The 230,686-nt window shown below is 62.2% G+C and carries 198 protein-coding genes, 5 tRNA genes and 2 other RNA genes (1 of these 205 running past the window's edge); 76 read left to right on the forward strand and 129 right to left on the reverse strand.

The features are described from left to right. Window positions 1–219: hypothetical protein (locus ACEXP3_RS03930; RefSeq protein WP_377296111.1), on the reverse strand; the 219-nt coding region annotated here is incomplete at its 3' end. Between the two features lie 452 nt (window positions 220–671). Here ACEXP3_RS03930 and ACEXP3_RS03935 point away from each other — a divergent pair. The 9 genes from ACEXP3_RS03935 (at window position 672) to ACEXP3_RS03975 (ending at window position 5,839) form a co-directional block, all read left to right on the forward strand. Then, window positions 672–1,004: a hypothetical protein gene (locus tag ACEXP3_RS03935; RefSeq protein ID WP_377296112.1), complete on the forward strand. Its 333-nt coding sequence runs from the start codon at window positions 672–674 to the stop codon at window positions 1,002–1,004. 1,033 nt (window positions 1,005–2,037) lie between these two features. Further along, window positions 2,038–2,640, forward strand: a complete 603-nt coding sequence (locus ACEXP3_RS03940) for a hypothetical protein (protein ID WP_377296113.1) — start codon at window positions 2,038–2,040, stop codon at window positions 2,638–2,640. A gap of 106 nt (window positions 2,641–2,746) precedes the next feature. After that, window positions 2,747–3,334: a hypothetical protein gene (locus ACEXP3_RS03945; RefSeq protein ID WP_377296114.1), complete on the forward strand. Its 588-nt coding sequence runs from the start codon at window positions 2,747–2,749 to the stop codon at window positions 3,332–3,334. Then, window positions 3,334–3,609: a helix-turn-helix domain-containing protein gene (locus tag ACEXP3_RS03950; RefSeq protein ID WP_377296115.1), complete on the forward strand. Its 276-nt coding sequence runs from the start codon at window positions 3,334–3,336 to the stop codon at window positions 3,607–3,609. Before ACEXP3_RS03945 ends, ACEXP3_RS03950 begins: the two co-directional genes overlap by 1 nt. Before the next feature lie 88 nt (window positions 3,610–3,697). Beyond that, complete coding sequence (locus ACEXP3_RS03955; RefSeq protein ID WP_377296116.1) at window positions 3,698–4,201, forward strand: hypothetical protein; 504 nt, start codon at window positions 3,698–3,700, stop codon at window positions 4,199–4,201. 102 nt (window positions 4,202–4,303) lie between these two features. Beyond that, on the forward strand, window positions 4,304–4,708 hold the full coding sequence (locus tag ACEXP3_RS03960; RefSeq protein ID WP_377296117.1) for a hypothetical protein: 405 nt from the start codon (window positions 4,304–4,306) through the stop codon (window positions 4,706–4,708). Window positions 4,709–4,802: 94 nt separating this feature from the next. Then, on the forward strand, window positions 4,803–5,228 hold the full coding sequence (locus ACEXP3_RS03965; protein WP_377296118.1) for a hypothetical protein: 426 nt from the start codon (window positions 4,803–4,805) through the stop codon (window positions 5,226–5,228). 104 nt (window positions 5,229–5,332) lie between these two features. After that, window positions 5,333–5,458 (forward strand): hypothetical protein, encoded by a 126-nt coding sequence (locus ACEXP3_RS03970; RefSeq protein ID WP_377296119.1) that lies wholly within the window; start codon window positions 5,333–5,335, stop codon window positions 5,456–5,458. A 45-nt stretch (window positions 5,459–5,503) separates the two neighbouring features. Continuing rightward, on the forward strand, window positions 5,504–5,839 hold the full coding sequence (locus ACEXP3_RS03975) for a hypothetical protein (RefSeq protein ID WP_377296120.1): 336 nt from the start codon (window positions 5,504–5,506) through the stop codon (window positions 5,837–5,839). Here the strand turns inward: ACEXP3_RS03975 and ACEXP3_RS03980 are convergent. Then, the gene (locus tag ACEXP3_RS03980) at window positions 5,833–6,087 is read right to left on the reverse strand and encodes a DUF3768 domain-containing protein (protein WP_377296121.1); all 255 of its coding nucleotides are present in this window, start codon (window positions 6,085–6,087) and stop codon (window positions 5,833–5,835) included. The genes ACEXP3_RS03975 and ACEXP3_RS03980 overlap by 7 nt on opposite strands. A 269-nt stretch (window positions 6,088–6,356) precedes the next feature. Between ACEXP3_RS03980 and ACEXP3_RS03985 the strand changes: the two genes are divergently transcribed. Beyond that, the gene (locus tag ACEXP3_RS03985; RefSeq protein WP_377296122.1) at window positions 6,357–6,974 is read left to right on the forward strand and encodes a hypothetical protein; all 618 of its coding nucleotides are present in this window, start codon (window positions 6,357–6,359) and stop codon (window positions 6,972–6,974) included. A 148-nt stretch (window positions 6,975–7,122) separates the two neighbouring features. Here ACEXP3_RS03985 and ACEXP3_RS03990 read toward each other — a convergent pair whose 3' ends face one another. From ACEXP3_RS03990 to ACEXP3_RS04000, 3 genes are all read right to left on the reverse strand, one after another. Beyond that, window positions 7,123–7,443, reverse strand: coding sequence for a hypothetical protein (locus ACEXP3_RS03990; protein ID WP_377296123.1), 321 nt, complete (start codon window positions 7,441–7,443; stop codon window positions 7,123–7,125). Window positions 7,444–7,793: 350 nt separating this feature from the next. Then, window positions 7,794–9,593, reverse strand: coding sequence for a hypothetical protein (locus tag ACEXP3_RS03995; RefSeq protein WP_377296124.1), 1,800 nt, complete (start codon window positions 9,591–9,593; stop codon window positions 7,794–7,796). A gap of 73 nt (window positions 9,594–9,666) precedes the next feature. After that, window positions 9,667–12,003, reverse strand: a complete 2,337-nt coding sequence (locus ACEXP3_RS04000; RefSeq protein WP_377296125.1) for a Z1 domain-containing protein — start codon at window positions 12,001–12,003, stop codon at window positions 9,667–9,669. A gap of 398 nt (window positions 12,004–12,401) precedes the next feature. Here ACEXP3_RS04000 and ACEXP3_RS04005 point away from each other — a divergent pair, with 398 nt between their 5' ends. Next, window positions 12,402–13,184 carry a GIY-YIG nuclease family protein gene (locus ACEXP3_RS04005; protein WP_377296126.1) on the forward strand — a complete coding sequence of 261 codons (783 nt, stop codon included), beginning with the start codon at window positions 12,402–12,404 and terminating at the stop codon, window positions 13,182–13,184. Window positions 13,185–13,205: 21 nt separating this feature from the next. Here the strand turns inward: ACEXP3_RS04005 and ACEXP3_RS04010 are convergent, their stop codons facing one another. From ACEXP3_RS04010 to ACEXP3_RS04045, 8 genes are all read right to left on the reverse strand, one after another. Beyond that, window positions 13,206–14,072 carry a hypothetical protein gene (locus ACEXP3_RS04010; RefSeq protein ID WP_377296128.1) on the reverse strand — a complete coding sequence of 289 codons (867 nt, stop codon included), beginning with the start codon at window positions 14,070–14,072 and terminating at the stop codon, window positions 13,206–13,208. Continuing rightward, on the reverse strand, window positions 14,069–15,232 hold the full coding sequence (locus ACEXP3_RS04015; RefSeq protein ID WP_377296129.1) for a DNA cytosine methyltransferase: 1,164 nt from the start codon (window positions 15,230–15,232) through the stop codon (window positions 14,069–14,071). The genes ACEXP3_RS04010 and ACEXP3_RS04015 overlap by 4 nt, the downstream gene beginning before the upstream one ends. A gap of 93 nt (window positions 15,233–15,325) precedes the next feature. Then, window positions 15,326–15,778 carry a very short patch repair endonuclease gene (locus tag ACEXP3_RS04020; protein WP_377296130.1) on the reverse strand — a complete coding sequence of 151 codons (453 nt, stop codon included), beginning with the start codon at window positions 15,776–15,778 and terminating at the stop codon, window positions 15,326–15,328. Between the two features lie 210 nt (window positions 15,779–15,988). Next, a complete protein-coding gene (locus ACEXP3_RS04025; RefSeq protein ID WP_377296131.1) occupies window positions 15,989–16,471 on the reverse strand; it encodes a Panacea domain-containing protein in 483 nt (160 codons plus the stop codon). A gap of 1 nt (window position 16,472) precedes the next feature. Further along, window positions 16,473–17,192, reverse strand: a complete 720-nt coding sequence (locus ACEXP3_RS04030; protein WP_377296132.1) for a hypothetical protein — start codon at window positions 17,190–17,192, stop codon at window positions 16,473–16,475. A 329-nt stretch (window positions 17,193–17,521) separates the two neighbouring features. Beyond that, window positions 17,522–17,598 (reverse strand) — tRNA-Pro (locus tag ACEXP3_RS04035). An 84-nt stretch (window positions 17,599–17,682) separates the two neighbouring features. Continuing rightward, the gene (locus tag ACEXP3_RS04040; RefSeq protein ID WP_377296133.1) at window positions 17,683–18,156 is read right to left on the reverse strand and encodes a DUF192 domain-containing protein; all 474 of its coding nucleotides are present in this window, start codon (window positions 18,154–18,156) and stop codon (window positions 17,683–17,685) included. Next, window positions 18,156–18,734 carry a cold-shock protein gene (locus ACEXP3_RS04045; protein ID WP_210104730.1) on the reverse strand — a complete coding sequence of 193 codons (579 nt, stop codon included), beginning with the start codon at window positions 18,732–18,734 and terminating at the stop codon, window positions 18,156–18,158. The genes ACEXP3_RS04040 and ACEXP3_RS04045 overlap by 1 nt, the downstream gene beginning before the upstream one ends. 211 nt (window positions 18,735–18,945) lie before the next feature. Here ACEXP3_RS04045 and gloA point away from each other — a divergent pair, with 211 nt between their 5' ends. The 5 genes from gloA to ACEXP3_RS04070 all read left to right on the forward strand — a co-directional run bounded on the left by gloA (window position 18,946) and on the right by ACEXP3_RS04070 (window position 20,934). Further along, entirely contained in the window at window positions 18,946–19,386 is a 441-nt protein-coding gene (gloA, locus tag ACEXP3_RS04050; protein ID WP_377296134.1) for a lactoylglutathione lyase, read from the forward strand. 157 nt (window positions 19,387–19,543) lie between these two features. Continuing rightward, window positions 19,544–20,173, forward strand: a complete 630-nt coding sequence (locus ACEXP3_RS04055) for a hypothetical protein (RefSeq protein WP_377296135.1) — start codon at window positions 19,544–19,546, stop codon at window positions 20,171–20,173. 180 nt (window positions 20,174–20,353) lie between these two features. Further along, window positions 20,354–20,428 (forward strand) — tRNA-Glu (locus ACEXP3_RS04060). 178 nt (window positions 20,429–20,606) lie between these two features. Next, window positions 20,607–20,681 (forward strand) — tRNA-Glu (locus ACEXP3_RS04065). Between the two features lie 178 nt (window positions 20,682–20,859). Then, window positions 20,860–20,934: transfer RNA gene (locus tag ACEXP3_RS04070), tRNA-Glu, on the forward strand. Between the two features lie 88 nt (window positions 20,935–21,022). Here the strand turns inward: ACEXP3_RS04070 and recJ are convergent. From recJ to ACEXP3_RS04095, 5 genes are all read right to left on the reverse strand, one after another. Further along, the gene (gene recJ / locus ACEXP3_RS04075) at window positions 21,023–22,825 is read right to left on the reverse strand and encodes a single-stranded-DNA-specific exonuclease RecJ (protein WP_377296587.1); all 1,803 of its coding nucleotides are present in this window, start codon (window positions 22,823–22,825) and stop codon (window positions 21,023–21,025) included. A 132-nt stretch (window positions 22,826–22,957) separates the two neighbouring features. Continuing rightward, the gene (locus ACEXP3_RS04080; protein WP_210104688.1) at window positions 22,958–23,170 is read right to left on the reverse strand and encodes a hypothetical protein; all 213 of its coding nucleotides are present in this window, start codon (window positions 23,168–23,170) and stop codon (window positions 22,958–22,960) included. Between the two features lie 143 nt (window positions 23,171–23,313). Next, on the reverse strand, window positions 23,314–24,633 hold the full coding sequence (locus ACEXP3_RS04085; protein WP_377296136.1) for a homoserine dehydrogenase: 1,320 nt from the start codon (window positions 24,631–24,633) through the stop codon (window positions 23,314–23,316). Between the two features lie 63 nt (window positions 24,634–24,696). Next, the gene (locus tag ACEXP3_RS04090) at window positions 24,697–25,914 is read right to left on the reverse strand and encodes an LL-diaminopimelate aminotransferase (protein WP_210104686.1); all 1,218 of its coding nucleotides are present in this window, start codon (window positions 25,912–25,914) and stop codon (window positions 24,697–24,699) included. 110 nt (window positions 25,915–26,024) lie between these two features. Next, the gene (locus tag ACEXP3_RS04095) at window positions 26,025–26,423 is read right to left on the reverse strand and encodes a hypothetical protein (protein WP_377296137.1); all 399 of its coding nucleotides are present in this window, start codon (window positions 26,421–26,423) and stop codon (window positions 26,025–26,027) included. Window positions 26,424–26,555: 132 nt separating this feature from the next. On the opposite strand from ACEXP3_RS04095, the gene ACEXP3_RS04100 reads away from it, so the two are divergent. Genes ACEXP3_RS04100 through radC form a run of 4 tightly spaced genes read left to right on the forward strand, consistent with a single transcriptional unit; the run spans window position 26,556 to window position 30,840 of the window. After that, on the forward strand, window positions 26,556–28,388 hold the full coding sequence (locus tag ACEXP3_RS04100; protein ID WP_377296138.1) for a PHA/PHB synthase family protein: 1,833 nt from the start codon (window positions 26,556–26,558) through the stop codon (window positions 28,386–28,388). 6 nt (window positions 28,389–28,394) lie between these two features. Further along, window positions 28,395–29,111: a DNA/RNA nuclease SfsA gene (gene sfsA, locus ACEXP3_RS04105; RefSeq protein WP_377296139.1), complete on the forward strand. Its 717-nt coding sequence runs from the start codon at window positions 28,395–28,397 to the stop codon at window positions 29,109–29,111. Between the two features lie 31 nt (window positions 29,112–29,142). Continuing rightward, the gene (gene map / locus ACEXP3_RS04110) at window positions 29,143–29,982 is read left to right on the forward strand and encodes a type I methionyl aminopeptidase (RefSeq protein WP_210104682.1); all 840 of its coding nucleotides are present in this window, start codon (window positions 29,143–29,145) and stop codon (window positions 29,980–29,982) included. Window positions 29,983–29,985: 3 nt separating this feature from the next. Continuing rightward, complete coding sequence (gene radC / locus ACEXP3_RS04115; RefSeq protein WP_377296140.1) at window positions 29,986–30,840, forward strand: RadC family protein; 855 nt, start codon at window positions 29,986–29,988, stop codon at window positions 30,838–30,840. 7 nt (window positions 30,841–30,847) lie between these two features. Here the strand turns inward: radC and ACEXP3_RS04120 are convergent, their stop codons facing one another. The 4 genes from ACEXP3_RS04120 to ACEXP3_RS04135 are packed head-to-tail and all read right to left on the reverse strand — an operon-like array spanning window position 30,848 to window position 34,450. Next, complete coding sequence (locus tag ACEXP3_RS04120) at window positions 30,848–31,432, reverse strand: amino acid synthesis family protein (protein ID WP_377296141.1); 585 nt, start codon at window positions 31,430–31,432, stop codon at window positions 30,848–30,850. Continuing rightward, window positions 31,429–32,013, reverse strand: coding sequence for an amino acid synthesis family protein (locus ACEXP3_RS04125; protein WP_377296142.1), 585 nt, complete (start codon window positions 32,011–32,013; stop codon window positions 31,429–31,431). The genes ACEXP3_RS04120 and ACEXP3_RS04125 overlap by 4 nt, the downstream gene beginning before the upstream one ends. Further along, window positions 32,006–32,938: a UPF0280 family protein gene (locus ACEXP3_RS04130; RefSeq protein ID WP_377296143.1), complete on the reverse strand. Its 933-nt coding sequence runs from the start codon at window positions 32,936–32,938 to the stop codon at window positions 32,006–32,008. The genes ACEXP3_RS04125 and ACEXP3_RS04130 overlap by 8 nt, the downstream gene beginning before the upstream one ends. 18 nt (window positions 32,939–32,956) lie before the next feature. Continuing rightward, entirely contained in the window at window positions 32,957–34,450 is a 1,494-nt protein-coding gene (locus ACEXP3_RS04135) for a 6-hydroxynicotinate reductase (RefSeq protein WP_377296144.1), read from the reverse strand. Window positions 34,451–34,780: 330 nt separating this feature from the next. Here ACEXP3_RS04135 and ACEXP3_RS04140 point away from each other — a divergent pair, with 330 nt between their 5' ends. The 3 genes from ACEXP3_RS04140 to ACEXP3_RS04150 all read left to right on the forward strand — a co-directional run bounded on the left by ACEXP3_RS04140 (window position 34,781) and on the right by ACEXP3_RS04150 (window position 39,672). Beyond that, window positions 34,781–35,245: a MarR family winged helix-turn-helix transcriptional regulator gene (locus tag ACEXP3_RS04140; protein ID WP_377296145.1), complete on the forward strand. Its 465-nt coding sequence runs from the start codon at window positions 34,781–34,783 to the stop codon at window positions 35,243–35,245. A gap of 264 nt (window positions 35,246–35,509) precedes the next feature. Beyond that, window positions 35,510–36,091, forward strand: coding sequence for a (2Fe-2S)-binding protein (locus tag ACEXP3_RS04145; protein WP_377296146.1), 582 nt, complete (start codon window positions 35,510–35,512; stop codon window positions 36,089–36,091). Then, window positions 36,088–39,672 (forward strand): molybdopterin cofactor-binding domain-containing protein, encoded by a 3,585-nt coding sequence (locus ACEXP3_RS04150; protein WP_377296147.1) that lies wholly within the window; start codon window positions 36,088–36,090, stop codon window positions 39,670–39,672. The genes ACEXP3_RS04145 and ACEXP3_RS04150 overlap by 4 nt, the downstream gene beginning before the upstream one ends. A gap of 76 nt (window positions 39,673–39,748) precedes the next feature. On the opposite strand, the gene ACEXP3_RS04155 is transcribed toward ACEXP3_RS04150, so the two are convergent. The 16 genes from ACEXP3_RS04155 to ACEXP3_RS04230 all read right to left on the reverse strand — a co-directional run bounded on the left by ACEXP3_RS04155 (window position 39,749) and on the right by ACEXP3_RS04230 (window position 59,578). Next, window positions 39,749–40,378 carry a hypothetical protein gene (locus ACEXP3_RS04155; RefSeq protein ID WP_377296148.1) on the reverse strand — a complete coding sequence of 210 codons (630 nt, stop codon included), beginning with the start codon at window positions 40,376–40,378 and terminating at the stop codon, window positions 39,749–39,751. 151 nt (window positions 40,379–40,529) lie between these two features. After that, on the reverse strand, window positions 40,530–42,014 hold the full coding sequence (locus tag ACEXP3_RS04160; RefSeq protein ID WP_377296149.1) for a hypothetical protein: 1,485 nt from the start codon (window positions 42,012–42,014) through the stop codon (window positions 40,530–40,532). Further along, a complete protein-coding gene (locus ACEXP3_RS04165) occupies window positions 42,001–42,702 on the reverse strand; it encodes an ABC transporter ATP-binding protein (protein ID WP_210104671.1) in 702 nt (233 codons plus the stop codon). Before ACEXP3_RS04165 ends, ACEXP3_RS04160 begins: the two co-directional genes overlap by 14 nt. Next, complete coding sequence (locus tag ACEXP3_RS04170; RefSeq protein WP_377296589.1) at window positions 42,702–43,424, reverse strand: ABC transporter ATP-binding protein; 723 nt, start codon at window positions 43,422–43,424, stop codon at window positions 42,702–42,704. The genes ACEXP3_RS04165 and ACEXP3_RS04170 overlap by 1 nt, the downstream gene beginning before the upstream one ends. After that, the gene (locus ACEXP3_RS04175; protein ID WP_377296150.1) at window positions 43,421–44,383 is read right to left on the reverse strand and encodes a branched-chain amino acid ABC transporter permease; all 963 of its coding nucleotides are present in this window, start codon (window positions 44,381–44,383) and stop codon (window positions 43,421–43,423) included. Before ACEXP3_RS04175 ends, ACEXP3_RS04170 begins: the two co-directional genes overlap by 4 nt. Then, window positions 44,380–45,261 carry a branched-chain amino acid ABC transporter permease gene (locus tag ACEXP3_RS04180; protein ID WP_210104669.1) on the reverse strand — a complete coding sequence of 294 codons (882 nt, stop codon included), beginning with the start codon at window positions 45,259–45,261 and terminating at the stop codon, window positions 44,380–44,382. Before ACEXP3_RS04180 ends, ACEXP3_RS04175 begins: the two co-directional genes overlap by 4 nt. A gap of 121 nt (window positions 45,262–45,382) precedes the next feature. After that, window positions 45,383–46,672, reverse strand: a complete 1,290-nt coding sequence (locus tag ACEXP3_RS04185) for an ABC transporter substrate-binding protein (RefSeq protein ID WP_377296151.1) — start codon at window positions 46,670–46,672, stop codon at window positions 45,383–45,385. A 274-nt stretch (window positions 46,673–46,946) separates the two neighbouring features. Beyond that, window positions 46,947–48,695 carry a hydantoinase B/oxoprolinase family protein gene (locus tag ACEXP3_RS04190; protein WP_377296152.1) on the reverse strand — a complete coding sequence of 583 codons (1,749 nt, stop codon included), beginning with the start codon at window positions 48,693–48,695 and terminating at the stop codon, window positions 46,947–46,949. Window positions 48,696–48,699: 4 nt separating this feature from the next. Further along, on the reverse strand, window positions 48,700–50,787 hold the full coding sequence (locus tag ACEXP3_RS04195) for a hydantoinase/oxoprolinase family protein (protein ID WP_377296153.1): 2,088 nt from the start codon (window positions 50,785–50,787) through the stop codon (window positions 48,700–48,702). A 147-nt stretch (window positions 50,788–50,934) separates the two neighbouring features. Then, window positions 50,935–52,743 (reverse strand): ABC transporter ATP-binding protein, encoded by a 1,809-nt coding sequence (locus ACEXP3_RS04200; RefSeq protein WP_377296154.1) that lies wholly within the window; start codon window positions 52,741–52,743, stop codon window positions 50,935–50,937. Next, window positions 52,740–53,498: a DUF1028 domain-containing protein gene (locus tag ACEXP3_RS04205; RefSeq protein ID WP_377296155.1), complete on the reverse strand. Its 759-nt coding sequence runs from the start codon at window positions 53,496–53,498 to the stop codon at window positions 52,740–52,742. The genes ACEXP3_RS04200 and ACEXP3_RS04205 overlap by 4 nt, the downstream gene beginning before the upstream one ends. Before the next feature lie 3 nt (window positions 53,499–53,501). Further along, complete coding sequence (locus ACEXP3_RS04210; RefSeq protein WP_377296156.1) at window positions 53,502–55,286, reverse strand: gamma-glutamyltransferase family protein; 1,785 nt, start codon at window positions 55,284–55,286, stop codon at window positions 53,502–53,504. Between the two features lie 17 nt (window positions 55,287–55,303). Beyond that, the gene (locus ACEXP3_RS04215; protein WP_377296157.1) at window positions 55,304–56,173 is read right to left on the reverse strand and encodes an ABC transporter permease; all 870 of its coding nucleotides are present in this window, start codon (window positions 56,171–56,173) and stop codon (window positions 55,304–55,306) included. Next, complete coding sequence (locus ACEXP3_RS04220) at window positions 56,170–57,117, reverse strand: ABC transporter permease (protein WP_377296158.1); 948 nt, start codon at window positions 57,115–57,117, stop codon at window positions 56,170–56,172. The genes ACEXP3_RS04215 and ACEXP3_RS04220 overlap by 4 nt, the downstream gene beginning before the upstream one ends. 107 nt (window positions 57,118–57,224) lie before the next feature. Further along, entirely contained in the window at window positions 57,225–58,733 is a 1,509-nt protein-coding gene (locus tag ACEXP3_RS04225) for an ABC transporter substrate-binding protein (RefSeq protein WP_377296159.1), read from the reverse strand. Between the two features lie 101 nt (window positions 58,734–58,834). Then, entirely contained in the window at window positions 58,835–59,578 is a 744-nt protein-coding gene (locus ACEXP3_RS04230; RefSeq protein WP_377296160.1) for a FadR/GntR family transcriptional regulator, read from the reverse strand. A gap of 226 nt (window positions 59,579–59,804) precedes the next feature. Here ACEXP3_RS04230 and sthA point away from each other — a divergent pair, with 226 nt between their 5' ends. Then, window positions 59,805–61,277 (forward strand): Si-specific NAD(P)(+) transhydrogenase, encoded by a 1,473-nt coding sequence (sthA, locus tag ACEXP3_RS04235; RefSeq protein ID WP_377296161.1) that lies wholly within the window; start codon window positions 59,805–59,807, stop codon window positions 61,275–61,277. Window positions 61,278–61,438: 161 nt separating this feature from the next. Here the strand turns inward: sthA and rpsD are convergent, their stop codons facing one another. After that, window positions 61,439–62,056 (reverse strand): 30S ribosomal protein S4, encoded by a 618-nt coding sequence (gene rpsD / locus ACEXP3_RS04240; RefSeq protein ID WP_210104658.1) that lies wholly within the window; start codon window positions 62,054–62,056, stop codon window positions 61,439–61,441. A gap of 432 nt (window positions 62,057–62,488) precedes the next feature. Here rpsD and ACEXP3_RS04245 point away from each other — a divergent pair, with 432 nt between their 5' ends. Both ACEXP3_RS04245 and pepT read left to right on the forward strand, forming a co-directional pair. Beyond that, window positions 62,489–63,493, forward strand: coding sequence for a TerC family protein (locus ACEXP3_RS04245; RefSeq protein ID WP_377296162.1), 1,005 nt, complete (start codon window positions 62,489–62,491; stop codon window positions 63,491–63,493). A gap of 140 nt (window positions 63,494–63,633) precedes the next feature. After that, a complete protein-coding gene (gene pepT / locus ACEXP3_RS04250) occupies window positions 63,634–64,878 on the forward strand; it encodes a peptidase T (protein ID WP_377296163.1) in 1,245 nt (414 codons plus the stop codon). A gap of 46 nt (window positions 64,879–64,924) precedes the next feature. On the opposite strand, the gene ACEXP3_RS04255 is transcribed toward pepT, so the two are convergent. Further along, window positions 64,925–66,451, reverse strand: a complete 1,527-nt coding sequence (locus ACEXP3_RS04255; protein WP_377296164.1) for a helicase HerA domain-containing protein — start codon at window positions 66,449–66,451, stop codon at window positions 64,925–64,927. A 118-nt stretch (window positions 66,452–66,569) separates the two neighbouring features. Beyond that, window positions 66,570–67,202 (reverse strand): LysE family translocator, encoded by a 633-nt coding sequence (locus tag ACEXP3_RS04260; protein ID WP_377296165.1) that lies wholly within the window; start codon window positions 67,200–67,202, stop codon window positions 66,570–66,572. A 166-nt stretch (window positions 67,203–67,368) separates the two neighbouring features. Here ACEXP3_RS04260 and ACEXP3_RS04265 point away from each other — a divergent pair, with 166 nt between their 5' ends. Beyond that, the gene (locus tag ACEXP3_RS04265) at window positions 67,369–68,052 is read left to right on the forward strand and encodes a helix-turn-helix transcriptional regulator (protein WP_377296166.1); all 684 of its coding nucleotides are present in this window, start codon (window positions 67,369–67,371) and stop codon (window positions 68,050–68,052) included. Window positions 68,053–68,150: 98 nt separating this feature from the next. After that, window positions 68,151–68,528: a VOC family protein gene (locus tag ACEXP3_RS04270; protein ID WP_377296167.1), complete on the forward strand. Its 378-nt coding sequence runs from the start codon at window positions 68,151–68,153 to the stop codon at window positions 68,526–68,528. Here the strand turns inward: ACEXP3_RS04270 and ACEXP3_RS04275 are convergent. From ACEXP3_RS04275 to ACEXP3_RS04300, 6 genes are all read right to left on the reverse strand, one after another. Next, on the reverse strand, window positions 68,504–68,983 hold the full coding sequence (locus ACEXP3_RS04275) for a GNAT family N-acetyltransferase (protein WP_377296168.1): 480 nt from the start codon (window positions 68,981–68,983) through the stop codon (window positions 68,504–68,506). The genes ACEXP3_RS04270 and ACEXP3_RS04275 overlap by 25 nt on opposite strands. A gap of 74 nt (window positions 68,984–69,057) precedes the next feature. Beyond that, window positions 69,058–69,276 carry a DUF1127 domain-containing protein gene (locus ACEXP3_RS04280; RefSeq protein ID WP_377296169.1) on the reverse strand — a complete coding sequence of 73 codons (219 nt, stop codon included), beginning with the start codon at window positions 69,274–69,276 and terminating at the stop codon, window positions 69,058–69,060. A 407-nt stretch (window positions 69,277–69,683) separates the two neighbouring features. Next, entirely contained in the window at window positions 69,684–70,514 is an 831-nt protein-coding gene (gene murI / locus ACEXP3_RS04285) for a glutamate racemase (RefSeq protein ID WP_377296170.1), read from the reverse strand. Beyond that, on the reverse strand, window positions 70,495–71,325 hold the full coding sequence (locus tag ACEXP3_RS04290; RefSeq protein WP_377296171.1) for an RNA methyltransferase: 831 nt from the start codon (window positions 71,323–71,325) through the stop codon (window positions 70,495–70,497). Before ACEXP3_RS04290 ends, murI begins: the two co-directional genes overlap by 20 nt. Window positions 71,326–71,412: 87 nt before the next feature. Further along, a complete protein-coding gene (locus tag ACEXP3_RS04295; RefSeq protein ID WP_377296172.1) occupies window positions 71,413–73,395 on the reverse strand; it encodes an FUSC family protein in 1,983 nt (660 codons plus the stop codon). Window positions 73,396–73,524: 129 nt separating this feature from the next. Next, entirely contained in the window at window positions 73,525–74,073 is a 549-nt protein-coding gene (locus ACEXP3_RS04300; RefSeq protein WP_377296173.1) for a hypothetical protein, read from the reverse strand. A 169-nt stretch (window positions 74,074–74,242) separates the two neighbouring features. On the opposite strand from ACEXP3_RS04300, the gene ACEXP3_RS04305 reads away from it, so the two are divergent. Then, window positions 74,243–75,457, forward strand: a complete 1,215-nt coding sequence (locus ACEXP3_RS04305; protein WP_210104645.1) for an NADP-dependent isocitrate dehydrogenase — start codon at window positions 74,243–74,245, stop codon at window positions 75,455–75,457. A gap of 189 nt (window positions 75,458–75,646) precedes the next feature. Further along, a complete protein-coding gene (gene trmFO / locus ACEXP3_RS04310; RefSeq protein ID WP_377296174.1) occupies window positions 75,647–77,104 on the forward strand; it encodes a methylenetetrahydrofolate--tRNA-(uracil(54)-C(5))-methyltransferase (FADH(2)-oxidizing) TrmFO in 1,458 nt (485 codons plus the stop codon). Between the two features lie 36 nt (window positions 77,105–77,140). Here the strand turns inward: trmFO and ACEXP3_RS04315 are convergent, their stop codons facing one another. The 5 genes from ACEXP3_RS04315 to yajC form a co-directional block, all read right to left on the reverse strand. After that, the gene (locus tag ACEXP3_RS04315) at window positions 77,141–77,587 is read right to left on the reverse strand and encodes a hypothetical protein (RefSeq protein ID WP_377296175.1); all 447 of its coding nucleotides are present in this window, start codon (window positions 77,585–77,587) and stop codon (window positions 77,141–77,143) included. Between the two features lie 104 nt (window positions 77,588–77,691). Beyond that, entirely contained in the window at window positions 77,692–78,546 is an 855-nt protein-coding gene (locus ACEXP3_RS04320) for a phytoene/squalene synthase family protein (RefSeq protein WP_377296176.1), read from the reverse strand. A gap of 64 nt (window positions 78,547–78,610) precedes the next feature. Continuing rightward, window positions 78,611–78,994 (reverse strand): Mth938-like domain-containing protein, encoded by a 384-nt coding sequence (locus tag ACEXP3_RS04325; protein ID WP_377296177.1) that lies wholly within the window; start codon window positions 78,992–78,994, stop codon window positions 78,611–78,613. Between the two features lie 3 nt (window positions 78,995–78,997). Next, complete coding sequence (gene secDF / locus ACEXP3_RS04330; protein WP_377296179.1) at window positions 78,998–81,562, reverse strand: protein translocase subunit SecDF; 2,565 nt, start codon at window positions 81,560–81,562, stop codon at window positions 78,998–79,000. A gap of 69 nt (window positions 81,563–81,631) precedes the next feature. Further along, window positions 81,632–81,982 carry a preprotein translocase subunit YajC gene (gene yajC / locus ACEXP3_RS04335; protein ID WP_210104639.1) on the reverse strand — a complete coding sequence of 117 codons (351 nt, stop codon included), beginning with the start codon at window positions 81,980–81,982 and terminating at the stop codon, window positions 81,632–81,634. 222 nt (window positions 81,983–82,204) lie between these two features. Between yajC and ACEXP3_RS04340 the strand changes: the two genes are divergently transcribed. Next, entirely contained in the window at window positions 82,205–83,077 is an 873-nt protein-coding gene (locus ACEXP3_RS04340; protein ID WP_210104638.1) for an ATP-binding protein, read from the forward strand. A 143-nt stretch (window positions 83,078–83,220) separates the two neighbouring features. On the opposite strand, the gene ACEXP3_RS04345 is transcribed toward ACEXP3_RS04340, so the two are convergent. The 13 genes from ACEXP3_RS04345 to ACEXP3_RS04405 form a co-directional block, all read right to left on the reverse strand. Then, the gene (locus ACEXP3_RS04345; protein ID WP_377296180.1) at window positions 83,221–84,795 is read right to left on the reverse strand and encodes a peptidoglycan DD-metalloendopeptidase family protein; all 1,575 of its coding nucleotides are present in this window, start codon (window positions 84,793–84,795) and stop codon (window positions 83,221–83,223) included. 158 nt (window positions 84,796–84,953) lie between these two features. Next, on the reverse strand, window positions 84,954–85,595 hold the full coding sequence (locus tag ACEXP3_RS04350) for a protein-L-isoaspartate(D-aspartate) O-methyltransferase (RefSeq protein WP_377296590.1): 642 nt from the start codon (window positions 85,593–85,595) through the stop codon (window positions 84,954–84,956). Window positions 85,596–85,603: 8 nt separating this feature from the next. After that, window positions 85,604–86,371 carry a 5'/3'-nucleotidase SurE gene (gene surE / locus ACEXP3_RS04355; protein ID WP_377296181.1) on the reverse strand — a complete coding sequence of 256 codons (768 nt, stop codon included), beginning with the start codon at window positions 86,369–86,371 and terminating at the stop codon, window positions 85,604–85,606. Window positions 86,372–86,381: 10 nt separating this feature from the next. Then, on the reverse strand, window positions 86,382–87,665 hold the full coding sequence (gene serS, locus ACEXP3_RS04360; protein ID WP_377296182.1) for a serine--tRNA ligase: 1,284 nt from the start codon (window positions 87,663–87,665) through the stop codon (window positions 86,382–86,384). Between the two features lie 99 nt (window positions 87,666–87,764). Continuing rightward, window positions 87,765–88,607 (reverse strand): twin-arginine translocase subunit TatC, encoded by an 843-nt coding sequence (tatC, locus tag ACEXP3_RS04365; RefSeq protein WP_210104633.1) that lies wholly within the window; start codon window positions 88,605–88,607, stop codon window positions 87,765–87,767. Next, entirely contained in the window at window positions 88,604–89,383 is a 780-nt protein-coding gene (gene tatB, locus ACEXP3_RS04370) for a Sec-independent protein translocase protein TatB (RefSeq protein WP_377296183.1), read from the reverse strand. The genes tatC and tatB overlap by 4 nt, the downstream gene beginning before the upstream one ends. 46 nt (window positions 89,384–89,429) lie before the next feature. Then, the gene (locus ACEXP3_RS04375) at window positions 89,430–89,639 is read right to left on the reverse strand and encodes a twin-arginine translocase TatA/TatE family subunit (protein WP_210104631.1); all 210 of its coding nucleotides are present in this window, start codon (window positions 89,637–89,639) and stop codon (window positions 89,430–89,432) included. A 211-nt stretch (window positions 89,640–89,850) separates the two neighbouring features. After that, the gene (gene scpB / locus ACEXP3_RS04380; RefSeq protein ID WP_377296184.1) at window positions 89,851–90,612 is read right to left on the reverse strand and encodes an SMC-Scp complex subunit ScpB; all 762 of its coding nucleotides are present in this window, start codon (window positions 90,610–90,612) and stop codon (window positions 89,851–89,853) included. 11 nt (window positions 90,613–90,623) lie between these two features. Then, complete coding sequence (locus tag ACEXP3_RS04385; protein WP_210104630.1) at window positions 90,624–91,478, reverse strand: segregation and condensation protein A; 855 nt, start codon at window positions 91,476–91,478, stop codon at window positions 90,624–90,626. 38 nt (window positions 91,479–91,516) lie between these two features. Beyond that, on the reverse strand, window positions 91,517–92,533 hold the full coding sequence (gene nagZ, locus ACEXP3_RS04390; protein ID WP_377296185.1) for a beta-N-acetylhexosaminidase: 1,017 nt from the start codon (window positions 92,531–92,533) through the stop codon (window positions 91,517–91,519). Between the two features lie 231 nt (window positions 92,534–92,764). After that, on the reverse strand, window positions 92,765–95,881 hold the full coding sequence (locus ACEXP3_RS04395; RefSeq protein WP_377296186.1) for an SPOR domain-containing protein: 3,117 nt from the start codon (window positions 95,879–95,881) through the stop codon (window positions 92,765–92,767). Between the two features lie 67 nt (window positions 95,882–95,948). Further along, window positions 95,949–97,706, reverse strand: a complete 1,758-nt coding sequence (gene argS, locus ACEXP3_RS04400; RefSeq protein ID WP_377296187.1) for an arginine--tRNA ligase — start codon at window positions 97,704–97,706, stop codon at window positions 95,949–95,951. A 59-nt stretch (window positions 97,707–97,765) separates the two neighbouring features. Further along, the gene (locus tag ACEXP3_RS04405) at window positions 97,766–98,983 is read right to left on the reverse strand and encodes a deoxyguanosinetriphosphate triphosphohydrolase (RefSeq protein WP_210104626.1); all 1,218 of its coding nucleotides are present in this window, start codon (window positions 98,981–98,983) and stop codon (window positions 97,766–97,768) included. A gap of 151 nt (window positions 98,984–99,134) precedes the next feature. Between ACEXP3_RS04405 and erpA the strand changes: the two genes are divergently transcribed. Together erpA and xth are read left to right on the forward strand one after the other, a co-directional pair. Then, window positions 99,135–99,470: an iron-sulfur cluster insertion protein ErpA gene (gene erpA / locus ACEXP3_RS04410; protein WP_210104625.1), complete on the forward strand. Its 336-nt coding sequence runs from the start codon at window positions 99,135–99,137 to the stop codon at window positions 99,468–99,470. 85 nt (window positions 99,471–99,555) lie between these two features. Continuing rightward, entirely contained in the window at window positions 99,556–100,344 is a 789-nt protein-coding gene (gene xth / locus ACEXP3_RS04415) for an exodeoxyribonuclease III (protein WP_377296188.1), read from the forward strand. A gap of 34 nt (window positions 100,345–100,378) precedes the next feature. Here the strand turns inward: xth and exoR are convergent, their stop codons facing one another. The 5 genes from exoR to ACEXP3_RS04440 form a co-directional block, all read right to left on the reverse strand. Then, window positions 100,379–101,179, reverse strand: a complete 801-nt coding sequence (gene exoR / locus ACEXP3_RS04420) for an exopolysaccharide production regulator ExoR (protein ID WP_210104623.1) — start codon at window positions 101,177–101,179, stop codon at window positions 100,379–100,381. Window positions 101,180–101,740: 561 nt separating this feature from the next. Then, the gene (locus ACEXP3_RS04425; protein ID WP_377296190.1) at window positions 101,741–103,027 is read right to left on the reverse strand and encodes an OmpP1/FadL family transporter; all 1,287 of its coding nucleotides are present in this window, start codon (window positions 103,025–103,027) and stop codon (window positions 101,741–101,743) included. Between the two features lie 365 nt (window positions 103,028–103,392). Beyond that, window positions 103,393–106,320 (reverse strand): valine--tRNA ligase, encoded by a 2,928-nt coding sequence (locus tag ACEXP3_RS04430; RefSeq protein ID WP_377296191.1) that lies wholly within the window; start codon window positions 106,318–106,320, stop codon window positions 103,393–103,395. A 125-nt stretch (window positions 106,321–106,445) separates the two neighbouring features. Beyond that, entirely contained in the window at window positions 106,446–107,351 is a 906-nt protein-coding gene (locus ACEXP3_RS04435) for a DUF2497 domain-containing protein (protein ID WP_377296192.1), read from the reverse strand. Window positions 107,352–107,616: 265 nt separating this feature from the next. Then, window positions 107,617–108,267 (reverse strand): protein-L-isoaspartate O-methyltransferase family protein, encoded by a 651-nt coding sequence (locus tag ACEXP3_RS04440; RefSeq protein WP_377296591.1) that lies wholly within the window; start codon window positions 108,265–108,267, stop codon window positions 107,617–107,619. Between the two features lie 193 nt (window positions 108,268–108,460). Between ACEXP3_RS04440 and ACEXP3_RS04445 the strand changes: the two genes are divergently transcribed. Next, window positions 108,461–108,667 (forward strand): hypothetical protein, encoded by a 207-nt coding sequence (locus tag ACEXP3_RS04445; RefSeq protein WP_377296193.1) that lies wholly within the window; start codon window positions 108,461–108,463, stop codon window positions 108,665–108,667. A gap of 123 nt (window positions 108,668–108,790) precedes the next feature. On the opposite strand, the gene ACEXP3_RS04450 is transcribed toward ACEXP3_RS04445, so the two are convergent. Further along, window positions 108,791–108,864: transfer RNA gene (locus ACEXP3_RS04450), tRNA-Cys, on the reverse strand. Between the two features lie 331 nt (window positions 108,865–109,195). After that, a complete protein-coding gene (gene thyA / locus ACEXP3_RS04455; RefSeq protein ID WP_377296194.1) occupies window positions 109,196–110,116 on the reverse strand; it encodes a thymidylate synthase in 921 nt (306 codons plus the stop codon). A gap of 257 nt (window positions 110,117–110,373) precedes the next feature. Between thyA and ssrA the strand changes: the two genes are divergently transcribed. From ssrA to ACEXP3_RS04475, 4 genes are all read left to right on the forward strand, one after another. After that, window positions 110,374–110,746, forward strand: a transfer-messenger RNA (tmRNA) gene (gene ssrA / locus ACEXP3_RS04460). Between the two features lie 132 nt (window positions 110,747–110,878). Further along, window positions 110,879–111,385: an SspB family protein gene (locus ACEXP3_RS04465; RefSeq protein WP_377296195.1), complete on the forward strand. Its 507-nt coding sequence runs from the start codon at window positions 110,879–110,881 to the stop codon at window positions 111,383–111,385. Between the two features lie 25 nt (window positions 111,386–111,410). Continuing rightward, window positions 111,411–111,617: a DUF4169 family protein gene (locus ACEXP3_RS04470; RefSeq protein WP_210104615.1), complete on the forward strand. Its 207-nt coding sequence runs from the start codon at window positions 111,411–111,413 to the stop codon at window positions 111,615–111,617. Window positions 111,618–111,707: 90 nt separating this feature from the next. Further along, entirely contained in the window at window positions 111,708–111,944 is a 237-nt protein-coding gene (locus ACEXP3_RS04475; RefSeq protein WP_377296196.1) for a ribbon-helix-helix domain-containing protein, read from the forward strand. A gap of 150 nt (window positions 111,945–112,094) precedes the next feature. Here ACEXP3_RS04475 and ACEXP3_RS04480 read toward each other — a convergent pair whose 3' ends face one another. From ACEXP3_RS04480 to ACEXP3_RS04495, 4 genes are all read right to left on the reverse strand, one after another. After that, window positions 112,095–115,700 carry an AsmA family protein gene (locus ACEXP3_RS04480; protein ID WP_377296197.1) on the reverse strand — a complete coding sequence of 1,202 codons (3,606 nt, stop codon included), beginning with the start codon at window positions 115,698–115,700 and terminating at the stop codon, window positions 112,095–112,097. A gap of 202 nt (window positions 115,701–115,902) precedes the next feature. Continuing rightward, window positions 115,903–117,318 (reverse strand): FAD-binding oxidoreductase, encoded by a 1,416-nt coding sequence (locus ACEXP3_RS04485; protein WP_377296198.1) that lies wholly within the window; start codon window positions 117,316–117,318, stop codon window positions 115,903–115,905. Window positions 117,319–117,471: 153 nt separating this feature from the next. Next, a complete protein-coding gene (locus ACEXP3_RS04490; RefSeq protein WP_377296199.1) occupies window positions 117,472–120,624 on the reverse strand; it encodes an efflux RND transporter permease subunit in 3,153 nt (1,050 codons plus the stop codon). Next, window positions 120,621–121,820, reverse strand: coding sequence for an efflux RND transporter periplasmic adaptor subunit (locus ACEXP3_RS04495; RefSeq protein ID WP_377296200.1), 1,200 nt, complete (start codon window positions 121,818–121,820; stop codon window positions 120,621–120,623). Before ACEXP3_RS04495 ends, ACEXP3_RS04490 begins: the two co-directional genes overlap by 4 nt. A gap of 282 nt (window positions 121,821–122,102) precedes the next feature. Between ACEXP3_RS04495 and ACEXP3_RS04500 the strand changes: the two genes are divergently transcribed. Together ACEXP3_RS04500 and ACEXP3_RS04505 are read left to right on the forward strand one after the other, a co-directional pair. After that, a complete protein-coding gene (locus ACEXP3_RS04500) occupies window positions 122,103–124,703 on the forward strand; it encodes an ATP-dependent helicase (RefSeq protein WP_377296201.1) in 2,601 nt (866 codons plus the stop codon). 63 nt (window positions 124,704–124,766) lie between these two features. After that, window positions 124,767–125,915, forward strand: coding sequence for an amidohydrolase (locus ACEXP3_RS04505; RefSeq protein ID WP_377296202.1), 1,149 nt, complete (start codon window positions 124,767–124,769; stop codon window positions 125,913–125,915). Window positions 125,916–126,005: 90 nt separating this feature from the next. On the opposite strand, the gene ACEXP3_RS04510 is transcribed toward ACEXP3_RS04505, so the two are convergent. Together ACEXP3_RS04510 and ACEXP3_RS04515 are read right to left on the reverse strand one after the other, a co-directional pair. Further along, window positions 126,006–127,367, reverse strand: coding sequence for a DUF2778 domain-containing protein (locus ACEXP3_RS04510; RefSeq protein ID WP_377296203.1), 1,362 nt, complete (start codon window positions 127,365–127,367; stop codon window positions 126,006–126,008). A gap of 277 nt (window positions 127,368–127,644) precedes the next feature. Further along, the gene (locus ACEXP3_RS04515) at window positions 127,645–128,871 is read right to left on the reverse strand and encodes a YeeE/YedE family protein (protein WP_377296204.1); all 1,227 of its coding nucleotides are present in this window, start codon (window positions 128,869–128,871) and stop codon (window positions 127,645–127,647) included. Between the two features lie 171 nt (window positions 128,872–129,042). Between ACEXP3_RS04515 and pncA the strand changes: the two genes are divergently transcribed. The 3 genes from pncA (at window position 129,043) to ACEXP3_RS04530 (ending at window position 130,832) form a co-directional block, all read left to right on the forward strand. Next, window positions 129,043–129,669 carry a bifunctional nicotinamidase/pyrazinamidase gene (gene pncA, locus ACEXP3_RS04520; RefSeq protein WP_377296205.1) on the forward strand — a complete coding sequence of 209 codons (627 nt, stop codon included), beginning with the start codon at window positions 129,043–129,045 and terminating at the stop codon, window positions 129,667–129,669. Window positions 129,670–129,810: 141 nt separating this feature from the next. Beyond that, window positions 129,811–130,518: an AzlC family ABC transporter permease gene (locus tag ACEXP3_RS04525; RefSeq protein WP_377296206.1), complete on the forward strand. Its 708-nt coding sequence runs from the start codon at window positions 129,811–129,813 to the stop codon at window positions 130,516–130,518. Next, a complete protein-coding gene (locus ACEXP3_RS04530) occupies window positions 130,518–130,832 on the forward strand; it encodes an AzlD family protein (protein WP_377296207.1) in 315 nt (104 codons plus the stop codon). Before ACEXP3_RS04525 ends, ACEXP3_RS04530 begins: the two co-directional genes overlap by 1 nt. Window positions 130,833–130,837: 5 nt before the next feature. Here ACEXP3_RS04530 and ACEXP3_RS04535 read toward each other — a convergent pair whose 3' ends face one another. The 4 genes from ACEXP3_RS04535 to ACEXP3_RS04550 form a co-directional block, all read right to left on the reverse strand. Next, on the reverse strand, window positions 130,838–132,667 hold the full coding sequence (locus ACEXP3_RS04535) for an aminopeptidase P family protein (RefSeq protein WP_377296208.1): 1,830 nt from the start codon (window positions 132,665–132,667) through the stop codon (window positions 130,838–130,840). 72 nt (window positions 132,668–132,739) lie between these two features. Beyond that, window positions 132,740–133,621 (reverse strand): 50S ribosomal protein L11 methyltransferase, encoded by an 882-nt coding sequence (locus ACEXP3_RS04540; RefSeq protein ID WP_377296209.1) that lies wholly within the window; start codon window positions 133,619–133,621, stop codon window positions 132,740–132,742. 123 nt (window positions 133,622–133,744) lie between these two features. Next, on the reverse strand, window positions 133,745–134,344 hold the full coding sequence (locus ACEXP3_RS04545) for an SCO family protein (RefSeq protein WP_377296210.1): 600 nt from the start codon (window positions 134,342–134,344) through the stop codon (window positions 133,745–133,747). Between the two features lie 140 nt (window positions 134,345–134,484). Continuing rightward, window positions 134,485–134,640, reverse strand: a complete 156-nt coding sequence (locus ACEXP3_RS04550) for a hypothetical protein (protein WP_210104601.1) — start codon at window positions 134,638–134,640, stop codon at window positions 134,485–134,487. A 202-nt stretch (window positions 134,641–134,842) separates the two neighbouring features. On the opposite strand from ACEXP3_RS04550, the gene ACEXP3_RS04555 reads away from it, so the two are divergent. Next, entirely contained in the window at window positions 134,843–136,807 is a 1,965-nt protein-coding gene (locus ACEXP3_RS04555) for a HAMP domain-containing methyl-accepting chemotaxis protein (protein ID WP_377296211.1), read from the forward strand. Window positions 136,808–136,809: 2 nt separating this feature from the next. After that, entirely contained in the window at window positions 136,810–137,274 is a 465-nt protein-coding gene (locus ACEXP3_RS04560; protein WP_210104599.1) for a chemotaxis protein CheW, read from the forward strand. Window positions 137,275–137,360: 86 nt separating this feature from the next. Here ACEXP3_RS04560 and ACEXP3_RS04565 read toward each other — a convergent pair whose 3' ends face one another. Both ACEXP3_RS04565 and ACEXP3_RS04570 read right to left on the reverse strand, forming a co-directional pair. After that, window positions 137,361–137,852 carry a CreA family protein gene (locus ACEXP3_RS04565; RefSeq protein ID WP_210104598.1) on the reverse strand — a complete coding sequence of 164 codons (492 nt, stop codon included), beginning with the start codon at window positions 137,850–137,852 and terminating at the stop codon, window positions 137,361–137,363. 86 nt (window positions 137,853–137,938) lie between these two features. Beyond that, window positions 137,939–138,529, reverse strand: a complete 591-nt coding sequence (locus tag ACEXP3_RS04570) for a 3'-5' exonuclease (RefSeq protein ID WP_377296212.1) — start codon at window positions 138,527–138,529, stop codon at window positions 137,939–137,941. A gap of 267 nt (window positions 138,530–138,796) precedes the next feature. Here ACEXP3_RS04570 and ACEXP3_RS04575 point away from each other — a divergent pair, with 267 nt between their 5' ends. Continuing rightward, window positions 138,797–139,321, forward strand: coding sequence for a GNAT family N-acetyltransferase (locus tag ACEXP3_RS04575; protein ID WP_377296213.1), 525 nt, complete (start codon window positions 138,797–138,799; stop codon window positions 139,319–139,321). Between the two features lie 118 nt (window positions 139,322–139,439). Here the strand turns inward: ACEXP3_RS04575 and ligA are convergent, their stop codons facing one another. The 4 genes from ligA to lpxC form a co-directional block, all read right to left on the reverse strand. Beyond that, window positions 139,440–141,599: an NAD-dependent DNA ligase LigA gene (gene ligA, locus ACEXP3_RS04580; protein ID WP_377296214.1), complete on the reverse strand. Its 2,160-nt coding sequence runs from the start codon at window positions 141,597–141,599 to the stop codon at window positions 139,440–139,442. A gap of 171 nt (window positions 141,600–141,770) precedes the next feature. Beyond that, complete coding sequence (gene recN / locus ACEXP3_RS04585; protein WP_377296215.1) at window positions 141,771–143,444, reverse strand: DNA repair protein RecN; 1,674 nt, start codon at window positions 143,442–143,444, stop codon at window positions 141,771–141,773. Window positions 143,445–143,457: 13 nt separating this feature from the next. Continuing rightward, a complete protein-coding gene (locus ACEXP3_RS04590) occupies window positions 143,458–144,324 on the reverse strand; it encodes an outer membrane protein assembly factor BamD (protein WP_210104594.1) in 867 nt (288 codons plus the stop codon). Between the two features lie 185 nt (window positions 144,325–144,509). Continuing rightward, window positions 144,510–145,463 (reverse strand): UDP-3-O-acyl-N-acetylglucosamine deacetylase, encoded by a 954-nt coding sequence (lpxC, locus tag ACEXP3_RS04595; RefSeq protein ID WP_377296217.1) that lies wholly within the window; start codon window positions 145,461–145,463, stop codon window positions 144,510–144,512. A gap of 308 nt (window positions 145,464–145,771) precedes the next feature. Between lpxC and ACEXP3_RS04600 the strand changes: the two genes are divergently transcribed. Then, window positions 145,772–146,464 carry a hypothetical protein gene (locus ACEXP3_RS04600; RefSeq protein WP_377296218.1) on the forward strand — a complete coding sequence of 231 codons (693 nt, stop codon included), beginning with the start codon at window positions 145,772–145,774 and terminating at the stop codon, window positions 146,462–146,464. Between the two features lie 117 nt (window positions 146,465–146,581). Here the strand turns inward: ACEXP3_RS04600 and ftsZ are convergent, their stop codons facing one another. The 4 genes from ftsZ to ACEXP3_RS04620 form a co-directional block, all read right to left on the reverse strand. Beyond that, on the reverse strand, window positions 146,582–148,432 hold the full coding sequence (gene ftsZ, locus ACEXP3_RS04605) for a cell division protein FtsZ (protein WP_377296219.1): 1,851 nt from the start codon (window positions 148,430–148,432) through the stop codon (window positions 146,582–146,584). 77 nt (window positions 148,433–148,509) lie between these two features. Then, a complete protein-coding gene (gene ftsA, locus ACEXP3_RS04610) occupies window positions 148,510–149,841 on the reverse strand; it encodes a cell division protein FtsA (RefSeq protein WP_210104590.1) in 1,332 nt (443 codons plus the stop codon). After that, window positions 149,838–150,767: a cell division protein FtsQ/DivIB gene (locus ACEXP3_RS04615; protein WP_377296220.1), complete on the reverse strand. Its 930-nt coding sequence runs from the start codon at window positions 150,765–150,767 to the stop codon at window positions 149,838–149,840. The genes ftsA and ACEXP3_RS04615 overlap by 4 nt, the downstream gene beginning before the upstream one ends. Beyond that, complete coding sequence (locus tag ACEXP3_RS04620) at window positions 150,755–151,681, reverse strand: D-alanine--D-alanine ligase (protein ID WP_210104589.1); 927 nt, start codon at window positions 151,679–151,681, stop codon at window positions 150,755–150,757. The genes ACEXP3_RS04615 and ACEXP3_RS04620 overlap by 13 nt, the downstream gene beginning before the upstream one ends. Before the next feature lie 278 nt (window positions 151,682–151,959). Here ACEXP3_RS04620 and ACEXP3_RS04625 point away from each other — a divergent pair, with 278 nt between their 5' ends. Then, window positions 151,960–153,264 (forward strand): MFS transporter, encoded by a 1,305-nt coding sequence (locus tag ACEXP3_RS04625; protein ID WP_210104588.1) that lies wholly within the window; start codon window positions 151,960–151,962, stop codon window positions 153,262–153,264. 200 nt (window positions 153,265–153,464) lie between these two features. Here ACEXP3_RS04625 and ACEXP3_RS04630 read toward each other — a convergent pair whose 3' ends face one another. The 17 genes from ACEXP3_RS04630 to ACEXP3_RS04710 form a co-directional block, all read right to left on the reverse strand. Next, the gene (locus ACEXP3_RS04630; RefSeq protein ID WP_377296222.1) at window positions 153,465–153,710 is read right to left on the reverse strand and encodes a hypothetical protein; all 246 of its coding nucleotides are present in this window, start codon (window positions 153,708–153,710) and stop codon (window positions 153,465–153,467) included. A gap of 15 nt (window positions 153,711–153,725) precedes the next feature. Beyond that, window positions 153,726–154,700 carry a UDP-N-acetylmuramate dehydrogenase gene (gene murB, locus ACEXP3_RS04635; RefSeq protein WP_377296223.1) on the reverse strand — a complete coding sequence of 325 codons (975 nt, stop codon included), beginning with the start codon at window positions 154,698–154,700 and terminating at the stop codon, window positions 153,726–153,728. Continuing rightward, the gene (gene murC / locus ACEXP3_RS04640) at window positions 154,697–156,112 is read right to left on the reverse strand and encodes a UDP-N-acetylmuramate--L-alanine ligase (RefSeq protein WP_210104586.1); all 1,416 of its coding nucleotides are present in this window, start codon (window positions 156,110–156,112) and stop codon (window positions 154,697–154,699) included. Before murC ends, murB begins: the two co-directional genes overlap by 4 nt. Next, window positions 156,109–157,233, reverse strand: coding sequence for an undecaprenyldiphospho-muramoylpentapeptide beta-N-acetylglucosaminyltransferase (murG, locus tag ACEXP3_RS04645; RefSeq protein ID WP_377296224.1), 1,125 nt, complete (start codon window positions 157,231–157,233; stop codon window positions 156,109–156,111). The genes murC and murG overlap by 4 nt, the downstream gene beginning before the upstream one ends. 9 nt (window positions 157,234–157,242) lie before the next feature. Then, window positions 157,243–158,397 (reverse strand): putative lipid II flippase FtsW, encoded by a 1,155-nt coding sequence (gene ftsW, locus ACEXP3_RS04650; RefSeq protein WP_210104584.1) that lies wholly within the window; start codon window positions 158,395–158,397, stop codon window positions 157,243–157,245. Between the two features lies 1 nt (window position 158,398). Continuing rightward, entirely contained in the window at window positions 158,399–159,808 is a 1,410-nt protein-coding gene (gene murD / locus ACEXP3_RS04655) for a UDP-N-acetylmuramoyl-L-alanine--D-glutamate ligase (protein ID WP_377296226.1), read from the reverse strand. A gap of 4 nt (window positions 159,809–159,812) precedes the next feature. Next, complete coding sequence (gene mraY / locus ACEXP3_RS04660; RefSeq protein WP_377296227.1) at window positions 159,813–160,913, reverse strand: phospho-N-acetylmuramoyl-pentapeptide-transferase; 1,101 nt, start codon at window positions 160,911–160,913, stop codon at window positions 159,813–159,815. A gap of 22 nt (window positions 160,914–160,935) precedes the next feature. Continuing rightward, window positions 160,936–162,369 carry a UDP-N-acetylmuramoylalanyl-D-glutamyl-2,6-diaminopimelate--D-alanyl-D-alanine ligase gene (locus tag ACEXP3_RS04665; RefSeq protein ID WP_377296228.1) on the reverse strand — a complete coding sequence of 478 codons (1,434 nt, stop codon included), beginning with the start codon at window positions 162,367–162,369 and terminating at the stop codon, window positions 160,936–160,938. After that, complete coding sequence (locus tag ACEXP3_RS04670; RefSeq protein ID WP_377296229.1) at window positions 162,366–163,826, reverse strand: UDP-N-acetylmuramoyl-L-alanyl-D-glutamate--2,6-diaminopimelate ligase; 1,461 nt, start codon at window positions 163,824–163,826, stop codon at window positions 162,366–162,368. Before ACEXP3_RS04670 ends, ACEXP3_RS04665 begins: the two co-directional genes overlap by 4 nt. Window positions 163,827–163,890: 64 nt before the next feature. Further along, the gene (locus ACEXP3_RS04675; protein WP_210104579.1) at window positions 163,891–165,636 is read right to left on the reverse strand and encodes a peptidoglycan D,D-transpeptidase FtsI family protein; all 1,746 of its coding nucleotides are present in this window, start codon (window positions 165,634–165,636) and stop codon (window positions 163,891–163,893) included. Next, window positions 165,636–166,106, reverse strand: a complete 471-nt coding sequence (gene ftsL / locus ACEXP3_RS04680; protein ID WP_210104578.1) for a cell division protein FtsL — start codon at window positions 166,104–166,106, stop codon at window positions 165,636–165,638. Before ftsL ends, ACEXP3_RS04675 begins: the two co-directional genes overlap by 1 nt. A gap of 2 nt (window positions 166,107–166,108) precedes the next feature. Next, on the reverse strand, window positions 166,109–167,134 hold the full coding sequence (rsmH, locus tag ACEXP3_RS04685; protein WP_377296230.1) for a 16S rRNA (cytosine(1402)-N(4))-methyltransferase RsmH: 1,026 nt from the start codon (window positions 167,132–167,134) through the stop codon (window positions 166,109–166,111). Between the two features lie 14 nt (window positions 167,135–167,148). Continuing rightward, window positions 167,149–167,589 (reverse strand): division/cell wall cluster transcriptional repressor MraZ, encoded by a 441-nt coding sequence (gene mraZ, locus ACEXP3_RS04690; protein WP_377296231.1) that lies wholly within the window; start codon window positions 167,587–167,589, stop codon window positions 167,149–167,151. A 507-nt stretch (window positions 167,590–168,096) separates the two neighbouring features. Continuing rightward, window positions 168,097–168,525: RNase P RNA component class A (gene rnpB / locus ACEXP3_RS04695), an RNA gene on the reverse strand. A 55-nt stretch (window positions 168,526–168,580) separates the two neighbouring features. Next, entirely contained in the window at window positions 168,581–169,771 is a 1,191-nt protein-coding gene (locus ACEXP3_RS04700; RefSeq protein WP_377296232.1) for an NAD(P)/FAD-dependent oxidoreductase, read from the reverse strand. 129 nt (window positions 169,772–169,900) lie between these two features. After that, entirely contained in the window at window positions 169,901–170,668 is a 768-nt protein-coding gene (locus tag ACEXP3_RS04705; RefSeq protein ID WP_377296233.1) for an N-acetylmuramoyl-L-alanine amidase, read from the reverse strand. Further along, entirely contained in the window at window positions 170,665–171,405 is a 741-nt protein-coding gene (locus tag ACEXP3_RS04710; protein ID WP_210104573.1) for a J domain-containing protein, read from the reverse strand. The genes ACEXP3_RS04705 and ACEXP3_RS04710 overlap by 4 nt, the downstream gene beginning before the upstream one ends. Before the next feature lie 336 nt (window positions 171,406–171,741). Here ACEXP3_RS04710 and ACEXP3_RS04715 point away from each other — a divergent pair, with 336 nt between their 5' ends. The 3 genes from ACEXP3_RS04715 to ACEXP3_RS04725 all read left to right on the forward strand — a co-directional run bounded on the left by ACEXP3_RS04715 (window position 171,742) and on the right by ACEXP3_RS04725 (window position 174,872). Further along, the gene (locus tag ACEXP3_RS04715) at window positions 171,742–172,953 is read left to right on the forward strand and encodes a pyrophosphate--fructose-6-phosphate 1-phosphotransferase (RefSeq protein WP_210104572.1); all 1,212 of its coding nucleotides are present in this window, start codon (window positions 171,742–171,744) and stop codon (window positions 172,951–172,953) included. Between the two features lie 65 nt (window positions 172,954–173,018). Continuing rightward, window positions 173,019–173,648, forward strand: a complete 630-nt coding sequence (locus ACEXP3_RS04720; RefSeq protein ID WP_377296234.1) for a hypothetical protein — start codon at window positions 173,019–173,021, stop codon at window positions 173,646–173,648. A gap of 177 nt (window positions 173,649–173,825) precedes the next feature. After that, on the forward strand, window positions 173,826–174,872 hold the full coding sequence (locus ACEXP3_RS04725; RefSeq protein WP_377296235.1) for a transglycosylase SLT domain-containing protein: 1,047 nt from the start codon (window positions 173,826–173,828) through the stop codon (window positions 174,870–174,872). A gap of 19 nt (window positions 174,873–174,891) precedes the next feature. On the opposite strand, the gene ACEXP3_RS04730 is transcribed toward ACEXP3_RS04725, so the two are convergent. Beyond that, on the reverse strand, window positions 174,892–176,268 hold the full coding sequence (locus ACEXP3_RS04730) for a serine hydrolase domain-containing protein (RefSeq protein WP_377296237.1): 1,377 nt from the start codon (window positions 176,266–176,268) through the stop codon (window positions 174,892–174,894). A gap of 158 nt (window positions 176,269–176,426) precedes the next feature. Between ACEXP3_RS04730 and ACEXP3_RS04735 the strand changes: the two genes are divergently transcribed. From ACEXP3_RS04735 to ACEXP3_RS04750, 4 genes are all read left to right on the forward strand, one after another. Continuing rightward, window positions 176,427–177,674, forward strand: coding sequence for a BtaA family protein (locus ACEXP3_RS04735; RefSeq protein ID WP_377296238.1), 1,248 nt, complete (start codon window positions 176,427–176,429; stop codon window positions 177,672–177,674). After that, window positions 177,671–178,342: a class I SAM-dependent methyltransferase gene (locus tag ACEXP3_RS04740; protein ID WP_377296239.1), complete on the forward strand. Its 672-nt coding sequence runs from the start codon at window positions 177,671–177,673 to the stop codon at window positions 178,340–178,342. Before ACEXP3_RS04735 ends, ACEXP3_RS04740 begins: the two co-directional genes overlap by 4 nt. A gap of 205 nt (window positions 178,343–178,547) precedes the next feature. Beyond that, entirely contained in the window at window positions 178,548–179,330 is a 783-nt protein-coding gene (locus tag ACEXP3_RS04745) for a glycoside hydrolase family 25 protein (RefSeq protein ID WP_377296240.1), read from the forward strand. A gap of 100 nt (window positions 179,331–179,430) precedes the next feature. Continuing rightward, window positions 179,431–180,654 (forward strand): lytic murein transglycosylase, encoded by a 1,224-nt coding sequence (locus tag ACEXP3_RS04750; RefSeq protein WP_377296241.1) that lies wholly within the window; start codon window positions 179,431–179,433, stop codon window positions 180,652–180,654. Window positions 180,655–181,172: 518 nt separating this feature from the next. On the opposite strand, the gene metF is transcribed toward ACEXP3_RS04750, so the two are convergent. From metF to ettA, 4 genes are all read right to left on the reverse strand, one after another. After that, window positions 181,173–182,081 carry a methylenetetrahydrofolate reductase [NAD(P)H] gene (metF, locus tag ACEXP3_RS04755; protein WP_377296242.1) on the reverse strand — a complete coding sequence of 303 codons (909 nt, stop codon included), beginning with the start codon at window positions 182,079–182,081 and terminating at the stop codon, window positions 181,173–181,175. Next, the gene (locus ACEXP3_RS04760; protein WP_210104563.1) at window positions 182,078–183,118 is read right to left on the reverse strand and encodes an ArsR/SmtB family transcription factor; all 1,041 of its coding nucleotides are present in this window, start codon (window positions 183,116–183,118) and stop codon (window positions 182,078–182,080) included. The genes metF and ACEXP3_RS04760 overlap by 4 nt, the downstream gene beginning before the upstream one ends. Window positions 183,119–183,312: 194 nt before the next feature. Next, on the reverse strand, window positions 183,313–185,409 hold the full coding sequence (locus ACEXP3_RS04765) for a methyl-accepting chemotaxis protein (protein ID WP_377296592.1): 2,097 nt from the start codon (window positions 185,407–185,409) through the stop codon (window positions 183,313–183,315). A 514-nt stretch (window positions 185,410–185,923) separates the two neighbouring features. Beyond that, complete coding sequence (gene ettA / locus ACEXP3_RS04770) at window positions 185,924–187,573, reverse strand: energy-dependent translational throttle protein EttA (protein ID WP_377296243.1); 1,650 nt, start codon at window positions 187,571–187,573, stop codon at window positions 185,924–185,926. A 90-nt stretch (window positions 187,574–187,663) separates the two neighbouring features. On the opposite strand from ettA, the gene ACEXP3_RS04775 reads away from it, so the two are divergent. The 3 genes from ACEXP3_RS04775 to ACEXP3_RS04785 all read left to right on the forward strand — a co-directional run bounded on the left by ACEXP3_RS04775 (window position 187,664) and on the right by ACEXP3_RS04785 (window position 191,703). Further along, on the forward strand, window positions 187,664–188,626 hold the full coding sequence (locus ACEXP3_RS04775; protein ID WP_377296244.1) for an alpha/beta hydrolase: 963 nt from the start codon (window positions 187,664–187,666) through the stop codon (window positions 188,624–188,626). 225 nt (window positions 188,627–188,851) lie between these two features. Beyond that, complete coding sequence (caiB, locus tag ACEXP3_RS04780; protein ID WP_377296245.1) at window positions 188,852–190,057, forward strand: succinate--glutarate CoA-transferase; 1,206 nt, start codon at window positions 188,852–188,854, stop codon at window positions 190,055–190,057. Next, complete coding sequence (locus ACEXP3_RS04785) at window positions 190,054–191,703, forward strand: thiamine pyrophosphate-binding protein (RefSeq protein WP_377296246.1); 1,650 nt, start codon at window positions 190,054–190,056, stop codon at window positions 191,701–191,703. The genes caiB and ACEXP3_RS04785 overlap by 4 nt, the downstream gene beginning before the upstream one ends. A 175-nt stretch (window positions 191,704–191,878) precedes the next feature. Here ACEXP3_RS04785 and ACEXP3_RS04790 read toward each other — a convergent pair whose 3' ends face one another. The 3 genes from ACEXP3_RS04790 to ACEXP3_RS04800 all read right to left on the reverse strand — a co-directional run bounded on the left by ACEXP3_RS04790 (window position 191,879) and on the right by ACEXP3_RS04800 (window position 193,534). Continuing rightward, window positions 191,879–192,220: a RidA family protein gene (locus ACEXP3_RS04790; RefSeq protein WP_210104556.1), complete on the reverse strand. Its 342-nt coding sequence runs from the start codon at window positions 192,218–192,220 to the stop codon at window positions 191,879–191,881. Between the two features lie 60 nt (window positions 192,221–192,280). Continuing rightward, window positions 192,281–192,619, reverse strand: coding sequence for a protein tyrosine phosphatase family protein (locus ACEXP3_RS04795; RefSeq protein WP_377296247.1), 339 nt, complete (start codon window positions 192,617–192,619; stop codon window positions 192,281–192,283). Between the two features lie 75 nt (window positions 192,620–192,694). Then, entirely contained in the window at window positions 192,695–193,534 is an 840-nt protein-coding gene (locus ACEXP3_RS04800) for a DUF4432 family protein (RefSeq protein WP_377296248.1), read from the reverse strand. A gap of 185 nt (window positions 193,535–193,719) precedes the next feature. Here ACEXP3_RS04800 and ACEXP3_RS04805 point away from each other — a divergent pair, with 185 nt between their 5' ends. Beyond that, complete coding sequence (locus ACEXP3_RS04805) at window positions 193,720–195,120, forward strand: L,D-transpeptidase family protein (protein ID WP_377296249.1); 1,401 nt, start codon at window positions 193,720–193,722, stop codon at window positions 195,118–195,120. 87 nt (window positions 195,121–195,207) lie between these two features. Here the strand turns inward: ACEXP3_RS04805 and ACEXP3_RS04810 are convergent, their stop codons facing one another. From ACEXP3_RS04810 to ACEXP3_RS04835, 6 genes are all read right to left on the reverse strand, one after another. Then, complete coding sequence (locus ACEXP3_RS04810) at window positions 195,208–195,924, reverse strand: AAA family ATPase (protein ID WP_210104553.1); 717 nt, start codon at window positions 195,922–195,924, stop codon at window positions 195,208–195,210. Window positions 195,925–196,153: 229 nt separating this feature from the next. After that, window positions 196,154–197,299, reverse strand: coding sequence for an iron-containing alcohol dehydrogenase (locus ACEXP3_RS04815; protein ID WP_377296250.1), 1,146 nt, complete (start codon window positions 197,297–197,299; stop codon window positions 196,154–196,156). Window positions 197,300–197,304: 5 nt separating this feature from the next. Continuing rightward, entirely contained in the window at window positions 197,305–198,684 is a 1,380-nt protein-coding gene (locus tag ACEXP3_RS04820) for an aldehyde dehydrogenase family protein (RefSeq protein ID WP_377296251.1), read from the reverse strand. Between the two features lie 45 nt (window positions 198,685–198,729). After that, a complete protein-coding gene (locus ACEXP3_RS04825; protein ID WP_377296252.1) occupies window positions 198,730–200,100 on the reverse strand; it encodes a glutamine synthetase family protein in 1,371 nt (456 codons plus the stop codon). 73 nt (window positions 200,101–200,173) lie between these two features. Beyond that, window positions 200,174–201,748 (reverse strand): amino acid permease, encoded by a 1,575-nt coding sequence (locus ACEXP3_RS04830; protein WP_377296253.1) that lies wholly within the window; start codon window positions 201,746–201,748, stop codon window positions 200,174–200,176. Between the two features lie 102 nt (window positions 201,749–201,850). Further along, entirely contained in the window at window positions 201,851–202,630 is a 780-nt protein-coding gene (locus ACEXP3_RS04835; protein ID WP_377296254.1) for an N-formylglutamate amidohydrolase, read from the reverse strand. A 169-nt stretch (window positions 202,631–202,799) separates the two neighbouring features. On the opposite strand from ACEXP3_RS04835, the gene ACEXP3_RS04840 reads away from it, so the two are divergent. The 8 genes from ACEXP3_RS04840 (at window position 202,800) to ACEXP3_RS04875 (ending at window position 211,361) form a co-directional block, all read left to right on the forward strand. Next, window positions 202,800–203,690: a MurR/RpiR family transcriptional regulator gene (locus ACEXP3_RS04840; protein ID WP_377296255.1), complete on the forward strand. Its 891-nt coding sequence runs from the start codon at window positions 202,800–202,802 to the stop codon at window positions 203,688–203,690. Window positions 203,691–203,825: 135 nt separating this feature from the next. Next, window positions 203,826–204,929, forward strand: coding sequence for an ABC transporter substrate-binding protein (locus tag ACEXP3_RS04845; RefSeq protein ID WP_377296256.1), 1,104 nt, complete (start codon window positions 203,826–203,828; stop codon window positions 204,927–204,929). Between the two features lie 95 nt (window positions 204,930–205,024). Continuing rightward, window positions 205,025–205,915 carry an ABC transporter permease gene (locus ACEXP3_RS04850; protein ID WP_377296257.1) on the forward strand — a complete coding sequence of 297 codons (891 nt, stop codon included), beginning with the start codon at window positions 205,025–205,027 and terminating at the stop codon, window positions 205,913–205,915. Further along, window positions 205,912–206,694: an ABC transporter permease gene (locus tag ACEXP3_RS04855; protein ID WP_210104544.1), complete on the forward strand. Its 783-nt coding sequence runs from the start codon at window positions 205,912–205,914 to the stop codon at window positions 206,692–206,694. The genes ACEXP3_RS04850 and ACEXP3_RS04855 overlap by 4 nt, the downstream gene beginning before the upstream one ends. 12 nt (window positions 206,695–206,706) lie before the next feature. Next, window positions 206,707–207,768 (forward strand): ABC transporter ATP-binding protein, encoded by a 1,062-nt coding sequence (locus ACEXP3_RS04860; protein WP_377296258.1) that lies wholly within the window; start codon window positions 206,707–206,709, stop codon window positions 207,766–207,768. 103 nt (window positions 207,769–207,871) lie between these two features. Then, complete coding sequence (locus ACEXP3_RS04865; protein ID WP_377296259.1) at window positions 207,872–208,915, forward strand: zinc-dependent alcohol dehydrogenase family protein; 1,044 nt, start codon at window positions 207,872–207,874, stop codon at window positions 208,913–208,915. A gap of 7 nt (window positions 208,916–208,922) precedes the next feature. Continuing rightward, on the forward strand, window positions 208,923–209,792 hold the full coding sequence (locus tag ACEXP3_RS04870) for a protein phosphatase 2C domain-containing protein (RefSeq protein WP_377296260.1): 870 nt from the start codon (window positions 208,923–208,925) through the stop codon (window positions 209,790–209,792). Between the two features lie 225 nt (window positions 209,793–210,017). Further along, window positions 210,018–211,361 carry an MFS transporter gene (locus ACEXP3_RS04875; protein WP_377296261.1) on the forward strand — a complete coding sequence of 448 codons (1,344 nt, stop codon included), beginning with the start codon at window positions 210,018–210,020 and terminating at the stop codon, window positions 211,359–211,361. Between the two features lie 84 nt (window positions 211,362–211,445). Here ACEXP3_RS04875 and metH read toward each other — a convergent pair whose 3' ends face one another. Further along, window positions 211,446–215,219, reverse strand: a complete 3,774-nt coding sequence (gene metH, locus ACEXP3_RS04880) for a methionine synthase (protein ID WP_377296262.1) — start codon at window positions 215,217–215,219, stop codon at window positions 211,446–211,448. A gap of 251 nt (window positions 215,220–215,470) precedes the next feature. On the opposite strand from metH, the gene ACEXP3_RS04885 reads away from it, so the two are divergent. Next, window positions 215,471–216,718, forward strand: coding sequence for an AGE family epimerase/isomerase (locus ACEXP3_RS04885; protein ID WP_377296263.1), 1,248 nt, complete (start codon window positions 215,471–215,473; stop codon window positions 216,716–216,718). 226 nt (window positions 216,719–216,944) lie between these two features. On the opposite strand, the gene ACEXP3_RS04890 is transcribed toward ACEXP3_RS04885, so the two are convergent. The 3 genes from ACEXP3_RS04890 to ACEXP3_RS04900 form a co-directional block, all read right to left on the reverse strand. Continuing rightward, window positions 216,945–217,511, reverse strand: coding sequence for a GNAT family N-acetyltransferase (locus ACEXP3_RS04890; RefSeq protein WP_210104537.1), 567 nt, complete (start codon window positions 217,509–217,511; stop codon window positions 216,945–216,947). A 63-nt stretch (window positions 217,512–217,574) separates the two neighbouring features. Beyond that, window positions 217,575–220,469, reverse strand: coding sequence for a hybrid sensor histidine kinase/response regulator (locus ACEXP3_RS04895; protein ID WP_377296264.1), 2,895 nt, complete (start codon window positions 220,467–220,469; stop codon window positions 217,575–217,577). Window positions 220,470–220,609: 140 nt separating this feature from the next. Beyond that, complete coding sequence (locus tag ACEXP3_RS04900; RefSeq protein ID WP_377296265.1) at window positions 220,610–220,807, reverse strand: hypothetical protein; 198 nt, start codon at window positions 220,805–220,807, stop codon at window positions 220,610–220,612. Between the two features lie 441 nt (window positions 220,808–221,248). Here ACEXP3_RS04900 and ACEXP3_RS04905 point away from each other — a divergent pair, with 441 nt between their 5' ends. Next, window positions 221,249–221,485: a hypothetical protein gene (locus tag ACEXP3_RS04905; RefSeq protein ID WP_377296266.1), complete on the forward strand. Its 237-nt coding sequence runs from the start codon at window positions 221,249–221,251 to the stop codon at window positions 221,483–221,485. 31 nt (window positions 221,486–221,516) lie between these two features. On the opposite strand, the gene ACEXP3_RS04910 is transcribed toward ACEXP3_RS04905, so the two are convergent. Then, window positions 221,517–222,287: a polysaccharide deacetylase family protein gene (locus ACEXP3_RS04910; protein WP_377296267.1), complete on the reverse strand. Its 771-nt coding sequence runs from the start codon at window positions 222,285–222,287 to the stop codon at window positions 221,517–221,519. Between the two features lie 626 nt (window positions 222,288–222,913). On the opposite strand from ACEXP3_RS04910, the gene ACEXP3_RS04915 reads away from it, so the two are divergent. From ACEXP3_RS04915 to ACEXP3_RS04945, 7 genes are all read left to right on the forward strand, one after another. Beyond that, window positions 222,914–223,198: a hypothetical protein gene (locus tag ACEXP3_RS04915; RefSeq protein WP_210104532.1), complete on the forward strand. Its 285-nt coding sequence runs from the start codon at window positions 222,914–222,916 to the stop codon at window positions 223,196–223,198. Between the two features lie 446 nt (window positions 223,199–223,644). Further along, a complete protein-coding gene (locus tag ACEXP3_RS04920) occupies window positions 223,645–224,574 on the forward strand; it encodes an ArsR/SmtB family transcription factor (protein WP_210104531.1) in 930 nt (309 codons plus the stop codon). A 125-nt stretch (window positions 224,575–224,699) separates the two neighbouring features. After that, complete coding sequence (gene arfA / locus ACEXP3_RS04925; RefSeq protein WP_377296268.1) at window positions 224,700–226,208, forward strand: arabinosylfuranosidase ArfA; 1,509 nt, start codon at window positions 224,700–224,702, stop codon at window positions 226,206–226,208. Window positions 226,209–226,215: 7 nt separating this feature from the next. Beyond that, window positions 226,216–227,289, forward strand: coding sequence for an ABC transporter ATP-binding protein (locus ACEXP3_RS04930; protein ID WP_377296269.1), 1,074 nt, complete (start codon window positions 226,216–226,218; stop codon window positions 227,287–227,289). Between the two features lie 84 nt (window positions 227,290–227,373). Beyond that, window positions 227,374–228,648: an extracellular solute-binding protein gene (locus ACEXP3_RS04935; protein ID WP_377296270.1), complete on the forward strand. Its 1,275-nt coding sequence runs from the start codon at window positions 227,374–227,376 to the stop codon at window positions 228,646–228,648. A gap of 92 nt (window positions 228,649–228,740) precedes the next feature. Further along, window positions 228,741–229,625: a carbohydrate ABC transporter permease gene (locus tag ACEXP3_RS04940; protein WP_210104527.1), complete on the forward strand. Its 885-nt coding sequence runs from the start codon at window positions 228,741–228,743 to the stop codon at window positions 229,623–229,625. Next, complete coding sequence (locus ACEXP3_RS04945) at window positions 229,622–230,497, forward strand: carbohydrate ABC transporter permease (RefSeq protein ID WP_210104526.1); 876 nt, start codon at window positions 229,622–229,624, stop codon at window positions 230,495–230,497. The genes ACEXP3_RS04940 and ACEXP3_RS04945 overlap by 4 nt, the downstream gene beginning before the upstream one ends. A gap of 120 nt (window positions 230,498–230,617) precedes the next feature. Here the strand turns inward: ACEXP3_RS04945 and ACEXP3_RS04950 are convergent, their stop codons facing one another. Then, window positions 230,618–230,686 carry the end of an RBBP9/YdeN family alpha/beta hydrolase gene (locus ACEXP3_RS04950; RefSeq protein ID WP_377296271.1) on the reverse strand. Its footprint extends 567 nt past the window's final position, so 69 of the gene's 636 nt are visible here — the last part of the coding sequence; the start codon falls outside the window, past its right edge — the gene reads right to left on this strand; the stop codon is at window positions 230,618–230,620.

Raw genomic sequence — 230,686 nt, forward strand, 5'->3', positions numbered from 1 at the left:
TTCCTTGTTCAGGAGCCTGGAGACATCAGCAGGCTTGCGGAAACCCGCCCGGGCGTATCCTCGGATCTTCTCCGTCAGCGTGGTCGCCATCTTCTCGGCGGCGGCCTCCGTCAGACCAAGATGGGCGCGATCCTCATCCCGGATCTTGGGTGGCAGCTTGCCGTAGTCCGATTCCGTCGACATGGGCACCCGATCACGCTTCTGCGCGCCACGCTGCATCGACCTGACCTGCGACTTGCTCCCCATCATCTCCCCCGAGTCCGGTTAAAGATTATTCGCGCCCGGCTTGTTGTCAACGATACCGATATCCGTTGCGCCGGCCGGATCCGCAACAAATCATTCTGTAGCCAATTCAACGGGAGGAGATTGATACATGGCCACGATTCAAGACATGGCGGAGACCGCCACATCCATTCGAGAGGGCTGCCTTGCCCTCGCAGCCGAAGTAGGCTCCGGATCCAAACTTCCGAAAATCATGGATGTCTACGTGAATCTCTTTCTCAAAATCTACAAACTTGAACAGGACCTCCGAGAAGCCGCGTTCCCATCCTCCGAAAACACCCCGGGGGTGCTGCCGAAAAAATGCCGGGAGGGGGTCTTGGAAATTTTGACCGGGAGGGGGGCTGCAAAATCCGAACGCGCCCTTAACACCTGCGCCGCACGTCTCCTGTGTGGAAGCCGAAGGCAAGATCGACGGGATTTTCGACTACAAGATCGAGTACGACGACCACCAGTTCTTCGCGGCTGTGACCGTGCCAGTGAAGGCGTTCTTCTACAGCGAACGGGATGCGGTCTACCGGGATCCGGCGCAATCGGTGGCGGTCGCGACCACTGTCGCCCCGAACGGCGATCTCTATTGCCCCGGCAAGAGGTTCAGGGACGACGACAAGGGTGAAGTCGTCTGGGACATCCTCGAACAGGCGGAAAAGATCGAAGAGCTCCCGGAGTTCAAGCAGGCCTCCGGTCTCTGGCAGCAGCGTGCCGAAGCCTTCAATCGTGCCTAGGAAGCCTATACGAAGGCCGCTTGCCCCTTCACGAACATCTCCATGAATCCGACAAGCCGGGGCATCGTCTCCGGCTTCGTCATTAGTGACTTTCCGTCACCATTCATGTCGACGACGACATCATGCCCGGGCGCACGCGCGCACATTTAATTAAAATCGGTGCGCGCTGGGATGCAGGCCTGCGCTCTCTTGCAGGATCGTCGGCGGCTGCGTCGGCCTGTCTGTGTGCATATGCTGGTGTGGGTGGACGGCTGTATGTCCGGGCGCATTCTTCGTGCCCCTTCGAATATATAATTCTATTTTCGCCTCATTGTTAATTAATCACAATATTTTTTCCTAGCGATCAAAAGTAGTGTTAATAATTAAACGGATTTATCCGTCATTCATCCGCTCTTCGCCGGTGACTCCAGTTTAGCAAACTCCGCTTTCGCCGGTGGAAATCCCGACATCCGAAAACGAGCTGATTTCACGCGATAAAGCATGGAATTGTCAGCATATTTTGTGAGCATGGATTTCGACACGTCACCAGATCGGATGACACGCCGCCGGCGACATCGGCCATTCACCAGCAGTCATGCTCGGCTCTTCAGTGGCCTCCGGGTGAAAAAATTTTTTATAAATGCTTTATGTTTCTTGGAGTTTCTAATTCGCAATTTGCAAAACAGCGTTTTTCATTGATTTTGGACTTGTTCGTCACTCAAACAGATGACAGCATCATCTCATCGGAACCGCGGAGAGACACTCTCAATAGCCAGATGGCTGCAGCTACCGACGGCGGCGACAACCAAGCCAAGGCCAACCCTGGCCCCGGAGACACGGGCAAAAGCGAATGCAGCGCCTCGGCACTGAGCTCTTTGAAAATCGAATAGGCAGCTTCCCGAACACGACCCGCAGGATGCGGTGAATACGCGCAGGAAGCTCAAGAACAGGGACAGGCGACTGTCCCCCTGGTTCCACGCAACATCGGTGGAGCTTGGGGGCTAGCCGCCCCCTCCGGGAGAACCGGAGGACACGCTCATCAGGGAGAAATGAAATGAGCGCATATAAGTTTGAAAACCTCGACGGCGGCCTCGCACTCGTCAGCGTCAGCAATCCGGACATCTGCGAATGGATCGCTTTCGAAATTGGATCCTTTCCGAGCGCCGGAGTCGTCGCGGCCCGCGTCGCGCTCTGCGACGGCGCCGACAGCAACCTCTTCGCCTTCGACGTCGAGGGTGCTGCCGATATCCGCACTGAGATGACTGAATGGCTCGAAGACAACGGATATTCCGTCAGCATTCCATGCGACTACCGCTGCGACGATCGCAAGACGGCAGCGCCTCGCGAAGCTCAGGCTCTTCGTGACCGCTTCCTTGGCGACTATGCTCCGCTCGACGCACTCTGGTGCGCTTCGTGGGTGTCGGAGGACGGTCAGGGATCGATGTATGACGACGGTCACGCCGAGCGTCCCGACCCCGCCGCCTTCGTCGCCGAGCTGCTCGATGTCTGCGGCGACACAGCACACGACCGCAAGGGCATCCTCGCCGGCCGCATCAACCTGACACGCTACCGCGGTCATTGGAATCGCGGGCCAGAAGTCCTCGAGGTCGAGGACTTCGACGCCGAGGACTTCGCCCCGCTGCCCGCAGCAGCCTGATGCCCCACCTTATCCCCTCCGTCTTCGCCGGCGGAGAGGATACCGGGCGGCATCGCCCCCGGACTTTCGTCCGGTCACGCTCATCACCAAAACAGGGAGAAATCAAATGAGCAAAACTGTTTACATTGCGCGCAACGCGCAGATCCTAGGATCCGTCGGCGATGAGCCGATCGACCCCGCTGTCCTCGACCGCGTAGAACTCAGCGTTACTGCACTGCACGACTTCAGCGGAGTCTCCGAAACTGACCGTGCCGCGATCGCCGCCTTCGCAACCTTCGTTGACGAGCTGATGCCCGACAGCCGCTTCTTCGAATTCCTTCGGTCGACAGGGCCGATGCACTACCCCGGCGAGGAGGACGAGTTCGAATGGACCGTCGAGGTCCTGGAATGTTCCGTCAACGACTTCAGCGGCGACTTGTATGCTGACCTGGTTGCGCACGAGGACACCGTGCGGCTCGGATATGCCGTCTTCGTCGACCAATCCATGAAATACGTCGACAAGCTTCTCGCGCTCGAGGACATCGCCAAGTCTTCCGAGTCCGAGGTCACGGTCCGCTCTGCCGTCAACAATGTCTACGACGAGGCCCGCGAGCACAACGATCCGCTGGCCGATATTGTTGACGCACTCGTCGGCACTGGCTGGGAATACGACCGTTCTGTCGGAGAGCTTAGCCGCCGCGCGGAGGCCGCATGATGACCGCCGCCGACCGCAAAGCCGCATTCCGCAAGCTGTCGTCGGGGCATGACCTCGACGACCTCGCCAGGCTTCTCGGCTACACGCCGTCGACGCTGCGCACTTGGCTCAACCCGGCGCATCCTCGGGCGCCGTCGGACCAGGCTCTCAGCCGACTCCGGAATGCCGTCATCGCCGAACTCACGGACAAAATTCGTGGACTCGGCCTCGAAGTCATTCCTCGCCGAAATTCGGTCGGGGAACCAAATGGCAACATTTTTGACAATGCCGCCTGATGCCCAGCCCTGACCCCTTCCGACAGCGCAGGGTCATAGATCGGCATCGATCACCCGGACTACCAACATCCAAAAAAGGAGACAAGACATGACAAAATACGCACTCACACGCCTCGACGGCCGCATTCTCGACGTTGGCCTGACGCTCGCCGAGGCCGCCTCGGCACTGCTGACATACGACAGCGCCGAGTTCGAAGTCCGGTCCGACGATGACGGCTGGATGGTGATCTTCACGCGCGCCGCGCGGTCCGGCGGTAAAAAATGGACGACGACTGTCTTCTGTGCGCCGACGGAAGAAGAGCTTTTTCTCAAGGTTGTCAACGCTTTTGACAACGCTACAGATGCCCTCGAGGCCGTCGACGAGGATGCCGACAGCGGCTGGTGGAAGATCGCGCCGGCAGGCGGAGAGGCCGTCTACGGCTACGGTTCACGCGCCGAAGCCGACGAATATGCCGAGCTGCTCGACTGCGGCTCAGAGCCGACCGCCGTGCACCATGTCTCGGCGGTCTCATGGCATGACGCGCACGTCAAGAATCTAGCGGAGTACGGCGATCTGAACCTCGACGACGAGCTGCGCGGCCGCGCCGCCTGATGCCTCATTTTATCGCCTCCGGCGCCACGTCCGGAGGCGATAGCGAGTGACATCCGTACATCGGACAAACTCACCAAATCCATGAAACGAGGGAGAACAACCATGGACATGATCAAAAATGTTTATCTGACCGAAGACGAGGACATCCTGGCGACCTGCGCCGTCGGTGTCCATCGCCCCACGCTACGCGTTCATATGCCGTTCGGCCAGTCATACGACACGCTGTCGGACATCGAGCGTGCCGTGCTCTGGGCATTCGAGCGGGTGGTACAGACGGAACTCGCCGGCATCGGCCGAGCCTGGATCTTCCGGGGTCTGTCGTACAGTGAGCCCGACCTCGAGGACCTCAAGAATCCTCTCGTCATGCATGTGCGCGCCCTCGAAAGCGTTCTCTTCGCGCCGGACTATGAGGAGCTGGTCGGCAGCGCTGACACCGTCGACCACGGCTGGGCGCGGTTCGTCGAGGTGACCGAAGCCTGGGCCCAGGACATTCTCGCGGCCGCATGATGCCTCACCCTGACCTCTGCCGACGCTGCAGAGCTCATAGAGCGGCATCTCTCCGCCGGATACTTCCGGTGTCAACAAAAGAGGGAGAACTGAAATGGACACTGCACAAATAGCCGCCGAGGTCGCCGAAGCCAAGGCGACGAGGGTCACGCACCTGCACCTCGAGCGCGAAGCCAACGGCCTGGTTGCCGTTGTCTGGGTCTCGACATCGAATCGAGTCCTTGAGCTGCGCGAGCTGCTCGACGAAGACGGCCTGCTGCCGGATCACATTGTCGACACGCAAGCGGTCGCCGCTGGCTTCGTCGATCGGGCTTCCGGGGAACGGCTGCCGATGCCACCGCGCGTCGTCGGCAGGCCGGAAACGACCGAAGACAAGCATCGATTCCTGGACTGGTGCGCTTTGACGAGCCGAGCCCACGAATACATAGACCGTCACGGCCGTCGCGCGCTGCACGCGCTGCAGCGGGAGGAAGCTCTCGAAGCCCGGGCGACACCGCGTCGGGCATACGCTCCCGCATAATGCCTAACCCTGTAGATCCACGAACTGGCCGTTCCGAAACGGCGGTCTACATCCACCCACTAGCACTGACTGAGCTTGCGCGCGGCTGTCAGGAACTGCGGGATATGCTTAACGCCGATGCCAACGAACGATTTCTTGGTTACCCGCCTGAGGTCAGGAGGCTGATCAAGCCGAACGATTTCTCGGCGCTCGGGCACGGTGTCGAACAAGTTGAAGCAGTCGCCCTTTGAAAGATTCCGCCGCCAATCTTATCTCCTGACAAACGGAGGAAGATCATGCCCGAGATCTATATGCTGCGGTTCTATCGCCTTGAGTTCGGTGACACGGCTGAAAAGGACGTCCCACTGATCGGAGACGATCTGGCCGAGCTGAAGCAACAGGCCTGCGAGGCTTTGACCGCTCGTTTTCAAGACGAGGCGGCGGCTCGGAGGAAGCGGTCGAAGGTGCCACATACAGCGGTCATGCTGGACAAGAACGAGCATGTCATCGCGAGATTTCAGGTAGAGGCGAGCCGGAAAGCGGCGGAGATACCCCATCACCTCTGGCATCCTAAGATGGCGGGAACTCCCACGCCCAAGATCGCGGAATATCTGCGGGAACGCTTTCAGTAGTCTGCGGCGCTCATCATCGTCATCACCCTGATCATGGTGTTCTGATCCTCCGTATGCTCGGAGCCGTGTATCTCGTCTAGGCTGCAGTAGTCGATCTTGAAGATGTAGTTGTCGACCTCGAACTTGCCGAAGTTGTGTTCCCGGTAGGGATCGTAGCCTTCCGGCCAGTCGTCGAAGGCTGCTGCGGCCCGGTAGCCGCGAATGATCTTCTCTTTGTCTTCCTGCCCGAGCTGACTCATAGCGACCATTCGACCATTCAGGGCGGGGCCACTCAGGCGCAGCTCGTCATTGAGATCGCGGATCTGCGTCGTGCGGTTGTCTAAGGCTATAGATGTCCGTATCGTTTCATAACTCGCGGATGAGCCACGGTGAGGCGCAGTCGCTAGCGAAAGTACCATCTGAGGGTGGACGAAGGGCGGATCCTTCTACGCGGAAAAGCCGGGGCAACTCCCGACTCGTTCTTTGTCGGTTGCGCTGCCGCTGCACATCATCCTTGCAGAACAAATGGGAGGACAACATGTTCACGAAGTTTCAGTGGTGGAACCCACTTTCTTGGATCGGGACGATCCTGCATTCGATCGGCGCTTTCCTGCATATGCTTGGCATCTCATTCGGGATCACCCAACCGCCCCGCACCGATGGCCACGAGAATATCCAAACGACCGAGGTCACCGATGCAGAACAGGATGCCCGCCGTGAGCAGGAAGCCATGGACGAGATCGCCGCCGACATGACCCCGGCGCAGGTCGTCCACGCATATTGCACGGCCTCGGAGGAGTCTCGGAAGACTGTAAACCTGGCACCGCTTTCGATGGAACAGCAGGACTGGCTGATGCGCCTGTCCGATGCCGATCTGGTAATGCTAGGCGAATCCGGTGAAACTGCCTGCAGGCGCAGTGTAAAGGCTCGGAAGCTTCTGGTGAACCGGGCAAAGCTGCGGCCTGCCGACGTGGAAACGGCTCCAAAGATCCTGAAGATCCCCGGAGCCGCGCCAATTGTGGACGAGATGTCGGAAGACGAGAAGCGCGAATACCATCGTGAGTTCTTCGCAGACCGCCATGCCGAGCTTTTCCTGTCTTCAGGAGCGCCCAACACGAATCCGAAGTTCACGCCCCCCTCCGCCACGCTGCATTGATACCCCTGCATCGCCGCAAACTTTGAAATCGCCCTTAACCGAGCGATTTTGCATTTCGAAGATCCTCAACGCATCCCACAGTTCCGGAATTTCGTTGATGACTTGGCCCCACCGCTCGGCCATCGACTTATCGGACAAATCCATGAGATCAACCTGCGTTGCGCATACGGTCGATGTGAGCCTGACGCTGGTCAAGAGCGACATGGAGACGGCGAACCTCAGCTTCGAGGCTGGCGACGTGGCGAACCGCCCGGATGGCCACGCGTCCGAGTTCATCGGCACGTCCGCGGGCCTCGTTCAGCTCGCAGGCATACCTGTAGGCGGCACGACGCTGCTTGCTGCGTTCGACGGCCTGTCGACCAGCGGCAGCGGCTTCGGACATGGTGGAGGCGATGGAAGCCGTGATGAGGCCCAGTTCGAGGACGGCACGGCCTGCCGGGTCCTTGGAATCGAAGATCGTCATACCCATAACGCGAAACTCCTTGTCAACAATTCGAGATCTAATCGATCGCATCCAGGAATCGGCGTCAACAAGAGGTCCGCAATATTATTAACGGATAGTTCCGTTAATAATCGCGACGATGTAGAAGGTTTGCACACCAAGCAGATCCAGTTTCCGGCATGCTCCCAGCAGAACGTCTTTTCGCACGGGCGATCCTCCTGCCTGATGAGAATGATTTGGAGTCGGCGATCGGGCTGCAAGGTCTAGCGCTTCATCTTTCCTGTGACCAAGGTGTTGTTATCTTTGTCGCCACATGATGTGCACCGCAGGCTGGGTATCAGCGCGGCGATTACGGACACCTTGGGCCGATCAATAATCTACACTTGCGTGCTTCCAGCCATCCGTGGCTCCGTCAGGGCCTTCCGGGAAAGCAGCGACCCGAGTTCTTTATTGAAGTGTTCGAAGGACGCGATCACCTGGTCGAATACGAGATCGAGGGCATGTCCGTATCCGCTGGTTACCCCAGCGATGTCGAAGCCCAAGGCGGTGAGAGCTTGCAGAATCCCGCCCGCGTTATGGGCATCGGCGATGCGCAGGTCGTTGTTGATGAACAGGGCCGCTATCTTCTCGTTGCGGACCGAGAGATCTGCTGGATCCGCGCCGGAGCCAAACGCATCGAGCTGTTCGTCATCCCTATTCAACCGTTCAACGATGTTCGTCAGCGCCTGTAGCAGTTTCAGGCTTCCAAAATTCGCCACGTCTTTGCGCGCATGGCCCGCTCGCTCGACCATCCCGCGAATGAACCCATCCGGGATCCGCTGGTAGAGTTCGTGGAGGCTCTTACAGCGCGCCAGAAACGCCTGCTCTGTCATAGATAATGGCGCGACCTGAGCCAGACGCTGTAGTTCTGGGAACTTGGTCCAGCCGTTGGCTCTGATCTCCTTTCTGGAAAGCTTCATTATTTGCTCGGGATCCTTCGGTATTCCGACAGCTTCACCAAGGCCCGAAAGGTTGTCCCCGAGGGTCAGAAGCTCGCGAACAAGCCTGTCGACCTTGGCGACGATATGCTCTTCAGCGAGGTCGAACTGCGCAACCTGCTCCGGAGAGACGGCATACTGGAAAGCATGGACAATCTCGCGATCCGGCTTGGGCTTGTAGAGCTCCCGAATGGGCACTTTGATTAGGTTGCGTCCCACCCGCACACAGTCGCTGAAGCCCCATTGTCCTCCGTAAGAGGGGCTGCACAGCCAGAGTCCGTGGTAGTCGATTGGACAGGTGCTATAGAACCCGCTCTGTTCATATTTCTCAAGAAACCGGTCATCCAGATAGATAGTATGCCTTTCGACAATTCCTTCGGCGCGACGCTTGGTCATTTCACCGTCGATACCAGGCCACCGCAGCCCATTTGCGCTGACGGAGGAACAACGGTCTGGGGAGACGGCGAACACCTTTGCCCAGATTTGAACCAGTAATCCGCCATCGTCCTCGCGGATGTCGAGTTCGAACCAGGAGTCTTGTCCACCAATCGACTCGTGCGCCCTGCCATTCATGAGCTTCCGGATCTCAGGAAGATCTGGAAAGAGGGTCTGATAGTAGAAGACCCGGACACCCCATGCGCCACGCGCCCAGAGATACTGTCGGAGATACTCGTTGGCCATCCGCCAGCGAATGTTCCGGGATGCGATGTAGTGATAGCTTCCTGAGATTTCACCCTCAGCGACTCCGAATTCGGGAGCGCCGAGGTCGTCGAACACCACGCGTTGCTCGTCTTGGCCAATAACGCGCATTGACAGTCCGAGGGTCATCCATACCTTTTCGGCTAGCATGTAGGTGTAGAACGAACCCGATCCCCAAGAAGCGACGATGTAGTCGAAGCCATCTATCGACGGAACGTACTTTTCGAGGCCGCCCTGTCCCTCGACGTGCGGTGTCGAGAAGGACACCACACCATCGCCTGCAGCCCGCGATTGCCCCATGGTATCCATCTCGGCTTCGGGCATTACAGCCATGACCATATGAACGCATTCTCGTGCCGGACCGTACGGGTCGTGCTCGTATAGTTCGCTCACGTCAACGCGGCGCGCCGGATCCAATCCTACTGGTTCTAGCAGCGAACGTAGGCGCGGTGGAAGCAGGGCTTCATTGATCGGGAATTGCTGAAGGTAGTCGATTGGCAAGGGCAACTCCGTGTCGCTTTCTCGGCTCGCGGGAGCGGAAACTCAGTTCATCGTGCGTGCTATGCCGCGGAGATTAGACTGCAACCTTGGTCGCAAAGACACAGGGCTCCGCGTCAGTGGGCGCCGCGAACAACGGCCACCAGAACTTGTGTGCTGTCCATCCAAGATCCCGGCCGCCTTCTTGCTGAAGCAAAACCAGGGCAGATTTCGAACGCGGTTCATCAAGAACTTTCTTGCGAAGCGCGGTACCGAGAATCGACCGACCTGACTTGTCGCCCGATCCTGAGCGTGACAGCCTTCTGCCCGTCTCGGCCCAAATGAGGATTTTGCCGTCGCCTCCCTGCGCCATATCCGAGTAGTAGTCGATAAGGCCGCGCATGGCTTTCCATTCGAACTCAACTGTGTCGAATTCCATGCTCTGCTGAATTGCATCGACAATAGCCAACGCAGTCGTGCGGTCCACTGAAACGAAGTCGTCGATGTTGCGCCACTCAGGCTTAATCAGGCGATCCAGCTCCGCCTGAATTTTCGTCATCGCCGTGCCCCCTTTGGTTTGGAAGTCGCTCGGAAGGAGCATGTCATTAGGTGAGACGGCGACCACATCGCTGAGCAAGATCTTGTTAGGCGCGCAAGGACGAATGCGACGAGCAGCGTCAGATTGGATAAACACGACACCAGCATCGTGGGCACCATTCTTAAAGGCGGTCCGCAGCGACTCCTCGAGAGCATTGATCGTGTAGAGCCGATCGTAAACCGCACGGGAGGTGTAAAACCGCGTGACGGCGAGATCGCGCCGGTCGCGATTGCCATACATTCGCGAATGCTGGAGGACAGTGTCCGCCTGCATCGTCTTGGGGTTGCGACCATAGTAAAAAGAGATCAAGTTCGGAATGGTAATGCCGCGATCGAGGATGTTGCCACCGACCCAGATATTATAGGGCGTGCGTAGCTTGAGCTCCGCATTAGCATCGAGCAGAGCCATGACATCCGTGTCAGAGTTCACCTTCTCGACCACCACATCGTCGCTCTGCAGAGCATCGATGAAGGCATCGAAAGTGTCGTCACGGGGAGGCATGCGCCCTTGATCCGCGAGGACTGATGCTTCCAGATCGTCGAAGGCATCGTTAAACAACGGACGCAACGCATCTGGATCATTTTCGGCAGCATTCACGATGGCACTGAAGATCCAGTCGATCACCTGATCCTGCCAAGCATGTGCGGACCGCTGGATGTCGTTGTGGATTACCATCGCGTACTTCTTCGTGCGGTCTCCTGCCTCGCGCTGCTGCCATCGCCGAACGCCCACTGCAACCACAAAGGTGATAATGGCTCGTCGCAAGCCGGCGACGTTATCGCTTTCGAGGACATTGTCCGAACTGATGCGGCGCCTGTCCGCGCGCCGAAGCGCATCCTGCTCGGGCTCGCCGACCTCAACGACTAATTTTGAGCGCGGATCATCCATTTCGAACGAACCGAAGTAGTCGTCCCCACCCACATAGCCGGAATGAATAGGCAGCAGCTCAGTAAAGACGGGGCGCTTGGGTTTGAAAATGTAATTCGAACCATTAGCGTCATCCTCATAGCCCTCCGGCTGAAGGTAGAGCGAGTATGGCGTTGCTGTGACCTGCAAGAAGGCGATGCCCTCCGTCATACCGCGGAGCTGATCGATTTGGTCGGCGATCGTACCTTGGTTGATGTTCGGATCGCCCTTTTTACGTACGAACCGGACGCTGGCGAGATCGGCTTCATCATCGACCAACAGCACCTTGCGACCTTGCAGCTCCTCATGGTCATTGATGAAATTAATGAGCCGCTCGAGGTTGCGCGCCTGCTTTTTCGCTACGATCACGACTTTTCGGCGCAATTCGCTACGACGAGGCGTTCCTGGGAGATTCATAATGTCGAGTACGAGGAACTCGTCATCATCAATGAATTCCTTGAAGTCCGCTTCGAGACGGCGAACTGTCTGAGCTGAAAGAGTTTTGGTTCCCTTAGTCAACACTATGGCTACATCGAATCCACGATCGAAAGCCTTGGCAATAATTCCTACAAAACCTCGCGTTTTTCCTGATTGGATTTTGCCAAGAAGCATGCCCGGCCTATCCCCAGTGGTGGATTCCGTCTCAAGTTGGTCGACTATCTTCTCGATGCAGCTTGAGAGCGCATCATCGTCATTTCGGAAGCTCTTGAGGCGCGGATAGTACGAAGAAGAAGTTTCGAGGGAACCAAGCCTCCGGTTGTTGCGCTTCAGCCAGGCCCGAACCTGCGCCCGACGGAATACTGGACCGGAGGCCAACTCCTGCAGGGGCTGAGGGAAGTCGGATGAACGCACCCGCCAATTGGCCACAGCTTGAGTCGTCACTCCTGCCATTGTCGCAATCTCATTGATGCCTACCAGGTCACCGTCCATACTTGCCTCCCAGGATTGATGTGGTTTCTGTGTATATTACTCACAAACTCTCGTCAACAATTGTGATGTTAACGTCCGCCTTTGACTTCTGTGACGTTGATTTTCTTCACTCGCGTTGGTGATGAAACAATCCGTATCAGCATGGGCGCCGCCAGCGGGACTGCTCAGGGATTAACGGATAAATCCGACACAGACCAATCTCGTAACCGAGATTCAGATGACGCACCCGCTCACCCACGGAACATGTTTGGAACACCATGCCTGCCGGAAGTGAAAAGCTCCCATGCTATCGGTTAGGCAAATGGGATTCATACTATCCGTGCATCGATCGCATGATCTACAGGAGGATGGTAGGTAAGCTGTGATGTTGATTCTGCTGATTGTAGGGGAAGACGATTATGGCCAATCACACCGACGACAAACCGTCAGTGCGATCAAGCGAGGTAGCCGCAGCAGCAACGCGGAAGCCACCGCTTGAGACTGAGGAACTTCGCCGAGGTCTGCAGCGGTTCTTCCGTGAGACGTTCCACGAAAGCGACACTGGCGCCAAGCGTGCTGTGGGCAGCTTCAAATGGGGCGTTTACGCCTTTTATGACTACGACGGTGAGCCGATCTATGTAGGTCAGACAAAGGAAAAGCTATCTGGACGCGTGGGCCGTCATCTGACGAACCAGAGGACCGATGCCGTTGCTATGTCCGTACTAGATCCTTTCGAGGTGGCCGATATCGAAGTCTGGCCGCTACCCGAGTTCGAGGGCGTTGGATCGAAGCATCCCGACTTCAAGACGGCCAAGGCGCATCTGGACGCTTTGGAGCACTTGATCTTCAGCAGACTACGCAAGCAGAGCCGTTTCGGCGTGATCCTCAATGAAAAGGATCCTCCAGCTCCGACCGTGGAGATCGACGAGCCGCCGTCATTCAGGGGTACTATCCTCAACGATCAGATCCGGGAGCTGCGCGGTCATCCGGACAGCAGACTGGCGCGACGCGCTCTGACCGTCTCCAAGCTCGCCCAAGTCATTTCGGAACGGGAACTTAAAGGTTTGGGACTCAGGCGCGTCCTGCTGGCGCAGGCAACCCGGATGCGCTGGCTTGCCGAGCAGCGCTTTATAGCTCTCGGTGGTGAGGCAGGGGTCGAGGTCGGCTCTGAAGACGAAGACGACGCGGCGGACAGTGAATAAGGTTCGCCGAAACCTGTACCTCTAGGTTCTCTTGATCGGCGACGGCTGAGACTGCTTCACCACATTTCCATCACGAGTGATGGTCGTCGTACGGACGGTCTCTACGCCCTGATATTCGACCGTAAAGCCAACCTGATGAAGGTGGTGGTCGTTACCGCCGAAACATTCATGGAAGGCCTTGAGGATCCCAACCTGTTGCAGCGTCTGTGGCGGTGGTGCCGGATTGTTTCTTGGCGCGGGGATTGTCCCGGGGAAAAGGTAGATGCAGGGTGGCGGCAGCTCATATGGTCCAATCGTCGTAACAGGCGCTCCGCCTGCAGCAACCTTCGGACACGGCCGACCGATGGTTCCGCAAGCCCAGTCCCAGATGATCAGGCCATCGACGCGCTGGCTGCGAGAGATGATCTCGGCCGACAAGCGGGTGTGGATCCCTGACCAGGCATTGTGTGGCGGCGATGCCCCGGGATTCGAACAGACCGACCAGATGATGAATTCCTGGACGTGCGGTGGCCGTTCGAAGATGTTGGTGTTGTTGCCGTCGAGACAGCCTTTCAGTTCGATGGCTGCCTTCCTGCCGTCCAGCAGCTCGACGACGTAGTCGTGGCGATTGGCTTCGCCGGCCGACTGCCATTCTTTGATGGCGTTCTGATCCTGCATGTAGTTCAGGACGTGCCGCACGAACTCCCGCTTTTCTGACATCGTCGCGGAATACTGGCCGCGAACGCGCTCGACGGCGCCGCGGAAGAGGCCGGAATTATAGAACTCCTTCTCGTCCAGGCCGTGGTCGCCGAGCTTGTGCGCTTCAGTCTTCAGGACTTCCGCGAACTTCTCGATCTGTTTCCTCAGGTCGGCGTTTGCAATGCAGGGGATCGGCGACTCTGCCGTCATGCCACATGTATCTCATCGGTTGATTCGTCCGACGAGACTACACCCGCAAGGGGCTCCAGCAAATGATGGGCAAGGAAGCGCACCACGGGAACGGCAACGCCGTCACCCATGAGATGGTAGGCTTCGTTGTAACCCTTGGGCAGCTTGTAGGTTTCCGGCAGGCCCATCAGACGCGCTGTCTCCCGGGACGAGATCAGACGGCTGCGCACGATGTTGCCGTCGACGACGATTATGGTCTGACGCGACGAGCCACCTGCAGGCGTGCGCAGGCATCCGGCGACATCATCGAACCGGACTTCGGCGCGCACGCCACGGCCCTCGGCATCCTGACGGGTGCGCTTGTAGATCCCGCCGACCATACGACGACCCGCGCGCTTTGCGGCCTCGACCTTGGCTCGGTTGATGGGCGACATGGAATCGAGCAGCTTCGAGGTCTCTTCCTGCGTGTGCCATTCCACCGAGACCGGATTCTCCTCGATGATGTCGGCGAACGTCGATGTGCGCATCGCAGGCATCGACAGGTTCCACCATACCCAATTCTTCATCGCGGACGCAGGAACGCGCTCGACAGCGTTGCGCAGCCCACGCGTATGGAACGGCATCGTCGGCCCCGGAGCCACCAGCGCAGAATCGATCTCGATGTCGTCGCGAACTCCAACCACGAACAGCCGCGGACGGGACTGGGGAACGAAGACGGCGGCATCGATGACCAGCGCGCCGTACCGATATCCGTGATCCGTGAACGTCTGACAGATCGCGGCGAAGTCCTTGCCACCATGGGACGTGAGGGCGCCGTTCACGTTTTCAAGGGCGATCACGCGCGGGGCGCGGTTGTCCTTCTTGAGATCGGCGATGATATCCCAGAACGGATAGAAGGTGCCCGATCGTTCGCCCTTGAGGCCCGCGCCGCCGCCAGCAAGCGACAGATCCTGGCAAGGGAAAGAACCCCAGACGAGATCCGCGATGCCTGGCAGCTTCTCGATCTTCACGCGACGGATGTCGTCGACCAGCAGTTCTCCGCCGAGACCCCAGTTGAGCTGGTAGGTCAGCCCCTTCTTCTTGTCGAAGTCGTTTGCGAATGCGCACTTCCAGCCCTTGCCGAGGCCAGCGCGCGCCATTCCGGCGCCTGCAAAGAACTCGTAGAATGATGGCTTGGGCATTGTACGCTCCCGATTCTTTTCCACAGGATATCAACAGGCATCCTGTTAATAAACTCTATTAGTTTATGTTTTGTTCTCTTTCCAGAGCTTTATTCATGCACTCCTGCCGGACGAGGCCGGAGGGGGCAACCCGAAACTTGATGGACCCCCAATAAACTGGGCCAGCCGGGCCGCAAGCGCGACTCGGTCCTTCAGTTCACATTCCCACACTGTCAGAACGCTCCACCCGGCTTGTTCGAGGCTGGACACGTTCCGGGCATCGCGCTCCCGGTTCCTGCCAACCTTGGCTAGCCAGTAGTCCTGCCGGGTCGAAGGGATCCGCGCACCGCGCTTGCAATTGTGGCCATGCCAGAAGCAGCCGTGGATGAAGATCACCTTCTTGCGGCCGGCGAAGACGAGATCGGGCTTGCCCGGCATCATCTTGCTGTGCAGCCGATATCGGTAGCCCATGGCGTGCAGCAGGCGCCGAACGATCATCTCCGGGGTTGTGTCCTTCGACTTCACGCGAGACATCGTCCAGCTCCGGTGTTGGTCCGTCTCAGTCATCTTAGCTTCCGGTGAACGCCTTGAAAATGCGAATCCCCATGCCCGCCAGCGTCGCGCGCATCACCAGCAAGATCAGGTCGATAATCAGATACTCCCCTAGGGTTCTCTTCACACCGGAACCGTAGCCGGCCCGAAAAGCGACATAGAGGTCCTTGTTTCCGGCTCCGCCTGCGCAGCCCGAGGGGAATCTGCGAATTGATTTGGATATAGCTATTCCTGCAGCGTAGCGTTGAGCTCACGATAGGCATGTGCCGACGCCATCAAATTCAATTCCGCACCGCGCTCACCAGAAAGTATGGGATACGTGGAATAAACCAGCTTTATGAAGCCATCCCAGTTCAGGGCCTTCGTATTGCTGATTACGTGATCAAGGATACGCTTTTCCCACTCACTCAATGTGACGTCTGTCCCTCTCGGGTCAACCAATTCGATCCGCTCTTTCCGTTTGCCGTACATGTTGGTCTCAGACCGCACTTTGAAGGCAGGATCATCAAGAGCCATCTGGTGAACATCATCAACGTAGGGTCCGAAATGATGAAACCGCCATTTGATCGGTGTCAGTTGGCTACCGTTATCCAAGGCGGCTTTCCAGTCCGCGAGGTAAACCATCTTGGTGACACGCGCCTTCGACAGTTCATCCTTATGAGGGTAGTTCGCTATGAGGTATGCGACAGCATCACGTGTTGTTGCCATGTCAGAATCCTCGCGTAGCGGCGAAATCAAGAGACGGCTCCCGTTCACCCATTACCTTGAGCAAGTGTGCGATATCTTTCCCAGTCGCTCCGTAGATATGGTGCTCTAGGAGTTCAACAGAGAATCGATTGGCATCACTGCTTTCGAACACCACAATCGCGTCCCGGACGCTATCAGCGTGTCCGTTGAGGGCAAAGGCAGCGATAGAACGCGCCTTCATTCCAAGTTTTTTTACCACCCCTACAGGCAACTTCCACTCATCCCGGCTCCGAGCACAGTATCCGTCGAGATCTTGAAGAGGATCCGGCAGATCCTGCACCACACACTTACCGTCACCGCGTGACCAAGCCGTACCAATTACCCCTTGGTCAACAGGGTAGACACCACGCCCGGGGCGGTCCAACTCCGGCAACACTGCAAATCGTCCAACCATGGTGAACGAATTTCCTGTGTGGCGATAGACGCTGACGCGGTCCCGGGCATCAAGGTTCAGGACCTCCGCCAGGACTTTTAGCCGATTGTCCCAAATTGCGAAGTAGTCGCTGCCGAAGTTCTGAACGAGCTCATTGGCATCATCGAGCTGCTGCTCGAGCTCGCGGTTCCGACTGGCCAGTTTCGCTTGTGAGACACCGCCGTACCACGCGCAAGCCACAGTTCCGATGGCAGCAATTGCACTGCCAGCACGCGCCCAAGGACTTTGATTTTCATCCAGCACAACCAAGCAAAGATCTTTTATGACAGAGAGTCCAACTCCTGACACAAGAAGTGCGATGGTAGTCTTGTAATTGTCTAACCATCTTCCAGCCTGTTCGAAAGCCCCACGACGCACCGAGTTCTCCTTCGCTCGCCGCGAGATTGCCACGAGTCGTTATCTGCTACTAGAGGTCTGTCGAGCTAATCGAGGTGCGGCGTTGGAAATCAATATGCGGGATTTCAACCGCCACCGATCCCGCGTTGGCGGTGATCGTATCGTTGGCGGTGCCGTTGGCGGTAATTGTCTTGGGAAATTTTAGGATTTTCTTGCAAGCCTTGCCCCTTAAGGGAAGGCGTTGGTCGGAGTGGAGAGATTCGAACTCCCGACCCTCTGGTCCCAAACCAGATGCGCTACCAGGCTGCGCTACACTCCGTTCAACGATGAAAAGCGGGATACACGGTTCGCCCGCAGGCCGCAACAGCTAAATCCGAGGAAGATGAGGATAAGGTACAGACGGTTACGGCCGATTGCCGATCTGTTTGCTCAACACCTTGTCGCCCTTGTGGATTCCAAGCTGAGCCGCCGCACCGCCGTTCAGTTCCAGCACATAATTGACCGGCCCCTGCGACGATATGATGGTTTCCGACAGCGGCTCGGCCCGTTCGTGGATATGGGTGATCGTGCCTTTGGCGTCGATGAACACCATGTCGAGCGGGATCAGCGTGTTGCGCATCCACATCTGGATGGCGCGCGCCTCGAAGAAATCAAACAGCATGCCCTCATTGGCCGCCATCTGCTTGCGATACATCAGCCCCTGCTCCCGCTGGCCGGGATCGAGCGCGAGTTCAACAGAGAACTCATGGCGCGCGCCGGATGTGGTGACGATGGTCAGCGGCTCCTTGTCGAACCTGAGCTGCGCCGAGGCAACCGCTGAAAATGCCAAAAGCGCCATCATGGCGCTCGCAGCAAAAGTGGTCAAAACTGTACGCATCAATGGGCCCTTGAGGACACGACCGGGCCGTCCGGATGGATTTCGGCGGCCATCAGCCCCTTGTCACCCGGCCCGAAGCGCACCAGCACCACCTGTCCGGGGCGCAGTTCCGTCAGGCCGTAGCGCCGAAGCGTTTCCATATGAATGAAGATATCTTCGGTGCCCTCGCCGCGCGTCAGGAAACCGAACCCCTTGGTACGGTTGAACCACTTGACCAGAGCCCGCTCCAGCCCGCTGGTTGCCGTCACCTGCACATGGGTGCGCACCGGCGGCATCTGCGACGGGTGAACCGCCGTCGACTGGTCCATGGAGAGGATGCGGAACGCCTGATAGCCGCGATCACGCCGCTGGATCAGCGCCACGATGCGGGTACCCTCCAGAATCGTCTGGTAGCCGTCGCGGCGCAGGCACGTCACATGCAGAAGCACATCCTGCATGCCGTTGTCGGGCACGATGAAGCCGAATCCCTTTGCCACGTCGAACCATTTCACGACGCCGGTGATTTCGATAAGCTCGACCGGATCGCCGGCCAGCTCCTCAAAAATCGCAACGCCCTTCGATGACATTCTGTCCGCCATTCTGTCAGCCCCTGGGTTACGCGTCACGGTCGCACGGTTAACTGATTCTGAGAGGATATGTTAACATTGCGCCGTTCGTCCAGCGCAAGACCCTGTCCGCATGTTTCCATTTCTTTGTAGGCAAGACTCCTTGTCTGAGGCTGACCTGTGCTTCATATCCCGGCGGTCGCCGCAAACCATCGCCGGCCAATGATCAGGAGGACTTTCCCCCATGCGCTATCTGCACACCATGGTCCGCATCAAGGACCTCGATGCCTCGCTCGATTTCTACACCCGCATCTTCGGCCTCACCGAAGTCCGCCGCATCGAAAATGACAAGGGCCGCTTCACCCTCATCTTCCTTGCCGCCAACGAAGATGTCGAAAGCGGCAATACGAACAAGGCTCCGCTGCTGGAACTCACCTATAACTGGGATACGGAAGATTACACCGGCGGGCGCAATTTCGGCCACCTCGCCTATGAAGTCGACAATATCTATGAGACCTGCCAGCGCGTGATGGATCTGGGCGTCGTCATCAATCGTCCGCCGCGCGACGGCAACATGGCGTTCATCCGCTCCCCCGACGGCATTTCCATCGAACTGCTGCAGAAGGGTCCTGCCCTTCCGCCGGCCGAACCCTGGGCCTCGATGCCCAACACCGGCAGCTGGTAAAAGCTTTGTGAACACGCAGGCGCAGCGCCTTTTACGCTGCGCCTGCGCCTCTCTCCTGATCCGAGCCCCTTGCAGCCATCCAGCAACAAAAGCCTGACGCAGGCTTCGTGCGCCATTCTGATGTTCAAAGACGAACACCAGAAGCTGGAATGTGTGAATGCTGCACCTGACATCTTGCTCGCCTGCGCTGCGCCCGATCGCGATTGCCGTGCTGATGGGGGCAACGGCCCTGTCGCTCACCGGTTGCGTCGGCCTGACGGGAAAAGCCAAGCCCGCAGTTGCAAGCCAGCAGCCCAAAACCGCCGCCGAGGCGATGGCGCAGGCCGAATCGGCGAAAGCCCAGACACCCGCAGCCGGAGCCTATGTGGACCCGATGGTCGCCGTTGCCGCTTCGCCGGACAGCCGACCGAGGAGCCGGGCCTATCGTCCACCCGCGACGCCTGACGCAGCGCCGGCCGCACCCGCCGAGCCCGCGACCCAGATGGCCCAGCTTGCGCCGGAACAGCAGTCGCTGAGCGCCGTCATCAACGAGCCTACCGCCGTGCAGGCCGGGAGCAACAGCATCTTTGCGCTGGCAAACGCGCGCGCCGAATCGGCCAATGCCGCCAATGGCGTTGCCGCCTATGCGCCGCTCGGCAGAATCAATCCCATGGCGGGAAGCGTGTTTGCCGCCCGCAGCATAGCCGAAACCGTCCCGGCACCGGCCGCCGTATCGTCTGCCCATTCTCCCGCAGCAGAACCGATGGCGAAGTCCACTGGCACGACCGCCAAAGACGGCCTTTGGTAGCGTCGACGCGGATTATTTGCTTCAGGTCCATTCTGCGCAGGAGCTAACCGTCTGATAAAGATCGGCATTTTCCCAGATCTGTGCGCTTTTCCACCACGCCGATAATTTTGCGGGATTTGTCAAAAAGCCGCTTGCACCCGGCAAACCTGCCCCCTATAAGGACGCCACCACGAAGCGCACGCGCCCTTCGTCTATCGGTTAGGACACCAGATTTTCATTCTGGGAAGAGGGGTTCGACTCCCCTAGGGCGTGCCACTTCCTCCTCAATGTCCCCGCAACGTGTTGATCTCTTGGCACTTGGCCTGCCCCGCAGTGCTGTTTGCATGCCTTGTGGAAAAACAATCTCTCTTTTGAAAAACAACGTAAAAATCGCGATTTTGACGCTTGCATGACAGACGGCCCGCCCCTATAAGGGCGCCACCACGAAGCGCACGCGCCCTTCGTCTATCGGTTAGGACACCAGATTTTCATTCTGGGAAGAGGGGTTCGACTCCCCTAGGGCGTGCCACTTCCTCCTCAATGTCCCCGCAACGTGTTGATCTCTTGGCACTTGGCCTGCCCCGCAGTGCTGTTTGCATGCCTTGTGGAAAAACAATCTCTCTTTTGAAAAACAACGTAAAAATCGCGATTTTGACGCTTGCATGACAGACGGCCCGCCCCTATAAGGGCGCCACCACGAAGCGCACGCGCCCTTCGTCTATCGGTTAGGACACCAGATTTTCATTCTGGGAAGAGGGGTTCGACTCCCCTAGGGCGTGCCACTTCCTTTTCATTTCCACTATCCAGTAAACACACCCGTCGGCGCTTTCGAGGCCGCGGCTACCTCCCCCAATTCGATACGGCACGCTTTCACACTGCCTTTGCGGCGTCCAGAATACGCAGCTGGACACGACGACTGCCCTGCCAATGATCGGCGCCCAGGCAGCCGGCCACATGCAGCTGGCTTCCCCGTGAGGAGAGCAGCAGTTGGCCGAGCGGCGTATCGGCGGCCCGGAAGGCAATGGCGTCGAGCCGCGTGCCATCCATGGCCTGCAGCGTCGCCTTCACATGGGCCGTTCCGATCAGGCGCGAATCGACAATGCGATGGGCCGGCATGGCAAAGACCGGCTGGCTGTGGCCGGAGCCATAGGGACCCGCCTGCTCCATCTGGTCGATCAGTTGCAGCGTCGCGCCGGATGCGGCAAGCGCGCCGTCAATCTTCAGCATGTGATTGGCGACGAGATCCGGGATGACGGCGCTGGCCACCTGCTCGAAATGGGCGCGAAGGCTGCCGAGCTTCGTGCGCTCGACAGTGAGGCCTGCTGCCATCGCATGGCCGCCGCCCTTCACCAGCAGTCCCTGGTCGACGGCGCCGCGCACCATCTTTCCCATGTCGAAGCCGGGAATGGAGCGGCCGGACCCGGTGCCACGGCCGGACGAATCAAGCGCGATGGCAAAGGCCGGGCGCTTGAACTTTTCCTTCAGCCGGGCCGCCAGAAGCCCGACAATGCCGGGGTGCCAGTTTTCGCGTGCCGTCACCAGCACGGCGGCATTTTCGCCGGTGCCGTATTCGGCAATCACTTCCGCCTCGGCCTCGGCCAGCATCGCCGCTTCCATCACCTGGCGTTCGCGGTTCAGCTCATCCAGCTTTGCGGCAATCTCGTCCGCTTCGGTGGGCTCGTCCATCGTGAGGAGACGGCTTCCAAGCGCTGCATCACCGATCCGCCCGCCAGCATTGATGCGCGGCCCGACCAGAAAGCCCAGATGATACGGCGTGACCGGACCGCCAAGGCCGGCCTTGCGAAACAAAGCGGCAAGGCCCGCATTGCCCATATGGCGCGCCGCAAGCAGGCCCTTTACCACATAGGCGCGATTCAACCCCTTCAGCGGCACCACGTCGCAGACGGTTGCCAGCGCCACGATATCGAGCCAGCTGAGGAGATCGAGCGTTTTTGCCCGCGGGTCGCCGCGCTCCCGCAACAGCCGCGCGGTTGCCACGAGAACGATGAACACCACGCCTGCCGCGCAGAGATGCCCCTGCCCCGACAGATCGTCATTGCGGTTCGGATTGACCAGCGCCAGGCACGGCGGCAGCTGCGGCCCCATCTGGTGATGGTCGATCACCACGACGTCACAGCGTTCCTCGACGGCCGCTGACAGCGCCTCATGGCTCGTGGAACCGCAATCGACGGTGACGATGAGGTTTGCCCCGCCGGCAATCAGCTGGCGGATGGCATTGGCATTCGGGCCATAGCCTTCGAAAATGCGGTCGGGAATATAGATCTCGGCCTCGACGCCGAAATGCCGGAAGAAGCGCGCCATCAGCGCCGAGGAGGCCGCACCATCGACATCATAATCGCCGAACACCGCGATCTTTTCACGCCGTGCCACAGCATCGGCAAGACGTGCGGCCGCCTTGTCGCAATCTTTCAGCGTAAAGGGCTCGGGCATCAGGCTGCGGATGGTCGGATCGAGAAAGGCCGGCGCTTCGTCCACGCCCACGCCCCTGCCCGCCAGCACGCGCGAAATCAGCTCGGGAATGCCATGAACCTGCGCCATGGCGAGCGCACGGTTCTGCCCGGCCTGATCGAGCCGCGACACCCAGCGCTGTCCGCTTGCCGAGCGCTCCACGCCGAGAAAGGCCCGCGAGACGGGATCGACCGGTTCTGTCATGGCGATGGGGTGGGCGCTGGCGGTTGCATGGACCGCTTCTACTGCATAAATGCGCACACCGGTATTGGCCCGACAGAATTTTATCGGCACCGTCCCCACAAAGGGGCTCTCGTCAGCCTTCCCGCCGCCGGGTCAGAGCACCGCCCAAACGGCCGTTGCCCCGAGGCAGAGCGGCCAGCAGGCAAGCGCCACCGCGACACCCCAGTTCTGGTCGGCCTCTTCACGCGAGAGATCCTCGCCGTCCGGCCCGTCCTCCTGCAAACGGACCAAAGGCAGATCCTGCCTGCGGCGCACGATCCACGCCTGCCAGGGCACATAATTCTGCTTCAAGGATAAAATGGACATCACAGGCGCCTCCCTTCGCTCATGAAGTACCGCCACAGTGTATCCCTGTTTTTGCTAATGCGCCAGAGACTGAAACGGCAGACAAAAAAGGCGCCGCCCGAAGAGGCAGCGCCGCTCAGAACCGGAGCGATGGTCGAAACGCCTCAGAAGGCTTTGGGCCGTTCGATGCGAATGACTTGCGGCTCGCTTGCCAGATAGCTTTCCGCCTTGATGCCGGCGACCGCCTTGCGGATCGACACTTCGCTTGTAGCATGGGTGACGAGAATGATGGTCTTGGCGCCATCGGAGGCTCCGCCATTCGCCCGCTGCACGATCGATTCCAGCGAAATGCCGTTCTCGGCCATCTGGGTCGCCACATTCGCAAAGACGCCGGTGCGGTCCGACACGGTGAGACGAATGAAATAACCGCCTTCATGGCTCTGGATCTGCGCCTTGCGATAGGGGGCAAGGGCGGCTGCCGGCGTGCCGAGCACCGGCACGCGCTGCATGCCCGGCTGGCTCTTGGCAATATCGGCAATGTCGCCGAGAACGGCCGAGGCGGTCGCATTGCCGCCGGCGCCGGGGCCAACCATCAGCAGTTCGCCCAGAATATCGGATTCGATGGCAACCGCGTTCGTTACCCCATCCACCTGCGCAATCACGCTGTCATGCGGCACCATGGTCGGGTGGACCCGCTGCTCGATGCCGCTTTCGGTGCGCTGGGCAACGCCGAGAAGCTTGATGCGATAGCCAAGGTCGGCGGCCGCATGGATGTCGTCGATCGAGATGTTGGAAATGCCTTCAAGGTAAATTTCGTCCGCCGCGATCTCGGTGCCGAAGGCAAGCGTGGTGAGGATCGCAAGCTTGTGGGCGGTATCATTGCCCTCGATGTCGAAGGTCGGATCGGCTTCCGCATACCCCAGTCGCTGGGCTTCCTTCAGGCAGGCGGCAAAGGTCAGGCCCTCCTTTTCCATCCGTGTGAGGATGTAATTGCAGGTGCCGTTCATGATGCCGTAGACGCGGCTCACCGTATTGCCGGTGAGCGATTCGCGCAGCGCCTTGATGACCGGGATGCCGCCGGCGACCGCCGCCTCGAAATTGAGAAGCACGCCCTTTTCTTCGGCAGCCTTTGCCAGTGCCACGCCGGAACGCGCCAGAAGCGCCTTGTTGGCGGTGACGACATGCAGTCCGCGCGCCAGGGCTGCCCGCACCGAACGATCGGCTGCCCCTTCAGCGCCGCCGATCAGTTCGACAAACACGTCGATATCGGCCTTTTCCGCCATCTCTTCCGGCGTATCGAACCACTGGACGGCCGACAGGTCGATGCCGCGATCACGCGAACGATCGCGCGCGCTGACGGCTTTGATTTCAATGGGACGCCCGCAGGTTACCGCCAGTTCGTTTGCCCGCGTGGCGAGAATGCGTGCCAGCGATGCCCCAACGGTGCCCAGACCCGCAAGACCGATTTTGAGGGCGTCTGCCATGATCATGTTCCTGAAAATCGTTGAACGGGCGGCACAAGGGCCGCCCTTTTTATACAATTGGGCTCAACGATGGGCGTTGAGCGAAATGACGTTGTGCATGGTCTCGTCGGCCGTCGACATGAACTTCTTGATGTTGCGCGCGGCCTGGCGAATGCGATGCTCGTTTTCTACCAGGGCAAGACGCACGTACTCGTCCCCTTGCTCGCCAAAGCCGACGCCCGGCGCGACCGCCACATCCGCTTTCTCGACAAGCAGCTTGGAAAACTCAAGCGAGCCGAGATGGCGGAATTTTTCCGGGATTTTCGCCCAGGCAAACATGGTGGCGGCCGGCGGCGGAACCTCGAAACCGGCCTTGCCGAAACTGTCGACCATCACGTCGCGGCGACGCTTGTAGATGGAGCGCACCTCTGCAATATCGGAGCCATCGCCGTTCAGCGCATGGCTTGCCGCCACCTGGATCGGCGTGAAGGCGCCGTAGTCGAGATAGGATTTAACCCGCGTCAGGGCCGCGATCAGCCGCTCGTTGCCCACGGCAAAGCCCATGCGCCAGCCGGGCATGGAAAACGTCTTCGACATGGAGGTGAATTCCACCGTCACGTCGATCGCGCCCGGCACTTCCAGCACCGAAGGCGGCGCCTCGCCATCGAAGTAGATTTCCGAATAGGCCAGATCCGACAGCACGATGATGTCGTGCTTCTTGGCAAAGGCGATCACGTCCTTGTAAAAATCGAGGCTTGCGACCTTGGCCGTCGGATTGGACGGATAGTTGATGACGAGCGCGAGCGGCTTCGGGATCGAGTGGCGCACGGCCCGCTCGAGCGGCGCAAAGAAGGTCTCGTCCGGCTCGACCGGGATCGAGCGGATGACGCCGCCCGCCATCAGGAAGCCGAAGGCGTGGATTGGATAGGTCGGATCCGGGCACAGAATAACGTCACCGGGAGCGGTGATCGCCTGCGCCATATTGGCAAAGCCTTCCTTGGAGCCGAGCGTGGCCACAACCTGCGTTTCCGGGTTGAGCTTGACGCCAAAACGACGCGCATAATAGGCGGCCTGCGCCCGGCGAAGGCCCGGAATGCCCTTGGAGGACGAGTAGCGATGGGTGCGCGGGTCCTGCACCACTTCGCACAGCTTGTCGACGATGGCTTTCGGCGTCGGCAGATCGGGATTGCCCATGCCGAGATCGATAATGTCCGCGCCGCCCGCTCGCGCGCTCGCCTTCAAACGGTTGACCTGTTCGAAAACATAGGGCGGCAGTCTGCGGACTTTATGAAACTCTTCCATCGCGATCCTCGTGAAGGCATCCAGAGCAGGGTAAGGGAAAGGCAAAAGGCGCAAAATCCCGCGCCTTTGTTCGAGGTTGCTTTGCGTCCAAAAGGGCTGGAACGCAAGTGCTATTTGCTGATCTGGCTCTGCGTATCGGCGGCATGATCGGCGGCAAGCTTGCGCAGTTCGGCCACGCGCGCCTGGTAGTCTGCTTCAGAGACCGATCCATTGGCGCGGGCAGCGGCAAGCTTCGTCATCTGATCCTGGGCCGTGGTGGCTTCCGCATCGCTGATCTGCGTGTTGGCGGCCGTCAGCGGACCGGCAAAGGTCGGATAGACCCCGGTATCGCTCTTGGCCAGCGCCTGCGGGCGCGGCACCTGCCGCGGACCGACAACCGTTGCCTGCGGCGCCGTATTGGGAACGCCGTCATCCAGCTTGAAGGAATTGCATCCGACAAGCGCAAACGGCATTACCGACATACCGACAAACAAAGGCATCCAGCGAAGCCCCCGCGCGAGTTCTACCATTGACGCAACCCTAATCTGCTCCGGCATACGACCTGACGAGGTCGCTATCGCTGGCACTTGTATTCGTTTTCAGGCAGAATGTAAAAACCAAAACAACGATTATAACAGGGTGGAAAAGGGGAGAGAGACACCATGGACACGCGCGAGAAGGTGGGTGGACCAGAGGCTGGTTCCAAGGGCTTCGATGCCAAGTCCTTCGAAGCCTACATGGTGAAGGATCCCCAGAAGCTTGCGGTCAACCTGGCAAAGGCGGCGGAAAACCTCGGTAAAGCAGCGACCGAATGGCTGGCCCCGCGCGAGCGCGGCGAACGCGTCGACACATTCGATCCGATGACCGACATGATCAAGACGCTGTCGAAGGTCATCGAATACTGGATGTCGGAGCCGCAGCGCACGCTGGAAGCCCAGTCCCTCCTCCTCTCCTCCTATATGGGCATCTGGATGCATACGCTGAGCCGGCTCTCCGGCGAGGCGGGGCCGGAAGAGCCCGACACCTTGCGCAAGGACAAGCGCTTTGCCGATCCGGACTGGCGCCAAAACCCGTTTTTTGCCCTCCTGCGCCAGGTCTATCTGGTCACGGCCGAATGGGCGGAAAAGCTGGTGGAGAAAGCCGAAGGGCTGGATGACCACACCCGCCACAAGGCGGCCTTCTACGTGCGCCAACTGACGGCGGCGCTGTCTCCGGCGAATTTTGCCCTGACCAATCCGGAGGTCTATCGCGAGACCGTGTCGACCGATGGCGCCAACTTTGTCCAGGGCATGAAGATGCTGGCCGAAGACATCGCCGCCGGCCGTGGCGAGCTGCGTCTTCGCCAGACCGACACCCAGAAATTCGCGCTCGGCAAGAACCTCGCGCTGACGCCGGGCAAAGTGGTGGCCCGCAATGCCGTCTGCGAGGTGATCCAGTATGCGCCGAGCACGGAAACCGTGTTCAAGCGCCCGCTGCTCATCGTGCCGCCGTGGATCAACAAGTTCTATATTCTCGACCTCGGCCCGCAGAAGAGCTTCATCAAGTGGTGCGTCGACCAGGGCCATTCGGTCTTCGTCATCTCCTGGGTCAACCCGGACGAACACCATGCCAGCTTCTCCTGGGAGGACTACAGCGCGCAAGGCATCGATTTTGCTCTGTCGACCGTAGAGAAGGCCGCCGGCGAAAAGGAGATCAACGTCATCGGCTACTGCGTTGGCGGCACGCTTTTGTCGGCAACGCTTGCCGTCCATGCCAAGCGCGGCGACCGGCGCGTGCAATCGGCCACGTTTCTCACCACGCAGGTGGATTTCACCTATGCCGGCGACTTGAAAGTCTTTGTCGACGAGGAACAGCTGGAGGCACTGGAAGGCCAGATGAAAGCGGCCGGCTATCTCGCCGGCTCCAAGATGGCAAGCGCCTTCAACATGCTGCGCGCATCCGAACTGATCTGGCCCTATGTGGTCGGCAATTACCTGAAGGGCCAGGAGCCGACGGCCTTCGACCTTCTCTACTGGAACTCCGATTCCACGCGCATGACGGCGGCCAACCACGCCTTCTATCTGCGCAACTGCTACCTGGAAAACCGCCTCAGCAAGGGCGAGATGACGCTGTTCGGCGAAAAGGTCAGCCTGAAGAACGTGACCATTCCCATCTACAATCTGGCGGCCCGCGAGGATCATATCGCGCCGGCGAAATCCGTCTTTGCCGGATGCCGGTTCTTCGGCGGACCGGTGGATTTCGTGCTGGGCGGCTCCGGGCATATCGCTGGTGTCGTCAACCCGCCGGACCGCAACAAGTACCAGTACTGGACGAGCGGGCCGGCCGTCGGTGAACTGGCCGACTGGATCGCGGGCGCCAAGGAAACCCCCGGCTCCTGGTGGCCGCACTGGCAGGCCTGGATGGAAGCGCGCGATGCCCGCCGGGTTTCTGCCCGAACCCCCGCCGATCAGGGCCTCGGCGATGCGCCCGGCACCTACGTGATGGTGCGCAGCTGAGCGCCGATGCAGTTTGATCCCCCGCTGATCCCCGCCCGGCTCGTCAGCCGCTACAAGCGTTTTCTGTTCGATGCGGTGCTCGAAGACGGAACCGAAATCACCGGCTCATGCCCGAACACCGGCTCGATGCGCGGACTGACCACGCCGGGCTCGCGCGTCTTTCTCTCCCAGCACGACAGCCGCACACGCAAGTACCGGCACATGCTGGAAATGGTGGAGGTGGACGACACGCTGGTTGGCATCAACACCGGCCTGCCGAACCGGATCGCTGAGGAAGCAATCGTCTCGGGCCTCGTGCCGGACCTATCCGGCTATGCGACGATCCGGCGCGAGCAGCGCTATGGGCTGAATTCGCGCATCGACATGCTTCTGCTCGACCCCGCCCGGCCCCCGGCCTATGTGGAAGTGAAGAACGTGCATTTTACCCGCACGCGCAAGCTGGCGGAATTTCCCGATTCGGTCACCCAGCGCGGCGCCAAGCATCTGGACGAGCTGGGAGACATGGTGGAGGCCGGCTGCCGCGCCGCCATGCTCTATGTCGTCCAGCGCAATGATTGCGATCGCCTGCGGATCTGCGAGGATCTCGATCCGGCCTATGCGAGGGCTTTCCGGCGGGCGCGCATGCGCGGCGTCGAGGCCTATGCGGTCGCCTGCCGCGTCGAACCTCAAGGAATTTGGCCCGATCGCGTGATCGCGATGGACGAGGACGGGCAGGCTGTTTAAAAACCGCATGAGACGAGACGAAAGTGGTTCCATGGTAACTTACATCGAGGCGGCGTCGGCGCCGAAGAAGAACACGGGCGCGATCCGGCTTTACGATACGGCGGCCGATTTTGCCGGCATGCGCAAGGCCTGCCAGCTGACGGCGCGCTGCCTCGACGAACTGGCGGCCCTCGTCAAGCCGGGCGTCACCACGGCGGCCCTCGACCGCTTCGTCTTCGAGTTCGGCATGGACAATGGCGCGCTTCCCGCCACGCTGAATTATCGCGGCTACAAATATTCCGTCTGCACCTCGCTCAACCATGTCGTCTGCCACGGCATGCCGGACGACAAGCCGCTGCGCGAGGGCGATATCGTCAATATCGACGTCACCTACGTGCTGGATGGCTGGCACGGCGATTCAAGCCGTATGTATCCCGTCGGCCAGGTGAAGCGCGCTGCCGAGCGGCTGATGGAAGTCACCCATGAATGCCTGATGCGCGGTATTGCGGTGGTGAAGCCCGGCGTGCGCACCGGTGCCATCGGCGAAGCGATCCAGACCTATGCGGAGGCGGAACGCTGCTCGGTGGTGCGCGATTTCTGCGGCCACGGCGTCGGCCGCCTGTTCCATGACAGCCCCAACATCCTGCATTACGGCCGCGCCGACGAAGGGCCGGAACTGCGCGAGGGCATGATCTTCACCATCGAGCCGATGATCAATCTCGGCAAGCCGCATGTAAAAGTGCTTTCCGACGGCTGGACCGCGGTGACGCGCGACCGGTCGCTGTCTGCCCAATACGAACATGCCGTGGGTGTCACGGCGACCGGCTGTGAGATCTTCACCCTGTCTCCCGGTGGTCTCGACAGGCCCGGTCTTCCTCCACGCAACGGTTGATCGATGAAGCACCCGCCCCTGCCGACACATCTGGATGCGCCGGAGGAACCGGCAGGCGGGCCCCCGAACGCCCCCGGCGAGACATCGGATGATCTGTTTGCCGATGAACGCGGCTTCTTTGCCGAGCAGGCGCAAAAATCCGGCGGCATGAAAAAGGCCGAGCCGGTGAAGCCGGACGACGACAAGCAGGCGCATTATCACGGCCACCGCGAGCGCCTGCGCAACCGTTACCGCGAGCATGGCGATACCGCCCTTGCCGATTACGAGATCCTCGAACTTCTGCTGTTCCGCCTCATCCCGCGCCGCGACACCAAGCCGATCGCCAAGGCGCTGATCGACCGCTTCGGCAATCTCGCCGGCGTTTTCGGCACCCAGACCTCGCTGTTGCAGGAGGTGAAGGGCGTGGGCGAAGCCGTGGCGCTCGACCTGAAGCTGATTGCCTCTGTCGGCCAGCGCATCCTGAAAAGCGAGCTGCGCGGCAAGCAGGTGCTTGCCTCCTGGTCCGCCGTTATCGATTACTGCCATGCCGCCATGGCCTATGAGGCACGCGAACAGTTCCGCATTCTCTTCCTCGACAAGCGCAATGCGCTGATCGCCGACGAGGTGCAGGGTCGCGGAACCGTGGACCACACGCCGGTCTATCCGCGCGAAGTGGTGCGCCGGGCGCTGGAATTGTCCGCCACCGCGCTGATCCTCGTCCACAACCATCCCTCCGGCGACCCGACCCCGTCGCGCGCCGATATCGACATGACGAAAACCATCATCGACACGGCAAAGCCGCTCGGCATCACCGTCCATGATCACATCATCATCGGCAAGGATGGCCATGCGAGCCTGAAGGGGCTTCGGCTGATCTGACCGGTCATCAGCGCAGACCGTCTCGACCCTCGATCTCATGGGCTTGAAGGCCGCCGATGCGCGCGAGCGGCCGCCCGCTATCGGTCACGGCAACCGCGACCATGATCTCATCGGCGCGCGGGCTGTCGTTCAGCCAGACCTGCATGCCATCAAAATGGGAGCGCACATAGGCGGCATCCTTGTGGCCAAGCGGGATATCCAGAACGACGCCCGGCCCGCCGCGGCGCTTGGAGGATGGCACCAGGGCCGCCCCCTTCTCCACCGCTTCCCGCAGCGGCTTGCCAAGGGCCGGATGCAGAATGGCGGCGGCATGCTCAAGCTCGCCATCCTCGCCCACCAGCGCCGCCTTGCCATAGCTTTCCGCCGCCTGCGGCGGGATGCCGAGCGCCTCCACGCACCGCTTGCCGAGCAGTCCGCCAAGCTCCGCGCCGATCTCGATGAGGTCGCCCAGGTCCTCGACATAGCGCCCGGCAAAGGGATTGCGGATGACGGCGACCGCACAGGCCTTTCGGGAGGGCGGCGACACCGGCCGATCCATCTCGCGGTGTAGTTCCTCGACGAATACCGCAAGCTTGCGGATCTCGGCCTTCATCGAAGCCCGTCCTCTCCCTTGATGTCGCTCGCCTTCAGGCCGCCGACGCGGGCGTGGATGCGCGCACCGGTGGTCATCACCAGCACCAGCGCCAGTTCGTTGGCGCGCGGTCCATCCGGCACGCCCACTTCCATCGCGTCGAAATGCGAGCGCACGTAAGAAGCATTGATGTGGGTGACCGGCACATCGAGCCGCGTGCCCGGACCGCCGACCTTCTTGGTCGAGGTGACGATCGCCTTCGCGTCGCCCAGAACCTCGCGCATGGCATAGCCGCCCGGGACGTGCCAGAGCGCGCCATGTTCAAGTTCCCCTGCCTGACCGACAATGGCGCCCTTGCCATAGCCTTCGATCAGCGCCGCATCACCGCCGAGCGCGGCAACAAGGCGGTTCGCCATCTGAAGCCCCAGCGGTTCGAGATCCTTCATGAAGCCTGCGATGTCTTCATGGTAACGACCGGCAAAGGGGTTTTCGATGACGGCAAGCACAGCCGCGCGCTTCAGCGGCACGGCGGCCACCGGCCCGCCCTCGTGAAACACCTCCTCGACAACGGTCAGGAATTTGCGGATTTTCGGTTCAGGCATGGCCATGGTTCTCCGGCTTTGCGAATTTTTCGAAGTCTGGCGGGCGAATATCATCCCGTTTTGCAGCGATGCGCACGCCGCCCCGCAGAAACAGCGCGGCGCGATCGATGAGGCCATCTGCGCGCAATTGCTCGGCCTTCGTGAGCCCGCGGTCAAGAGCTTTGGCAATCTCGCCTGCGTCCAGATCGCCGCAGCCGGTTACCACCAGCCGCGCGCCAAGATCGCTGTCATCGACGAGACTGTGGGCAGGCGCGCGAAAGACGGCCGGGTGGCCGGGAAGATCGACGGCATTGGCAATGATTGTTGCGGCCGCATCGGCGGCGGCTGCGGTTTCGGCAAGCACCGTCACCGAATCGGCAAGGCCCATGGACAGGCTGCGCCCCCCTCTTCCGGAGGTCGCGATGCCGCGCACCGGATCGCTGGCCCGGACGGTAAAGGCTCCGAGCCCCACCCCGTCATCGCGCGCCATGCCAACCCGCCAGTCGGCATCCCCCTGCAGAAAAAGCGCAATGTCGCCGCCATTATTGACATAGATGCGCTGCGGACATTCCTCTTTATCGAAACCATCCAGCATTGCCTCCAGCACCGTATCGGCCACTGCACCTGCAACGGCTGCCATCGGGGTGATGAAATGCGCGCCCGACAGCGGAAGAACGGCCGCCATCATCTTGCGAGCAACTGCGCCCGAAGGCTGCCGGCATCCCGGATAGGCTTGTGCCTTCAACAGCGGCAGTTCGCGCACCAGTTCGTCCAGGATGGTGGCAAAACGCCTCGCCGCCTGGCGATACGCGCGTTCACGAAGCGCGCTCTGCCTGTCCGCCGCCGCATCATAGGCCAGGCCGATGACGAGATCGATCGGACCATGCTGCAGATGCAGCCGGCCGTCGGGCGTTCCGTCGAGATAGGCGCCGGCAGGTCCGCTCATGCCATGCTCCCGCCCTGCCTAATGGCCCCACTTGAAATTGCCGGCAGCCGTCGGCCATGCGCCCGAGACAAGCGGTGCGATCTTGCGCCCGGCCTCACGGAGAGCCTGCTCGAGAGGCACGACGGCGTCCATATGGCCGCCCAGCGCCTCGTAATCGCAAAGCCGCATGGTAAACTCGATCGGCGCCACAAGCGCCGGCGTCGGCACCGAGCCAAAGCTGTTGGACGGCATCTGCGTGACATCGACCATCACCGTGATGCCGCCGCCCGGCCAGATGGTGGCCGGCGCGCCGCCACAGGACACATGGGTGAGCGCTTCCTTGACCGAACGCGTGAGCCGCACCGGATTGGTGGTGACGCCGGCGCGCAGGCTGCCGCCTGCCCCGCCCATGAAGAGAACCGAAACCATCGCCGGCTCGCAGTTTTCCGCCACGATCTCCACCGTCTCGCGCACTGCCGCCGGAAGGATCGATTGCGCCACCGGCACCAGATTTTCGTCGAGAATATAATAATCGTACTGCTCGCCGGTGGTCGACACCATCAGCAGACGCAGGCCCGGATAGGCGACCTTCGGATCAAAATCGCCCAGAATCGACAGCGGATCGGATATCGTGGTGCCGCCCCAGCCGGTGCCGGGTTCGGCCACCTGGAAATAGCGTCCCGGTGTCGAACGGCGGCCCTTGATGCGGATGCCGGTCGGGGGGATATCGAGGAGCTTTCCCGCCTGGTGTTCGGAGAGCACGCCGGTGATGTGATCATCCACCACCACGACCTCGTCCACCATGTTCTGCCATTGTCTTGCAAACATGCCGATGGTGGCAGACCCGCAGCCGACACGCATGCGGCTTTCCTCCACCCCGTTGATCACCGGCGGATGGCCGGCCTGAAGACAGAGGGTGGCGCCGCCATCGACCTGCATCTCCACCCGCTCACGATTGCAAAGCTGCAGCAGCGTCTCGCAGGTGATACGGCCTTCCTTCTTGGAGCCGCCCGTCAGGTGGTGCACGCCGCCGAGCGACAGCATCTGGGAACCGTATTCTCCCGTCGTGACATGGCCGACCGGTTCGCCCTCCACCCGCACGATCGCCGTCTCCGGACCGATGAACCGGTCGGTGTCGATCTTCACCTTGGCGCCGCAATAGGAAAAGATTCCCTCCGTCACGACCGTCACCATGTCGATGCCGTTCTGCGTCTGCGACACGATGAAGGGGGCGGGCTTGTAATCGGGATAGGTGGTGCCTGCACCGACGGCGGTGACGAAGGGCGCGTTCGCGTAGACGAGATCGCCCGACCACTCTTCGGTGTCCTTGCCGGGCAGGAAGGGCACGACGGCACCGCCCGCACTCAGCGTCTCGTCGATCACGGTCAGCGGATCGACGCGGATCAGTTCACCGCCGACATTGGCATAGCGATCGCAGGCGCCGGAGCGGCCATCGGAGATATAACACATGACCGGACAGGCATCGCAGCGGATCTTGCCATTCACTGCGCTTTCCACGTGCTGCTTGACCATATCACCCCCGCATTGGCCCTGGTGCGGCCTTGCCGTCTTCTGTTCCCGCATGCTTTGCGCATATCGTTTGTATACGAATGAATATCAGCAGAAATCGCCAGCCTGTCAAGGCGGCATGCCCGCTCCGGGCGCCGGTCAAAACCGTGGAAATCCCGATTTCAACGGTCTTTCCGGTCGCTGCCTGTCCATTGGCAGGCAAACAAGTCTAGCGCCGAACCTCACCGTCGCAAATGCAATTCTGAAACGGTTCGCGGGCCCAAGGGAAAGCGCGTTGACAAATCACCTTTGGCGGATAAACCGGTGGCTTCATCGGGATTGACGGGAGGCGGCATGGCCGGGGCCAAGAAAAGCGACAGCGCTTCGCAAGCGCCCGCCACAGACCTGGAGGCCTACAAGGTCGATCAGCAGATCGGCTTTTTCCTGCGTCAGGCCAACCAGCGCCACGTCGCGATCTTTTCGGCCCTGATGGGCGACCGCCTGACGACGACGCAATGGGCAGCGCTCAGCAAGCTGCGTCAGATCCAGCCCACCTCGCAGAACCAGCTCGGCCGCGATACGGCCATGGATGTCGCAACGATCAAGGGCGTGGTCGACCGGCTGGTGGCGCGGGGCTATGTGGCCACCGCCCCGGACCCGCAGGACGGGCGCCGGCTCATCTTGTCGCTCACCGGCGAGGGCGAGGCAGTAATTGCCAGCAACATCAAAGCCGCCATTGCCGTGACAGATGACACGCTGTCGCCACTCACCTCCGGCGAGCGGATGATGCTGATCGAACTCCTGCGCAAGATCTGCTGAGCCTTCGAAGCAGCGCGCAACCGGGCGCTCTTCCGGCACCCCACCTGCCCTTTTCCTGTTGATCGCACACCTTGAAGCGGCGCGCGCGGCGGCCGCAGAATTCGTTTGCGTGCCAATGATTTCCGGCTATCATCCCGGCCATGGATGCGTACGACAAAAACCAAAACGGGAACGCCGCACTCCTCATCTCTCACCGGGCCGAGCCTCGCATGAGAACCACGGGAAGACACGCGCGCGCATTCCTGCCGAAGAGGCCGGGACAGCATGACGACACAGACGGTGACGTTGACCATCAACGGCAGGGCGCAGGATTTTGCGCTCGATCCGCAGACGCCGCTTCTCTATGTGCTGCGCAATGATTGCGGTCTGAACGGCGCGAAATTCGGCTGTGGCCTTGGCGAATGTGGTGCCTGCACCGTGCTTCTGGGAGACCGTCCCGTCCGCGCCTGCACCACCCGTATCGGCGCCGTGCGCGACCGGCCGATTACCACGCTCGAGGGCCTTTCGTCTGGAGGAGAGCACGATGGCCGAACGCTGCATCCGGTCCAACAAGCCTTTCTGGAGATGCAGGCGGCGCAATGCGGCTATTGCCTGAGTGGCATGATCATGGCGACGGTCGGCCTTCTCACGCGTAATCCGCAAGCCGACGAGAAGGACATCCGGGCCGCCCTGCGCCACCAGCTCTGTCGCTGCGGCACCCATATGGAAATTCTGGCCGCCGTGCGGCTGGCGCGCGACCGGATGGCAGAGATGGCGGCCGGCCGCGCAGCCTGCGACCCGACTGGCGCGGCTGCCCCGCCTCTCCGAAAACCGCCCGCCCCTGATCTGGAGGCGTCCGCACCATGACGTCTGCGCCAGCCGACCCCAAAACGCTCCGCGAAACCACCAGCCGCGCCTATCTGGAGGCGGATGACATCCTGCTCGTCACCCGCCCCGGCAGCGGCAACCAGCCGGAGATCTATCTGGCCATGACCGGCGATGGTGCGGTGATCGCCTTCAACGGCCATGTGGACCTCGGCACCGGCATCCGCACGGCCCTGGCGCAGATCGTCGCGGAAGAGCTGGACATCCCGTTCGACCGGGTGACCATGGTGCTCGGCACGACATCGGCAGTTCCGGACCAGGGGCCGACGATTGCGAGCGAAACCATCCAGATTACCGCCAACCCCTTGCGCCTTGCCGCCGCAAGTGCCCGCCGTCACCTGCTTGCCGCAGCCGCCGAGCATCTGGGCACGCCTCTGGACGATCTGCTGGTCGAGGCCGGCGTGGTCGGAAACGGCAGAAGCACCGTCTCCTATGCCGATCTCGTGCGTGGCCGACATTGTCGCATCGACATCGATCCGGCCACCCCCGTAAAGCCGGTCAGCGCCTATCGCATTGTCGGCCAGCCGCAGCCACGCACGGATATTGCCGCCAAGACCGTCGGCGACTGGACCTATGTGCATGATGTGCGCGTTCCCGGCATGCTGCATGGCCGCGTCATCCGCCCGCCTTATGTCGGCTACGATCATGGCGACGGCGTCGGCGACAGCCTGATCGGCGTGGACGAGGCCTCGCTTGCCGGCCTTTCCGGCATCGTGGCCGTGGTGACGATCGGCGATTTCGTCGGTGTGGTTGCCACCCGCGAGGAATTTGCCGCAGAGGCCGCGCGACGCCTCAAGGTCACCTGGAAGACGCCCGCCGTCCGGCCCGACCTCAACGACGTCGAGACGGCCTTGAAGAACAATCCGGGCAAGAAACGCATCCTGAAGGATGCAGGCGACGTGGAGCGGGCGCTTCTCGGCGCCTCGCCCGCCATGGAACGCACCTATGTCTGGCCCTACCAGATGCATGGCTCGATCGGCCCCTCCTGCGCCGTCGCCGAGTGGACGCCAGAACAGCTGGTCGTCTGGTCGGGTACACAGAACCCGCATTTCATGCGCCGGGACCTCGCCCGCCTGCTGGACATGCCGGAAGACGCCATCATCGTGGAACGCCATGAAGCCGCCGGCTGCTATGGCCGCAATTGCGCCGATGACGTGACGGCCGATGCCGCCCTTCTGTCGCGCGCCACCGGCCGGCCGGTGCGCGTGCAGCTGACCCGCGAACAGGAACATGGCTGGGAACCGAAAGGGGCCGGACAGGTGATCGACGTGCGCGGCGGCCTTGATCTCGAAGGTGGCCCCATCGCCTATGATTTCGAGACGCGCTATCCCTCGAACCTGTCTCCAACGCTTGCACTCATCCTCACCGGCAAGGTGGCCGCCGTGCCGGACGTCGCCGAAATGGGCGACCGTACCGCCATCCCGCCCTATGCGGTGAGCAACATGCGCATTGCGGTGCACGACATGCCGCCGATTGCGCGCGCCAGCTGGTTTCGCGGAGTCTCGGCCATGCCGAACTCCTTTGCGCATGAGAGCTTTTTCGACGAACTGGCGGTTGCGGCCGGCGTCGACCCTGTGGAATACCGGTTGCGCTATCTGACCGATCCGCGCGGCGCCGATCTGGTGCGGGCCGTCACCGAAAAGGCCGGCTGGCGGCCGCGCACCCGCTTCGGCACGGAGGGAAGCGAGGGTGACCTGCTCTACGGGCGCGGCTTTGCCTATGCACTTTATGTGCACGGCAAATTTCCGGGCACCCCTGCCGCCTGGTCCGCCTGGGTGGCCGATGTCGCCGTCAATCGCCGCACCGGCGAGGTCTCCGTCACACGCGTCACCGTCGGCCAGGATACCGGGCTGATGATCAATCCCGACGGCGTGCGTCACCAGATCCACGGCAATGTCATCCAGTCGGTCAGCCGCGTGCTGAAGGAAGAGGTGCGTTTCACCCAGACCGGGATCGAAAGCCTCGAATGGGGTGGCTATCCGATCCTGACCTTCGAGGAGACGCCGGATATCGACGTGCTGATGATCCCGCGTCCCGACGAGGAACCGCGCGGGGCCGGCGAATCCGCCTCCGTGCCGAGTGCGGCGGCCATCGTCAATGCCGTCTATGATGCGACGGGCCTGCGCTTTCGCGAACTGCCGCTGACGCCGGAGCGCGTTCTGGCCGCCCTCAACGGACGCCAGACGCTCGAACACCGGCAGGAGATGCGTGCGAAACGCCAGCGGTGGCTGAAGTTCGGCGGTTTGGGACTTCTGAGCGTCAGCGGGCTTGCCGGCCTTGCCGCCGGGGGCCTTGCGGTGATGTCGCCATGGCGTCCAGCCATCGAGGCGATCCAGCGTCCCGATCCGGCGCTGTTCAGTGCAGCGAGCGTCGAGCGCGGCCGGCTTGTGGCCGCCGCCGGCGGCTGCGCCACCTGTCATGCGGACGGAAACGGCGAGGCAATGGCCGGCGGGCGGCGCTTCGACACGCCGTTCGGCACGGTAGTCGCACCAAACATTACGCCGGACGAGCGCCACGGCATCGGCGGCTGGTCTTACACCGCCTTCACCCGCGCCATGCGGCAGGGGATCGGCCGGGACGGTTCCCATCTCTACCCCGTGCATCCCTACACCTCGTTTACCCATGCAAGCGACGGTGACCTGCAGGATCTCTATGCCTACCTGATGACCACCCCGGCATCGAGCGCCCCTTCGCAGCCGTCGACGCTGCGGTTTCCCTTCAACATCCGCAGCCTGATGGCGGGGTGGAACACGCTTTATCTCGGACGCTCGACCGTCGATTATGCGCCGGAAAAAGGCGAGGCCTGGAACCGCGGGGCCTATCTGGTGGAAGGCCTTGGCCACTGTTCCGCCTGCCACAGCCCGCGCAATGCGCTGGGGGCCGAACAGGTGGGCAGCGCCCATCTTTCGGGTGGATTTGCCGAGGGCTGGCAGGCGCCGGCGCTCACCGGTCTTTCGCCAAGCCCGGTCGGCTGGACCAGTGATGCGCTCTACGACTACCTGCGCCATGGCCATTCCGCCGACCACGGCAGCGCGTCCGGCCCGATGGCGGCCGTGGTCAAGCAGATGTCCGATCTGCCCGACGCGGATATCCGCGCGATCGCCACCTATCTTGGGAGCCTCCAGCCATCTCAGCACACGCAAACGGCTGTTGCGCCAGCCGCCATCATTGCCCGGTCGCAGGCGGCGGCACCGCAAGCAGCCCTTGCCTTTCCAGAAGGCGCGCGATTGTTCGAAGGGGCCTGCGGCACCTGCCATGAGGGAGACGAGGCACAAACGCGTGGTCTTGCGCACCTGTCGCTCAACAGCAATCTTTCGGCGTCACGTCCCGACAACATCATCCAGGCCCTCTTCAACGGCGTTGAAGCGCCGGCAAGCCTTCGCGCGAAGCCGCAAGCGGATGCGCAGGCGATGTCCATGCCGTCCTTCCGCGACAGTTTCAGCGACCGGCAGATCGGGGAGTTGTCAGCCTATCTGCGCGCCCGCTTTGCGCCGGGAAAGCCCGCATGGTCTGACACGGCAGCGCTTGCCGGAAGCATCAGGGGCAGCAGCGCAGCGCGCTGACTCTCTTTCTGAAGCGCATCCGAAACTGGACTCAAATCTGCATGTAACTGGTTGTTTTTGCGGATTTACGAAGGTATCAGCCGCGCCGGTCGATGGGTGCCGACCGCAGCCATCGCAGGGTCAAAATGCCCGTCAGGCAGATGGCGGCAAGAGCTGCGGCAAGGCCGAAGACCGAACCGTAGCGGTCGACGAGATAGGCAGATACCGCACCCCAGTCGGGGCGGACCTGCGAGGCGGTGTTGAAACTTTCCTTGGCGAAGGCGCAAAGAACAAAGGACGTGCCGGCAAGGACCATATCGTGGTCAAGATCTGAAATCACGGCCCGCGCGGCACCTTGCGTCTGGGGCAAGAGGGACAGCCTCTCCAACATGGCCTTCAGCCCGGCCATGTCCGCATGGGCGCATTCGTTGAACGGGTTTTCTTCGTCCGTCAGGCTTCCTGGCACCAGCAGCCAGAGACAGTTGGCGGACTGCATCTGGTTATGCAGGAGAAGCGCCGAGAGTTCCGCATCCGTCGCGGCAGCCTGCCTTGCCAGCGGGATAATTCGGTCGCGGTAGGGCGCGATGACGCGCATGGCGGCATGATCGATGGAGGGGATGGCATAGCCGGACTGGTCTTCGGGCGCGTCAAAACCATGCGCATGCGAGACCGAAGGCGCTATGGGCACCAGCAAAAGCAGCAGCAGAACGAGGTGCAGGCTTTTCATCGGTTTCCCCTGTCCTTGCCGATCATCCTATACCGGCCTCCGCTCCTGATCCACATCCGCCATGCGCCCGTGTCGGAAAGGAGAATGGCCGGCCTCACGCACCATGCCTTGCTTCCCGTCATAGCTCAGATCTCCGGCTCAGATCCTCGGCTCAAATCCTCGGCGTAGACAGAAGCCAGAGCCCGAAGGCGGTATAAAACACCATCAGGCCGGCAAACGGCAGTTCCAGCCAGAAGAGCCGGCGCTTGTGTCCCGGCGTCCCGGCTGCGCTCTCGGCCATCAGCGCATGCGCGAGAATGACCGCCACCACATGCCCAAGCGCGATGGCTGCCGTCTGCGTATTGAAGATTGCCTGCACGCCCTCGAAGGTGAAGAGGAAGGAGGTCGTCACGTGGTGATCCGCAAGCCCCAGAAGATCCCAGCCCCGCGCGAAGGGATCCGACACGGCAACCCCGAGGTTCTGCATCTCGACCAGCACCAGCGTCAGGTAATGCGACAGCTGGAAGGCCACGGAAATCGGAATGATGCTGTGGATCAGCCGCCCGGCGACCGGCAGCATCGGGCGTGTCCCGGACAGCCAGCATCCCAGGACGACGCTCAGGGCAAAAAGGCTGGCGAGGGCCGCAAAGGCGAGAAGGATGCCGAGACTGGAGGACAGCATGACGGCACTGCGGCCGGGAAATTCCAGCGGGTTGACGCCGATGGCGGAGAGCCAGACGAAGGTGCGGGAAAAGCCGTCGAACGTCACTGTCGAAAGCGTCAGCAGGATGAAGGCCATGCCGCTCACGGAAAGCGGCAGCAGATCGAACAGCTGCTTTCCGGGCCAGCAGAGAAACAGGCAGAGCCTGCGCTCCGGGGTGCGGTAGAAGCCGATGGGCGACAGTTTTGCGATCAGGAAGAAAAACAGCGAAAAGGGTTCGCCGCGCATGCGCCAGGTGGCTTCGCCAAACACCAGCATGGCCAGAAGATTGAGGCACCAGTAGAGGCTGACGGCAATGGCGAGGCGGGCCGGATCGCTGGGGCTCAAATCCACCAGCTCGAACCAGGCAAAGGCATAGAACTGCACAAGCGCCGGGAGATAGCCAAGCACCGCCGGCAGCGGCAGAAGCGCCTGCGCGCCGACCGGCCTTTTCACCAGCCGCCGCAGGAGGTGCAGCGGCCCGCTCCACGGATTGAGCACGCGCCACAGATGGCCGAAGAGCCCGTGTGCGATGGTGAGGCACACCCACCAGAGCGTCCAGATGACCGCCGGCAGCGGATTGAGCAGCGGGTCACGGCTGCCGAAAAACCCCGCAAGCACCATCACCGTCATGGCAAGGAAGGAGGCAAGGCTGATCCATGCACCGGGTGGCGCGGCGACGGCCGCAAACCGGATGATCCTCGCATAAAGCCAGCGGGTAAAACCGTCCGGCAGCAGCGAAAACAGCAGGAAGGTGATTGCCACCACGAAGGCGGCGCCGGCGAGGTAATAGCCCGTCGGCAAGAGCAGGACGATGCCGCCTTCCGCGCCATGCGCCAGGGCGCCCACAGGCGCAAGACAGGCGAGCGGAATGGCAAGACAGAGAGCGGCCCAGACCCGTACATTGCGCGCCTCCTCCATCATCCGCGCTGCCTCGCTTCCCTCAATGGCCGACACCGAGATAGGTTTTCAGGACCGATGGATCGGCGCGCACCGCATCGATCTCCATCTCAGCCTTGATCTCGCCGTGATCCATGAAAGCGATGCGGCTTGCGACCGGCAGCACCGCATCGATGCGCTGCTCCACCAGCAGTACGCCGACGCCTTCGTCGCGCAGGCGGATCACCACGTCGCGAATGGTGGCGATCATGCTCGGCATCAGCCCTTCCGTCGGCTCGTCCAGCATCAGGATCGTCGGCTCGATGCAGAGCGCGCGGGCAATCGCCAGCATGGTCTGCTCGCCGCCCGACAGCGTGCCGGAGCGCTGCGAAAAGCGTTCCCGAAGGGCCGGAAAATAGGAAAGCGCCCGCTCCAGGGCATGCGGCCCGCTCTTGCGCGTCATCAGCCCGATCTCGAGATTTTCCCGCACGGTGAGTTCGGCAAACAGGCGCCGCCCTTGCGGCACGTAACCGAGCCCCGCCATGGGGATGCGGTTGGCGGGCAGGCCCGTCAGGTCCGCACCATCCAGCACGATCCGCCCCCGCTGAGGCTTCACGATGCCCATGATGGATTTGAGCGCCGTCGTCTTGCCCGCTCCGTTGCGGCCGAGAAGGCAGAGAACCTCACCCGGCGCGACCTTGACCGAGAAGTCGCGCAAGGCCTGGCTTTTTCCGTAATAGGCGTCGAAATTGTCGATCGTCAGCATCACGCCCCCAGATAGGCTTCTTGCACGGCGGCATTGTCGCGGATTTCGGCGGGCGTCCCCTCGGCCAGAAGTTGCCCGCGCGACAGGACCGAAATCCTGTCGGCAAGCGACATCACCACATGCATATTGTGTTCGATGAGCAGGACCGTGGCGCGGCTGGAAATGTGCCGCACGAGGACGAGGAAGTCCTCGATTTCCGCATCCGACAGTCCTTGCGTCGGCTCGTCCAGGATCAGAAGCTTCGGTTCGAGCGCCAGCCCCATGGCAATTTCCAGAAGTCGCTGATGGCCATAGGCAAGTTCGCCGGCAATTGCATCCGCCCGTGAGGAGAGGCCCACGGCATCGAGTGCAAGCGCCGTTTCCGCTTCGAAATCAAGTGGCGCGCCCCTGTGGCGGTGCGCCCTGCCCTGCACGGCAACACGGACATTCTCCGCCACGGTTTTCGTCGGGTAGATATTGGTGATCTGAAAGGTATAGGCGATGCCGCGCTGCACGCGCTTATAGGCCGGCAGTCGCGTCACGTCTTCGCCGGCAAAGGTGATGGTGCCGCCGGACACGTCGGTGCGGCCGGAGAGCAGGCTGACGAAGGTGGTCTTGCCGGCGCCGTTCGGGCCGATGATCGCCCGGATCTCGCCCTCGTAGAGGGTAAAGTTCACCCCGTCGACCGCCTTCAGGCCACCGAAATGGCGCTTCAGGCCGGAGGTCACCAGAAGCGGTGTCAAAGAAGCCATGGCGCCCACCTTTCCCGGACCGTGCCCAGAATTCCCTTCGGAAACCAGAGGATGACGACAATCAGCACCACGCCGATCACCAGCAGGTAAGCGGAGGTGAGTTCGCTGAGCTTATCGATCATCGCGACCATCAGAAGAACGCCGAGGAGCGGTCCGATGATCGTTCCGGCGCCACCGAGCAGCGTAAACAGCAGCGCTTCGATGGAATACTGGAAGGACGCGAAGGTGGAGCCGATATAGCCGAAGAGCAGGCCATAGGCCGCACCCGCTGCCCCCGACATCGCGCCCGAGATGACGAACATTTCGAGCTTGCCGGCAAAGACGTTGAAGCCGAGCATTTCGGTCCGTCCCTCATTGTCGCGGATGGCCGTCGCCACCCGCCCGCGTGCGCTCGCAAGATAGGCAAACAGCAGCACGAGGCAGAGCGCCAGAAGCAGGAAAGCGAGATTGTAACGGGTGAGCGCGCTGGAGAGATCGAGCGTCCAGCCAAACAGGTCCACCGCACGCGCCGACATCGGCAGCGAAAGCCCCTCCTGCCCGTTCGTCCATTCGGCAAAATATAGCACCATCAGATAGGCGACCTGCGCAAACATCAGCGTGACGATCATGAACGAGACGCGGATGGTGCGCAGCGCCACGGCCCCGATGACGAGCGCCACGACCGCCGAGGCGAGGACGGCAAAGCCGAAGGCGAAAGGCAGGCTCCAGCCGAAGTGATAGACGGTGAGGCCCGCGCCATAGAGGCCGGCGGCAAAGAACATCGCATGGCCGAGGCTCAACAGACCGATATAGCCAAGCAGGGCATTGAAGCCGAGGGCAAAGACGGCAAGCACCATCATGCGCGTGGCCATCAGCACATGATAATCCGGCAGCACGAATTGCAGGACAAACAGCATCAGAAGGACGCCGGCGTTGAGGACCAGATTGTTGCGGTAAGCCGATTTCGTCATCGCTCCGCCTTTCCAAACAGGCCGTTCGGACGAAAGACGAGCACGAGCGCCACGAGAAGCGTCGAGACCATCTTGGCAAGGGTCGGCGAAAACATCACCGACAGGATGCCGTCCGACAGGCCGATCAGGATGGCAGCCACCACCGTGCCGGACATGCTGCCGAGCCCGCCGATGATGACGACAATGAAGGAGAGGAGCAGCGGATCGGCCCCCATCAGGTAATGCGCCTGCTGGATCGGCACCACGAGCACGCCGGCAAGCGCTGCCAGTCCGGCGCCGGCGGCAAACACCACGGCCGAGACCCGGTCGACGGGAATGCCAAAAGCCTGCGCCGTCTCACGGTCGAACTGGGCCGCGCGCATGATGAGGCCGGCCCTGGTTTTCTGCAGCACGAACCAGATGGCGCCCATGATGACAATGGCGGCGGCAATGACGAACAGCTTGTAGCTGGAATAGCCGAACCACGGGAAGCGGATCGTATAATAGAAAGGCGGATCGACCGGCCGCGCATCGGGGCCGTAGACGATCAGCACCGTCTGCTGGAGAATGTAGAGAAGGCCGATGGTGGCAACGATGGTGGCTTCCGGATTGTAATCGAGCCGCTTCAGGATCAGCCTTTCGCCGGCAAAGGCAATCGCTCCGACGATGACCGGGCTGATGACGAGCGCCACGGCAAAGCCGATGGCCGGATGGCCGGTGACGAGGCTTGCGGCAAACCAGGCGATGACGGCACCGAGCATGACGAATTCGCCATGGGCGACGTTCACCACCCGCATGACGCCGAAGACCAGCGACAGGCCGGCCGCCGTGATGCACAGCACCGCCGCCTGCACAAGCCCCTCAAGGGTTGCCAGAAAGAGATAAGGCCCAAGAGCCATGGGGAGGCTGCCTTCCTTGCATCAGCGTCCGAAACTGCCTTTCAGCAATCGCCGGACGCAGTTGACCTTGCCTCGCCGGCCCGGTGGCCGGCGAAGCTTGCTTGTCCAGAGAGAGCGCAGATCAGAGAGCCAACTTGGTGTAATCGGCATCCGTATCGTAAAGGCCGTCCTCGATGGAGGTGCGATGCACGACCTTCAGCTTCCCGCCTTCGACCTTGGAAATGTTCTGCGAGCCGAAGACCTGGTGTGTCTTGCCGTTGAACAGCTTTGCCCCTTGCGGATGCTCGCGGCTTTCGGCGATCGTGGAGATGGATTCCATCGCCACCACGAGATCCTTCTTCTGCGCCTCGCCCTTGTAGTTGGAAAGCTCCATGGCCTGCTTCATCACGAAGAGCGTTTCCCAGATGGAGAACATGTGGGAATAGGTCGAGATGTCCTTGCCATCCTTGACGCTGGCGCCATTGGCATCGACGCCAACCTTCTCGCGGAAGAACTTGTCGAACTCGCTCTGGTTGACCTGGGCATAGCGCGGATAGGCCTCCCAGAAGTAGGAGCCTTCGAGGAAGCCGAGTTGCGGCGTGGCAAAATCGACGCCTTCCAGCGAGTCGATGAAGCCGAAAATCTCCGGGCGCTTGCTGCCGAGATAATCGCCCAGTTCCTTGACGAAGGTGAGCACCGCCGGGCCGACCATCACGTGATAGATCACCTCCGTCGAGGGCGGGATCTGCGGGAAGTAGCGGGTGAAGGAGGTTTCCGTCGGCGGCACGGCGATCTTGCCGACCACTTCGCCGCCCTGCGCCTTGATGGCGGCGGTGAAGAAATCGCGGTGATCATGGCCGAAATTGTAATCCGGATAGATCATCGTCACCTTCTTGCCGAGGGTGTCGCCGATCCAGGGTGCCATCGAAGTCACCTGCGCCCGTACATCGGTAATGCCCGGCTGGAACGTGTAGCGATTGAGTTTGCCCGCTCCGAGAAGGCTTGCCTCCGAGCAGATGAAATAGGGCAGTTTGAGCTCCCCGGCCCGCGGTGCAGCGGCTGCGACGACGTTGGAGAACAGGTGGCCGAAAACGGCATCCACCTTGTATTGCGAGGCAAATTTTTCAATCACTTCCGTGCCACGCTTGGGGTCCGTACCATCGTCCTCGACGATAAGTTCGATCTGGCGGCCGTTGATGCCTCCCATCTCGTTGGCCACCTTGACGGCGGCCATGGCCGTGCGCTCATACCAGCGGCCATAGGAGGCGCCGATGCCCGTGCGGTGGATGGGCGCGCCAAGCTTGATCGTGCCGCTCTGGGCAAAGCCCGGCCGCAGCACGGCAGGGCTTGCGAGCGCGGCTGCGGCACCGCCTGCGGTTTTGAGAAGATGACGACGCGACAGCGGCAGAAATGTCTTTGAATCCCGATGCATGCTCATTCCCCTTTTTTTATGGATCGATCAGAACAACAAACGGAAGTTTGGATGGTCTGTATCCCCTGACAGACATCCTCATCCCCAAAAGCGCAGGCGTGATATGCGCCGCACGATAGCAAAGACCATTGTCCGCACAAGAAAATAATAGGTCCTCCGATTAGCCTTAGGCCCGGTCGGCGCCTGCCCATGGCAGCGGCCGACAAGGATTTCTCAAGGTTCGGTCAGATCGCGGCACGATCCTTCATTCCCTCCCGTAACTGATTGTTTCTCCTCATGCCTCACCCTGTCCTGCGCGTGCCGCATCGGTTGCCGGCTCATTCAGCACGCCCGCGTCGGACACCACGACACCGAAGAGATCCAGAGCCTCGCCGGCCGTATAGCGCTCCAGCCGCACATCGCGCGCCACGGCTGCCGGATCCCGCCGCAGCGGATCGCCATAGCCGCCGCCACCCGGCGTCTGTACCCGCACCCGGTCACCGGGCTTTAAGGGAATATCCTGCGCCTTGGACAGATGTTCCGGCTCCATGGCGACACCGTCGCGCGCGACGATCACCCGGTTCACCCTGCCATCGCGCCCGCCAAGTGCCCCCGGCGGGCCGAAGCGCCCGTGATCCATGACGAAGCTTGCCGTTGCGTCACCGCGCCTGAGCTCGATCTCGTAATCCAGCCCGAAGCCGCCCCGATGATAGCCGGCCCCGCCGGACCCCTCGCGCAGTGCATAGCGGTGGTAGAGCACCGGATACTGCTGTTCCATGATCTCCACCGGCGGCGCCTTGGAGATGCCGATGGTGGAGCAGCCGTTCGCCAGTCCGTCATGATTGGCATTGCCGCCATAACCGCCGCCGGAAATCTGGTACATGACATAGCCCTGCCCCCGTTCGGGATCGAAGCCGCCCAGCGCGAAATTGCCGGAACTGCCGGCGGGCGAAGCCGTGACGCGATCGGGCAGTGCCTCGACAAGGGCTGCAAACACCGCTTCTGCGATGCGCTGGCTGACCTCTGCCGCACAGCCGGAAACAGGGCGCGGATACTGCGCATCAAGAAACGTACCTTCTGGGCGGATCACGTCCAGCGGCTCAAACGCGCCCGCCGAAATCGGCACATCGGGAAAGATGTGGCGCATGGCGAGGTAGACGGAGGACAGCGTGGTGGCGAGCACCGAATTCATCGGCCCGCGACACGGCTCTGACGAGCCGGTGAAATCGAAGGTGAGTTTGTCGTTCTTTGCGGCGATCGAGAGGCGGATTTCGAGCGGTTCGTTCACCACCCCGTCGCTGTCGATATAGGCAACCGACCGATAGACGCCCTCCGGGATCAGCCGGATATTGGCGCGCATCTGCTGGCTGGCGCGCAGGCGCAATTCCTCGATTGCCGCCTCCACAACCGCATCGCCATAGCGGTCGAGCAGACGTTCAAGACGCTTTTCACCGACGAGAAGTGCTGCGGCCTGCGCCTTCACGTCACCGATGCGCTGCTCGGAGACGCGAATGTTGGAGCAGATGATGGCGTAGATTTCCGGGTCGAGCACGCCTTGCTTGAAGAGCCGCACCGGCGGCAGCCGCAAGCCCTCCTGCTCGACGGAGGTGGCAGACGCCGAAAAGCCACCCGGCACCGCGCCGCCCGTATCCGGCCAATGGCCGGTATTGGAGAGCCAGCAGAAAATCCTGCCATTGCGATAGACCGGCATGGCAAAGCGCACATCCATGAGATGCGTGCCACCGAGATAGGGGTCGTTGACGATATAGATATCACCGGGCTGCGGGGCTGCCGCCGTGCCGGCGGCGATCATCTCGATCAGCACCCGCGTCGAATATTGCATCGTGCCGACGAAGACCGGAAGCCCGGTGGAGCCTTGCGCGATGAGCGCCCCGTCGACCGCAGAATAGATCCCGTCGGAACGGTCGTTCGCCTCGGCAATCACCGGCGAAAAGGCGGCGCGCGAAAACGACAGGTCCATCTCGTCGCAGACCTGCTGCAGGCCGGACTGGATGACGGAGAGCGTGATCGGATCGATCTGCATGGGATCAGCCTTTGACCGTGATGATGAGATTGCCGTCGCGGTCCTGGGCGGCGCTGTCGCCCGGTTCGAGAAGAATGGTCGTATCCATCTGCTCGACAATCGCCGGCCCGGCAATCACCGCATCAAGAGGCAGATGATCGCGCCAGTAGACGGGCGTTTCGACAAAGCCATCGAACCAGACGCTGCGCGTTCCGGTCTGCGCATCCTCAAGCCGCGCCCGGCGTCCGGCGGGATCGATCAGGGCCGAGAGGTCGATCTCCTCGCGCTCGCCGATGACGGAGGTGTTAACGTTGACGAGATTGGCACGAATTTCCGGCAGTTCGACGTGGAAGCGGGCGAAATAGGCCTCCTCAAAACGCCGCTGCAGGTCTTCCCGGCTCGGCACTCCATCGGGAAGCGCCACGCGCAGCACATGCGTCTGGCCGATGAACTGCATGTCGACGGAGCGGATTTCGCGGATATTCCGGATGCTGACGGCCTCCTTGCCGATGAGGCTTCGCCCTTCGGCGCTCTGGCGCGCAAAGATCGAATGCACCGCATCAAGATCGGCGATCGCCAGCGGCCTGTTGACCGTCTGCACGAAGTCATGCCGCAGGTCGGCCACCACGCAGCCGAGTGCATTGGTGATACCCGGCCGCGACGGCACCAGAACTTTGGGAATACCAAGCTCGCGGGCGATGGCCGACGCATGCAGCGGCCCGGCACCGCCGAAGGCAAACAGCGCAAAATCGCGCGGATCCTCGCCAAGGCTCACCGACACCATGCGCACCGCATCCGACATGCGGGCATTGGCGATGCGGATGACGGCCGCCGCCGCCTCGATCGCATCCAGCCCCAGCGGCGCACCGATGGTGGCGCCGAAGATATCCTTGACATCCTGAAGGGTGACGCCACCCGGTACGGTTGCAAGCCGGGCGGGGTTGAGACGCCCGAGCAGCAGATTGGCATCCGAAATCGTCGGCTTTTCACCGCCGCGCCCATAGCAGATCGGACCGGGGGTCGCACCGGCACTCTGCGGCCCCACCTGCAACAGGCCGGCCGCCGTAATGCTCGCAATCGAGCCGCCCCCCGCGCCGACGGTGCGCACATCCACCATCGGCACATGGATCGGCATGGCATATTCCACCTCGATCTCGTTGGAGACCGTCGGCTCGGCATTGCGGATCAGCGCCACATCCGTCGAGGTGCCCCCCATGTCATAGGTGATGAGGTTGCCCATGCCGGCGCGCCGTCCGGTATAGGCGGCCGCCATGACGCCCGAGGCGGGGCCGGACATGACCGTCTTTGCCGCCTCGTTTGCCACATGGCGGGCAGAGACCATGCCGCCATTGCCGTTCATGACAAGCACGTCATGCCGGTACCCGCGTGCCGCCAGCGTATCGGCCAGCCGTTCTACATAGCGCCGCAGCAGCGGCTGTACGGAAGCATTGACGGCAGCGGTGACGCCGCGCTCGTATTCCCGGCTTTCCGACAGAAGCGCATGTCCCAGCGTAATATTGCCGTTCGGCCAGAGAGCCCGCGCGATCTCGCCGGCGCGGATCTCGTGGGCGGGATTGGCATAGGCATGCAGGAAGTGGATGACCAGTGCCTGGCAATCCATCTCGATCAGCCGCATGACGGCAGCGCGAAACGCATCTTCGTCAAGCGCCGTCACCACGTTGCCGCGCGCATCCATTCGCTCCGGCACTTCAAGGCGCAGGTCACGCGCAATGATCGGGTGAAACTCGCCCTTCATGCCATAGGCCTGCGGACGCGTACGCCGGCCAAGCTCCAGCACATCGCGAAAGCCAAGCGTGGTGATGAGGCCGGTGCGACAGAGCTGGCGCTCCAGCACCGCATTGGTGGTGGTCGTGGTGCCGTGGACGATGAGATCGAGAGCCGCGATATCGGCGTCGGCCGCGTTCAGCGCATGGATGACGCCAAAAGCCTGATTGTCGAGGGTGGTCGGAACCTTGGCCAGTCGCACTGTGCCGTGGGCGGCGTCAAACAGCACCAGATCGGTAAATGTGCCCCCGACATCGATGCCGGCGACAACCGATTGACGTGCGGGCGCAATCCGGGAGTCATCCCCCCGGGGCAAGTGCTGAGACACGGCTGTTCCTCGTTTTTTATTTGTTTGTATACGAACGAGTTAAAGCCGCTTTTTGCTGCCTGTCAAGCTGCAAGACCGACAACCAAAACGACGAAGGCCGCTGCATCGGCAGCGGCCTTCGAACGCGATCCGGTCTGCTCCCGGCGCTCAGGCAACCTGCACCAGATGCCCGTCGGACACCTCGCGATATTGCCGCACCGGCGGCTTGAAACCGACGGGACGGACGGGGCTCTTCAGCTCGTCATTGGAAATGCCGCGGCGGATACCGCGACGGGCGGGATCCGGCACTGGCACCGCCGCCATCAGCTTCTTCGTATAAGGATGCTGCGGATTCTCGAAGACGGCGGCGCGCGGGCCGATCTCGACGATCTCGCCGAGATACATCACGGCGACGCGGTGGCTGACGCGTTCCACGACCGCCATATCATGACTGATGAACAGGAAGGCAAGGTCGAGGCTCTCCTGCAGGTCGAGCAGCAGGTTGCAGACCTGCGCCTTGATCGACACATCCAATGCCGACACGCTTTCATCCGCCACGATCACCTTTGGATCGAGCGACAGCGCGCGGGCAATTGCGATGCGCTGGCGCTGGCCGCCGGAAAATTCATGCGGGAAGCGCCCCATGATATCGCCCGACAGGCCGACGCGCTCCAACAGGTAGGCCGCCTTTTCGCGCGCTTCTGCCCGGTTGCCGAGGCGGTGCTTCAAAAAGGGTTCGGCAATCGCCTGCCCCACGCTCATGCGCGGGTTGAGGCTCGAAAACGGGTCCTGAAAGATCATCTGGATGCTCTTGCGCATCCGCTGCAGTTCCAGCGAGCCCAGGCCGCGCACATCGTATCCGTCGAGCTGGATCTGGCCGGATGTCGGCTCGATCAACCGCATGATCGAACGCCCGGTCGTGGATTTGCCGCAGCCCGATTCGCCGACCAACGACAGGGTTTCGCCCTGGCGCAGATCGAATGAGACGTTTTCCACCGCGTGGATGGAGCCGGTCTGGCGGCTGAACAGGCCGGAGCGGACCGGGAACCGCGTGACGAGGTTTTTGACCTCCAGGATCGGCTGCTGGCTGGAGACGGTTGCCTTGCTTTCGATCGGGGCGACCGAAATTCCGGTCTTTGTGTCCACCACCGGAAAACGCAAGGGCGCTGTGCGGCCTTCCATCGAACCGAGTTTCGGCACTGCCGAGAGAAGCGCGCGGGTATAGGGGTGCTCGCCGTGGTGGAAGATCTCGGAGGTCGGGCCGGTTTCCACCGCGTCACCGCGGAACATCACCACGGTGCGGTCGGCGATCTCGGCCACCACGCCCATGTCGTGCGTGATGAACAGCACGGCCATGCCTTCCTCGTCCTGCAACTCCTTGATGAGGTCGAGGATCTGGCCCTGGATGGTGACGTCAAGCGCCGTCGTCGGCTCGTCGGCGATCAGCAGTTTCGGGCGCGAGGCAAGCGCCATGGCGATCATCACCCGCTGGCGCATGCCGCCGGAGAACTGGTGCGGATATTCGTCGAATCGGGTGTTGGCGTTGGGGATGCGCACCCGCTCCAGCATGCGGATGGTTTCCGCCCGCGCCTCTGTCTTCGTCATGCCCTTGTGACGCGTCAGCACCTCGGAAATCTGCCGGCCGATGGTGAAGATCGGGTTGAGCGAGGTCATCGGCTCCTGAAAAATCATCGAGACCTCGTTGCCGCGCACAGCCCGCATCTCCTTTTCCGAGAGCGCCAGAAGGTTGCGGCCGTTGAGGATCACCTCCCCCTCGATGCGGCTCGCCCCTTCCGCCAGAAGCCGCATGATCGACAGCGACGTCACGCTCTTGCCGGAGCCGGATTCGCCGACGATGGCGAGCGTCTCCCCGGCAGAGACGTCGAAGGACACGTTTCTCACCACCGGTTTCCAGCCGCCATCGGCACGGAAGGCGGTGGTGAGATCGCGCACGGAAAGGATCGGTTCTGCGGTCATGACGGTTTCCAGGGCGTGGCAAAGGATGCGCTGTCGCGGCCGCTTGCGATGCGTTCGGCCTCGAGGCTTGCGATCTTGCGGTCGATTTCACTGCGGTCGATCAGGCCATGCGGATTGTCCCGCGTCGGCATGGTCTCGGCCACGTGGATGTAGCGCTCCTGCGCCACATTATAGAGCCGCCAGAGTTCTTCGAGCGGATCGGGATGGTCGTCGGCGCGCAGGCTGAGCCAGGCGTAATCCTGATCGCGGTAGATGGTCAGCGCTGCCGACTGCTTGCCGCGCTTGTCGCCGCCGGCCGCTTCGCCGGCCTCCATGGCGCCGAGCAACCGCTCGGCAAAGGGGGCGCTGGCCAGATCCTTATAAGCTGCCAGCGTCTTTTCGATCACTTGCGGCCCCGCCAGCATATTGCCGGCAACCGACACATTATCCTCGATAATATGGCCGGCCCAATCGATGCATTTGGCACCGGTAAAGACGGCATTGCGGCCGGTCGCATCGATGAGGTGCAACTGCCGCTGCTGGGCGCCGTCGTCGCGCGCCGTCAGCGTATCGATGATGTCTTGCGGGCTTTTGCCTTGCCCGAGCATGGCAAGCCCATCCGTTCCGTAGAGCGGACTCACAAAGGCTTGCGTGGCGACGGCACCGATGCCGCCGCGCATATAGGGAACGGCCGAACCAACGGCAAAGAAGCGGCTGGCAACGGCAATGCCGAGATGGCCGGTTTCAGGATCGCGAGCGACAATGGACCAGGTCATGGCTCAACGTCCCACGGCATAGGCTTGCATCAGGCGCGGCGTGGCCGCTGCCCGCAGCAGGCCGTCTGCATCCCGGCGCGCGGCGGTCAGGCGTCCGACCGTCCAGTTGTCGGCAACGGTCACCTGATGGCCGCGACGGCGAAGGTCTGCAATGGTCGCTTCGCCAAAACCTGCTTCCACCATGATATGGCCGGGCTCCGACGTGCGCGGATAAAACGAGCCGGGGAAATGCGTGGTGTGGAACAGCGGCGCATCGATGGAGGCCTGCAGGTTCTTGCCGTGATGGACATAACGCAGGAAGAAGGGCAGCTGCCACTGGTCTTGCTGGTCACCACCGGGTGTTCCGAACGCCAGCGTCGGGCGGCCCTGGTGCAGCGCAAGCGAGGGCGTCAGCGTCGTGCGCGGGCGCTTGCCCGGCGCAAGCGAGGTCGGCAGGCCATCCTTCAGCCAGAACATCTGGGCGCGCGAATTCAGCGCAAAACCGAGACCCGGCACGGTGGGCGAGGACTGCAGCCAGCCACCTGACGGCGTGGTGGACACCATATTGCCCCAGCGGTCGATGACATCGATATGGACGGTATCGCCCTTCTTTTCGGTGAGATGCGACATGGTCGGTTCATAGACCGCGCCCTTGCCGGAAAATTCCGCCAGCATGGCCATGGTCGCGTCACGCTGGTGCTCGTAGCCGGGCACGGTGCCGGGGCGCAGTTCCATCGAGGCTTCCGCCCCCATCAGCTTGCGGCGCTCGTTGTTATAGCCGTCCGAGAGGAGCGTGTCCGTCGGGATCTGGCCGAAATCCGGGTCGCCGTAATAGACCTCACGGTCGGCATAAGCGAGCTTCATCGCTTCCACCACATGGTGGACGAAATCAGGGCCGGTCGGGTCCATCGCGGCAAGGTCAAAGCCTTTCAGCAGCGCCAGCGACTGCAGAAGCACCGGCCCCTGCCCCCAGGCCGGCGTCTTGGCGACCGTCCAGTCGTGATAATCAAACGTCTGCGGCGCCTCGACGGTGGCACTCCAGTTTGCCATGTCGTCGGCCGTCAGCACGCCCTTGTGGCGGATGCCGCTTGCGTCCATCACCTCGGCCGTCTTGAGGTAGGTATCGATGCGTTCCGCGACGAAGCCGCGATAGAAGGCATCGCGTGCGGCCTCGACCTGCTCTTCGCGGCCGGATTTCGCTTCCGATTCCGCAATGATCCGCTTCCAGGTTTCGGCAAGAACCGGGTTCTTGAAGTTCGAATGCGGCTCGGGCGCTGAACCGCCGGGAAGCCAGGTCTCATGCGAGGCAGGCCATTCCTTGGCGAAGAAATCCGCAAGCCCCTTGATGGTGGCGGATACGCGCGGCAGCACCGGATGGCCATGCTCGGCATAATAAATGGCAGGCTCCAGCACCTCGCGCACGGACATGGTGCCGTAATCGCGCAGCATCAGCATCCAGCCATCGAAGGCGCCCGGAATGACGGTGGAGAGAAGCCCATCGCCGGGGATGAGTTTTAAGCCTTCCGATGTGTAATGCTCGATGGTGGCGCCGGCGGGAGCCGGGCCCTGCGCGCAGATCACCTCAACCTTGTCGGTCTTCTTGGAATAGATGATCGCCGGCATATCGCCGCCGGGACCGCAGAGATGCGGCTCGACGATCTGCAGCACGAAGCCGGTGGCGACTGCTGCATCGAAGGCATTGCCGCCCTTTTCCAGAATGCTCATGCCGACGGCGGACGCGATCCAGTGGGTGGAGGTGACGACACCGAACGTGCCGAGGATTTCAGGCCGAGTGGTAAAATCAGTCATGTCGTTTGCCTTTGCACTCAGTGTTCGCGCGGGTCCAGCGCATCGCGCAGACCATCGCCCAGAAGGTTGAAGCCGATCACCACGAGGAAGATCGCGGCACCCGGCCACATGGCCATCCACGGTGCCTGGGAGAGAAAGTTCTTAGCCACATTCAGCATCGAGCCCCAGCTAGCCGCCGGCGGCTGCTGGCCAAGGCCAAGGAAGGAGAGGCTCGCTTCGGCGATAATGGCAGTCGCAATGGTGAGCGTCGCCTGCACGATGATCGGTGCCGTCACGTTGGGCAGGATGTAGCGCACCATGATATCGACGTGTCCGAGGCCGACGGAGCGGGCGCCTTCGACATATTCCTCCTGCTTGACCGACAGCACCTGACCGCGCGTCAGCCGCACAAAGATCGGCATGGCGGAAAGTCCGATGGCGATCATCGCATTGGTAAGGCTTGGGCCCAGAAAGGCGGCAAGCGCGATGGCCATGATGAGGAAGGGCATGGCGAGCAGTGCTTCGGTGATGCGCGAGATGACGAGATCCACCCAGCCGCCGAAATAACCGGCAAGAATGCCGAAGGGCACGCCGATGCCGACGGCCAGTGCCACGGAAAAGACGCCGGCCATGAGGGACGCCTGCGCGCCCCAGATCATGCGCGAGAGAATGTCGCGGCCGAGATCATCGGTGCCGAGCCAATGGGCGGCAGACGGCGCCTTGCGGATGGCAGACCAGCTGGTCGCCACCGGATCGGGGATCGGCAGAATGGGGGCAGCGGCCGCGAGAATTGCGAAAAACAGGATGATGACGAGGCCGGCCAGCGCACTGCGGCTCGCCTTCAACTTCTTCCAGGCGCGACTTTTCTCGCGTTTGGCGGTGAGCGGCGCCTGTTCGATCATGGTCATAGGCTTGCCCTCAGACGCGGATTGAGGAGAACGTAGAGAATGTCGGCAATGAGGTTCATCAGGATGAAGCCGACGGCGGTGCACATGACGACGCCCTGCACCACGGCGTAATCCCGGTTGAACACGGCATCGACGATCAGCTTGCCGAAGCCTGGAATGGTAAAGATCTGTTCGGTGAGCACCGCACCCGCCAGCAATTCGCCAAACAGCAGCGCCGTCAGCGTGATGACCGGCAGAAGCGCATTGCGAAAGCTGTGGCTGAGGATCACGTCGCGCGGGGACAAGCCCTTCGCACGGGCGGTACGGATATAATCGGCCGAGAGAACGCCGAGCATGGCCGAGCGCGTATGGCGCATCAGGGTGGCGGCAAGTGCCGTGCCGAGCACGAAGGACGGCATGATCATGGTCTGCAGCGAGCGCACAGGATCGACAAAGATCGATTCGAAGCCCGACGCCGGCAGCCAGCCGAGGTTCACCGAGACGAGCAGGATCAGCATGATGCCGAGCCAGAAATTCGGCACCGACAGGCCAGACAGCGCCACGAGGCTCGCGACGTAATCCAGCACCGTGTTCTTCTTCACCGCTGCCAGAATTCCCATCGGCACGCCGATCACGAAGGCAAAGATCATCGACATCACCGCCAGCTGGATGGTGACCGGCAGTTTCTGCGCAATCAGCTCCGTCACCGGCTGGTTGGTGCGCAGCGAAATGCCGAGATCGCCGGTCAGCACGCCGCCGATCCAATGGACATATTGCACCGGGATCGGGTCGTTCAGGCGGTATTTCTCCCGCAGCAGTTCCAGGACGGCCGGATCACGCTCCTCGCCGGCCATGGCAAGGATAGGATCGCCCGGCAGCAGCTTCTGCAGCGAGAAGACGAAGATGGAGATGATCAGCAGGGTCGGGATCGCGACCAGCAGACGTTTTCCGATATAGACAGGCATCAAGGCCATCCTTCACGGGGACTGGGTGGGATGGAGGCGCCGCGGGCTGAACTCCGCGACGCCCGGAAGGCCGTTCGGCCTCCCTCTTGTCTTTCACGTAAAGGCGATCAGCCCTTCTTCATGCCGACGAGGCGGATCATGCCATCCGGCGAGGCGGTGAAACCGGTGACCGACTTTTTCATCGCCCAGATCCACGACTGGTGGCCGAGATAGATGATCGGCATGTCGTCGTTGAGGATGACGCTCGCCGCATCATACTTTTCCTTGCGCACGGCGTCGTCCGTGGAGGCACGCGCCTCGTTCAGCAGTTCGTCCACCTTGGGGTTGCAGTATTTGGTATCATTGATACCGCCCTTGCAGGTGATGAATTGGTGGATATTGCCATCAGGATCGACACGGCCCGACCAGTCGGAACGCGACAGCTGATAATTGCCGCGCGTCTGCTCATCGAGAAGCGTGGCAAATTCGGTGGACTTCAGCTGCACGTCGAAACCGGCTTCCGCCACCATCGACTGCACCACCTGCATCATCTGCTGAGCAACCGGGTTGTTGGGGATCTGCATTTCCACGGGCACGCGGTCGAAACCGGCTTCCTTCACGAGCGCCTTTGCCTTGTCCACATCGCGCGCCGGCACCGGAATGGCCTTGTTGAACCAGGGGCTGTTCGGCGGGAACGGCTGGTTGCCGCCAACGGCTGTGCCTTCATAAACGATCTGGTTCAGCGCATCGCGGTCGATGGCGAGCGAAAAGGCCTGGCGCAGGCGCTTGTCCTTGCCGAACGGGTTGTCGGCGCGCGGGCCGTTGCCGATATTGGCGTAAAGCGCCATGTAGCCGATGTTGACGACGTCGGCATAGGTGAGCTTGCTGTCGGACTTGACGGCCGCCGCATCGGTCGGTGCCAAACGCTCGATGAAATCGAGGTCACCCGACTGCAGGTTGGCAAGCCGTACGGTCGAATCCGGGATCGGCAGGTAGGTCACCTTGTCGATGAAGACATTGTCCTTGTTCCAGTAATCGGCGAACTTCTGAAGGACGATACGGTCCTGCTGCACGCGCTCGACAAACTTGAACGGACCGGCGCAGACCGGCTTGGAGCCGAAATTGGCGCCGAGTTCCTTGGCAGCCTTCGGCGAGACGATCATGCCTGCCCGGTCGGAGAGCTGGGCAAGCAGCGTCACGTCCGGCTTCTTCAGTGTGAATTTTACTTCCAGCGGGCCGGTCGCCTCAATCTTTTCGACGGAGGACAGTTCGCTCTTGCGGCGTGATTCGGGAAGCGTCAGGTTGCGCTCGATGGTGGCAACGACAGCTGCGGCATCCATTACCGTCTCGTCATGGAATTTGACGCCGTCGCGCAGCTTCATGGTCAGAACCTTGCCACCTTCCGACCACGCCCATTCGGTGGCCAGCTGCGGCACGATCTTCAGGTCCGGCGAGACATCCACCAGCTTGTCGCACAGGGCGGTGTAGACGATGCGCCCGACAAAAGTCCGCGACTGGGCCGGATCCAGCACGTCGGCATCATCCTGCAGGCCGATCTTCAACTCGACGGCGGCGGCTGGCAGCGCTGTCAGCGCGGTGAAGGCAAGCGCCGTGGTAAGGCGCAGAAAACGGGACATGGTCATTCTCCTCTGATCCATTGCAATGGGTTTCTGGCATTCACGGGTGCCGGCTTGTGCCGCCGGCTTTCCCAACCCTAGGCGAGCCGCCCGGGACATGTTCAGGACACGACTTCCACCGGTTCGGCAGATAGTGCGGGTTCGATACTATCGAGCGACGTGGCACGGATGAGCCGCTCCTGGAGCATCAGCAGATGCTGGCGCATGGCCTCGCCCGCGCGCGCTGGATCGCGCGACGCAATGGCGTCGATGATGTCGGCATGCTGGGCATAGGCCAGGTTGATGCCATTGTCGGTGCGGGCGCGTTCGCGAATGTTCTGCCAGGCCTCGTTCTGGCGCACATGATTGATCACATCGAAAATGGTGAGGAACAGCCGGTTGCGCGCGCTCTGGGCGATCTGCCGGTGCAGCGCGCCATCCCAGAGCTCCCGCGCATCCGCGTCATCGCTCTTGGTGATCTTGACGGCCAGTTCGCGCATGCGAACCAATTCGGAGGGCTTGGCGCGCAAGGCGGCAAGCTGCGCCAGCTGCGGCTCGATGCGCAGGCGCACCTCCATGATCTCCATGAAATCGGTGCCGGCAACAATTGCTCCGACCTCGCCCGCCAGCGTATCCGGCCGCTGGCCGACGAAGGTGCCAGAGCCCTGGCGGCGCCAGACCGCGCCTTCCGCCTCGAGCACCTCGAGCGCCTGGCGCACGGCGCGCCGCCCAATGCCGAGACGCTCCGACAGCGCCCGCTCGGTGGGCAGTTTGCCATCGGCGCCGAAGTCGCCCTCGTGCAGCAAGGCGCGCAGCTTTTCCAGTGCGTAATTGGCATTGTCGAGGGGTGGCTGCGTCTGTACCATTGTGTGAACCAATTGGCGATTGGTTCATCTTCGGGCAAAGGTCGCCCGGAAGTCAAGCCAGAATCTGAGCACAATCGGATTTGCTTAAATAATATGCATCCGCCTGTGATTATTTTTCCGGAACGTCGTCGCCAGAAGAGAAATTGGTCAGATATCGACGTTATCATTTGACCCAAATCATTTGTTGCGTTGCAATAAGCATCACACCGGAAGACGAGGCACCCTCATGTACCAATACGATCTCATCGTCATCGGCAGTGGCCCTGCCGGCCGCCGCGCCGCGATCCAGGCGGCCAAGCTGGAAAAAAAGGTTCTGGTCATCGAACAGGGTCGACGGGTGGGCGGTGTTTCCGTGCATACCGGCACGATCCCGTCTAAAACGCTGCGCGAAACCGCGCTCAATCTCACCGGCTGGCGCGAGCGCGGCTTTTATGGCCGCTCCTACCGGGTCAAACAGGAAATCAGCGCTGAAGACCTGCGCCGCCGCCTGCTGATCACCCTTGATCATGAAGTGGAAGTGCTGGAGCACCAGTTCGCCCGCAACCGCGTGCAGCAGATGCGCGGCCGTGCCCAGTTCGTCGATCCGCATACGATCGAGGTGGAAAAGGTCGACGGAGAAATCCTGCGGCTGACCAGCGCCTCGATCCTGCTTGCCGTCGGCACCCGGCCGTATCGCCCCAAACACATTCCCTTCGACGGCGATGCCGTGATCGACAGCGACGAGCTTTTGGAAATCAAGGCCGTGCCGCGCTCTCTCGTCGTGGTCGGGGCCGGCGTCATCGGCATCGAATATGCCACGATCTTCAGCACGCTCGACACCCAGGTCACCGTGGTCGAGCCGCGCGAGTCCATGCTCGACTTCATCGACAAGGAAATCGTCGAGGATTTTGCCTACCAGCTGCGGGACCGCAACATGAAGCTGATCTTTGGCCAGACGGTGGAAAAGGTCGAGCGCGAGCAGCCGAAAGGCAAGTGCCGCGTGACGCTGAAGAGCGGGCGCGTTCTACAGGCAGAAATGGTGCTGTTTGCCGCCGGCCGCGTCGGCGCCACCAGCGCGCTCAACCTTTCCGCCTGCGGGCTTGAGGCCGACAGCCGCGGCCGCCTGAAGGTGGACCCGGACACGTTCCAGACCGCCGTGCCGCACATTTATGCCGCCGGCGACGTGGTGGGTTTCCCAAGCCTTGCCTCCACCTCGATGGAACAGGGCCGCATCGCCGCCCGTCACGCGGTGGGCGCCGAGGCCAACGAGCCGCCGCAATATTTCCCCTACGGCATCTATGCCGTACCGGAAATCTCCACCTGCGGCCTCACCGAAGAAGAAGTCATCCAGCGCGGCATTCCCTATGAGGCCGGCATCGCGCATTTCCGCGAAACTTCGCGCGGCCACATCATGGGCCTCGATTCTGGCCTCCTGAAAATGATCTTCTCGCTGAAGACGCGCCGGCTTCTCGGTGTTCACATCGTGGGAGAAGGCGCAACCGAACTGGTGCATATCGGCCAGGCGGTGCTGAACCTCAAAGGCACGGTCGAATATTTCGTCGAAAACACCTTCAACTATCCAACGCTTGCCGAAGCCTACAAGATCGCCGGTCTCGACGCCTGGAACCGCATGGGCGAAGGACCGAAGGAAGCGCCGGTTGCAACCTCGCAGTCGCTCGACCCGGCAACACCCGAGGTTGCCCCGGCAAAGTCGGCCTGACAGTCAGCACCGGAAACAATCGAGCCCCGCCGCGCAGACAGCGCGTGCGGGGCTTTTTCGTTTCTGCCGGTATGGACCGCGCAATAAAAAAGCCGCCTCGCAGAACGAGACGGCCTTTTGGTGAGGAACAGCCGGCGACAGGCGCCGGCTTTCCGAAACGATTAGCGCGAATAGAATTCGACGACCAGGTTCGGTTCCATGATTACGGCGTAAGGAACGTCCGACAGCGTGGGAACACGAACGAAGGTGGCAACCATCTTGGTGTGGTCGGCGTCGATGTAGTCCGGAACGTCGCGTTCAGCGAGCGACACCGATTCGAGAACAGTGACCAGCTGCTTGGACTTCTGGCGCACTTCGATTACGTCACCGGCCTTGCAGCGGTACGAACCGATGTTGACGCGAACGCCGTTCACCGTGACGTGGCCGTGGTTGACGAACTGGCGGGCCGCAAAGACCGTCGGTACGAACTTGGCGCGATAGACGATGGCGTCCAGGCGCGATTCGAGCAGGCCGATCAGGTTTTCGCCGGTATCGCCCTTGCGGCGGTTGGCTTCGTCATAGGTGGCGCGGAACTGCTTCTCGCGGATATCGCCGTAGTAGCCCTTCAGCTTCTGCTTGGCGCGCAGCTGCACGCCGAAGTCGGAAAGCTTGCCCTTGCGGCGCTGGCCGTGCTGGCCGGGGCCGTATTCGCGACGGTTGACCGGGGACTTCGGACGGCCCCAGATATTTTCGCCCATGCGGCGATCGATTTTGTACTTGGATGCAGCGCGCTTGCTCATCGCATTTCCTTTCACAGTTTGAAAGGCCGGTCCTTGCGAACCAGCCTTCAGGAAACACGCCCTCCTAAGAAGGGCCTCTTTCAAGGCCACCTCTGACAGGTTTCTCACGGAGCGTCCGGAGACAACCACGGGACATGTCGTTGAAACACAGGACATTGCTATCCGGTGCTGGCGCGGTCTTTAGGGGCAAGTCATGAGATTGTCAACATCCGTAGCCATTGCGGACGGAGATAGGCACACCTGTGGCTTGGCACATTCAACATGACAGCACGATGGCGATGAATGGTGGAAAAAATTGTTCCAGCCCTCTTGAACCACAATTTTGCCATCCCCAGATTTTTGCCAGCACCGGGCCCCTCTGACGTGTACTGCCGGATCGACCCGTGATGTCGGTGCTTCATCCATCAACATGATCCGGCATGGATAAATGTCATGGATTTTCTCTGGGTTGATGTCCAGGGGGCCGCCGTCTGGATGTGGCTCACCTTTCTTGCCATCGTGATTGCTCTGCTTGCATTGGATCTTGGCGTTCTTCACAAGAAGAGCAAGGAGATCGGCATCAAGGAGAGCCTTCTGCTCTCCGGCTTCTACATGACGCTCGGCGTCCTCTTCGGCGGTTTCGTCTGGCTTCAGTTCGGCCAGCAGACCGGCCTTGAATACCTGACCGGCTTCGTCATCGAGAAAAGCCTTGCGATGGACAACATCTTCGTCATCGCGATGATCTTCGGCTATTTCTCTATCCCGCGCGAATACCAGCACCGCGTGCTGCTCTGGGGTATCCTCGGCGTCATCGTGCTGCGCGGCATCATGATCGCAGCGGGTGCGGCCGTCGTCGAAAACTACGGCTGGGTTCTCTATCTCTTTGCCGCCTTCCTCATCATCACCGGCATCAAGATGCTGTTTTCGAGCAGCGAGCCCTATGATGTCGAGGCAAACCCGATCCTGAAGGTGCTGCGCAAGCGCCTGCCGATCACCGAGCGCCTGCATGGCGAAAAATTCTTCGTGCGCCAGACGGACGACAAGACCGGCAAGCTGAAGACCTACCTTACCCCGCTGATGCTGGCGCTGATTCTCATCGAGTTTGCCGATCTGGTCTTTGCGGTCGATTCGATCCCGGCGATCTTTGCCATCACCACGGACCCGTTCATCGTCTACACCTCCAACATTTTTGCGATCCTTGGCCTGCGTGCCCTCTACTTTGCGCTGGCCGCCCTCATCCACCGCTTCGCCTATCTGAAATATGCGCTGTCGGTTGTCCTGATCTTCATCGGCTCGAAAATCTTCCTGGCCGACATATTGGGCCTGGCAAAAATCCCGCCGCTTGTGTCGCTGAGCGTCACGATCGCCATCCTTGCCACCGGCATTATCGGCTCGCTCTGGGCGACCCGCAACACGCCGGCCACGATCGACAACGGCAAGGTCAAGGCCGACAACTAACACTGCCCAGACCTCTTCAAGCCGCGCCGGTTCCCCCGGCGCGGTTTTTTGTTGCCCCGCGTTCACGGCAAGACGTTCACGCCAAGGCGGATGCGGTCTATAGATTGGGCTCGCTCCCATGCCAAAACAGGATGCCGCCCATGTCTCTTCCCACCGATACCGTTCTTGATCGTTTCCTGCGGTATGTCGTCATCGACACCCAGTCGGATGCGACATCAACCACGCAGCCCTCGACGGAAAAGCAGAAGAACCTCGGCCGCATCCTTGAGCAGGAACTGAAGCTGCTTGGCCTTGAGGATGCGCATCTGGACGAGCACGGCAATGTTTATGCGACCGTTCCCGCCAATACCGATAAAGACGTGCCCGTCATCTGCTTCTGCTCGCACATGGATACGGCACCGGATTTTTCCGGCACCGGCGTTAAGCCGCAGATCGTGAAAAACTACCAGGGCGGCGATATCCGCCTTGTCGGTGATACCACGCAGGTGATCCGCGTTTCCGAGCATCCGGAACTTCAGGCACAGATCGGCCATGACATCGTCACCACCGATGGCACGACGCTGCTTGGCGCCGACGACAAGGCGGGCATTGCCGAGATCATGACGGCCGCCCAGTTTCTGCTCGCCAACCCGCAGATCAAGCATGGCGCGGTGAAAATCCTCTTCACCACGGACGAGGAAATCGGCCGCGGCGCCGACAAGGTGGACCTCCAGAAGCTTGGCGCCCGCTTTGCCTATACGCTCGACGGTTCGACCATCGGCGAGATCGAGAACGAGACCTTTTCCGCAGACGGCGTGACCATTGCCATTTCAGGTGTTGCCATGCATCCCGGCACGGCGAAGGGGAAAATGGAAAACGCCATCAAGATCGCAAGCGCCGTCGTCGCCCGCCTGCCGCAGGACCAGGCACCGGAGACCACCGAGGGCAAACAGGGTTTCATCCACCCCGTCGGCATCGAAGGCGCAATGGAAAGCGCCAAGCTCTCCCTCATCATCCGTGATTTCGAGGATGAGGGCCTGGCGGAGAAGGAAGAGCTTTTGAGGGCCATCACCGAAGAGGTCATGACCGACTATCCCGGCTCCACCTACACCTTCACGGTCAGGCAACAATATCGCAACATGAAGCGCGTGCTCGACCAGCATCCGGAAATCATCGAGAACCTGATCGACGCCACCCGACGCGTCGGGCTGGAGCCGCAGATCCACAGCATCCGCGGCGGAACCGATGGATCGCGCCTCTCCTTCATGGGCCTGCCCTGCCCCAACATCTTCACCGGTGGCCATGCCTATCACTCGCCGCTCGAATGGGTGAGCGTTCAGGATATGGAGACGTCGGTGAAGACGATCGTGGAACTGGTGAAGGTGTGGGAAGAACGGGCAGCCTGAGGCTTACGATCCGCGGGCAGCCTTTTCCGGCTGCCCTCAACGGACGTTATTCCGCCGCGAACCGATCGACGCGGGCCGGCTCGTCATCGGTCGCATCCGCCATGCCCGGCGCCGTCTGCACGTCGAGATCCGGGAAGGCGACGATGCGCTTGCCGGAAAAATCCGCATGCACCACGACAAGCCCCTGCTCCTCGAAATAGCCGAGCAGCCGGCGGGCGCGGCGCGCCGAATGCGTGCCATAGGCTTTGGCGATGCGCATGTCGGAGGGGCATGGCTCGCCCAGCAAGGCGGCCTTCGCCATCATCAGGAAGACGCCCTGCAGATCGTCCGACACACGGGCCGACAGCTCGAGCGCCGTCTGCCAGCCGGGGCTCTGGGCGGTATCCTCGTCGACGCCGGCGCGCGAAATCGCCACGCGGCGGCGAAACTCGCCCATCGCCATCGGCGGTCCCGGCAGGCGGCGCATGCGGGCGCGCACCAGGAATTCCTGATAGAGGACCGCATCAGTGCGATAGGCGGCCTGCGGATCGTCGATGATTTCTGACAGCACGGCGGCCACCCGCTCCTCGCGCTCGTCGGCGGTGAGTTCCGGCTGAGACGGGCGCGCGGGATCCGGCGTCATCGGGCTTGCCGCAGGCGTCGAGCGTGACAGTTCGGCCAGGATATCGGTGGTCGGGCGCGGCGCAGGAGGCGCCCGGCGCACGATCGGACGGGTAAATTCTTCCGGGTCGGGCGTGAAGATCAGGTCTTCGACATCGGCCACGCTATCCGGCAGCGGCATCAGTTTGGGCGAGGACGAGCGCGCCGAAGTTTCCACCTCGCCGATGACGATCGGCAGCGGCCGGCGCGAGAGCGCAGGTCCGAGGGCCACGAAATTCCCGCGCTTCAGGTCGCGGAACATTTCCGCCTGCCGGCGATCCATGCCCAGAAGATCGGCGGCGCGCGCCATGTCGATATCGAGGAAGGTGCGGCCCATCAGGAAGTTGGAGGCTTCGGCGGCCACGTTCTTGGCAAGCTTTGCCAGGCGCTGCGTGGCAATCACGCCCGCGAGCCCGCGCTTTCGGCCGCGGCACATCAGGTTGGTCATCGCCGAAAGCGACATCTTGCGGGCATCTTCGGAGACATCGCCGCCGACGGAGGGTGCAAACATCTGCGCCTCGTCGACAACCACCAGAACCGGATACCAATACTCGCGGTCGGCATCGAAGAGGCCGTTCAGAAAGCCGGCGGCAGCCCGCATCTGGTCCTCGATATCGAGGCCTTCCAGTGTGAGTACGCAGGAGACGCGGTGCTGGCGGATGCGGGTGGCGATGCCCAGAAGCTCGGCCTCCGTGCGCTCGCCATCAACGACCACGTGGCCATACTTGTCGGCGAGTGTGACGAAATCGCCTTCGGGATCGATGATCACCTGCTGCACCCAGGGTGCGGACTGCTCCAGCAGGCGACGCAGCAGATGCGACTTGCCGGAGCCGGAATTGCCCTGCACCAGAAGGCGGGTGGCCAGCAGCTCCTCGATATCGAGCTTGGCCGGCTGCCCGCCGGACAGAGTTCCCATATCGATGCCTACCTGCACTGCAAACCTCATCCTCTCTGCGGGCAATGACCCGCTCATCGGCAAGGGCTTTAGCAAATCTTCACCGAGTCGGCGCGCTGAAAGACACGCCCATCAACAGGCAATTCGACAATGTTGCTCAGGCCGTGCGCTTGAAGCCGAATGTCAGCAGCCCTGCCCCGATCATCAGCGAGCCGCCGGTGCGATTGACGATGCGCTGCACCTTCGGCTTGCGGATCGTGTCACGCGCCATGGAGGCCAGCAGCCCGTAGAGCGCGGCGTTGAGGCTGGCGAGAACGAGAAAGGTCGTCTCGAACACCACCATCTGGGCAAACAGCGGCTCATGAAGGTTCAGGAACTGCGGCAGGAAGGCGACGAAGAACACGATGCTTTTCGGGTTGAGCGCGGTAACGACATAGGTGTGCAGGAAGATCTTCAGCGGCTTTTCGTCGGCCGCCTGCGCCTGCTCGGCCGCCTGCCGGTCCGACACCGGCGCCCGCCAGAGCTTGATGCCAAGATAGATCAGATAGGCGGCGCCAACCCATTTCAGCCCGGTAAAGAGAAGCGACGAGGTGGCGAGCAATGCGCCGAGACCGAGCATCGACGCGGTCATGGCGGTAAAATCCCCCAGCGCCACGCCGGCAACCGTTGCCATCGCCACCTTCCGGCCATGCGACAGCGCATAGGAAATCACCAGCAGGATTGTCGGGCCGGGAATGGCCAGAAGCACTGCGGACGCGGCCACAAAGGCAAGCCAGGTTTCAAGCGGCATCGTCTTCCCCCTCTCGATGAAAGACCAGCAAGCCACCGCGGCGACAAAAGCGCAAGTCCCTGCGAGGGCGCTGGCGCCAATCCTTCGACGCGGCTCTATGCGGTTGCGTCATCCTGCCGTAAAATGGCAGCAGTGTTTTCACACGAACCCGGGGACAGGCAGATCGATGGCGCGAACAGACAGGCTTCTCGATCTCCTGCAGATCCTGCGCCGGCACCGGCATCCGGTGAGCGGTGAAGTGCTTGCCGACGAACTTCACGTCTCCATCCGCACGCTCTACCGCGATATCGCCACGCTTCGCGGACAGGGCGCCGATATCCTGGGCGAACCCGGCATGGGCTACGTGCTGAAACCCGGCTTTCTGCTGCCGCCACTGATGTTTTCGCAAGACGAGCTGGAGGCGCTTGTGCTTGGCATGCGCTGGGTGTCGAAGCGCACCGGCGGCGCACTGGGTCAGGCGGCCGACAGCGCGCTCGCCCGCATTGCCGCCGTGCTGCCCGATGAACTGCGGAACCGGCTGGATGATAACCATCTGCTTGTCGGACCGGCCCCAGATTCTGGCACTGATACCGTACTGCTTACCCCGATCCGGCTGGCGATCCGGCGCGAACACACGCTTGCAATGACCTACGAGGATCAGTCCGGCGCGCTGACGCAACGGATCGTGTGGCCCATTGCCCTTGGCTTCTTTGATCATGTGCGGGTGATGATCGCCTGGTGTGAAAAGCGACAGGATTTTCGCCATTTTCGCGCGGATCGCATCGTCAGTCTGGAAGAAACAGGACAACGCTATCCGCGCCGCAAGACGGTGCTGCTGAAGGAATGGCGGGCGTCCCAATCCATCCCCTGAGGCGGGCAAGCCTGCTGCCGGCAGCGATGCATGATCCTGCCACTTTCTGTCAGCAGTCTGATCTACAGGTCTTCTCGTCCACACAGAAGGAGACACTGATGAAACCCGCCAACTTCGTCCTGCTGCATGTTGCTGATCTTGCCGCAAGCGCCGCGTTCTATCACCGGCTGTTCGATCATCGCCCGGTCGAACACTCATCGACCTTTGCCATGTTCGTGATGCCGGGCGGCTTCCGCCTCGGCCTCTGGAAGGCCGACTGCGTATCCCCGAAGACTTCGGGAGACAGCGGAGCCTCGGAAATCGTCTTCACCTGCGATGAGGATGCCGAAGTCGAGGCGGTTCATGCCGACTGGCGCGGCAAGGGCGTTACAATCCTGCAGTCGCCGGAAACGATGGATTTCGGCCACACGTTTACGGCAGAAGATCCTGACGGCCACCGCCTGCGGGTCTATCACGTGGCCGCTAATCCAGCGTGAAGACCGTCATCCGCAAGGCGCTGCCAGCGATAGCGCATATCCGGCGCCCGTTCCTCGTTGCCACGCCCGTCGGTTTCCTCGATCGCCACGAAGCCGTGTTTTTCATAAAACAGGCGGGCGCGGATGTTCTGTTGAAAGGTCCAGAGGTCGAGCAGATCATGCTCGGCCTTGGCCTTTTGGAGCAGGATCGTGCCGATCCCCCGCCCCTGCGCCTGCGGCAGAACATAAAGCTGCTCGATGGCACCTTGGCGGAAGGCGATGACGCCAAGCAGACGCTCAGCGGCCTCGACGCCCCAGACGCAGCACGTGACGAACAGATGTTCGCACCAGTAGGCGCAGTCTTCGGCCGGCGTGTGCAGCCCGGCAAGATCCGGCAATCGCGCATCGAAGGAGGTTCGGTGCACCCGGGCGGCCTTGGCCATGTCGGCAAGGGTCAGTCGTCGAAGGCACGTCATACTGTTGATCTCTTCAGGGTCATGACCGCTTTGATGCGCATCCCCGGCCAGGCTATGGCCGGGGATGCGCGTCCTCAGAGCTTGATCAGCCACAAGGGATGGCGGGGCATCAAGGGCTGCTCCCTCTTCACGTCGAGACCGATGTCCTGACGCATGCGGTCCGAGAGGTATCGGGTGCTGTTGACGCGTTCGCGCCTTCTCCACACCACCATGGCGACGGTGCCGAGAAGGCGCCATATGCCGACATGCGACAGAAGGTCCTCGACCTTCGAGAACAGGCTTTGCTCAACCACTGATTGATTTTTAGACATAGAGGTTCCGCCCCGGCGCCATGAGGCCGCCAGGTCCTTTCGAGGTTTGAAAAGACGCAAGGCGCTGCAGACAGGAACCCCACGGATTCCGGGCGTCAACAGGTTACGTCATGCAGGTTGGAGAAACGCCAAACGGCCGGGATTTAGGGCCTTATCAGGCCTGGAGACCGTAATGTGGGTGTAGGCCCGCGACACGCGGCAACACCGTTACGGACACACCGCGAGAGAGGCGCATATACGCTGAAATGGTCTTCATCGGTCGCCTCCTGTGTTTGAAATTGCGGATGGCGGCAAAATGCCACGGCTCCAAAAGCCAGACAAGCACACAATTTCGAATTGCAGAGATTTACTCATATTTGTTGCTGAAAGGCAACAAAGGCAAGCGAGGCTCAGAGAACGCGCAGTCCAAAGCCCTGCATCAGCCGCCGCGTTGAAAAATCCGGCTGGCCGGAGGTGAAGACAGCAAAATCCGCCTCCTCCGGATGCACCGCCCCCTCGGTGAGCGGCACGAGCCGGCGGGCCTGGCGGGCAATCGCCTCGGCCGGATCGAGCCAGTCGACCGGCCACGGCGCAAGACGGCGAAAGACATTGGCCATGAACGGATAATGCGTGCAGGCAAGCACGACGATATCGGTGCGGGCTTCGTCCTTCTCGACAAAGCAAGGCGCGATCTCCGCCTTGACAGCCGCATCATCCAGCGCATCGCCGCGTATATAGGCTTCCGCCATGCGCGCGAGGTTTTCAGAGCCGACCAGCCGCACATGGCACTGGCTGGCGAAGGACTGGATGAGATCGCGCGTATAGGCGCGCCTGACGGTGCCGGGCGTTGCAAGCACGGAGACAAGCCGCGAGCGTGTGCGCTCGGAAGCCGGCTTGATGGCCGGCACCGTGCCGACGAAGGTCATCTGCGGAAATGCGGCTCTCAATGCGGCACCGGCAAGCGTGAAGGCCGTGTTGCAGGCAATCACGCAGATTTCAGGCTCATAAGTGTCCAGCAGATCGGCAAACAAGGACAGAATGCGCGCCTGAAGCGCTGCCTCCTCCCAGCCGCCATAGGGAAAGCCCATGTCATCGGCCACATAGATGAAACCGCGCTCCGGCATGAGAACGCGCGCCTCGCGCAGGACTGTCAGGCCGCCAATGCCGGAATCGAACACCAGCACGGGCTTTGCTGTGGCGGGCTCCCTGGCCTGCGTGTCATCATTCGGATGCCGTGTCATTCCCGTCATCCTGCCCCTCGCCCGATTGCGGCCCCTTGCCCTTGGCCCAGCGTCGCGAGAAGCGATCGAGCGAGGTGAACACGCCCCGCAGGAGACTGATTTCCGGCTCGGTAAATCCCGGCCGGGACAGCACGGCGCGCAGGTTGTCGATCATCTTCGGCTTCTTCGTCAACGGGTGGAAGTAATTGCGCGCGTCGAGCGCCTCCTCCACCTGCTCGATCATGCCCAGAAGCTGCGATTTCGTGGCAGGCTTCTGATCCACCTGCTGGAAGGGCGTCGCTTCCACATCCTCCATGCCGCTTTTCATCCATTCATAGGACATCAGAAGCACGGCCTGGGCAATGTTGAGCGAGGCAAAGGCGGGATTGACGGGAAACGTCACGATCTCGTCGGCAAGCGCCACTTCCTCGTTGGTCAGCCCCCAGCGTTCGCGCCCGAACAGGATGCCGGTCTTTTCGCCAGCGCCGAAGCGGGCGCGCAGCGTGGCGGCGGCCGTCACAGGCGCGCGCACGGGCTTGAAGCCGTCCCGGTTGCGCGCGGTCGTCGCATAGACGAAATTGAGGTCGGCAACGGCCTCTTCCAGCGTTGCAAACACCGTGGTGCCAGCAATCACATGGTCGGCCTTGGCGGCGGCGGCCTCAGCCTTTTCGTTCGGCCAGCCATCGCGCGGATTGACGAGCCTCAGTTCCGCCAGCCCGAAATTGGCCATGGCGCGAGCCACCATGCCGATATTCTCGCCAAGTTGCGGCTCGACGAGAATGACCGCCGGGCCTTCGGCAAGAAGGATGCGTTCGCTATTGGTGCCTGCCATGGTCGTCCTGTCCGATCTGCGAGTGCTGCGGGCGCTATATCGCCCTCCGGCCGCCAACTGCAAGCATTAAGCCTGTGGATCCTGCCATCAGCTGGACAGGCGCAGAAGCGTAATGCCGATCATGTCGAGGCCCTGCTTTGCGCCGCGACTGAGGCTCGGCAGATGGTCGAGAACCTCCCGTCGCGCCTTGAACCCCTCGTAGAACGGCTTTGCCCGCACCTCGCGCGCGGCCGGCAGCTTGGCGATCAGATCGTCGATCACCGCCCGGTCGCGCTCCGGCATGGCCAGTTCCGGCAGCGTCTGGCCGCGTGCAAACATGCGCGCCCAATAGGTACAGGCCAGAAACACCGCAAGCGTCTGGCGCACATGCCCGGGCTTCGTGACGATGGACCAGGCGGCGCCCAGCGGGCGGGCGGCCTGGGAAAGTTCCGCATAGGCCATGTCCAGCCGGCGCGAGCGCTCGATCAGTTCCGCGCCCGGCGCGCCGTTGCGGGCGGCGTTGAGCAGATCGCCTAGAACGTCGTACCAGCGGGCAAGCACCAGTTCCAGCGTCTCGCGGGTGCGCGAGGGAAACACCACGAAGGCAACGGCCGTGCCGGCCACCGCCCCGATCAGCGTTTCCTCGACACGCAGCAGCAGAAGCTGATGGGTGAGGACACCGATCAGGCCATAGATCACGCAGATCACGATCGACAGGAAGAAGGTCATCACCGCATAGGAGGCCTGCAAGGCATAGAAGGCGAGAAAGATGCCGATTCCGGCGACAATGATGCTTCCGGTCAGATCGCCCTGCAGCATCGAGGCGAGGAAAAGGCCGACGCCGATGCCGGCCAGCGTCCCCGTCGATCTTTGCAGCGCCCGCACGGCCGTATCGCCGCGCGACTTCGTGTTGGTGAATACAAGGAAGGCCGTCAGCACCGCCCAGAACCAGCGCTCGCGTGACAGCATCAGGCCGAAGACCATGGCAATGCCGGAGGCGATGGTGATCTGGAGCGCGGCGCGCACCAACGGGTTGTTCAGCGAGAAATCGCGGGGCTGGCGCTGGCGGCCTTCGCGCGTCGGCGACAGCGAGCGGAATTGGTCGCGCGAGCCCTGTTCAATAAGCGCTGCAAAACGCACCCGGATCCGGTGCAGGAGTGCGAAGACGGAGATGTTTTCGCGCAGATGCCGGTCCGGCGTGTCATCCACGATGCTCGTCCATTCGGCAACAGCCTCGTCCTTGCCTTCCAGCACCGCATGGACAAGGCCGAAGGGGGCCGAATTGTAGACGCTGAGAACCACGGCACTTTCGGTTGCCAGGTGCAGGTCGAAAATCGCCATGGCGATGTCCATGACGTTCTGGTCGCTCTCGTCCAGCGTGCCGTCGCTGCTACGCGGAAGAAGCGCTTCCGCCATCAGCGAGACTTCCTTCAGCCGTTCCTGCAGCGCAATCAGCTCGGCGCGGTCCTCGTCCAGCGTCACCTGCGCGCGCGCCAGAAGTGCCAGCCGCACCAGGATGTCGTTGACGCGCCCCTGCATGGCAATCATCGCCTGCAACAGGTCACGGCCGCGATCGTCAGGCAGCAGCAGCGTGCGCACGACGTGTCCCATGAGCACGGCAACCACAAGCGCAAAGGCGGCAAGCGGCAGTTCGTCCAGCCCCGGCCGCAGATAGGCACTGAGGAAATAGGAGGTGAAGGCGAACATGCCGATGGCAAAGCCGCGCGGACCATAGACGCGCGCAAGGCTTGCGAGAAACACGATGGCCAGGAATGCGAGATCGGAGAGGTAGCGGTGATCCTCCAGCGAGCTTGCCAGCGCAATGCTGCCAAGGCTCGCCAGCCCTCCGAGAAGCCGCGTCACCATCTGGCCGCGGGGCGTGCGATCGCGCACCGCAACGCCGCCCTCGATGGAGAGGATGATCGCAAGTCCGAAGGCCATGGGCGGCAGCGGCAACAACAAGCGGTGGATGGCGACCAAGGCCGCCACCGAAAGCCCGATGCCAAGCGTCACACGACCGCCCATTCTGGCGCGCGACAGGGCCGGATCGATCGAATGAAGCCAGTCGATCAGGGAGATTCTCGATGCCATATCGTCTTTTGTGCCATGTGCTGTTGAACGCGACGGCCCGTCAGCCCGTCGCGCATTGGAAATCGCGCCTCCCCTCGACGCGGGGGGATCGCGCCCCTGCGCGACGCCGGCCAAGCCGACGTTAAAATACTACTGCTGGCCTTTTGCCAGGCTTTGCATTTCCGCAATCACCGAATCGCGCTCATTGTCGGCAACGCGGTGAATATCATCGATGACCGGCTTGCCGCCTTCCGTCACGACATCGAAATCGACCTCGCTCACGGAGTTCTTGATATCCTCCTCATCGATGCAGGTCCACTGCTTGAAGCGCACCTTCACCGGCGTCACGCCATCCTTTGCGGCGGCTGGAACGATGGATATATCCTGCAACGGGCAGCCGTCTTGCGAATTCGTCACCACGTCATAGCCGAAGGGATCACCCGGCTCATTGTTCTCGGTGTCATAGGCCGGATGCTTGGCCGCTTCCTTGTAGGCGGCCTGAAACCGCTTGCTGAACAGTTTGGCAAGCGGATCCGGATCGAAAATGAATTTCCAGCCCGCATCGACACTTTCCCAGTTCGTCTTGGTGATGGCCATCACCTGGCGCACGGGCTCTGCGACGTCCGCGGCGCCCGCGGTTTCGGTGATGGTGACGGTGGCAAAAGCTGCGAAAAAGAAGGCGAGCGGTGCGGTCCGCATGTGCGTGGTGTCCCTGAGTGGCGGTGCCCGGAGATTATCCGGGCCGGTTGATTTGACAATGGCAATTGTTCCACCACGGCTTTGCGTTCGGCTGCGGCAATGCTATAGCGCACGGGACTTCATTCCATCCTATAGGGGCTTCGGTCCCGTCCATCAAAGAGGCTGATACATGAACAAGATCAAGGTTGCCAACCCGGTCGTCGATCTCGACGGCGACGAGATGACCCGCATCATCTGGCAGTTCATCAAGGAAAAGCTGATCCTGCCCTACCTCGATCTCGATATCGAATATTACGACCTCTCGGTGGAAAACCGCGATGCCACCAACGACCAGGTGACGGTCGATGCCGCCCACGCCATCAAGAAGCACGGCGTCGGCATCAAGTGCGCGACCATCACGCCGGACGAAGCCCGCGTGAAGGAATTCAACCTCAAGGAAATGTGGAAGAGCCCGAACGGCACGATCCGCAACATCCTGGGCGGCGTGATCTTCCGCGAGCCGATCATCTGCAAGAACGTGCCGCGCCTCGTTCCCGGCTGGACCAAGCCGATCGTCGTCGGCCGTCATGCCTTCGGCGACCAGTACAAGGCAACCGATTTCAAGTTCCCCGGCAAGGGCAAGCTGACGATCAAGTTCGTCGGTGAAGACGGCGAAGTCATCGAAAAGGAAGTTTACAACGCACCGGGCGCCGGCGTGGCGCTTGCCATGTACAACCTCGACGAGTCGATCCGGGAATTTGCCCGCGCCTCGATGATGTACGGCCTGATGCGCAAGTGGCCGGTCTACCTGTCGACGAAGAACACCATCCTGAAGGCCTATGACGGCCGCTTCAAGGACATCTTCGAAGAAGTCTACCAGACCGAGTTCAAGGCGAAGTTCGACGAAGTCGGTATCGTCTACGAACACCGCCTGATCGACGACATGGTTGCCTCGGCCCTGAAGTGGTCCGGCGGCTACGTCTGGGCCTGCAAGAACTATGACGGCGACGTGCAGTCCGACACGGTTGCTCAAGGGTTTGGCTCGCTCGGCCTGATGACCTCTGTTCTGCTCTCGCCCGATGGCCGCACGGTCGAAGCCGAAGCTGCTCACGGCACGGTGACGCGCCACTACCGCCAGCACCAGAAGGGTCAGGAAACCTCGACCAACTCGATCGCCTCGATCTTCGCCTGGACCCGTGGCCTCGCCCACCGCGCCAAGCTGGACGACAATGCGGAACTTGCAAAGTTCGCCTCGACGCTGGAAACGGTCTGCATCGACACCGTCGAAGCCGGCTACATGACCAAGGACCTGGCACTCCTCATCGGCCCCGATCAGCCGTGGCTCTCCACCACCGCCTTCCTCGACAAGGTGGACGAGAACCTGCGCGCCGCCATGGCCGCCTGAGCCATCGCAGCCTGAATGCCTTTCTGAAACCCGGCCTTGTGCCGGGTTTCTTTTTTCCGCGGCGTTTCCAGGGCTGCGTCAATGCACCCGTCCGCATCACCGTTTTGCCCATCGGCTCCCATCGCAGCAGCGGAACCGAATTCGCCTTTGCAGTTGGACGCCAAGCCGGCTCGTGGTAATGACCCGGCCATGAACACGACCTCCTTTTCCCCCATTCATGTCATTGGCGGCGGCCTTGCAGGCTCCGAAGCCGCCTGGCAGATCGCCGAAGCCGGCGTGCCCGTCATCCTGCACGAGATGCGTGGCGTGCGCGGCACGGATGCCCACAAGGGCGACGGGCTTGCCGAACTCGTCTGCTCCAATTCGTTCCGCTCCGACGATGCAACGGCCAATGCGGTCGGCGTCATCCATGCGGAAATGCGGATGGCCGGCTCACTGATCATGGCCTGCGCCGACCGCCACCAGGTGCCGGCCGGCGGGGCGCTTGCCGTCGACCGCGACGGGTTTTCCGATGCGGTGACGCAGGCCCTGCATGAGCATCCGCTGATCACGGTTATACGCGAGGAAGTGCAGGGCCTGCCGCCCGCCGACTGGGACCTGACGGTGATTGCGACCGGCCCCCTCACCTCACCGGCACTGGCTGCAGGCATCCAGAGCGAGACCGGAAAGGACGCGCTCGCCTTCTTCGATGCCATCGCGCCGATCGTCCACCGCGATTCGATCGACATGGACATCTGCTGGTACCAGTCGCGCTACGACAAGGTCGGCCCCGGAGGCAACGGCCGCGACTATATCAACTGCCCGCTCGACAAGGACCAGTACGATGCCTTCGTCGATGCCCTGATTGCCGGCGACACGGTGGGTTTCAAGGAATGGGAAGGCACGCCCTATTTCGACGGCTGCTTGCCGATCGAGGTGATGGCCGAGCGCGGTCGCGAAACGCTGCGCCATGGGCCAATGAAGCCGATGGGGCTCACCAATTCCCATAACCCGACGGTCAAGGCCTATGCGGTGGTGCAGCTGCGCCAGGACAATGCGCTCGGCACGCTCTACAACATGGTCGGCTTCCAGACGAAGCTGAAATACGGCGCGCAGGCGGAAATCTTCCGGATGATCCCGGGTCTGCAGAACGCCGAATTTGCACGGCTCGGCGGCCTGCATCGCAACACCTATATCCACTCCCCGACCCTGCTCGACCACAGCCTTACCCTGAAGAGCCGGCCGGGCCTGCGCTTTGCGGGCCAGATCACCGGCTGCGAAGGCTATGTGGAAAGTGCCGCAATCGGGTTGCTCGCCGGCCGCTTTGCCAGCGCCGAGCGCAAGGGCGACAGGATTTCCACCCCGCCCGCCACCACAGCACTGGGCGCCCTGTTGAACCACATCACCGGCGGCCATATCGTCTCCGAGGATGAGCCGGGAAAACGTTCTTTCCAGCCGATGAACATCAATTTCGGCCTGTTTCCCGATCTTGCCCCCGGCTCCATCGTGCGCCCGGAAGGGCTGAAGCGCTTTCGCGGCAAGGACAAGACGATCATGAAACGCCAGCTGATGGCGCGTCGAGCGCTTGCCGATTGCGCCGCCTGGCTCGGCAAGCCGGCGCCGGTCGTGGACGCGGCCGCCGTCGAAGAGGAAGACGCGGTCGTCTGACCCCTGTCTGACAAGGGTCGGGCCGAAGGGCCCGCCTCAGCGGCTCTCTTCCAGCTGCTGCAGTTCCGGTGCCACGTAATTTCCAAGCAGCCAGAGCGAAACTTCGGCCGCTTCCTGCGCCGTCGAAAAGACAAAGCTGTCGTCCTGGCCCGGTGCGTCGAGAAACTGGATGGTGAGGCCCCGATCACTCTCCATCGGCGTCACCCGCACGCGCCCCGGCTGGATCAGGTGGCAGGCATAGTGGGAGCGGCGGTTGCGCATGATGCCCGCCTTGTTGTCGTGCAGGCGCACGAATATGGCCGAACCGTCCTCGGTCTCATGCAGGTTGCGGATCGCCTCGGTCGGATAGGCGCGGCCGAATTCCAGGATGGCCATGCTCGGATCATGCCGATCGGCGTCCTCCCGCTCGCGGGCCATGCGCGTCGCATAATAGGCAATCAGAATGACCAGAAGGCCGATGATCGACCAGATTGCCAGTGCCACAGTGTTCTCCTGCTCAGGCCAGCCTTGGGCTGCATATCGCAGACCGTCACGAGGTCCGGATTAGCCGGCGAGGCTTGCGCCAGCGTGACAGCAGATAGAATGGATCAGATTTTCTTCAAGACAAGCGTGCGCGCCATGCGCAGCTGTCGGCGCCACTGCGCCTGCTGCAAACCGGCCGTGAGAACACCCGCCTTCAGCTTGACGGCACGCCGCAGCACCGGCTCGACAATGGCCGCCGGCAGGAAGGCGGGAAGCACCGGCGCCGGGATCTGACCGGCCTTGCGGGCCTTTTCCAGGTGATCGAGGCCAAGCCCCGCAAACGCCTCGATGGCGTGGCCGATATTGTCGCTGTGCCCACCGGCCAGAAACCGGTCCCGGTCAAGCCCGGTGGCGGTGAGGATATCCTGCGGAAGATAGAGCTGGCCGCGCCGCTGGTGCAGCGGCATCAGCATCAGAAGCCCGGCAATTGCCTGAGCGACCCCGGCATGCCCGGCAATTTCCGAACTTGCCATGGCAGAGGGTGCGTCGAGCACAAGGCCTGCAAGCTGGATCAGGGCGGAAGCGGTTTCCCCGGCATAGCCTTCGAGCGCATGGCGGTCCGGCATCGGGTCATCATAGAGATCGAACACCCGGGCTTCGATCATCGCCAGAAGCACCGTGCGCGGCAGGCTGTAGCGCTCGATGGTGTCCATCAGGGCAGCCGCCACCGGATTGGCGCTTGCCTCGCCCTTGGCATCGCCCTCCAGCAGGTCACGCCACCATTGCAGGCGGATCTCGCCGGCAAGCGGTTGCTGGGTGACATCGCGCACGCGCGCAATTTCGGCGTGGAAGGCATAGAGGGCCGCCAGCGCCCCGCGCTTGTCTTCCGGCGACAGGAGACAGGCAAGGTAACGGTCGCGGTCGGTCTCCCGCAGTGTCGACAGGCAGATCTGGAAATTATCGGTTGGCGCAGCCGTCACATCGGTCTCCGAACCCTGGGGTCTCCGAACCCTTAAAGTTTGCCCCCGTGACCGGGGATTTGGCTCAGACGGCGATGAGGGCCGCAGCGACCGGACGCATTTCGCCGAGCATGATGTTATACGTGCGCACCGCCGCGCCGGTTCCCATCGAATCCGATGAAATGCCGCGGGCCCTGAAGGCCGCCTTCAGCGGCGCCGGCAAGGGACGCAGATCGCGTCCCGTGCCGACGAGAAGAAACTCCACACCCGTTTCCTGAAGAACGCGCGCAAACGCGTCCACCGTCAGCGCCGCGCCCTCCTCCATATCCCAGCCATAGATGCCGGAAGGCAGGCACAGCAGAGATCCGCGATGCGACATGTCGGCAAAGCGAAAACCGCCATTGCCATAGGCATCGATGGGTGCACGCCCCGGAAAATGGGCATCGCGGATTTCAGGCGCGCGGGCCAAGGATCAGACGCCCGGCTTGCCGGAGGGCAAGCTCTTGTCCGTCTTGGTCTTGCGGTTCTCTTCCGTATCGAACGCATCGGTGCGCAGCCTGAAGGCAATCAGCACCGGTGCCGCGATATAGATCGAGGAGAAGGTGCCGACCGCCACGCCAAACAGCATGGCGAAGGTGAAGGAGCGGATGACTTCGCCACCGAAGAGATAGAGCGCCGAAAGCGCGATCATCGTGGTGAGGCCGGTCAGAACCGTGCGCGACAGCGTCTGGTTGATCGAGATATCGATCAGGTCGGACAGCGGCATCTTCTTATAGCGCCGGAGATTTTCGCGCATGCGGTCGTAGACCACCACCGTATCGTTCAGCGAATAGCCGACGATGGTGAGGATGGCCGCGATACTCGTCAGGTTGAACTCGATGCCGGTCAACACGAAGAGGCCGAGCGTCAAGATCACGTCGTGCATCGTCGCGATGATGGCGCCGACGGCAAACTGCCATTCGAAGCGGAACCAGATGTAGACGAGGATGAACAGAAGCGCGATGCCGACGCCAAGCGTTGCCGTGTAGGTCAGATCGCTCGACACGGAGGGACCGACCACTTCGACGCGGCGGAATTCGTAATCACCCTCCAGATCGCCACGGATACGGGCGAGCGCTGACTGCTCGGCATTTTCGCCGCCATCCTGCGCCTGCACGCGCACCAGAACGTCCTGCGACGTGCCAAAACCCTGTGCCTGGACTTCACCCAGATTGAGCTGGTCGAGGCGGGCACGGATATCGGCGATGTTGGCGTCGCCCTGGCGCGCCTTCAGCTCGATGATCGAACCGCCGCGGAAATCGATGCCGAGGTTCATGCCGACCGTCACGAAGCTGACGAGCGAGGCGATGGACAGGGTTGCGGCGATCAGGAAGGTGTAGCGGCGGATCGACATGAACGGCAGGCCGCGACCATCGAACACACCGGTGCGAATGCCCTTCGGCAGGTGCTTCGGCTTGGCGCGGCGCACCCAGACGGCAAACAGCCAGCTGGTGAAGGTAAAGGCGGTGAAGACGGTGGTGACGATACCGACGGCAAGCGTCACGGCAAAGCCGCGCACCGGGCCGGAGCCGAGATAGAACAGCACCACGGCGGCAATCAGCGTCGTGAGGTTGGCATCGATGATGGTGGCGAAGGCCCGCTTGAAGCCGCTGTCGATGGCCGGCAGCAATGAGCGGCCGCTCTTCACCTCTTCACGGATACGCTCGTAGATCAGCACGTTGGAATCGACCGCCATGCCCATGGTCAAGACGATGCCGGCGATGCCGGGCAAGGTGAGCGTGGAACCGATCAGCGACAGCACCGCAAGGATCATCACGATGTTGATGGCAAGCGCGATATTGGCGAGCACGCCGAAGAAGCCGTAGAAGGCAAACATGAAGGCGGCAACGGCAACCGCACCGATGATGGAGGCAACGACGCCGGCACGAATGGAGTCTGCGCCAAGGCCCGGGCCAACCGTGCGTTCCTCGACCACCGTCAGCGTGGCCGGAAGCGCACCGGCGCGCAGCAGGACGGCGAGATCATTGGCGCCCTGCACACTGAAATTGCCGGAAATCTGGCCGGAGCCGCCGATGATCGGTTCGCGGATAACTGGCGCCGAAATCACCTGGTCGTCGAGCACGATGGCAAAGGGACGACCGACATTCTGCTGCGTTGCCTGAGCAAAGCGCTGCGAACCACGCGAATCGAAGCGGAAGGTGACGACCGGCTCGTTGGTCTGCTGGTTGAAGCTTGCCTGCGCATCGACGAGGTTTTCGCCGGATACCAGTGCACGCCGTTCCACGAGATAGGGCACGGCCGGATCGTCGGTCGAGTACATGATCTGCGATGTCGCGGGCGGGCGGCCGTTCAGGGCCTCCTGAACCGGCATCGAGGTATCGACCATGTGGAAGGAAAGCTTTGCAGTCTGGTTCAGAAGCGCCTTCAGGCGCTGCGGATCCTGCAGGCCCGGAACCTGCACGATGATGCGGTCATCGCCCTGGCGCTGGATGAGCGGCTCGGTGGTGCCGAGCTCGTCGACGCGGCGGCGTACCACTTCGATCGACTGCGTGACGGCGGACGACATGCGGTAGTCGATGCCCGAATCGGTGAGGCTCAGGCGCAGAAGGCCGTCGCCCGAATCGTCCAGCCTCAGTTCCGTGATGCTGCCACCAAAGGTACCGGCAGAGACCGGCTGCAGCAGCGGCTTCAGGGCATCGCGCGCCGCCTGCAGTTGCGCCACATCCGTTACCCGAACCTGGATCTGCTGGCCGGTGCCGTTGAGGCCCGTATAGCGCACATTGGCTTCACGCAGCACATTGCGCACGTCGCCGACGATGGTTTCGAGTCGTTCCTTGACGATATCGCCACGCTCGATCTTGAGCATGATGTGCGAACCGCCCTGGAGGTCTAGACCGAGCGTGACCTTCTTGGTGGGGAACCAGCCCGGGAGCTTTGCCAACTGCTCGCTGCTGAACATGTTCGGAGCCGCGATCAGCAGGCTGACGGCAATCACGAACCAGATGAATAGGGTCTTCCAGCGGGAGAAGTATAGCATTGCGCTCTCGATGTTCTGGCAGGGTCAAAAAGGCGCCCGCTTCAGCGGACGCCGAGCCCGGGTAGAGTGTCAGGCCTTCTCGGTCTTGACCGGCTCGCCCTTCACGCGGACTTCAGCCACGTAGGTGCGCAGCACGCGAACCTTAACGTTTTCGGCGATTTCCACTTCCAGTTCCGCGTCATCGACCACCTTGGTCACTTTGCCGGAGATACCGCCACCGAGAACGACCTGGTCGCCGCGACGGATATTGGACAGGGTTTCCTGGCGCTTCTTGAGCTGCGCACGCTGCGGACGGATCAGGAAGAAATACCAGACCACCATCAACGGTGCGAAGAGGAAAAGCATTTCGAGGCCGGAGCCAAAGGGGGATGCAGAGGTGGCTGCACCTTCGGCCTGGGCAAATGCTTCAGTAATGAACATCGAGAACTCCCGGAATTGGATGACGGAGGCACCCCCCGTTTCAAGCCGCCGGAATATAGTTGCGATCAAGGGGAATGCAACAGAAACGGCGGGCTGGGCGTACCGAATTCAGGCCTCTTACCCTTTCGATGGGGAAAACACCATGCTACCGCCGTGGAAAAGCGTGAAGGCGGCTGAGGCACCGTGCAATCCGGCCCGTGCCGCCGCACCAAGGAGGTGAAGATGAGCGTGGATGCAACCGCAGAACTGATCGCCGAGGTGCGCCGGCTGGCCGATGCGCTCGAGCGTCTGGCAGGCCCCGCCCCCGCCGTCAACGACTGGACGGCCGCCGATTGCTTCGTCTGGGTGCCCGCCAACCGCTACCTGCAGCCCGTCGCGCGTCCGAACCGGGTGGCACTTGCCCTCATTCGCGGCGTCGACCACGTGCGCGACATCCTGCACGAAAACACGCTGCGCTTTGCCGAAGGCTTTGAAGCCAACAACGTCCTGCTGTGGGGGGCGCGCGGCATGGGCAAATCCTCGCTGGTGAAGGCCGTGCATGCCGATGTGAAGGCATCGACCGGAGCGCCGCTCAAACTGGTCGAGGTTCACCGCGAAGACATTTCCTCGCTGCCCGCCCTCCTCGATATCCTGAAGGCGTCCGGAGAGCGCATCATCGTCTTTTGCGACGACCTGTCCTTCGACCACGACGACACGGCCTATAAGTCGCTGAAGGCAGCGCTTGATGGCGGCATCGAGGGGCGTCCGGACAATGTTCTGTTCTACGCCACCTCCAACCGGCGCCATCTGCTTCCGCGCCATATGCTGGAAAACGAGCAATCGACGGCCATCAACCCGTCCGAAGCGGTCGAGGAAAAGGTATCGCTATCGGACCGGTTCGGCCTGTGGCTTGGCTTCCACAAGTGCAGCCAGGAGGATTATCTCGGCATGATCGACGGCTACGCCGACCATTTCGACCTCGGCCTGGCGCGCGAAACGCTGCATCACGAGGCCTTAGAATGGGCAACCACCCGCGGCGGCCGCTCTGGCCGTGTCGCATGGCAATATATCCAGGATCTTGCCGGTCGCCTGCGCAAGCCGCTTCATCGCGCCTGATCAGGACAGGCAAAATGCGCGCATGAAAAAAGCCCGGGCAGGCCGGGCTTTCTCCCATTCCCTCGCGACGCACTACAAAAGCGGGGGCAATCTTTTTATCGAAGTGGCGGCGGTTCGGTCCGGTCGCCTGAGCGTCGACCGGCCTATTCGAGGAAGGTCATCGGGTTGACAGGCGTTGCATCCTTGCGCACTTCGAAATGCACCTGCGGACGCTTTGCATCGCCGCTCATGCCGGATGTGGCAAGCGTCTGGCCGCGCTGGACCTTCTGGCCGCGGCTCACGTTGATATTGCCGGCATGACCATAGACGGTAACCTTGCCGTCGTCGTGGCGCACCAGAACCGTGTTGCCGAGCTGCTTCAGGCCATTGCCGGCATAGATGACGACGCCATTTTCGGCAGCCTTGATCGGCGTGCCTTCCGGTACCGAAATGTCGATCCCGTCATTGCGGTTGCCATCGACATTCGAACCATAGGCGGCAATCACCGCGCCGTTCACCGGCCAGCGATACTTGTCGATACCCGTCGCAGACGGTGCCGGCGTGCTGACATCGGACTTGCTTTCGACGTCGGAGAGGCTCGCGGTCTGGGTCTGCGCCGGCTTTTCCGGTGCCTTGGCAGCGGCTGCCTCGTGCGCCGGAACCGAGACGGCCTCGACCTTGGCGGGAGCGGCCGGCTGAGCAGCGGCCGTCTTCACCGCCTCGCCGCCGTTTGCGACCTTCAGCGTCTGGCCGACACGGATGCCGCCATCGGAAAGACCGTTGTCCGCCTTCAGGCGATCAATCGGCGTGTTGGTTGCACGGGCGATCTTGGCAAGCGTATCACCGGGCTTCACGACATAGGAGCCGCCCTTCGGCGGAACCGGCTGGCCGCCGCCTGAGGGCGGGGTGAGCTTGCCGGCTTCCGCCTGCGTCTTGTCGCGGGAGGTCTGGGCGCCGGGCAGTACCGCCACCTTGTCGCCCTGATCGCGGGCGGGCTTCGGAAGCTTGCCATCGCTCGGCAGGTCGATCTGGCCGGAGGCAACGCGCGCCGGGTTCGAGCGCTCCGCATAGGTCGGGATGATCACCATCTGGCCGGCGGTGAGCGTTCCACCATTGGCTTTGAGGATTTCCTTTTCCGGCACGCCGTACCGCTGCGAGAGCGTGGCTGCCGTCTCGCCGGGCCGCATGGCAATGCGCGGGGCATTGACCGTCGACCAGCCGGACTGCGGTGCGCCTGGCGCCCGCTCGCCACCGGCGGCCGGACGGGCTGCGGCGGCAGGCGCCGGCTGCACCATGGCCTGCTGGCGCGACAGATCCTCGCGGGCCGGCGGGCGGCTGGCGACGCTGTCGGTCGGGGGAGCAAGTTCCGCGCGCTGGATGGCAACCGGGGCTGCGGCGCGCCGGGCCGGCGAAGCGCTGGCTGAACCATAACCACCCTGCTGCGGATAGGTTTGCTGCTGCGCCTGCGGATAAGAAGGCTGCTGCGCGTAACCGCCGCTCGGCTGCGGACTTGCGGAAGCGTAGCCACCGACATCATCCTGAGGCATCGGCGCCGGGCCGTAGGCCCCTGCCCCCTGACGCTGCGGAATGGAAGCCGTCGTCATGTCGTCACTTCCGGGCATCAGGCCTGAGAAGCGCGTGGCATCGGAACTGCACCCGGTTGCCGCACTGGCGAGAAACGCTGCCACGGCGACGCGTACGGCTGACTTTCTCATATTCGATGAACTGTTCAAACGCATGACCCGACCTAAACGACGCAACTAACTTGACGATCATTAAAACCCGTTAGTCTTACCGTCGGGTTAAGGCAGGCAGCCACACTGCGTTTTTTTGATAAATTGATAACCATGAATCGGCTTTGCGCACTGCCGGGCACAGGCGCCGGCCGCGCCGGTTCTCAAAGATGCAAAGCGATATGGGAGGCCAGAGGCAGGTAGGGCGCTGGAAACAGGTCTTCGCGCTCGAATCGGCTGCCGGTCTTGGTGAGGCGAACCATCATGCAGTTCTCGCCCTCGGTGATCAGCGGCGCGATCATCGAGCCGCCATGCACCAGTTGTTCGGCATAAAAGCGCGGCATGCTTTCAAAGGCCGCCGTCACCAGGATGCGGTCGAAGGTGCCCTCTCCCTGCAGCCCGTGCGTCCCATCCGCCTGGCGGATGATGACATTGCGAAGGCCGAGCGCTTCCATTCGAAGCTGCGCCGCCTTCACCAAGGTGCGGTAGCGCTCCACCGTCAGGACACGCTCGGCGATCCGACCGATCACGGCCGCCAGGAAACCGCTGCCTGTGCCGATTTCGAGCACACGATGGCCGGGCTTCACATGCAGCTGCGCCAGAAGCCTGGCGGCCAGATCGGCCCCTTCCATGAAGGATCCGCACTCGATGGGAATGGAGCGGCTGGAATAGGCGTCACTGGCAAATTGTGGCGGCACGAACTGGCTGCGCGGCGTCTGCTCGATCGCCGTCAGAAGATCAAGATCGGTAATGCCCTGCGCCCGCAGCCGAAGCACCAGCGCGGCAAACCCCTCTTTCTCGATCATGGCGGCTTTCAAGCATCCACTCCCAGAGCCTGCTGAACGGCATCGCGCGCCGAATGATCGGTGAGATCGAGCTTCAGCAGTGTCACCGAAATCCGGTTCATGCTGACCGCATGAATATCGGTGCCGGACGGGAACTGCCCCGTGCGCGCGCCGAATCGCAGCCAGAAATACGGATTGCCACGCCCGTCATGGCGTTCATCCACGACCAGCCCGAAATCCGTCTTGCCCTGGCTCGTGACTTCGACACCCTCGACCTCATCCAGCGTGCAGGCCGGGAAATTCAGGTTGAGGAACGTGCCGCCGGCAAGATCCGCCTCTATGAGCTTTTCGATCAGCGCCGGGGCATGGGTCTCGGCGATCTCCCAGGGAATGACGCGGGTCTCGCCGTCGCGGCGCACCGCCTGGCTCAGCGAAAGAGAGCGGATGCCCTGGATCGTGCCTTCGATGGCGCCGGCAATGGTGCCCGAATAGGTCACGTCATCGGCAATATTGGAGCCGGCATTAACGCCCGACAGGATGAGATCCGGCTTGACGTCCAGCACATGGCGAAGCCCCATGATGACGCAATCGGTCGGCGTGCCGCGCACGGCATAATGCCGCTCGGCAACCTTGCGCAGCCGCAGCGGCTCCGACAGCGTCAGCGAATGCGCAAGCCCGCTCTGGTCCGTTTCCGGCGCCACGATCCATACATCGTCGGAAAGACTGCGGGCGATGCGTTCCAGCACCGCCAGCCCTTCGGCATGAATGCCGTCGTCATTGGTCAGCAGTATCCGCATCTCTTTTGCGTCACGCGCTCCGTTCGATCCGGGTCAGGCCGCCCATATAGGGCACCAGCACAGCCGGCACAGTGACCGACCCGTCGTCATTCAGATAGTTTTCCATGACGGCAATAAGGCAGCGGCCGACAGCCGTGCCGGAACCGTTCAGCGTGTGAACGAATTTCGGCACCTTGTCGTCCTTCACCCGGTAACGGGCATTCATGCGCCGGCCCTGGAAATCGCCGCACACCGAACAGGACGAGATCTCGCGATAGGTGTTCTGACCCGGCAGCCAGACTTCCAGATCATAGGTCTTGCGCGCGCCAAAGCCCATGTCGCCGGTGCAGAGCGTCATGGTGCGGAAATGCAGGCCAAGCCGCTTCAGCACCTCTTCGGCGCAGGCGGTCATCCGCTCGTGTTCGGCAACGGCACTTTCTGCATCGGTGATCGAAACAAGCTCGCACTTCCAGAACTGGTGCTGGCGCAGCATGCCGCGCGTATCGCGACCGGCAGAGCCGGCCTCCGAACGGAACGAGGGTGTCAGCGCCGTAAAGCGCAGCGGCAGCTTTTCCTGCTCCAGCATCTCGCCGGAGACGAGGTTCGTCAGCGTCACCTCGGCCGTCGGGATCAGCCAGCGGCCGTCGGTCGTGCGAAACAGGTCTTCGGCAAATTTCGGCAGCTGGCCGGTGCCATACATGGCCTCGTCCCGCACCATCAGCGGCGAGGAGACTTCCGTATAGCCGTGCTCGCTGGTGTGCAGGTCGATCATGAACTGGCCGAGCGCCCGTTCCAGCTTCGCAAGCTGGCCGGTCAGCACCGTGAACCGCGACCCTGACAGTTTTGCCGCGCGGTCGAAATCCATCATGCCGAGCGCTTCGCCGATGTCGAAATGCTCCTTGGCCGGATGGTTCCACAGCGGCTTTTCGCCCACCACGCGGGCCACCACATTGTCGTGCTCGTCGCGGCCGACCGGCACGTCGTCAAAGGGAATGTTGGGCAGGCGCGACAGCACGTCGTCCAGCGCGGCGATCGCCTCGCGCTCCTGCTGTTCGAGCGCCGGCATCGTGTCTTTAAGCGTGGCGACTTCCGCCTTGAGTTTCTCGGCCAGCTCGGAATTCTTCTGCGCCATGGCCGCGCCGATTTCCTTGGAGGCGGCATTGCGGCGCGACTGCATGTCCTGCAGCGCCTGGATCACAGACCGGCGGGTTTCATCGAGGGCGATGATGGCTTGCGCCTGCGGCTCGGCACCGCGCTTGTTCAGCGCTGCGTCGAGGGCTTCGGGGTTTTCACGGATCCACTTGATATCGAGCATCGTCGTTCCAGGTCATCTATTCAAAAGTTATGGCCGATGCGATGCGCCCGGCCGAAAGGAAAGTCCGGCCGAGATATCCTGTTCTGCCGGAACGGATGGTCAGGCCTCGTCGGACTTGGAAGGTTCGGACTTGGCGACACCGGACACCGCGCCCGTCTCGGCCACCGCCTCTTCGGCGCGCTTGCGCTCGACCAGACGTGCAGCATAGATGGAAATCTCGTAGAGAAGGATGGTCGGCAGCGCAAGACCGATCTGGGACATCGGATCGGGTGGCGTCAGCACCGCAGCCACCACGAAGGCGAGCACGATGGCGAACTTGCGCTTTTCGCGCAGCCACGCGCTCGACAGGATGCCGACGCGGGCAAGCAGCGTGGTCACCACCGGCAGCTGGAAGACGAGGCCGAACGAAACGACGAGCGTCATGATCAGCGACAGGTATTCCGACACCTTCGGCATCAGCGAGATCGCCACTTCTCCGTCGCCCGGCTTCTGCTGCATGGCCAGGAAGAACCACATCACCATCGGCGTGAAGAAGAAATAGACCAGCGCCGCCCCCATCAGGAACAGGATCGGCGAGGCAATCAGGAACGGCAGGAAGGCAGCGCGCTCGTTCTTATAAAGACCCGGCGCCACAAACTTGTAGATCTGCGAGGCGATGATCGGAAATGCAATCACAAGGGCGCCGAACATGGCGACCTTGACCTGGGTGAAGAAGAATTCCTGCGGCGCCGTGTAGATCAGTTCCGACTTCGAAACATCGAGGCCGGCCCAGATGACGGCCCATTTATAGGGGATGACCAGCAGGTTGAAGAGCTGCTTTGCAAAGAAGAAGCACACCAGGAATGCCACGAAAAACGCTGCCAGCGACCAGATAAGTCGTGTGCGCAGTTCCATGAGATGCTCGATGAGCGGCTGTGGCTTGTCGTCAATCTCGCCGGTCATGCTTCATCCTTGGGTGTCGTCGATTTCTTGCGCGTCCGTGCGGCGGGCTTCACAACCGCTGGCTCACCGGCCGCCCCGGCTTCGGTGCTGGCTGGAACAACGGCAGATTTTGCCGCACGCCGTGGCTTTGCAACGGCAGGCACTGCTGTTTCCAAGGCAGGCGAAACGCCGGCCACGTCAGCGGGCTTTACAGCCGGCTTGCGCGCAGCCCGCGGCTTTTTCGCCACAGCAGCAGCCGGGACGACCGGCGCGGAAGCAGCAGCCGGCGCGCTGGTTGCCGGAGCGTTTGCCGCAGGAACGGCTGTTGTCGAAGGGCTGGCAACGGCAGGCGTCCCCGTTGTCGCGGTGGCAACCGGCTGCGCCGGCGTTGCAGCCACGAACGGCGGCGTTTCCGGCAGCGACAGCGAAGGCGCCGGCATGAGATCCTCGACGGATGTCACCTCCGGGCCTTCCGATTCGACGGCCTTCGGAACTTCCGTCGCCTTCTGCAGGTCGTTCCGGATCTCGTTGCCCATTTCGCGCAGCGGGTTCATCGCTTCGCGCAGTGCATTGGCCGGGTTGAACCGCTGCGCGTCCGAAATGGTCTGGCGCACATCGTCCATGTCCGCTTCCCGCAGAGCCTGGTCGAACTGTGTGCGAAAATCCCCTGCCATCTTTCGCAGGTTGGAGGTCATCTTGCCGAATGCGCGCAGCATCGGCGGCAAGTCCTTCGGCCCGACGACAACGATCAACACGACCGCGATGACAAGTAACTCTGTCCAGCCGATGTCCAGCATTCGCTACGCTCCTGGCGGTGCCGCGCCGAGGCGCGGCTCCGAACGATTATTTCGTTTCTTCACGCTGGTGATCGACCGTCTTGCCGGTCACCGGCGGCGGCGGAGCGTCGTTGGCATCGTCATCCGCCATGCCCTTCTTGAAGCTCTTGATGCCCTTGGCAACATCGCCCATCAGATCGGGGATCTTGCCGCGTCCGAAGAAGATAAGCACGATGATCAGAACGATCAGCCAATGCCAAACACTAAAAGAACCCATGCTACCACTCCATCATTGCGCGTCGCCGTCGATGTAAGACGTTTGCGCTTGATTTTCAAACAACAAAATTTCGTCTCCTACGACCTTTACACTCACGTCTGCGAGACTGCGTGGCAAGGGTTCCGCACGGATGTGGGCGGATGGCGGCGGCATCGCGCCACCGGTTTCGCTCAAAGCCCCGCCGGACCGGGTCCGGAAGCGGCGATCCCGGCTATTCCCCGTCCTCGCCGGCAGGCGTCAGAAGACCCAGCTCTTCCAGATCGAGCTGGGTGATCGGATCTTCCTCTTCCGACAGATCGTCCGCAGACATCGGGATCGGAATGCGAAAGTCCGGCGGAATGCGGCCCGACAGAAGCCCCGCCCCCTTCAGCTCCTCAAGCCCCGGCAGATCGCGGATTTCCTCAAGGCCGAAATGGTCGAGAAAGCGCGGCGTGGTTCCGAGCGTGACCGGACGGCCGGGCGTGCGCCGTCGCCCGCGAAACCGCACCCAACCGGCTTCCATCAGCACGTCGAGCGTTCCCCGCGAGGTCTGCACGCCGCGAATGTCTTCGATTTCGGCGCGCGTGACCGGCTGGTGGTAGGCAATGATCGCCAGAACTTCGAGCGCCGCGCGCGACAGTTTCCGCTGGTCGTTATCGTCTCGGCGGATGACGAAGGAGAGATCGGCCGCCGTGCGGAAAGCCCAGCGATCCTCGACACGCATGAGGTTCACGCCGCGCGGCGCATAGAGGCGCACCAGCCGTGCCATGATCTTGCGCAGATCGATGCCGCGCGGCAGACGCTCCAGCAGAAACGCCTCCGACACTGGCTCGGCCGCGGCAAAGATGAGCGCTTCTGCCGTGCGCTCCGCCTCGAGTTCGGAACCGGAGACACCGCTCGCATCCGCCCCTGCCGAATCAGGAACAGACGCAGGCGCCTCGGACCTTGGATCGTCCGCCTCTTGCAAAACCTCTTGCTCGTCGGGTTGCTGCACGCCGCAATCCTCTATTCGTCGGCGGGATCGGCAACAGGGTCGCCGCCTGTGCCCGTGGAGGGGCGGCCGGTGCCCCGGCGCATATAGATCGGCGCGAACACGCCGTCCTGGCGGATTTCTAGCTTGCCCTCGCGCACCAGTTCCAGCGAGGCGGCAAAGGCGCTCGCGGTTGCCGTCACACGGTCGGCGGGCGGCATATAATCAAGCAGATAGCGCTGCAGCACCGTCCAGTCACCGATCTCGCCCAGCATGCTGGTCAGCAGTTCACGCGCCTCCACCAGCGACCACACCTTGCGCCGCTCGATGGTGACCTGCATCACCGCCTGGCGCTGGCGAAGATTGGCGTAAGCGTTCAGGAGATCGTAGAGATTGGCCTCGAAGGCCGCCCCGTTGCGTTCGGCGATATGCTCGGGCGCACCGCGGGCAAAGACGTCGCGCCCGAGCCGGTTGCGGTTGACGAGCCGGGAGGCCGCCTCGCGCATGGCTTCCAGCCGCTTCAGGCGAAAGGCAAGCGTTGCCGCCATTTCCTCGCCGCTCGGTCCATCCTCCTGGCGCACCTGCTGGGGAATGAGAAGTTTTGATTTGAGATAGGCAAGCCAGGCTGCCATCACCAGGTAATCGGCGGCAAGCTCGATGCGCACGCGCCGGGCGCTTTCGACAAAGGCGAGATATTGCTCGGCGAGTGCGAGCACCGAAATGCGCGCCAGATCGACCTTCTGGGTGCGGGCAAGATGCAGGAGAAGATCGAGCGGCCCTTCAAAGCCGCCGACATCGATGACAAGCGCGGGCTCGCTCAGCGCGCGCTCTTCACTCTCCTGCCAAAGCCTGTCCATTGGCGTGGCAGACTGCGGTGTCTCTGCGGCCATGCCTTCAGCCCTTCCTGCCTTCCCGGCACCGACATCCCTCAGGCCACCGGCACGAGGGCTGCGAACTCGGCGCGGAGTGCCTCTTCGCTTGCACCGTGTGCCGGCCGGAACGCCGCCTGCACCGCTTGCGCGCGTTGAAGCGACTTGCCGGCAAGCTCCGGCACTTCGCGCACAACCTGGATCATTTCGTCCATCACACCGTTGCAATGCAAGACAATATCGCAGCCACCGGCGATAATATCGGCTGCCCTTTCGCCAAGCGTGCCCTTCAGCGCGTTCATCGAGCTGTCGTCGGACAGAAGCAGTCCGTCGAAACCGATCGATCCGCGAACCACCTCCTCGATCACCTTGCGCGATGTCGTGGCGGGACGTTCCGCATCGATGGCTGTGAAGACGATATGCGCACTCATTGCCATGACCTCGTCTTTGAGCGCCCGGAACGGGGCGAAATCCTGCGCCTCTAGCTCGGCGCGCGTGGCGTTGACCACCGGCAGATCGTGATGCGAGTCAGACATGGCCCGGCCATGGCCCGGCACGTGCTTCATGACGGGCAGCATGCCGCCGGCCTTCAGCCCTTCGGAGGCGGCGGTTCCAAGCGCTGTCACCATCGCCGCATCGCCGCCATAGGAGCGGTTGCCGATGGCAGGCGTCGCGCCCTCCACCAGAACGTCCAGCACCGGCAGGCAGTTGACGTTGATGCCGAGTTTGGTGAGGTCGAAGGCGTGCAGGCGCGACATCAGCCATGCGGCGCGAAGGCCGGCGGCCTTGTCTGCGGCAAAGAGTGCGCCGAGTTCGGCTCCGGCTGGATATTTCTGAACATGCGGTGGACGGATGCGCTGCACGCGACCACCCTCCTGGTCGATCAGCACCGGTGCATCGGGCCGGCCGATCGCATCGCGCATGGAGGCGACCAGATCGATGATCTGCTGCGGTTCGGCGAGATTGCGGGCAAACAGGATGAAGCCCCACGGACGCTCGTTCCGATAAAGCGCGATTTCATCGGCCGTCAGCGCAAGACCGGCACATCCAAGGATCATTGCTTTCGAAGGGCTCATGGGGATTTGTCCTTGGGCGGGAGTTTTTGGGGAAAGAACAAGGCGACACCAGGCTCATGACCTGGAAAAAGCTTTGGCTGGCAGGGTGCGCGGCTCGTCTGCACTGGACGCAAGCCGGTGGGGCAAGGGGACGGAAGCCGCCTGGGGCGCAAAGTCCATCCTGCGCTCAAGCAGACGGGGCGTTTCCGCCCCGTTCGTGCCATTCCAGATCTTGCGGTACACGCGCATGCCTTAGCGGGCGATCAGGCAGGTGCCGCCTGCGGCGCGGTAGCGTTCGCAGAGCGCTGCCGCTTCGTCCTTGGTGGAGCCGGCAGCGATTCGGACCCGGTAAAAGGTGCCCTTCCCCGCCACATCCGCCCGGGCGATGTCATGCGCGCGCCCACCGATGACGCCGGCAAACTTGCTGGCGATATTGGCGTAGGATTTCTGCGCATCCGCCTCGCTGGGCAGCGATGCCACCTGGATATAGTAGCCGCCAGCGCCGCTTGAGGCCGAAGGTGCGGAAACAGGCGCGGAAGCCTGGATCGGGCGGGCAGCGGCTTCCGTGGTGGTTGCAACCGCATTTGTCGGCTGCCGCGAGGGGCGCGCGGTCGGCACTGGTGCTGCAAACTGCGGTGCCGTGGCGGCCGCATCGACTGCCGCCTGCGTGCCGGTCAGAGCCGCTGTCTGCTCCACATCCACATCTGCAAGCTCCGTCGGCTTTGTTCCCTGCGGCTGAGAAATCGGCGCGATGCCAGCGGCTGAGGCCGGCTCGGTACGGGCGCCGCCGGATGCCGCAACGGTCTCGGCCCGCACAGGGCGTGCCGCTGTCTCGGCCGGGGCCTTGCCCTGGGCCGGCACATCCGTCACCTGCTCGACCAGCGTTCCATCGGGACGCACGATCATGGTTTTCACACGGCGCGGCATGACCGCCAGCTGATCACCGGCCTGCTGGCCGGACGCTGCGGCCTGGTGCGGCAGAAGGCGCGGATCCTGGGTGTCGCCCACATTCGTGGCCGCCACATCGGCGCCGTCTTCCTCACCTTCCATCGGAAGGTTGTCGGGCATCAGGGTTTTCTGAACGACATCCATCGGCTGCTCGTCGGACGAAATCAGCGCCGACTGCTTGGGGTCGTTCAAGGCGCCGCCCGCGACACGGTCATACACGGCCTTGTCCTGGTTCGGCACCGTCTTGCCACCGGGATTTTCCGGCACCATCTTGATCGCATCGGTATCGGCGGCAATCACCACCGGGGCCGCATTGCCGCCCATGCCGGACGGGCCGCCGGCAAACCAGACATAGGCCGACACGCCAGCCACCAGCACAAGGCCGGCAACCGAGGCCGGCACGATCCAGCGGGCAGCGCTGCGGCGCGGCGCTTCATAATAGGCTTCGTGGTCGCCCTCGTCCTCCTCGGACCCGACAGACCGGCCAGGCTGGATCGGCTGCAGGAGCGTGCGGCGGAAATCCTCTTCCAGAGCGCGTTCGAAATCATCGAACTCATTGGCCGTTGCCGGCGTCTGCGGAGCCGGCGCGACAGCGGCAATCGACGGGGCCGTCGTCGGCGTTGCGCGGCTCCTGGCCGGCTCCTGTGCAACGGGCGCTGCCGGTGCCGGCGCTTCAAACAGCGAAGCCAGTTCCGAATCGAGATGCAGGTCGAAGTCCGAATGCGGGACCGGACGCTGTTCTGGCTCATGGGCCGGCAGATCCGGAACATTCAGATCCGGAACGCTTTCCAGCATCTCCTCGGTATCGGCAAAGAGCGCCGGATCGAAGGCGTCGGGCGCAAAATCCGGCACCGCCGCAGGGGTTGCCACGACAGGCTGGTCAGCCATAGGCTCCTGCGACATCGCTGCAGCAGACCGGGACGAAGCCAGGAAAGCCGGAACCACGGGGCTGACGGTCGCCGCAGACGAAGCCGGCCGGGCCGCAAACGGATTGACGGCGGCGGTTGAAGCAGCCGGGGCGGCCGCAGCAGCATCGGCTGCCGGACGCGCAACGGGCTCAGCCAAGGGCGCTTCGCCCTTTTCAGCCACAGTCTGGCGCGGAAGCTCGGCAGCAGGCTTGCCCTGAGGCGCGGAAAAGCGCGGCTCAGCGGCGAGAATATCGGAGAAATCCAATTCGAGCTCTTCAAGCGACAGCTCGAAATCATCTTCGTTCAACAGCTCAAGCGGTGCCGGATCCGCCTTGGACACAGGCGCAGGCGACACATCGCCGCCGCGGCGGAACAGGTCAGGTTCGACGGGAGCCTCAGTCCGCGAGGACCGCGACGCATAGTGATCCACGTCGTAGACCGGCTCTTCCAGCGGCTGGAAGCAACCCTTGTCGGCAACACGTGCATCGGACGCGGCGGCCCGGACATCCGTGAAATCCGTCGCCAGATCGTGATCCGTCAGCAAAGGCGTCTCGAATGTGTCGAGCGCGTCCAGATGCGGCGCGGAGCGCGCAACATCGACGATCGAATCGGCGTCCGGAGCGCGGCGGGCGGCGGGCGCCTCAGCCACCGGAGCGACCGGGCTTTCTTCCCTATATTGCGGCTGCAGGCGTGGCTCGGCAGCCATCACAGGCTCAACGGTCCGCTCGGGCGCCCGGTTGAAATTGGCAAGCGGCATGCGGAAGCCCGGCTCATAGGCCTTGGCGGGCGGACGCGACGAAGCCTTGCGGGCAACCGGCGCCGGCGCGGCAACCAGCGAGGTTTCCAGTTCGGAAATCAGGTCCAGCTGGAAACTTTCATCCATGACGGGCTGGGGGACGGAAGGCTCAGGAAGGGCGCGCACAGGTTCGGCACGTCGCGATTCTGCCTGAAAGTGGAAAGGATCAACGCCGCCAAAGCCAGGCTCGACAGCGGGCTCCGCGACTTCAAACGGCTCGCGCCGGCCAAAGCCGCCAAAATCATCCACACGGCCTTGCACGTCAAAGGCGGGAGAAGCCGGAGCAAGCGACTGCGTCGGCACGGCACCGGCATCCAGGTCATCGGCAAAGGGATCGACGCCACGCATCTCAGCGGAGTGAGCCTGCGGCGCATAGACGCGATGCCTGTCACCAGCCTCAGGCGCAGCAAAGTGCGGCTCCTGCGGCAGATTGCCGGATGCTGCCCTCACAGTTGCGTCCAGCGCCAGATCGTCCACCGGATCAAGGCGGGGCGATTCGTAGCTTTCGAATTCGCGCAGCAATTCGTCTTCGAGATTGAAGGCCGGCTCCTGGCGCGGCGAGGAAATCGGCCGGGCGGACGAGCGCGGTGAAGACGGCTGCCTCTGCGACGGCCGATCGTCGTAGCCTGCAATCCGCGCAAGCTCCGCCAACGGATCATCATCAGCAAAGAGATCCGGTCCGCTACCGCGGCCAAGTGCAACGCTGTTGTCTGCCATACCTTCGTCCACTCACCTACGCTAACACAACCACCTGCCAGCGCATTATGGGGAAATGGTGGCGGGACTATCGCATCTCGTCCGGTGCGGCTGTCCCCGTAATGGACAACCCGGACTTCAAAACAGAAGCGACGGCGCGCACCAGCCCGAGCCTGGCGATGGTGGAGTTTCGGTCGTTATCCTTAACAAACCGTAAGTCAGGGTTGTCTTTGCCCTTATTCCAATGCGCATGGAAGGAACTTGCCAGATCATAAAGGTAAAAAGCAAGCCTGTGTGGCTCCTGAGACAGCGCTGCGGCCTCAATCAGGCGGGGATATTCGGCAATTTTGGCGATCAGCTGGATCTCGGCCGAATCAGTGACATCCGAAACGGCATCGGAGAGATCAACTGATTCGATGTCAAGATCAGGGAACGCTTCGTTTGCCTGGCGGAAAACCGACATGCAGCGCGCATGCGCGTACTGGACGTAAAAGACCGGGTTTTCCTTGGAATGCTCCGTCACCTTCGCAAAGTCGAAATCGAGCGGTTCGGAGTTCTTCCGGTACAGCATCATGAAGCGCACCGGATCGCGGCCGACCTCGTCCACCACCTCGCGCAGCGTGACGAAATCGCCGGACCGCTTCGACATCTTCACCGGCTCGCCGTTGCGATAGAGCTTGACCAGCTGGCAGAGCAGCACGGTGAGCTTGGCCGAGCCGCCGGAGACGGCGCGCGCCACGGCCTCCAGCCGCTTCACATATCCGCCGTGGTCGGCGCCCAGCACATAGATCATCTCGTCATAGCCGCGCTCGAACTTGTCCTTGAAATAGGCAACGTCGGCGGCAAAATAGGTGTAGCTTCCATCGGACTTGATGAGCGGGCGATCGATATCGTCGCCGACCTCGGTGGAGCGGAACAGCGTCTGCTCCCGGTCCTCCCAGTCTTCCGGCAGCTGGCCCTTCGGCGGCGGCAGCGTGCCGCGATAGACATGGCCCTTGAAGGTCAGGTCGTTGATGGCCTGGCGGATGCGGGCTGCACCATCGGCATGCAGCGTGCGCTCGGAATAGAACACATCATGGTGGACGTTGAGCGCCTCCAGATCGGCGCGGATCATCACCATCATGGCATCGATGGCGCGCTCCTTGACGAGCGGCATCCACTCGTCCGGCGACATGTTATGCAGCTTGGTGCCGAATTCCTTGGCCAGCGCCTCGCCGACCGGCACCAGGTAATCCCCCGGATAAAGCCCCGGCGGGATCTCGCCGACGGTTTCACCAAGCGCTTCCCGGTAACGCAGGAAGACGGAGCGGGCGAGCACGTCGATCTGCGAGCCCGCATCGTTGATGTAATATTCCTTGGCCACGTCGTAGCCGGCAAATTCCATCAGATTGGCCAGCGCATCGCCCACAACCGCGCCGCGGCAGTGCCCGACATGCATCGGGCCGGTCGGATTGGCCGAGACGAATTCGACATTGACCTTCTTGCCCTTGCCGACGCTCGAGCGACCATAATCCGTGCCGGCGCGGATGACGGAGGCAAGCAGACGCTGCCAGTAATGTTGCGAAAGCCGGATATTGATGAAGCCGGGGCCGGCTACCGTCACATCCACGATGTCGGCGTCCTCCTTCAGCTTTTCAGCGATGATATCGGCCAGCGCCCGCGGATTGGTTCCGAGCGGCTTTGCCAGCACCATGGCGGCATTGGTTGCGACATCGCCATGGCTTGCATCGCGCGGCGGCTCGATGGTGAGGCGGCTGAAATCGACGAGGTCGCGCTTTTCCCGGATGATGTCGAGGGTCTCGAGGGCGTCTTTGATCCGGACTTCGAAATCAGCGAAAAGGTTCATGGGTCTTCATCCGCGCAAACGACGGCGGGCGCCGTCCTGAGGTTCTGTTGGTGGGGTGCCTAGCCCAATTCGGGGGTATGGTCAAACATCCGGCGATGGGCCTTCACCGCATAGGTGTCGGTCATCCCCGCCAGATAATCGCCGACGTGACGCGCCTTTGCCGCTTCGCCAAGCCCGGCCATGTGGCTGACCCAGTAATGGCTCTGCATCTGCGACGGGTCTGCCATGTAGGCACCGAAGAGATCGGTCACGATCTGCGCCGCGCCTGCCCGGATCCGCATGATGTCCGGATGACGGTAGATGCGGGAGAACAGCAGCTTCTTGATCGCCCGATCGGTCTTGGCCATGTCGTCGGAAAACGTCGCGATCACCTGGTCTGCAGCGCGGATATCCCCGACATTTTGCGGGCGCAGCGCGTCAAGCCTTGCCTGGGCCACGCCGATCACATCCTCCACCATATGGGTGATCTGGCGGCGCATGATCTCGTTGGCAAAGCGGGCCGGCTCCAGAACCGGATATTTCGCCCTCACCTGCCGCATCATGTCGGCCAGGAACGGCACATCCTCCAGCATCTCGAAGGTGAGATAGCCGGAGCGAAGCCCGTCATCGATGTCGTGGGTATTGTAGGCGATGTCATCGGCAATGGCGGCCACCTGCGCCTCAAGGCTTGCAAAGCTTGCAAGCTCCAGGTCGTTCAGCTCGCAGTAATCGAGGATCGGCTGCGGCACCGGCCCCTTCAACCCCATGCCCGCCGCATCCATCAGCGGCCCGTTGTGCTTGACCAGCCCCTCGAGGCTTTCCCAGGTGAGGTTGATCCCGTCGAACTCGGCATAGCGGCGCTCGAGCTTGGTGACGATGCGCAGCGACTGGGCATTGTGGTCAAAGCCGCCATAGGGTTTCAGCATCTCGTCGAGCGCATCCTCGCCGGTATGGCCGAAGGGCGTGTGGCCGAAATCATGCACCAGCGCCACGCCCTCGGCGAGATCCTCGTCGATCTTGAGCGCCCGGGCGAGTGCACGGGCAATCTGCGCCACCTCGATCGTATGGGTGAGCCGCGTGCGGTAATGATCGCCATCGACGCCGATGAACACCTGCGTCTTGTGCTTGAGCCTGCGAAACGCCGTGGTATGCACGATGCGGTCGCGGTCGCGCTGGAATTCGGAGCGAGTGAGACTGGAGCTTTCGGGAAACAGACGGCCGCGCGACGACCAGGGGTCGGATGCATAGATGGCCCGTTCGCCGGAGCCGAATCCCAGACTGCGTGTATCGATCGTCATGCTCAAACCCGTTTTGCACCTGTCTGCACGACGCAAGGCGCGAAGCACCCATTGACGCCAGATTTAACCCTTCATACCTATAGAGGCACAACGGCGCAAAGCCGATGACGGCAATCTCCGGGCCTTGAACCCGGCAGGAAGGCAAAAAATCATGACTGACACCACCACCGTGACCCTTTCGGAATCCGCAGCCAAGCGCATTGCCCAGATCGTCAGCGCGGATGACGGCGCAAAGGCGCTGCGCGTTTCGGTCGAAGGCGGCGGCTGTTCCGGCTTTTCCTACAAGTTCGACCTGACGCAGGATGAAACGGACGACGACGTGGTGGTTGCCCGCGGCGATGCCAAGGTGTTGATCGACAGCCTGTCACTCGTCTACATGGCCGGCTCCGAGATCGATTTCGTCGACAACCTGCTTGGCCAGTCGTTCCAGATCAAGAACCCCAATGCGGTTGCCAGCTGCGGCTGCGGCACGAGCTTCTCCATCTGAGCATCGCGGATTGAGGAGAACGGCTTTTGCCGCTTCCCAAGATAAGCTCATGCGTTAAAAGGAACCGACGAGAGGTACCCAACGCATGAAAATTGCCACCTGGAACATCAACGGCATCAAGGCGCGCATCGAGAACCTGCGCCAGTGGCTGGCGGATTTTTCGCCGGACATCGTCTGCCTGCAGGAAATCAAGTCGGTGGACGAAGGTTTTCCGCGCCTGGAGATCGAGGCGCTCGGCTATCATGTCGAGACGCACGGCCAGAAAGGCTTCAACGGCGTTGCGATCCTCTCGAAGCGTAAGCCGGACGAGGTGATGCGGGGCCTGCCGGGCGACGACAGCGACGAACAGTCACGCTATATCGAGGCGGTATTTTCCGTGCCGTCCGGCGTCGTGCGGGTCGCCTCGATCTACCTGCCGAACGGCAACCCCTCCGACGATCCGGTCAAATATCCCTATAAGCTTGCCTGGATGGAGCGCCTGCGCCGCCATGCCGAGCAGCGCCTGACGCTGGAGGAGCCGCTGATCCTTGCCGGCGACTACAATGTCATTCCCGAGCCGCATGACTGCTTCGACCCGACCGTCTGGGCAACCGACGCGCTGTTTCTGCCGCAGACGCGCGCCGCATTCCGCAGGCTCGAGCATCTCGGCCTCACCGACGCCGTGCGCGCCACCAGCGACCAGACAAAGCTCTATACGTTCTGGGATTATCAGGCCGGTGCCTGGCAGAAGAACAATGGCATCCGCATCGATCATCTGATGCTGTCACCGGAAGCGGCAGACCGGCTGCGCGCGACTTCCATCGAAAAGACGGTGCGCGCCTGGGAAAAGCCTTCGGACCACGTTCCCGTGGTCGGATATTTCGATTTTGCCTGACGCGACCCTCTGAGGCGACGGGCGTTAGTTGCGCCTATTCGTCCCCGCCATTGGCGGCAAACTGCTGCGACAGAACGATGGCCGTGCGACGGTCGCGTTCACTGGAGAGCGAGAAGGCATCCTCCTGCAATTGCTGCATCCAGGGACAATCCTTCTGGCTGCACCGGTCAAGCGCGGCGGTGAGAAACGCAAGGCCGCGCACCGTCTGGCCTTCCTGGAACAGCACATTGCCGAAGACGGCCATGGCGCCGGGATGGCCGCTCTTGCGGGCCTGGTTCAGCCATTTCTTGGCCTGCTGCATATTGGGTGCGCCCCCCTCGCCGGCCATGATCATCTTCGCCAGCTGGAACTGCGCCTCGGCCACGCCAAAGGTGGAGGCCGCCTGGAAATAGAGCTGGCGGGCCTGCGACAGGTCCACGCGCACCGGCGAGCCCGGAATGCCGTGCCGGTAATAGTCGGCGAGCGACAGCAGAGCATTGACGAAGAATCCGGTATCCTCCGAGCCCGGCTCGACGCCCTGGCTTGCGATCTCGTTGTAGATCTTGAAGGCTTCGAAGTCGTTCTTGGCCACGCCATCGCCGAAGGCATACATGTTGGCAAGCGCCCAGCGCGAACCTGTATGGCCCTTTTCGGCAGCATATTTATAGGCTTCGACCGCATCCTGCTTCTGGCCGTTCTTATAGGCCTTGAAGCCGAACTTGAAGAGATCGAAGGGGCCGGATTCCTTGCTGACGCCGGAATTGATGTCGAACGCGGCACAGGGGTTGAAGGCTGCGGCCGCCAGCATCAGTCCGGCGGCCCAGAGGCCCATCGAACGGTGAAGAATGAGCGGCATGTTCAGACTTCCTTAACCATGCCGGTGTTTGATCGGACAAAGGGTGAGAGCATTGCTTCTGATGGATGCGCCTGAAATGTGTGGCCGCAGATCACAATGAGGGTCATGCACGTACTCCGAACAAACGATCAATGACGCCGGACCTCACGAACCCGCGACTGACCGGGTTGAGCGGCGCATGCCGCTTCCGGTTGTTCAGAGAATAGACCGCATTTTCGGCAATACTACGACCCGCTTCTGCAATGTGTGATGTCACGTCGAAAGCCCCGCGAACGCTTGGCTGCGTCCTGGCCATCCACGGCATTTCACTGAAGAATTCGCCCATGTTGCTCCGATATGCGCCCCCGCCCCCGCAAGGTCCGCTCGTCTTGTCGGCCCTATCGCTGCTCCTCGTTTGTGGCGGGAAATAGACATTGGGGCCAACCGCAATACTACGGATGATTGTCGTAAGAATCTGTTGCCGAATCGTCACAAAACGCGAATTCGGCACAGTATTGCCGCGGAGACGAAAAAGGCCCGGACATGCGCCGGGCCTTTTCATCGCGGGAGTTCAAGCAGACGTCAGAAGCGCACTTTCAAGGATGTGTTGACCGCGGCCACGACATCGTCCTTGAAATTATAGGAGAGGTCGTCGCCGTAGGTCACGCCGTTCAGCGATACCGTGCCGGACGATCCGCCGGTCAGGATGCCCAGCACACCTGCGAGGCGAATTTCGACCGTCTTGTTCGGCTGGTAGGCGACACCTGCGCCGAACAGCCAGGTATCGGTCTGTGCGCCGAAGCCTTGCGAGGTTCCCCGATCCCAGGTGACGCTCACGGCCCCGCTCCACTGTTCATTGAACTTGTGGCCGACGCCGCCGGTCACGGTCCAGCCATCCCGATAGCCGAGGTCGAGCGTCGTCAATGCGGTGGGGCTCGACAGGGTGCAGCTGCTCACGGTGCCCGTCACGCAGAACGGAATCTTCTGGAACTGGCTCCAGTCCGTCCATTTCAGCGAGCCGAAGGCAAGCCAGTCGGGGGCAATCCCGGTCTGCAGCTTCAGTTCGAGCGAATCCGGCGTCCGCTGCTCCCCGAAGACATTGTAGGGCTGCCCGCCATTCAGCGCGGGATTGGCCTGCCTGAGATCAAGCGTGCCCGTGAGGTTGCTGAGGTTGACTTCGCTGTTGTAAACAAGGCTCGCGCGTACGGCGTATTCCGGGATTTCGTAGGCGATGCCGGTCCGCCATCCCCAGCCATGGCCTTCCAGATCCAGACGTCCCACGCCAGACAGGGATGTGGGTACATTGGTGTAATCCTGCACCAGGCGCTCCTTGAAACCGGAGACTTCCTGGTAAAAGGCGCCGCCGATCAAACGCAGCTGGCCTGGCCCCAGATCGAACCGGTAGGAACAGGTCGTTGCGTAGTTGTCGCTCTCGACCTTGGTTTCGATATTGTTGTTGGCGCCGGCCCAGTTGCGGCCCGGATTGGAATGCGCGCCCCAGGGCTGCGAATAGTCAAACATGCAATCGACCGAATCGCCGATCGCCGCCTTGATGCCGAGACGTGGCGCCCAGTAGCCTTCCGTGTCGTCCGAACTGGACGACAACCCGTTGAGATTGCCGCCGCCGGTGCCCGTCCCCGTCCCGTTATAGGGATAGACAGCCGAGGTCGTATAGTTGTCCCTGACGTTTCTCGCCTTGCGCTGAGGCGCGACATAGGTGGTGGTCGCTTCGGCTGCCACCGTCGACGGATCAAATAGCAGATCGATATTATAGCCACCGCGCTCCAGCCCCCCAGCCGATGCACTGGTGTGCAGGGATGCGGCGGCAATGGCGGCCAGCAGACCTCTGCAGATCAATTTTCCTGTCATGTGTGTCTCACTCCCCTGCATATAGAGGAGCGAACCTAAATGCATGTGTTTGAAAGACAACTTGCTAATTTTATGCCGCACCGCAACACCCCACCTGCCCGATTTACGTAAATGTCCGAGGATCAGGAGCCATAAACCCTTTGGGGCGTATTTTTTTCTACTAAATTTGTGAAAACGCAGGTTTTTCTGCAACGGAATTCCTCAATTCGGCACAGGCGTTGCTAAAAAAACACAAATGACACAATCCCCCGACGCTGCATCTCCGCAGTGACATCGCTGCGTTGCCGCAACTGTTCCAAAACGAAACCGGCCCCGCCTGCAAGACGCTGGCGGGGCCGGTCGATGCATTTGATTCGGGGGCGGTGTTATCCGGCTTCGTTGATCCGCTGGAGCGCCGTCGCAAGGCTTGCGCGCTGTACCTCGAGTTCCGCCAGGCGCTCGCGCTCGGCGGCGACGACGTCCGGATCGGCATTGGAGACGAACTTTTCGTTGCCGAGCTTCTTGCGGCCACGGTCGATATCCGCATCCACCTTGCCGAGCGCCTTTTCGATACGGGCACGTTCCGCGCCAAGATCAATCAGGCTGCCGAGCGGCAGGCAGGCGGTTGCCTCGCCGATGACAACCTGCGCGGCACCCCGCGGAGCCTCCGGCGCAAGCGCAATGCTTTCGACGCGGGCAAGGCGCATGATGGCCGCCTCGTGGCGCTGCAGGCGACCTTCCGTCAGCGCGCTCGCTCCCACCACGATCAGCGGCGCCTTGGCGGACGGCGGCACGTTCATTTCCGAACGCGCCGAGCGCAGGCCGGTGACGAGATCGACCAGCCAGTTGATTTCGGAGGCCGCGGCGGCATCCTCAAAGCCCGGCAACGGCCAGTCGGCATGGCACAGAAGCCGATCGCGGACCGCACCCTCTCCTGCACTGTGCGCCCAAAGCTCTTCCGTCATGAACGGCATGAAGGGGTGCAGAAGCTTGTAGGCCTCTTCCAGCACATAGGCGACGCAGCCCTGCGCTTCGGCCTTGGCGACCTCGTCCTCGCCGGAGAAGATCGGCTTCAGCAGTTCCAGATACCAGTCGCAGACCTGGTTCCACACGAAGCGGTAGAGACTGACGGCAGCATCGTTGAAGCGCTGCGTCTCGATCGCCGTCGTGACCTCTGCCACGGTCGCCGACAGTTCGGTGAGGATCCACCGGTTGACCGTCTGGGTGGCGGCCTGCGGCAAAAAGTTCGGGTCGCGCTTGACGCCGTTCATCTCGGCAAAGCGCGTGGCGTTCCACAGCTTGGTGCCAAAGTTGCGGTAGCCGGCGATACGGGCCGGATCGAGCTTCACGTCGCGCCCCTGTGCCGCCATGATGGCCAGCGTAAAGCGCAGCGCATCGGCGCCGTATTCGTCGATGAGGTCGAGCGGATCGATGACGTTGCCCTTCGACTTCGACATCTTCTGGCCGTTCTTGTCGCGAACCAGCGCATGCACATAGACGGTGTTGAACGGCTCAACCGGGTTGCCGTCCTCGTCCTTCATGAAGTGCAGGCCCATCATCATCATGCGGGCGACCCAGAAGAAGATGATGTCGAAGCCGGTGACGAGCACGTTGGTCGGATAGTAGCGCGCAAGCTCCGGCGTCTGGTCGGGCCAGCCCAGCGTAGAGAAGGGCCAGAGCGCGGAGGAGAACCAGGTATCCAGCACGTCTTCGTCGCGCGTCAGGATGGCGCCCGGCTCGAAGTTTTCGAGCTTTTCCTGCACCCAGGCCTTCCACGGCCCTTCATGCGCCAGATAATGCTGGATGGCTGCCTCGAGCGCCTCTTCCTCGGTCTTTTCAACAAAGACCTGACCATCCGGACCATACCAGGCCGGGATCTGGTGACCCCACCAGAGTTGGCGGGAAATGCACCAGGGCTGGATGTTCTCCATCCACTCGAAATAGGTCTTGTCCCAGTTCTTCGGCACGAACTTGGTGCGGCCTTCGCGCACGGAGGCGATGGCCGGCTCGGCAAGCGTCTTGGCATCGACGAACCACTGGTCGGTCAGCATAGGCTCGATGACGACGTTGGACCGGTCGCCGAAGGGCTGCATGATCTTCTTGTTCTCGACGTAAGGCACGTCATTGCCTTCGGCGTCCTTGACGGTCACCGCCAAGCCTTCCGCATTGATGGCATCGACGATGCGCTTGCGTGCCTCGTAGCGGTCGAGACCGCGGTACTCTTCCGGAACGAGGTTGATGTCATCGACCTCGGCTTCTGAGGGCACTTCGCCGCTTCTGGTGATGGCCAGCGCCTGGGCCGCGCAGACCGCATAGGGCTCGCCATCAGCGCGCATCTGCGCCTGCCCGTCCATCAGCCTGTAGAGCGGAATGTCGTTGCGCTTGGCGACCTGATAGTCGTTGAAATCATGCGCGCCGGTGATTTTCACCGCCCCCGAACCGAAGGTCGGATCAGGATATTCATCGGTGATGATCGGGATCAGACGGCGCTGCGCCTTCGGACCGACCGGAATCTCGCAAAGCTTGCCGACGATGGCCGCGTAGCGTTCGTCGGACGGATGGACGGCAACGGCGCCGTCGCCCAGCATGGTTTCAGGCCGGGTCGTCGCAATCGAGATATAGTTGCGCTCTTCCTGCAGCGTGACGTTGCCGTCCGCGTCCTTTTCCACATAGGTATAGGTTTCGCCGCCGGCCAGCAGGTATTTAAAGTGCCACATGTGGCCGTCGACCTCGCGGTTTTCCACCTCGATGTCGGAGATCGCCGTCTCGAACTGCGGGTCCCAGTTGACCAGCCGCTTGCCGCGATAGATCAGGCCCTGCTTGTAGAGCGTGACGAACACTTCCAGAACCGCCTTCGACAGGCCCTCGTCCATGGTGAAGCGCTCGCGCGACCAGTCACAGGAGGCGCCGAGGCGCTTCAGCTGGTTGAAGATCAGGCCGCCCGATTCGCCCTTCCACTCCCAGACCTTGTCGATGAAGGCCTCCCGCCCCATTGCGCGGCGACCGGGAAGCTGGGCTTCCATCAGCTTGCGCTCGACCACCATCTGGGTGGCGATGCCGGCATGGTCCATGCCCGGCTGCCACAGCACGTCCTTGCCGCGCATGCGCTCGAAGCGGATCATGATATCCTGCAGCGTGTTGTTCAGCGCATGGCCCATGTGCAGCGAGCCCGTCACATTCGGTGGCGGGATGACGATGGTGAAGGTTTCGGCGTCCGGCTTTGCATTGGCGCCGGCGCGAAAGGCATTGGCCTCATCCCAAGCAGCGGCGATTTTCGGTTCGACGGCGGCGGAATCATAGGTTTTTTCGAGCATTTTCCGACCAGATTTTCGAGTTCTCGTGGCTTGGGTGTAAACAGGACTGGCAAAACCAAGTCAATAAAAAAGCCGCTTCGAAAAGCGGCCCCTCAACGGCACTCTGCCCTTCGGCAGGGGTGCGATCAGCGGCGCGGGCCGCGCGCCACCCGTTCGATTTCCTCGCGCACGAGGCGCTCCACAAGCGCGGGAAGATTGTCGTCGAGCCATTCGCGCAGCATCGGCTGCAGCAACTCACGCGCCATCTCTTCCACCGAGCGACGCTCGATACCGTTGAAGATCTCGGCCAACTCATTGAAGGAACGGGCGACCTGGGCACCGGCCTCTTCCGACAACAGCATGAGGCTCGCTGCCTCCTCGATCCGCGTCGGCAGCGGCGCGGGCGCAGGTTCCTCGGCGCGCGGGACAGGAGCCGGATCGAAGGCCGGGCTTTCCACGGCCGCCACCCGCAATGGCGCAACAGACGATGGCGCGACCTCTACCGGCCGCTCTGCCGGTGCGCGGACGTCGGCCTCAAAACGGGCGTCGGATGACTGAGCCGCGTCCGGCGTCTTCTGGCCAGGCGCCGGACGTTGCGCAATCGGCTCCGGCACGCGGCCTGCGGCGGCGCGAACCCGGGCTGCGACATCGGCCAGCGACAGGCTGCGCTCGCCCGGCCGCTCTGCAGCAACAGGCTGTTCTGATGCCGCTGACGCCGCACCGCTCACGGACGATTGCGATTCGGCGGCAAAGCGCTGGCGTGCCGCCGCATCGAGCGGCGGGCGAAGCGGCGCCGGCTCGGCATAGACTTGCGAAAACGGCAGTCCCGGATCGTTTGCCGCCCTCTGGGGAACGAAAGATGTGTCCATCTCGTCGGACAGTTCGCCCCCCTCCTCGTCCTCATCGAAAGAGGCGGTGTTGGCGGGTGCTGCAGCCTGTGGACGGCTCAACGCCTGACCTTCGCCGACCGGATCATTGCTCTCGATGATCCGCCGGATCGAGGCCAGGATTTCTTCCATGGAAGGTTCGCGCGCGACACTTGGCTGAGCCATCTTTATCCCCGATTTCGTGATCAGCAGCCATTGTCCGGATGACCCCGGTCAACACGCCGGGCAAACAAGGTGCCGAATCAAAGATCAGTGTACGCGATGCGGGTGCACTCTCACAATTGCCCGGCCCGGTCACGCCTCTGCGATGCACAGCTTTCTCGGCGCGTCCAAGCAATCGGCCCGAAAACCGTGACGGTTTTCGGGCCGATATGTCCTGAAACAGGAGAAGCTCTCACGCCTGCCAGCGCGACGGGCAGGCAAGCGCAGGTCAGAAAACGAATTCTTTTGCCTTGCGGAAGCCCGGCAGCGGCTTCACCGACGTGTTGAAGAAGGCGCTTTCCGAGACGACGCCATTTTCCTTACGGAACACCCGCGCGGTCGAGGCATTGCCATAGCCGACCACCGTCACCAGACGGCCGCCATCGCGCAGCTGCTGAAAGACCGGCTCGCTCACCTGCTCGACGGCACCGTTGATGAAGATCAGGTCATAGGGCGCTTCGGCCGCATAGCCGGCTTCCATGTTGCCCGTCACGACGACGGCATTGTCGCAGCCGAGCGTGGCAAGCGTTTCGGTTGCCTTGGTGGCAAGCCCCGCATCGCTTTCGACGGCAACGACCGCGCTTGCGATGTTGGAGAGCAGTGCGGTCGCATAACCGGTGCCACAGCCGATTTCCAGAACCACGTCGTCCTTTGTGACGGCAGCCAGCTGCAGAAGCTTGGCGAGAGGCGAAGCCTCCATCAGATAACGGCCGGGCGCCACTTCGATATCATTGTCGATATAAGCGAGCGGCTTCATCTTTTCCGGCACGAAAGCTTCGCGCGGCACCGTCAGAAAGGCCCGCAGCACGGAATGGGAGGTGACATCGGTGGTGCGCACCTGATTGTCGACCATCTTGATACGTGCTGCTTCGAAATCCATCATTGTCGTTCGCCCCGTAAAAGCGCTCGTGAAAACGTTTGTGTGGTCTTCTCATTACTGGGGGCCGGGTCGGCTTTCAAGACCGCTCAGCAAGCGCCCCGCCAAAAAGCGCGCCTGCGCCCGCAAAACCACGGAACATTCCAGGGAGTGCCCCGTTGGCCCTACAGAGAAGCCTTAAAAAAGGGAGACGACCATGCCGACAAACCTGCCTGATCCCAATCCCGCCGAAGGCCCGCGCGGCCCAACCCCCGTTCCCGGCGTGCCCGACCGCACCCAGGAAAAGCCGCCGCTCACGCCGGCGCAGGATCCGGGAGACAACAAGAACCCTAATGATCCGACGCTCGATCCCACGCTTGTGCCGGCCCTGATGCCAATCGGCGATCCCGCCAGCATGGCCTGAGCGGCGCCATCTCCAAGATCAGACGGCCGTCTTCTGCGCGAGCAGGAGGCGGCCGTTTTCATGCCGAAAACGCGCGACGCATGTGCACCGAGCAAAACAATCGGCTGATGATAAAAGGAAGGTTGGAGGCCTCGCCCGGAATCGAACCGGGGTGCAAGGATTTGCAGTCCTCTGCGTAACCACTCCGCCACGAGGCCAACCAGGTATTAAAAGCGTGTGGTGACGGGCGTTTAGAACGGATCTCAAAACTGTGCAAGTCCTTTCCAACGCGCGACACGGATTTTTCCCAAGCCCCGGTGGAAAGATCGATGCTCCGCCTGCCGCCTTTGCAGAAGGCGCACCGAGCCACGGCCACCGCTTGAAACCTCCGCGGCCGCCCCCCCGTCACAGTCTGTTCAAGAATTCCCTCTGTTGCGGCGAAAATGGTGATTTCGAGAACCGGAGCGGAGCGTACTTAGAAGTACGTGAGCACCGGACAATCAGAAATCGCCATTTGCAGCCCGCCGGAGGGAATTATGGGACGGACTGTCAGACGGCCACCGGCGCCTCGATTGCCGGATGCGGATCATAGCCGGTCACCTCGAAATCCTCGATCCTGTAGCCATCGATGCTGTCCGGCTTGCGCAGGAGCCGAAGCTTCGGGAACGGGCGCGGCTCGCGCTTCAGGATGGTTTCGGCAAGCTCGATATGGTTGAGGTAAAGGTGGACGTCTCCGCCCACCCAGATCAGTTCATCCGGCACCATGTCCACCTGTTGCGCCACCATGGCCAGAAGGGCAGCCTGCTGGCAGACATTGAACGGGTTTCCGAGACCCAGATCATTCGACCGGACGCCGACCATCAGCGACAGCTTGGCCGGCGACTGTGCGTCATCGTCCATGCCTCGCACGAAAAACTGGTAGAAGTTGTGGCAGGGATTGAGCGCCATCTGGCTGAGATCCGCCACGTTCCAGGCATGAAACAGCATGCGGCGGCTGGTAGGATTGCTGCGCAGCGTCTCGATCACCGTTGCGATCTGGTCATGCTCGCGGCCGTCCGGCCCCAGCCAGCGGCGCCACTGCTTGCCATAGACCGGGCCGAGATCGCCCCAGGCCAGTGCAAATTCCTCGTCGGCGAGTACCCTCGCCTCGAAATCCTCCTGGGAGATGTCCAGGCCGGTTTCCTTGCGGTACTTGGCGAGCGGCCAGTCGGTCCAGATGCGCACATTTTCCTGCAGCAGCGAACGGATATTCGTCTGGCCGGTCAGGAACCAGAGCATCTCCTTGACCGCCGTCTTCCAGTAGACGCGCTTGGTCGTATAGACCGGAAACGTGCCATCCGACATATCGAAGCGCATCATTGCGCCGAAGGAGGCCAGCGTGCCGACGCCGGTGCGATCGATGCGCTTGTCGCCCTTGGTGAGAACCTGCTCGACGATATCGAGATACTGGTATTCCGGATGGCGCGCCATGACGATTCCCTGATTCTTCTGCGCGGGCATGCTGCATGCGCGCAAAACCGGCGGATGGGCCACGCCCCCGCCTCAAACGGCCGGGATCATAGGGCAAGCATGTCTGGATAGACAGACCCGGCCAACGCAGTTTCCCCACCATTCCGCAGGTGCCGGGCGGGGCCGGTGGACAAGGAACCGCGCCGACCACCCGTTCAGCCGCCTTGCCGCCGACGCGCCGTCACCCGCCGAAACACCTTGAAAACAAAAGCGGAGGCCCCCTTTTCAGCGCGCCATAAAACACCTATATCACTCGTGCCGGGGCTTGCTCCGGCTATGGCAATAAACTGTCGGTGTAATAAACCTATTGGACCCGGGGGCGGTACCCGGCGCCTCCACCAAAAACCGGCCGACCCTCAAAGACAGGCCGGCTTTTGATGGGGGCGAAATAGGATCGACAAGGGCGTAAAGATCGAACTTTTGCTCGGCATGATACCGCCGTTATCGGGTCACAAGTGTAGTTGCAAACGACAACAACGCTAAGGGTTATGCTCTCGCTGCCTAATGGCGGTGCGGGAAATCCGAACCAAGTCCTCTAGGTTAGCCCCTTGAGGCGGGGTCCGAAGGCACCTGGCAACAGAAGCCTTCACTTTTCCAATTTGCCAGTTTTTCGCTATGATCGTCACGAACCACGCCTCGGGACTTCCGTGCGGGCCGCACCTGTCTTATAACGGGTGAGGCAAATCGCCGGAACAAGACGAACTTGATTGGAAGAAGGCACCTATGGGGCAGGATCACATCCGTTACGACATTCTGGCGCAGGACGCATTGCGTGGCGTCATCCGTAAGGTTTTGACCGAGGTGGCCGCGACCGGCCGGCTTCCGGGTGATCATCATTTCTTCATCACCTTCCTCACCGGGGCACCGGGCGTGCGCATCTCGCAGCATCTGAAGACCAAGTATGTCGAGCAGATGACGATCGTCGTGCAGCACCAGTTCTGGGACCTGAAGGTGACCGACACGCAGTTTGAAATCGGCCTGTCCTTTTCCGATACGCCGGAACGCCTGGTCATTCCGTTCAACGCCATCCGCGGCTTCTACGATCCCTCCGTGAACTTCGAGCTGGAATTCGAGGTGCCGCTGGTCGAGGAAGACGAAACCTCTGCGGAAATCACCGCCTATCCGGTGGATGCGGTTGCAAAGCCTGCCGGCGATGGCGAGCAGAGCAGCGGCGAGGAAAAGAAGCCCGCTTCGGTCGTCTCGCTCGATTCCTTCCGCAAGAAGCAGTAACCGGCGTTTTTTTAAAGAGGGCGCCATGAGCGCGGACATCGTCAATCTTCGACAGTTTCGAAAGACGAAGGCGCGCTCCGAGAAAGAGCGTCAGGCGGAGCAGAATCGCCTGACCTTCGGCCGCACCAAGGCCGAGAAGAACCTGACCCGGGCGCTGAACGACAAGGCTGCGAAAAACCTGGAGCAAGGGCGGATCGAGGACAAGCCTACGGACGACACGGGCGAAGACTGACGCCGAAAGATCCTGATGGGTCAACGACTTGCGAAAACCTGCAGACTCAACTTCAAAACCTCTTCAACCGATTGATCAGGGCAGGCCCGCGTGATCCGCAAACATTCCGCCACGCTGCATGGTCACCGCACCAGCTTCTCGCTGGAGGCTGAATTCTTTGAAGACTTGAAATCTATCGCCAGCGCCCGCGCCATCAGCCTTGCCGCGCTGATCGCCGAAGTCGACGACGCCCGATCACCCGACAGCAATCTCTCCTCGGCCCTCAGGCTTTATGTGCTGGGCTGGGTGAAGTCGCATGGTGCGCCCATTGAAACGCACAGAGCCTGAGCAGCATACATCGGCGTCGCCTTGCGCAGCGTGAACGGTTTGCTGGCCCGCCTCGCGCAGAGTCAGGCGGATCCGCCTCCCGATTGCGGCTGGAAGCTTCCCGTTCTTCATATTCCCTGCCCCTGTCCGACAGGGCAATGGTGACCGACCTTACCGGAACGGCGGCGGCTGGATCTGCATGTCGAAGAGTGGCGGCTGTTGCTGGCGCTGCTGTTCGGCCTCGCGGCGCAGCTTCTGTTCTTCGTCAAGGCGGGCCCGTTCCTCGGCCGCGGCCTTCTCCCGGGCCAGGCGACGGTCCTCTTCGCGCGCGGTATACAGCACCACCTCGCGACGCAGACGCTGTTTTTCGAGCACGCTTGCCTGCAGCGTTTCCACCCGGCGGCGCTCCCGCTCGAAGGCGCGCATGGAGAGGAAGTTGGTCATCGCCTCCACCTCGATGGTTTCCTGAGGTGCGCGCACATCGCCATCATAACGTAGCGTCAGCGCGGGCTCAGCTCCGGCAAGCGCCTCATCGCCCGGATCGAAGGTGAGGCCCAGTTCGCCCGCCAGACCGCCGTCTGCAAGGTCCATGCGAAGCTCCCCGGCAAGCGAGGCGCTGCCGGCCCGCGCGGTAATATTCTGCGCCCGCCACTCACCGCCGGTGATGGTGAAAGGCACCTCGACGGCGCCGATCTCGGCGCGTCCCGCATGGATACGGCGCCGGACCAGCGGCTGGACCTTGGCGGCCGTCACCTCGCCGTCGATGCGGTCGGCGTCGGCCAGCACGCCCGGCAGCATCGACGCGTTGAGCGCCGGCAGGGCGACATCCTTGAGTTTGATCGTGCCGGAGCCGCTCGCGGCGGACAGAAGATCCGCCGGGCTCTTGGCGGTCGCTTCGGCCGCCAGTTCCGCGCTCAGCCGGCCGGTCGCCACGGGCTGGCCACCGCTTTGCCAGAGGATGCCTCCGAGATCCGCTCCCTCCACCTTGAGACGGGTCTGGAAGAGGCCAACCCCACCGCTATGCGACATGGAGAGGCGCCCTGAAAGACGGCCGCTCTTCCAGCCGCCGCTTGCATCATCCAGCGCCACGCCGCCTGCCTTGCTGGTCAGCCGTCCGGCAAAACCGTCGATCGGGCCAAGGCTGAGCGTGCTCAGCGTGCGCGCCTTCAGATCGAGCGTCACATCCCAGCCGGCAAACATCGGCAGGGCAAATTCCTTTTGCGATACAGCACCGGTCTTCGGGTCAGTGAGCGGACCATAGACGGTTTCGGCAAGCCAGCCGAGATCGGCGCTGCCCAGCGACATGGCCCCAGTCACCGTCGGCACCGGTGCCGCACGGGCAAGCGTCAACCTGCCGTCGACCGGGTTGCCGCCAAGCGTACCGGCCAGGCCGGCGATGCCGATTTCGCTGCCGCTGACGGCAATGTTCGCCTTCAGGTCTGCAGCAAGCCCCATCCCGAATTGCGGAAGGCCGATGCCGAAAGTCAAAAGCGTCGGCTCCAGATCCGCGCTTTTCAGCGAAACGCCAAACGATCCTTCGCCGAATGTCTCGGCGTGCAGCGCGAGGCTCCCCTCTGCCGAAAGGGCGGTTCGGTCTGTCTGGTAGGAAAGCTTGGCCGTGGCCGGCGCCTCGCCATGGGTCTCTAAGCCAAGGGTCAGGCGCGCATCGGCATCGCCCTCGAAGGGCAGCGTCTCAAAGCCGGCCTGTCCGAGCAACGTCGCGGCCTGTGGATTGGAAAACACGGCGTCCAGCTTCAGGTCGGTCGCAGCCGTCAGGTCAAACAGGTTGGGCAACCCCAGTTGCGCATCCACCTTTGTCCCATTGCTGTTGCCGGCGACATGGGCGGAGACCCCGTTTGCCAGTGTCACATCGGCCGTCAGGTTCGTATCGGCATACCAGGAGGCGCTGCGCGACAGCTGCTCCATTGCCGGGTGGCGCGGCAACTGCTCGCGCAGCATGGCAACAAAGGGGCCGGGATCGAAGGCGCTGAAGGTCAGCTGGCCCTTACCGGTATAATCCAGGAAGGAGCCTTCTGCCCTGCCCTTCGCCGCAAGCTTAGCCCCGGCAATATCGCCGACCGTCAACCGCTCGAGGGAAAGCGCACCATCGCCCAGCGTGAAGGCGGTATCGACATCGTTGGCGGCAATGCCGAAGGCCGTCAGCCGCCCGGCCTTCAGATGCGCCGACAGGCGATGATCAAGAACCTGTTCCCCCGCATCGCCGCCGGTGAGCAGCGAGGCCAGCGCCCGCAGCGCATCGAAATCAATCTCGTTTCCGGCCAGATCCATGGCGAGATCCGGCACGCCATCGCCCGGCGACTTGCGCTCGACGCGGCCCTTGAGGATCGCAGGCCCAACCGACAATTCCAGCCCCTCGAACCGCTGCAACTCGGGCGTCAGCGCGACCTCAGCCGAAAAACCCGCGGTCTTCAGCTGGCGAATGGCCGGATCCACCTGCCCCTTCAGCCAGTCGGCAAGGCCGGAAGGCTGGTTTGAGGCAAGCAGCATCGTGCCGGTAAAGGAAGGGCCACCAAGAAGCATCAGCGCGCCTTGCGCTTCCACCCGCGTTCGCCCGGGCAGGATGGCAACGGCATTGTCGACATTCCAGCCGGTGCCGGCCGGGCGCATATTGAGCTCCACATCGCGCACCGTCGTGCCGTCGGCAACGATCGCCGGCAGGCGAATCGTGGCGCGGCCTGGCACCTGCGGCACCGGTATCCTCGCCGCCATCTCGACAAGTGCGTTCAGCCGCCGCTGCGCCGACGCATGCGGATCGCGGGCGGTCTTGCCGTTCACCAGTTCGCCCGTCAGGCGGTTCACATCCACCTGCTGCCCATCGGCCGTCAGCAGGAATTCCGGCTTGTCGCCGGTGTCGAGGGTGGCTTCGCCCGTCACCACGTAAGGATTGTCCAGCGCCCCGACCTCGACCCGGTATTCAGGAATGCGGATGCGCTCATTGGTCAGTTCGAACTTGCCCTTGGTACGCGGCGGTGGCGGAGGCTTGATGCCCTTGGGAACGACAGGTTCTACCGGCGCATCGAGGAAGACCATGGAAAAGGCACCCTTGTAGTCGGGCTTTCCGGCCGCAACCGCAAGCGCACCATCCAGCTGCACTTCCACGGGCTGAATGTCGGGACGCACCTTCATGCGCAGGGGCACGGTGCCGGTCGCAGCATCCGGTGCCCCGCTCGACAGCGAAAACTGCGCCTCTTCGCCATCAAGCGTCGCATTGCCATCGGCGCGCCAGGGACCGGCGAGCGAGGTGGCCGACATTTTGGCGGAAAGTCCGGTCAGGTGGCGCGTGCGGCCGGTGCCGTCATCGATGAATTCGATCTGGCCGCCTTCGATATGGACATCTTCCAGCACGACATTGCGGGCCGGGATGTCGGGCTGGCCGCCGCGCGTCCAGTCGAGACGGCCGTCCTTCAGCAGACGGATGCGGGCCTTCGGGTGCTCCAGGCGCATGTCGAAAATGCGTGCTTCGCCGGAGAGGAAGGGCGCAAGCTCCATATCCATCGAGAAGCGCTCGACCTGAACCAGCGGCGAACCATCCAGATCCTGCCCCACGCGCACATCATGCAGGGTGACGGAGGGAAAGGGCAGGATGCGGGCATCGACCGCACCGTGAACGGAAACCTTCTTGCCCAGGATATGGCTCGCCTGTTCCTCGAAGCCCCGCCGAAAATTCGACCAGTCGACAAAAAACGGCGCCAGCAAGGCCGTAAACAGCGCGATGACCACAAGGCCACCGAGCAACAGCATTATCCGTCCGAGCACCTGTTCATTCTCCTGAGAGCGCCGCCCGACCCGACAGATCCGCCGGCCGCTCTAACATTTTGAACTGTTTCGCAATTGTCCTGCGCCTGCCAAAACCCTGCCTCACCACAGGGTTTACCCTTCGCAGATGCACTCTAGCGCATAACCCCAGGCGGTTTAAGGACAAAATTCCCAAGCACCCAGAGGAGTTTAGCGGCAAGCATCAGACGCCGGGGCGCAGGATCTTGCCGGGGTTGAAGATATCGTTTGGATCAAGCCCGTGCTTGATCGCCCGCATCAGCGGAAGCGCCGAGCCCGCCTCCTGCTCGAGGAACGTCATCTTGCCCTGGCCGATGCCGTGCTCGCCGGTGCAGGTGCCGCCCATCGAGAGGGCCCGACGGTTCAGCCGTTCCACGAAGGCTTCGGTGCGCGCGACAGCCTCGGCATCCTTGTCATCGAACAGGATCAGCACGTGGAAATTGCCGTCGCCGGCATGGCCGACGATCGGTGCCAGATAGCCGTGCTCAACGATATCGGCATGGGTTTCGGCCACGCATTCCGCCAGGCGGGAGATCGGTACGCAGACATCGGTGGAGAGGCCTGCCAGATGCGGGGCAAGCGCGCGCGACGCCCAATAGGCATCATGACGAGCTTTCCACAGCTTTGCCCGCTGCTGGGCATCGCCGGTCCACTGAAAATCCTCGCCGCCGCATTCGGCAGCGATCATGGCAAACTGTTCCGATTGCAGCGGCACCGTCTCTTCCGTGCCATGGAACTCCAGAAACAGCGTCGGCTTTTCCGCATAGTTCAAACCGGAATAGGCGTTGCAGGCGCGCATCTGCACTTCATCGAGCAGTTCGATGCGGGCGACCGGAATGCCCATCTGGATGGTCATGATCACCGCGTCGCACGCCGCCTTCACCGTCGGAAAGGCGCAGACGCCGCCGCCGATCTTTTCCGGAATGCCCTGCAGGCGAAGCGTGATCGAGGTGATGATGCCAAGTGTGCCTTCCGAGCCGACGAAAAGCCGCGTCAGATCGTAGCCCGCCGAAGATTTGCGCGCCCGCGTCCCCGTGGTGATTTCCTCGCCATCGGCCGTCACGACGGTCAAGGACAGGACATTGTCCTTCATCGTGCCGTAACGCACCGCATTGGTGCCAGAAGCCCGCGTGGCCGTCATGCCGCCGATCGAGGCATTGGCACCGGGATCGATCGGAAAGAACAGGCCGGTATCGCGCAGATAGGTATTCAGCGCCTCGCGCGTCACACCGGGCTCCACCGTTACGTCCAGATCCTCCGGCGAAACGCGCAGCACCTTGTCCATGCGGCTGGTATCGAGCGAAATGCCGCCGCGCGGTGCATTCACCTGCCCTTCCAACGACGAACCGGTGCCAAAGGCAATGAGGGGAACATGATGGGCCGCGCAGGCCTTCACCACCGTCTTCACATCGTCGACCGATTCGGCGAAGACGACGCCATCGGGCAGTTGCGAGGGCAGATAGGTGGTGGTGTGCGCATGCTGCTCGCGAAAGGCCTGGCCGGTCTGCAGCCGGTCGCCCAGGCTCTGCTTCAGAATTGCAAGAACAGCCGCGATGCCCTCTTCATTGCGTGGGCCGGCCTGCGCGTCTCTCATCACCATCGTCATGCCTCCAGATCGGGCAACACACGCCCGTCATGCTCTGTAACGCTTGGTACGGGAGCCGGTCGTGGTTGTCCATATCGATGAGTGACACGTTTACAGGATGTCCTGCGCGCCCAGCAACTGCGCGCAGGAAACGGGCGACTGACAGCGTCACTCCGCCGCCAGCAACGGCTTTTCCTGCGCATTGGCCGCCCCTTTGTGCGCCCGCTCCAGTTCCTCGTGCAGGCGCTCTTCCTCATGGGCATGGGGCTTTGCGAAGCGGGCAATCAGCAGGTACGCGACCGGCGTCACATAGAGCGTCACAAGCGTTGCAAGCCCGAGCCCGCCGACGATGACCCAGCCGAGCGCCACGCGCGCTTCGGCACCGGCGCCGGATGCCAGAACCAGCGGCACGCCGCCGAGAATGGTCGCGATCATCGTCATCATCACGGGGCGAAGGCGCAAGCGGCAGGCTTCCTCGATCGCCTGGCGCACAGCGATCCCCTGATCCCGCAGCTGGTTGGCAAACTCCACGATGAGAATGCCGTTCTTCGCCATGACGCCGACCAGAAGCACGAGGCCGATCTGGCTATAGACGTTGAGCGACGATCCGGTGAGGACCAGCGCAAAAACGGCGCAGGCAAGCCCGAGCGGCACCGTCGTCATGATGATCAGCGCCGACAGCACGCTTTCGAACTGGGCAGCCAGCACCAGAAAGATGATGGCAATGGCGAAGCCGAAGGTGATAGCCATGCCGTTGGCGTTTTCGCCGAGCGTCTTTGCCTCCGCCAAGGGCATCAGGCGAGAGCCTTTGGGCAGGAGGGGCTGGGCAAGCGTCGTCACCTCCTGGAGGGCCGCGCCGAGTGAGACGCCATCGCCAAGGCTTGCCGAGAGCGATACGGAAGCAAGCTGCTGCTCGCGGTTGAGGCGCGGCGAAACGGCACCTTCCTTCAGGCTGGCAATGGTCGACATCGGAACGACCTTGCCGTCTCCGGTGCGCAGGAACACGTTTTCCAGATCGGTCGGATCGTTGATCGGCTGCATGGAGGACACGAGCTTCACCGGCAGCGCCTCGCCATCAACGAAGACGTCAACGATGGAGCGGCCTTCCAGCAGCGCCTGCATGGAGGTGGAAAGCCCGGTAATATCGATCCCGAGATCGGATGCCCGTTCACGGTCGATGGACACGGAAAGCTGCGCCTGGGTGGGCTCGTTGTCGAGGCGCGGGGTGACGAAGGAGGAGCTTTTCTCCATGGCCTGCACCAGCTGGATGGCCGCCGCCGTCAGGCTTTGATGATCGGCACCGACCAGCGCCACCTGCAGCCCGCTGCCGGCGCCACGAATGCGCAGGCTGTTCGACTGGATCGCAAAGCCGCGCAACGCCGGCACGCGGGCGGCCGCTGCGGTAATGTCGCTCGCGATCTCGTCCTGGCTGCGGCTGCGCTCCTCCCAGGGCGCCAGCGTGATCACCATGAAACCGGTATTGGACGAGCCGCCCATGCCGGAAATGGAATAGAGGTTGCGGATATCGCCCTGATCGATCAGCGGCTTCAGGTTTTCCTCCACCCGCTGCAACTGGTCCTGCGTATATTCCAGGCTGACGCCCTGCGGCGCCGTCGCCCGCAGCATGATCATGGAGCGGTCTTCGCGCGGCGTAAGTTCGCTGGTCACAAGACCGAAGGCGACATAGGCCGCGCCCATGATGACGACGCAGACGGCGATCACCACCACCGGCGCATTGAAAGAGAACTGCAACGTGCGGGCATAGGTTGCCGCAAAGAGATTGCCGAAACCGGAGAGGAGGCCCTTCGGCTCCACCATCGGTTTTGTCAGCATGCGCGAGGCGAGCATCGGGCAGAGTGTGAGGGCCGTGATCGAGGAGAGACCGACAGCAAGCGCCAGCACGAAGCCGAACTCGCGGAACAGGCCGCCCAGCTGACCCGGCAGGAAGGACAGCGGAATGAAGACGGCGGCCAGCGTGGCGGTCGTTGCCAGAACGGCGAAGAACACTTCCTGGGTGCCGAGAATGGCTGCGGCACGCGGCCCGAGCCCCTGCGCCCGGCGCCGCACGATGTTTTCCAGCACAACGATCGCATCGTCCACCACAAGGCCGGTGGCGAGCACGATGGCAAGCAGCGTCAGGATGTTGATGGAAAAGCCGACGAGATAGATCGCCGCAAGCGTGCCGATCAGCGCGACCGGCATGGTCAGCGCCGGGATGAGCGTCGCCCGCCAGTCGCGCAGGAAGAGATAGAGCACGGCAACCACGATAAGGGCCGAAAGTCCGAGTGCCAGTTCCACTTCGTGCAGCGCGCCGCGAATGAAGGTTGCATCGTCGGAGGTAATGACGATTCGCGTGCCCGCGGGCATCGCCGCTTGCAGGTCGGCCACCGCTGCGGCCACGCCGGTCGAGATGTTCAGCGTATTGGACTGGGCCTGACGGATGATGCCGAGGCCGACGCCCTGCACGCCATTGGAGCGCAGCGTCGTCGTGCCGTCATCCGGGCCGAGCGTGACGCCTGCCACATCGCGCAGGCGGATATTGTCCTTGATCAGAACATTTTCGAAATCGGCCGGCGTCGACAGATTGGCCGTCGCGCGCACGACGATATCCTGCGTGCGGCTGGTCAGCGATCCGGCCGGCACGTCGAGCGCGGCACTGGCCAGCGCATTGGAGACATCGGCAACCGTCAGCCCGCGGCTGGCAAGGGCTGCCTGGTTGATATCGACGCGAAAGATCTTTTCCTGGTCGCCGTAGAGCTCGACATCGGCGACACCTTCGACGGCAGCCAGCCGGTCGCTGATCTCGTTGTCCACGAGAAGCGTCAGGTCTTCCATGGAGAGCGTGGACGAGGTGACGGCAAGGCGCATGATCGGCTGCGAATCGGAATCGGCCTTCACGATGCGCGGATCGTCGGCGCTTTCCGGAAGCTGGCCGGCAACGCGGCCGATCGCATCGCGCACGTCGTTGGCCGCGACCGCCAGATCCACCGTATCGGAAAACTCCATCGTCACGCGGCTTGCGCCGAACTGCGATTCCGACGACAGCGCCTTCAACCCGGACACGCGCGCCACCGCCCCTTCGATCACCTGGGTCAGTTCCTGGTCGACGGTCTGCGGCGAGGCGCCGTCATAGGTGGTGCGCACGGTAATCACCGGCTGGTCGACATCGGGCAGTTCGCGCACCTCGACGCCGACAAGCGCGGCAAGGCCGGCCACCACGATCAGCGTGTTGATCACGGCGGCCAGAATGGGCCGTCTGACGAAAAGGGCAGTGAACGTCGATTTGGCGTTCTCGATCTTCAAGTCGGAATTCTCGCTCATTGACGCGCCACCTCTTCAGGCTTTTCGCCGACGCTTTCCATGCGCACCGGCTGGCCTTCGCGCACGCGCTGCAGGCCTTCCACGACGATCCGGTCATCCGGCTTCAGATCGGCCTTGACGAGGACCGTATCGGCGTTGCGCTGAATGATGCCGACGCGCACCTTGAAGGCCTTGTTGTCGGCGATCTTCCAGACATAGGCGCCTTCGGCATCCCACTGCACGGACAGCGGATCGACGGCAGGAAATGTCTCGCCCTCGAAGCGCATGGACACTGCAAAAGACATGCCGGCCCGCAAAACGTCGGACCGGTTGTCGATGCGGGCGCGCACGCGGATCGTGCGGCTTGCGGCATCGACCCGGTTGTCGATGCTTTCGACCTTGCCGGCAAAGCTTTCGCCCGGACGGCTGATCGAACTTGCCTCGACCGCCATTCCCGGTCCAATGGCGGTGACGAACCGTTCCGGTGCCCAGAAGTCCACGAGAATTTCAGAGCGATCGTCCAGCGTGACGATGCTGGTCTGGGTGGTGACGTTGTCGCCAAGGTTGATGGCGACGATGCCCGCAATACCGTCGATCGGGGCGAGGATAGCCCGGCGGCGCAGGTTGAATTCGGCTGTGCTGACGGCAAGCTTTGCCGCTTCCTCGGCAATCTGCGCGTCGAGAACATCGAGCCGGGCAACCGATTGCAGGTTGCGATAGGAGCTGGATTTTTCCACGGCGCTGCGCAACGCGACACGCGCCTTTTCGAGTTCGATCTTCTGTTCCTCGTCATCGAGACGCGCCAGCACATCGCCCTTCTTCACCGGCTTGCCGGAGGAAACCAGGATCTCGTTGATCGTACCTGCCGTCTGCGGCATGACGACGACGGACTGGATAGCCATGCCGCTGCCGATGGCGTTCAGGCGATCGTTGACCTTGTCGACGACAACCGGCCGGGTCACGACCAGGGTTGCCCTCTGCCCGCCCTGTCCGCGGCCGCCCTGCCCTGCCGCAGCGCCCGCCCCGCGCGCCGGCTGCGCGCCAGCGCCTGGCGTCTTTTCCGATCCGGCAACAGCCGGCTGCACGAGGGCGACGGCCTGTTGCGGCACGCCGATCCGCACAAGCGCATGGCCTGCATCGGGGCTGACGACCAGCCACAGACAGAGGCCTGCCAGCAGCAGGACAAGACTGAGGAGCAATTGCTTCCAGATGCGCATTCGGCACTCCGATGGGGGAAGACGATATATATCGAGCCAAAGTATCACGTTTAGCAAGATCTTACGCAATGCCGGATTGCCAACCTTGCCGAATTGTAACCTGACGTATCTTCACGGCAGCGTGATGACGAAGGCCGCCGCGTCTGAGGGCACCTCCTCTCCGCCGGCACCGCCGCTTTGCCTGCGCAAAACATCGGCGACTGCCCGTCTTTGCGCCGCATCTGGAATAAAAGCAGAACATGCACTATGGCCTTGTCCGGCGCAAACCACTAGATTGACCATATGACGAACAGCTTCGACGATATTCCGTTCTTTGACGAGGAACCGGATCACGCTCCCAAAAAAGGCCGCGCGCCCGGCACGGCCGGCGCCCACCCATTGGAACCGCCCTTTCCGGACACGTCTCTGACGGGAAACCGCGCGGCACGGTCTGCCGATGATGAGGGTTTTGCGCCCGGTAGTCCCTCCACGGGCGTGCCGCCCACGGGCGTGCAGGCAGCCGGTGGCCTTGGCCTTGCCGCGCGCGCCATGGCGGCGCGCGACCAGCACCGCGCGCCCGACTATCTCTCCGGCCTCAACCCGGAACAGCGCGATGCGGTGGAAAGCATGGATGGCCCTGTCCTCGTGCTGGCCGGCGCCGGCACCGGCAAGACGCGGGTTCTGACGACACGAATCGCCCATATCCTCGCCACCAATCGCGCCTATCCGAGCCAGATTCTGGCCGTCACCTTCACCAACAAGGCCGCGCGCGAGATGAAGGAGCGCATCGGCGTGCTGGTCGGCGGCGCCGTCGAGGGCATGCCGTGGCTCGGCACGTTCCACTCGATCGGCGTCAAGATCCTCCGCCGCCATGCGGAACTGGCCGGTCTCCGCTCTGATTTCTCCATTCTCGATACCGATGACGTCATCCGGCTGATCAAGCAGCTGATCCAGGCCGAAGGCCTTGACGACAAGCGCTGGCCCGCCCGCCAGTTTGCCGGCATGATCGACACCTGGAAGAACAAGGGCCTGACCCCGAAGGACATTCCCGAGGGCGATGCGCGCGCCTTTGCCAACGGCAAGGGCCGTGAGCTGTATGCCGCCTATCAACTCCGGCTGAAGACGCTGAACGCCTGCGATTTCGGCGACCTCCTGCTGCATCCGATCGACATTTTCCGCCGCAACCCGGATATCCTGCGCGAGTACCACCAGAAATTCCGCTATATTCTGGTGGACGAGTATCAGGACACCAACACGGCGCAGTATATGTGGCTGCGGCTTCTGGCCCAGCGCCCGAAGGACGTGCCGCAAAACGTCTGCTGCGTGGGTGACGACGACCAGTCGATCTATGGCTGGCGCGGCGCGGAAGTGGACAATATCCTGAGATTCGAAAAGGATTTTCTCGGCGCCAAGGTCATCCGGCTGGAGCGCAACTATCGCTCGACCGAACATATTCTGGGAGCTGCCGGCCACCTGATTGCCCATAACGAAGGGCGTCTCGGCAAGACGCTGTTCACCGAACGCACCGACCCCGATGACGACAAGGTGATCGTTCACGCCGGCTGGGATTCGGAAGAGGAAGCCCGCGCCGTCGGCGAAGAGATCGAACAGCTGCAACGCTCCGGCCATGCGCTGAACGACATGGCCATCCTCGTCCGTGCCTCTTTCCAGATGCGCGAATTCGAAGACCGGTTTGTCACGCTCGGCCTCAACTACCGCGTCATCGGCGGCCCGCGCTTTTACGAGCGGCTCGAAATCCGCGATGCCATGGCCTATTTCCGCCTCGTCTGTCAGCCGGCCGATGATCTGGCCTTCGAGCGCATCATCAATACGCCGAAGCGCGGCCTTGGCGATTCTACCGTGCGCAACCTGCATGATTATGCCCGCGCCCGCGACATACCCATGCTGTCTGCCGCAGCCGACATGATCGAGACGGATGAGCTGAAACCGAAGCCCCGCAAGGCGCTGTTCGATGTGGTTCAGAGCTTTGCCCGCTGGAGCGAGCGGCTGGAAGATACGCCGCATATCGAGCTTGCCGAACAGATCCTTGAAGAGTCGGGCTATACCGACATGTGGAAGAACGACAAATCCGCCGAAGCGCCCGGCCGTCTCGACAACCTGAAGGAACTCATCCGTTCGATGGAAGCGTTCGAGAGCATGCGCGGATTTCTCGAGCATGTCTCGCTGGTCATGGATGTCGAGCAGAACGAAAACCTCGATGCCGTCTCCATCATGACCCTGCATTCGGCCAAGGGACTGGAATTCGAAACCGTGTTCCTGCCCGGCTGGGAAGAAGGCCTGTTTCCGCACCAGCGCTCGCTGGACGAAGGTGGCCGCTCGGGGCTGGAGGAGGAACGGCGGCTGGCCTATGTTGGCATCACCCGCGCCAAGCGCCGCTGCCACATCTGGTTCGTCTCCAACCGGCGGATCCATGGACTCTGGCAATCCACCGTGCATTCACGCTTCATAGACGAGCTGCCGGCTGCCCATGTCGACGTGGCTGCCGCCGATACCGGCTATGGGGGCTATGGCGGGCGTGGCGGTTATGGCCAGTCGCGCTTCGACAAGACCGAGCCGTTCCAGAACTCCTATTCGACGCCCGGATGGAAGCGCGCCCAGGCCAACAAGACCGACGCCACCCGCGACAACTGGGGCAGCCGCTCCGGCCACGCGGTGGAGCGCATTGGCTACGGCGAAAGCGGGCCGAAGGCGCGCACCATCGATGGCGAACTGGTGGCAAAGTCGGTGGCCGACACACCGTCGAAGTTCAAGACCGGCGACCGCGTGTTTCACATCAAGTTCGGCAACGGGCATGTGGCCGCGATCGAAGGCAACAAGCTGACGATCGATTTCGACCGCGCGGGCCAGAAGCGGGTGCTGGATGGCTTCGTGGAGAAGGTGTGACGCCATTTCCTTTATCAAGCCGACAACCCACCTGATCCCGTTCCGCAACGACAGGAGCCCCGCATGACCCTTGCCGCGCGCGATCTTGAAGCCCTCAGCCTCTGGCGTCGCCATCTCCATGCGATGCCGGAGGTGTCCGGCGAGGAACATGGGACGGCGGCGGAAGTGGTACGGTTTCTTGCGCAGACATCCCCGGATGAGATCGTCACCGGTCTTGGTGGCACCGGCGTTGCGGCCGTGTTCAACGGGGAAAAGCCCGGGCCGACCGTGATGTTTCGCGCCGAGCTGGATGGACTGCCGATCGCCGAATTGTCGCATGATCTGCCCTATCGGTCGCGGATCGACGGCAAGGGACATATGTGCGGCCATGACGGGCACATGGCAACGCTTGCCGGTCTGGCGTTTGCCCTCGCTGAGAGGCGTCCCGCCACAGGCCGGGTCATTCTTCTCTTTCAGCCGGCCGAAGAAACCGGGGCCGGCGCCGCTGACGTGCTGGCGGACGAGGCATTCAAGCGCCTGGCGCCCGATTATACGTTTTCGCTGCACAACATGCCAGGCATTCCTTTCGGCCTGAGCTGGATCAAGCCGGGTGCGGCCAACTGCGCCTCCTGCGGGCTGAAAATCCGCCTGACGGGCAAGACCGCCCACGCCTCCATGCCCGAAACCGGTGTCTCGCCGGCCAAGGCGATTGCCTCCCTCATTCCGGCGCTGACGGATCTGCGGCGCGGCACGATCCAGGGCGGGGATCTGGTGCTTGCCACCGTCACCCATGTCGCGCTCGGCGAACCGGCCTTCGGCATTGCGCCCGGCGAGGCCGAGCTTTGGGTGACGCTGCGCACGGTGAACGACGACCAGATGGCGGCGTTGCAAGAGCGTGCCGAAGCCCTTGGCCGGGGTGCCGCGGCTGAAGGCGGTCTTGCCGTCACCTTCAGCTATCACGAGGCGTTCCGCCATTGCATGAACGATGCAAAGGCCGTCGACATCATCCGGCGCGCGCTCGATGGCGAAGGCCTGCCGCACGTCGAGGGCGAAACCTTGCGGGCCTCAGAGGATTTTGGGCGGTTCGCGGATGTGTCGACCTCCGCCATGTTCTTCCTCGGCGCCGGTGAGAACCACCCCGCCCTGCACAATCCGACCTATGATTTTCCCGATCAGCTGATCCCGATCGGTGCCCGCATCTTCAAGCGGATTGCCGACGATCTTCTTGGCTGAGTGCCGCTTGGACCCATCATCATCCCACGAAAATGCCGCAGGCCCTGTCAGGACTGCGGCATCTTTTTATTCAACAAACGGCGTTGAGGATCAGCCGTCGTTCTTCAGGTAGTCCACCAGCGTACGGCGTCCGTCATTGCCGCTGGCAACGGGCGTGGCAGCGCCGCCGCCCGAGCGCGGATTGATCTTGCGCAGGGCCGTTGCCGGAATGCTGCCGGTGTGGCGTTCGACGATGATCATGTGGGTGATATCGCCGCGCTGAAAAGCCTTGAGGAAGCGGTTGTAATCGGCAAAGGCCACGCAGCCGTGGGAATCGCCGCGGGTGCGCAGCAGGTAGCTGTGGGCGAGAAGGCCGGTACGTCCAAGCGGCGCCACGCCATCGGTCGGCGTCAGGCGAATGGCGGCAACGCCGTGGAACAGCGTTTCACGCATCGAGAGCTTGTAGGTGCCCGGCGGGGTGGGGCCGCGCATCTTCACATGGGTGAATTTCGGATTGTCGCGCATTTCGCCAATGCCCGAATGGGCTTCCAGCGTCTCGCCGTTCGGCATGTGCACGACGCCGTTGGTGATATCGTAGATGGCAATCTTGGCAGCACCGCGATCCGGCCACGGAACCGCAGGCGCAACGCTCTTCATCGGGTTTTCCGGGCGGGCGAAGGCGAGCGCCTTCGGCGCTTCTTCCTCTTCCTCTTCCTCGGCGACCGCAGGCACCGGCGCGCGCTGCGGCTTTGCGACCGTGCGCTCGGCAGACGGCGCGATGGCAAGCGCCAGCGCATTGGCCGGCGGACGACGCACCGGAAGCGGCCCCGCCATCGGCAGGCCATCGTCCTCGTCAGGCCCGATCGCCTGGGCAACGGCAAGCTCTGCCGGGCTCTGCAGATCGGCCACTTCCACCTCGCCGCCCTCGACATTGCCGGCCGGGACGGCGTCCCAGGCGGTTTCAGTCTTCGGTGCGACAAGCACGGTATTTTCCAGCGCCGAGGCAAGAGCCGTCTTCACGGCATCCTCATTCGGACGCTTGTCGGCAAGGCTTGCGAATTTTTTCTGGTCTTCGGCCGCCGCCAGTGCAACCGAAAGGCTGTCCTTGACGTTGTCGGCCTGAGCCCGTGCGGCGGCGAGATGCGCAAAACCTGCGTCCTCCAGCCGCGCAGCCTTCGGCGTTGCGCCGGAGGAGATGCGGGAAAATTTCGAGACGCGAATCACCCGCGCGTCGGCGGTAGGAGTCACCAGCGGCTTCAGGTCGAGCGATGCGCGCATCTGATAGCTGAAATCGGCAGGCTGGATGCTCGCCATGCTGTGGACGGTCGCGAGCGCCCCGATCATCCAGGCGCCCACCGCCAGGCCGGTTCCCACCAGCATCGTGTAGGTCAGGAAACCGCGCGAGGCGGGCGTCTTGGCTCGATATTGTGAGGTTCGTGGGACGGATCGCTCCGCCGCAAAAGCCAGTGCCATGATACGCTTCACCCTTTAACCGCTACTCGAACACGCGGCACGTAGCACCGCACACTATGGAGAGACCAACACCGGGCATTCGTGGCGCAAACCCACAGTCTCTGCCGAACAGCGATAGGATGACGACTTATGGTAACCAATGTGTTTACAAGGCCCCCTCTTCAGTACGGAGGCCATTATAAACGGATACGGCCGGAAGTTTAGCGAAAATGCGACAAAGGCGCGGCAAAGCCTCAAAAATGCCGCGCCTTCGCAATTTGCAGTAGAAATTTATGCTTTATCCATCGTTACGGCGGATGTTGAGACGTTCAAAAAAGAACCACGGACGCAGCCAGACACCGATCACATTTCCGGCAAACGCAGCAACGGCCCAGAGATAACCGTGCAAACTGCCCGACGCGATCCCCGAAAAATAGGCGCCGATGTTGCAGCCGTAGGCGATTCGCGCGCCGTAACCGAGCAGCAGCCCGCCGACGACCGCAGCAAGGACAGAGCGCAGCGGAATATCGAGCGACGGGGCAAACTTGCCGGCCAGAGACGCCGCGAGCATGGCGCCTGCAATGATGCCGAAATCCATGACCGAGGTGACATCGGCAAAGACGCTTGCGGCAAGCGCCTTGGCATTGGCCGGCGTCTGCCAGTAGGCCCAATGGGCCACATCAATGCCGATCAGCTGCGCGCCCTTGGCGCCCCAGAGGGCAAAGGCCGAGGTGATGCCCCAGGGACGGCCGGCAAGGGCAAGCGTTGCGAAGTTGAGGGCGACCAGCGCCACGGCACCGGCAACCAGCGGCCAGGGACCGCGCAGATAGCGCTGCAGACCTTGACGGTCACTTTCCGGCTCCTGTTCCAGCGCGCCGCGCCGGCGCCGTTCCACCACGACGGTCAGCGCCGCAATCGCACCAAAGATTAGCAGCGACACGGCAATGCCGCCGAGCGCTCCGAAGCTCTGGAAGAGGGCTGTCGGCGGCAGCGCCGGCAGGCTTGCCCACCAGTTGAAATGCAGCGTGCCAAGCAGCGAGCCGACGATGAAGAAGAACAACGTCACCAGCATGCGCGCATTGCCCCCGCCTGCGGTAAACAGCGTTCCCGAGGCGCAACCGCCGCCGAGCTGCATGCCGATGCCGAACAGGAAGGCGCCGGCCAGAACACCGACCCCGGCCGGCGAGATATTTCCGCGCACGTCATGACCGAACAGCGTGCCGCCGGACAGGACGGGGAAAAACAGAATGACGGCGAGCGCCAGGAGCAGCATCTGGACGCGCAGGCCCCGTCCCCGCCCCTCGGCAATGAACACGCGCCAGGCGGAGGTGAAGCCGAAGGCGGCATGATAGAGCGAGATGCCGAGAGCACCGCCGATCAGGAACAGAGCACCTTGGACCGGGCCATAGGTGACGCCGAGCGCCAGCGTTCCGGCCACCAGAACGACAAGGGCGGCAAGGCCCGGCGCGCCAAGCGGCGGCAGACTCGACGCGCCGGGCGCGATCGATGAATTTGCAAAGGTCATGACAATCTCCTGAAATTATGTGCTTCAGGTAGGGCAGAACTCCCGCTGGTTCGAGGAATGACCTTCCAACTTGCGGCGAGCCGGCGGAAAGACTTTTCGCCTAGCCCCGGAGCGCTTGATCCCGCCCGCCAGGCTTGGCATCTTGGGAAATCATTATGCAGGGAGACGATCATGAAGGCGCTGCTGCTCATCGACATCCAGAACGGTTTTTGCCCGGGCGGCAACCTGCCGGTCGCAGACGGTGACCGGATCGTGCCCATCGTCAACAGGCTCATCGAGGAAGGATCCTACGATCTGGTGGCGGCCTCGCAGGACTGGCATCCGGATCATCATGGCAGCTTTGCCTCGCAGCACCCTGGAGCAAAGCCCTTCGACATGGGAACGCTGTCGGGAAAGCCGCAGGTGCTCTGGCCCGATCACTGCGTGCAAGGCACGCCGGACGCTGAATTTCATGGCGATCTCAATGTCGATGCCATCGACTACATCCAGCAGAAGGGCGAGAATCCGGCCGTCGACAGCTATTCGGCCTTTCGCGACAATGATCACGCGGCGATCACCGGACTTGCCGGCTATCTACGCGCCCAGCAGGTGAGCGAACTCGACATCTGCGGTTTGGCAACCGACTACTGCGTCAAATTTTCCGCCCTCGACGCACGCGCCATGCTGCCGGATGTGAAGGTGCGCTTCATTTCGGATGCCAGCCGCGGCATCGACGCGGCAGGCGTTGCCGCCGCCATTGCCGAAATGCGCGACGCTGGCGTCGCCATCGTGACCAGCCGCGAGATCCTCGCCGACTGACGCTTCACGGCTGTTGCGAATCGAACGTGGCCTGCGCACATCAAAGGCCGGTTTCAATCCTATGCATGATGATATCAGTATTCCTGTCTTGTCCGAAGGGCCCCAGCGCTTTACCAGCGGGGCTTATCGGGAGATCAGGCCATGAGCAGTTCATTTTTCCGCCAAGGCGCCAGAGCCGGAATGGTCGTCGGGTTTTCGACGCTGCCCTTCGGGCTGCTGTTCGGCGCGGTGGCCGTCGACGGGGGCATGACGCCCTTTGAGGCGACCATGATGAGCGGCGTCATTTTTGGCGGCGCCAGCCAGTTGGTCGGTGTCCAGATGTTCGGGACGCACGTGCCGGCGTGGCTGATCGTGCTGTCGGTGTTTGCGGTCAATTTCCGCCACATCCTTTATTCGGCGGCGCTCTCCCCGCATCTGCGCGCCTATTCGCCGCTCGCGCGCTTTTCCGCCCTGTTCTTCCTGACGGACCCGCAGTTTGCAGAAGCGTCCAAACAGGTGGACCGTAACGGAAAGGTCGAACCCTCCTGGTATTTCGGCATGGCTTTCGTGGTCTATGGGCTATGGGTTGCCAGTTCCGCCATCGGTGCCCTGTTCGGGCGTCTGGTCGGCGATCCGGCCGCTCTGGGCTTCGACGTGCTTTTGCCGGTCTATTTTCTCGGCCTCGTCCTCGGCTTTCGCCGCCGCCCGCTGTTTTCCATCGTGGTGCCGATCAGCGCCACTGCCTCGATCCTTGCCATGCACACCGTCGGGTCGCCCTGGCATGTGAGCATCGGCGCGCTTGCCGGCGTTATCGCGGCCCTTGTCCTTCACAAACCGGCCAAGACTGCCGATGCCGGGGAAACCTCCTGATGGAACATCTGACCGATCTTCACACCGCACTGGTCATCCTTGCCGCGGGGCTTGCAACCTATCTGACCCGGATCGGCGGACATCTGCTGGTCAGTGCGATGACACGCATCCCGCCGCGGCTGGAAACCGCGCTCAATGCGGTTCCGGCGGCCGTGCTGACCACGCTGGTGGCGCCCGCCTTTTTTGATGGCGGCATCGAGGTGAAGATTGCCATGATCGTGGCGCTGCTGGTCGGCCTTCGCCATCCCGGCCTGCCGCTGTTGGTGGCCGGCTGGGGCGCAGCCCTGCTGCTGCGCCACCTTTTCCTGTCCTGACGACCTCAGAGCGGCTGGGTGGCCTGTTCCAGCCAGGCGAGCACCTCCCGATCGGAGATCAGCGGCGACAGTTTTGCCCGCACCGTCTGGTGATAGGCATCGAGCCACTGGTGCTCTTCCTCGTTTAGCAGGGCCTTGACCACCAGGCGCCGGTCGATCGGGCACCAGGTCAGCGTCTCGAACCCCATCATCGGCAGATCACCGCCGGCGATGGCCTGCAGTTCGGTCACGTAGACAAGGTTTTCGATGCGGATGCCGAACGAACCGGGACGGTAATAGCCCGGCTCGTTGGAGAGAATCATGCCGGGCAGCAGCTCCTGCGTCGACAGACGCGCAATCCGCTGCGGCCCCTCATGCACGGAGAGATAGGCGCCGACGCCATGGCCCGTGCCATGGGCAAAGTCGGCCCCGGCCTTCCACAGCGCAATGCGCGCCAGCGGATCGAGGTCGCAGCCGCGCGAGCCCTTGGGGAAGCGCGCCAGCGAAATGGCAATCATCCCCTTCAGCACCAGCGTGAAGAATTTTTTCTGCTCGTCCGGCACCGCGCCGATAGCGACCGTGCGCGTGATATCCGTCGTGCCGTTGATGTACTGGGCACCCGAATCGATCAGAAAAAGTTCGCCGGGCAAAAGCATCCGGTCCGTCTCGGTCGTTACCCGGTAGTGCATGATCGCGCCGTGCTCGCCGGCGCCCGATATGGTATCGAAGGAAATGTCCTTGAGCGGGTTCTGCAGGCTTTCGCCAACGCGGGCGCGAAACGCCTCCAGCACATTCACCGCCTTGATCTCGCTCACCGTGCCGGGCTGCTGCGTGTCCAGCCAATGCAGGAAGGCCACCATGGCGGCACCGTCCTGCACATGGGCGTCCGCCGAACCGCGAAGTTCCACGGCATTCTTGATCGCGCGCGGCAGACGGGCCGGATCGGTCGCCTCGACCACCACGCCGCCGGCTTCCTCGATGACGCGGGTGAGCGCAATCGATGTGGCATCGGCATCGACATGGATCTTGGCGCCTCCCTTTGCGTGATGCGCAAGACGGTCCGCGAGTTCTGCCGGATCGAGACGACGTGCGAGACCCTCCAGATGGCGCGCCGCCTCAGGGCCGAGCTTGTGGGCGTCGATGAACAGTTCGGCCGTGCCGTCGGCAAGCAGAATGGCCCGTGCCAGCGGATGCGGCGTATGGGGCACGTCAGCGCCGCGGACATTGAAGATCCAGGCAATCGAGGAGGGATCGGCAATCAGCACCGCATGGGCGCCCTTTTCGGCAAGCCCCTGGGCGATTGCCGCAATCTTGTCTGCAGCAGGCTTGCCCGCATGCGCCTCCTGCTGCACGGCAACCGCGCCCATCGGCTCGGCCGGGCGATCCTGCCAGATCGCGTCGAGCGGGTTGTGGTCCAGCATCACGAGGCTGCCGTCGCGCCCGGCAAGGGCGGCCGTCAGACGCTTGACCTCCGCGCCGCTGTGCAGCCAAGGATCGATGCCGAGACGCAGGCCCTTCGGCGCATGGGCAGCAATCCAGCTGTGCGGCGGCTCGCCAACGAGATCGCCGGGGGTGAAGGTCGCGGCGTCCACCTGCTGCACGAGCTGCGTCGTATAGCGCCCATCGACAAAAACGATCGCCTGCGACCGCAAAATCAGCGCCATGCCGGCCGATCCGGTAAAGCCGGTCAGCCACGACAGACGCTCGGCCGAGGCCGGCACATATTCCCCCTGGTACTCATCGGCACGCGGCACCAGGAAGCCATCGATACCGAGGGCATCGAAACGCTCACGCAGCGCCTTGACGCGCGAGGGGCCAGAGGCGGGAGACGAGGTGGTGTCGAAGGACTGGAACATGGTTCAACTTTCGATAGGGGCTATTCCGTTCGGGCGCGATATGACTTGCAAATTCCCGCAGGGCCATAAAACTCAGGCGCCGTGGCGCAGATGGATCGTCACCCAGCCATTGCGCCAGATGGTACGTACATGGGCAAGGCCTGCGCCATTATAGGCGGCAATCACCTTCCACCGCTGCGAGGCCAGAATCCCCGACAGGATGACATCGCCGCCCGGTGAAAGGTGTGTTGCAAGCTGCGGCGCCATCTTGATCAGTGGCCGCGCCAGGATGTTGGCAATGATGAGGTCGAACGGGCCGTGTCGACGGAAGGCCGACGAGTGAAAACCCGGCGCGGTTTCCAGCGTGATGCCCTGAGCGATCCCGTTGAGGCGGACATTGTCCGCCGCCACCCGCACGGCAACAGGATCGATGTCGGTTGCCAGAACCGGGATAGGCGCAAGCTTTCGCACAGCGATGGCGAGGACTCCGCTTCCGGTGCCAAGATCAAGCGCATTGCGCGGCGGATGCGCGCGCATGACGCGGGCAATGGTTTCCAGACAGCCAGCCGTGGTGCCGTGATGTCCGGTGCCGAATGCCTGGCCGGCATCGATCTCGATGGCGAGATCTCCCGGGCGTGCCTTGTCGCGATCATGCGAACCATGGACGAGGAAGCGTCCGGCACGCACCGGCTTCAGGCCCTCGAGCGATTTCGCAATCCAGTCGATATCGGGCAGGACCTCGCGCTCGATCGCAAGACCCGGATAGCCCTCGCCGATGGTTTCCTCAAACCGAGCGCGAACCTCGTCCTCGTCGTCGCGCATCATGTAGACAGAGGCTTCCCAGCGGTCTGCCTTTTCGTCCACTTCCGTGGTGCCGATGGCAAAATCCTCCTCGCCGAAGCACAGCGACAGAAGGTCGAGTATGTCTTCCGATTCGCGCTCGGTGACGGTGACGTAGAGGCGGATCTCACTCAAGGTCTGGTTCTTTCTGCAGCTGGCATTCCGCGACCGACATACCCGGGCCGCTCGACACGAAGATCAGCCATGCCACAAAATCGTCGGCCCTATCAAGCAACAGCTCGGATCTTCACCAGGCGATCAACCCTTGATGAGGTTTTGCAGCTTCTTCATCGCCGTATCGGGGTTTTCACCATAGGCGATCGTGCCGGCAAAACGGCCGCCATTGTTGAGCAGAAACACCGAGGCGGTGTGATCCATGGTGTAGTCGCCGTTCGGATCCTTCTCGTCCACCGGCACCTTGCGGGCATAGACGCGGAACCCCTTGATCACCTCGGCTATCTTGGCCGGATCGCCGGAGATGCCGACCACGCGGTCGGTGACATTGGACACATAGCGGCCGAGCAGTTCCGGCGGATCGCGCTCCGGATCGACGGTGACGAAATAGGCGTTGAGCTTCGTGCCGTCCGGATCCACCTGGTGCAGCCAGCCGTTCAGCTCAAACAGCGTGGTGGGGCACACTTCCGGGCAATGGGTGAACCCGAAGAACAACGCCGTGGGCTTGTCCTGGAACGCCTTTTCGGTGATCGGCTGCCCGTTCTGGGCCACCAGCGTGAAGGGAACGCCAAACGGACCCTCCGCAATATCCTTGTTGGAGCGCGTGACTTCGAGCGTCAGCCAGCCGAGCACACCGGCCATGACGGCACAGGCAATCCATAAGGCTATTCGGATGGTCTTCATGGCGAATGCGGGCTCCCGGCGGTCAAGATATCCCACCTCCTTACCCCTTGCGAGGGTGAGCCGCAATTCACGAACAGGGTGTTGGAATAAAGCGCGCTGCATCGTCGCAGGCGAGTGCAGCAAGCCGCCTCATCGGGCACCTAGAGGCACCAGGCGGCAAAGTTCTGCGACAGTGCGAGATAGATCGCCGCACCATGCTGGATCCAGCCATAGGCGGCAAAACCGCAGGCGCCGGCCAGAAACAAGCCTGCCGCAAGCCCGAAAGGCAAATATGAAGGATAATCAGGTAACCGCATGGAAAGTTTCTAGCGCAACATTGCAGTTGGTTGAAGTTCCATTCGTCATATCAGGATTAGCGAATGTTTAACACCTGTTTGAGACAGTTTTGCTGCGTGTTGACGTGACGGCCGGTGCATGATCGCGCCTTTCAGGAGCCATATCGACGCAGCAAGCCTCCTTCTCTCTCCGCCAAAGCTTCAACAGGAACCAGCAGCACTCATGACCAGCACATACGGCAGCAGGACAATGTCGGTAAGCCAGCGCCTGATGACGCTCGGCGCCACGGCCTTTGTGGGCATGGGCGCGATCGTGGCGGTCGGCTGGTATCAGCAGGCGCGTGTCGAATCAGGCCTCAATCGGGCCGTCGTGATCAACCAGGATGTCGATCGGTTGAATGCACTGAGGGCCGACAGCCTCGAAATGATCCTGGCGGCCATGGACACCATCGTCGACAAGGACGAAGGACACGTTAAGCCCGAACGCCTGCAACTAGTTGCCGATACGGCGAAGAAACTCACCGAGGGCACAGCCGTCGTCACCCGGCTTGCCGCTGATGCCGGGCGCCCGGAGCTGGCTGCAACCTTTTCAAGCGACCTTGCAAAAGCCGTCCAGGCCATTCAGGTGGATCTGACCAAACTGGTCGAGACGCGCGGCTCGGATGAAGCCTTTGAAGCCATCGATGATGCGATCGACGCTGCCGGCGACAAGATCACCTCAACACTCAGCAACATATCGACCCTTGGAAGCGCCCTTGCGTCTGACAGCATCGACACGGTGCAAGGCATCTCCAGAAATTCGCTGTGGATCCAGTTCCTCTGCGGTCTCTTCTCCATGGCCGTGGTCGGCATCCTGCAGTTCATCCATGGCGGCGCCATTCGCCGCGGCATCCGCAACCTGAAGGACAGCATGCAGCGTATTGTCGCCGGCGACTGCCAGACCCCGGTTCCAGGGACCGGCGGCAGCGACGAGATCGCCGACATGGCCCGGGCGACGGAAATCTTCCGCCAGGCAAGCCTCGACAAGATCACGCTCGAGCAGCAGACGCAGGAAGAACGCAGCCGCACCGAAGAAGCTACGCGCGAGCGCGACGCACTGCAGAAGGCGGAGGCGGAGGCGATCAAGACGGCAACGCAGGCGCTGGCCGCCGCCCTCACCCGCCTCTCGGAAGGTGACCTCAGCATCGTCATCGATCGGCCCTTCCGCGAGGATCTGGAGCCGGTCCGCGCCGACTTCAACCGGCTGACCGAGAAGCTGCGCCTGATCATGACGGAGATTTCCGGCAGCTCCAGCTCCATCCAGGCCAATGCCCAGCAGATGCGTTCGGCCGCCGATGATCTGGCCAAGCGCACCGAACAGCAGGCGGCAGCGCTTGAGGAAACCTCGGCGGCGCTTGAGCAGATCACCCGCACGGTGCGCACGGCAACCGAACGGGCAGAAGGCGCAAGCCAGATGGTGAGCAACGCCAAGGATTATGCCGAGCGCTCCTCGCAGGTGGTCACCGATGCGATGGCCGCCATGGAGCGCATCGAAGGTGCGACCGGCGAAATCGGCAAGATCATCAACGTGGTCGAGGAAATTGCCTTCCAGACCAACCTTCTGGCGCTGAACGCCGGCGTCGAGGCCGCCCGCGCCGGTGAAGCCGGCAAGGGCTTTGCGGTCGTTGCCCAGGAAGTGCGTGAGCTTGCCGGACGGGCCTCGGGGGCGGCCAAGGATATCAAGGCGCTCGTCACCCGCTCCAGCGGCGAAGTGCAGACGGGCGTAGCCCTTGTGCGTGCGACCGGGGAAGCCCTGCACCGCATCGGCGACGATGTGCTGAAGATCAATGACGATGTCGGCGCAATCGTGACGTCGGCGCGCGAACAGTTCGTCGGCCTGTCCGAGATCAATTCCGCCATCGGCCAGATGGACCAGACCACCCAGAAGAACGCCGCCATGGTGGAGGAAACCAATGCCTCCAGCCATACGCTGGCCAGTGATGCGGAAAACCTCACCCGCCTGATGGGCCAGTTCCGCGTCGAAGGTACCGGACCCCGCGCCGTGGATACGGCAGCCATCGCCGTCCCCTCGCGTCCCTCTCCCGCCCGCAGCCTGATGAACCGGGTTGCAGGCGCCATCACCAGCAGCAGCAGGCCTTCAGCGGGTGCAACCGCCGTCGCCACCAAAGAAAAATGGGAAGAATTCTAACCATGACGAACGCTATCAAGAAGACCGGCGCCTATCTCGAGATCGTCTCCTTCCACCTGGGCGACCAGGAGTTCTGCATCGACATCATGGCCATCCGCGAAATCCGCGGCTGGGCTCCGGTGACGCCGATGCCGCACACGCCGCCTTACGTACTGGGCCTCATCAACCTGCGCGGCGCGGTTATCCCGGTCATCGACATGGCCTGCCGTCTCGGCATGAAGATGACCGAACCGTCGGAACGGGCGGCGATCATCGTGACCGACATTGCCGGCAAGCTGGTCGGCCTGCTCGTCGAGCAGGTCTCCGACATGATGACGATCAAGAGCGAAGACCTGCAGCCGGCGCCGGAAATCATTCCGGAAGCCCAGCGTGCCTTCTGCCGCGGCATCGTGGCACTGGAAAAGACCATGGTCTGCTTCCTGAACCTCGACACGGTGATTGCAGACGAGCTCGCCCAGGCCGCCTGATTTCGACGTGCCTGCTGCTGGATGAAAGACGCCGCCCCGGTCTTCGCAACCGGGGTTTTTGGCGTTAGTTCGCGGTCAGTTCGCCATTACTTCGGCTGGCCGTTGATCCAGGTGACAGACTGGTTGAACAGCGGCACGGTGGAAATCGCCATCTTGGCGGAGCCGTCGGTCAGTTCGCGCGTGTGGATGAGATAAACCAGCGTGTTGTTCTTCTTGTCGTAGATCCGGTTGACGACCATCTTCTTCCAGATCAGCGACATGCCCTGCTTGAAGACTTCCTCGCCGCCCTTGGAGAGCGAGATGTCGCCGATTTCGATCGGGCCGGTCTGGCGGCAGGCGATGGAATTGTTGGACGGATCCTCAAACCATTTGCCGTTCTTCAACCGGTCGAGCACGCCGCGATCGAAATAGGTGACGTGGCAGGTGACGCCCTTCACCTTGGGGTCGGATACCGCATCCACGATGATATCATTGCCCATCCAGTCGACGCCAACCTCGCCGACCACGTCGGCAAATGAGGGCGAGGCCGAGACCATGCCGCAAAGGGCAGCGGCGGCAAGAAAAAGACGGGCGCGCATGAACAAGATCTCCGGTGAGCGGTGGTGATCACGAGATAGGCATCGCAGGCGCGAATGCAAGACGGCAAGCGCGCCGGCCAGCCGGTTCAGCGCTTGCGCAGCGTGCAGGCCGAATAGCCACCGGCATACAGCCTGCCGATCGTCATGCCGATGCGGGCTGCAATGTCGTGCGCATGCACCGCTCCCACCGCCCGGGCCATGGCAAGCGTCGCCTCCGCACAGATCGCCGCGTCTTGTGCTGCGTTATGGTGCTGGAATGTCAGGCCAAGATGGGCAGCCAGCACGTTCAGCCGGTGCGATGTCAGGTGCGGCCAGACACTCTTTGCCATCTTGACGCTGCAGAGATAGGACAGGTCCGGATAGGACTGGCGGTAGAGATCGAGGCAGGCGCGCCAGACGCTGAAATCGAACGCCGCATTATGGGCAATCATCGTGGCGCCGGCAAAATCGTCGATGAACTCGTCCATCACCTCGGGAAACTCCCCCGCGTCCTCTACATGCTCCGGCCGGATGCCGTGGACGGCGATGTTGAAGGAGGAAAAGCGCATGTCGTGTGGGCGGATCAGCCGCTCCTCGACCCGCACCACCCGGCCATCCTCGATCCAGGCGAGACCGACCGAACAGGCGCTGCCGCGCTGTTCATTGGCGGTTTCGAAATCGATGGCAATGGTTTTCAAGGGTGATGTCCGGACTGGTTGCTATGGCCAGGGTTCTATCCGGGCAGGCTGATTCGGCAAAGCCGTCTTGACGGCAGGCAAAGCGTCTGAGACCTTGGCCGCATGATCCGTTCGTGCACCCATCTTGTGATGACCCACACCATTCGCCCCGCAGGGCGTGTGGACGGTTGGCGCATGGCCTGATCAGTTCACACATCCCTGCCGGTTTCAGGCAGGGACCCGTCACATGGCTCTGCCTCGGCTTTTCACCAAACCCGAGAGAGCATGATGCAAGACGAACCACCCGAACAACGCCCGGCCCGCTACGCCGACCTTATCATCCGCGCCGCAAAACCATCGGATGCGGACGCCATTACGACGCTCGTCAATCTGCCGGGCTTTCGGCGGGGAACGCTGCGCCTGCCCTACCAGCCGCTTGCCGAAACGGCCCGCCGCTTCAGCGATGCCAATCCCAATACGCATGGCCTCGTGGCCGAGCGGCAGGGAGAGATCATCGGTGAAATCGGCCTGATGCGCCAGGCGGGCCGACGCGCGCATGTGGGGATCATCGGTATGGGCGTTCATGATGCGCATGCCGGACGCGGTGTTGGCTCCGCCCTGATGGCCGCCGTCACCGACCTTGCCGACAACTGGCTCAACCTGCGCCGTCTGGAACTCACGGTGTTTGTCGACAACGGGCCGGCGCTGGCGCTTTACCAGAAGTTCGGCTTTGCCGTGGAAGGCACCCACCGCGATTTCGCCTTCCGCGACGGCGCCTTTGTGGATGCCCATGCGATGGCGCGGTTGAAATGACTGCGCCAGCCGCCGCCTCATCGCCTCGCCTGCGCTCGGCATGTCTCCCCTCGGGGAGAAGAGGCCGGCAGGCCGATGAGGGGGGCGCTTGCCGTGCGGAGGGAACAGAGAAAGCCCCTTACCCGCCGATCAGCGCCAGCCACTCGTCCTCGTCCATGGTCTGGACGCCAAGCTCGGTGGCCTTGGCCAGTTTCGAGCCGGCACCGGGGCCGGCGACCAGGATATCGGTCTTCTTCGATACCGAGCCGGCCACCTTGGCGCCGAGGCTTTCGGCGCGGGCCTTGGCCTCGTCGCGGGTGAACTTTTCGAGGCTGCCGGTAAAGACCACCGTCTTGCCGGCAACCGGGCTGTTGCTTGCCACCGGCTGCTCGGCATCCTGCGGGGTCACCTGCGCCAGCAGGCGGCCGATGACCTCGACATTGCGGGGCTCCTTGAAGAACTCGACAATGGCGCGCGCCATCACCTCGCCGATGCCTTCAATGTTGTTTAAATCCATCCAGGCGTCGCCGGAGAGCGTCGCGGCCTCCTTCATGGCCGCTTCGAAGGCCGCATAGCTGCCATAGGCGCGGGCCAGGAGCTTCGCCGTCGTCTCTCCCACATGACGGATGCCGAGCGCAAAGATGAAGCGGTTGAGCGCGATCTGGCGGCGCTCATCGATGGCGTCATATAGTTTGCGGACGCTGACCTTGCCGAAGCCATCGATGTTTTCGAGCTTGGTGAGGGTCGAGGCTTCCTGCCGGGCCTTCAGCGTGAAAATGTCCGGCGCGGTGCGGATCTGCAGGGCGGGATCATCGGCCTCAAAGAAGAAATCGATCTGTTTGGCCCCAAGCCCTTCGATATCAAAAGCATTGCGCGAGACGAAATGCTTCAGGTGCTCCTTGGCCTGCGCCGAGCAGGTAAAGCCGCCGGTGCAGCGCATGACCGAATCAAGCTTGCCGGTCTTCTCGTTGCGCTCACGCACCGCGTGGCTGCCACAGACCGGGCATTTCGGCTGAAGCACATATTCGCGGGCGTCGTCGGGCCGCTTTTCCAGCACCACATCCAGCACCTGCGGAATGACATCCCCGGCGCGCTGCACGATGACCGTATCACCGATGCGGATATCATGGCCTTCGGGGCGAATGCGCTCGCCGGAATTGCCGATGCCCTTGATGTAATCCTCATTGTGCAGCGTGGCGTTGGTGACCACAACGCCCCCGACGGTGATCGGCGTCAGGCGTGCCACGGGTGTCAGCGCGCCGGTTCGTCCGACCTGGATGTCGATGGCTTCCACCGTGGTAAAGGCCTGTTCGGCGGGGAACTTGTGGGCGGTTGCCCAGCGCGGCGAACGGGAGCGGAAACCGAGGCGTTCCTGAAGCTGAAGCTCGTCCACCTTGTAGACGACGCCATCGATGTCGTAGTCGAGATCCGGCCGCTGAAGGCCGATCTCGTTGTAATGCGCAAGGATCTCGGCAACCGAGGTCAGCCGCTTCATCAGCGGATTGATCGGAAAGCCCCAGTCGTGAAAGGTTTCGACCATGCCCATCTGGGTCGTTGCCGGCATTGCCGACATTTCACCCCAGGCATAGGCAAAAAAGCGCAGCTTGCGGCTTGCCGTCACTTTCGCGTCGAGCTGGCGAAGCGAGCCTGCTGCCGTGTTGCGTGGGTTGACATAGGTCGGCTTGCCGTCCGCCTCCATCTGGGCGTTCAGAGCCAGGAAGTCGCTCTTGGCCATATAGACCTCGCCACGCACTTCCACCACATCCGGCACGCCCGCCGGCAATTGCTGGGGAATTTCGGCAATGGTGCGGATATTCGCCGTGACGTTTTCGCCCGTCGTGCCATCGCCGCGCGTGGCTGCACTCACCATGCGCCCGTTTTCATAGCGGATCGACATGGAGAGCCCGTCGATCTTCGGCTCGGCGGTGAAGGCAATGGAATTGTCCGGCAGCCGGCCGAGGAAGCGATAGACGGAACCGATGAAATCGCTGACATCCTCATCGGAAAACGTGTTGTCGAGCGACAGCATGGGGCGGGCGTGGGTGACCTGCGAGAAGGTCGGCAGCGGAGCCGCTCCCACCCGAAGGCTTGGACTGTCGGAGCGAACCAGCTGCGGGAAGCGCTTTTCGATCGCGTCATTACGGCGCTTGAGGGCGTCGTAATCGGCGTCGGAAATCTCCGGCGCATCGCCTCCATGATAGGCAAGATCATGGCGGGCGATGTCGGCCGAAAGTTGCGCAAGCTCGGCTGCCGCCTGATCCTCGTTCAACGTCTCGACGGGGCTTTGTTCAACGGGCATGCGCTACTCTCCAACACAGCAAGGCCTTGGCGATCAGATCCTCGCCGGACGTCTTTTTACGCTAAAGCAAGGCCTCGCAAAACGGCAAAGCATGCCGATCCACTGTCCGATGCCGATTGTTTCGACGCCACGCGATTTTCCGGCTGTGCCTGGAACGGGCACCCAAAAAACTCAGACACTGCCCGACAGCAGACGGGCGGCGGCGGCGCGGGCCTCGTCGGTAACCGAGGCGCCCGACAGCATGCGGGCGATTTCCTCGGCGCGGTGTTCCGGCGCCATGGTGGCGACGCGGGTCGCGATCTTGTCGGACCCGTCGCTTGCCGGCCCCTTGGAGATGAGAAGATGGGTTGCCGCACGCGCCGCCACCTGCGGCGCATGGGTGACGGACAGCACCTGCACGGTTGCCGAAAGCCGCTTCAACCGCTGGCCGATGGCATCGGCGACCGCGCCGCCGACGCCGGTGTCGATCTCGTCAAACACAAGTGTGGGCGCCGATCCCCGATCGGCCAGCGCCACCTTCAGCGCCAGCAGGAAGCGCGACAGTTCGCCGCCGGAGGCCACCTTCATGATCGGGCCGGGGCGCGTGCCGGGATTGGTCTGCACGTGGAATTCGACCGTGTCGATGCCGTCTGCCGTGGCAGCATCCGGATCGGCGGTGACATTCACCATGAAGCGCGCCCTCTCCAGTTTCAGGGCCGGCAGTTCCGCCATGACCGCCGCCGCCAGCGCATCCGCACCGTTGTGGCGCTTTTCAGAGAGCGCACGCGCGGCATGGTCGAACTCTGCCTTGGCAGATGCTGCCGCCTTTTCGAGCTGGCCCAGGCGCTCCTCGCCGGCATCGAGTTCGGCAAGGTCTGCCACCATCTTTTCGGCAAGCGCCGGAAGATCCGTGACGGGTACCGCATATTTGCGGCTGGCGGCGCGCAGCGCAAACAGCCGTTCCTCCACTCGCTCCAGCTCGCGCGGATCAAATTCGGTGCGGCGCAGCGCCGCTTCCGCCTCCATCTGCGCGTTGGAAAGATTGTCAAGGGCTGCATCGAGAAGCTGCACGGTGTCTTCCAAGAGACCCGGCGCCTCATGGCTCTTGCGCTCCAGCCGGCGCACCAGCGAGGCAATCAGCGGCACGGGCGAGCCATTGCCGTTCAGGAAGTCGCAGGCCTCGGAAATATCTCCGGCGATGCGTTCGGATTTCTGCATGCGGGAGCGCTGCTCGGCCAGTTCCTCTTCCTCGCCGTCGCGGGGGCTCAAGACTTCCAGCTCCTCGACGGAGGCCCTCAGGAAATCCGCCTCGCGGGCCGCCGCCTCGACACGGGCGCGGTGGGTCTTCAAGGCCCGGTCGGCATCGCGCCACTGCCTGTAGAGGGAAGCAACCGTCGCCACCTCGTCAGTGAGGCCGGTAAAGGCATCGAGCAGGGCGCGATGCGCATCGGTATCGACAAGCGCACGATCGTCATGCTGTCCGTGGATCTCGACCAGCAGCTGACCCGCCTGGCGCATCAGCTGGACGCTCACCGGCTGGTCGTTAATGAGGGCCTTGGTGCGCCCGTCGGCCGACTGCGTGCGGCGAAAAATCAGGTCGCCGTCATCGTCCAGGCCGTTTTCGCGCAGCATCAGGCGGGCCGGATGATCGGCTGCGACATCGAAGACGGCAGTCACCTGGCCGCGGTCGAGACCGTGGCGCACAAGCCCGCCATCGCCGCGCCCGCCAAGCGCCAGCGAGAGACTGTCCAGCAGGATGGATTTCCCCGCCCCCGTTTCGCCCGTCAGAACCGAGAGGCCGCTTTCGAACGAAAGGTCCAGCCGCTCGATCAGAACGATATCGCGGATCGACAACTGGATCAGCATGATGTCCCTTGTTTCAGGCGCCGATCAGCTTGGCACCGGCCCGAGAAATCCACGAACCGCGGTTCTCGCGCGGCTCCAACCCGCCGCCCTTCAGCAGTTTGAAACTATCCGCATACCATTGGCTGTCCGGATAGTTGTGGCCGAGAACAGCAGCTGCCGTCTGCGCCTCTTCCGTCACGCCCATGGCATAATAGGCTTCGACGAGACGTGCGAGCGCCTCTTCGACCTGATTGGTATTGCCGTAATTCTCCACCACGACGCGGAAGCGCGTGATGGCCGCCAGATATTCCTTACGTTCCAGATAGTAGCGGCCGACCTGCATTTCCTTGCCGGCGAGCTGGTCACGCGCAAAGCGGATCTTTGCCTGCGCGTCCTCGACATATTCAGACTTCGGATAATCGCGCACGACCACCGACATCGCCTCGATGGTGCGGTTGGAGGCCTTCTGATCCTGCGTCACATCGGAAATCTGCTTGGAATAGGACAGACCGACGAGATACTGCACATAGGCGGTATCTTCCGAACGCGGGTATTGCTTCAGATAGCGATTGCCGGACTGCACGGCGTCGTCATAGCGCGCCAGGCGATACTTGGTGAAGGTGCTCATCACCAGCGCCTTGCGGCCCCATTCCGAGAACGGGTTCTGCTTTTCGATCGAATCGAATTTGCGGCTGGCTTCCGTCAGATTGCCCGCCTTCATGTTGGCGAGCCCCTGATTGTAAAGCTGCTCCGGCGGATCGGCGTTCAGACCGAGCTTGGTAATGTCGATGTCCGGGTCGGATTGGCAGGAGGTCACCAGCGTACCCGTGCCCACCAACAGCAGGGACACAAGCGCAAGGCGTGCGGTGTTCCTCAATCCAACAGACTTCGTCTCAGTCATTCGACACTTCCCGATTGCCACGCGATGTTACCTGGACCGCCCGAATTGGCGTTCTAGCCATAAAAGAAGCGGGAGAGCAACGCAATGATGGTGCTTTGACGCATTTTTGTGGCACGGCGGCACCCTGTCCCAAAAAGAAAGGCCGCCTCCGGGGAGACGGCCTTGCAAACCCGATCTATCAGTGCTCAGCCAGCCCAGGGAGCAAACTCAAGGCCGTTCACGGCAACGAATTCGCGCGCCCGAACCCGCTGGCTGCGCACCGGCGCTTCGACCACTTCATAGGCGGTCGGATCGCTCAGCAACGCCTTCAGCGCATTGGCATTCATCTTGTGGCCGCCGCGATAGGACCGATAGCAGCCGATGAACTGGGCACCGGCAAGCGCCAGATCGCCGACGGCGTCGAGCGTCTTGTGGCGGACGAATTCGTCCTTGAAGCGCAGGCCTTCGATATTGACCACCGAATCATCATCGGAAATGACGACCGAATTTTCCAGCGACGAACCGAGCGCAAAGCCGGCGGCCCACAGGCGCTCGACATCGCGCATGAAACCGAAGGTGCGGGCGCGCGACAGCTGATCGCGGAAAACCTGCGCCGTCAGGTCACCCTTCCAGGACTGGCGGCCGATGAGCGGCGAATCGAAATCGATCTCCACCTCGAAGCGCGTGCCGTCATAGGGGCGGAATTCCGACCAGGAGGCACCCGAATCGATGCGAACCGGCTTCAGCACGCGGATGTAGCGGCGCTTTTCGCCGAGGTTGACGATGCCTGCCTGCTCGATGGCCTCGATGAAGGGAAAGGAGGAGCCGTCCATGATCGGCATTTCGGCGCCATCGACTTCGACCACCAGATTGTCGAGGCCGAGCGCATAAAGTGCTGCCATGACATGTTCGATCGTTGCGATCGACCGCGGCAGCGAGGTGCCAAGCACGGTGCAGAGATCGGTATTGCCGACATTGGACGATACCGCCCGGTATTCGGCGACCGACCCGTCCGCCAGCTGGCGGCTGAACAGGATGCCGGTGCCGGCTTCCGCCGGCTGGAAGGTGATCGAGACAGGGCTGCCGGAGTGTACACCAATCCCCGAGAGGCTCACCGGGGCGGCGATTGTAGTTTGGAAACCCAGAAGTCCGATCGTCATGTCTTGTGCCTTCTCATGCCCGGCCCCGCGAGCGGGGCGTCAAAGCCTTGACGTTTCGTTACGCTTGTCGCGTCGAAACATTGTTTTCTCAATTCTGTACATAAGCCGGGAGGGCATCCAAGCCAAATCACTGTTTCTTTCGCATTGTTACGAAGCCAGCGCGTTGATTTACCATGATTTTAAACGATACGCCGCAAAAGTGCGCGCTGCGCGGTCTGCGGCCCACAGTGGAGCTTGACGAGAGCCGCCGCATGTAAATAGAATTCATAAAATAAATTAAAAATTAGAAATACTGCAGGGAGCGGGCCGTGATCAACGAATACAACCCCATCAAGCAGGGTCAACGGGCCATAATGCACCGCACAATATTTATTCTTGCTTCTTTATATATTTCACTATCACATACGGGTATAGCCTCGGCAGACGATGTCGTTCAAGTGCCTTCGCCGCAAACTGCCTGCGGGTCCCCTGCCAAGACGGTTGCCCTGCCTGTCGCGGCTGGGGTGCTTCAGGCCTCTGCAAAGAGCGAAGAGCCCTGCATCGGCGCTGCGCGTGAAAACACTCTCACCTTTTCCGGTCTCGACCTCACCGGATCGGTCCAGACATACAAGGAGAAGGGGTACACACTCATCGGGCGCAGCGGCTTGAAGCCCTGCAGCGCCGATGGCGACTGCATCCGCGGCTTGCGCGAAAAGGGCAGCCCCCATATTTCCGCCTATGCCGGCGCCAGTATCAATTTCAACCTGTCCATCGATGACCCTGACAGGCCCTTTCGCCTCAAGGCGCTGAAAATCTGCAACCTCAGCCAGACCGCACCGACACAATCGATCATGTTCGTCGGGCAGCTTGCCGATGGCGGCACGACGGCCTTTGCCGTCACCGTCCGCGGCAACTCTACCAGGGACCAGCTTTTCATTTTTCCGGAAAGCTTCCGCAACCTGGTCTCTGTCAGCTGGTCGCCCAAAAACACGGCGGTCGCAGACATTGTGTTGTCAAACTGAACCAGCACGAATCTCGGTACGGCAGCGTCCTGTCACGAAAACGCCCGCGGTCCGGTAGACCGCGGGCGTTTGCTTGTCGGGGCAGGAAGAGGCCGGTGATCCGGCCTCCGGTCATGATCAGGTGGACTGGCGACGGAGGAAGGCCGGGATTTCCAGCTGATCGTCCTCGTGATGGGCCTTCGACGACGGAACCGAACGGCCGTGATCGTCCAGATTGCCACGACGCGGGGCGTAGAGGCTTGCTTCCGGCGACAGCGGACGACGCTGCTGCGAGGCAGCGGCCGGTGCCGAGGTCATGTCGGCAGCCACACCTTCTTCGTCGTCGCGACGGCCGAGCGAGTTCGTGATCCGCTTCAGGAGACCCATCGGGCCGCGTTCCTCGACTGCATGCGCGGTCGGCTGGGCGCGGTGTTCGATCTCGGCCTTCAGTACCGGCGGGAAGTCCTCCACGCGCGGCATGCGAACCTGCTCTGCCACATTGCGAATGATCGGAGCAGCCTGTTCAACCGGCTGCGCCACACGCTGCTGCATCGGCTGCTGGTGTACCGGCTGATGCTGCAAGGGCTGGTGCTGGATCGGCTGATGCTGGAGAGGAGCCGGCTGGCTCATCACCGGCGCCTGCGGTGCCGGTGCCGAATAGGTCGGTGCGGGCGTGTAGGCCGGAGCCGGACGGGCGGCGACCGGCTCGACAGGGGCTGCCGGCTGGAACAGGCGGCTCTGCGGGCGGAACTCTTCCTGCACGGGGGCGGGAGCGGGCTGCGCCTGCACCGGCTGGGGAGCCGGCGCCGAATGCTGCAGGGTGGCAATCGACAGTTCGCGTTCCATCTGGGCTTCCGCCTGGCGGATCGTTTCGGCAACGTGATCGACCGGTGCGACGGTGCGGGGCGCCTGCGCCATTGCAGGCTGAACTGCGGCCGGAGCCGAAGCAACGGCCGCGGAAGAACGGATAATCGGTTTCGTGGCGGCGCGCATTTCAGCGGCACGCAGGTCGTTTTCATTCACGGCGCGGTCGATGCCGGTGGCAACGACGGAGACGCGGATGACGCCTTCCAGCGCTTCGTCGAAGGTGGCGCCGAGGATGATGTTGGCGTCCGGATCGACTTCCTCGCGGATGCGGGTTGCCGCTTCGTCGACTTCGAAGAGCGTGAGGTCGCGACCGCCGGTGATGGAGATCAGCAGGCCCTGTGCTCCCTTCATCGAGGTTTCGTCGAGGAGCGGGTTGGCAATCGCAGCTTCGGCGGCCTGCATGGCACGGCCCTGGCCGGAGGCCTCGCCGGTGCCCATCATCGCACGGCCCATTTCGCGCATGACGGAGCGAACGTCGGCGAAGTCGAGGTTGATCAGGCCTTCCTTGACCATCAGGTCGGTGATGCAGGCAACGCCCGAATAGAGAACCTGGTCGGCCATGGCGAAGGCATCGGCAAAGGTCGTCTTGTCGTTGGCAATGCGGAACAGGTTCTGGTTCGGGATGACGATCAGCGTATCGACCGACTTCTGCAGTTCCTGGATGCCCATCTCGGCAAGCCGCATGCGGCGCTGGCCTTCGAAGTGGAACGGCTTGGTGACGACGCCGACGGTGAGGATGCCCTTGTTGCGGGCAGCCTGTGCGACGACCGGGGCCGCACCGGTGCCGGTGCCGCCGCCCATGCCGGCGGTGACGAAGCACATATGCGTGCCCGACAGGTGATCGATGATCTCGTCGAGGCATTCTTCGGCAGCGGCGCGACCGACTTCCGGCTGCGAACCCGCGCCAAGACCTTCGGTTACCTGCACGCCCATCTGGATGATGCGTTCGGCCTTGGCCATCGTCAGCGCCTGGGCATCGGTGTTGGCGACGACGAAATCGACGCCTTCGAGGCCCGCAGTGATCATGTTGTTGACGGCGTTGCCGCCGCCACCGCCAACGCCGAAGACGGTGATCCGAGGCTTCAGCTCGGTGATGTCCGGCTTTTGCAGATTGATGGTCATGTAACCGTTCCTTCTTTCTCTGGCCGCCTCGCCAAGCGGGCCGATTCTCTAAACTGGGCTGACACTCTGATCGAGGGTCAGAAACTTTCCTTGAGCCACTGCCCCATGCGGGCGATGCGGCTGTTGCCATTGCCGAGCGTGGCGAGAAGACCGCCCTGCCCCGCATGTGTTTCCATGTCTGCGACCTGCGGATAGATCATCAGACCCACCGCCGTCGAAAATGCCGGGCCCTTGGCCGCCGTCGGCAGGCCCGAGACCCCCATCGGACGCCCGATGCGCACATTGCGCGCCAGAATGCGCCGCGCCGTTTCCGGAAGGCCGGTCAGCTGGGCCGCACCGCCCGTCAGCACCACGCGCTTGCCGACGATCGGGCTGAAGCCCGACTTCTGGATGCGGTCGCGGATGAGTTCCAGCGTTTCTTCCAGCCGGGCCCGCACGATGCGGGTGACGAGAGCACGCGGCACCTGCGTCGGCAGGTCACGGTCGTCCTCGCCGATCGGCGGAACCGAAATCATGTCGCGCTCGTCGGCCGCCGTGGTGATGGCGGAACCGTGCACAACCTTCATACGCTCGGCGTCCTCGATTCGGGTCGAGAGCCCGCGTGCCAGATCCGTCGTCACATGGTGGCCGCCAATGCCGATCGCATCGGTGTGGACGAGCTTGCCTTCGGCAAAGACCGAAATCGTCGTGGTGCCGCCGCCCATGTCGATGGCAGCGCAGCCGAGTTCGACCTCGTCATCGACAAGCGCCGCAAGACCGCTGGCATAAGGCGTCGCGACGATTCCCTCAACCGACAGATGGGCGCGGTTGATGCACAGCTCGAGGTTCTTCAGGGCGGCGCGCTCGGCGGTCACCACATGCATGTCGACGCCCAGCAGGTCGCCATACATGCCGAGCGGATCGCGGATGCCACGCTCGCCATCCAGCGAAAAGCCCGTCGGCAGCGAATGCAGCACGGCCCGGTCCTGGCGCACCGACTGGTGGCTCGCGGTCGTCAGCACCTTGCGCAGATCCGTTGCATCCACTTCCTGGCCACCGAGATCGATGGTCGCGGTATAGACGTCGCTGGTGATTCGGCCAGCCGACACATTGACGATCAGGCTGTCGACGGTAAGGCCCGCCATGCGCTCTGCCGCATCGACAGCCAGCCGCACGACGCTTTCCACTGCATCCAGATCGGAGATCACGCCGGACTTGACGCCACGCGAGCGCTGGTGGCCGATGCCGATGATTTCGACGCTGTGCGTGCGGTTGGGCAGGATCTGGCTTTCAGCGCGCGGCGTCAGCCGTGCGATCATGCACACGACCTTGCTCGAGCCGATGTCGAGAACCGAAACCACATGCGACCGCTTCGAAGACAAAGGCTTCAGGCGCGGCAGGCCGAAATTGGAAGAACCGAACAGGCTCACGTCTGACCTCCTGCCTTCTTGAGGGCCTTGGCACGGGCCTCGACAGCCGAGGCGCGGCGTTGTGCTGCGTCCGCCGTCAGGCGGATCGTCGTACGGTCATGAAGACGCAAATCAACCGCTGCGATATCGCGGTTCAACAGCCCTTCGGACTGTTCGTAGCGGTGAAGCAGGACGAGAGCCTGCTGAATATCCGATTCCGGCAGTTTGATGACCACGCCGTTGTCGAGATGCAGATCCCAGCGACGGCCGGCCACCCGCACAAAGGCCCGCACACGGGCCTTCAGCTCCGGCCAGCTGGACATTTCATCCAAGAAATCAGCGGCTGCCGAATCGGCGTCGCGGCCAACGAACAGCGGCAGGGAGGCAAACTTGTTGTCGCGCAGCGGCGCAATCACGCTGCCGTTCTTTTCGATCAGCGACAGCTCCGTGCCATGCTGCCAGATGCCGAAGGCTTCGCGCTCCTTCAGCGTGACCTCGATCGTCTTCGGATAGACCTTGCGCACCTGCGCGTTCTCGACCCAGGGCAGATCCGCCAGCTTGCGACGGGCCGCCTCGATATCGAGCGCGACGAGTGAGGTGGCGCCATCAAGGCCCAGCATCTGCAGGATGTCGATTTCCGACGTCTGCACATTGCCGGAGATCATCACCTTCTCGATGGCAAAACCCGCAGCCGCGGTCGTTACCTGGGCGAAATCATCCGCATGGCCGCCAAGCGACATGCCGTAAAGGCCAACAGCGCCAAACAGGACGAAAACGCCGGCCGTGCCAGTGTGACGGGGAATATGGATGCGGCCCGTTGCAAGGCTCACGCAGAAGCGGACGACGCGACGCATCGGGCGCGGCAGCACCATGCGGTCATCAGCGACCGGATATTGCGACGGGCGCCCGCGGGAAACCGGAGCTTTATTGCCATTCAGCGCGAACACGAAGCGTCCTCCACCATCCAGCGGACGAGGTCACCAAAGGAACGGCCGGCATGAGCGGCCATTTCAGGCACCAGGGAAGTCGGCGTCATGCCGGGCTGGGTATTCACCTCAAGCCAGACAAGCTCGCCATCCTCGGACAGACGGTCATCGTAGCGGAAATCGGAGCGACTCACACCGCGACACCCCATCGCCTGGTGCGCCTTAAGGGCCAGTGTTTGTACTTTTTGGTAAATATTCGGTAAAATTTGTGCCGGAATGACGTGGGAGGAGCCGCCGGCGGCATATTTCGCGTCATAATCATAGAATGCGCCGGACAAGGGCACGACTTCCGTCACACCCAGCACTTCATCGCCCATGACACCGCAGGTCAGCTCGCGACCGGCGACATAACGCTCGACCAGGACGCGGTCGCCGTAGCGCCAGTCAGAAGAACCAAGAACCTGAGGCGGATGCGACTGGCCTTCGCGCACGATCACGACGCCGAAGGACGAGCCTTCGCACACGGGCTTGACCACATAAGGCGGCTTCATCGGATGAACCGCACCGATCTCATGGCGATCGAGCACCAGACCTTCGGCGACCGGAATGCCGGCAGCCGCCGCAACTGCCTTGGCGCGGTCCTTGTCCATGGCAAGGGCCGAGGCAAGGACGCCGGAATGGGTATAGGGGATCTGCAGGTATTCGAGGATGCCCTGGATGGTGCCATCCTCGCCATTTGGCCCATGCAGCGCATTGAAGGCAACATCAGGCTTCAGCTCCGCAAGAACGGCGGCAATGTCGCGCGCCACGTCGATGCGGGTGACGCGGAAGCCTTCGGCCTCCAGCGCGGATGCACAGGCATTGCCGGACGACAGGCTGACCGGGCGCTCGGAGGAGAGCCCTCCCATCAGAACTGCCACGTGCTTGCCACTCATTAAAAGTCCCCTGAGACTGCCTTGGGTTATGCGTTCTTGCTTGCGCCGACCTGATTCCTGCGCAGACCAATTAGACACCGGCCATGGTTAATGAATCGTTTACTTTGGTTAACCGCCGCCGCCCTGTGGCCATCCGGCACCACCTGCAACGAGGTGCCACCGGGGGACGCTTTCTGGTCTTTCAGCGACTCAATTCGCTTTGAACTTTGCAAAAATGTCCGTAAAGAACGGCCAGCCCTTTCCAAAAGAGCTGTCTTTAACTCTCAGTGGACAAGATTATGACGCAAGCGACCTCTTCCGTGTCGCCGTCCGCCGAGCCGTTGGTACCTGCTGCATTGAATTCCCCTGCACGAGTCCTGACGGCCAGCCTGGTCGGCACGACGATCGAATTTTTCGATTTTTATGTTTATGCCACCGCAGCCGTTCTGGTTTTCCCGGCGCTGTTCTTCCCCAACAGCGATCCGATGACTGCGTTGCTCGCCTCCTTTGCAACCTTCTCCATCGCCTTTTTCGCGCGCCCCTTCGGCGCCGTGGTGTTCGGGCATTTCGGTGACCGCATCGGCCGCAAGACGACACTGGTGGCGGCACTTCTGACGATGGGCATTTCCACCGTCATCATCGGCCTTCTGCCGACCTATGAGCAGATTGGCGTGATTGCGCCGCTGCTTCTGGCGCTGTGCCGGTTCGGCCAGGGCTTTGGCCTCGGCGGCGAATGGGGTGGCGCAGTGCTGCTCGCCACGGAAAATGCCCCGCCCGGCAAACGCTCCTGGTACGGCATGTTTCCGCAACTCGGCGCGCCCGTCGGCCTGTTCCTGTCCTCGGGCATCTTCTGGCTTCTCCTGCATGTGATGTCGCAGGAAGCCCTACTCAGCTGGGGCTGGCGCGTTCCCTTCATCTCGTCCATCGCGCTGATCGCCATCGGTCTGTGGGTCCGCCTCTCGATTACCGAGACGCCTGCCTTCCAGAAAGCGATCGACAAACATGAGCGGGTCGAGGTGCCGGTGGCAGAACTGTTCCGCAACCACAAGCGCAGCCTCGTGCTCGGCACCTTCGTGGCGCTGGCCACCTTCGTGCTGTTCTACATCGGTTCGGCCTATCTTCTCTCCTACAACGTCAAGGTCCTGAAGATCCCGTTCACGGATGCGCTGGAAGTTCAGCTTCTGGGCTCGGTCGTCTTCGGCCTGTTCATTCCGATCGCCGGCAAGCTCGCCGACCGGGTGGGACGCCGGGAACTGCTGATTGCCATCACCGTCCTCATCGGCCTCTTTTCCTTCCTGCTGCCGACGCTGATGACGAGCGGCGAGACCGCCATCTTCGTCTTCTCGGCCGCCTCGATGGCGCTGATGGGCGTGACCTACGGCCTCATTGGCACCGCCCTTGCGGCACCCTTCCCGACCGCCGTGCGCTACACCGGCTCGTCGATCACCTTCAATTTCGCCGGCATCTTCGGCGCATCGCTGGCCCCCTACATCGCCACCTGGCTGCAGACGACCTATGGCATGACCTATGTCGGCTATTACCTGCTGGTGGCAGCCATCATCACGCTGGCCTGCATCCTGCTCTCGGGTAAGGAAGAAGTCTGATCCCGTAGAGTCAGTTCGACACAAAAAAGCCCGCGAAACCATTGGTTCCGCGGGCTTTTTGTTGAAAACTGAGAGAGGCTATTCGCCAGGATGCAGTCGGCCTTTACGCCGCTCCCGCCATTCCTGCAACCAGATTGCGCACCATACGGACGCAGCAATCAGAATCGGCAGAATATAAAGATAAAAGGCAGTGGCCGTCGTCATGGCTCCAGCTTTCCAAGGATGTGCCTTGCCCCCAAATGTAGGACAAAAGCAGTGGAAAGCCAAGTCAACGTCGAAAGCACAATCCCGAATGTGAAGGCGTAGCCACCGCCGCCGTTTATCCCGGAGACCAAAGGCGCAATGAACCCTGCCGCAACGCAGGCAGTGGCAAGCCGATCGACAGAGTTCGCTGCAAGCTTGGCCCGCTCGTTTCCGACCAGTATCCGCTTGCGCTCGTCGATCATGCTTGCCCAAAGCCCCTACTCGGTCGTCGCCCCCTGGAACGGCTTCACCTCGCGCCCCGGCATGAAAATGCCCAGCCGCTTGATTTCCCATTCGAGCTTGATGCCGGATTTTTCGAACACGCGCTGGCGCACCATCTCGCCGAGATATTCCAGATCGTAGCCGGTCGCGTGGCCGATATTGATCATGAAATTGCAGTGCAGGGACGACATCTGCGCGCCGCCGTTCATCATGCCGCGGCAACCGGCGTCATCGATCAGTTCCCAGGCGGAGTGGCCGGGCGGGTTCTTGAAGGTCGAGCCACCGGTCTTTTCCTTGACCGGCTGAACGGTTTCCCGGTGATGGCGCACCGCGTCCATTTCGGAGCGGATCTTCGCCCGGTCGTCGGCATAGCCTTCGAAGACGGCATGGGTGAAGATGAGGTCTGCCGGCACGGACGAGTGACGATAGCTGTAGCCCATTTCGGCCGCCGTCAGCACATGCTTGTTGCCCTTGCGATCGACGGCATGAACCTCGATGACGCGGCCCGAGGTTTCACCGCCATTGGCGCCGGCATTCATGCGCAGCGCACCGCCGATCGAGCCCGGAATGCCATAGTAGAAGGCAAAGCCGCCGATGCCATTGTCCATGGCCATGGCGGCAATGTGCTTGTCCGGGCAGATGGCGCCAGCCATGATGCGGTTTTCGCCGGCAAGTTCCAGCTGACCAAAGCCCTTGGCCGACAGACGCAGCACGACGCCCGGAATGCCGCCATCGCGCACGAGAAGATTGGAACCGACGCCGACGACGGTCAGCGGTACATCCTGCGGCAGAAGTTTCAGGAAGGTGACGAGGTCCTCCAGGTCATGCGGCTGGAACATCAGTTCGGCGAGACCGCCGGCCTGGAACCAGGTGACACGATCCATCGGTGCGTCGGGCGTCAGCCTGCCCCGGATCGCACTTACGCCGGCCCCAAGCGAGGCCAGCAACTTTTCCCCATTCACCTGTTTCATGCAGACTGTCCCGAAATACCTTCTAGTTCCTTTGGCAAGGCCGCAGCCCACTGCGTGATATTGCCAGCCCCAAGAAGAACCACGAAATCACCCGGTTTTGCAATGCCGGCGATGATGCCTGCCAGCGCGTCAGGCGAGGAAAGATAGCGGGCATCGCGATGGCCACCGGCACGGATGCGCGAAACCAGCGCTTCCGAGTTCACGCCATCGATCGGATCTTCGCCGGCGGCATAAACAGGCGCCAGCAAAATGCTGTCTGCATCGTTGAAGCAGGTGACGAAATCCTCGAAAAGGCTCGCCAGACGGCTGAACCGATGCGGTTGGTGCACTGCAATGATTCGGCCCTGGCAGCTTTCCCGCGCCGCCTTCAGCACCGCCTTGATTTCCACTGGGTGGTGTCCGTAATCGTCAAACACGGACACGCCATTCCAGGTGCCGGTCAGCGTGAAGCGGCGCTTGACGCCGGAAAAGGCCGCAAGCCCCTTGCGGATATCGGCTTCCGAAATGCCGAGCCGGTTGGCGACCGCAATGGCGGCCGTCGCATTGGAAATATTGTGACGCCCCGGCATCGGCAGCGTCAGGTCCTTGAAGGAAAACACCCGGCCGGTACGGCGACGGCGGATTTCCACGTCGAAGATCGACTTGGTGCCTTCCATGCGCACATTGGAGAAGCGCGCATCGGCCTGCGGGTTTTCGCCGTAGGTTACGATCTTGCGGTCCTCGATCTTGCCGACAAGCGTCTGCACTTCCGGGTGATCGAGGCACAGCACGCCAAAGCCGTAGAAAGGCACGTTCTCGACGAACTGGCGGAAGGCCGCGCGCACGGCATCAAAGCTGCCGTAGTGATCGAGATGCTCCGGGTCGATATTGGTGACGACGGCGACATCTGCCGGCAGCTTCAGGAAGGTGCCATCCGATTCGTCGGCCTCCACTACCATCCACTCGCCCTCACCCATGCGGGCATTGGTGCCATAGGCATTGATGATGCCGCCGTTGATAACGGTCGGGTCAAGCGCACCGGCTTCCAGAAGCGTTGCCACCATCGAGGTGGTCGTCGTCTTGCCATGCGTGCCGCCAATGGCAATCGCATTGCGGAAGCGCATCAGTTCGGCGAGCATTTCGGCGCGGCGCACGATGGGCAGCGATTTTTCGCGCGCAGCGACCAGTTCCGGATTGTTCTTCTTGATGGCGGTCGAGACGACCACCACTTCCGCATCGCCAAGATTATCGGCCTGATGACCGACGAAGACCGGAATACCCTTGTCGCGCAGGCGCTGCACATTGGCGCCATCCGACTGGTCGGACCCCTGAACCCGGTGGCCGAGATTGTGCAGCACCTCGGCAATGCCGCTCATGCCGATGCCACCGATGCCGATGAAATGGACAAGACCGATGGCCTTTGGCATCTTCATGGGCGAACTCCTTTGAATGTCGAAAGATTTTGCCGGTCGGCAATAGCTGCAACCAGATCGGCGAGCAAGACGGCGGCATTTGGCCGCCCGGAGCGCCGGGCCGCCTCGGCCATTTGCGCCAGCCGCTCGGGTTGGCGCATGGCATCGGCAATGAGCCCCGAGAGCTTTTCGGGCGAGAGTTCCGCCTGCGGCACCACTTCAGCGCCTCCGGCCTTCACCAGAGCGGCCGCATTGGCCGCCTGGTCATGGTCGAGTGCATAAGGGTATGGCACGAGGATCGCCGGGCGGCCGATGACGGAGATTTCCGACACCGTCGAGGCACCGGAACGGCTGATGACGAGGTGGGCCGCAGCGATGCGCTCGGCCATGTCGCCGAAGAAGGGCGAGACGTCGGCAGTCATCTTCAGCTTCCCCATGCACTGGTCGACCTGCGGCCGGTCTTCCGGGCGGGCCTGCTGGGTGAGCACGATCCGGGCGCGCAAGTCTTCCGGCAAAAGCGCAAGCGCCGTCGGGATTGCACCGGAAAAGAACTTGGCGCCCTGGCTTCCGCCGAACACCACGAGCCGGAACGGATCATTGCCGGCAGACGGGACATAGGGCGTGGCCGCGGCGGCCAGAACGGCGGGTCGCACCGGATTGCCAGTCGTGACGATCTTTGCCGCATGCGGGCCTTCGCCTTCCGGCAGGAAACCGCCGGCAATGGCCGACACCCGCGAGGCGAGCGCCTTGTTGGCGCGGCCCATCACGGCGTTCTGCTCGTGCACAAGGGAGGGAATGCCAAGGCCGGTGGAGGCAAGAAGCGGCGGCACGGTGGGATAACCGCCAAAGCCGACGACGGCGAGCGGCTTCAGCCGCGTCATCAAGCGGCGGGCTGCCCGCAACCCCTTCCACAGCGTCAGCAGTGCCTTTGCCATGGCAATCGGGTTCTTGGAGGCAAAGGTGGCGGAGGGCACGACATGGATCTCGTCGGCCGGGAAACTGCCGGCAAAGCGCTCGGCCCGACTGTCGGTGACGAGATGGACGCTGTAATCGCGCGCCCGCAATTCATGCGCCAGCGCTTCGGCCGGAAACAAATGGCCGCCGGTTCCCCCGGCGGCAAGCAGAATGATACCCTTGCTCATGGATCTGGCCTATTCTGCGGGGACGCTGTTGGATACACGAAACAGGCTGCGTTCCTGCGCCCGCTTTTCGGGACGGTGGCGCGTCAGCGCCAGGATGAAGCCCGCAGTCACGCAGATGGCGATCATCGAGGAGCCGCCATAGGAGATGAGCGGCAGCGTCATACCCTTGGCCGGCATCAGTTCGAGGTTCACGCCGATATTGATCATCGACTGGATGCCGATCTGCAGCACGAGTCCTGCGACGGCAAACCGGTTGAAATCATTGCGCTCACGATAGGCGTGGCTCAAACCGCGAATGACGATGAAGGCAAAGATCGCCACCAGAACCATGCAGAAGATGATGCCGAATTCTTCCGCCGCCACCGAAAAGATGAAGTCGGTATGGCTGTCCGGCAGGATGCGCTTGACGATGCCTTCGCCCGGCCCCTGGCCGAACCAGTTGCCGCGGATGATGGCTTCGCGCGCCGTATCCACCTGGAAGGTATCGCCTTCGCCGGTCATGAAGCGGTCGATACGGCCGGCCACGTGCGGGAAGATGTGGTAGGCGGCAAACAGGCCGCCGACGCCCATACCGCCGAGCAGCACGATCCACAGCCACGGCATGCCCGCCATGAAGAACATCGAACCCCAGACGGCGCTGGTGAGAATGGTCTGGCCAAGGTCGGGCTGGGCAACGAGAAGCGCCACCACGATGCCGAAGAGGATCATGGCAAACAGATTACCCGGAATTTCCGGCTGGCGCGCATGCTCGGCAAACAGCCAGGCGCAGACGACCACGAAGGAGGGCTTGAGGAATTCCGACGGCTGGATGGACAGCGGCCCGAGCGAGAACCAGCGGCGCGCGCCCTTGATTTCCACACCGAAGAACAGTGCCAGCACCATCATCATGATCGAGACCACGAGAATGATGATCGCGGTGCGGCGCACCTGCCTCGGCGTCAGGAAGGACAGGCCGATCATCACCATCAGCGACGGGATGAGGAAGACGGCATGCCGCTCGACGAAGTGGAAGCTCGGCAGGCCGATGCGCTCGGCAACCGGCGGCGATGCGGCAAAGGACAGCATGAAGCCGATGCCCATCAACAGCACGAAGGTCGCCAGGAAGAAGCGATCGATCGTCCAGAACCAGTCTGCGAGCGCCCCGCGATCGGCACGACTTACCATGTCACATCCCCTTTTCCGGTTCGACCAGCATCGTTGCGCCGTCGAGTTCTGCGACCAGGGAGACGAATGCCTCGCCCCGGACCTCGAAATTCCTGAACTGATCGAAACTTGCGCAGGCCGGCGACAGCATGACGGCTGACGGGCCGCCCGTATCTGCGGCGGCATCGGCTGCCGCATGCGCCACGGCACGATCCAGCGTGCCGGAAATCTCGTAAGCCACCGCCTCGCCAAGCGTTGCGGCAAATTCCGCGGCCGCCTCGCCAATCAGGTAGGCTTTGACGATATGCGGAAAAAGTGGCGCGAGGCTTGCGATACCACCGGCTTTCGGCAGGCCGCCGGCAATCCAGAAGATGCGCTCGTAGCTCGACAGGGCCGGCGCGGCCGCATCCGCATTGGTGGCCTTGGAATCATTGACGAACACGACATCACCCCGTCGCGCCACCGGCTGCATGCGGTGCTTCAAGCCGGGAAAGCTTTGAAGGCCAGCTCTGATCTCGTCCTCTGAGACGCCGACGGCACGGCATGCGGCAATGGCGGCGGCGGCGTTCTGGGCGTTGTGGCTGCCCTTCAGCGTGTCGATGGCGGAAAGATCGGCAATCTCATGGGTTGCGCCGCTCTCGGCGGCAATCAGGCGCGAACCTTCGGCATAGATGCCCTTGGGGACCACGCTGCGCCGCGAAATGCGCTGCACGGCAACGCCTGCCCGCTCCACCCGGTCGGCAATCAGCGCCGAATGGCTGTCGTCGATGCCGATGATGGCGGTCGTGCTTCCGGCAACAAGACGTTCCTTGACCTCGGCGTAATGCTGCATGGTGCCGTGACGGTCGAGATGGTCCGGCGTCAGGTTCAACAGGATGCCGGCGCTCGGATTAAGCGTCGGTGCAAGATCGATCTGGTAGGAGGAGCACTCGACGACGTAATAGCGCCCGGCCTGCGGCGGATCGAGCGTCAGGACGGCGGTGCCGATATTGCCGCCGAGTTGCGTGTCGCGGCCGCTGGTCTTCAGGATATGGGCAATCAGGGCCGTCGTGGTGGATTTGCCATTGGTGCCGGTAATGGCGATGAACGGGCAATCGGGCGCATGGGCGCGCCGTTCGCGCACGAAAAGCTCGATATCGCCGATGATCTCGACGCCGGCCGCGCGGGCAAGATCCACCGTCCAGTGCGGTTTCGGATGGGTGAGCGGTACGCCGGGGGCAAGCACAAGCGCTGCCTGTGCCGTCCAGTCGATGGTGCGCAGGTCTGCCGTCGCAAGGCCTGCCGATGACGCCTTGTCAACGCTGTCAGGATTGTCGTCGAAGGCCGTCACCAGCGCACCGCCGGCCTGGAGCGCCTTTGCCGTGGCAAGACCGGAACCGCCGAGCCCGAAAAGAGCGACTTTTTTGCCGGCAAAGGTGGTGACGGGGATCATGATGTCACCGTAGCTTCAGCGTGGAGAGGCCCAGCATGGCAAGGCCGACGGCGATGATCCAGAAGCGGATCACCACCTGGCTTTCCGTCCAGCCCAGCTTTTCAAAATGGTGATGGATCGGCGCCATCAGGAAGACGCGACGGCCGGTCAGCTTGAAGAAGCCGACCTGAATGATCACCGAGAGCGTTTCCATGACGAAGAGGCCGCAGATGATCGCCATGACGATCTCGTGCTTGGTGGCAACGGCAACGGTACCGATGAGGCCGCCCAGCGCCAGCGAGCCGGTATCGCCCATGAAGATGGCGGCGGGCGGCGCGTTGAACCAGAGGAAACCGAGCCCTGCCCCGATGACGGCGCCCAGAATGACGGCAAGCTCCCCGGTGCCCGGCACGAAATTGATCTGCAGGTAATTGGCAAACACGGCATTACCGGCAAGATAGGCGATGCAGCCGAAGGAGGCCGCCGCAATCATCACCGGCACGATGGCAAGGCCGTCCAGACCATCGGTGAGGTTCACTGCATTACCGGCCGACACGATGACGAAACCGCCGAACAGCACGAAGAACAGGCCGAGATTGACCACCAGCTCCTTGAAGAAGGGAAAGGCGATCGAGGTACCGAGCACGGAGCCCGACGGGCTGTTGGCGACGGCGACCCGCATCATGAAATAGACGGCGACGCCGGCGATGAGGAATTCAATCCCCAGGCGCGCCTTGCCGGAAAAGCCCTTGTCGGTCTGTTTGGTGACCTTGAGGTAATCGTCGTAAAAACCGATGGCGCCGAAGCCGAGCGTCACCAGCAGTGTCGCCACCACATAGACGTTGGACAGATCCGCCCAGAGCAGCGATCCACCGACGATGCCGGCCAGAATCATCAGGCCGCCCATGGTCGGCGTACCCGCTTTCTTGAAATGCGTCTGCGGTCCGTCGGCGCGGATCGGCTGGCCCTTGCCCTGCCGGATGCGCAGCGAAGAAATGATCTGCGGCCCGAACATGAAGACGATCAATGCCGAAGTGAACATCGCTGCACCGGTGCGGAAGGTGATGTAGCGAAACAGGTTGAACACCTGGAAGGTGCCCGCAAGCTCGACGAGCCAGATCAGCATGATGGGACTTTCTTAATGCCGGTCAAAGTTGGCGCTCCGTGTCGGGCAATGCCGGGTAGTTGTCAATAAGTGCGGAGACGATCTTGCCGAAGCCGAGGCCGAGGGAGGATTTCACCATCAGCACATCGCCCGGCATCACATGACGCACAACGAAATCGGAAAGTTCAGCGGTGGTGGGCAGGTGCGTCACCTCTACCGTATCAGGCAGCGCATCGCGCAGCGCCACCATTTCGGCGCCTGAGAGCCAGACATGCTCGATGCCTGCGGCAAGAAGCGGTCCGGCCAGATCCTCGTGCACCTGCGCGGAAAACGCCCCCATTTCCAGCATGTCACCGAGCACCGCGATGCGGCGCCCGCCGCCCTCGGGCACGCTTTGCGCCAGAAGCGACAGCGCGGCCCGCATGGAAGCCGGGTTGGCATTGTAGCTTTCGTCGATCAGCGTCAGAACACCCTCGCCGAGCGCAAGGCGGTGACGCTGGCCGCGTCCCTTGACGGCACGCAGCTCGGCAAGGGCGGCCTTTGCCGCCTCCATATCGGCGCCGAACAGCGCAACGACACCCAGTGCCGCAATGGCATTTTCGGCAATATGACGGCCGGGCGCGCCGATATGCACCTCGATCGTCTCGCCATTGATCACCGCCCAGATGGTCGAGCCGCCGGCCGTTCCCTCGAAATCGGCGAGACGGAAATCGGCCTTGGCATGCTGGCCAAAGGTCAGGATATTGGCGACACCGACCCGGTTGGCCGTCTCGGCCAGAAAGGCGAACTGCTTGTTGTCTCGGTTGATGAGCGCCACGCCGTTCGGCTCCAGCCCCTCGAAGATTTCGGCCTTGGCAGCGGCAATCTCTTCCAGGCTTTTGAAATTGCCGAGGTGGGCTGCCGCAATGGTGGTGATCACCGCCACATGCGGGCGCACCATTTTCACCAGCGGCCGGATCTCGTCCGGGTGGTTCATGCCGATCTCGAAGACGCCGAACGCGCAATCGGCCGGCATGCGGGCGAGCGTCAGCGGCACGCCCCAGTGATTGTTGAACGAGGCAACGGCGGCGTGAACCTTGCCGGAGGGGGCAAGCACATTGCGCAGCATTTCCTTCGTCGTGGTCTTGCCGACGGAGCCGGTGACGGCCACGATCTGCGCACGGCTGCGGGCGCGTGCGGCAACGGCCAGCTTGCCAAGCGCTGCCAGCACGTCCTCGACCACGATCATCGGGACGGTCAACCGGCCCATGGCCGGAAGCTTGGCTTCGCTGACAACAATCAGCGAGGCACCATTGGCCACGGCGATGCTTGCAAAGTCATGGCCATCCACCCGGTCACCCTTGATGGCGAAGAAGGCTTCGCCGGGCGCAATCGAGCGGCTGTCGATGGAAATGCCCGTAATGCCGGCGGGCGGCTGCCCTACCGGCCGGCCGCTCATGGCGGCCATCATCTCCGCGGTTTCCCAGAGCCAGGTCAAGCTTGCGTCTCCTCCAGTGCCTTGCGGGTCTCGATATGATCGGAGAACGGCAGAACCGTCTCACCGATCTTCTGCCCTTCCTCATGCCCCTTGCCGGCCACGATCAGCGTATCGCCGGCCCGCAGCATGGATACGGCATGACGGATCGCCTCGGCGCGGTCGGCAATTTCCTCGGCGCCCGGCGCTGCGGCCAAGATCTCGGCGCGGATGGTTGCCGGCACTTCCGAGCGCGGATTGTCGTCGGTGACGATGACGACATCGGCAAGCCGCGTCGCAATCTCCCCCATGATCGGTCGCTTGCCCTTGTCGCGATCACCCCCGCAGCCGAACACGACGATGACGCGGCCGGTGGTGAAGGGGCGCACGGAGGCGAGCACATTGGCGAGTGCATCGGGCTTGTGGGCATAATCGACATAGGCGAGCGCGCCGTTCTTCGCCTGCCCGACAAGCTCCAGCCGGCCTGCCGCGCCGACGAGCTTTTCAAGGGCAGCCATTGCAATGGCGGGCTGAACACCGGTGGAGATGGCAAGGCCTGCCGCCACCAGCGCATTGGCAATCTGGAAATCGCCGGCAAGCGGGATCTCGACCTCGAAGATCGCCGTCCCGACATGGACTTCCGCCAACTGCTTGTGGCGGAAATGCTCGACCCGCTTCAGCGCGATGAACTGCCCTGCCCGACCGACGGTCCGCACATCGTGCCCCGCTTCGGTTGCCACGCGGATGGCCTCGGCAGACCAGGGATCGTCGGCAAAGATCACCGCCGGACTGCCCTTCGGCAGGAGATCGGAAAACAGCCGCATCTTGGCGGCCATGTAATCCTCGATCGTCGGGTGATAGTCCATGTGGTCGCGGCCGAGATTGGTAAAGCCTGCCGCGGCAAGCCGTACGCCATCGAGGCGGAACTGGTCGAGGCCGTGGCTGGAGGCTTCCATCGCCGCGTGGGTCACGCCTTCGCCGGCAAGTTCGGCCAGCAACTGATGCAGATCCACCGGATCTGGCGTCGTCAGCACACCGTAATCGCTGCGGCTGGGAGAAATGACACCGGTGGTGCCGATCTGGGCTGCAGAAAGGCCGTCATGAGCCCAGATCTGGCGCACGAAGGAGGCAACGGAGGTTTTTCCGGCGGTTCCGGTGACGGCCACCATGGTCTGCGGCTGCGCGCCGTAAAACCGGGCGGCGGCAAGGGCAAGGAAGCGGCGCGGATTGGATACGACGAGCACGGGGACATCGGCTGCGACGGGCTGGCCGGACACGATGGCGGAGGCGCCGCGTTGTACGGCATCGGCCACGAAGCGCGTGCCATCCGCCTTGTTACCGGCAATGGCAACAAACAGGGTGCAGGGCGCGACCTTCCGGCTGTTAGCGGTCAGGGCAGAAATTTCAATATCACCCGCCGAACCGGCGGCCGCGTCAAAAATCTCCGGAAATTCCCCACCGGAGAGCTGTCTCAACTTCATAGGTACCCTCTCTCAGCTGCAACCCCCACGGTGGCTGCGAATCGTCGGGTGCGGTCATTATGGCCTAATAGGACACCAGCGTGGCGGCCCCATCTTCCCCGAAGCGGGGTTTTACACCGAGAATTGCGGCAGAACGGCGAATGATCTCCTTCACCATGGGTGCCGCGCTATTGCCGGCAAGAACGGCATGGTCGGTTTCGCTGCGCGGATCATCGATGAAGGTCAGCACCACATATTGCGGGTTGTTGATCGGGAAGGCCGCCAGGAACGCATTGAAGTTGTGATCATGGTTGTAACGGCCGTTCACCACCTTGTCCGCCGTGCCCGTCTTGCCGCCGACGCTGAAACCGTCGACGAGCGCATTGCGGCCGGATCCGTTGACGCCGTTCCAGCGGAACAGATAGCGCATGTTATCGCTGGTCTGCGGGCGAATGACGGTCGTTGCCACCTCGTCCGCCTGGGCGCGGGTGCGCGGCAGGAAGGTCGGTTCGATCAGATGGCCGCCATTGACAAGCGCCGCCCCTGCCACTGCCGTCTGCAGCGGCGTCGTTGCCACGCCATGGCCGAACGAAATGGTGATCGAGTTGATCTTCTTCCACTCGCGCGGCTGGCTGGGCTGGGCCACTTCCGGCAGTTCGGTCTGCATCTTGGTCAACAGGCCAAGCTTGGTCAGAAACGCCTTGTGACCATCGATGCCGACGAGGTCGGCCATCTTGGCGGTGCCGATGTTGGAGGAGTACTGGAAGATTTCCGGCACGCTCAGCATACGGCTCTGGCCGTGAAAGTCCTTGATCGTATATCCGCCGATGCGGATCGGATAGCGGGCGTCGAACATGTCGTTCATCGAGGCCTTGCCGCTGTCGAGCGCCATGGCAAGCGTGAAGGACTTGAAGGTGGAGCCCATTTCGAAGGTGCCGTTCGACATGCGGTTGAGCCAGCCGTCCTCGCTGCCGCCGGCCGGATCGTTCGGATCGAAATCGGGGGCAGAGGCCATGGCCAGCACTTCGCCGGTCCGTGCATCGAGCACGACGCCGCCGGCGCCCTTGGCCCGGAACTTGGTAATGTTGGACATCAGCACTTCGCGCAGGATCGCCTGAACGCGGATGTCGATGGACAGCCGGACAGGTTCGAGCGGCTGGCTGCTGGTCATGCCGACGGCGGCAAGGTCCGCCAGGCCCTGGCTGTCGACATAGCGCTCCATGCCGGAGACGCCGCGGTTGTCGATATTGACGTAGCCGACGATATGGGCCGCCGTCGGGCCGCCGGGATAGAAGCGGCGCTTTTCCGGGCGAAAGCCGATGCCGGGAATGCCGAGCGCCAGGATCTGGCTCTGCTGCTTCGGCGTCAGCTGGCGGCGCAGCCACTGGAAGCGCGATTTGGACGACAGCTTGTTGTAGATCTGGCGGCTGTCGATATCTGGCAGCACGGTCCGCAGCTTCTCGATCACCTCGTCGGGATCGACGATCTTGTGCGGCTCGGCAAACAGCGAGACGGTGCGGATGTCGGTGGCCAAGACTTCGCCGTTGCGATCCAGAAGATCCGGGCGCGAGGCCATCAGCCGGTCGGCCGGCATGATGCTGGAGGTCGCTTCCGGCTGCATCGTGCCATAATAGATGAGCTTGCCGCCGATCACGCAGTACATGATGGCAAAGCCACCGATGATGATGCCGACGCGGGTGCGGGTCTGGCCGCTGCGCCTTTTGCGCACGCCTTCAAAGCTTGCGCCGCGCTGAGACAGATTGACGCCGCGGGCGCCGGCGGAAAAATGGGCCCGGCTCTTGAGCACCATGACGCGGGAGAGGAAGGACATCAGCGCCTCACCGATCCGGTTGAAATGACATCGACGGAAGAGGCACCGCGCGGCAATGGCACGGGAATGCGCGGCTCCGGCTTGGATGCCTTGGCCTTGTCGACGCCCGCAATGGCGGCAGCAACCGCCGGATCATTGCCGGCAATCAGCTGCTCGATGGTGGTCTCCGGCTGCGGAAGCTGCGATTTCGGCATCGGCAGCTCCTTGGGCATGGCCAGCTGCGTCGGCTCGGTGGGCACAAGGTCGAGCTCCGACTGATAGACGGCGGTCAGCCGGTGCAGACGGTTTGGCTGCGTCAGCAGCGCCCAGTCGGCCTTCAGGAGATCGATGGTGTCGCGCTCCAGCTTGATCTCGCTTTCGATGCGATGCACCTCCTCAAGCTTCAGTTCGGCGCGGTGCTTGATGCTGTAGGTCACGACGGCGGTGGCCGTCATGACGCCGATCAGGATCAGGTCGAAGCTTCGCAACATGGTCAGGCTCCCAACTTGTCGAGGCTGGCGAGATCAGGCAGGTCGAAAATCGAAAGATCGGCAGCTCCGGGCGGGGCCGCCGTGCGGAAGGCGGCACGAAGCTTGGCCGAGCGGGCCCGCGGATTGATCTCCGCCTCCGCTTCGGTCGCAGACTGCATGCCCTTGCCGACCGGCTCGAACACGGCAGCCTTTTCCTCGACCATCGGCATGTGGCGCGAGCCGGTGGCGCGGCCGGAGCGGTCAGCAAGGAAACGCTTGACGATACGGTCTTCCAGCGAATGGAAACTGACGATGACGAGACGTCCGCCGGGCTTCAGCGCCCGTTCGGCGGCAAACAGCGCACGCGCCAACTCGCCAAGCTCGTCGTTGACGAAAACGCGCAGCGCCTGGAAGACGCGGGTGGCCGGATGGATCTTGTCCTTGGCCTTGCGCGGATTGACGGTTTCGATGAGGTTTGCCAGGTCCCGCGTGGTGACAAACGGCTCGGAGGCGCGGCGCTTTTCGATCGCGCGCGAGATGCGCCCGGCCTGCCTCTCCTCACCCAGAAAACCGAAGATGCGCGCGAGATCGCCAGGCTTTGCGCGGTTGACGACATCGGCCGCCGACACGCCGGACGACGACATGCGCATGTCGAGCGGGCCGTTGCGCTGAAAGGAAAAGCCCCGCTCGGCTTCGTCGATCTGCATCGAGGACACGCCGATATCGAGGACAACGCCATCAAGGCCACCGTCCGGGGCGTGGTCGGCAAGGCGCGAAAAGCGGGTGGCATGAAGCGCCAGACGTCCGTCAAATTCCGCGACCATGGCCTGCCCGGCCGCAATGGCGTTCGGGTCGCGATCGAGCGCCACGACATTGGCGCCGGCACCCAGAATGGCGCGGCTATAGCCGCCTGCCCCGAAGGTGCCATCCAGAATGGTCTTGCCGGGGGCCGGAGCAAGTGCCGACAGCACTTCTCCCAGCATCACCGGAATGTGGCGCATCGGTCCACCATCGGCCTCGGAAATTCCGTCGCCAAGATTTGCCGCCATTCCGATCCCCTGTCTTATGCAGGACGCGCCGCAAGCGTGGCTCGCCCTGCTCTTGCAGCCGCCTGCGCCTCGTGAAACGCCTGCGGCTGCCAAAGCTGAAAATGATCCGAGCGACCGACGAAGGTGATCTCCGTCGTGATGCCGGTGAAGTCGCGGATGAAATCCGTCACCATCAACCGGCCCTCCGCATCGAGCCGCATATAGACGCCGCCACCGTGAACCAGCAGCGACATCGCGTTTGCCTCCGGCGAGAACGGGTCCGCCTGGGCGATCTGGCGCTCGTACCGCTCGAGCAGATCCGGACCGCCGACGCTCACCGCCGGAAACACGAGATCCTGGAGACAATAAAGCTCCTGGATGTTCCGCTGCGCGAGCACGGCTCGAAAGGGCGCCGGAACGGAAACCCGTCCCTTCGCATCGATCCTGTTCGTCGCATTGGACAAGAAGCGGTTCATAACGCCAAACACCCGCCCCATCATTACGCAGAGCGAAAACACACCCCACAAAACGCAAGCCGCCGGACACAACCGAGCCGTTCAGACGGAAAGCATCCCGTCCGGTTCTCCCTTGCAGGAGCGCTCCGAAACTGTCCGATGAAAGGGCATATGCCTGCCCGCTCGCAGTGTGGAATTGGGATAACATGGGACCATATGGGCGTCAATGGGAAGCCGCCACACCGGACCGTGGCAACCTGAATTATTTATAACCTGTTAAGTTTAACAAAGGGTTAGCGGAGCCTCACCAGAGACCGCCCCAAACGGGCCTGCAACGGGAAAGGCAAAGACGGTTAAGTATTTGCCATCATGGCAAGATTTGCGAAAAGCCGAGCCTATGTCAGCACCAAGGACACAACCTTAACGATATTTTAGATTTTGCCGCACCGCAACGTTAGCGCAATCAGGAGACCTGCCGACGCACCGGAGAGCGAAACCGCTCTCCGGTCGCAGCGCATCAGAATTGAAATCGCCAGTTGGCCTGTAAGCCGGGTTCTGTATGGCCCCGGTGAAAACACCGGAACGTGGCAGCCATTCATCTGGGACGGCGCTTGCACGCCGCCTCACGCAACCCACCCGGATGACTGGTCCGGAAACGGACTGTAGTGCCGAGGCACCCGCGTCATCCCTATTCGGTCTTGCTCCCGGTGGGGTTTACCATGCCGGTCCTGTTGCCAGTCCCGCGGTGGGCTCTTACCCCACCCTTTCACCCTTACCCCGCCAGCTCTTGCGCTCGTTGCCGAGCGAAACAGCAGGCGGGGCGGTTTCCTTTCTGTGGCACTTTCCCTAGGGTCGCCCCCGCCGGACGTTATCCGGCACCGTGTTTCCGTGGAGCCCGGACTTTCCTCACCCTACCGCCTTTCGGCACTGGTAAAGCGCGGCTGCCCGGCCAACTGGCAGGGGCTCCTTAGACGGTTTGGAACCCGATTGCCACCGGAAAGACGAAAGCGGCTCAGGCAAAATCGGGCGCAAAGCAGACACCATAAGCCTCGTCCACGATCCGCCCCTTGTGGAGCAGCTCGGCGCCCAGCCGGCCGATCTCGTCCGAGCTTTTGGCCGCCGCCCCGCAGCCGCCAGTCAGAACGGCAACCGCCGGGCTATGCGTATAGCCGATGGCCGGATAGCCGCTCGGTGTCTTGGAGACGACGCATGCGCCTGTGGAGATCCGGTTGGTGTCGATGCCGGGCACCAGCGATGTCATGATGCACGCATGATGATCGCGCACGCTCGCGCGTCCGCCGGAGCGGAACCAGGACCGCATGTCTTCGTCGCGTGTCAGAAGAATGTCATCCGGATCGCCACCGATCTTCAGATAGGTCTTGCCATCGGGATAGCGCACCGGCGGCAGCATGTAGATATGGTTGCGGCTGTCGCGCGGCTCGTAGATCAGCGACGGCATGCCGGCAAACTGCGCCAGTTCCTCGTCCGGGATTTCGAAAAACGTCACCGTGCGGGCATAGACGGCCATGTCGATTGGCCGCGCCATGAGATGTTCGGCAATGGAAAAACCACCGGCGGCAACCAGCGCCTTTTCAGCGCTATACACTCCGCCTTCCGTGGTGCGCACGACGGCAAGGCCGCCCTCCTCGCGCACGCTGACCACCGTCTCCCCGATGAGACGCGCGCCCTGCCGCCCGGCAAGCTGCGACTGCGCAGCCACCAGCGCGCGCGGGTTCACATAGCCGGCGTTATGGGCCTCGAAGACCCCCTTGCAGGCCGACTCGAAGCCGAAATAGGAAAAGCGCGCGGCAAGCTGCGCATCGGTGAGCAGGTCCGTTTCGACGCCAAGCGTTGCCGCGGCGCTCAAGATGCCGTCGATATAGGTATGGCCAGTTGCCGGATCCGGCCCCACCATCAGGCAGCCGACGCCGTGATAGAAGCGGATGCCGCTGTCGCGTTCGATCTCGCCGTAGCGCGCGATGGAGCGGTTGGCGAGGCGCGCCCAGACCGGATTGGAATCGATGGTGCGGGTGATTCGGGCCTCGTCATAGTGACTGGCGAAAACGCCCCGGTGGTTCTTCGCGTCCGCCGGCTCGTCCGGGCCGATAAGCGCCACGCCGTCGGTCCATTGCGTCAGGTGGCGCGCGGCGGCTGCCCCCATCATGCCGCGCCCGATGATGATGTATTTGAAGTCCGGCGCCATGATCGCCTCTCGCCTGCCCTGTTATGCCTGAAATGCTCACGCGCACTGATACCGTTTTGCGGGCATGTTTCCAGAGGCGAAACGGTCGCAGTCGCGCCGAGCGCCGAAGGGACGGCAACAGCGCTTGGATCAGGCGGATGCCCCATAGCGCGGCAGGTGCGACAGGAGACGGTGCAGCGTCTCGATGGTCGACATGTCGGCAATGCCATCCACCCGCTGCGGCCTGAAATGCCGCTGGAAGGCCTCGACCACGCCCTCCGTCTTTTCGCAGAAGTCGCCGGTGATCTCGATGCCGTAGCCGTAGAGCGCCAGCATGCCCTGCAGAGCCTCGACCGGCTGGCCGCTTTCGCCGCGCTGGAAGAACCGCCCGCTGCGGATCGGGCTCGGCTCGACCCAGTGTCCGACGCCGGCGCGGAAGAGCGTTTCCCAGGAAAAATTCTCGCCGGGATCGACCTTGCGTCTCGGCGCCACATCCGAATGGCCAAGCACCCGTTCCGACCGGATCGACCAGCGCTCGGCACAATCGCGGCAGAGCGCAATCACCGCCTCGATCTGCGCGTCCGGATAAGGGGGAAGCCCGCCCGGATGGCCGGCATTGGCAATCTCGATACCGATGGAGCGGGAATTGACGTCCGTCTCGCCGGCCCAGATGCTTTTACCGGCATGCCAGGCCCGGCGCGCCTCGGGCACCATCTGCACCACGCGCCCGTCCGGCCAGACGAAATAATGGCTGGAGACCTGGCTTTCGATATTCTTCAGCCACGACACCGCCTGCCCGTGGTCTGCCATGCCGGTGTAATGCAGGATGATCATATCCGGCGCCACGCCGCCAACGCGCTCGCCGTGATTGGGAGACGGATCGACCCGCGCCCCGGCAAAATCAGGCACCAGTTTCATGCAGCCTTGCGTTCCTTGGCAATTGCCGCATAGGCGGCATTGAGCGCGGCCATCCGCTCATTGGCGGCCGCATGCAGGGCTTCCGGCACGCCGCGCGCAATCAGCTTGTCGGGATGGTGTTCCGACACCAGGCTTCTGTAGCGCTTGCGGATATCGGCAAAATCATCGTCGGGCGAAACACCGAGGATCAGGTAGGGATTGCCCCCATCCACTTCGACGTGGCGGGCAAGGATCCGGCGAAAATGGTCCTCGTCGATGCGGAAGATATCGGCGATGCGCGCCAGAAACTCCAGTTCCTTCTCATGCACCATGCCGTCAGCCTTGGCGATGTGGAAGAGACCGTCGACGACGTTTTCCAGCATGCGGCAGTTCTGTTCGCCCGACCCGCAAAGACCGGCAAGCTTTTCCGCATAGGCCTCATATCCGGCCACGTCCTGGCGGGCGAGATTGTAGAGGCGGGCGACGTTCTTCGCCTCCTCTTCCGGAAAATCGAAGATCTGGCGGAAGGCTTCCACTTCGGAGGCAACGACGGCGCCATCGGCCTTCGCCATCTTGGCAGACAGCGCGATGATGGCGACGGAGAAGGACACCTTCCGGCGTGTTTCGGGATCGCCTTCGAACAGGGTGCGGATAGCTTCCACGACCCGCGACAGCGCATTGGTGGCGGCATCGCCGACACTGCCAAGCAGTCGCTCCCACAGGGACGTCAGTTGAAGGCATGCAAAATCTAAAATCATGCTGCACCTGACCAAATTCTGGAACCCTTGGCAAGCGCAAGCCGGCAAAGGTCGCGTTAAACTTTGTTCACCCTTACGGGATTGGTTTGCGCCCGGTTCTGCAACACGCCAAAACGTCGCAGTCCGGCACAGCGGCCGCGTGGCTTTACCCCGCGTGACGAACTGTCGTTCGGCGCATGCGCGGGCGCTTCCGAATTTGAACCGATTAAATCACCAGGCGTTCCCAAAAAGGCGCGAAATGCCGGATTTTCTTGAGAAATTCACTTTACACCTGCGATCCTCTGTCGCATCCATTTGCCAGTTCTTGGCAAGGCGCATAGGCGCGAAGGAGGGTCGATGGCCAAACAGAAAGTGGCGATGCTGACAGCAGGTGGGCTTGCCCCATGCCTGTCATCGGCAGTGGGCGGATTGATCGAACGCTATAGCGATATTGCCCCCGAACTGGAGTTGGTCGCCTACCGTTCCGGCTATCAGGGCGTTCTGCTGGGCGACCGAATCGAGATCAACCAGACCATGCGCGAGCGCGCCCATCTTCTGCACCGCTATGGCGGCTCGCCGATCGGCAACAGCCGCGTGAAACTCACCAATGCCGCCGACTGCGTCAAGCGCGGGTTGGTCAAGGAAGGCGAAAACCCGCTGAAGGTGGCCGCAGACAAGCTGGCCGCCGATGGCGTGACCATTCTCCACACGATCGGCGGGGACGACACCAATACGACTGCGGCCGACCTTGCCGCCTATCTCGGCGAAAACGGCTATGACCTGACGGTTGTCGGCCTTCCCAAGACGGTCGACAACGACGTGGTGCCGATCCGCCAGTCGCTCGGCGCCTGGACGGCCGCCGAAGTCGGCGCGCATTTCTTCGATCACGTCAGCAACGAGCAGAGTGCTGCCCCGCGCACGCTGGTGATCCATGAAGTGATGGGCCGCCACTGCGGCTGGCTGACGGCTGCCACCGCGCGCGCCTACATTCAGGACACCTGCAACAACGAATATGTCGAAGGCTTCATGATGAACACCCAGATGAAGAACATCGACGGGCTCTACCTGCCCGAGATGGCCTTCGATCTGGAGGCGGAAGCCGAACGGCTGCGCGGCATCATGGATACCTGCGGCTTCGTGACGCTGTTCGTCTCGGAAGGGGCAGGCCTCGACACCATCGTTGCCGAGCGGGAAGCCTCGGGCGAAAAGATCAAGCGCGACGCATTCGGTCACGTCAAGATCGACACGGTCAATGTCGGCCACTGGTTCCAGACGCATTTCGCCTCGCTTCTTCATGCGGAGCGCTCGATGGTGCAGAAATCGGGCTATTATGCCCGCTCGGCACCGGCCAACCAGGAGGACCTGCGCCTCATCCAGGGGATGGTCGATCTGGCCGTCGAAAGCGCGCTGAACGGCGTCTCGGGCGTCACCGGTCATGACGAAGAGCAGAATGGGAAATTGCGCACGATCGAATTCCCGCGTATCAAGGGTGGCAAGCATTTCGATCTCTCCACCCCGTGGTTCGCCGACGTCATGAACTTCATCGGACAGCCTTTCCGGGCGGCGTGATCGAAACCGTGGCCGGCGGCGAGGAAAGGCCGGCCCTGTGTGGCGATTGAGGCGGAGGAGACGACATGGGCACCGAGGCGATCCTGATTTTTTCAGCGCTCTGCGTGCTTACGCTGCACCTGCCGTCGTCCTCCAACCGCTTTCTTGTGGATTATACCATTGCCCGCGGCAAACTGCGGGCGATGGCGCTCGTTCCGTTATTTGCCGCCGGCTCATTCCTGTCGTTTGCGGCAGGCGGCGCGATTTTCCTCTGGCTGTCCGTCTCGCTGCGCAACATGCACGACACGCTCGCCTGGGCGGCACTGGCCTATCTGGCGCTATACGGCGTGAAGGGCCTGCAGCAGGGCCTTCGCCTGCGCCTTGCCGACAATGACAACCTTCGCGAGAAGACGCTTGCCCGCGCCATGGGGCGAAGCTTGATGTCTCAGGTGCGCCCCGGCCTTGCGATCGCTTTTGCCGCACTCCTCGTCCAGGTGGCTGATTCGTCTGCGGCAACGCCGAAGGCAGCCCTTGAAACCGCAATCGGATTTGCCCTCGCCGCACTTGCCTCTCCCCTGCTGCAGATGCAGATCGCCCGGCGCCGTGGCGGCAAAATGCGGCTTTCCAGCCTTAGAAATTCCACCTCCGCCAGGCCCCAGACACGCTTCATCGCACGCCGCGCCGTCAGCGCCGGCTATCGCCGGATTGCTGCATAGCATCCACGGGCTTGCCGCCTGCGTTAGGATAAGTTAAGAAATCTTTAGATTTGAGGGGCACTGGCAGGTTGGGATTAATATCTTCGTGAAAGTGAGACCATGGCGATAACCCGAATTCTCGGTTGCAACGCGGTTGTGGCGTTTGCGATTTGCGGGGCTGTTTCCGGCTGCTCGAGCGTGGAAACGGCATCCAAAAAGACAGCGGCAGACACCGAACAGTCCGCAGAGCTGGCCTCTGCCGAGGCTCCTTCCGCCGGTCAGGCGACGGGACAACAGCCGGCAACCAAGACCGGGCGTATCTCCATTGCAGCAGCAGCCGCCGCTTCGGCTGCCGCAAGCGGGCCTGTCGAAGCACCGGCCGGTACAACGACCGTCGTTGCTGAAAAAGGCGGCCGGGTTCACACCGTGACGCTTCCGACCGGCCAGTCGGCGCTTGCCGCGCAGAACGATGCCGTGCGCGCCGCGCTTGCCCAGGCCTCCGAAATGCCCGTGGTCACGCCGGCGCTTGCCGTAGCACCCACCTCCATCCAGACAACGGGCGCGATGGAGGCCATCAATGTGGCAACCACGACCGCTCACACCATGACCGAGCCGGTGTCGGCCACGCCGCTGGCCAAGACCAGCCAGGAAATTACACCGACCCTGCAGACCGCCGCCTTGCGGTCCACGCAGAAGCCGGCGGAAAAACCGGCCGGCATTCCGCCGGAGTTTTCCGCAAGCTATGCGGCCATTCCGACGCCGCGTCCGCGCCCTGCGCCTTCCAGCACCTCTTCGATGCTGGCCTACGCATCCCCGGCACAGCCGCTCTCGTCCGTGTCCAATGATTTCTTCCCGCCGGCCCCCGGTGCTCCGGTGCCGGCAACGGCTGAGGCCAGCACGCCGACCCTGAACAAGCTGATCAAGCGCTATGCGGGCATGTACGGCGTGCCGGAATCACTCGTCCACCGCGTCGTGCACCGCGAAAGCCGCTACGACCCGAAGGCCTACAACAAGCGCGGCTATTTCGGCCTCATGCAGATCAAGTATTCCACCGCCAAGTCCATGGGATATAGCGGCACGCCGGAAGGCCTGCTGGATGCCGAAACCAACCTGAAATACGCCATCAAATATCTGCGCGGCGCCTGGCTGGTGGCCGATAACGAGCCGGATGACGCCATCGGTCTTTATGCGCGCGGCTACTACTATGATGCCAAGCGCAAGGACATGCTGAACGTTCTGAAGTAAGCGGCCAGGGGCGCGGTCGTTACAGCGCTTTAAGCAATGCCGCTACCAGCGCGTCCGACCGGTATCCTTTCGCTGCCGGCGTCAGCCCCAGGCGCACCACGACGAGCCCTTTTGACGGAATGACCGTCACGCTTTGTCCGTCATGCCCTTCCAGAGCAAACTGATCCTGAGGGACGACCGCGCGAAACGCCCCCTCCCCCGTCCTTTGACGAGCAAGCCATGTCTGCATGCGCGAATAGCGCCCGCCAGACGTCGCATTTTCCTGCGACATGTCTGCCACCAGATGGGGTGGCAGGATGCTGCGGCCCTGCCATTCCCCGCGCTTGGCAAGGACAAGGCCGAAGCGGGCCCAGTCGCGGGCTGTGGCATACATGTAGGAACTGCCGGCAAAGGTTCCGGTCTCATCCAGCTCCATCACCGCGCTTGCCATGCCGAGCGGCTCAAACAGCGCCTTGCGCGGATAGGCGAGCGCCTCGGCCTTCTCCGTGAACCGGTCCATCCACAGGCGCGAGAGCAGCATGGCCGTGCCGGACGAATAGTGGAAGCCCGTCCCCGGCGTTCGTGCAAGCGGCAGGCTTGCAGCAAAACCGGCCATGTCGGGCTCGAGGAACAGCATCCGGGTCACATCCGCCACGGCACCGTAATCCTCGTTGAAGGCAAGCCCGCTTTCCATGGCAAGCAGCTGCGCAAGGGTGATGTCGGCACGCTCATCACCTTTCCAGGCGCCAAACAGGCCCTTGTCGGCAAGCGTCATGCGCCCGTCGCGGATCATGGTGGCAACGAGCGCGGCATTCACCGATTTCGTCATCGACCAGCCGAGGAGCGGCATCCGGCCGTCAAAGCCTTGCCCGTAGCGCTCGCCGACGATGCGGCCGTCCTTGACCACCACGACTGCCCTTAGCCCCGGCCCCGTCAGGTCGTCGCGAGACAGGATGTCGCCGATGTCCGGCCGGGTGACCACCGTTTCACCTTCAGGCCAAAGAGCCTTGGTGTCGACCGGTGCCTTTGCCGGCGCTTCGGCCGATGCAGCGGCTGTGGGAAGCCTTGCCGGGGTCTTCCCATCCGCAAGCAGCGCGCAGCCAAAGCCCTCGCGGTAAACGGCGGTTGCCGGCGCGATGGCGCCAAGAATTGCGGCATGCACCCGCCCCGCATCCCGGTCCACGGCAACCCGCATCAGGCGAAGCAGCGGATGGCCCGGCGCCTGCACATCTTCCGACAGCACCTCTGCCGATTCGCGCCCGGCCAGAAACACATTCGAGCAGACGATCTTGGCCGCATAGCCGCTTCCGACCCGCAACAGCGCAGGCGGGGCGACATAGAGCCAGACCAGGCAGGCGATGAGCACCAGCACCACGAAGACGAGAAAAAACCGAACAAGACGAAGCACAAGGCGCATGAAACCAATCCCGCTGGACAGCCGCGGCGCTCTCTTCGAACCGAGCAGCCGCGGCGAGCTTCGGCCCCAAGTACGGCGGCATAAGGACACGTCATGAAACTGTAGCAGCAGGCGGCTACAGCCATTTGACACGCAGGGCGAGACGACAGGGGTTGAGCATGGCCGAGATCGCACCGGAAGCCGGGTTTCTGAAAAACGGAAAGCTGAAGACTGCATTGCTGCAGCACAAGGCGTTGTCGAAGAGCGGCTTTTCCGAGCGCCTGTTCGGCCTGTTGTTTTCCGGCCTCGTCTATCCGCAGATCTGGGAGGATCCGGATGTCGACATGGCCGGCATGGAACTGGCGGCCGGGCACAGCATCGTCACCATCGGGTCCGGTGGCTGCAACATGCTGGCCTACCTCTCCCGCTCGCCGCGCTCCATCGACGTGGTGGATCTTAATCCGCATCATATCGCGCTCAACCGCCTGAAGCTGCAAGCCTTTGCCGCCCTTCCCGCCCATGCCGACGTGGTGCGCTTTCTGGCCACCGAAAATGCCCGAACCAACGGGCGCGCGTTTGATCTCTTCATTGCGCCGAAGCTTGACGAGACCACCCGCTCCTACTGGCAGAAGCGAAGCCTCACGGGGCGCCGCCGCATCTCCGTGTTCGAGCGCAATATCTACCGCACCGGCCTGCTCGGCCGCTTCATTGCCGCAGGTCACCTTCTGGCGCGGCTGCATGGCGTCAACCTCACCGAAATGGCGACCATGGGATCGCTGCGTGAACAGCGGCAGTTTTTCGATACCCGCATCGCACCGCTTTTCGACAAGCCGCTGATCCGCTGGCTGACGAGCGCCAAAAGCTCGCTGTTCGGCCTTGGCATTCCGCCGCAGCAATATGACGAACTGGCAAGCCTTGCCGCGGATGGTTCGATTGCGCCGGTGCTGCGCCAGCGTCTGGAAAAGCTCGCCTGCCACTTTCCGCTTCGCGACAATTATTTCGCCTGGCAGGCCTTTGTACGCCGCTATGCGCTGCCGCACGAGGGTTCGCTGCCGACCTACCTGAAGGCGGAACACTACCGGACCATCCGCAACAATGTGCCGCGCGTTGCCGTCCATCATGAAACCTTTACCGATCTCCTGTCGCACAAGGCCGCCGGCACCGTGGATCGCTATGTGCTGCTCGATGCGCAGGACTGGATGAACGACCGCCAGCTCAACGATCTCTGGGCTGAAATCAGCCGCACCGCCGCACCGGGCGCCCGCGTCATCTTCCGCACGGCTGCCGAAAAGAGCATTATCGAGGGCCGCCTTTCGCCGGCGATCCGTGATCAGTGGCGCTATCTCGACGTCCGCTCGCAGGAGCTGAACCTGCAGGACCGTTCGGCGATCTATGGCGGCTTCCACATCTATGAGCGCGCCGCATGACGACCTTTGGCGAAACACGTCCCTTGCCGGCAGCAGACCATGCGGCACGCATGGACCGGATGTATCGCTACCAGCGCCATATCTACGACCTGACGCGCAAATACTATCTTCTCGGGCGTGACCGGGCGATTGCCGATCTTGCGGTGCCGACCGATGGGACGCTTCTGGAAGTCGGCTGCGGCACCGGCCGAAACCTGCTTCTGGCACACCGGCTCTATCCACGCGCACGCCTTTTCGGCCTCGACATCTCCGCCGAAATGCTGGCAACGACACGCGCCAATTTTCGCGGCAAGGCGACAGAGCCGACGCTTTCCGTCGCCGATGCCACGACGTTTTCCGCCGCAGACTTTGGGGTCGACGGGTTCGATCGCATCCTGATTTCCTACGCGCTGTCGATGATTCCCGATTGGCAGGGCGCGCTTGTGGCGGCGCTTTCGGCGCTGAAACCGGGCGGATCGCTGCATATCGTCGACTTCGGCCAGCAGGAAAACCTCCCCGCATGGTTTCGCAGCGGCCTCAAGGCCTGGCTCTCACGATTTCATGTGACGCCGCGGGCAGACCTTGCCGAAGCGCTCGAAGCCCGCCTTGCGGAATTCCATGCCGACATGATGTTCGAGACGATCGGCCGCGGCTATGCCTGGCACGCGATCATCCGGCGCAGCATCTGAAACCATTCCCTGCGATAACCACTTGAGAACGGGTGCGTTTTAGCGCAATCTCATGGGACGTGGCGCGCGGGCGGAGAAGGCATGGCGTCGCGTAAGGGAATTTTTACGACGATATGGTTATCAAGACCCTAGCTCGTTGTTTTCGGCTGGTGCTTCGGCCCCCGTCGGCCAAGCGATACGTGTCGCGCTCACCTACGGAATTGCCATGCGTCGATTTCTCTTCGTCCTCCTCTCGACAGCCGTCCTTGCGACGGGCTGCACCTCGACAAGCTATGATTTCATGTCGACAGGATCGATCAGGAAGCCGAAGTTCCAGGATACGGATCCTCAGGATTTCGGCGCGAACCACCCCGACCGCCACGAGATCCATGGCATCGACATTTCCAAATGGAACGGCGACATCGACTGGGCAACCGTGAGGCGCAGCGGCGTATCCTTCGTCTTCATCAAGGCGACCGAAGGCAAGGACAGGATCGATCCGGCGTTCGACACGAACTGGCGCAATGCGGCTCAGGCCGGCCTTGCCCACGCGCCCTATCATTTCTACTATTTCTGCTCGAGCGCCGACGAACAGGCCGACTGGTTCATCGCCAATGTGCCGAAGGCGGCAAGCAGCCTGCCGCCGGTTGTCGATGTGGAATGGAACCACACCTCGAAAACCTGCACGACGCGACCGGCGCCGGAGACCGTGCGATCCGAGATGAAGCGCTTCATGGACCGGCTGGAGGCCTATTACGGCAAGCGGCCGATCATCTACACCTCGGTCGATTTCCACCGCGACAATCTCGTCGGCGCCTTCAAGGAATATCATTTCTGGCTGCGGTCGGTGGCGGCCCATCCGGCCAAGATCTACGAGTCGCGGCCGTGGGCTTTCTGGCAATACACCTCGACGGGCGTGGTCCCCGGCATCAAGGGCGGCACGGATATCAATGTGTTTGCCGGCACCGAAAAGAACTGGCGCGCATGGCTCGCCTCGGCTGACCGTTAACGGTAATCATACCCCGCCATTGACCTTGACCGGTCCTTGCCCATCTTCGGTCACAAATCTCGCCGACATGGGACTTCTACCCGTCAAAGGAACGTTTTGAATGCCTGCTGCTTCCGCTCGTCCGCTCTTGCTTGCCCTTGCCCTCACTGGTCTTCTGGCGCCATCCGCCTTTGCCCAGACCGCGGCCCAAACCGCGGCACAGATCGCGCCGGCCTGTGGCGGCGACCTGCCGACCTTCCTGCAAGGCGTCAAGGCCGAAGCCGTATCCATGGGCGCTTCGGCAGAGGCGGCCGATAGGGCGCTTGCAGGGGCTGCGATCGATCAGAAAGTCCTCTCCCGTGACCGCGCCCAAGGCGTATTTCGCCAGACCTTCCTCGAGTTTTCGCAGCGCACCGTGAGCCAGGCCCGCCTCGATATCGGCCGCCAGAAGATGCAGCAGTATGCGCAGGTCTTTCAGCGGGCCGAGAAGGAGTATGGCGTCGCACCCGGCGTCATAACCGCCTTCTGGGCCATGGAAACCGATTTCGGCGCGGTACAGGGCGATTTCAACACGCGAAATGCCCTGGTGACGCTGTCGCATGATTGCCGCCGCCCGGAACTGTTTCGCCCGCAACTGCTGGCGCTGATCGAGATGGTGCAGCATGGCGATCTCGATCCCGCGACCAATACGGGCGCCTGGGCCGGCGAGATCGGCCAGGTGCAGATGCTGCCGAAGGATATCATCGCTCATGGCGTGGATGGCGATGGCGACGGCCATATCAATGTGAAGACGAGCGCTCCGGACGCCATCCTGACGGCCGCCTCCTTCATCAAGAGCCTTGGCTTCAAACCCGGCGAGCCGTGGATCCAGGAAGTCGAACTGCCGGAAAGCCTGCCTTATGAGAAAAGCGGCCTCGGTAACGAGATGCCGGCGTCGGAATGGTTCAAGCTCGGCGTCAAGCCGCGCGACGGCAATACGGCCTTTGGCGCGCTGCCGGCCGCCCTGGTTCTGCCGCAGGGTCGCAAGGGTCCGGCCTTCATCACCTATCCGAATTTTGCGATCTATCTCGCCTGGAACCAGTCATTCATCTACACGACCTCGGCCGCCTATTTCGCCACCCGTCTGGCGGGCGCGCCGCCCTATGCCAAGGGCAATCCGGAACCGGGCCTCAGCATCGAGGAGATGAAGCTCCTGCAGACCAAGCTCGACGGCATCGGCCATGACGTCGGCAAGATCGACGGCATTTTGGGTTCCGGCACGCGCGTCGCCGTCCAGAAGGCGCAGCAGAAGCTCGGCATGCCCGCCGACGGCTGGCCGACCGCCGCGCTGCTGAACGCCCTATAAGGTCATTCAGTCCGCCCAGGACTCATCGACATCGACCAACAAAAGACCTCCCGCAGTTTCCCCGGGAGGTTTTTTTAGGTGCGCAGATGAGGCAAATTCGGCCTCTGCCATCACGCAATGTGACAGTTCTTAACAGGGGATCCAGATTTATTCACGAATGGTAAACCCTGTCCGTTAAAGAATTTTCTCTTGCATATCAACTACTTGAGCCGGCGCTCTGGAAGCTGGCACCGAAAGCGCTGCCGCACTGCAGCACATTATTTGCTTTCCAAGCCTGCAAAAATGCACTTACATCGGAGCTGTTAACGCAAGGAGACAGACATGGGACACGTACATTCCTTCAATGTCATTCTCGTCGGTGCAGCGTTTGTGTTCGTGGCATGCATGCTTTTCGTCTGACAGGGACGAAGAACAATCACTAAGGCCACGGTTGGGCTGACCGTTTCAAAAGTCGTTTAAAAGATCCGGCTTCACACCCCTGGAAGGACGATGCTTTCGCCCTGTCCTGAAGTCCTGGCTCAGGCCGCCGCCCCGGCCTGGGCCTTTTCCGTCTTGGCATAGCCCAGACGATCCAGAACGGCGCTGGTCAACGCCGCCCGGTTCATCGTGTAGATATGGAATTCGCCAAGGCCGCGGCGCATGAGGTCTTCGATCTGTTCGGCAGCCACGTCGGCGGCGACCTTCGCGCGCTCTTCCGGCTTGTCGTCGAGGCCCGCGAAGCGCTCATCGAGAAACGACGGCACGCTTGAGCCGCAACGGCCGGCAAACCGCTTCAGCTGCGTCAGGTTCTGGATCGGCATGATGCCGGGAATGACCGGAATGGTAATGCCCGCCGCACGCACCTGCTCGAGATAGCGCTCGAACACGTCATTGTCGAAAAAGAACTGCGTCAGCGCCCGGTCGGCGCCGGCATCGGCCTTGCGCTTCAGCATCTCGATATCACGGGCGACATTAGCGCTTTCCGGATGCTTTTCCGGATAGGCCGAGACGGAAATCTCGAAACCGCCGATCTCCTTCAGGCCCACCACCAGCTCCGCCGCATTGGCATAGCCCTTCGGGTGCGGCACATAGGCGGTGCCGATGCCGGCTGCCGGATCACCCCGCAGGGCCACGATGTGACGCACGCCGAGCTGGCGCAGGTCCTCGATCACCTGATGCGTTTCTTCCCGGTCCGCATCGACACAGGTGAGATGCGAGGCCGTTGCCAGTCCCATGTCGTCAATCATCCGCTTGACGGTGGAGAAGGTCGGCGCCTTGGTGGTGCCGCCGGCGCCGTAAGTCACCGACACGAAGTCCGGTTCATAGAGCGACAGCGCATCAACGGTCTGCCAGAGCTGATCCTCCATCTCCGGCGACTTCGGCGGGAAGAATTCGTAGGAGAGCCGGAAGGGCTGGGCCTTGCGGGACAGGGGGGCGACGGTGCTCATAGCTCGATTTCCGACAGAAGGGATTTGCGGGGGGCGGCTTTTTCCATCGCCGGCACATTGAGGGCCTGTGCCCTGGAACCGAGAGGCGATGTGGCAAGCCAGATGGTGACGGTCAGCGCGGAGGCCGGCTTTTGCGACTTCGGCTGAAGATCGATGATCTTCCCGACGGTCAGGCCAAGCTTCTCCAGCCACTCCGTCACCGTCTGGTGGGAAAAGCCGAGACGAAGATGCGCGTGTTCCTCACGCAGGTAATCAAAGGCATGCGGGGCCAGATCGACGATGACGAGGCGACCGCCGGGGCGCAGCACGCGGGCCGCCTCGGCAATGGCGCGCTCGGGCTCGTCGAGGAAGTGCAGCACCTGATGGATGGTGATGAGATCGAAATCCCCCGCCTCCAGCGGCAGGTTGAAGATATCGCCGTGGCGAACGCTCGCCTTGACGATGCCGGCCTTGTCGAGATTGGCGCGGGCAACCGCCAGCATGTCGCGGCTCGCATCAATGCCGACCGCCCGCCGGTAGTTCGCCTCCAGAAGCTGCAGGATCCAGCCGGTGCCGGTGCCAAGGTCGAGGAGCGCATCGACATTGTCGGGCCCCAGCGTTTTCAGGAGCGCGGCCTCGACATCGGCATCGCTTACATGCAGGCGGCGCAGTTCGTCCCATTCGGACGCGTTGCGGCTGAAGTAGGCCTGCGCCCGCTCCGCCCGCGCCCGCTTGACCGTTGCCAAGCGCTCGCCATCGCGGGCAAGAACCGGATCGGCCGCATCGACGGCGGATAGAAGATTGGTCGCAACGACAGCCGCCCGTCCGTCCTGCTTTAGCCGGAAATAGGCCCAGGCGCCCTCCTGGTAGCGCTCGATCAGGCCCTCTTCGGTCAGAAGCTTCAGGTGGCGGGAAATGCGCGGCTGGGACTGGCCGAGAATATCGGTGAGGTCACTCACCGTCAGATCCCCGCCGGACAAAAGCGCCAGCAGCCGGAACCGGGTTGGCTCCCCCGCCGTCTTCAAAATTCCCACCAGACTGTCCAGCGGCAGACCCATCGCAACAATCCATCCACAATCAACACATAAAGATATGTTTATGTGATTTTCAGCCGCGTGACAAGTCCAAACCCTGTGCCGGACATGAAAAGGACGGCCTGCGCCGCCCTTTTCGAAAACTGCTGAAGGAGGTGTAAACACCGGTGTCGATTATGTAAACGCTGCGAAGCCAGCAAGGGCCAAGGCTTTCGCGCCTATGCGGCCCAGGCAGAGCCGCGCCCGGACGGCTGCCCCTGCACCCTTGCGGCACCTGACAGGCGGAAGCGAGACAAAAGATCGGACAGTTGCACGCTTTCCTGCGCAAGACCGGCACCGGCTGCATTCATTTCCTCGACCATCGCCGCGTTGCGCTGGGTGGCCTGGTCCATGTGATTGACGGCAGTGTTGACTTCCGCAAGCCCGGTCGACTGCTCGTGGGCGGCGGTCGCAATCGCATCCATATGCGCATTGATCGTCTGCACCAGCTGTTCGATGGCCGAGAGGCCCTCGCCCGTGTCGCTCACCAGCTTGACGCCTTCGGAGACGGCCGTGGTGGATTTGGAAATCAGCGCCTTGATCTCCTTGGCGGCATTTGCCGAGCGCTGGGCAAGCTCGCGCACTTCCTGCGCCACGACGGCGAAACCCTTGCCAGCCTCCCCCGCACGGGCAGCCTCCACACCTGCATTCAGCGCCAGAAGGTTGGTCTGGAACGCGATCTCGTCGATCACCGAAATGATCTGGTTGATCTGGTGCGACGATTCCTCGATGCGCTGCATGGCTGAAACCGCATTGCGCACCACGGAACCGGAGTGGTCGGCCCGCGTGCGGGCGTCACGGACGACGTCGCGTGCCTCGCTGGTACGCTTGGAGGTCGCCACGACATTGGCGGTGATTTCCTCAAGTGCGGCCGCGGTCTCTTCAAGCGATGCGGCCTGCTGTTCCGTGCGCTTGGCCAGATTGTCGGACGCGTCGGAGATTTCCTTTGAGCCGTTGGTGACTGTCGCCACCGAACCGCCGACGCTCAACAGCGCATCACGGAGCTGCCGCACGGAGGTATTGAAGTCTGCCCGCAGATCTTCAAACTGCGGCGCAAGCGGCGTTTCGATCTCGCACACCATGTCCCCGCCGGCCAGACGGCGCAGACTTGCGGCAAGCGTTCCGGTTGCCTGGTTGAGACGCTCCTCGGCTTCTGCTTCGGCGCGCGCCTGCAATTGCGCACGCTCGGCTTCCATGCGCTGGCGGCTGGTCACGGCTTCGGCTTCCAGCTGCCCGTTGCGGATGGCCGCCTGGCGGAACACTTCCACCGATTGCGCCATGTGCCCGATTTCGTCTGACCGATCGGTAAACGGAATGGAGCGGGACGAATCGCCGCCTGCCAGATCCGTCATCGCGGTGCCGATCCGGCGGATGCGGGCGGCAAGGCCGCGGGTTGTCGCCACGCTGAAGACGATGACCAGGACGACAAACGCCGCAAGGCCGCCGATGACAATCAGCATCTGGCTATGGGCCGCCGTCAGCCGCGCCTGCGTCGCGTCCAGCATCATCTGCCCGTTGTCGCGGATCACGCCGCCCACGTAGTCGCGACGCTTGGCCGTGTCACTCAGCCAACCGTCGAAGGCTTCGGGGCCTCCCTTGTAGTCCTCGAGGGATTCCATGGCTTTGATCTGCCCGGCAATCCTGCCGCCTTCCGGCGTCTGGAAGAAGTCATCGAAACGGGCGATGATTTTTGGAGACGCATGTTCCCGGAAGGGAGCGTCGTAGGTCCGCATCTGGGTGAGCGCACCGGCCAGGCGAATAACATCCGATTTGCCGAGACTGCCGTTGCGGATATAGACTTGGCCCATGCGGGCGAGAATGAGATAGCCCTCATTCACCTTCATCAGCGCGTGATGACCGCGAATGTCGCCGGACAGGGCAAGATCCGTGGTGAGGTTGGCACTGCGCAAAGCCAGGGCCAGGCCGGCGGATGCCACCGGCTGCGCATAGCGAAGCGGCAGGATCGGATCATTTTCGCCGGCATCCAACTTCTGGCGGTATTCGGGAATGCGCGAATAGGTGTCCGTAAGCTTGCCGCGCATTTCGCGGGTGATCGGGTCATTGAACCCATAGGATGCCAGAACATCCAGCTGGTCCATCATCTGCTTGTAGGTCGCATCGGATTTTTCGCGGATCTTCTGCTTTTCGGGCGCGCTGGTCGGTGCCGCTTCGAGCGGCATCGTCATCATCAACTCGCCACCGGCAAAGGCAAGCCCGGCGAAGGCTTCCGCCCTCTGCAACTGCCTGTAATTTTCATAGTTCCTCGCACCGAGCATCCCACCGAGGCCGACTGCCGCCGCAAGGGGAACAAGAGCCAGCAAAGACAGAGTTTTGCGAAATGAAAGCTTTCCGAGTGGCGACAACGCACCCTCCTCCGTTGCATCTCCACGAGAAGCCTCATGCTCGCCGGGCGGGAATCGTCTGCCGCTGCCAATCATGGCAGTCCATTTCACTGGAAAATAAAACGGAAACACTACAAATCTGTATACATTTGAAGTCTATCTCTAAAAGGGGATTTGAAGTCACAAAGTCACTCCGTTCCATATTTTTGAGACCATCAAAAGGCGACGCATTCCGGCATAACAACGCACAGGATCATGCGCCGCTATAGTGAAGCGACATGAGCGGGAAATTTTGAAATCGCAATGAAAACAAAAGCCCCGCATGCTGCAGCGCAACACACGGGGCTTTTTATTGTTCACGAACCGTTGCCGGCTTCACGAGCCGGAAGGCATGACCCTGCGGCAACCGTCACCCGCTGATCGCGAGTGACGATCAAGCCGGTCAGGATCAGCGCGTCAGGCGCTTGTAGGACTGGCTGCCCGGGTTCAAGGCATCGGCGCCCAAGCGGCGAACCTTGTCCTGTTCGTAATCCTCGAAGTTGCCTTCGAACCATTCAACATGGCCGTCCCCTTCGAAGGCGAGGATATGCGTCGCCAGACGGTCGAGGAACATGCGATCGTGGCTGATGATGATGGCGCAGCCGGCAAAGGCTTCGAGCGCGCTTTCGAGCGCACCCAGCGTTTCCGTATCGAGGTCGTTGGTCGGTTCGTCGAGCAGCAGCACGTTGCCGCCAGCCTTCAGCATCTTGGCCAGATGCACGCGGTTGCGCTGGCCACCGGAGAGATTGCCGACCTTCTGCTGCTGGTCGCCACCCTTGAAGTTGAAGGCACCGCAATAGGCGCGCGAGTTCATGTCGAACTTGCCAAGCTTGATGACTTCGGCACCGCCGGAGATTTCCTCCCAGACCGTCTTGTTCGGGTCCAGCGAATCGCGGCTCTGATCGACGTAACCGAGATGGACGGTGTCACCGATGCGGATCGACCCGGCGTCCGGCTGTTCTTGGCCGGTGATCATCTTGAACAGCGTCGACTTGCCTGCCCCGTTCGGACCGATGATGCCGACGATGCCGCCCGGCGGCAGCTTGATCGAGAGATCGTTGATCAGGGTGCGGCCTTCAAAACCCTTCTTGATGCCTTCGAGCTCGACGACAACCTGTCCAAGGCGCTCGGACACCGGAATGATGATCTGCGCATCGCCGGGCCGGATGTTTTCCGCCGCATCGACCAGCTGTTCGTAAGCCTTGATACGGGCCTTCGATTTGGCCTGACGGGCCTTCGGGCTGGAGGCAATCCATTCCTGTTCGCGCGACAGAGCCTTCTGGCGACCGGCTTCGTCACGGGATTCCTGCTGCATGCGCTTGGCTTTTGCCGTGAGGTATGCCGAGTAGTTGCCTTCGTAGGGAATGCCGCGGCCGCGGTCGAGCTCGAGAATCCAGCCGGTGACGTTGTCGAGGAAGTAGCGATCGTGGGTGATCATCATCACGGCGCCCGGATAGGCGCGCAGGTGCTTTTCGAGCCAGGCGATGGTCTCGGCGTCTAGGTGGTTGGTCGGTTCGTCGAGCAGCAGCAGGTCCGGCTGCGACAGAAGCAGGCGGCAGAGCGCGATTCGGCGACGCTCACCACCCGACAGAACCGTTACGTCCGCGTCCTTTGGCGGGCAGCGCAGCGCTTCCATCGCCATCTCGACCTGCTGTTCCAGATCCCACAGGTTCTGGCTGTCGATGATGTCCTGGAGTTTCGCGCCCTCTTCCGCCGTCTCGTCGGAATAGTTCATCATCAGTTCGTTGTAACGGTCGAGCACGGCCTGCTTGTCGGCCACGCCTTCCATGACATTCTCGAACGCGGTCTTGGCCGGATCGAGATGCGGTTCTTGCTCGAGGTAACCGACGGTGGCACCATCGGCCAGCCAAGCCTCACCGGTGAACTCCTTATCCTGGCCTGCGATGATGCGCAGTACGGTGGACTTACCGGCGCCGTTCGGCCCCAGGATACCGATCTTGGCATCCGGGTAGAAGGACAGGTTGACGTTTTCGAGGATCTTCTTTGCGCCGTAGGCCTTGTTGAGCCCGGACATGTGATAAATAAACTGACGTGCCATTGGGATAATTGCTCCGGCGTCTTTGGGGGTTTGGACGCTATCTAGGCGAAACGGGCCGCCGGAGCAATGCGGCAAGCGGAGGAAGAGTGCATGTTCGAGACAGTTAATCGGCTGAAAAGCCCATCCGGCGCCGATCTTGCCGTGCGACATGCGCCCGCCGAGGGCACGCCCCGCGCCATCCTGCACATCTGCCACGGGCTTGGCGAGCACAGTGGCCGCTATCAGCCGTTTGCCCGCTTCATGGCCTCCTCCGGTTTTCACGTCTATGCCCATGACCACCGCGGCCATGGGCTGACGAAGGCGCCGGATGCGCCGCAGGGGCGCTTTGCCGGCACGGACGGCGTCGATAAGGTGATTGAAGACGTCAAGGTCGTCAGCGATCATGCCGCGGCCACTCATCCGGGCCTGCCGATCCTTCTCTTCGGCCATTCGATGGGTGGGCTGATTGCGCTCAACACCGTGCTCTCCCACCCGCGCGCCTATCAGGGATTGGCCGTTTGGAATTCCAACTTTGCCGTCGGGGCCGCCGGACGGCTGGCGCAGGTGGTTCTGAAGACCGAGCGGGCGCTGAAGGGATCCGACGTGCCGAGCCTCATCCTGCCGAAACTCACCTTCGACACCTGGGGCCGCGCGATGCCCGACCACCAGACGAAAGCCGACTGGCTGTCGCGCGACCGCGCCGAAGTTGCCGCCTATCTTGCCGATCCGCTCTGCGGCTTTGATATTTCCATCTCGCTGTGGCTCGACGTGTTTTCCTTGAGCTTTCGCGGCACGCAGGCGCCGCTTCTTTCCCGGCTGAAGAAGGATCTGCCGATCCATCTGGTGGGGGGCGGCCAGGACCCGGCAACGGAAGGCGGCAAGGCGATTTCCTGGCTGTCGCACCGGCTGGCCGCCAGCGGCTTTTCGCGCGTGACGAAACGCATCTACCCCGAGATGCGCCACGAAACATTAAACGAGATCGGCCGCGAGGCGGCCATGCGGGAGTTTGCCGATTGGGCGGAGGCGAACCTTTCCACACCGGCGGCACCTGCCGTTGCGGGAATGACCTCATGACTAGATATCAAGTGCCGCAACCGGGTGGTGACGGTATGAGGGAGATGGAAGGAAGGCGTCTGTTGTGACGCGCGGCCCCTCACCCCGCCTCCGCTTCGCGCGGCAGACCTCTCCCTCGGGAGAAGGCTTGGCCGCAGGGCGGATGAGGGGGACTACCGAGGCAACAGCAATCTTCCTGTTGGGACACCAACTGATACCGCAGCATGCGTAGACCGGCGAGAAGACATGACCAGCGAGACCCACAACAAACCACCCCTCAACGGCATCCGCGTGATCGAACTGGCGCGCGTGCTGGCGGGCCCCTGGGCGGGCCAGATGCTGGCCGATCTCGGCGCCGACGTGATCAAGGTGGAAAACCCCAATGGCGGCGATGATACGCGCGGCTGGGGGCCGCCCTTTGTCGAGAGCAAGGACGGCGAGAACCTGTCTGCCGCCTATTACCATTCCACCAATCGCGGCAAGCGCTCTATCGCGGTCGATTTCTCCACGCCCGAGGGTCAGGAGATCGTGCGCCAGCTCGTCGCCGACGCCGATGTCTTCATCGAGAATTTCAAGCTCGGCGGCCTGAAGAAATACGGCCTCGACTATGACAGCCTGAAGGCCATCAACCCGCGCCTCGTCTATTGCTCGATCACCGGCTTCGGCCAGAACGGCCCCTATGCCAGCCTCGCCGGCTATGACTACATCGTGCAGGGCATGTCCGGCTTCATGTCGGTCACGGGCGCGCCGGACGGAGAGCCGATGAAGGCCGGGGTTGCCATTGCCGATATTTTTACCGGCATCTATGCCGTCACCGCCATCCAGGCAGCCCTCATCCACGTGATGAAGACCGGCGAAGGCCAGCAGGTGGACATGGCGCTGCTCGACGTGATGTCGGCGGTGCTTGCCAACCAGAACATGAATTATCTCGTCTCGGGTGCGGCGCCCGTGCGGCTCGGCAATGCCCATCCGAACATCAGCCCCTATGAGGTTGTGCCGGTTGCCGATGGCCACCTCATTCTCGCCGTGGGCAATGACGGCCAGTTCCGTCGGCTCTCGGCCATTCTCGGCATCGAAGCCTTTGCCGACGATCCCCGCCATGCCACCAACAAGGCGCGCGTGGCCAATCGCGACAGCGTGCGCGCGGCCGTGATTGCCGAGACGGTGAAATGGACCAAGGCCGATCTGCTTGCCGCCTGCGGCGAGAATGCCGTTCCGGCCGGCCCGATCAATTCCGTGGCGGAGATGTTTTCCGATCCGCAAATTGCGGCGCGTGGCCTTCGCATCGACCTTGAGGCAGAGGACGGCACGACGATCCCAGGTGTGAGGACGCCCATCGTGCTCTCCAGAACACCTCTCTCCTATCACCGACCAAGCCCGGCGCTGGGCGAGCACACCGGCGCGGTTCTGGCAGAACTCGACAGACGACAGAAGGAAAGACAGATCCCATGAAGACCGGCGGTCAACTCATTGTCGAGGCCCTGAAGGCAAATGGCGTCCGGCGCGTGTCCTGCGTGCCCGGCGAAAGCTATCTCGCCGTGCTCGACGCGCTCTATGACAGCGGCATCGAGGTTCTGGTCTGCCGCCAGGAAGGCGGCGCGGCGATGATGGCCGATACCTGGGGGCGCCTCACCGGCGAGCCCGGCATCTGCATGGTCACCCGCGGCCCCGGCGCCACGAACGCCTCTGCCGGACTGCATGTGGCCATGCAGGATTCCATCCCGATGATCCTCTTCATCGGTCAGGTGCAGCGCGATGCCCGCGAGCGGGAAGCCTTTCAGGAGGTCGAGTACCGCCGCGCCTTTACCGAGTTTGCCAAATGGGTGGGCGAGATCGATGACGCCCGGCGCATCCCGGAATTCGTCACCCGCGCCTTTGCCGTCGCGACCTCCGGCCGCCCCGGCCCCGTGGTGCTGACGCTGCCGGAAGACATGCTGCGCGATCTGGTGGAAGCGCCGGAGGCCAAGCCTTACACGCGCGTCGAAAACCATCCGGGGCCATCGCAGATCCAGAAATTCGAGGCATTGCTGCGGGACGCACACCGGCCGATGGTCATTCTGGGTGGCACCGGCTGGTCGGAAGAGGCTGTCGCCGACTTCCGTCACTTTGCCGAACGCTTCCATGTGCCTGTCGGCTGCTCCTTCCGCCGCCAGATGCTGTTTGATCACACGCACAGCTCTTACGCTGGCGATGTCGGCATCGGCATCAACCCGGCGCTGTCGAAGGAAATCAAGGACAGCGACCTCATCGTGCTGCTCGGCAGCCGTCTGTCGGAAATGCCGTCGTCCGGCTATACGCTTCTCGACATCCCCTATCCGTCGCAAAAGATCGTGCATGTCTTCCCCGACCCGGAGGAACTCGGCCGCATCTACCGACCGGATCTTGCCATCTGCGCCGGTCCCGCCGAATTCGTCGCCGCCATCCGCGATTTGCAGCCGCCGGTCTCGCCGGTCTGGGCCGAACGCACAGCGGCCATGCATGATGCCTATCTGCGCTGGTCGACGCCGCCGGAAACCGGACCGGGTGACGTGCAGATGGGTCCGATCATGACCTGGATCGAGGAAAACACGCCGAAGACCGCCATCTTCACCAATGGCGCGGGCAATTACGCCACCTGGCTGCACCGCTTCCACCGTTTCCAGGCGTTCAACACCCAGTCGGCACCGACATCCGGCTCGATGGGTTACGGACTTCCGGCAGCGGTTGCGGCAAAGCAGCTGTTTCCCGAACGTGAAGTGGTTTGTTTTGCCGGTGACGGCTGCTTCATGATGCACGGGCAGGAATTCATCACCGCCGTACGTTACGGGCTGCCGATCATCACCGTGCTCGTCAACAACGGCACCTATGGCACGATCCGCATGCACCAGGAGCGCGACTTTCCCGGCCGCGTCAGCGGCACCGACCTCGTGAACCCCGATTTCGTCGCCTTTGCCGCAGCCTATGGCGGCCACGGCGAGCGGGTGGAAAAGACCGAACAGTTCGGCCCCGCCTTTGAACGCGCCCGCGCCTCCGGCAAGCCCGCCATCATCGAGGTGATGCTGTCACCGGAAGCGATTACCCCGACCCGCACGCTGAGCCAGATCCGCAACAAGAGCTGAGACCAAAAAAAACCGGCGCTTTCCAATGAAGCGCCGGGTTTTCTATTCTGAAATTGTTAGCGATGCTCAGGCCGCCCGCTGAATTCTCCCTTCTCCCCCGCGGGGAGAAGGTGCCGGAAGGCGGATGAGGGGGCGGCAGCCACAAACCCTGCGAACCGCCGCCCCCTCAAAAACCTCAGAGAGCAGCCGTGACGATGAACTCGACCTTGTAGTCGGGCGTTGCGAGCGGCGCACCGCTGGTCGCACGTGCCGGCGGGTTTGCCGGGTCGATCCAGGCTTCCCAGACGGCGTTCATTTCGGCAAAGTTGGCCATGTCCGAAAGATAGATGATCGTCTGCAGGATCTTGGACTTGTCCGTGCCGGCGAGCGCCAGCAGGCGATCGACTTCGGCAAGGGCCGACTTCGACTGTTCGGTCACGGACGTGCCTTCGCCAACCTGCCCGGCGAGGTAAACGGTGTTGCCGTGAACGACGGCGCCGCTCATGCGCTTGCCGGGTTCGATACGCTTGATGCTCATGGAATGCTCCTCATGAAAATGAGCGGGATGGAAACCGATGACGGTTTCGGGGAAGGACGATCAGCCGCGAATGTGCAGGCTTTTCTCGTAGATGGCCGTGGAACGGGCGCCCGAACGGCAATAGCCCAGCATGGGGCGCGGGAACTCGTCCAGCGCATCCACCATGCCCTGGACCGCTTCGGCATCGACGCCCATGCGGCCCACCGGCACATGCGAAATCTCAAGGCCCAGTTCGCGGGCCCGCGCTGCCACTTCGTCGAAGCTCGGCTGGCCGGGCTCCTCGTCGTCGGGGCGATTGCAGACGATGGACTTGAAGCCCAGGGCCTTGATGTCGTCGAGATCGGCGGGCGTGATCTGCCCGGTGACGGAATATTCGTCGTTGATCTGGCGAATGTCCATGATGTCGGCCTCCAGTGTTCAAAGAGGGTTTCAATTACGACGCCTGACAAAGGGCGTCAATGAAAACACGGGCGTTCAGGAAAAGCTGAAGCGAAGGGCGTAGTCGACGCTTTCGCCGGGTTTCAGCATCTGCAACTCGCCAGAGGCCGCAAGGTCCTCGCGGCTCACCCAGCGGTGCGACACCGGCTCGATACCCAGCACATGCGCCGGCGCCCGCTGGTTGCGCCAGACCTGCAGATGGGGAAGCGTATCGGTCCTGAAGCGCACCTTCAGCGTCACGCCTCCCAGTGCCGCGATCGGGCCCAGCATCACCTGCGCCCATTCCTCGCCGGCAATGGCAGCCGGCACGCAAAAGACGCCGCCCGGCTCCTCGCCAAAATTCCAGGGGAAGCCGCCACCCTCCAGCATCTGGCCGGAAAGGCGCACGTCGCCGTCAAACAGCCAGGCGCCGATATTCATGTGATACATATGAACCCTGGCGAATGGCGTGGTGCCGACATTGCTGACACGGTCGATGAGGCAGGTTTCCCCGCTTTCGCCATCCATGCGCACATGCCGCTCCAGAAGCGCGATGCCGCCGTCTGCCGTCTTGACGGTCACGCGCGCCTTGCATTCGGCAGTCTCGCCCTGCGCATCCCAGAACAGGATCTCGGCAGGATTGCCTGAATAGGATCCGTGAAGGGGATACTTACGGCCGCTGGCATCACCTTCGATCGCTTGCGGATGGCGGATGTGGTCCGGCCCGCAGGTAAACAGAAACCCCTCCAGCGAATGGTCGATGCGCGGATCGCCATCATCCGGAATGGCCCGTCCAGGCGCCACATCGATGCCGTTGACGTTGCAACTGCCGATATCCAGGACGCTGGTTTCGTCCAGAAACAGCTTTGGGCCCCGCCCCGCCACAAATGCCTTCATTCCATCCTCCATCAGCGACGCCTCAACAAAGCGTGACAAACTCTCAAAATTAAGTATTCGTTCACCACAATGGCCAATTCTTCCTTACTGGCGTCAAATTTGACCTGTCTGAGGAAGACCCGGCAATCGGGGAACGTGTCAGCGCGTGCCGCCGTTATACGTCGTAATCTCGAATCGGTGATATTGTGAAGTCCACTTCAGTGTTCAGCCTCAGTCTGGCTTTCCTCCTCTCGGTCGCGGCACTTTCGCCCGCAGCGGCCCAGGGCGCCTACGGTTCCCGCTCGGACACCGTCCTCGTGGCGCCGACCGGGGAAATCCTCGATTACATACCCGAAGCCGGCGAGGTGGTGATCAGCCGCGACCGCATGGGGCGACAGGTATTGATCGACCATTTCGGCAATGTGGTGGCAACGGAAATGCGCCGGGATACCTACCGCAACTCGGTCGATGGCGGCTACCCTTCCAGACCGCAGCGCGGCTATGGTTCGGCTTACCCGCCCCAGCCCACCTATTCGCGGCAGGACAATGGCGGTTACCGCGACTATCGCCAGTATCGTCAGGGTGAGCCGGGTGCCGTCACGGGCTCGATCCCGCGCGACAGCTCCATCGTGCGCCTGCCGCTCGATGCCGATGGCGCGATCCTCGACGACGGACAGGAAGAGGCCTCGCTCGAAACACAGCCGATGCCGCAGCCGAGCATCGTGCCGCGCGCCGAAAAGCCGGTGATGGCGATCACCAACAAGCCGCAGGCGGAAGTGACGGCGCTGCAGGTGTTTCTCGATCGCGAGGGCATTTCGCCCGGCGTCATCGACGGCCATCTCGGCGACAACGTCAACAAGGCGATTGCCGCCTGGCAGGAAATGACCGGCGAGACGCTCGACCCGAACAATTCCGAAGACATCATGCAGCGCCTCTCCTATTCGGGCGGACTGCCGATCGTCAATTACACGATCACGCCGGCCGATGCGGCCGGCCCCTATGTCGCCTCCATACCGGATGACTATGCCCACAAGGCGCAGCTGCCGGCCATGTCCTACACCTCCACCAGCGAGGCGCTGGCGGAACGCTTTCACATGGACGAAGGCTACCTGAAGGCGCTCAATCCCGGCGTCGACTTCTCCATCCCCGGATCGACGATCAAGGTTGTCAATCCTGGCCAACCGAAGACGGGAGATGTCGTGCGCGTGGTGGCCAACAAGGCGAAGAAGCAGGTGTTCGCCTACGGCGCCGATGGCAAGCTGATTGCCGCCTACCCTGCCACCATCGGCTCGTCGGACACCCCCTCGCCCACCGGCACCCATACCGTGCAGCGCATCGCGCTCAATCCGGGCTATACGTATAACCCAAAGATCAATTTCAAGCAGGGCGACAACGACCAGATCCTGCAGATCCCACCTGGCCCCAACGGCCCCGTCGGCACCGTCTGGATTGCCCTGTCGAAGCCGACCTATGGCATTCATGGCACGCCGGAGCCCTCCAAGATCGGAAAGACCAACAGCCATGGCTGTATCCGCCTCACCAACTGGGATGCGACGGAACTTGCCAAGATGGTGAAGCCCGGCACGGTGGTCGAATTCGTCGACTGAGGCTGGCGGCGGCCACACAGCCGAAATCAGAAAGGGCGCCTTCGCGGGGCGCCCTTTGTCGTTATAGCCATAAAAGGCGAAGGCGGGTTACGCCGCGTGGCGACCAAAACCGATAATGCGGGGAAGACCGGTGCGCACCACGCGCGTCGGCATCAGGCGCTTGACCTCTTCGGCCAGCAGGCGGGCGTTTTCACGCGCCTTGTCGAGGTTCGACACCTTTGCCGCATCCAGCGTGTGCAAGGTGCCGCCCACTTCGAACAGTTCGCGAAAGGCGGTGCGCTCGCCGATCGGCGTGTTCAGCACGTTGACGCCGCGCTGGGCCAGCAGCCCCTTGATGGCTACCAGCGCCCGGGTTGTAACGACCGGCGTGACACGGGTGAGCACTACCGAATGGGCAATGGCAAGCCCCGCCTTTTCCTTCATCAGCGCCAGAAGATCGAGGATCTGGGCGGCCCCCTTGGCGTCCATGGCAGAGCCCTGGACGGGGATCAGGACATGGTCGGATAGCCCGACGGCGGTCGTCACCAGCGCATCGCGCGCCCCGGCAAGATCGATGATGAAGTAATCCGTCGCCGACGACATTTCGCGCAGGTGACATTGCAGCGACGCAACCGTGACTTCCGTGATGATGGTGATGTTGCGCACCGCGCCGGACATTTCATGCCACTGGCTGATCCAGCGCTGCGGGTCGGCATCGACCAGCGTCACGCGATGCCCCTGATGCGCCAGTTCCGTGGCAAGAAGAAGCGCCGCCGTCGTCTTGCCGGCACCACCTTTGGCATTTGCAAATGAAATCACAGGCATAGTTTGTCCTCGATGGTCATCGAGCCGCATCGCTCAGAAGCGGCACCGCCTCATGACATGGTGCCTATGACGGTAACCTTTGCAAAAACAGGGTTAATGATCGGTAAATTTTAAGGCCATCAATATGACCCGGCAGAACTGAGGTTGCGGTGTGTTGCTGACAGAACCTCATGAAAAATCCGGGCGGATGGCCCGGATTTTTCGACGCGTAAGACCGTGCGGCCTGCTCTCAGAAGCAGTCGGCAAAGAGTTTCCTGGTATTTTCCAGCGTCATCTTCACCGGATTGCCGCCGCAGGACGGATCTTCGATGGCCATGGCCGAAAGCTCATCGATCCGGTCGGGCTTGATGCCCATGGCGGTGAGATTTTCCGGTACGTTGAGTTCGCTGCGCAGCGCCATGACATAACCGTAGAAGCCGTCAAAGCCGCCGGAAATGCCGAGATAGGCAGCGGCGCGCTCGATCTTGTCTTCGATGGCCTTGCGGTTGAAACGCAGGACGGCCGGCATCACCACGGCGTTCGTCATGCCGTGATGGGTGTTATAGACGGCACCGATCGGGTGCGACAGGGCGTGAATCGCGCCGAGCCCCTTCTGGAAGGCAACGGCGCCCATGGCGGCAGCCGCCATCATGTTGGTGCGGGCCTCGATGTCGTTTGCCTCATGATAGGCGCGCGGCAGAAATTCCTTCACCAGACGCATGCCTTCCAGCGCAATGCCGTGGCTCATCGGGTGGAAGAAAGGCGAGCAATAGGCTTCCAGGCAATGGGCAAACGCATCCATGCCGGTGCCGGCGGTGATGGCCTTCGGCATGCCCATGGTGAGTTCCGGATCGCAGATGACGACGCCGGGCAAAAATTTCGGATGGAAGATGATCTTCTTCACATGGGTCTTGGAATTGGTGATGACCGAGGCGCGGCCCACTTCCGAACCGGTGCCGGCCGTCGTCGGCACTGCAACGATCGGCGCGATGCCGTCGCTGTTCGCCCGCGTCCACCAGTCGCCGATATCCTCGAAATCCCAGACAGGCCGCGTCTGGCCGACCATGAATGCGATGCATTTGCCGAGATCGAGCCCGGAGCCACCGCCGAAGGCGACGACGCCATCATGGCCGCCCTCGCGATAGGCCTTGATGCCGGCTTCTAGGTTGATCTCGTTCGGGTTCGGATCGACATCGGCAAAAAGGGCGCGGCCAAGGCCCGCCTCTTCCATCGCATCCAGCGCCCCTCGCGTGATCGCCATGCCGGCAAGCCCGCGGTCGGTCACCAGCAGCGGCTTCTTCATGCCGAGCGATTTACAGGCATCGCCGAGTTCCTTGATGCGCCCGCGGCCAAGCTTGATGGCGGTGGGATAGCTCCAGTTGGCGGTAATGTTCATGGAGGTCAGGCTTTCTTCAGGTGATAGGATTTCGGCCGCGTGAGGTTGTGGAAGCCGAGAACGGAGAGCGAGCCGCCACGTCCGGTCTGCTTGACGCCGGTCCAGACGAGGGCCGGATCGAGATAATCGCAGCGGTTCATGAACACGGTGCCGGTTTCGAGATCGGCGCCAAGGCGCGAGGCGCGTTCTTCGTCTTTCGTCCAGAGCGAAACGGTGAGGCCATACTGGCAATCGTTCATCAGGGACAGCGCTTCTTCATCGCTCTTCACCTTCATGATACCGACGGCCGGACCAAAGGTCTCCTCGCGCATGAATTCCATGGAATGATCGACATCCACCAGAACCTGCGGCATCAGATAGGCACCGCCATCATCCTGCGGGAAGAGCTTTGGGTCGACCAGCGCCTTTGCGCCCCTGGAGACGGCATCGGCCACCTGCTCGCGTACGGTTTTTGCAAAACGCACGTTCGCCATCGGTCCAAGCGTGGTGTCCGCGTCAAGCGGATTGCCGAGCTTGTAGTTCGATACCCAGGCGACGGACTTTTCGACAAAGGCGTCGTAGAGGCTTTCATGCACATAGATACGCTCGATGCCGCAGCAGCACTGCCCTGAATTGAACGTTGCGCCATCCATCAGCGTGTCCACGGCAGCGTCGAGATCGGCGTCCTCCATCACATAGCCCGGATCCTTGCCGCCCAGCTCAAGGCCCATGCCAGTGAAGGTGCCGGCAGCGGCGCGCTCCACGGCCCGGCCGCCCGCCACCGAGCCGGTGAAGTTGATGAAGTTGAACGAGCCGGCAGCGATCAGCTTTTCGGTTGTTGCGTGGTCGAGGAAGAGGTTCTGGAAGACATCATCAGGCACGCCGGCTTCGACAAAGGCGCGCACCATGCGCTCGCCCACCAGCAGCGTCTGGGCGGCATGTTTGATGATCACGGTATTGCCCGCCATCAGCGCCGGCGCCACCGTGTTAATCGCTGTCATGTAAGGATAGTTCCAGGGCGCGATGACCAGCACCACGCCATGCGGCTCGCGCTCGATGCGGCGGGTGAAGGCAGAACTGTCCTCGACGAGGATCGGCGCTAGCGCATCGGCGGCAACGGAGGCGACATAGTTGGAGCGTTCGTTGAAGCCGCGGAACTCACCGCCATAGCGCACCGGCCGGCCCATCATATGGGCAAGTTCCGGCACCACCTCGTCCACCATCTCGTTCAGGCGGGCGACACCCTTCATCACAAGCTGCACGCGCTCATCCAGCGGGCGTTTGGCCCAGGACTTCTGCGCCTTTTTTGCGCGCGCCACAGCATCTGCGGCAGGCTCAAGCGCCATCGCCGGCCGCTCGGCATAAACCGAGCCATCGATCGGCGAGATACATTGAATCATCGACATGGTTGTTTCCTGTTATCCAAATCAGCTGGCGAGCCGAGAGACGTTTTACGCCCTCTCGAACCCTCTCGCCACCTCCCAATCCGTCACGCGGCGGTCATATTCTTCCTGTTCCCATTCGGCAGCGCGCACATAATGGTCGATGACGTCTTGGCCAAAAGCCTGCCGCAGCATGGCCGAGGCGCGCAGCTTTTCCGTCGCGTCACGCAGCGTGCGGGGAATTTCGCGCACATCCTTGCCGCCATAGGCATCACCGACATAGGCCGGCTCCAGTTCCATCTTGTTCTTGATGCCCTCGATGCCGGCGGCCAGCAATGCGGCCATGGCAAGATACGGATTGAGATCGGAGCCACCGATGCGGCATTCGATGCGGATGCCCTTGGTTCCATCACCACACAGGCGAAAACCGGCCGTGCGGTTGTCCATGCTCCAGACGATCTTGGTCGGCGCAAAGGTGCCGGCGACGAAACGCTTGTAGGAGTTGATGTAGGGTGCCAGAAAATAGGTGTACTCCTCGGCATAGGCGAGAAGGCCTGCAATGTAGTGCCGCATGGTCTCGGAAATGCCGTGTTCGGCGTCCTTGTCAAAGAACAGCGGCACCTTGCCATCCGTGCTCCACAGCGACTGGTGGATATGCGAGGACGAGCCGGCGGCCTTGTCGTTCCACTTGGCAAGGAAGGTGACGGCCTTGCCCTTGGCCCAGGCAATTTCCTTGCAGGCATTCTTGATGATGACGTGACGGTCGGCCATGGTGAGCGCCTCGGCATACCGCACATTGACTTCCGCCTGGCCGGGCGAGGCCTCGCCCTTGGTGTTTTCCACCGGCACCCCTGCCCCCTGAAGCCCGGTGCGGATCGCCCGCATCACCTCTTCCTCCTTGGTGGTCTGGAAGATGTGATAGTCTTCGTTATAGGCGCTGGAGAGACGCAGGTTGCGGTAGCCCGTCTCGCGGGCATGATCAAACGTCTGGTCGAACAGGAAGAATTCCAGCTCGGTGGCCATGAAGGCGGCAAAGCCCAGTTCCTCGAGCGCCCGCATCTGCTTCTTGAGGATGGCGCGCGGCGAATGGGGCACTTCCTCATGGGTGTGATGATCCAGCACGTCGCAGAGCACGAGCGCCGTGCCTTCCAGCCATGGCAGCTTGCGCAGCGTGGCAAGATCCGGCTTCATGATGTAATCGCCGTAGCCCTGCTCCCAGCTGGTCGCCTTGTAGCCGGAGATGGTTTCCATCTCCAGGTCGGTCGCCTGCAGGTAATTGCAGCTATGGGTTTCCTTCCAGGCGCTGTCGACGAAATACTCGGCCTGAAAGCGCTTGCCCATCAGGCGTCCCTGCATGTCGATCTGGGCTGCAATGACAGTATCGATCCGTCCGGCGGCAACATCGATCTTCAGGTCGTCGAACGTGTAAGGTGAGGTCATGGACGTATCCGTTTCGAAAAGGGAGCCGCCGCACGGGTGCGGCGGCGGATGAAGGTTGAAGACGAAGCGGCGATCACGCCTCGCCGACAGCCGCTTCGGCTGCGGCAATCTCTGCCTTGCGCTTTGCAATGGCGTCGCCGATCGGCGGGCCCTGGAAGCGGCGCTTTTCGAAGGCGAACCAGACCACCGCCGTCAGCACCAGGAAGCCGACGGTGATTTCCAGCGCCCAGTCGTTCGGCGGCTGTACGCCGATGAAGAAGATCACGATCATCGCGACGATGGCAAGAACGGCGACCAGCTTGTAGGTGGCAACGCCCATGTTCCACGGCCCCATGGCCGGCCATTTCGCCGTTCCGATGGCGCCAAGGCCCAGCGCAATCGGCATCATGAAGGACAGGAACAGGAAGATCACCGTGCAGGACACGACGATGGAATAAGCGGGCGTTCCGGCAATGGTGATGGCCGAGGTGAACCAGACGAACAGAACCGACAGCACCGATCCGGTCCAGATCGCGGCAACCGGCGTACGATATTGCGGGCTGACCTTGGCAAGCTTGGAGGAGGCCGGCAGGCCCTTGTCACGCGAGAAGGCAAAGATCATGCGCGACAGCGAAGTGACCGTCGCCATGCCGCACAGGAACTGCGAGATGAAGATCAGGAGGTAGAGCACGATCTTCACCGTGGCATTCACCTGGGTATCCATGGCCCAGAAGAACACGTTCCAGCCCTGTTTTGCCGCGTCTTCCATATTGGGCAGCATCAGAACGAAGGCGCACAGCATGACGTATCCGAAGACCGAGGACCAGATCACCGAGGACACCATGCCGCGCGGCACCGATTCGGCGGCCTTGACGGTTTCTTCCGACGTGTGGGCGGACGCGTCGTAGCCGGTGATCGTGTAGATCGGCAAAAGCAGGCCGAGCAGGAAGGCCATGGCACCGGACACGACATTCGGCCAGACGGCGGATCCCGTCAGCGTGCCATCGGCCGCAACCGTCGGCTGGCCGGTATAGTTGGCAAAGGTGAACAGGCGCGAAAATTCCCAGCTCGGCGCATAGGCGAGGCACGCGACCGTCAGCGCAAGCGCCGTCAGGAAGATCAGGTAGCCGGAGAAGTCGGTGAGCTTTGCCGTGAGCCCGATGCCGAAATGGTTGATGGCGGCCTGCAGACCGGTGATCACGGCAACGAACAGCACGCGGTGCACCAGCGTGTCCTCGATGCCGAAGGTCGTCCCAAAGGCGCCGAAGAAGAAATAGAAGGTGCCGACATTGATGGCGCCGAGCACCGTGACGAGACCGAGCAGGTTCAGCCAGGCCGACAGCCAGCCGGTGAAGCGGTTGCCGAGGATCGAGCCCCAGTGATAGAGCCCGCCGGCCGTCGGATAGGCCGAGCTGATCTGGGCAAGGCCAAGCGCGAAAATGCCGGAAATCAGGCAGCCGAGCGGCCAGCCGATGCCGATCGAAGCGCCGCCGGCGCCGGCGGTCGCCTGGCCCAGCGAATTGATGCCACCGGACAGAATGCAGATAATGGAAAATGAAATGGCGAAGTTGGAAAAGGAGCTCATACGCCGCTCCAGTTCCTGCGCGTAACCCATGGAATGCAGGATTTGAACATCCTGCTTTTTATCATTTTCGGTGTAAGCGGACATGAGATTCCCCTCTCATCAGGTCGACCGCTTCATTGCGGCCGCCCAGTTTCAACCCCCGTGACCCAACGGTCGCGGGCATGCCACCAACTGCTCCCCTGGATCTTATCGTTGGATGTCGCGAAGGCTTTTCGCCAGCAACTCCGTGAGAAAACCGGCCACGACCCTTTGCCCGGCTTCCGTATCGATCAAATCGTTTCTCACCTCTATCATCACGTTCAAAAGCCCGGCCGGCAAAGCGTGAAGCGCAAGCGTGTGCGTCACGCCATCGGCGGGGCCGTAAGGTTCGTTGCGCTCCACCCGGAAGCGTCCATTGCCATCGGCCGCCTGCAGCATGCGGTCGGCAAGCCGGCTGTCTTCGTCATGCAGGATGCCGATTTCGACGGCCCGCGGCTTGCCGTAATAGACCGGCGTGAACGAATGGATGGTAACCAGCACGGTCTCCTGCCCGCGGCCACGCCGATGGACGATTTCCTCGGCGATTCGACCCTGGAACGGATAGTAAAGCGCCTCTGCGCGGGCTGCCTTCTCCGCCTCCGAGAGGTTCTCGTTGCCGGGAATGCGGAACACTTCGCTCACATCCCGAATGGCGCCCGGAGCGCCCGGCGGCCGGTTGCAGTCGAAAACCAGCCGCGAAAAGCGCTGGAAGATCAGGCAGGCATCGAGATCGGCGGCCAGCAGCCGCGACACGGCAAGCGCACCCGGATCCCAGGCGATGTGGGAGGACAGCGCATCCTGCGAAAGACCGAGCGTTCCAACCCGCGCCGGCAGACGCCGCGATGCATGCTCGCACACCAGAAGCACAGGTCCGCGAGCCTCCGGCTGCTCGACGGCAACCGGGCTTTCATCCGCGCTGGTCAGAAAATCGGTCTGAGCAAACATCATCAGGTTTTCCGCGCCTGTATCAGACTTCAACAAGAAGAGAATTCTTCAAACCCAGTCCATCGTCAACCACTTCCTGAAAAAATCTTTTCAGTGAATGGATTGACTCACTCCACCCGCGATTGTTTATTTGCGCAAAACCGGCAAAGACCGGGAAGGGGAACAACAGGTCGTGACGTCACAAACGCAGACCGTGCTGGACGTGATACGCCTGCATTATGACGGGCTGACGCCGGCCGAGAAAAAGCTGGCGGAAAGCCTGATCGACAACTATCCGATGTCGGGGCTCGGCAGCATCACCGCGACGGCCGACAATGCGGGCGTCTCGACGCCGACGGTTGCCCGAATGGTGCAGAAGCTCGGCTACAAGGGCTATCCGGAGTTCCAGGCGCATCTGCACCAGGATCTCGAGGCGACGATTTCGAGCCCGATTGCCAAGCATGACCGCTGGACGGCCGGGGCTCCAACCGCCCATATTCTCAACCGCTTTGCCGATGCGCTGACCGAAAACCTGCGCGCGACGCTTTCCACCATCGATGTGGCAAGCTTCGACGGGGCCGCCGATCTGTTGCGCGACGACAAGCGCAGCATCTATTTCGTCGGTGGACGCATCACCGGCGCGCTTGCCGATTACTTCTTCACCCATATGCAGGTGATCCGGCCGAAGACGACGCTGATCTCGACCAATCGCAGTTCGTGGCCGCAATATCTCCTGAACATGTCGGCCGGCGACGTGCTGGTGATCTTCGACATCCGCCGCTACGAGCAGGAACTGGCAACGCTTGCCGAGGCGGCGGCCGCAAGCGGCGTGATCATCATTCTCTTCACCGATGTCTGGGCCTCGCCTGTCGCGCGCCACGCCCGCCATGTGTTCAAGGTGGCCATCGAGGCGCCATCGGCCTGGGATTCCTCCGTCGTCACCCTGTTTACCGTGGAAGCGCTCATCGAGGCGGTGCAGAGCGCTACCTGGGAGCGTACCCGCGAGCGCATGAATTCGCTGGAGGCGCTGTTTGAACGCAGCCGCCTGTTTCGCCGCCCCGAGCCGAAGGACCGGGACAAATGACTGGAAAAAAGGAGAAAATTCGCGCGTCGCATCAGAACCGACGCTTGCGGGACAGAAAGTGATACTGTCACATGCCATTCATCAACTGCCTCTACTTGTCGCGCCACCAACCATAACCTTGAGGAGAAAAACGTGATGTCCAAGACCCAACGTCTTCTGTCCATGACGACGGCCATCGTCGTCGCATCGACGAGCTTTGCCTTTGCCGAGCCGAGCGCCGAACTCATCGCCGCTGCCAAGAAGGAAGGCATGCTGACCACCGTCGCCCTTCCCCACGACTGGTGCGGCTACGGCGACGTGATTGCCGACTTCAAGAAGAAGTATCCGGAAATCACCGTGAACGAACTGAACCCGGATGCCGGTTCGGCCGACGAAGTGGAAGCCATCAAGGCCAACAAGGACAACAAGGGCCCGCAGGCGCCTGACGTCGTCGACGTCGGCCTCGCGTTTGGTCCGCAGATGAAGAAGGAAGGCCTCCTTCAGCCCTACAAGGTTTCCACCTGGAGCGAGATCCCCGACAACGTCAAGGATGCCGAAGGCTACTGGTACGGCGACTATTACGGCGTCATGTCGCTGCTGGTGAACAAGGATCTGGTCAAGACCACGCCGAAGGACTGGTCCGACCTGAAGAAGCCGGAATATGCCGGCCAGGTTGCTCTCGCCGGCGATCCGCGCGCCTCCAACCAGGCCATTCTCGGCGTTCTCGCAGCAGGCCTTTCAAGCGGCGCCAAGGCTGGCAAGGAAGCCGGCGAAGCCGGCCTCAAGTATTTCGGCGAGCTGAACAAGGCCGGCAATTTCGTGCCCGTCATCGGCAAGTCGGGCACGCTCGCACAGGGTGCAACCCCGATCGTCGTGATGTGGGATTACAACGCCCTTGCCGCCAAGGACACGCTTGCCGGCAACCCGCCGGTTGACGTCGTCGTTCCGGCCTCCGGCGTTCTCGCCGGCGTCTACGTCCAGGGCATTTCGGCCTACGCTCCGCATCCGAACGCTGCAAAGCTCTGGATGGAGCACCTGTATTCGGATGCCGGTCAGCTCGGCTGGCTGAAGGGCTACTGCCACCCGATCCGCTTCAACGCGATGGCCAAGGCAAACAAGATCCCGAAGGATCTGCTCGACAAGCTGCCGCCGGCTGCTGCCTATGAAAAGGCCTACTTCCCGACGCTCGAGGAAGTCGATGCCAACAAGGCTGCCGTCACCGGCGCCTGGGACAGCGTCGTCGGCGCCAACGTCAAGTAAGACCTGAAATCCGCCGCCCCGGTTGCAATCGCCGGGGCGGCGTTGCACTCTTAAAACAAGAACCGTTGCCTGAAACCAAAACGGAACCGAGGGGAATGACGTCACCGAACCCACCGACCGGGCCCTCCCCGGCGAGGCGCATGCGCCTGCCGTTTCACTGGCTCGGCATCCTGCCGTTCGCGATCTTCGTGCTGCTTTTCCTCATCATGCCGACGATGAAGATTGTCATCGGCGCGTTCCAGCGGCCGGACGGAAGCTTCACCTTTTCCAATATCGGCAATCTGTTCACCCCATCGATCCTTGCCGCCTACGGCATATCGATCCGCATCAGCCTGGCATCGGCGTTTTTCGGCTGCCTGATCGGCTTTGGCACGGCAGCAGCCGTTGTCCTCGGCGGACTGCCGCGCGCTATCCGCGGGCCGCTGATGACCTTTTCCGGCGTCGCCTCCAACTTCGCCGGTGTGCCGCTTGCCTTTGCCTTTCTGGCAACGCTTGGGCCCGTCGGCTTCATCACCGTCTTCCTGCAGAGCGAGCTTGGCATCAACCTGCGCATGCTCGGCTTCAACCTCCTCTCCTTCTGGGGGCTGACGCTCACCTATCTGTTCTTCCAGATTCCGCTGATGATCCTCATCATCACGCCGGCGCTGGACGGGCTCAAAAAGGAATGGCGCGAGGCCGCCTCCATTCTCGGCGCAACGAACGCGCAGTACTGGCGCATGGTGGCACTGCCGATCCTCACACCCTCCATCCTCGGCACGTTTGCGCTCCTGTTTGCCAATGCCTTCGGGGCCGTCGCTACCGCCATTGCGCTCACCGGATCTTCGCTCAGCATCGTGCCGATTCTGCTTTTTGCGCAGATCCGCGGCGATGTGCTCGGCGATCCCCATCTCGGCTATGCGCTCGCCTTCGGCATGATCGTCGTCACCGGCATTGCCAACACGGTTTACATCTGGCTGCGCGCCCGCAGCGAAAGGTGGATGAGATGAAGCGTTTCTGGGCCTGGGGAGCGCTGATCATCGGCCTCCTCTATTTCATCCTGCCGCTCATCGGCATGACCAATTTCTCGCTGAAAATGCGCCGCGGCGTCTATTCCTTCGACGCCTATGCCAAGGTGCTTGGCGACACACGTTTCCAGGAAACATTTTCCTATTCCGTGACGCTTGCGCTGTTGACCATTCTCGTCGGCGTGTTTCTGGTGGTGCCGACCGCCTACTGGGTGCGGCTGAAACTGCCCTTCCTGCGGCCATACATCGAATTCGTTACGCTTTTGCCGCTGGTCATTCCGGCCATCGTCGTGGTGTTCGGCTATATCCGGCTCTACAACACCTCGAGCTGGCTGCCGCTGACCGGCACAGCACTTGGCACCGACGTGCTGCTGGTCGCCGGCTATACGATGCTTGCCCTTCCCTACATGTACCGCGCCGTCGACACCGGCCTTCGCACCATCGATGTCACGACGCTCACCGAAGCGGCCCAGAGCCTCGGCGCCGGCTGGTTCACCATCATCACGCGCATCATCCTGCCCAACGTTCTGGTCGCGGTCCTCTCCGGCGCCTTTTTGACTTTCGCCATCGTGATCGGCGAGTTCACCATGGCCGCCCTGCTCAACCGCCCGGCGTTTGGGCCCTACATGCAGGTGCTTGGCGCCAACCGTGCCTATGAGCCGGCGGCCCTTGCCGTCATTGCCTTTGCCATCACCTGGGGCTGCCTGGGCCTGATCCAGCTTGTCTCGCGCTTCCAGAAATCCGCGCAGCGCCCGGTTTGAGGATTTTTATCCATGAGTTTCCTGACCCTCACCCATCTGCAAAAATCCTTCGGCTCCGTGAAGGTCGTGCATGATTTCAACATGACGATCGAAAAGGGCGAGTTCGTGTCCTTCCTCGGCCCGTCCGGCTGCGGCAAGACCACGGTGCTGCGCATGATTGCCGGCTTCGAGATCCCGACCGGCGGCACGATCGAGATTGCCGGCAAGGACCAGACGAATCTGCGGCCCAACCAGCGCAATATCGGCATGGTGTTCCAGGCCTATGCGCTGTTTCCCAATATGAGCGTCTTCGACAACGTTGCCTTCGGCCTGAAGGTGGCCGGCAAGCCGAAGAGCGAGATAGAAGCCCGCGTGAAGGAGATGCTGAAGCTCATTCACCTCGAGCATCTGTCCGACCGCTACCCTTACCAGATGTCCGGCGGCCAGCAGCAGCGCGTGGCGCTGGCACGCGCGCTTGCGCCAAAGCCGCAGGTGCTTCTGCTCGACGAGCCGCTCTCGGCGCTCGATGCCAAGATCCGCGTGTCGCTGCGCGAGGAAATCCGGCAGATCCAGCGCCAGCTCGGCATTACCACTGTCTTCGTGACGCACGACCAGGAAGAGGCCCTGTCCATCTCCGATCGGATCGTCGTGATGAATGCCGGCAAGGCCGACCAGATCGGCACGCCGGGCGAGATCTACAACCGCCCGACCACGCGCTTCGTCGCCAACTTCGTCGGCACGCTGAACGTCATCGAGGCAATCCTCGTCAATGCCGCCACGGGAACCGTCAAGATCGGCGAGGAGGTGGTGAGCCTGCCGCAGCCGATCACCGGCAAGAGCGATGGCCAGTCGATCTCCATCGCCTTCCGCCCGGAAGCGGCCACCATTGCCGGCCCTTCGACCGGGCCCGCGGCCGTGACCGGAACGGTGCTGTCGTCGAACTTCCTCGGTTCGGTGGTGCGCACCAAGGTCGATGCCGGCGGCAATATCATCTCCTTCGACATGTTCAACCAGGCCTCCGCCCAGATCCCGAAGGCCGGCGAAACAGTGTCCCTTTCGCTGCAGCCCGATGGCCTGATGGTGCTCGGCGACTGACTGTTGTTGCGCAAGCGCGGCGCATCGCATCTCATCTTTGCGGCTTTTCACCGGCGGGCAAATCGGGCTACGGATAGCCCGATTCTAGACAAGAGATGGCAGAATGCGCGCACTTTATTTCGAACGCTTTGGCGAAACGCCCAAGGTTGCCACGCTGCCCGATCCGACTGCGTCGCATGATGGCGTGGTGATTGCCGTGAAGGCGACCGGGCTTTGCCGCAGCGACTGGCATGGCTGGATGGGCCATGACACGGACATCACGCTGCCGCATGTGCCGGGCCATGAATTTGCCGGCACGATTGCCGCGACCGGACGGGACGTCACCCGCTTCAAGGTGGGCGACCGCGTCACCGTGCCCTTCGTGTCCGGCTGCGGCCACTGCCATGAATGCCGCTCCGGCAATCAACAGGTGTGCGAAACGCAGTTCCAGCCCGGCTTTACCCATTGGGGTTCGTTTGCCGAATATGTCGCGATCGACCATGCCGAGCAGAACCTCGTCCGCTTGCCGGACGCCATGTCCTATGCGACGGCCGCAAGCCTTGGCTGCCGCTTTGCAACTTCGTTTCGCGCCGTGGTGGATCAGGGCCGCCTGAAGGGCGGCGAGTGGCTGGCCGTCCATGGCTGCGGCGGCGTCGGCCTCTCGGCCATCATGATCGGCCGCGGGCTTGGCGCACGCGTGGTGGCAATCGACATTGCCGAAGACAAGCTGGCCCTGGCGCGCGAGCTTGGCGCCGAGGTCACCATCAACAGCCGCAGCGTGACAGATGTGGCAGAAGCCGTTCGGGATGCGACCAGCGGCGGTGCGCATGTGTCCGTCGATGCGCTCGGCCATCCGCAGACCTGCTGCAACTCCATCTCCAACCTTCGCCGGCGCGGTCGCCACGTGCAGGTGGGCCTGATGCTGGCGGACCATTCCATGCCACAAATCCCCATGGGGCGGGTGATTGCGCATGAGCTGGAAATCTACGGCAGCCACGGCATGCAGGCCTGGCGCTACGATGCCATGCTCGCCATGATCGAGGCGGGCCAGCTCTCGCCGGAAAAGCTGATCGGGCGCCATATAAGCCTCACCGATGCCGCCGAGGCGCTTCCTGCCATGGACAGTTTCCGCGAAAGCGGCATCAGCATCATCGATCGTTTTGAGTAAAACACCCATGACCTTTCGCCTTGACGTCATCGCCAGCCTGACGGATGCCGGCAAGCCCGGCCGAGCCAATGAGGACCGGCTCGGCTCCAATCGCACTGCCGCCTTCGTGGTGGATGGCGCAACCGGGCTCGGCGACCGTCAGTTCATGAGCGACTATGGCAGCGATGCCGCCTGGATCGCCGATTATGCCGCCCGGCGGATGACCGTGGAACTGACACCCGAAGTGGCCTTGCCGGACCTCCTGGCACGCATCAGCGCCGATGCGCGCACGATCTTCGATGCGACCGCCGGCGAGCAGCCCCGCTATGCCTGGCCGCTGGCAGCACTTGCCGGGCTTCGCGTCACGGAAGACGGCCTTGAGTTCTTCGGGCTTGGCGACAGTGTCGTCTACCTCCTGCATGACGATGGCCGCACGGACACCTTCACCGCGCTGCCCGATGCCTTTGCCCGCGAACAGGCCGCCGCGCGCCGCCATGTGGAGCGTGTCGGTGGCATCGGCGCAAGCGGGGCGGCCCTTGGCGACCCAGAGACGCTCGAAGAACTGCGGAGGAATCGCGAGCGCCAGAACACGCCGGACGGCTGGGTCTGGTCGCTCGGCCTCGTCCCGGAAGCGGCCGAGCACCTGGCGCGCCAACCTATCCCGATCACCGGTGGAGCGACCGCCGTCATCTGCTCGGACGGACTTGCCGATCTCGTCAGCCTCTACCAGACCTGCGACGCCGGTACGCTCGTGCGCCGCGCCGTCACCGCCGGCCTTCAGCCCCTCGTCACCGAGCTTCGGCATCTGGAACGCGAGGTGGACCCGGACGGCCTGAAATATCCGCGCTTCAAGCAGTGTGATGATACGACGGCAGTCCTGGTTCGGGTGGAGGGGTAAGGTAAGTCCCTTTCTTTCAAGCACTTCGGCCTGAAGACGGAATCACACTGGCAAGCACCTCATGCAGGAGATCACCTTGGATGCGCCGGCACTTACGGTCGTGCCGGCATGGCGGCAGTCAACCCGGCGTTCACCGAACTGTTTCGAGTGACACCAGATTCCGCTTGAAATGGTGGGCTCTACGGGTCACGAGGCGTGGTTGCCGTCTGAAACAAGGTCTTCCGCATGCCCCCGATCACGCCAGCTCTCGTCGCGCCCCATAAACTCACATCGCAGGATTACCGCACCTTGGGACTCTCGGCCCTCGGCGGTGCCCTGGAATTCTACGATTTCATCATCTTCGTATTCTTCGCCACCGTCATCGGCCACCTGTTCTTTCCGCCGGACATGCCGGACTGGATGATCACCATCCAGACCTTTGGCATCTTCGCGGCGGGATATCTGGTCCGACCGGTCGGCGGCATCGTGATGGCGCATTTCGGCGACCGTTTCGGCCGCAAAAAGGTGTTTACCTTTTCCATCCTTCTGATGGCCCTGTCGACGCTTGGCATGGCCGCCATGCCGACCTATGCGTCGATCGGCATCGCCGCCCCTATCCTGCTGATCGCCATGCGCATCCTGCAGGGAGCAGCCATCGGTGGCGAGGTGCCCGGCGCCTGGACCTTCGTCTCCGAACACGTGCCGTTCCGCCGCGTCGGCTTTGCCTGTGGCTTCCTCTGCTCCGGCCTGACCCTTGGCATTCTGCTCGGCTCGTTCATTGCGACCATCATCAACACGGTCTTCACCCCGGACCAGGTATCGGCCTATGTCTGGCGCATCCCGTTCCTCCTTGGCGGGATCTTCGGCCTGCTTGCCGTCTACCTGCGCCGCTGGCTGCAGGAAACGCCGGTCTTTGCGGAAATGAAGAAGAGCCGGGCGCTGGTGCGTGAATTGCCGCTGAAGGCGGTGCTGCGCGACCATCCGCGCGGCGTCATCATCTCGATGCTGCTCACCTGGGTCCTGTCGGCCGGTATCGTCGTCACCACGCTGATGACCGCCACCTTCCTGCAGAAACTGTATGGCTACAGCGCCCAGATCTCACTGGCGGCCACCAGCTTTGGCACGCTGTTCCTGATCGTCGGCACCGTCTCGGCGGGCGCCGTCGTCGACCGGGTCGGATCGGGCCGCTTCTTCACCGTCGCCAGCCTGTTCTTCGGTGCTGCGACCTTTGCTTTCTATACCTATGCCGGCGTGTCGCTGACGGTGCTTTTTGTGCTTTACGCGGTGATGGGACTGGCCGTCGGCATGGTCGGCGCAGTGCCCTATGTCATGGTGCGCGCCTTCCCCGCCCATGTGCGTTTCAGCGGCCTGTCCTTCTCCTACAACGTCTCCTATGCGATCTTTGGCGGCCTGACGCCGCTTGTGGTGAGCGCCCTGCTGCCGGTGAGCCCGATGGCCCATGCCTGGTACCTGGTGTTCATTGCGGCGCTTACCTTCTGCCTCGGCCTCTATCTGCTCGCCCGCGGCGATGAGATCGAAGCGAAAGTCGGCATCGAGGAACTGTCGACACGCGCAGCCACCACAGCCTGAAACGGTCAGTTTGACCCTGCCTAAAGAAAAATCCCCGGGACGCGACAGCCTCCCGGGGATTTTTGTGGTGAGTTCAGATTACGCTCAGGCGGCGTCGTCGACGACCTCATCGCCCCGCGTCGGCACATAGTTCAAAACTGGCCCGAGCCAGCGCTCGATCTCTTCCACTTCCATGCCCTTGCGGCGGGAATAGTCTTCCACCTGGTCGCGCTCGACCTTGGCAACGCCAAAGTAATAGCTGTCAGGATGGCCGATATAGAGGCCTGAGACGGAGGAAGCGGGCCACATGGCATAGCTTTCCGTCAGCACCACGCCGGTCGTCTCCTCCGCCTTCAGGAGGTTAAACAGGGTGCGCTTTTCAGTATGGTCGGGCTGGGCCGGATAGCCCGGTGCCGGGCGGATACCGGCATAGGTTTCCGAAATAAGCTCTTCCGGTGACAGCGATTCATCGGCGGCATAGCCCCAGTAGTTGCGGCGCACCTCTTCGTGCATGCGCTCGGCAAAGGCCTCGGCAAAGCGATCGGCGAGCGCCTTGACGAGGATGGAGGAATAATCGTCGTTTGCCCGCTCGAACCGTTCGGCAATCGCCACTTCCTCGATGCCGGCCGTCACCACGAAACCGCCGACATAATCGGCCTTGCCGCTGTCAGCGGGGGCGACGAAATCGGAAAGCGCCACGTTCGGCCGTCCATCCCGCTTGGAGAGCTGCTGACGCAGGGTAAAGAAGGTGGCGAGTTCTTCTGTCCGGCTCTCGTCGGTGTAGAGGCGAATGTCGTCGCCCACCGCATTGGCTGGCCAGAAGCCGATCACGGCGCGAGGACGGAACCACTTTTCCTCAACGATCTTCTTCAGCATCGCCTGCGCATCGCTGTAGAGCTGGCGGGCCGCCTCACCCTGCTTCTCGTCCTCGAGAATGGCAGGATAACGCCCCTTCAGTTCCCAGGTCTGGAAGAAGGGCGTCCAGTCGATATAGGGCACCAGATCTTCCAGCGCATAATCCTCGAACACCTTCGTGCCGAGGAAGGACGGTGCCTTCGGTTCGAAGGCTGCCCAATCCACCTTCTGCGCATTGGCGCGCGCCCGCGCGATCGGCAGGCGGATCTTGTCGGCCTCGGAGCGGGCATGCGCTGCCGCCACCTTGGCATATTCGGCGCGGATGTTTTCCACGTAGTCGGTGCGCCCGCCTTCGGCGAGCAGGTTCGACACGACGCCCACGGCACGGCTGGCATCGGTCACATAGATCGCCTGGCCGGCATTATATTTCGGATGGATTTTCACCGCCGTGTGGACGCGGCTCGTCGTCGCGCCACCGATCAGCAGCGGGATGTCAAAACCCTGACGCTCCATTTCAGACGCCACATGCACCATCTCGTCCAGCGACGGCGTGATGAGACCCGAGAGACCGATCACATCGACCTTTTCGGCAATCGCCGTTTCAAGAATCTTTGTCGCGGGCACCATGACGCCGAGATCGATGATCTCGTAATTGTTGCAGGCGAGCACGACGCCGACAATGTTCTTGCCGATGTCATGCACGTCGCCCTTCACGGTCGCCATCAGCACCTTGCCGGCGGACTTGCGCTCCTCGCCGCCGTTCAGGCGCTTTTCCTCTTCCATATAGGGCAGAAGAACCGCCACGGCCTGCTTCATCACGCGGGCGGATTTGACCACCTGCGGCAGGAACATCTTTCCCGAGCCGAACAGATCCCCGACGACATTCATGCCGGCCATCAGAGGCCCTTCGATGACATGCAGCGGACGCTCCGCCTGCAGGCGGGCTTCTTCGGTATCGGCGTCGATGTAATCGGTGATGCCGTTCACCAGCGCGTGTTCCAGGCGCTTGGCCACCGGCCATTCGCGCCAGGTGAGATCCTGAGCCTTTGCCTCCTTGCCGGCAGCACCGCGATAGCGTTCGGCTACAGTCAGCAGCCGTTCCGTGCCATCGGGCCTGCGGTTCAGCACCACGTCCTCACAGGCCTCGCGCAGCTCCGGATCGATGTTTTCGTAGATCGCCAGCTGCCCGGCATTCACGATGCCCATGTCCATGCCGGCCTGGATGCAGTGATAGAGGAAGACCGCATGCATGGCCTCGCGCACGGGCTCATTCCCGCGGAACGAGAAGGAGAGGTTCGAGACGCCGCCGGAAATATGCACGAGCGGCATTTCCTGGCGGATGGTGCGCGTCGCCTCGATGAAATCAACGCCGTAGTTGTTGTGCTCTTCGATCCCGGTGGCGACGGCAAAGATGTTCGGGTCGAAGATGATGTCTTCCGGCGGAAAGCCCGCCTGTTCCGTCAGCATCTTGTAGGCGCGGCGGCAGATTTCCACCTTGCGCGTATAGGTATCGGCCTGGCCCTGCTCGTCAAAGGCCATGACAACGACGGCTGCGCCATAACGACGGATCAGCTGGCCCTGGCGGACAAAATTCTCCTCGCCTTCCTTCAGCGAGATGGAGTTCACCACGGCCTTGCCCTGCACGCATTTGAGGCCGGCCTCGATGATCTCGAATTTGGACGAGTCGATCATCACCGGCACGCGGGCGATATCGGGTTCTGCGGCGATGAGGTTCAAAAACTCCACCATGGCGCGGCCGGAATCGATCAGGCCCTCGTCCATGTTGATGTCGATGATCTGCGCGCCGTTTTCCACCTGGTCGCGGGCAACGGCAAGGGCTGCGGTATAATCGGCCGAGGTGATCAGCTTGCGGAACTTCGCCGAGCCGGTGACATTCGTGCGCTCGCCGACATTGACGAAGGGGATGTCTTTGGTCAGCGTAAACGGTTCGAGGCCCGAGAGCGACATGAAGGACTTGTGGTCCGGCACCTGGCGCGGCTTGAAGGGGGCCACGGCCTCGGCAATCGCTGCGATATGCTCCGGCGTGGAGCCGCAGCAGCCGCCGACGATGTTGATCAGGCCTTCGCGGGCAAATTCCCGCACCTGGCGGGCCATGTCGTCCGGCGACTGGTCGTACTGGCCGAATTCGTTGGGCAGGCCGGCATTCGGATAGGCGCAGACGAAGGTATCGGCGACGGCCGACACTTCCTGCAGATGCGGAAGCATGGCATCGGCGCCGAGCGCGCAGTTGAAGCCGATGGTGAACGGCTTGGCGTGGCTCACCGAATTCCAGAAGGCCGTCGGTGTCTGGCCAGACAGCGTGCGGCCGGAAAGGTCGGTGATCGTGCCGGAAATCATGACCGGCAGGCGGATGCCCTTTTCCTTGAAGCGCTCTTCGCAGGCAAAGATCGCCGCCTTGGCATTCAGCGTATCGAAGATCGTCTCGATGAGGATGATGTCGGCGCCGCCATCGATCAGACCGTCGATCTGCTCGGCATAGGCAAGGCGCAGATCATCGAAGGACACGGCGCGGTAGCCCGGATTGTTGACATCCGGCGAGATGGAGGCCGTACGGTTGGTCGGGCCGATGGCGCCGGCCACGAAGCGGCGCTTGCCATCCTCCCGCGTCGCCCGCTCGATGGCGCGGCGCACCACCTGCGCCCCTTCCTTGTTGAGGTCGTAGACGGCGCCTTCCATCTGGTAGTCCGCCTGCGCGATGCGGGTGGACGAAAACGTGTTGGTCTCGATGATATCGGCACCCGCCTTGGCATAGCGGTAATGGATGTCCTCGATGGCCTGCGGCTGGGTGAGGATCAGAAGATCGTTATTGCCCTGCTGGTGGCAGGCGCAGCCGATGAAGCGGTCGCCGCGGAAATGATCCTCGTCATAGCCGAGCCCCTGGATCTGCGTGCCCATGGCGCCATCGAGAATGAGGATCCGTTCGCGAGCGGCCTTGGCCAGCGCCTCGAAAATCTCCGCGCCATTGCGCTGCGCACCTTCGGCACCAAACAGATGATCGAACATGGGCGCTTTCCTCCAGCCTGATTTTTGTCACTTCGTTTAATCACATAAAGATATCTTTATGTCAATGTGAAGCAAGAAGAACGCGATACGCGCTCCCCCTGCTGACCGGGAACGGGCCAAGAGCCAAAGCCGCATGCACTCGCGCACGTGATTCCGGTCCGGTCGGTATGGTTTCATCATGACAGACGCGGGAGCGGCCGGTATAGACCTTTCCGGTTTCCAGTTTCACACGTCGTCCTTTCGGAGTCATTATGACCGCAGCCGGAAAACTTAAGCCCCTCTGGGCAGATCGCCCCTATCACCGTCAATGGCTGTTGTCCCAGGCGGAGGGCCTGATGGACTTCTTCCAGAGCCGGGCCATCAATCCTAAGGGCGGCTTTTACGACCTCGACCGCGCGGGCGCGCCGCTCTCCACCGACAATCCGGCCCGCGGCATCCATGCCAGCGCCCGCATGGTGCATTGCTTTGCCATTGCCGATTTGCTCGGGCGGCCGGGTGCGGCCGATGTCGTCGATCATGGCATGCGCTATCTCTGGGAAAAACATCGGGACGAGAAGAACGGCGGCTATTTCTGGCAGGCCAACGATCATGGCGCGGCAGATGACTCCAAGCAGGGCTATGGCCATGCCTTCGTGCTGCTGGCAGCCTCGTCCGCCAAGGTCATCGGCCATCCGCTCGCCGACCGCATGCTCGCCGACATTACCGAGGTGATCGAGACAAAATTCTGGGAAGAGCGCCACGGTGCGATTGCGGAAGAGTTTTCCGCCGACTGGCAGCCGGTGGCCGGCTATCGCGGCCAGAATTCCAACATGCACCTCACCGAAAGCCTGATGGCCGCCTTCGAGGCGACCGGGGAAAGCCATTACCTCGCCAAAGCCGAGCGGATTGCCGATCTGCTGATCAACCGGCGCGCCCGCGAGGAAGGGTTTCGCGTGGCCGAGCATTTTTCAGAGGAATGGGTGGTCGACCGCAGCTATTACCATCTAAACGAGATGTTCCGCCCGGCCGGGACGACGCCCGGCCACTGGCTGGAATGGGCGCGCCTCCTCCTCCAGCTTTATACGCTCGGCGGCAAGACACATGCCTGGATGCCGGAAGCGGCCACCGCGCTGTTCGAGCGTTCGATGATGCTCGGCTGGGATAAGGACAAAGGCGGCTTCTTCTATACGCTCGACTGGCAGGATGTGCCGGAAAAGAGGAGCAAGCTGTGGTGGCCGATGTGCGAGGCGGCCGGTGCCGCACATTTCCTCAACGCCCATGTCGGCGGCACATTCCATGAGGAGAGCTACCGCCGGATCTGGTCGACGATCGCAGGCAATTTCCTCGATCGTGAGCACGGCGGCTGGTTCGAGGAACTGACAGTTGACCTGACGCCGGCCAACGTACTGTTTCCGGGCAAGGGCGACATCTACCACGCCTTCCAGGCCTGCCTCATCCCGCTGTTTCCGGCAGAGGGCAGCCTGACCAAGGTCATCCAGGACAATGGCGCAGCGCTTTGAGGAGGCGAAAACCACCGGCCTCAGGGCCGGTGGTTTTTGCGACGGACAAAGCTGCCGTCGAGCACAACGTCATCCTCGGCCTTGTGCCGAGGATCCACAAGCGCCCAAAAAATCAATGGGTTGAAGATGCTCGGGACAAGCCCGAGCATGACGAAAGAAAGCTCCCGCCCTCTGTCGGCAGTCCAAACCACCGACATCGTCGCCCCCGGCCCTTCCTTCCGCCGCCTCAGCCCTGCGCTGCGTCGAGCATCTTGCGGTGCAGAAGCCAGGCATTCCTGCCGAGACGGAAACAGAAGGCAGGGGCCGGCACGCCGGAGAGGTTCAGCACGGTCTCGTACATGTTTTCCGCGCCAAGCTTCGCCACCGCCTTCTGCGAGCGGATATTGGTCGGCGCGATGTGGAACCACACTTCGTCATAGTGTTCGAATGCATGATCGAGCATCAGCCGCTTCAGCTCGAAATTGGTGCGCCCGCCCCAGTATTCATGGTTGATGAAGGTGTAGCCGATGGAGAGGCTATCCTGCCTGTCCGGCGCCAGATAGTAGCGCGAACAGCCGATGATCGCCTGTTTTGCCCGGTCGATGACGGCAACGGTGCCACCGCTCTCCAGAAGAAGCCCAAAATAGGGTTCGAATTTTTCCCGCGTGTATCGGTCGCTGGCCGGATGGCCGGCCCAGACGGCGGGGTGGCCGGCGGCGGCAAACAGCCCGTCCCAGTCATCGTGCCGAAGCGGCCGGATGGCGATGGAGGGGCCTTGAAGGCTGGGCTGCGGATCGAACCCCGGTCTGAACATGAATGAAACTGCCTTTCGGAAACCGCCTCCCCCGCCACGGATGCGGCTACGGAGATGCTGGGTTCAGCGGCGGATTTCGCCCACCAGATCGCGGATGCGCTTGGCCAGCTGATCGTAATCATAGGGCTTGGTGATGAGGCTTGCCTTGTGCAGCCCTTCCGATCCCGGCACATGCATGTCGCCGGTCGCAAAGATGACCGGCAGATCCGGATGCGTTTCGCGCATGCGGTTCAACAGATCGAGCCCGTTCATGTCCGGCAGATTGACGTCGGTGACGAGGATGTCGATCGCGGCACCATCCACCGCCTCCAGCGCTTCGCGGGCATTGCCCGCCTCCACCACCGTCATGCCGAAATCCTGCAGATAATCGGCCGTCGAGATGCGGATCAGGGCCTCGTCCTCGCACAGAAGGACACGGATCGATGGCGGCGGACCGCTGCTGCCTCCCCTGCTGGCGCCGGTTTCGCCGGTCGGGCCGCGTTCCTTTGCCTTGTCGAGCAGCATGCGGATCTTTCGTGCCAGCGTTTCGCGGGCATAGGGTTTGCTGAGAAGATTGACGCCCGGATCGAGCCGGCCGCCGTGGACGATCGAATTTTCCGTATAGCCTGAGGTAAACAGCACCTCAATATCCGGCCGCCGCTCCTTGGCCTTTCGCGCCATCTCGCTGCTTTTCAGCCGACCCGGCATCACCACATCGGTAAACAGGAGGTCGATCGACACGCCACTCTCGATGATGGCAAGGCCGCTGTCGGCATCGCGCGCCTTCAGCACCTTGTAGCCCAGTTCCGACAGAAGGCTGACGGTGATATCGCGCACGGCCTCGTCGTCCTCGACCACGAGAATGGTTTCGCTGCCGCCGGCGACGCTGCCGCCCGCCTCTTCCGTCAGCATGTCCTCGGCTTCCATCGACCGTGGCAGATAGATGCGCACCGTCGTGCCGCTGCCAAGCTCGCTGTAGATATTGATGTGGCCGCCCGACTGCTTGACGAAACCATAGACCATAGAAAGGCCAAGGCCGGTGCCCTTGCCTTCCGGCTTGGTGGTGAAGAAGGGATCGAAGGCGCGCGCCAGAACCTCTGCAGGCATGCCCGAGCCGGTGTCGCTGACGGCCAGCATGACATATTGCCCGGCCACCACGTCAAAGGCGTTCTGGGCATAGTGATCATCGAGATAGGCATTGCCCAGTTCGATGGTAAGGCGGCCGCGCCCGTCCATGGCATCGCGCGCATTGATGGCAAGGTTGAGGAGCGCGTTTTCGACATTGGAGGGATCGACCTGCGTATTCCACAGGCCGCCGCCGACGATCGTATCGATCTCGATCGCCTCGCCGAGGCTGCGCCGGATGAGGTGATCCATTTCGCGCACCAGGCGCCCGAGATTGACCACCTTGGGCGCCAGCGGCTGGCGCCGTCCGAAAGAAAGAAGCTGCGAGGCAAGACGCGCACCGCGCGAGGCCCCGGAGAGCGCGCTCGTGAGGCGCCGCTCGGCCGCCTCATTGCCCGCCACATCCTTGGCCAGCAGTTGCAGATTGCCGGTAATGACCTGCAGGAGATTGTTGAAATCATGCGCGATGCCGCCGGCGAGATTGCCGATGGCTTCCATCTTCTGGCTCTGGCGCAGCACTTCCTGCGTCTTGACCAGTTCGGCAGTGCGTTCCTCAACCCGGCCTTCCAGCGTGGTCGCAAGATTTTCCAGCCGCCTGACGGTTTTCTTCTGCTCCTCGATGTCGGTATTGGTGCCGACCCAGCGGATGATCTCGCCGCCGGCATTGCGGATCGGCACCGCACGGCTGAGGAACCAGCGGAACTCCTCATCCTTGTGCATCAGGCGCATTTCGGCATTGAAATCGGTACCGGAAGCGACGCTCTGCATCCATGCCTCGCGGATCCGGGCGACATCATCCGGATGAATATAGTCGCGCATCAGCGGCAGACCGCTCTCGCCCTCGCATTTCGTCAGATACCGGCGCATGGCAAGGTTTGCCCATTCCAGTTCGCCAACGGCCGTGGCAGTCCAGACATGGTTTGGCAGCGATTGCGCCAGCGTGCGGAAACGATCCTCGCTTTCCTGCGCGGCATCCTGCGCCTGCTTCAATTGCGTCACGTCATGGCCCTGGACGAAGATGCCGCTGACGGCGCCCTCGCTGTCGCGCAGCGGCTGATAGATGAAGTCGAGGTAAAGCGCGTCGATGCCGCCGCCGCCGGGGCGCTGCAGGTCGAGCCGCGCGCCATGGGCGCTATAGACCTCGCCGCTCGCATAGACCTGATCGAGAAGCTCGAAAAAACCCTGCCCCTCCACATCCGGCAGAGCCGACCGTACCGGGCGGCCGAGCAGGTCGGTCCGACCAACAAGCGTCTGGTAGGCGGCATTGGCAATTTCGAACACGTGCTGCGGCCCGCGCAACACCGCCATGAAACCTGGCGCCTGCTCAAACAGACCGCGCAGATATTCACGCTCCTGGCCGAGCGCCAGGTTTTCGCCCTGCACCGCATCGGCACGACGCAACACGTCGGTTTCGAGCCGCCAGTCCGAGGCGGGCACGGACTGGCGCAGCCGATGCAGCTCGCTCACATCCACCGTATGCTGGAGGATGAGCCGCACCTTGCCAGTGTCGCTGAGGATCGGGGTATGGGTGGCGCTCCAGTAGCGCTCCTCCATGGTGCCGTCCGGCTTTGCAATCGGATAGGGAATCAAAGGCAGATGATCCACCTGGCCGGTTGCGAGAACCTTGGCGAAGGATTGGCGCAGCATGCGGCCGCTCACCGATTGCGGATCGCTCGGAAACACCTCGAATAGGGGGCGGCCGATCAGGGCCTCCCGCGACTTCATCGTGGTTGAAAGATAGGCATTGTTCATGCCCACCATGACGAGGTCAGGGTCGACGATCACGTACGGATTCGGAGACAGATTGAATAAGTGATCGAGATCGGACCCAGAGAGCCCAGTCCGTCGAAACATGCCATTTCCCCACGCCGCACCGATAATCGGCGAGGATATAGGACAAAGCGCGCGCAAGACAATGACGTAGTCTCACGTTTAGATCAGGAATCGCACCGGCTTCGAGGCAATCGCCCCCAGAGGGTGCGGCGGTGCCGTTCTCAATGGAAGACCGGCGACAGATCCGCCAGACGACGTGCGGCGACGAGATCCCGCGCATAGGAAGAGCGCATCCGCATTCCCTGGTCCGCCTGATTGTCTTTCTGCCGGATGATCGGATGGACACCATCGGCAAAGGTGCCCGTCGCATCCCACGCCGTTTCATCCATGGTCCGGTGATCGATAAATCTGAACAACATCATCCGCCTCCCTGCCTGTCCGTATTCAGCCCGTCGAGAAACGCCAGTGGCCGTCCTCCGTTCCATGGTGCGCCTGAAATATTAAAGAATTAACCATGCAAGCTTCGGCAAAGGCTGGCTGATCCGAGCACACGCCAACATTGTCCACAGGTGTGCGGTAATCAGGTTTCGCATGCAGAACAAAGCGGGACAAAGGGAAAACGGATCCGTTCCAATTCAACCTCTGTCCACAGCTTATCCACAGGTCATGCAACGGCGGCCGGCATTGGAAGGCCCGCGTTGCCGGTGCATGCGCCGCGTTTTGCATGCGGCCTGTGCAAAGACGAATTTCACGGCCCACAGCAATTTCGACAAAATTCGACAATCTGATGCAGCCATGTCTGCGATATACATTTGTCGCAATGAACCGGCAGGATGCAGCCACAGGATGGAGGACCCGCAATGGAACCAGATTTGACCATCGCCGAGGTGGCAGCCGACCCGCTGATCGCGATGATGATCGAGGCCGATGGCATCTCGGTGGAAGACCTGAAGACGCTGCTGCACCAGACGGCAAGGGTCGAGGTGGAACGGCTGCGCGTTCGGCTGCACGAGCGGCAGGCGAGCCACTTTTATGCACGGCTGGATGATCAGGATGCCGCAGGCGAGGATCTGTCCTCAGCGGAAGGATCAGCCTGATCAGAACGGCGGAACAGCCGCGTTGCTGCACTCAATGCGTCAAGGTCTGATCGGACAGATCCACCACATCCGACAGCTTCACCAGGGTGACACCGCGCCGCTTCAGCGCAAGGATGCCACGCGCGACACCCTCGCCGGCCGCATGCGTCGGCTGGTTGATATGGGACAGCACCACATCGCCATCCTTGGCGGCGGCAATGCGCTTTTCAGCAACCGACGCCCCCAGCAGCGAGCCACCATCGCCGTTCAGCGAGTAACCGGCAATGCGAAACCCCATGGCGCGGATCTGGGCCATGGCCGAGGCATCGTATTTTGCGGTCGAACCGCGAAACCAGTGCGGCGCGGCAAGGCCGGAGGCCGCCATGGCGCGCGCTCCGCCCGCCACTTCCTGCTCCACCGCCTGCGGTGAACCGGCAGCGGCAATGCCATAGATCTTCACCGGCACATCGACCGCCGGCACATGGTTCTCGCCATGGTTCTCCAGTTCGAACTGGTCCGGATGCGCCTGCAGAAGGGCAACCGTCTGCGGGTTATGCCGCAACCAGCGGGCCGTCACGAAAATCGTGGCCGGGATCTTTTCGTCAATCAGGACGGACAGAATGCGCTGGTCGGCTTCGCCCATGCAGGCATCGAAGGTCAGTGCCACCCGCATCTCCCCCGGCTTGCCGGATTTCGGCAGATGCAGCGACGGCTCCAGAAGTCTGGGCGTAGGATTGGCTTGCGGCGGCTCAACGGCCATGGCCGGAAGAGCGGCAAGGCTGGCAAGAAGGAAAAGACAGGACCGAAAAGGCGTAAGGCGCATCAGAACAACATCCGTGATCTGGCGCTCCATAGCGCACCGCATCGGCGAATGCCATCCCTGACGAATGCACGAACCGGCGCGACGCAATATGTTTCGAAATGACACACACACCGCACCCCTCCCCGGTTGCATCGTGCCGATCACACCGACACAGTCTCTCACAACCGCCGGTGCGAAACTGCGCTGACGGAAGTTGTATACCAGCGACACAGCGCAAGGCCAGCAGTGATGCAAATGTCCGGTAGATGGGCCATCCACTCAGGTCCCAGCAACTGACTGATTGTGCGTACATTATCAAAGCGTAGCGGCCAGACCGTCGGCGTGAAGAGCCTAAAGAAGACGACGAAAACTACCGCATCCGGCATGAACCCGCCTGCCGCAACCGGACCAGTCAGCCGGCAAAATCACAGGCGCCACGCGCCGCGACGCCTTTTCTGGACCATTCAGACGACGAAAAAGCCGCAAAGCAACGCAACCAAAGATAGAATTTTCGCAAATTCGGGTTGAAAATGCCGGCTGCAGGTCGAATTCCTTCCGTCAAGACCCGCCAAACACCGGGTCGACTCTTTCCTTTTCAAGAAAGAACTGACACACTCTTCTCATTGATTTTGGACGGGGACCCAATCATGCGAACAGAAACAGAATTTCTCTGCGCTTCCGCCAGCGCACTCTCGACGTCGGCCCTGCTGACATCTCTGATCAGCACGCTCGTGCAAAAGAATGTCCTGTCGCCCGAAGACGAAAAGGCCATCTACCTGAACGCCATGGATACGCTGGACGAGAATGCCGGCGACGATCCACAGGGTATTTTCGAACTCGCCCGCGACCTGATTGAAGACCAGCTGCCAGTGGGTGGTCCAGGCCCTTCGGGTGAACCGGTCACTCTCACACTGGTCAGCGTTACAGGCTGACGCACGATTTGCAGGCCGACTTCTGGCACGGTTCGACACAGTTTGCAAGCGGCTCGCGGTTTTTTCACCGCGAGCCGTTTCATTTCGGGACTCCCTCATATAATCCAGCGCTGACATTCGACGTCGGCAGCACACGGACCGGTTCGGCAACTCTGAGCAACATCGGACACCTACCCGAGGCTCGACGCAGAAGGTGCCGCCGGCACGCGGCAAAGCCTTTTCCCTTGTTTCCACAACCCTTTGCAGACGTTCAACGACTGCCGCCCCCGGGCCTTTCCCACCATAGGTCGAGGTGTCCTTGCACGCCCTGACGGAACCGAAGCGTGAGGCGAATATCAGTGCCGAGAAGGCAGCAAAAAATCAGCCCCTTCTAATCGACAAGTACAGGCCCTGCATTTATATCATGAATGCAGATACATATCGCCTACGCTTCAGAAAGATCCCGAATGACACCCAATTTCCTGCTGATCGACGCGGAGAAGGATTTCGAAGTCCTGAAGGCGGCGGCCTCGCTCGTGCGCGTCCAGATCCTGAAGGCTTTGCACGAGACGGGCGGCCTCAACGTCAACGAGATCGCCGAACGGCTCACCTTGCCGCAGTCGACCGTATCGGCAGGGGTTACCGCGCTGGAAGCGGCGGGATTGCTGCGGACAGAAACCCGCAAGGCACGCAAGGGCAGCCAGAAGATCTGTTTCGCCACCTGCGACGAACTGGTCATTTCCTTTCACAAGCCGGAAAAAGCCATTGATTCCAGCCGGATCACCGTGGCCATGCCGCTCGGTCTCTATACCCAGGCCTCGGTGACCGGCCCCTGCGGCATCTGTTCGCCCGATGGCATCATCGGCCTTCTCGACGTGCCCGACACGTTCATGGATCCGGATCGCATGAAGGCTGCCCTCCTCTGGTTCACCTCCGGCTATGTCGAGTATCAGTTTCCCAACAATGCCAAGATCCAGGGCCGCACCGTCACGGAAATGGAATTTGCGATGGAGGTGAGCTCCGAAGTTCCCGGCACCCACAGCAACTGGCCCTCCGACATCACCCTCTCCGTCAACGGTGTGGAACTCGGCGACTGGACCTCTCCCGGCGACTTCGGCGACAAGCGCGGTGTCTATACGCCGGATTGGTGGAAACTGTCGGGGTCGCAATACGGCATGCTGAAAACCTGGCGGATCACCGAAGAAGGCTCCTTTGTCGACGGCAACCGAATTTCTTCTATCACGCTGAAAGACATAGGTATTTCCGATCACCGCTCGATCCGGCTGCGCATCGAGGTGAAGGCTGGCGCGCGCCATCCGGGCGGGCTCAACATCTTTGGCCGTGGCTTCGGCAATTACGATCAGGATATCCTGCTGCGGCTGCGCACGGCCGGCTGAAACGGAATACCTGTCGCAAAAGTATGATTTCTTGCGTTGACAAGTCCTCTCTCCCTCGCCAATAATATCACAAAATAAAGTTCGTATCCAATTTACTGATACAGAATGTCTCGGGAGGAGACCTCATGAAAACGCGTATTTCCGTCCACCGGGATTTCCGGATTGGGCGCATTGACGATCGCCTGTATTCTGCCTTCATCGAGCACATGGGTCGCGCCATCTATGGCGGCATTTACGAGCCGGGCCACCCGAATGCCGACGCGAACGGTTTTCGCAAGGATGTGCTGCAATTCGTCAAGGACCTGAAGATCCCCGCCATTCGCTATCCCGGCGGCAATTTCGTCTCCGCCTATCGCTGGGAAGACGGGATCGGCCCGCGCGACCAGCGGCCGGTGCGGCTTGATCTCGCCTGGCGCTCCAAGGAAACCAACCAGATCGGCATCAACGAATTCGCCCAATGGGCCGGCATGGCCGGCATCGAGATGATGCTGGCGGTGAACCTTGGCTCGCGCGGCCTGGATGACGCCCGCAATTTCCTCGAATATGTCAACTTCCCCGGCGGCACGACGCTGAGCGACCTGCGCCAGAGCCACGGCGCCAATGCCCATGGCGTCAAGATGTGGTGCCTCGGCAACGAGATGGACGGTCCCTGGCAGATCGGCCACAAGACGGCTGTCGAATATGGCCGCCTTGCCAACGAGACGGCAAAAGCCTTCAAGGGGTTCGACCCCACCATCGAAGCCATCGTCTGCGGTAGTTCCAACGACCGCATGCCGACCTATCCCGAATGGGAACGCGAGGTGCTGGAGGAGTGCTACGAGAATGTCGACCACATCTCGCTGCACAAATATTTCGGCAATACCAGCCACGACACGCTGAACTATTTCGGCAAGATCGAGGAAACCGGCCGCTATATCCAGACGATTGCCGGCGTCATCGACTATGTGAAGGCCAAGAAGCGCGCCAAGAATGATGTCGGCATCTGCTTCGACGAATGGAACGTCTGGTATCACATCCGCGAGGAAGACGGCCGCCGCATCAAGTCCTGGGATTGGCCGGAAGCGCCGGCGCTTTTGGAGGAAACCTACAATTTCGAGGATGCGCTGTTCGTTGCCGGCCTGCTCAACGAATTCATCCGCCGCTCGGACCGGGTGCGCATTGCCTGCATCGCCCAGCTCGTCAACGTCATTGCCCCGATCCGCGCTGAAAAGAACGGCCCGGCCTGGCGCCAGACCATTTACTACCCCTACCAGTTCGCCTCGCTCTATGGCCGCGGCGATGCGCTGAACATCGCGGTCGATTGCCCGACCTATGATTGCGCCACCGCCGATGATGTCAAATATCTCGATGTGGCGGGCGTCCATAATGCCGAAGAGGGCATGGTGACCCTCTTCGTGCTGAACCGCCACCTCACCGAGGCAGCCGACATCGACGTGGCTTTGACCGGTTTTGCCGGCGCCAGCCTGTCGCTCCACATTGCCTATGAGGGCCATGACCTGCGCACCGGCAACGGGCCGGACCAGCCGGACCGCATCGTGCCCGGTCCCGGACAGGGCATCGCCATGCAGGATAGTGCCTTGAGGGGCAAGGTGGCACCGCTCTCCTATCACGTAATCCGCCTCAGCGTTCAGTGAGGCGGCGATGGGTGTCCGTCTGACCAGCGTCGCCAAATCGTTCGGATCCTTCCGGGCGATTGAGGATGTCTCCATGGAGATCCCGACCGGCAGCTTTGCCGTCTTCGTCGGCCCGTCGGGATGCGGAAAATCTACCTTGTTGCGGATGATCGCCGGTCTGGAGGAAACGAGCGGCGGAGAGATTGCGATTGACGGACGTGACGTGACGGCCGTGGAGCCGGCCGAGCGCGAAGTGGCCATGGTGTTCCAGAACTATGCGCTCTACCCGCATCTCACCGTGTTCGAGAACATGGCCTTCAGCCTGAGGCTTGCACGCCGTCCGAAGGACGAGGTCAACGCCCGCGTCGGGGCGGCAGCCCGAATCCTCCAGCTCGAAGAGCATCTGCACAAAAAGCCATCGCAGATGTCGGGCGGCCAGCGCCAGCGCGTCGCCATCGGCCGCGCCATCGTGCGCCAGCCGAAAGTGTTTCTGTTCGACGAGCCGCTCTCCAACCTCGACGCCGAACTGCGCGTGCAGATGCGGCTGGAGCTCACCCGGCTGCACCGGAAACTCGGCGCCACCATGATCTATGTGACGCATGACCAGGTGGAGGCAATGACGCTTGCCGACCACATCTTTGTCATGAAGAACGGCCACCTGCAGCAGGCAGGCCCGCCGCTGGTGCTCTATGACGACCCCGACAACCGCTTCGTTGCGGGCTTCATCGGCTCGCCGGCAATGAATTTTTTGCCCGCCCGCGTCACGGCCCGCGACGGGTCACGCGTCTTTCTGTCGGTGGAGGGGAGCGACCATCCCTTTACGACCGAACTGGCCGCGGCACCGCCCATCGGCGAGACGGTGGAGATCGGCATCCGGCCGGAACACCTGGCGATCGGCCCCGCCCCCGGCCTGCCGGTCACCATCGACGTGGCCGAGGAACTGGGCGACGTTTCCTATCTCTATGCCCGCACGGCCAATGGCCAGGAGCTGGTGGTCCAGCGGCAGGGCTCGCGTGAACGCCTCGATGGAACTACCGTGTTCCTGTCGGCGGATCCGAAACATGTGCTGGTCTTCAATGGTGAAGGCCGGCGGCTGCGCTGAACGCGGGGAGGCGTTTTTCGCAGTGCCTGAAGCGCTTCCGATGGATCGGCGGCGATGACGACAAACCTTGGGAGGAGTAATACGATGCGACTGATCAAGAGCCTGTTCCTCAGCACCGTGCTTGGCCTTGCCGCACTTCCGGCTGCGGCCCAGCAGGATGTCATATGGTGGGATTTTCTCTCCGGCGGCGACGGCGTGCGCATGAAGGCGCTCATCGAAGCCTTCAACAAGGAACACCCCGATATCCGCATCCGCGGCACGACGCTCGAATGGGGCGTTCCCTTCTATACCAAGGTGCGCACCGCCTCTGCCGTCGGCGAAGGTCCCGACATCATGACCTATCACCTGTCGCGCGCAACGCTCGGCATCGAGGAAAAGGTGCTGAGCCCGATCACAGACGAGGATCTTGCCAATGCCGGCCTGAAGAAGGACGATTTCTTCGAGGCGCCGATCAAGGCCGCCACCCATGACGGCAAGCTCTATGCCGTGCCCTTCGATATCCACGCCCTCATTCTCTATTACAATGCCGATCTCCTTAAAGGTTCGCCCTATATCGATGCCAATGGCAAGCTTGCCGGCATCAAGACGCTGGAGGATTTCAACAAGGCGCTCGACTGGCTGAAACAGAAGGGTGTGCCGACGCCCCTCACCTACCAGTCCGGTGGCGATGGCGGTGTCTGGCGCGTCTTCTATACGCTGCTCACGCAACAGGGCGGCGAGTTCGTCACCAATGGCAAGGTGCTGGATGGCGACAATGCCGCCAAGGCCGCCAAGGCCATCGACATCATGAGCGCCTGGCGCGAAAAGGGGCTGACGCCCGAACAGGCGGAATATGAAGCCTCGGTCGCGCTGTTTTCCGCCGGAAAATCCGCCTTTCAGCTGAATGGCGTGTGGGAAGTGCCGACCTTCAAGGATCTGGAGAAGAACGGCAAGCTGGGCTTCAAGTGGGGTGCCGTCGAAGTGCCGCCCTTCATGGGCAAGCGTTCCACCTGGGCCGACTCGCATGCCTTTGCCATTCCCAATGAAGGCGACAAGACGGTTTCCGGCGAAAAGCGCGCGGCCGTCATGAAGGTCATCGGCTGGATGGAAAAGCACGCCATCTCCTGGGCCGATGCCGGCCATATCCCGGCCTACAAGGCGGTGACCGAGGGCGCCGACTACAAGGCGATGGAGCCCAACGCCACCTATGCCACGCTTGCTGAGGCGGCAGCCTTTGATCCGCAGACGCGCATCACCGGCGTTGCCTCGCCCGCCTATGACGCCGCCCTCAACGTGATCGCGCCCGCCATCCAGGGCTATATGAACGGCACCGATGCCGTGGCGCAGATCAAGCTCGAACTTCAGGACAAGCTGAAGTGACGGGCGGCCCTGCGGCTTCCCTTCGCAGCCGCAGGGCCATTTTTCTCTGACGTGCAAGACCACGGCACGGCACACAGGCAGGAGATCCGCGGATGGCGATGATCGAGAACCGGCGCAAGAAATCCCTCGTCGCGCTGACGATGGTGACCCCCTTCCTCGTGACCTTCACGATCTTCTTTCTCTATCCGATGCTGAAGATGATCGAGCTGAGTTTCACCGATGCGCCACTGATCGGGGCCGGCCAGTGGATCGGCTTTGACAATTACGCCAAGCTGCTGAGCGACCGGCTGTTCACCATTTCGCTCAAGAACAATGCCTATTTCGTTGCCCTGACGGTGGTCCCGACGACCGCCATCGCCCTTTTGATCGCGCTTGGCATCAGCCGCCTCTCGGGAGTGCGCCAGACGCTGGTGATGGCGCTGTTCTTCATGCCCTATGTGCTGCCAGTGTCGGTGGTGACGGAAATCTGGGCCTGGATGCTCGATCTGCAGTTCGGCATCCTGCAGCCGCTGATCGCGCTCATCTCCGGAAAGCCCGTGGCCGTGTTCAAGAACCCTTACTGGGTCATGCCGACGGTTGCCGTCGTCACCATCTGGTGGACGAACGGGTTCAACGTGCTGCTGTTTCTCGCCGGCCTGCGCAATGTGCCGGCAGAGCTTTACGAGGCGGCCGCGCTGGACGGCGCCACGACCTGGCAGAAATTTTCGCGTGTCACCTGGCCGCTCCTCTGGCCGGTGACGGCGCTGGTGCTGACGCTGCAGCTCATCCTGCAGTTGAAGATTTTCGACCAGATCTATCTGTTGAGCGGCGGCGGCCCGTTCAATTCGTCCTATGTCCTGCTCTTGAAGGTCTATCGCGAGGCCTTCCAGTCCAACAATGGCGGCTATGCGTCTGCGGTGGCAACCGTGGTCTTCCTGCTGATCGCTGTCATATCCGTCCTGCAATTCCAGCTGCTGCGCATCCGGAGGAACTCATGAGCGACGTTTTGACCGCGCCCCGCAGCCAGACCCGGCGCCCGGCCAAGAGCCTTGCGCGCCGCATCGAAAACATCGTGCTGTCCACCATCACGCTGGTGGCGGCATTGGTCTGGATCTTTCCGCTCTACTGGACGCTGATCACCTCCATCCGGTCGGATGAGAACGTCGCCGGCAATGCCTCGCTCCTGCCTGACGAATTCCGGCTGAACGCCTATGTGAATGCCATTTTCAACACGCGGCTGATGACCTGGTATCTGAACTCCGTCGGCACGGCGGTCATCGTTACGGTGCTTGTGCTGTTTATCTCGATGCTCTGCGCCTACGCGCTGTCGCAGATCCGCTTTCCCGGGCGCGGCCTTCTCTATGGCGTGGTTCTGGCGAGCTTCATGGTGCCGGCGCAGACGCTGGTGGTAACGCAGTTCATCCTGATGAAGGATTTAAACCTCATCAACACCTGGGCCGGCATCATCCTGCCGCAGCTCATCGCCCCGGTCGTCATCATCGTCTACAAGCAGTTCTTCGACAGCGTGCCCAAGGAAATGCGCGAGGCCGTGGTGCTGGATGGCGGCGGCGAATACACCATTCTCTTCAAGGTGTTTCTGCCGCTCAACTGGGGCATCACGACGGCCATGGCAATCGTCACCTTCATCGGCGTGTGGAATGCCTTCTTCTGGCCCTTCCTGGTGGTGACCTCGGAAAACATGATGACGATCCCCGTCGGCATCACCCAGGTGAAGGACGCCTTCGGCGTCGCCTATGCCCGCCTCATGGCCGTCGCCATGCTCGCTGCCCTCCCCGTCATCATCGCCTACATCATTTTTCAGCGCCGCGTGACGGAAGCCATCATGATCTCATCGGGCGTGAAGGGGTGAGGCCGGATCCAGACCCTCAAGGGGTAACCCGCCTCGGCCCGAAGGGGCGCAGCAATAAGCGCATCCACGCCCCTGTCACGAAACTGCTCCATCAGGCGCAATGCCAGGCATTGCGGGGTATCAGTTCGGAATCAGTGACAGCGTCGGATCGGCGACCGCGCTCTTAAAATCCGTTCTGACGGTTGCGCG

Source organism: Neorhizobium fuzhouense (genome assembly GCF_042611105.1).
Classification (GTDB): domain Bacteria; phylum Pseudomonadota; class Alphaproteobacteria; order Rhizobiales; family Rhizobiaceae; genus Neorhizobium; species Neorhizobium galegae_A.

Coding starts and splice junctions, on each gene's coding strand:
- murB (WP_377296223.1), bottom strand. CDS start 154,700: ATGAAACAGGTGAATGGGGAAAAGTTGCTGGCCTCGCTTGGGGCCGGC.
- ACEXP3_RS04490 (WP_377296199.1), bottom strand. CDS start 120,624: ATGAGCGAGAATTCCGACTTGAAGATCGAGAACGCCAAATCGACGTTC.
- ACEXP3_RS04305 (WP_210104645.1), top strand. CDS start 74,243: ATGAACAAGATCAAGGTTGCCAACCCGGTCGTCGATCTCGACGGCGAC.
- ACEXP3_RS04785 (WP_377296246.1), top strand. CDS start 190,054: ATGAAGACCGGCGGTCAACTCATTGTCGAGGCCCTGAAGGCAAATGGC.
- ACEXP3_RS04055 (WP_377296135.1), top strand. CDS start 19,544: ATGCTGCACCTGACATCTTGCTCGCCTGCGCTGCGCCCGATCGCGATT.
- ACEXP3_RS04435 (WP_377296192.1), bottom strand. CDS start 107,351: ATGGCTCAGCCAAGTGTCGCGCGCGAACCTTCCATGGAAGAAATCCTG.
- ACEXP3_RS04385 (WP_210104630.1), bottom strand. CDS start 91,478: ATGGCCGCAGAGACACCGCAGTCTGCCACGCCAATGGACAGGCTTTGG.
- ACEXP3_RS03970 (WP_377296119.1), top strand. CDS start 5,333: ATGCTTAACGCCGATGCCAACGAACGATTTCTTGGTTACCCGCCTGAG.
- ACEXP3_RS04720 (WP_377296234.1), top strand. CDS start 173,019: ATGGGCACCGAGGCGATCCTGATTTTTTCAGCGCTCTGCGTGCTTACG.
- metH (WP_377296262.1), bottom strand. CDS start 215,219: ATGTTCGATCATCTGTTTGGTGCCGAAGGTGCGCAGCGCAATGGCGCG.
- ACEXP3_RS04020 (WP_377296130.1), bottom strand. CDS start 15,778: ATGACTGAGACGGACCAACACCGGAGCTGGACGATGTCTCGCGTGAAG.
- ACEXP3_RS04835 (WP_377296254.1), bottom strand. CDS start 202,630: ATGATGTTTGCTCAGACCGATTTTCTGACCAGCGCGGATGAAAGCCCG.
- pncA (WP_377296205.1), top strand. CDS start 129,043: ATGAAGGCGCTGCTGCTCATCGACATCCAGAACGGTTTTTGCCCGGGC.
- thyA (WP_377296194.1), bottom strand. CDS start 110,116: ATGGCGCGCCATCCGGAATACCAGTATCTCGATATCGTCGAGCAGGTT.
- ACEXP3_RS04935 (WP_377296270.1), top strand. CDS start 227,374: ATGCGACTGATCAAGAGCCTGTTCCTCAGCACCGTGCTTGGCCTTGCC.
- ACEXP3_RS04175 (WP_377296150.1), bottom strand. CDS start 44,383: ATGACGAAATCGGCTTACCGCAACAATCTGGTCCTCAACGCCGGCGTC.
- ACEXP3_RS04830 (WP_377296253.1), bottom strand. CDS start 201,748: ATGTCCGCTTACACCGAAAATGATAAAAAGCAGGATGTTCAAATCCTG.
- ACEXP3_RS04155 (WP_377296148.1), bottom strand. CDS start 40,378: ATGAAAAGCCTGCACCTCGTTCTGCTGCTGCTTTTGCTGGTGCCCATA.
- ACEXP3_RS04265 (WP_377296166.1), top strand. CDS start 67,369: ATGGCGCGAACAGACAGGCTTCTCGATCTCCTGCAGATCCTGCGCCGG.
- ACEXP3_RS04550 (WP_210104601.1), bottom strand. CDS start 134,640: ATGCGGTTACCTGATTATCCTTCATATTTGCCTTTCGGGCTTGCGGCA.
- erpA (WP_210104625.1), top strand. CDS start 99,135: ATGACTGACACCACCACCGTGACCCTTTCGGAATCCGCAGCCAAGCGC.
- ACEXP3_RS04140 (WP_377296145.1), top strand. CDS start 34,781: ATGGCCGGGGCCAAGAAAAGCGACAGCGCTTCGCAAGCGCCCGCCACA.
- ACEXP3_RS04220 (WP_377296158.1), bottom strand. CDS start 57,117: ATGCCTGTCTATATCGGAAAACGTCTGCTGGTCGCGATCCCGACCCTG.
- ACEXP3_RS04930 (WP_377296269.1), top strand. CDS start 226,216: ATGGGTGTCCGTCTGACCAGCGTCGCCAAATCGTTCGGATCCTTCCGG.
- ACEXP3_RS04565 (WP_210104598.1), bottom strand. CDS start 137,852: ATGCGCGCCCGTCTTTTTCTTGCCGCCGCTGCCCTTTGCGGCATGGTC.
- recN (WP_377296215.1), bottom strand. CDS start 143,444: ATGCTGATCCAGTTGTCGATCCGCGATATCGTTCTGATCGAGCGGCTG.
- ACEXP3_RS04575 (WP_377296213.1), top strand. CDS start 138,797: ATGCAAGACGAACCACCCGAACAACGCCCGGCCCGCTACGCCGACCTT.
- yajC (WP_210104639.1), bottom strand. CDS start 81,982: ATGTTCATTACTGAAGCATTTGCCCAGGCCGAAGGTGCAGCCACCTCT.
- xth (WP_377296188.1), top strand. CDS start 99,556: ATGAAAATTGCCACCTGGAACATCAACGGCATCAAGGCGCGCATCGAG.
- ACEXP3_RS04510 (WP_377296203.1), bottom strand. CDS start 127,367: ATGGCACTGGCTTTTGCGGCGGAGCGATCCGTCCCACGAACCTCACAA.
- ACEXP3_RS04740 (WP_377296239.1), top strand. CDS start 177,671: ATGACGACCTTTGGCGAAACACGTCCCTTGCCGGCAGCAGACCATGCG.
- arfA (WP_377296268.1), top strand. CDS start 224,700: ATGAAAACGCGTATTTCCGTCCACCGGGATTTCCGGATTGGGCGCATT.
- lpxC (WP_377296217.1), bottom strand. CDS start 145,463: ATGACGATCGGACTTCTGGGTTTCCAAACTACAATCGCCGCCCCGGTG.
- ftsW (WP_210104584.1), bottom strand. CDS start 158,397: ATGGTAAGTCGTGCCGATCGCGGGGCGCTCGCAGACTGGTTCTGGACG.
- tatB (WP_377296183.1), bottom strand. CDS start 89,383: ATGCTGGACATCGGCTGGACAGAGTTACTTGTCATCGCGGTCGTGTTG.
- ACEXP3_RS04920 (WP_210104531.1), top strand. CDS start 223,645: ATGACACCCAATTTCCTGCTGATCGACGCGGAGAAGGATTTCGAAGTC.
- ACEXP3_RS04560 (WP_210104599.1), top strand. CDS start 136,810: ATGACGAACGCTATCAAGAAGACCGGCGCCTATCTCGAGATCGTCTCC.
- ACEXP3_RS04525 (WP_377296206.1), top strand. CDS start 129,811: ATGAGCAGTTCATTTTTCCGCCAAGGCGCCAGAGCCGGAATGGTCGTC.
- exoR (WP_210104623.1), bottom strand. CDS start 101,179: ATGCCGCTCATTCTTCACCGTTCGATGGGCCTCTGGGCCGCCGGACTG.
- ACEXP3_RS04500 (WP_377296201.1), top strand. CDS start 122,103: ATGACGAACAGCTTCGACGATATTCCGTTCTTTGACGAGGAACCGGAT.
- ACEXP3_RS04795 (WP_377296247.1), bottom strand. CDS start 192,619: ATGGACATTCGCCAGATCAACGACGAATATTCCGTCACCGGGCAGATC.
- ACEXP3_RS04625 (WP_210104588.1), top strand. CDS start 151,960: ATGACGCAAGCGACCTCTTCCGTGTCGCCGTCCGCCGAGCCGTTGGTA.
- ACEXP3_RS04465 (WP_377296195.1), top strand. CDS start 110,879: ATGGGGCAGGATCACATCCGTTACGACATTCTGGCGCAGGACGCATTG.
- ACEXP3_RS04505 (WP_377296202.1), top strand. CDS start 124,767: ATGACCCTTGCCGCGCGCGATCTTGAAGCCCTCAGCCTCTGGCGTCGC.
- ACEXP3_RS04295 (WP_377296172.1), bottom strand. CDS start 73,395: ATGGCATCGAGAATCTCCCTGATCGACTGGCTTCATTCGATCGATCCG.
- ACEXP3_RS04905 (WP_377296266.1), top strand. CDS start 221,249: ATGGAACCAGATTTGACCATCGCCGAGGTGGCAGCCGACCCGCTGATC.
- ACEXP3_RS04085 (WP_377296136.1), bottom strand. CDS start 24,633: ATGGCAGACGCCCTCAAAATCGGTCTTGCGGGTCTGGGCACCGTTGGG.
- ACEXP3_RS04290 (WP_377296171.1), bottom strand. CDS start 71,325: ATGGCAGGCACCAATAGCGAACGCATCCTTCTTGCCGAAGGCCCGGCG.
- ACEXP3_RS03990 (WP_377296123.1), bottom strand. CDS start 7,443: ATGGGTATGACGATCTTCGATTCCAAGGACCCGGCAGGCCGTGCCGTC.
- ACEXP3_RS04675 (WP_210104579.1), bottom strand. CDS start 165,636: ATGTCCTTCCTCTCCCGCGTCATGGTGCTCAAGAGCCGGGCCCATTTT.
- caiB (WP_377296245.1), top strand. CDS start 188,852: ATGACCAGCGAGACCCACAACAAACCACCCCTCAACGGCATCCGCGTG.
- ftsZ (WP_377296219.1), bottom strand. CDS start 148,432: ATGACCATCAATCTGCAAAAGCCGGACATCACCGAGCTGAAGCCTCGG.
- serS (WP_377296182.1), bottom strand. CDS start 87,665: ATGCTCGATATCAAGTGGATCCGTGAAAACCCCGAAGCCCTCGACGCA.
- ACEXP3_RS04145 (WP_377296146.1), top strand. CDS start 35,510: ATGACGACACAGACGGTGACGTTGACCATCAACGGCAGGGCGCAGGAT.
- ACEXP3_RS04945 (WP_210104526.1), top strand. CDS start 229,622: ATGAGCGACGTTTTGACCGCGCCCCGCAGCCAGACCCGGCGCCCGGCC.
- ACEXP3_RS04260 (WP_377296165.1), bottom strand. CDS start 67,202: ATGCCGCTTGAAACCTGGCTTGCCTTTGTGGCCGCGTCCGCAGTGCTT.
- ACEXP3_RS04730 (WP_377296237.1), bottom strand. CDS start 176,268: ATGCGCCTTGTGCTTCGTCTTGTTCGGTTTTTTCTCGTCTTCGTGGTG.
- ACEXP3_RS04395 (WP_377296186.1), bottom strand. CDS start 95,881: ATGGCAGACAACAGCGTTGCACTTGGCCGCGGTAGCGGACCGGATCTC.
- ACEXP3_RS03980 (WP_377296121.1), bottom strand. CDS start 6,087: ATGGTCGCTATGAGTCAGCTCGGGCAGGAAGACAAAGAGAAGATCATT.
- ACEXP3_RS04025 (WP_377296131.1), bottom strand. CDS start 16,471: ATGGCAACAACACGTGATGCTGTCGCATACCTCATAGCGAACTACCCT.
- mraZ (WP_377296231.1), bottom strand. CDS start 167,589: ATGAACCGCTTCTTGTCCAATGCGACGAACAGGATCGATGCGAAGGGA.
- trmFO (WP_377296174.1), top strand. CDS start 75,647: ATGAACACGACCTCCTTTTCCCCCATTCATGTCATTGGCGGCGGCCTT.
- ACEXP3_RS04705 (WP_377296233.1), bottom strand. CDS start 170,668: ATGAAACTGGTGCCTGATTTTGCCGGGGCGCGGGTCGATCCGTCTCCC.
- ACEXP3_RS04470 (WP_210104615.1), top strand. CDS start 111,411: ATGAGCGCGGACATCGTCAATCTTCGACAGTTTCGAAAGACGAAGGCG.
- ACEXP3_RS04205 (WP_377296155.1), bottom strand. CDS start 53,498: ATGACCTGGTCCATTGTCGCTCGCGATCCTGAAACCGGCCATCTCGGC.
- ACEXP3_RS04150 (WP_377296147.1), top strand. CDS start 36,088: ATGACGTCTGCGCCAGCCGACCCCAAAACGCTCCGCGAAACCACCAGC.
- murC (WP_210104586.1), bottom strand. CDS start 156,112: ATGAAGATGCCAAAGGCCATCGGTCTTGTCCATTTCATCGGCATCGGT.
- ACEXP3_RS03985 (WP_377296122.1), top strand. CDS start 6,357: ATGTTCACGAAGTTTCAGTGGTGGAACCCACTTTCTTGGATCGGGACG.
- ACEXP3_RS04760 (WP_210104563.1), bottom strand. CDS start 183,118: ATGGGTCTGCCGCTGGACAGTCTGGTGGGAATTTTGAAGACGGCGGGG.
- tatC (WP_210104633.1), bottom strand. CDS start 88,607: ATGACCGGCGAGATTGACGACAAGCCACAGCCGCTCATCGAGCATCTC.
- ACEXP3_RS04875 (WP_377296261.1), top strand. CDS start 210,018: ATGCCCCCGATCACGCCAGCTCTCGTCGCGCCCCATAAACTCACATCG.
- ACEXP3_RS04620 (WP_210104589.1), bottom strand. CDS start 151,681: ATGAGTGGCAAGCACGTGGCAGTTCTGATGGGAGGGCTCTCCTCCGAG.
- ACEXP3_RS04125 (WP_377296142.1), bottom strand. CDS start 32,013: ATGCCTGAACCGAAAATCCGCAAATTCCTGACCGTTGTCGAGGAGGTG.
- ACEXP3_RS04940 (WP_210104527.1), top strand. CDS start 228,741: ATGGCGATGATCGAGAACCGGCGCAAGAAATCCCTCGTCGCGCTGACG.
- ACEXP3_RS04275 (WP_377296168.1), bottom strand. CDS start 68,983: ATGACGTGCCTTCGACGACTGACCCTTGCCGACATGGCCAAGGCCGCC.
- ACEXP3_RS04270 (WP_377296167.1), top strand. CDS start 68,151: ATGAAACCCGCCAACTTCGTCCTGCTGCATGTTGCTGATCTTGCCGCA.
- ACEXP3_RS03975 (WP_377296120.1), top strand. CDS start 5,504: ATGCCCGAGATCTATATGCTGCGGTTCTATCGCCTTGAGTTCGGTGAC.
- ACEXP3_RS03940 (WP_377296113.1), top strand. CDS start 2,038: ATGAGCGCATATAAGTTTGAAAACCTCGACGGCGGCCTCGCACTCGTC.
- ACEXP3_RS04405 (WP_210104626.1), bottom strand. CDS start 98,983: ATGACGATCGATACACGCAGTCTGGGATTCGGCTCCGGCGAACGGGCC.
- ACEXP3_RS04000 (WP_377296125.1), bottom strand. CDS start 12,003: ATGGACGGTGACCTGGTAGGCATCAATGAGATTGCGACAATGGCAGGA.
- ACEXP3_RS04910 (WP_377296267.1), bottom strand. CDS start 222,287: ATGCGCCTTACGCCTTTTCGGTCCTGTCTTTTCCTTCTTGCCAGCCTT.
- ACEXP3_RS04535 (WP_377296208.1), bottom strand. CDS start 132,667: ATGTTCCAGTCCTTCGACACCACCTCGTCTCCCGCCTCTGGCCCCTCG.
- ACEXP3_RS04300 (WP_377296173.1), bottom strand. CDS start 74,073: ATGCGGACCGCACCGCTCGCCTTCTTTTTCGCAGCTTTTGCCACCGTC.
- ligA (WP_377296214.1), bottom strand. CDS start 141,599: ATGCCCGTTGAACAAAGCCCCGTCGAGACGTTGAACGAGGATCAGGCG.
- ACEXP3_RS04865 (WP_377296259.1), top strand. CDS start 207,872: ATGCGCGCACTTTATTTCGAACGCTTTGGCGAAACGCCCAAGGTTGCC.
- gloA (WP_377296134.1), top strand. CDS start 18,946: ATGCGCTATCTGCACACCATGGTCCGCATCAAGGACCTCGATGCCTCG.
- ACEXP3_RS04185 (WP_377296151.1), bottom strand. CDS start 46,672: ATGCATCGGGATTCAAAGACATTTCTGCCGCTGTCGCGTCGTCATCTT.
- ACEXP3_RS04485 (WP_377296198.1), bottom strand. CDS start 117,318: ATGGTGATGAGAGACGCGCAGGCCGGCCCACGCAATGAAGAGGGCATC.
- ACEXP3_RS04215 (WP_377296157.1), bottom strand. CDS start 56,173: ATGACCATGATCGAACAGGCGCCGCTCACCGCCAAACGCGAGAAAAGT.
- ACEXP3_RS03955 (WP_377296116.1), top strand. CDS start 3,698: ATGACAAAATACGCACTCACACGCCTCGACGGCCGCATTCTCGACGTT.
- surE (WP_377296181.1), bottom strand. CDS start 86,371: ATGCGGATACTGCTGACCAATGACGACGGCATTCATGCCGAAGGGCTG.
- ACEXP3_RS04095 (WP_377296137.1), bottom strand. CDS start 26,423: ATGGTAGAACTCGCGCGGGGGCTTCGCTGGATGCCTTTGTTTGTCGGT.
- ACEXP3_RS04530 (WP_377296207.1), top strand. CDS start 130,518: ATGGAACATCTGACCGATCTTCACACCGCACTGGTCATCCTTGCCGCG.
- ACEXP3_RS04165 (WP_210104671.1), bottom strand. CDS start 42,702: ATGCTGACGATCGACAATTTCGACGCCTATTACGGAAAAAGCCAGGCC.
- ACEXP3_RS04900 (WP_377296265.1), bottom strand. CDS start 220,807: ATGTTGTTCAGATTTATCGATCACCGGACCATGGATGAAACGGCGTGG.
- radC (WP_377296140.1), top strand. CDS start 29,986: ATGAAGCACCCGCCCCTGCCGACACATCTGGATGCGCCGGAGGAACCG.
- ACEXP3_RS04825 (WP_377296252.1), bottom strand. CDS start 200,100: ATGACCTCACCTTACACGTTCGACGACCTGAAGATCGATGTTGCCGCC.
- ACEXP3_RS04735 (WP_377296238.1), top strand. CDS start 176,427: ATGGCCGAGATCGCACCGGAAGCCGGGTTTCTGAAAAACGGAAAGCTG.
- ACEXP3_RS04425 (WP_377296190.1), bottom strand. CDS start 103,027: ATGACAGGAAAATTGATCTGCAGAGGTCTGCTGGCCGCCATTGCCGCC.
- ACEXP3_RS04005 (WP_377296126.1), top strand. CDS start 12,402: ATGGCCAATCACACCGACGACAAACCGTCAGTGCGATCAAGCGAGGTA.
- ACEXP3_RS04790 (WP_210104556.1), bottom strand. CDS start 192,220: ATGAGCATCAAGCGTATCGAACCCGGCAAGCGCATGAGCGGCGCCGTC.
- ACEXP3_RS03945 (WP_377296114.1), top strand. CDS start 2,747: ATGAGCAAAACTGTTTACATTGCGCGCAACGCGCAGATCCTAGGATCC.
- ACEXP3_RS04495 (WP_377296200.1), bottom strand. CDS start 121,820: ATGCGCATCTGGAAGCAATTGCTCCTCAGTCTTGTCCTGCTGCTGGCA.
- mraY (WP_377296227.1), bottom strand. CDS start 160,913: ATGCTGATCTGGCTCGTCGAGCTTGCGGGCACCTTCCAGGTGTTCAAC.
- ACEXP3_RS04765 (WP_377296592.1), bottom strand. CDS start 185,409: ATGCTCGGTGCGAGGAACTATGAAAATTACAGGCAGTTGCAGAGGGCG.
- recJ (WP_377296587.1), bottom strand. CDS start 22,825: ATGACAGAACCGGTCGATCCCGTCTCGCGGGCCTTTCTCGGCGTGGAG.
- ACEXP3_RS04820 (WP_377296251.1), bottom strand. CDS start 198,684: ATGTCGATGATTCAATGTATCTCGCCGATCGATGGCTCGGTTTATGCC.
- ACEXP3_RS04180 (WP_210104669.1), bottom strand. CDS start 45,261: ATGGCTCTTGGGCCTTATCTCTTTCTGGCAACCCTTGAGGGGCTTGTG.
- ACEXP3_RS04515 (WP_377296204.1), bottom strand. CDS start 128,871: ATGACCTTTGCAAATTCATCGATCGCGCCCGGCGCGTCGAGTCTGCCG.
- ACEXP3_RS04190 (WP_377296152.1), bottom strand. CDS start 48,695: ATGCAGATCGATCCGATCACGCTCTCCGTCATCCAGTCCGGCCTGCAG.
- ACEXP3_RS04230 (WP_377296160.1), bottom strand. CDS start 59,578: ATGGTACAGACGCAGCCACCCCTCGACAATGCCAATTACGCACTGGAA.
- ACEXP3_RS04715 (WP_210104572.1), top strand. CDS start 171,742: ATGGCCAAACAGAAAGTGGCGATGCTGACAGCAGGTGGGCTTGCCCCA.
- argS (WP_377296187.1), bottom strand. CDS start 97,706: ATGAACCTTTTCGCTGATTTCGAAGTCCGGATCAAAGACGCCCTCGAG.
- sthA (WP_377296161.1), top strand. CDS start 59,805: ATGTACCAATACGATCTCATCGTCATCGGCAGTGGCCCTGCCGGCCGC.
- ACEXP3_RS03950 (WP_377296115.1), top strand. CDS start 3,334: ATGACCGCCGCCGACCGCAAAGCCGCATTCCGCAAGCTGTCGTCGGGG.
- ACEXP3_RS04210 (WP_377296156.1), bottom strand. CDS start 55,286: ATGACTGATTTTACCACTCGGCCTGAAATCCTCGGCACGTTCGGTGTC.
- ACEXP3_RS04350 (WP_377296590.1), bottom strand. CDS start 85,595: ATGATCGAGAAAGAGGGGTTTGCCGCGCTGGTGCTTCGGCTGCGGGCG.
- ACEXP3_RS04200 (WP_377296154.1), bottom strand. CDS start 52,743: ATGACCGCAGAACCGATCCTTTCCGTGCGCGATCTCACCACCGCCTTC.
- ACEXP3_RS04375 (WP_210104631.1), bottom strand. CDS start 89,639: ATGGGTTCTTTTAGTGTTTGGCATTGGCTGATCGTTCTGATCATCGTG.
- ACEXP3_RS04015 (WP_377296129.1), bottom strand. CDS start 15,232: ATGCCCAAGCCATCATTCTACGAGTTCTTTGCAGGCGCCGGAATGGCG.
- ACEXP3_RS03965 (WP_377296118.1), top strand. CDS start 4,803: ATGGACACTGCACAAATAGCCGCCGAGGTCGCCGAAGCCAAGGCGACG.
- ACEXP3_RS04040 (WP_377296133.1), bottom strand. CDS start 18,156: ATGCGTACAGTTTTGACCACTTTTGCTGCGAGCGCCATGATGGCGCTT.
- map (WP_210104682.1), top strand. CDS start 29,143: ATGGTAACTTACATCGAGGCGGCGTCGGCGCCGAAGAAGAACACGGGC.
- ACEXP3_RS04555 (WP_377296211.1), top strand. CDS start 134,843: ATGACCAGCACATACGGCAGCAGGACAATGTCGGTAAGCCAGCGCCTG.
- ACEXP3_RS04860 (WP_377296258.1), top strand. CDS start 206,707: ATGAGTTTCCTGACCCTCACCCATCTGCAAAAATCCTTCGGCTCCGTG.
- ACEXP3_RS04120 (WP_377296141.1), bottom strand. CDS start 31,432: ATGAAGGCCGAGATCCGCAAGCTTGCGGTATTCGTCGAGGAACTACAC.
- ACEXP3_RS04430 (WP_377296191.1), bottom strand. CDS start 106,320: ATGCTCGAAAAAACCTATGATTCCGCCGCCGTCGAACCGAAAATCGCC.
- ACEXP3_RS04545 (WP_377296210.1), bottom strand. CDS start 134,344: ATGAAGACCATCCGAATAGCCTTATGGATTGCCTGTGCCGTCATGGCC.
- ACEXP3_RS04885 (WP_377296263.1), top strand. CDS start 215,471: ATGACCGCAGCCGGAAAACTTAAGCCCCTCTGGGCAGATCGCCCCTAT.
- ACEXP3_RS04440 (WP_377296591.1), bottom strand. CDS start 108,267: ATGGATTTCGAAGCAGCACGTATCAAGATGGTCGACAATCAGGTGCGC.
- ACEXP3_RS04445 (WP_377296193.1), top strand. CDS start 108,461: ATGCCGACAAACCTGCCTGATCCCAATCCCGCCGAAGGCCCGCGCGGC.
- ACEXP3_RS04135 (WP_377296144.1), bottom strand. CDS start 34,450: ATGGTCAAGCAGCACGTGGAAAGCGCAGTGAATGGCAAGATCCGCTGC.
- murG (WP_377296224.1), bottom strand. CDS start 157,233: ATGAGCAAGGGTATCATTCTGCTTGCCGCCGGGGGAACCGGCGGCCAT.
- ACEXP3_RS04130 (WP_377296143.1), bottom strand. CDS start 32,938: ATGAGCGGACCTGCCGGCGCCTATCTCGACGGAACGCCCGACGGCCGG.
- ACEXP3_RS04815 (WP_377296250.1), bottom strand. CDS start 197,299: ATGAACATTACCGCCAACTGGAGCTATCCCACCGCCATCAAGCTTGGC.
- ACEXP3_RS04915 (WP_210104532.1), top strand. CDS start 222,914: ATGCGAACAGAAACAGAATTTCTCTGCGCTTCCGCCAGCGCACTCTCG.
- ACEXP3_RS04710 (WP_210104573.1), bottom strand. CDS start 171,405: ATGATTTTAGATTTTGCATGCCTTCAACTGACGTCCCTGTGGGAGCGA.
- pepT (WP_377296163.1), top strand. CDS start 63,634: ATGTCTCTTCCCACCGATACCGTTCTTGATCGTTTCCTGCGGTATGTC.
- secDF (WP_377296179.1), bottom strand. CDS start 81,562: ATGCTATACTTCTCCCGCTGGAAGACCCTATTCATCTGGTTCGTGATT.
- ACEXP3_RS04810 (WP_210104553.1), bottom strand. CDS start 195,924: ATGCCTGTGATTTCATTTGCAAATGCCAAAGGTGGTGCCGGCAAGACG.
- ACEXP3_RS04855 (WP_210104544.1), top strand. CDS start 205,912: ATGAAGCGTTTCTGGGCCTGGGGAGCGCTGATCATCGGCCTCCTCTAT.
- ACEXP3_RS04745 (WP_377296240.1), top strand. CDS start 178,548: ATGCGTCGATTTCTCTTCGTCCTCCTCTCGACAGCCGTCCTTGCGACG.
- ACEXP3_RS03960 (WP_377296117.1), top strand. CDS start 4,304: ATGGACATGATCAAAAATGTTTATCTGACCGAAGACGAGGACATCCTG.
- ACEXP3_RS04845 (WP_377296256.1), top strand. CDS start 203,826: ATGTCCAAGACCCAACGTCTTCTGTCCATGACGACGGCCATCGTCGTC.
- ACEXP3_RS04345 (WP_377296180.1), bottom strand. CDS start 84,795: ATGCGTTTGAACAGTTCATCGAATATGAGAAAGTCAGCCGTACGCGTC.
- murI (WP_377296170.1), bottom strand. CDS start 70,514: ATGACACGGCATCCGAATGATGACACGCAGGCCAGGGAGCCCGCCACA.
- ACEXP3_RS04630 (WP_377296222.1), bottom strand. CDS start 153,710: ATGATCGACGAGCGCAAGCGGATACTGGTCGGAAACGAGCGGGCCAAG.
- ACEXP3_RS04775 (WP_377296244.1), top strand. CDS start 187,664: ATGTTCGAGACAGTTAATCGGCTGAAAAGCCCATCCGGCGCCGATCTT.
- ACEXP3_RS04045 (WP_210104730.1), bottom strand. CDS start 18,734: ATGGCGGACAGAATGTCATCGAAGGGCGTTGCGATTTTTGAGGAGCTG.
- ACEXP3_RS04100 (WP_377296138.1), top strand. CDS start 26,556: ATGGACACGCGCGAGAAGGTGGGTGGACCAGAGGCTGGTTCCAAGGGC.
- ACEXP3_RS04850 (WP_377296257.1), top strand. CDS start 205,025: ATGACGTCACCGAACCCACCGACCGGGCCCTCCCCGGCGAGGCGCATG.
- ACEXP3_RS04895 (WP_377296264.1), bottom strand. CDS start 220,469: ATGTTTCGACGGACTGGGCTCTCTGGGTCCGATCTCGATCACTTATTC.
- ACEXP3_RS04080 (WP_210104688.1), bottom strand. CDS start 23,170: ATGTCCATTTTATCCTTGAAGCAGAATTATGTGCCCTGGCAGGCGTGG.
- nagZ (WP_377296185.1), bottom strand. CDS start 92,533: ATGAGCCCTTCGAAAGCAATGATCCTTGGATGTGCCGGTCTTGCGCTG.
- ACEXP3_RS04800 (WP_377296248.1), bottom strand. CDS start 193,534: ATGAAGGCATTTGTGGCGGGGCGGGGCCCAAAGCTGTTTCTGGACGAA.
- metF (WP_377296242.1), bottom strand. CDS start 182,081: ATGAGCACCGTCGCCCCCCTGTCCCGCAAGGCCCAGCCCTTCCGGCTC.
- ACEXP3_RS04225 (WP_377296159.1), bottom strand. CDS start 58,733: ATGTCCCGTTTTCTGCGCCTTACCACGGCGCTTGCCTTCACCGCGCTG.
- murD (WP_377296226.1), bottom strand. CDS start 159,808: ATGATCCCCGTCACCACCTTTGCCGGCAAAAAAGTCGCTCTTTTCGGG.
- ACEXP3_RS04750 (WP_377296241.1), top strand. CDS start 179,431: ATGCCTGCTGCTTCCGCTCGTCCGCTCTTGCTTGCCCTTGCCCTCACT.
- ACEXP3_RS04340 (WP_210104638.1), top strand. CDS start 82,205: ATGAGCGTGGATGCAACCGCAGAACTGATCGCCGAGGTGCGCCGGCTG.
- rpsD (WP_210104658.1), bottom strand. CDS start 62,056: ATGAGCAAGCGCGCTGCATCCAAGTACAAAATCGATCGCCGCATGGGC.
- ACEXP3_RS04590 (WP_210104594.1), bottom strand. CDS start 144,324: ATGACTGAGACGAAGTCTGTTGGATTGAGGAACACCGCACGCCTTGCG.
- sfsA (WP_377296139.1), top strand. CDS start 28,395: ATGCAGTTTGATCCCCCGCTGATCCCCGCCCGGCTCGTCAGCCGCTAC.
- ettA (WP_377296243.1), bottom strand. CDS start 187,573: ATGGCACGTCAGTTTATTTATCACATGTCCGGGCTCAACAAGGCCTAC.
- ftsL (WP_210104578.1), bottom strand. CDS start 166,106: ATGTTGCGAAGCTTCGACCTGATCCTGATCGGCGTCATGACGGCCACC.
- ACEXP3_RS04700 (WP_377296232.1), bottom strand. CDS start 169,771: ATGGCGCCGGACTTCAAATACATCATCATCGGGCGCGGCATGATGGGG.
- ACEXP3_RS04010 (WP_377296128.1), bottom strand. CDS start 14,072: ATGACGGCAGAGTCGCCGATCCCCTGCATTGCAAACGCCGACCTGAGG.
- ACEXP3_RS04090 (WP_210104686.1), bottom strand. CDS start 25,914: ATGGAAGAGTTTCATAAAGTCCGCAGACTGCCGCCCTATGTTTTCGAA.
- ACEXP3_RS04870 (WP_377296260.1), top strand. CDS start 208,923: ATGACCTTTCGCCTTGACGTCATCGCCAGCCTGACGGATGCCGGCAAG.
- ACEXP3_RS04670 (WP_377296229.1), bottom strand. CDS start 163,826: ATGAAGTTGAGACAGCTCTCCGGTGGGGAATTTCCGGAGATTTTTGAC.
- ACEXP3_RS04245 (WP_377296162.1), top strand. CDS start 62,489: ATGGATTTTCTCTGGGTTGATGTCCAGGGGGCCGCCGTCTGGATGTGG.
- rsmH (WP_377296230.1), bottom strand. CDS start 167,134: ATGGCGGCAAATCTTGGCGACGGAATTTCCGAGGCCGATGGTGGACCG.
- ACEXP3_RS04890 (WP_210104537.1), bottom strand. CDS start 217,511: ATGTTCAGACCGGGGTTCGATCCGCAGCCCAGCCTTCAAGGCCCCTCC.